The sequence below is a fragment of the Geodermatophilus sp. SYSU D00703 genome (assembly GCF_054050155.1).
Map to the genome: position 1 here is coordinate 1 of NZ_JBJGYU010000004.1, position 225,496 is coordinate 225,496.

Below are 225,496 nucleotides of genomic sequence, written 5' to 3' on the forward strand. Positions count from 1 at the left end.
CCCCCCCCCCCCCCCCCCCCCCCCCCCCCCCCCCCCCCCCCCCCCCCCCCCCCCCCCCCCCCCCCCCCCCCCCCCCCCCCCCCCCCCCCCCCCCCCGACTCTCCCGGGGACGGAGGTGCTCCTCCGGCGCGCTCGTGCTCTGCGTGCCCCGCGTACGCAGAGCACGAGCACGATCGACCTCAGCGCCGGCCGGCGTAGAGCCGCACCGGCGCGGCCCAGCTGCGCGGCACCTCGGTGACGTCGGACAGTCCCTCGCCGCGGAGCAGGTCCAGCAGCTCGGCCGGCTGCCACGGGTGCCCGCCGCTGCGCACCGTGCGCAGGTCGGTGAGCAGCTGCCCGAGCCGGTCCGGCCCGCCGGCGAACGTCCCGGCGAGCAGCCAGCCGCCGGGACGCAGCGCCCGGGCACCGCAGCGCAGCACCGCGGGGACGCCGTCCCGCCGCAGGAACGGCATCGGCAGCCAGACCACGTCGTAGGCCTCGGCCTCGTCGAGGGCCGCGGCGTCCTGCAGGCGCAGCTCGATGCGGTCGGTGAGCCCGGCGTCGGCCCGGTTGACCTTGGCGAGGTCGAGCGCCGGCTCGAAGACGTCGATGCCGGTGACCCGGACGTGCGGGTAGGCCTGCGCCAGCGCGATCGCCAGCCACCCGGTGCCGGTGCCGACGTCGAGCAGCGCGGCGCCGGGGCGGGCGAGCGACTCGGCCAGCCCCGGCAGCACCGGCTCGGCGGCCCGGACGGCGCCGGCGATGCCCATCGACAGCCGGCCGATGCTCTGCAGCAGCCGCTCGTCGACCCGGTCCCAGCCGCCGGCCCGCCCGGGGTCGTCCACCAGGTCGACCGCCTGCCGCAGCCACGTGCGGGCCAGCCCCACCACCGGACCCGCGGCCGCGGATCCCAGGGAGCTCCCGCCGATGAGCTCGGTCACGACGTCGGCGAGCACTGCCCGCACCGCCGGGTCGGCCGGCAGGTCCTCGGTCTCGATGCGGACGTGGGCGGCGAGCGCGGCCAGCGCGTCGGTGGCCACGCCGAGCTCCACCGCCCGGGTCATCAGTGCGTCGGCAGCCATGGCCGGCCCTCCGCGCCGGCCCCCGGGTGCGGGGGCGTGCCAGGTCAGCGTCCCGCCGTCCCGGGGCACGGGCAACGCCCTAGGACCCTGGTCGCGCCCCGCGCCGTCCCCGCAGGCTGGGGGACGTCTCGTCCGCCGAGGAGGCCGCCATGAGCCGCAGGGACATCGAGGCCCTGAACGACACGTTCGTCCAGGGCGTCGAGAAGCGCGACGCCGCGATGATGGGGTCGGTCTACGCGCCGGACGCCCGGTTGCTGCCGCCCGGGTCGCCGGCGGTGGACGGCGCGGCGGCGATCGCCGACTTCTGGAAGCAGGCGCTCGACCAGGGGGTCGACGGCGGGTCACTGACCACGTTGCTCGTCGAGGAGCGTGACGACCTCGCCGTCGAGGAGGGGCAGTTCCAGATCAAGGTGGGCGGCGCGGTCGTCGAGTCCGGCAAGTACGTCGTCGTCCACCGGCGGCAACCCGACGGCTCCTGGCGGTGGTGGCGGGACATCTTCAACTCCGACCGGCCACCGCCGAGCAGCTGAGCGCGGCCCTCAGGCCAGGTACCGCTGGAACCAGCCCAGCTGGGCCGGCGCCGACTGCTGGAAGGCCTCGCCGACGTAGGCGTCGAAGTGCCCGACCGGCAGCACCAGCAGCTCCTTGGGGTGCCGGGCCCGTTCGTAGAACTCGAGCGTCAGGTCGGCGACGGTCAGGTGGTCCTGCGCGGCGACGACGACCATCAGCGGGGTCGGCGCGATCTGGCCGATGTATGCGCCCGGCTCGTACTCGGTGAACATCTCCACCGAGCGCAGGGTGACCTCGTTGCGCCAGGTCGTGGCGCGGTCGAGGACGGGGCCGAGGAAGAAGTCGTGGCTGTCCTCGGTGGGCAGCGCGCAGGGCTCGTCGGGCTCCTTCTCCCAGGTCACCTGGATCATCCCCGGGTCCTCGCCGGCGTAGCGGGCGGCGCGGTCGGCGTCGAACATCTGCCGCAGCCCGGCGAAGGCGTCGGCGCGGATCAGCCGACGGGCGTTGGCCAGCCCGCTCACCAGCGGGACCTGCGAGACGACGCACCGCACCCGGCGGTCGAGGGCGCCGACCACGAGCACGTGCCCGCCGCTGTAGCTGGAGCCCCAGACGCCGATGCGCTCGGCGTCGCACCACGGCTGGCTCTGCGCCCAGGTGATCGCCGTCCGGTAGTCGCGGATCTGCTGCCACGGGTCCAGCTCGCCCCGGGGCGTGCCGTCGCTGGCGCCGACGTTGCGGTTGTCGTAGACGAGCACGCCCAGGCCGCCGGCGGCGAAGTGCTCGGCGAAGTCGTCCAGGTGCATCTCCTTGGTGGCGGAGAAGCCGTGGGCCATGACGACCAGCGGTGCGGGGCCGGCTCCGCCGTCGGGGGAGTAGTGCCACCCGCGGAGGGTCACGCCGTCCTCGGTCTTGAACTCGATGTCCTCGCGCATGGCGTCAGCGTCGGGGTCGGGGCGTCCGGCGTCGCGACGATCCGTGCAGGACCGCAGGCGATGCCTGCACCTCTTGTCGCACCGGCCTGCGCCGGGTTGGCTGCGCGGCGGGAGGACCCCATGACCCTGACCGCGGAACGGTGGCGCCCCGACGAGCTGAGCGGGGACGACGGCTTCCGTGCGGCGGTGTGCGACACCCACCTGCCGTGGGCCCTGACTCCCGGGGACCCCTTGCCCGGACCGGTCGACCTCGCGCGGTACCGGTTCGGCGACCTCACCCTCGTCGACTGCCGGTGCGGGCCGTGCGCGGGGTCCCGCGGCCGGGCGGAGCTCGCGGCGACGGACGACGACGTGGTCGGGGTGCTGTTCGTCCGGGAGGGGAGCGAGGAACTCGAGGTGGGCGGCGCGCGGGTCGTCGTCCGGCCCGGCTCGGCGCTGCTGTGGCGGGCCGACGAGCCGGTGCGCTTCCGGGTGCCGGGTCGGCTGCACAAGTGGACGCTGCTCGTGCCGTCGTCCCGGCTGCCCGGCGTGCGCTGCGGCCTGCTCGACCCGGCGGCCGCCGGCCTGCTGGCCGCGCTGCTCGGGACGACGCTGGCGCACGCCGGCGCACTCGACGGGCGGCTCGGGCAGCCGGTCGCCGACGCCGCCGTCGACCTGCTCGCCGGGGCGCTGACCCCGCCGCCGGCGGACGACGCCTGGGCGCGGGTGACCGCGTTCGTGGCGGCGCACCTGCGCGACCCCGGCCTGACCCCCGCGGCGGTGGCCGCCGGCGCCTACCTCTCGGTGCGCTCGCTGTACGCGCTGTGCGCCGCGCACGGGACGACCCCCGCCGGGTACGTGCGCCGCTGCCGGCTGGAGGGTGCGGCCCGCGAGCTGGTCCGGCGGGGGACCGCGGTGACCGTGGCGCAGGTGGCCTCGGCGTGGGGGTTCGGCGACCAGGCGACGTTCGGCCGCGGCTTCCGCGCCGCGTTCGGCCGGACGCCGGACCAGGTCCGCCGCGGTCAGGCGCCCTCGTCCTGAGGGCCACCGATCACGGCAGTTCGCGGGCCAACTGCTCGATGGGCTCGGACCAGGCCGACGGCGCCGTCCACACGAAGCTGTGGGCGCCGGGCACGGTGCGGAACCGTCCGTCGGGGGCCAGCTCGCTGAGCTCCTCCGCCCAGGCGTGCGTGCAGATCCGGTCCTGGTCCCCGTGGAGGACCAGCACGGGCACCGGCACCTGCGGCACGACGTCCTCGAGCGCGTCGGCCAGGTGGACCTGCAGCGCGTGCCGCACCCGGCGCAGGCCCGCCCGCTGTCGTTCGGGCGTGTGCTGCTCGTCGAGGCTCTTCGGCTCCAGCGCGTGGTTGCGGCGCCAGGCCAGCAGGATCCGCCGGGTGCTGCGGAAGGCCGGGTCCATCGTGGGGCTGGCGAGCACGAGGGCCCGGACCGACGGAGGATGCCGGGCCGCGACCCGGGCGGCCACCTGGGTGCCGCTGGAGTGTCCGACCAGGACGACCCGGTCGAGGCCGCTCGCGTCCAGCCACTGCGCGACGGCGTCGGCGAACTGCGGGACGTCCATGGGGTGCGGTGGCTCGCCGCTGCCGGAGAATCCGGGAAGCTCGACCAGGTGCACGCGGGTCCAGCGGCCGAGCTCGCACACGGCCGGCTGCAGGTAGTTGGCCACGGCCAGGCCGGGGACGACGACCACCTCGGGCACGCCCTGCCGCGGCGTGCCCGCCACCCGGCTGCGGAGCACCCCCCACGTGGTGGGCCGGTGCTCCAGCACGACCTCGGGCGGCACGGGGGCCGGCATGGCCTGACGCTAGCAACGCCTGCCGGGTGCGAGGGTGCGTCGTTGCTGGTTGACTCCGGCTGACGGCGAGCCGAGCCGTCCGGGACCGTCTTCCAGGGGAACGCCGTGGCGAGGACCGTCGCAGGCACGTCCAAGCAGTCGCTGGCGAGGGCGCTCGGTGCCGCAGGAGCGGCCTTCGGGCTGATCAGCGTCGTCGCGCCGCGCGCGGTGGCCCGCTCGTACGGCGTCCCCATCACCCCCGCTGGCCTGCAGCTGCAGCGGCTGTTCGGCAGCCGGGCGCTGGCGGTGACCGCCCTGGCGCTGACCGCGCGCACCGACGAGGAGGTCGACCGCGGGCTGGCCGTGGTGGCCGCCATGAACGCGGTCGACACGCTGACCGCGCTCGCGGCGGCTCGCCAGTCCGGACGGCGGACCTCGGTCACGGCGATCGCCAGCTCCCTGGCCTACGGTGCGGCCGCGCTGGCCATCCGGTCGTTGAAGGACTGACCACGGCCAAGCAGGGCCGCGGCTCGGGGCGGAACCGGGCTTCCGCCGGACGGCGCTGCCTGGGCCTGGTGACCCGCGGACGCTCCGTCTATGACAGTGAGTGCCCTGCGCACGCAGAGCGCGAGCGTCTGCAGGGACGCCCTCTCCCTGGGAGCTCGTGCTCTGCCCACCGTGGTGGGCAGAGCACGAGCGTCGTCGGGTGGTGGTCCGGCCGGGTGCCGCGGAGTCGTCAGACCGTCTCGGGCACCCGCAGGTGGGCGACGGCGAGGTCCATCTCGGCGACGTCCACGAGCTTGGCGCCCATGGCGCGGGCGAACTGCTCGCGCAGCGACCGCGCGTGCCGGCGCACCAGGCCGAGGGCCTCGCGGGTCTCGAAGCTGGTGACGCTGACTGTCCGCCCCTGCTTGCGGTCGACGAGCATGCTCAGGCTGCAGAAGCCGGGCAGCTCCTGGAGCTTGGGCATCAGGTTGCTGCGGTAGGCCTCGACCAGGTCGTCGATGTGGTTGTTCGGGATGCGGGCCCAGGTGACCTGCGCACCGGCGCCGTCCCCGGCCGGGCGCTCCCGGTGCAGGATGGCGATGTCCCACTGCGCGACGTCGGCGTGCGTGCCGCCGACGGTCTGCAGGAGCCGCTCCTGGATCGAGCGGTCTTCCTCCGCGGTGGCGCGCATGGCGCGCTCGTCGGCCCACGCCGTCGCCATGATGCAGCGGCCGCCGTCGTGGTCGGCGAGCACGGACATCCCGACGCAGCCCTCCGCCTGGGAGACCTTCGGGAGGACCTCCTCACGCAGGTACCTGACGCCGTCCCCGATGCTGTCTGGATTGCCTCGGATGCTGGTGGATCGCGCGAACAAGCGGCCACTCCTCCCGGTCGGGCGCTGTGATGGCGCTCACCTTCCCGCCCGCCGGTCGCAGGGGCAACCGGTCAGGCGGTGCCCTCCGCGGCGATCAGGTCGGCGACCTCCTGCGGACGCGTCGAGCAGTCGTCGTCCGAGGCCGGCTGGTCGGCGGCGAGACCGGTCAGGCCGAGGTCCTCGACCGGTTTGAAGCCGAGGCGCTCGAGGTGCCGCGGCACGCGGTTCTGCGCGTTGACGACGTGCGAGCGGGACAGCCAGCCCAGGCCGTCCGCGACGTCGAAGTCCATGCCGCCGCCGGGCGCGCGGCGGACGTGGCCGGGGGAGGGGAGCAGGCCGACGATCTGCACGGCCTGCGCCACGGGGAGCTCCTGCGGCGGCGTGTCGAAGTAGTACCAGCTGGCCGCGCAGACGCCGTAGAGCGCCGGCCCGAACTGGGCGTAGTTGACGTAGAGCTCGAGGATGCGGCGGGTGTCGATCAGGTAGGCGACCTCCATGGACAGGCCCGCCTCGACGCCCTTGCGCCAGGCGCTCATCTCCTGGTTGAGGAACAGGTTCTTCGCCAGCTGCTGGGGGATGGTCGAGCCGGTCGGGTCCTCCTCGCCGGCGAGGTGCGCCGACGCCCGGTCCATGAGCTCGCCCCACTCGAACGCGCCGGACCGGTAGGGCAGGTCGGCGTCCTCGTGCGCGACGACGGCGGCGAGGAAGTTGCGCGAGACGTGCTCGACCGGCACCGACTGCTGGACCACGTCGCCCGGGTTGGCGGCCATGAAGGCGGTCGTCGGCGGGTCCACCCAGCGCAGCGACAGGATCGCCACCGCCTGGACGACGGCGACGACGGCGAGCACGCGGGTGAGGCGCTTGGCCAGCCTGCGGCGGCGGCCCCGGGGTGCCGGCTCCGGGTGCTCGGGTCGGCTGCGGGGCGCCGGCACGTCGCGGCGCCACGCCCGGCGGCGCGGTCCCTCGGTCTCGGGCGCGGGGGCGTACGGGCCGGTCGCGGCGCCGTCCGCCGGGTAGCGGGGGTCGGGGACCCACGGGTCGTCCAGCGACCAGTCGGGCTGCGTGCGCCCGATGCGGCGGAAGCGGGCGGTGGGCCGGCGGTCCGGCGGGACGTGGGCCATGGGGCGGGCGATCTCCCTGGTCGACGAACCGTCATGGTACGACTACCGAGGGTCGTGACCGCTGAGTTCCGGGTCGCGTGCCGGTCTGGTCTGCATGCGAATGACGCAGCTGGACCTCGGGCCGCAGGCGGAGGTCGTGAAGCGGGTGGTGGCCGGCGTCCGCGACGACCAGCTCGACGCGCCCACGCCGTCCGACATCCCCGTCGCCGGCCTGCTCGACCACCTCGTGGGGCTGACCCACGCGTTCCGGATGGCCGCGGAGAAGACGCCGGTGCCGGGCGCCCCAGAGCCGTCCGCCGAGGACCTGGCGCCGGACTGGCGCTGCCGGATCCCGGCGCAGCTCGACGCCCTGGTGGCCGCGTGGCGCCGTCCGCAGGCGTGGGAGGGGACCGCCGAGGCCGGTGGGGTGACCATGCCCGCCTTCGTCGCCGCGGCCGTGGCGCTGGACGAGGTGCTGGTGCACGGCTGGGACCTCGCCGTCGCCACCGGCCAGGACTACGTGGCCGACGAGTCGTCGGTGGAGGCCTGTACGGGCTTCGCCGAGCAGGCCGCCGCCGGTCCGCCCCAGCCGGGTCTGTTCGGTCCGCCGGTGCCCGTGCCGGACGACGCCCCGCCGCTGCACCGGCTGCTCGGCCTCACCGGCCGCGACCCGAACTGGCGCCTACCCGGGCGGTGAGGTCGGTACCCGGGTCTCAGCGGACGCCGCAGATGCGGAGGGCTCCGTCCTCCTCGACGACCAGCATCTCGACCGGTGGCGACCCGTCGTCCGGCGAGATCACGAGCTCGACGGCGTGGGCCGCCGCGCGGTCGTCGTACCGGACGTCGCCCACGGTGATGTGCATGCCGGCGCGCAAGGCGGCCGTCTCCTCCGCAGCCGCGGCGCGTTCGCGGAAGTAGTTCGCGCGCGGCCCCAGGGTCAGCTGGTCCCGGTGGCAGAGCAGGTCCCACGACGTCGACCAGTCCTCGGCGTTGCCTGCGTCGATGAACGCCTGGACGGCCTCCCGCGGCGTGGCCGGACCCGACGTGGCAGCCCGGACGCCGACGAACGCGACCACCGACGCGAGCACGGCGAGGAGCACGCCGCCGATCAGCAGGGCCCGCCGGAGCCGCCGGCGGACGGGCGGGGTCGGGGGTGGCGACTGCGGTGCGGCGCCCCATCCGGCGGCAGAGGGCTCACCCGGCGCGTACGGCATCCAGCCAGTCGGCTGCGGGGACGTGGTGGAGCGCCCGTCGGTGATCCAGTCCGGCGCACTCACCGGGACGCCTTCCGCGGCAGGCCGTCGACCGTCCACTGGCGCAGCACGAAGAGGAGTCGGACCTCCTGGAGGGGCTCGACCCGCCCGCCGGCGGCCAGGTGCAGGCTCCACGAGCCGTCGAGGTCCGCGTCGAGGCGCTGCGAGAGCGCGTCGGCCCACGCGTGGTCGTCGGCGCTCTCGACCGCCTCGCCGGGCCGGCAGAGCGCCAGCGCGACGTGACCGTCGTCCTCGAGCGGTGCGGAGGCGAGGTCGAGGAGACCGCGGACGAACTGGTCGTCGGGACGCGCCGCGACGTCCTCGATGGGGAGCAGGACGGGGGACTGCCGGCCGTCCGGGGCCAGCCACGTGACCCAGAGGGTGCGGCGGTCGAAGAACAGCGGTGAGAGCAGCGCGACCCAGCGTCGGGTCAGCGCGAGGGACGAGCGGATCGGGACCTCGGCGAGCGGTGGCAACGTCATGCGGTGCACCGTGACAGGAGCCGCCGTCGGCGATCGGGGTTTTCCACAGGGGCGCTCGGTGTGCGAGGTCCTCACGACGACCTCCTCATGGCCACAGCTCCGGTACCGGCGAGCCCCCCCGAGATGCGGGAACGCGCGGGACGTCGTCCTCCACGGGTGCGCCCGAGCCGGTGGGACGCTGCCCGCAGCGGGGGTGGCACCACCAGGAGGCACCCGATGGGCCAGGTGTACCTGCACCGGTTCGCCTACCGCGACGGCGTCAGCAAGGCCGAGCTCGACGCGGCGTGGGCCGAGGCGTTCCGGTCGTTCGCGAAGTCCGGCAACTGGGGCGGGGTCGAGAGCGGCGTGAGGCACCACAAGACGTGGGGCACCAGCTGGGGTGGCTACATCCTGGTCGAGGTGGACGACCCCGAGGCGTTCACGCGGTACCAGACCCACCACCTGCAGGAGTACGGGCACGTCGTCCACATCACGTACGAGCCGCTCTACGACATGGACGAGGCGTTCGCGAGCACCGTCGCCGCACTGCGCTGACCCGGCTCAGAACCGGAGGCCGGCGGCCAGGCTGGACTCGGGGACGTGGACGACGGCGTCGAACGCGTCGACGACCGGCGTGGTGAGGTAGGCGGAGTCCAGGTAGCCGCGCGCTGCCTGCGCCTGGGTCGTGCCCGCAATGCCGGTGGCGATCTCGACGGCGGGATCGAGCATTTGGCGGGCGTCGGGGTCCACCGTGTCGAGGTAGCCGGCGAGCGGGTGCAACGACGGCAGCAGCGAGCCGGCGGCGGAGGGGACGTCGATCCCGGTGAAGCGCACCGCGGGAGCGTGCGTGCGCAGCCAGCGGAACATCGCGCGCACCCCGGCCGGCCGGGCCGTGCCCGACGGGATGCACTCCTCGGCGAGCCGGGGCAGCTCGTCGTCCGGCCGCTGGCCCTGCAGCCACTCGTCGAGCGCGAAACCCTCGCTGAACCCGGACTCGTAGGCGAGGACGGTGAAGCCGTACCGCTCGACGAGGAACCGGAGCACGCGGTGCCGCAGCCGGGCGAACTCGCTGGTGAAGTGCGCGTTCTCGCTGAGGGCGACCACCCGGGCCGAGCCGATCACGTCGCGCAGCGGCTCGAGGTCGTCGAGCGGCGCGTCGGGGTCGAGGCCCGTCAGCCCGGAGACGCGGAACGTCATGCAGCCGACGCTAGGAGCCCTCGACCCAGGCGCAGGCGGTTTCGGCGCCGCGGCGGAGGGGTCAGCGGATGGCGAAGTAGACCCGGTCCTCGTCGTCGAAGGAGAAGAGCGGCTCGATGAACAACAGTGCCCCGTCGATGGCCGCCGGCGGCACGTCCATGCAGACCTGGAAGGACGCGGACCCGCCCGGGTTGAGGGTCGGTGCGTCGCCGGCGCCGTTCGGCAGTACCGCTCCGCAATCGAAGTTGTCGTACTGCCGTGCGTCGGTTCCGTTGAAGACGTACGAGAGGTCCCACAGGACGTGCCCCTCGTCGTCTCCGACGTACTGCGCGTCCACCTCGATGATGACGTAGCGCCCGGTCGGCGGGTCGTTGAACTGGTTCGCGTCGTCCACGACGGCGTCCCCGTCGAGGTTCACGGAGGTCACCGCGACGAGGTAGTCGTCGACCTCCGCACGCTGCCCCAGCGGTACGGGCGCCGCACCCGAACCCGGCTGGGCAGCGGCGGGCGGGGGTGCAGGCGCGGACGTCGAGGACCGAGGCGCCTCGGACGTCGTCTGCGGGGCCGGGACGGTGACGGTCGGCGGTGACGGGTCTGCTGCGACCACGCCGGGGCCGCTCGACCGGATCAGCACGATGACGGCGGCGAGCACGGCGACCAGGGCGGTCACTCCACCGATCACGAGCGCCACGGACACCCGTGACCCCGGCTGCGAAGCCGCCGGGTACTGCTGGCCGGGGTGCGGCTCGCCCGGCGCGTTGCCGAACCAGGGCTGCGGCGGGGTGTTGCCCGCCCAGGGCTGCGGTGCGCCGCGCCAGGGGTCCGACTCGTACCCGTGCTGATCCGACACGCTCACACCCCCGCTTGGTTCTGCTCGGTCGTGGACGCTAACGGCCGATCACCCGCCGTCAGCGCCGAGCGAGGAGGCGTCTGCTCCGTTGGAGGGAAGGGGCGCGCGTCAGCGCCCGGGTCTCAGCCGACCACGAAGGCGGTCGCCTGCGGACCGTCGGCGTCGATGCACACGCCGGTCACCGTGACCGCCCGGCCGTCGGCGGCGGGTGCGACCGCGCCGAGGACGGCGGTGCCGTCGCACAGCTTCACCTCGCCGACCCGCTCGCCGGAGTCGAGGTCCACCGTGACCAGCTCGGCCGGGTACTGCAGGTCGGCCAGCGGCACCGAGGCGGTGCGGCCGTCCTGGGCGACGGCGAGGTCGAGGGCGGAGTCGCCGGCGCCGTCCAGGCCGGTGGAGGTGCGCAGCCCGCCGTCCACCACGGTGACCAGCCGGCCGACGGCGCGGGCCGCGCCCAGGTGGACGGTGGCGACGGCCGTGCCGTCCGCGGTGACCTGCAGAGCGGCGGGGGAGCTGGGGCGCTCGGGCACGAGCTCGACCGGCTCGCCGTCGGGCCGCAGGTCGGGGCCGTAGAAGGCGAGCGCCGCGCCGGTGCCGCCGGCCGGGCGGTCGACGACGAGCAGGGCAGCGAGGCCGTCGGGTGTGAGCGCGAGGCGGGTGGCGGGTGCCTTGGTCGAGCGGGTCACAGCGCCGGTCGCGACGTCGACGGCGGTGAGGCGCCCGTCGCCGGCGAGGTAGAGGGTGCCGTCGTCGAGGACGGCGGCGTCGGGCGGTCCGCCGTCGAGGGGCCTGACGCTGGGCTCCTCGGTGGGCGGGACGGTCACCAGGTCCTCCCCGGCGATCACCGCCGTGCCGTCGGGGGCGACGGCGAGCCGTGACTGCGGCGGGACGGCGAGGATCGGTGCGGCCGTCGCGCGTGCTGGACCGTCCTGGCCCGGCGTGATCCGCACCAGCCAGCTCGAGTCCTCGTCGCCGACGAGCGCGACCGGTGCGCCGTCCGGACCGGGCGCGAGGTCGTACAGGCGGACGTCGGCGCCGACGGCCGCCTCCAGGTCGAGCGTCGCCAGGACGGTGGGCGCCGGGTCCGGGGGAGCGGGTCCGCTGCCGGTGCACGCGGGGAGGGACAGGGCGAGCGCCAGCGCCGCGGCGGTACGGCGGCGGGCGGGCATGTCGGCTCCGGGCGACGGGGAGCCCGAGCGTGCGCCGCAGGTGTGACCAGCGCAACCGCCAGTCGTGACGCTGGTGGGGCGGGTGTGACGACGCCTTCCGTCCGGGGGACCGGACTGCCGATGAGCCACCTGAGGCGACGGCAGATCCTCGACCCCCCGTCGCCGCGGAGGTGACACCGGATGGCTCGACTCGAGCGGTTCGGGAACGGCCTGGCGGTGCTGGGCGGCGCGCGCCCTGACGTGCTGGAGGCGGCGCCCGGTGCCCGGCCGCGGTTCCTCGCGCTGGGCGGCGTCCTGCTGAGCACGGGTGGCCTCGCCGTCCTGTCGGCGGCGTTCGCCGTCCACATGGCGCTGGGCGTGTGGTGGCCGTTCGCGCTGCTCGTGGGCCTGGGCTGGGGCACGGTCATCGTCAACCTCGACCGGATGCTGCTGGTCGGGATGGCGCACGACGCGTCCCTCAAGCGCAACCTGGTGATGGCGGTGCCGCGGGTCGGGCTGGCGCTGGTGCTGGGCGTCGTCGTCGCGACGCCGCTGACGCTGCAGGTCTTCCACAAGGAGATCGACACCGAGATCGTCACGATGCAGGCCGAGGCGGCCGACGCCTACCGGACCTCGCTCGAGACGGACGCGCGGTTCGCCGGCCTGCCGGAGCTGCGGGAGAAGATCGCCACCCAGGAGCAGATCGTCGCGACCGGGGGCGAGAGCGACCCCGCGCTCGCGGCGGTGCACGACGACGTCACGGCCAAGCAGGCCGCCTACGACCAGGCGCTGGCCACGTCGCAGGAGCTCGAGGCCAAGGCGCAGTGCGAGCTCGACGGCACCTGCGGCACCGGCGACGCCGGCACCGGGACGGCGTACGTGCAGGCCCGTGCCGCCGCGGACGCGCAGGCCGCGGTGGTGGCCTCGGCGAAGTCGGAGCTGGACGCGGCGGTGGCGGCGGCGTCGTCCGCGGAGGCGCGGTCGGCCTCGCAGGCTGCGACGTCGCTGGAGAGCGACCGGGCCGAGTACGAGCGGCTGACGGCGGAGCAGACGCGGCTGCAGGCGTCGTTCGACGGGACCAACGAGGGGTCGGGCGGGATCCTCGCGCGGCTGGAGGCTCTGGACCGGCTCAGCGAGTCCAACGGCACCCTCTGGGCGGCCAAGACGATGCTGTCGCTGCTGTTCATGTGCATCGAGCTCCTGCCGGTGCTGATGAAGCTGCTGCTCAACTTCGGCCCTCCCTCGGCCTACGACAGGCTCGCGGCGCTGCGTGACTCCGGAGACCTCGAGGTCGCGGAGCTGGAGGAGGACTCGCGGCTGGTCGTGGCGCGCGAGAAGGAGGAGCTGCTCCTCATGGCCGAGCGCGAGCGGATCGAGCGGCAGAAGGAGACGATCCGGGCGCGTCAGCGGGCGGCCGAGGCGGCGGCGCTGGCCGAGCGCATGGCCGCCGTGGCGCCTGCACCGGCCTCCGCCCCTGCGGTCCCCGAGCCGCGGCAGCTGTCGGACACCGGGCCGATCCGCCTGGCCCGCGCCGCCGCCCGGACCGTCAACTCCGTGCGCCGGCGGCCGTCCGACCGGGTGCCCGCCGGGGTCTGACCTCGCCCTCGTCCGACCGGCCCCTCCGTGGTCTGATGCCCTCCGGGTGTCGGCCGGCGGAGGAGCCGGTCGCGTTCGGAGGGAGTGCTCGTGGCTGCTGGCTCCGGTTCCGGTGAGGTGCTGCTCGACGTGGACGGCGGCGTCGCGGTCGTGACGCTGAACGCGCCGTCCCGACGCAACGCGCTGACGCCGTCGATGGCCTCCGAGCTGATCGGGCTCTTCGACGAGGTGGACGCGCGGCCGGAGGTCGGCGCGTTGGTGGTCCGCGCGGTGGGCAAGTCGTTCTGCGCCGGCGGGGACATCGCGACGCTGACCGCCGCCGGCCGCGATCCGGCCGAGCCCTCTGCCTACGAGGGGATGTCGGCGATCTACGACTCCTTCTACCGGCTGGGCCAGGTGCGCGTGCCGACCGTCGCCGCCGTCCGTGGGTCGGCGGTGGGCGCCGGGATGAACATGCTCCTGGCGACCGACCTGCGGATCGTGGCGTCCGACGCCCGCCTGCTCTGCGGGTTCCTCAAGCGCGGGATGCACCCGGGCGGCGGGCACTTCGTGATCCTGTCCCGGCTGATCGGCCGCGAGGCCGCGGCGGCGATGGCGCTGTTCGGCGAGGAGGTCTCCGGTGCCCGGGCCGCTTCGGTGGGGCTGGCGTGGGAGGCGGTGGACGACGCTGCTGTCGAGGACCGCGCGCTGGAGCTGGCGGCCCGCGTGGCGGCGGACCCGGAGCTGGCGCGGGTGGCGGTGGGCAACTTCCGCCGCGAGGTCGTGGACGGCGCGGTGAGCTGGGAGGTGGCGTCCCAGTTCGAGCGGCCGGCGCAGATGTGGTCGATGCGCCGGTCCGCCTCGGACTGAGGTCTCGCCGTCAGGTGCTCGGGCCGGCGTCCGTGGGGACGGGGAGCGTCAGCGTCTCGGTGGTCGTGCCGGTGAAGCAGGTCCCCAGCTCGTCGACGCAGTACTGGGCGCTGACGTTGATGGTCGTCGGCAGCGGCAGGAACACCCGCAGCGCCCCGAGGGAGGTCGTCGTCCAGGTCGTGGGCGTGCTGGAGCACTGCACGAGGGGGTCGACGAAGAAAAAGTCGCGCGCGATGTCCAGGCCCTGGACCTGCGCGATGTCCCCGAAGACGGCCGCCTCGACCGGGGTGCTGCAGGTGACCGTGCCGGTGACGTCGACGGTTCCGGGTGCGCTGCCGATCTCGGCCGACTCGAGCGTCACCTCGATCGTCTGCAGCTGCTGGACGGGAACGGGCGGCGTGACGGGAACGGGTGGCGCGGCGAGCGCGGGCTGTGCGACGAGCGTCGTCGCAGCGGCGACGACGCCCAGCACCAGGGCACGGCGGCTGGGGTGTGCGGACATGGCTGCCTCCGAGCGGACACGCGGGCGGGGTGGGCAGGTGCGGGCGTCAGGGTCCTCGCGACCGTCTCGCTCCGTCCATCGTGCCGTTGACGGTCCGTGAGGCGTCGGTTGCGCCGTGACCCACGGTCAGGGGCTGCTGCCCGCCGTGGCGGTCCACTCCAGCCACGCGGCACCGGGGTGGGCGCGGCCCAGCACGGTGCCGCGCCGCTCGCCGTCCCGGACGCTCACCCGGCCGATCACGCCGAAGACGCCGCCGTCCCGGTTGTCGCGCAGCCAGTCGGGCGGGACGTCGAGGCCCTGCACGGTCCCGCTTGCGGCCGGTCCGAGCGGGACGAGCGGGTCGACCGAGATCCACTCGAGGTCGCGGTCCCGGCCGATCCGGGTGACGGCCTCCCGGAAGGCGGCGAGGCGCTCCGGCGGCAGGAACACGTGGACGTAGGTGTCGACCAGGCAGAGCAGGGTGTCCGGCGGGACGGCGTCGACCACGGCGGGCAGCACCTCGAGGAGGTCCCCGCGCAGGGTCGGCGGGGGGTGCTTCCGGGCCACCTCGACCGCGGCGGCGAACCGGCTGACGGTCGAGAAGCTCGTCGTCCTCGGCGATCGCGGTGAACGTGGCGGCGGTCAGCCACCAGCTGGGCGGGGCGTCCGGCGGGGACCAGGCCGCCGCGATCGAGCGGGCCTGCTCGGCGACCGTCGCTCGCGGGTTCACGTCGGCAGGCTCGCCCTGGGCGCTCGTTGGCTGAGGTCAGACGGTCTCGGGCACCCGGAGGTGGGCGAAGACCAGCTCCATCTCCGCGACGTCGAGGATGTCGACGCCCATCACCCTGACGCTCTCCTCCCGCAGCATGCGGGCCTGCTCCCGGGACCCCTCGAGGGCGGCGCGGCTCTCGAACACGGCGGTGCCGACGGCGCGGCCGCTGTCGCGGTCGACCAGCATGCTGAGGCTGCAGAAGCCGCGCATCTCCTGGATCCGCGGCATGACCCTGGCGCGGTACATGTCGAGCAGCTCGTCGGCCCGGCTCGGGTCGGTGCGGAGCCAGGTGATCCGGCAGCAGGCGCCGTCAGGCGCCTGGTGCTCGCGGTGCAGGACGGCGATCTCCCACTCGCGGACCTCCGGCTCGCCGACGCCGGCCCCGAAGCGCTCGACCATCGCCTCGCGCATGGGGTGGACGTGCTGGTCGCTGGCCTGCATGGCCTGCCGGTCCTCCCAGGCGGAGGTGGCGATGTACTTGCCGCTGTCGCGGTCGCACATCATGGACAGGCCGATGCAGCCGTCCATGTCACGCATCGCCGGCCAGACCTCGTCGCCCATGTAGGCGACGGCCTCGTCCATAGACGCCGGGTAGACCATCAGGATGGTGGAACGGGCGTACATCTCCCGGCTCCTCTCGTGCCGTCCAGCCGTGCCGTCACGGGCGAGCGTCCTCGCCCTGGGGCGGCGGACGACGGTGCCGGAAGTCCCGTTCTCCGTGCCCGGGCGTGGCCGGGGTTCCCGGCCCGGTCTGGTGAGGGCCGGTGGCCGTCGAGGTCACGTCGGCGTGCTGCCGACGGCGTGGTAGCCGGGCAGCCACCGCCGGGCCTCGGCGTCCACCGCGACGGTGGCGCCGAGGGAGCACAGGACGCCGACCAGCTCGGCGGCCACCCGCTGGAGCAGCAGGTAGTGCGGCGGGATGGTCAGCCGGCGCTGCGTGCGGGCGGCGGCGCTGAGCGGGTCGGAGGCGCGGCGGGTCTGCTCCTGCATCCAGCGGCGGGTGAACCGGTACTCCGGGCTGCGCAGCGGCTGGAAGTAGGGGTCGAGCAGGTCGAGCAGGGCTGTCGGCGTGACCTTGTCCGGCTCGATCAGGTTCGCGGAGGCGGCGATGCGGTGCAGGGTGGCGGCGTCGCCGTCCCGGCCGGCGGCGAGCAGCGGGCCGAGCCGGTCGGGCCAGCCGTGCGGCATGGCCTGGGTGGAGCCGAAGTCGAGGACGGCGAGCCGGCGGTCGGGGAGGAGACGGAAGTTGCCGGGGTGCGGGTCGCCGTGCACCCGGTGGGCGCGTGCCGGGCCGGAGGCGAGCAGGCGGACGAGGAGCCGGCCGGCGTGGTCCCGGTCGTCCTGGGGGCCGTCGGCGATGACGCGGGACAGGGGCGTGCCGCCGACCCACTCGCTGACCAGTACCTGGCGCTGGACCCTGAGCACGTCGGCTACGCAGATGTCCGGGTCGTCGCGGTAGGCGTCGGCGAAGTCTCGCTGTGCCTGGGCTTCCCTCTGGTAGTCGGCCTCCTCGGTGAGCCGCTCGCGCAGCTCGGCGAACAGCTGCCGGACGTCGAGACTGGGCGCGGCCGCCTTCATGACTGGTGACAGGACCTGGAGCGTGCCGAGATCGGCGACGAGCGCCTCGCCGGCGCCGGGGTACTGGACCTTCACGGCGACCGGCCTGCCGTCGCGCCAGGTGGCGCGGTGCACCTGCCCGATGCTGGCCGCCGCGACGGGCTGGTCGTCGAAGTCGCGGAGGACGTGGCGCCAGTCCCGGCCGAGCGATGTGGCGAGTTGCTCGTGGACCCGCGCGGTCGGCATGGCCGGCGCCGCCTCCTGCAGCCGGACCAGCGTCTCCCGGTAGGGGCCGGCCAGCTGCTCGGGCAGCGCGGACTCCATCGCCGACAGCGCCTGGCCGACCTTCATGGCGCCGCCCTTGAGGTGGCCGAGCGTGGCGAACAGCTGCTCGGCGGTGCGCTGCTGCACCTGCGCGGCGACGACCTCCGCGGGACGGCCGCCGATCCGCTTGCCGACCCCGAGGGCGGTGCGCCCGGCGTAGGCGGCCGGCAGCGCGGCGAGTCGCGCCGTTCGGGCGAGGCGACCCCGTGTCGGCCGGCCGTCCTCCTCGGAAGCCACCAACGGACGGTAACGCCGCCGGCGGCCGTGGTTGTCCGGACCTCGCCGTTCCACGTGGCGAGCGGAGGTGGCCGCCCTCCGCTCGCCACTGGACTTCGTCGTCAGCCGGGCCACCGTTCGGCAGCACGATGACTTCTCGCTTGATGGGTCACGTTCGTGCGCTCGGTGCAGGGCTGCGCGGTCAGTCCTCGTCGCCCTCGTCCAGCTCGCGCACGGCAGCACGGAAGGCGTCGGCGGACGCGTCGACCGCGGCCAGCGCGTCGTCCGTGAGCTCCTGCCGGAGGCCGCGCTCGGCGTGCCCGTGGCGGATCAGGTCGCGGAGCAGCTCCGGTGCGCGGTCGAGGTGCGGCGTGCCGGGGGCGAGGAACGTGCGCTCGGGATCCAGCAGCCGGCGGACGTTGTCCCGGCTCCAGACGAGTGGATCGCCGATGCCGTTGCCGCTGCCCGCCGCCAGCACCTCGTCCACCAGCCACCGCAGGTCCTCGTTCGCCCACGGGCCACCGAACGGACCGGCGAGGAAGCCGTCGGCGAGCTCGTCGAGCTCGTCCGACGACAGCTCCTGCAGCACGGAGCCCTGGCCGCCCTCGGGGAGCAGCGACAGCATCCACTCGACCAGCGCGCGGGACTCGGCCAACGTCTCGGACCCGACCCGCCCGGGGCCGAGGTCGAGCTCGGCGAGGGCCTCGGCGATGCGGGCGCGCGCGTCCGCGGGAGGGATGTCGCGCACGCGGAGGTCCGGGTCGGCGTCGTCGGCCAGCAGCTCGACCACCGAGGTGAGCGCGGACTCCGCGACGTACCCGTCGGTGGCGACGGCGCCGAGCTCGTTGTCGATGTGGACGACGGCGGTGAGGGGGTGGCCGCCGGGCACGGTGACGCCCACGAGCAGCTCGTCGGCGTCCCGGAACACCGTGCTGACCTCGACCGCCCGGTCGACCGGCTCGGTGCGGTCGAGCTCCACGAGCCAGCGGGGGAGCACGTGCCCGCGCTCGGCGATCTCGCGGCGCACCCGCCGGCGCAGCTCGGCGTCGACGGTGAGGGTGGCGATCGCCAGGAGGGCGGCCGACGTCTCGACCCGGTCGACGGCGGAGAAGCTGCGGACCAGGTCTTCGAGCACGGCGCCGGGGTCGTCGTCGGAGGCGGCCACGGAGAGCAGCAGGCCGACGACGCCGAGCAGGGGCCCGGGAGTGGGGGAGTCGATGCCCTCGCGCAGGGCGTCCATCAGCTCGGTCTCGGGCGACGTCCGTCGCTGCTGCGGACGGCGGGACCTCGCTCGCTTGCTCTTCGGCATCGACGATGACGCTACTGCGGTCCGTCGGCGCGAACGGCGTCCGGACGAGCGGCTGTGGACGAGCGGTCCCCGTGTCCCCTGGCCGCCGTAGCCTCGGGCGCGTGCTGGATGAGCTGCGGTCGGCGCTCACCGACGCAGTCGTCCGCCGCTCGGTCGGCGACCAGGCCTGGCTGCGCGGGGCCGCGTACGCACGCGAGGGCCGGGTCTCGGAGGTCTCCTCGTTCCGCGCGACCGGCCGGGTCGAGGGCGTGGTGGCCGGCAGCCAGGGGCGGGTCTACCGGACGGTGGCCGAGTACGACGGCGCCGAGCGCCGGTGGTGGGGGAGTGCAGCTGCCCGGTCGGCCTCGACTGCAAGCACGTCGCCGCGCTGCTCGTCGCGGCCCGGCGGACCCTGGCGCCGGCCGGCGCGTCCCGCACGCCGGACTGGGAGATCGCGCTTGCCGACCTGCAATCCGCTCCGCCGGCCGGTTCGGGCGCGGGCACCCCGATCGCCCTGCAGTTCGACGTCGAGAGGGCGGCGAACCGCCGCACCGGCGCGGCCGACGTGTCGGTACGGCTGCGCCCGGTCGTGCCCGGCCGGAACGGCCGCTGGATCCGCACGGGCGTGTCGTGGCGGACCCTGGCCTACGACTGGGCGGGGCAGCGCAACCCGGCGCACGTCGACGCGCTGCAGGGGCTGCACCGGGCGCACCGGGCGGCCGACGAGGGGGCCGGCTCCGGCTGGTCCTACGGCTCCGCCGACGTGCCGGTGCGGCTCGAGGAGTTCGGCCCGGAGCTCTGGCCCGCGCTCCAGCGGGTCGTCGACGAGGGCGTGACCCTCCTGACCACGCGCGGCGGCGCCGTCTCGGTCGTCCCCGAGCCGGGCGCGCTCGCCGTGGACGTGCGTCGAGAGGGCGAGGCCGGCCTGCGGGTGGAGCCGGTCGTCGACCTGGGCGACGACGTCAGCATCCCGGCTGCGGCGGGGCTGCTGCTCGGCAGCCCGCCGCACGGCATCGCGCTCCTCCCAGGCGTCGACGGGCTGCCGGAGGAGGTCGTCCCGCCCGACGGCCTGGCCCTCGTCCCGGTGCAGCGGGTGCCGCGGCAGGTGGAGAGGCTGGTCGCCGGCGGTCCCGTGCGGGTGCCGGCGGCCGACCGCGCCCGGTTCCTCACCGACTTCTACCCGGCGCTGCGCCGTGCCCTGCCGGTGCGCTCGTCCGACGGGTCGGTGGAGCTGCCCGAGGTGCTGCCGCCGCAGCTGTGCCTGTCCGTCGAGCACGCGCCGGGCCACCGGGCCCGGCTCACCTGGTCGGTGCTCTACCGGACGGGGGACGACGTCCGGCGGGTGGCCCTGGCTCCGGGCAGCCCGGACGCCGGCCGCGACGGCGCCGCGGAGGACCGGCTGCTGCGTGCGCTGCCCGTGCCGCCGGACCGGCTGCTGCGGATCTGGCACGTCGGCGCGCACCCGCGGCCGGTGCCGGTCGCCGAGCTGCCGGGCGTGGACGCCGCCGTCCTGACGACCGAGTTCCTGCCCCGGCTGGCCGACGCCGGCGTGCTCGTCGAGGTGACCGGGGAGGCGCCGGACTACCGGCGGACCGAGGCTGATCCGGTCGTGAGCGTGTCCGCCACGGGCGGTGAGGACGGTGACTGGTTCGACCTCGGCGTGACGGTCACCGTGGACGGCGAGGACATCCCGTTCGCCCCGCTGTTCGCGGCACTGGCGGCGGGGGAGGAGTTCCTGCTGCTGCCCAGCGGCACCCTGTTCGACGTCCGCCGCCCGGAGCTGGACCGGCTGCGGAAGCTGATCGACGAGGCGAAGGCGCTGCAGGAGGCCGACGGCTCGGGGCTGCGGATCAGCCGCTACCAGGCCGGGCTGTGGGACGAGCTGGTCGAGCTCGGGGTCGTGGCCGAGCAGAGCGAGCGGTGGGCGCGTGACGTCCGGACGCTGCTGGACGTCGACGACGCGGCGCTCCCCGCGGCGCCGGCCGGGCTGGCCGCGCAGCTGCGGCCGTACCAGCTGCAGGGCTACCAGTGGCTGTCGGTGCTGTGGGACGCCGGGCTCGGCGGGGTGCTCGCCGACGACATGGGCCTGGGCAAGACGCTGCAGACCCTGGCGCTGGTCTGCCGGGCGCAGGAGGCCGGGGAGCTGACCGCGCCGGTGCTGGTCGTGGCGCCCACCAGCGTGGTGTCGAACTGGGCGCGGGAGGCGGCCCGGTTCGCGCCCGGCCTCGTCGTCCGCACCGTCGAGGCCACCGGCCGCAAGCGGGGCACGTCCGTGGCCGAGGCGGTCGAGGGCGCCGACCTGGTCGTCACCTCGTACACGCTGCTGCGGCTGGGCGAGGAGGAGTACCGCGCGCTGCCGTGGAGCGGGCTGGTGCTCGACGAGGCGCAGTTCGTGAGGAACCACCAGGCCAAGACGTACGCCGCCGCGCGACGGCTGCCCGCGCGGTTCAAGCTGGCGATCACCGGGACGCCGGTGGAGAACAACCTGATGGACCTGTGGTCCATGCTCTCGATCGTCGCGCCCGGGCTGTTCCCCAGCCCGAAACGGTTCACCGAGCACTACCGGACGCCGATCGAGCGGGGCGGGGACGCCGAGGTGCTGGCCCCGCTGCGGCGGCGCATCCGGCCGCTGATGCGCCGCCGCACCAAGGAGCAGGTGGCCGCCGAGCTGCCGCCCAAGCAGGAGCAGGTGCTCGAGGTGGCGCTCACCCCGAAGCACCGCAAGGTCTACGACACCCACCTGCAGCGAGAGCGTCGCAAGGTGCTCGGCCTGGTCGACGACCTGCAGTCCAACCGGTTCACCATCTTCCGGTCGCTGACGTTGCTGCGGCAGCTCGCGCTCGATCCGGCGCTGGTGGACGACACCTACGCCGGCATCGGGTCGAGCAAGGCCGACGCGTTCCTCGAGCACCTGCAGGAGGTGGTCGCCGAGGGGCACCGCGCGCTGGTCTTCAGCTCGTTCACCGGCTTCCTGGGCACGGTCCGCGGGCGGCTGGACGCGTCAGGGTTGCCGTACGCGTACCTCGACGGCAGCACCCGCGACCGGCAGCGGGTGATCGACTCGTTCCGTTCCGGTGAGGCTCCGGTGTTCCTGATCAGCCTCAAGGCCGGCGGGTTCGGGCTGAACCTGACCGAGGCCGACTACGTGTTCGTGCTCGACCCGTGGTGGAACCCGGCGGCGGAGGCCCAGGCGGTCGACCGCACCCACCGGATCGGCCAGGACAAGACCGTGATGGTCTACCGGCTGGTCGCCGCAGACACCATCGAGCAGAAGGTCCTCGCGCTGCAGGAGCGCAGGCGCGACCTGTTCGCCCGGGTGCTGGATGACGACGGCGGTGCGCTTTGCGGCGCGCTGACGGCCGAGGACATCCGCGGCCTGTTCGCTTGAATGCCGGCCCGCCTTCTGCAGGGGCCCGCAGCGATCTGGGGGCCCTTCAGACGTGGATGACGCGGAGCCCGGCGAGGTGGGCGAGGACGTCGAAGTCGGCGTCCTGGCTCACGACCGGGACGTCGTGGGCGAGCGCGGTGGCGGCGATCCAGGTGTCGTTGACGTTCATCCGCCTGCCCGATTCGGCGATGCGCAGTCGGAGCTCGGCCCACGCATCGGCAACCGGCGCGTCGATCGGTAGCGGGTTCAGGTCGGCGACGGTCTGCAGGGTGGTGAGCCGGCGGGATCGCACCGACAGGTCCGAAGCGGCGAGGACGCCGGCGCGCAGCTCCGCGTAGGTGATCACCGAGACGGCGACCTCGTCCGGCAACCGCGCGACGTCGAGTCCCCGACCTTCGCGGGCGATGAACACGCTGGTGTCCAGTAGGCCGCGAGTCACTCGATCGGCCCGAGTTCGTCCATTCTGCCGGAGAGGGCCCGGAGCTCGTCGCCGAGAGCAGGATCGGCCTGAATGCTCGCGAGCCGTTCGACCAGGAATGACCTGCTGGTCCAGTGCGACCGGCGGCTGCGGAGCGGCCCGAGCTCCGCGACCGGCTCACCATTGACCGTGATCTGCACGAACTCACCCGCGGCGGCGCGACGCAGCACGCCGGCGGTGTCGTTCCGCAACTCACGCGAGGCGACCTTCACGGCTACAAGCGTAGCACTTCCGTAGCACACCACGGCCGCGATGGAAGGTCTCGGCGACCACGCCATCAGCGGCGAACCGTGAGCCGACGCCGGCCGCCGCAGCGAGCAACGGGGCGGTCGGTGGCTGGGGCTCAGACGGTTTCGGGCACCCGGAGGTGTGCGAAGACGAGGTCCATCTCCGCGACGTCGAGGATGTCGACGCCCATCACCCTGACGCTCTCCTCCCGCAGCATGCGGGCCTGCTCCCGGGACCCCTCGAGGGCGGCGCGGCTGGCGAACACGGCGGTGCCGACGGCGCGGCCGCTGTCGCGATCGACGAGCATGCTGAGGCTGCAGAAGCCGCGCATCTCCTGGATGCGCGGCATGACCCTGGCGCGGTACATGTCGAGCAGCTCGTCGGCCCGGCTCGGGTCGGTGCGGAGCCAGGTGATCCGGCAGCAGGCGCCGTCGGGGGCCTGGTGCTCGCGGTGCAGGACGGCGATCTCCCACTCGCGGACCTCCGGCTCGCCGACGCCGGCCCCGAAGCGCTCGACCATCGCCTCGCGCATGGGGTGGACGTGCTGGTCGCTGGCCTGCATGGCCTGCCGGTCCTCCCAGGCGGAGGTGGCGATGTACTTGCCGCTCTCGCGGTCGCACATCATGGACAGGCCGATGCAGCCGTCCATGTCACGCATCGCCGGCCAGACCTCGTCGCCCATGTAGGCGATCGCCTCGTCCATAGACGCGGGGAAGACCATCAGGATGGTGGAACGGGCGTACATCTCCCGGCTCCTCTCATGCCGTGCGGCCGTGCTGTCACGGGCGAGCGTCCTCGCCGCGGGTCGGGGGACGACGGTGCCGGAAGTCCCGTTCTTGAACAGCTCCGGGGGCATCCCAGAGCCTCCACTGGACCGGGGCGGGTCAGCATTGCCACGGAGGCGCACGGTCTGGCCTGCTGCACTGCTGTGCAACGGCATCTGAGCCCCTGACCCGGGTCTACAACCGGGTTGCCGCGGCTGCGTGGAGCCGCGGGCTGCTCAGGAGGCGACGTAGCCGGCGAGCGATCGACCCGAGTCGCGTCAGCGTGAGGTCCGCACCGTCCTCCCGGGAAGCGGCGTCACGGCCTTGACCGTCCCCTGGGCTCAAGGACTGACGCCTGGGAGCCGATGAAGAGGCTGACGCCCCGGCGCCTTGCAGAGGGGCGCACGGCGACCGTTCTGCACAGAACGTGCACTTAGCAGACGAGGAATCGCGTTGGTCACGCTTGTCTTTCTCCACGGCGTCGGCGGGGCTGAGCGCCGCGAGCACTGGCTCGACCCGCTGAACGTTCGCCTACTCGAGCTCGGATACTCACAGCTACGGGCATCCTCTGGGGACACGATCGTCTCGCCGTCGTACGTGGTGGCTAAGGCCGAGGGTGCGACCGAGCCGCCCATCACCTATCAGCCTTCGAGCTGAACTACCGGACGACGGCGCAGACGCTGCGCTACGCCGTCGGTGTCCTCCAGGGCGACGACTTCGTCGACCTCGAGGACGCGCCGGAGAACTCCGGCCACTACCGGTCGGCGCGGAGTGGGCCGAGCCCCCGTCTCGTCGAGTGCACCACGCTCACCGAGGAGCTGGACGCGGCCGCCAAGACGGTGAACGAGTGGCTGGGGAGCGGAGTCGTCCCCGAGGCGATCGGCATCCTCGTCCGTGACGCGCAGCAAGCCGGCCAGGTCAGCCGGGGGCTCGCCGATCGTGGTGTCGAGGTGCGCCTGGTCGACCAGGGCGCGCTGAAGCAAGGGCAGCCGCTGGTCATGACGATGCACCGCGCCAAGGGCATGGAGTTCGCGCGGGTGCTGCTGTTCGGGATCAACGAGCGCCTGATGCCGGCTGAGTACCTGCTGCGCGACCTCCCAGAGGCCGACCGCGCGGACGCGCTCACGCGGGAGCGGTCACTCTTGTATGTCGCGGCGACCCGTGCTCGGGACGAGCTGGTGATCAGTACGAGCGGTCATCGAAGCGAGTTCCTCCCCGCTGTTCAGATGTAGATCACCAGCACACGCAGGAGATGGCGCTCCTGCGTGTGCTCAGGCTCGCCCGAACGGATCGACTCCCTGCTCGGCTGCGGCATACAGACGCGAGCATCCGCTTTACTGTCGCTCCCAAGATCAAGGAGGACAGATGCCGGTCGGCCAGACCTGTGGCGCCTGTGGCGTCGGTGGACACAATCGACGGACGTGCGCATCCGATATCGGCCAGTTGATGAAGGCAGTCGACGCCAGCTTCGACGAACTGGACGGCCTGCTCATCAAGGACCCGCGGCGGGTGGCACATCGCCTACGCGAGCACATGACCCGACTCGTCGACGACCGTGACGAGGCGCTGGTGCGTGCGGAGTGGGCCGAGACCAAGCTCGCCCAGACGGAGGAAAGCCTCTTCGAGGCTCAGGCGCGGATCCGCGAGCTCGAGGCCAGTGACGCGGCCAAGGACGAGACGATCCAGCGCCTCACGGAGTTCCTGCACCGGCTGCGGGGGCGGAACGAGGCCATCGTCGACAAGGTGCGCCACCTGCGCGCGGTCTGAGACCTTCGTCCCGGGCCCGTCGTCAGGGACGGGCCCGGGACGAATTTAACTCTGTGGAGAGCGACGCGAACCCACACGACGAGCTCCCGCGCGGAGAGCACCCCGAAGGGATCGCTTGGCCGACCCCTTGGCGCCGACCGCCTCCGCGACGCTCGGCGCCAGGGCCCATCCTCGGGCCGCGATCCGCCGACCGGCCGTCTCGGTGGCGTCCGACCGCCGGCCGGTGGAAGGCCCGAGCGGCAGCTTGTCCCAGTCGTGATCGGGCGGGAAGTGGGCCCGCAACCAGGCGTCGTAGGCGGCTGCGTCGTCGCGGACGAAGCCAGTCTCAGCCTCCGGTGGAATACCGGCCGTCGTCAGGTTGAGCACCCGTGCCAGGTCGTTGACCTGACTGGCCTTGGGGCCCTCATCTCCGCCGACCTCCTGGAGCTGGTCGACCATCCCCAGCGCCAGCGGCCGGCAACGGACCAGAGGGCGGTGGAGGTAGCTGTTCGGCATGTCCTGGCGGATGAACAGGAACTCGACCGGGCTGTAGTCCTCGCCGTCGCGGAAGAGCTCCGCCCCCCACCACAGGCGGGCCAAGGCCTGCTTGTTGATGGCGCCGAACCAGCGTTCGCGTGCCACCCCTTCGGCGCCCGTCCACCGGTAGGTCACATAGCCCCGGTATCGGAGGGCGAGCCAGTGCCACAGGCCACGGTCTCCGGCCTCGGACCTGGTGAGGCGGAGAGCTGCGTGCAGTCGCGGGGCCAACCAGCGGTCGGACTCCTCGGCCGACGCCCAGCGACGCTGGTCGACGAGCTCGTGGAAGCGCCGCATGAGCCCATCGAGGACATCGAGAGGCACGGCCTGCCCGTGTCGCTCGACGACTTCTTCAAGGGCGTCGAAACTCGCGCCGCCCTCCGCCAGGCGCTCTCGCTCGAAGGCGTCGAGCTCTCGAGTGAACCGGTGCAGTGTCTCGGCCATCAGCGGACCTCCTCGGCGAAGTCGACGATGTTCTTGTTGAGTGACACGAGCTCACCGATGGCGAGCTCGACTTCGGACCACACGGCCCGGAGATCGGCGAGCGAGCCCTGGGCCTGGTGCACGCGGGTGTAGAGGTCCTGTACGTCGGACACAGAGCGCATGACGTCCGCGACTGCCCCGCAGGCCTGCCGGAGCACCGGGTCTTCCGGTGGAACGGCCTCCTCGTTGCCGGCCGAGTTGGTGACGAGCTCGTCGAACGCCGCTTGCACGAGGGTGCGGGTCACCGATGCGGCGATGATCGTCGAGAAGGTGTCGCGAAGACGACGACGTTCTTCCTTCGCGTACTCGTTGAGGAGCAACTTCTGGAAGTGCTTCTGGCCGCTGTTCAGGTACAGGACCGGGGTCGAGCCCTCGAGCGCGACGGCATAGGGCGCAGACGAGTACGTGCGGCACAGGAGTGGCGCATCCACTGCACCGAAGTCGACCCACCTCGTGGTGACGGGCGTCCGCGTCGCCGCTGCAGGCGGAGTCCCCTTCTCGAGGACCACGGACCACGGCGAGGACGAGCCGCGGAGGAGAGGACGGTCATCCGCGTCCGGCGCGGTCACGCACGCCTGCAGCGTCATGACGCCGCCCAGCTCCGCGCGCCGAGCCCGGAGCAGTCCCTGCCATTGATCGGTGGCCTGCGGGCGGAGCACGGCAGGGATGCGGCTGTTCGTCGTACCGCTCGACAACATCACGTACGCGTGGCAGGTGACGTGTGCGAGGTCAGAGGGCCGTGGCTCCGCGGGAGCAAGCTCTACGTCGATCTCCAGCAGCTCCCAGTCGGCCTCCACCCCGTCGAGGTGGACCCGCTGCAGAGCGTCGTCGACGACATCGGCCGACACCCCGTCGAACCTGACGCCGGCGACGGTGAGGTCCATCGGCCGTCTGAACTGGGGCCAGGGGTAGCGGGCGGTCATGCTCCCTCTTCCGTCTGCAGGGGGCCGGTGGGGCCGGTCAGGACATCCACGACGGACATGTCCGCCGGGATGGGGAGATCGGCGATCGATGTCCCCTTGAAGCGAGCCTTGACCTTGCGGGCACGGGGTCGAGCGGGGATGAGTACGCGTCCGCCGGCGGTACTGCACCCCTCGACAGCGACGAGGTCCCCGGACCACTTCACCGACTGCCGCCCACCGTCCAGCCCGACCAGTACCAGCGAGGGCTCGAGCGACCAGCCGTCGTCGCGGTTCTTGGCCTCGACTTCGACCTCGACGTGCCAGCTCCCGTCCCGCACCTTCCAGTCGACGATCTCGATGACCGGCTTCCGCGGGGCGCCGCCCGCACTGACGCTGCCGGGCGTGTCGCTCTTCAGGAAGCGGAGGTGTCGCAGGACGCTCTGGGGCCCCTTGTCGTCCGGAGTCGGGATCACGTCGAAGAGCTCGTCCAACGCGTCGTGTACGCGCTTCTCGATCGCGAGCAGGTTCGGCACCCAGGGAGCGATGTAGTTGGCTGTCAGGTTGACCTGTGAGGCCTGGTAGCGCCCACGACCCGGAACCCACCGGTCGTGCGCGGGAGGTTCGGCGAAGCGCAGAAAGTCATCGGCGTGCCTGTCCTCGACGGTTGGTGCATCGGGTGCCACCGCGACGCCTGCCACGACAAAGGCGTGGTAGCGGCGGCCTTCGTAGCGCTTGTCGATCGTCTGCACGACCATCTCCGGCTTGCGGAACAGACAAACTCGGTCCTCGAGGCCGTCCCGGTTATCGTCGGAAAGGGTCACCACCAGTCGGGCCTGATGCGTGAACTGATCGTGCTGGTCGCCGGTGCGGCGTCGTGAGACGTCGATCGGTAGGGGGCGCACCACGACGTCGTAGGGCTTCTCGAGGGACTGGTCGACGTCACCCGCGTCGTAGCGCTTGAGGGCCCGGACCAGCTCGGTGTACGTCTCGGACGGGTCGACGGGCGTGTCGTTGACCAGCGTGCCGTTGTCCACGTGCCGGATGCGGACACGCATGCCGCCGCGGGTCAGCAGCGGCCAGAAACTTTCCTCGATGCCTTCGCGGAGCCCACGGGCGAGTCGCTGCACCACCTTGTCCGGCGTCTCGTCCTCGGTCACCGGGTTGTCTGGGTCGTGGAAGGCCAGGACCAGCGCCGAGGTGCCCGGGCGATCGTCCTCCCGGAGAAGGTGCAGGCGACGAACGAGGTCCTCGCGGTCCCAGGTGCTCCGCGCTGCGCCGTCCTCGTCGGGGACCCCGAAGTAGCCCCGGCCCTGGTACGCCTTGCCGTCGACGCGGTGCACGGTGCCCTGGTTGACCCCGAAGACGCGATTGAGCCGCTTTCCTTCTACAGCATCCTCAGCCGACAGCACGCTGTTGAAGAGAACGGTCTGCAGGCCGCTGAACCGCCAGTAGACGGCCTTTCCGAGACCGAAGGACCCGCCGGAGGCCTCGTCCTTGCCGCTGAACAGGTCAAGCCGGCAGAGCTTGATGAAGTTGCCGTAGGCGCTCTCGGGCGTCTCTGCGTCGGGGAACTCAGGTCCGGTCAGACCCCGGCAGCCGTAGTCGTCGATGCGCAGGAGGACAAGTCGGTCCGATTGCTCGAGGGCTTCGAGACCGGCGCGGATCTGGCCCGCCGCGACCGCTCCGTTCGCGCCTGCCGTCATGGCCTCGAGGTGGGGGCGCAAGACCGATTCCCACCCGAGGGCTGCTTCGAAGTCACGGCGGGCATCCCCGGTCAAGGTGATGAACGTGTAGACGAGGTCCGCACTCTTCCCGGCCCGCGCGTCCGCGGAGTTCTGGCAGCTCTCACGAGCCAGGGAGGTGAGGCCGGCGTTGACCGTCCACTGGTTGGCATTGCCGTAGTTGCCGTAGGTCTTGCTCTGCTCCTCCCAGGTCCACTGGCAGGCGCTCATGCATGGCTCCTCTCGCGCGCTCTCGAGGAGCACGTCGGATCTACTGGGGTCTCTTTCGGAGAGCCGCAGGCCGGTCTGTAGTCGGAGTAGTGACCAGCGGTAGAAGTGCCGTTCACCCCCGGGGGGCCACGGGCTGTCGGGCGGCTCAGTCGCGCAGCAGCTTGACCACCTCGGGTGGAACGGAGAAGCCGGTGCTCGGTTGGTAGCCCTTGACGTTGGGGTCGTACTGGGTGACGAGGAGCTCGTCGGCGTCCTCCGGCAGCTCACCGCATTCGCGCATCGCCTGCGCGATGCGGTTCGTCGGCCGAGTGAACCCGCGAAGCTTCCGCTCGGGCGCGTAGCGGCCCAGCGAGTAGACCTCCGCTCTCGAGACCGTCCCGCCGTTCTCCGCGGCCCGCCGGATGGCCTTGGCCTGAACCGCTGCGCCAGTGGACGACAGGGCGTCCAGCGCCTGCTCAAGCAGTTCGCGCGTCCAACCCGACGGCTCGACGTCCTCGGGAACCGGCCGCGTGGCTTCGTCCTGCAACTCCGCGACCAGGGCCAGGAGTCGCTGTCGCAGGTGCTCGGGCCAACCCGTGACATCGACGGCGATCTGAAGGACAGGACGAGGCAGATCCCGCACAGTGTCGGGCGAGCTGGTCAAGAAACTCTCCATGGACTCGGAGCGACTTAAGACTGTTCCGTCAAGCTCTACAGGCGTATCAGCGGTACGTGCGTACTTGTAGCGCTGCGGTGATCCGAGGGCAAGAGCTCCGCCTCAGGGATGGACCTCGATGACACGAAGGAGTGAGGTTCAGCTGTGGTGGGTGCGCCTGTCCTCGAGCGCTCAGCGCTGCCCGGGAGGACGATGCGACGATGCGCTCTCTCGTCACCGTGACGGGGTGAGACGTCGAGCGGAGGGTCATGAGGCAACCGCAGGACGATGACGGACAGCTGCTCGTCGCCACGTTCGAAGTGGAAGCCCGGGATCGCTGCCTCGACCTGATCCTGCACAGCGCGGGCGGGGCGGGGCGCGCCGGCGGTGTCGCACGGAACCGGGACTATCCGCGTGCGCTTGAGGTCTTGCTGGGACGACTCCGCACGCTCGACGCCGTCCTGACGGACGCCGTCGTCGACTCGACAGTGGTGGCCTCACTTCCTCCCGAGGAGCGCCGCCTGCCGCTGCAGGGAAGGGCCTATCCCGTAACCCTGCGCTCGGAGCCGGACATGGACGCGCTGCGTCGGACGATCACGCGGGCTCAGGGACCCATCGGCCGCTCGCCGGCGGCCAAGCCCACGTCCAAGGGAAACGAGCGCAAACGGATCCGGTTGGGCCTCCGGATCCCGGGCTTCGTCGCCGCTCAGCGCGATGCGCACCGACTCGAGCTGGCGCTGGCGACCCTGAGCGCCGCCGATCAGGACGGTGCGAGGCGCCACCGTGGGCAGGGAGCCATGCCCGACGCTGCTGTCCGGATCGCCGTTGAGCAGTTGGCCATGCGGCGGGCTACGCAGCACTACAAGTCCCAAGGTTGGGAAGTGGAGGACGTCTCCGCGAACAGGAGCTACGACCTTCACTGCCGGCGTGACGGCGATGTTCGACACGTGGAGGTCAAGGGGACCACAACGGCCGGCGACCATGTCCTGCTGACCCCGAACGAAGTCGCCCTCGCGGTGGCCAGTCCTTCGAATGCAGCTCTGTATGTGGTCAGTGGCATCCAGCTGATATCAAAGCCTGGCCAGCCTGTCTCGGCTTCAGGCGCGTTCCCATGCTGCTCGACCCGTGGTCGCTGGACCCCGACCGGCTGTCTCCGACCGGTTACAGCTATTCCTTGGACGGATGACTGCCGCGGGCCCCCTGGCCATAGGCGCAGAACCGGCTCGCCGACTTGAATCCGTGAGCGTTGATCGGCGCGCTAACTGTTCGGTCGGGCCATCAGCGTGTGCTCGTATGTCGGACACTGGGGGCTGGCAGAGTGACGAGGTGCAGCCCCGTCGCAACGCCCAAGACCCAGACCTCGATCGCGTCCTGACATGGTTCCTGTGTCAGGAGGACGTGATCGGAACTTTTGGTCGCTGCATCCGGACAAGCCTGGACGAGGTGATCGACACCGCTCGAACAGGCCGTTGGGACCTCGATGCGTGCGGAGACCAAGAGAAGGCGTACGTCGGCGTCAAAGTGGAGCATGTCATTCGAGCCGCATTCGACCTGTCCTGCGGGCAGGAGGGAATGGACTACCGGGTCGATGGCGTCGACGTGGACTGCAAGTGGTCCAAGAACTTCGGTGGCTGGCAGATCCCTCGAGAGGCGGTCGGGCACATTTGCCTGGTGGTTTGGGCCGACGATTCCGCCTGTAGCTTCGCTGTGGGCGTGCTGCGCATCGATGAGGCGCTGCTCGTAGGGGGGAATCAGGACGGAAAGCGAACGGTGCGCATCTCGTCGAGTCGTTCCGCGGTTCGTTGGCTCGCTCCCAAAGGGAGTCCACTGCCGCCCAACTTTTTGTTGCAACTCCACTCCGAAGACCGTGAGGCCATCCTGAAGCACAGAGGTGGTGATGAGCGTGCGCGGGAGCTGTTCCGTCGATGCGACGGAGTGATCATCGACCGGCACACCGTCGAGTCGATCGGGCAGCAGGTCGACGAGGGGCGCCGGTTCCGTGGGGCGACCCGCCAGATTCTCCTAGAAGAAGGTTTCGAGGTGCTGAACGGACATCGGCTGAGTAACCGTTCCCGTGCATTGGAACTCGGCGGCCCTGTTCCTGCGAACGGCAGCCAGTGGGTGTGCCTTAGAACTGACGGATCGTCGAGATCGCGAGCAGAGGAACGTCTGCGGCGCAACGTCCTGTTCACGCCGAGTGAAGTGAGTACACGGCCGACGTGACACTCGGGTCTTGAGGTCTGGCTAGCTGTACTGATGGGGAAGGTTGGTCAGGCGGCTGATGGGTGGGTGACCGCCGATCCGGTGTGGGGCCGATGGTGGTTGTAGGTGTGTAGCCAACCAGGAAAGGCACGCTCGGTGTTCGGCTTTGCCGTTGGTCTGCGGCCGGTAGGGCCGGGTCCGCTTCGGGGTGATGCCCAATTGCGCGCAGGCAGCGGCCCAGTCGCGGCCGCGGTAACAGCCGCCGTTGTTCGGTCAGCACCCGGCGGGCGGTCACCCCGCGAGCGGCGAACCAGGCGGCAGCCCGGCGCAGCACCGCGGCGGCTGTGGGGCCGGTCTCATCGTCACGGATCTCGGCGTAGGCCAGGCGGGGGTGGTCGTCGAGGACGACGTGGATGACCCGTGGCCCATCAGCGGGTCGCGGTGGCGGCTGCGGGCCCGGCCGCCATCAGCGGTGCGGTTGGCGCTGCCCTACTGCCGGCCGAGGAAGCGCCAGCCACCGCCGGCGGGGATGTTGCCCAGCTTCTTGGCGTCGGCGTGCAGCAGCTCGCCAGGCGCCTCGTGCTCGTAGCGGAGGACCTCCCGCTCGCGGCGCTCGAGCCGCGACAGGCGGCTGATCCGGCAGGGACGCAGCACCGCCCGGCGGTCGAGGGCGCCACTCTGCACTCGGCGGCCAGCCGAACCGGTCCCCAGCGCTTGCGCAACCGCAGGGAGACGATCCGCTTCGTCCTGACCGGATCGGTCCTGGCCGGGCTGGAGTGCGGCCGGCTGGGCCGGTCCACCATGCCCGCCTTGCCCTCAGCCCGGTAGCGCTCGGCCCACCGGTCGACGGTCTTCCAGCTCACGCCGAAGACCTCCGCGGCCCGGCTCTTGGGCCAGTTCTCCTCGACGACCAGGCGGCCCAGGCGCAGACGTTGGCGCGGGGTCAGGACGGCGTTAGCGTGGAGCACGAGGACCTCCGTGGTCGTGGAATGGGTGCCTTCAGCAGCTCCACTCCACGTCCAGAGGTCCTCCCTCCACAAGATCCCTCAGCTAGATCCCGTGGTCACACGCCCTCGACCAACGTCCCCGGTCAGTACAGCTAGCGAAGATACGACTTCACATGAGTTGCCAGTGCGGTGGCCAACCCCACCGGCACGGCATTTCCGATCTGCCTCGCGATCTCGATCTTCGAGCCGCACCACACAAACTTCTCAGGGAAGTCCTGAAGTAGGGCGGCTTCCAGGTGTGTGATCACTCGGTTGACCTGCTTGTCGGGGTTGTCTCGTTCCCACTGCGGGTGCAGGTAGCGCCCCTTCTCGGGCTTGAAGAACTCGGTGCGGATCGTCACTGAAGGTGCATCCCATTCCAAGCGACCCATGACATCGGTGGTGCCGGTTAGCTTCTTGCGCCAGCAAGGCGGCAGAAGTCCCTTAGGGAGGTCGAAGCGGCCACCGCCAGGGGGGATGTGGGCATAGCGCTCGAGTGAGAAGTCCCGGGGGCGGCGCCCGAAATGTAGGTCAGCCGGTTTGAACTCGCCAGGAACCTTCTGGCCGAAGTACTCCGCCGTTTCCCGTGGGAGTTCCGTGGTGGTCGGCTCCTGAAGGTGGCCGATGCGGTCCCGCACAGTTCGCCACGGTTGGACGTGGAGCGATTCTCCCTTCGCGTGAGTTCGCTCAGGCATGGGGATCTGGCCGACGCGTGAGCCGATGATGATCGTCCGCGTCCGTCGTTGAGCGACGCCGTAGTCGGCCGCCAATAGCAGGCCGTGGGTCAACTCGTAGTCGCGGAGGATGCCCCCTTCGGCCTCTTTCAAGAGGAGCTGGAATTCGGCGCTCGATCGGAACCTGTCGACGTTCTCGATCACGAAGGCTTGTGGGTGGGCTCGATCGACGAAGCGCAGGTACTGCTTCCACAGTTGATTGCGCGGGTCGTTGATGTCCTTGCTGCCGAGGTTGGAGAAGCCCTGACAGGGTGGGCCGCCGATGATGACATCGACCTCGGGAATTTCGGAGTCAGGGAAGTCTGCGATGTCTCCCCAGAACATGTGCTGCTCGCCGAAATTCGCTGCGTAGGTAGCTGCGGCGTGGAGGTTGTGCTCCACAGCCTTGACTGGCTGGAAGCCCTCGTCGACGAAGCCTGTTGTCATGCCTCCGCAGCCGGCGAAGAGGTCGATCATGGTGGGGGCGTCTGACACGAGGGGGATGCTAGGTGGCTGCTCCGACAGGACCGGGTGGCACGCCGCGTCGCGGACCTGCTCACCGCCGCCTGGATCTGCGCGGAAGGGTAGGAGCGACGTGCATCACGCCATGGCTCTGTCGAAGGGTGGAGTAGGTGACTCAGCCGTCGAGCCCTGAACCCAGCTCGCCCGGGGTGACGGCCCGGATGAGCAAGCAGGCCCGCGCCGACACGGCTCCCGAGTTGGCGCTCCGGCGCCTACTGCACAGCAAGGGGAAGCGCTACCGCGTCGGCTGGCCGGTACCGGGCATGCCGAGGCGGAAGCTCGACATCGCCTTCACGAAGGCGCAGGTGGCGGTCAACATCCACGGCTGCTTTTGGCACGGCTGCCCGCTCCACGCCACCTGGCCGGCCGCCAACGCCACCTGGTGGCGACAGAAGATCGAGAAGAACAGGCTCCGCGACGAGGAGACCCGCGCCCACCTCGAGCACCTCGGTTGGACGGTCGTGGAGGTCTGGGAGCACGAGTCGCCCGAGGAGGCCCTGGAGCGGGTGCTCGGAGTGCTGGAGAGTCGGCGTGACCAGTTGCACAAGAGTCGACTGCGATGACTGTCGGTGAGGACGACTAGCGTGAGGCGGTGCGGGGGGATGGCTTCACGTTGCTCGACCTGTTCGCCGGCGGCGGGGGGCTGACCCGCGGGTTCCTCGATCAGGGCAGTTTTACGAGCGTCGGTGCCGTGGAGATCGACCGAACCGCGGCCGCCACCTATGCAGTGAACTTCGACCCGACGGGGGAGCACACCTACGCCGGCGACATCGCCGGCTACACCGACGTCCCGCGGGTCGACGTCGTCGTCGGTGGGCCGCCGTGTCAGGGCTTCTCCGCCCTCGGCAAGCGTGACCCCGCGGACGTGCGTAACCAGCTGTGGCGCGAGTTCGTGCGGGTCGTACACGAGTCCGACGCGCGGATGTTCGTCTTCGAGAACGTCGACCGGTTCGCCAAGACCTCGGAGTTCCAGCTGCTTCGGCAGGCGGCGAGCGAGGACGGTGAGCTAGCCGACTTCGACACCCGGGTCTTTCGGCTCAACGCCGCTGACTTCGGCACGCCGCAAAAGCGCATCCGCACCTTTGTCGTCGGGTCGCGGATCGGTCCGGTGGACGAGCCTCAGCCGACGCACGCGAAGAGGCCGATCGAGGGCCTGAAGCGGTGGACGAATCTGAGGGAGGCCTTCCTCGAGGGGCCGGTCGTCCTGGAGCCTCGCGTCCGTGAGACATGGCTCCCGGAGAGCGCCGTCGAGTTCCAAGGGCACGAGGTCCCGGGCACCTTCAAGCTGCGGGACCTGCACGTAACCCGGAACCACGATCTCCTCTCGGAGATCCGCTACGCGCACATTGGGCCGGGACAGGGGCGGTTCGATCTGCCAGAGGAGCTGCAGTACCCCTGCTGGCGCCGGCACACCAGAGGAGCGGGCGACGTCCTCGGCCGGCTGCGCTGGGACGAACCCGCGGTGACGATCCGCACCGAGTTCTTCCGGCCCGAGAAGGGACGCTTCCTGCACCCGCAGTGGGAGAACGGTGGCGAACAGGTCAACCGAGCGCTCACCCACGCGGAGGCGGCGGTCGTCCAGGGTTTCGACGACCGCCACCTCTGGTGCGGTAGCAAGGCTGAGATCGCCAGGCAGATCGGCAACGCGGTTCCGCCCCCGGTGGCTAGGGCCATCGGTCAGGTGGTGGCTCGCCGGCTCTCCGCCTGAGTAACTGGAGTCTCAAGGAGCCGACCACAGGCGTGCAGCTCCCACCTGACGGCCGCCGGCGTTGTCGCCGGCGCCGGTCAGGCGGAATTCAGGGTGCCGCGGTCCCGTCGGGCAGAGGCAGCCCGATGGACGTCGCCACCTGGCGCAGCAACTGCTCCACCCGAGTCACCAGCTCCTGCTCCGTCGCGTCCTCCTCCGGACCGGTGGGGCGCTCCTCGCCCAGCACGACGTCGCGGTCCGGTCGCTCGGAGATCCAGTCCTCGATGGCGACGACGTCCGGGCCCGCGACCGGCGCTACCGCGTCCAGCTGGATGGTCGTCAGGACGTGGTCGAGAGCGGTGGAGAGTCGGTTGATCTGCTTGGAGTTGAGACTCGGGAGGATCGCGAGCGCCGCCTGGGCCGCCGCCCGGTGGTGGATCGCGTTGAGAGACAGCCACGTGTTCGGGACGTCCTGCATGACGAAGGCGCGCTCCACCGGTGCGTAGTCCGAGCCGTCACGGAACAGCTCGGCTCCCCACCAGAGACGAGCGAGGCCGTGATCGCGGTCGTTACCGATGAAACGCTTGACCGGTGGCCCAGCCGACTCCTCTCCGTCGCCGTTGCGTCGACCTCGCCAACGCCATCGGATGTAGTCGGGATAGAGGTCGACGGCCATCCAGGCCCAGAGACCCCTGTCAGCCGCCTCTTCTCGGGTGAGCCGGAGCGCCGCGTGCAGACGCGGCGCCAGCCACCGATCGGACAGGCGCGGGTCCTCGGCGAACTGATGCTGTGCCGTGGCGAGCAGCTCCCCGATCAGCTCAAGGGGGAGATCCCGGCCGAGGTCCAGGGGGCGGCGGTAGTCCTCAGTGTGCGCGGGCGTGTCGCCGGCCCGAAAGGCGTCCGTTATCTGGCCCCGCACGGACGCCAGGAGCGTCTTGGCATTGCTCATCGTCACTCCTCTTCCAGGTGCTTGATCACGCCACGCACGTGATGGGTTGCCTTGCTCAGTCGGGACGCCGCACCGAGAAGTCGCGACTGGACGTCCTGAGCGTCGTCCGTGCTGGTCAGGGCGCGGACAGCAACCGAGAGCGCTGCGTCCGCTTCACGATCGGGGTACATCAACGGCAGGACACTCCGCAGGACGTCCCGTTGCCAGTCGCTGTCCGGCCACTGTGGCTCACCGCCCTCCTCAGGCGGTCCGGCCGCGGCGAGTGCGACGTTCGCCATCGAGACGATGGACGGAACGGCGACGAGGTCCAGAGCCATCTCGCGGACCGCGCGCTCGGCGTAGGTGCGCCCTGTGCGCTCGTCGAGCAGTCGCCGCAGGCCGGGGACCCGGTCGTTGAGATACAGGACGGGGCCCTCGGGCAGCGACATGTCGACGAAGGACACCTCGTCGTGCAAGGACGGGTCGATGGGGTTCTGCCCTTCACCGGTCTGACTGAAGTCGCGCCACATCACCGGCACCTGTCCGCCGCTGATCTCGGGGATGCGCGGCGGGTGGAGATCGACCGAGACGTCACGTGACCGGCCCAGCCAACGATGAGGGACGTCGGCGACGGTGCCGGTGACCGTGGCGTAGATCGCGGCGCGCTCGCGGATCATCATGCGCGGGATGTCGAGCGCTCCCGTCCACTGGCCGGTTCGAGTGCCACCGGACGGTTCGAGGGTGACCGTGGAGCGGAGGTTGGTGGGCCCGCAGTGCAACGTCAGCACGACCTCGTAGTGATGGACACCGATGGCCTCGAGCTCCTCCACCGGGACCTGTACCCGCGCGTGTACCCGGGCCTCCTTCCAGCCGGCCTTCACCTCGGAGAGATCCAGGTGGCCCTCGCGTGCCAGCAACGGGGTCGGCTGGCCGTCGACTGTCGGGTTGCTCAGTCGAAGGGTCGGCTCCGTCTCCAGGACGGGGTACGGGAAGAGCGTCGTCGGCGTCATCACGCCTCCTCGCGGATCGGCTGGAACAGGAGGGAAGCGGTCGCTTGTTGTGCCGGCGCCGGATGGCTGCCGGGGTCGGTCACCCCGCGGAACCTCGCGGTCCGCGTCTGCGGCGCGATGAGGACGGACCCGTCCTCACGGACGGTGATGCCGGGACCGATCCCCTCGAGTTCGCGCCACCGGACGCGTGCGCGGCCACCGCTCTCTCCCAGGAAGACCAGGAGGGGTCGGCCGAGCACACCCTTGCGGAGGTCACCGCGCAGGCGCACGGCAGCCTCGACGTGCCACGCACCCTCCTCGTCGACGCTCTTGCTGCGGACGACGACGCGCGGGGCGCGCTCCGGTGCGCTGGGCTCCCCGAAACGGAATCGCGACGAGAGATCGCGCGGGCCGTCCGGAGCCTGCTCCGCCTCGACCTGGAGGACCCGGCGCACCTCACGTCGGATGGCGAGTTCGAAGTCGCTCAGGGCCTTCTTCGCCCCAGGCACGTACTGCCGTCGTAGGCGAGGGGTGTACTGCCAGTCGTCGTGACTCGGTGGCTCGGCGGCGCGCAGGAAGACCTCCGCGGGTGCGTCCTCCTGCTCATTTCCGGCCGCCAGGCCGGCGAGCACGACGACTTGGAAGGGGCGGGCGCCCAGCGAACCGCGGGACAGGTCGAGGGTCTTGACGACCATGTTCGCTCCACGCATCAGGACGCCGCGGCGGAACTCCTTGCTGCTCGTGTCGTCGGCCTCCTCCGCGGCAGTGGCCCGTCGCACCAGCACGACCGCCTGGTGGGTGAGCGCTCCGTGCCGGTCATCGCCCAGCCGCCGTGCCGGTACCTCGAGGGGGACCCGGGTCGCGACCACGTCTCCGTCGTCGATCAGCACCTCTTCCGTCTCGCCCGTGCGGTACGCCCGCAGCGCCGCCACGAAAGGCCCGACGACCCGTGACGTGCCCGGGTCGACCAGGCGGTCGAGCTCGGGGACGTTCTCGACGTCCGGGTCCTCGACCTCGACGTACTGGACGCGTACTTCGAGCTGCCCCGCCTCGATCGCGGGCCAGAAGTGACGCTCGGCGGCATCCGCCATCTGTGCGACGATCTCGCGCGGCGGGCGCGGACGGTCAGCGTCGAGGTCGCGCATCCCGACGACGGCGATGGTCGTACCGGTGTCGCCGGCCTGACGGACCATGTGCAGGTCACGCAGCAAGGCGTCTCGATCCCCGTCGGCCCAGTAGGACACGGGCATGTCGGGCTCGTTCGCGTCCTCGCGACCGAGCCACATCGGCCCGGAGTACCGCCGGCCGTCCAACCGGTGGTAGACGAGTTCGGTCCGCGCGAAGAAGCGGCCGTGCGTGTTCCCCGTCGCGGGCTCCTCCTCCGACAGCTCGCTGGAGAAGAGGACGCAGCCGAAGGCCGACGCGGCGTACTGCATCGCCTTGCCGAGACCGTAGGAGCCGCCGGCCTTTTCGCTGTTCTTCTCCGAGAACAGGTTGTCGCGGGTGAGGGCCGCGAAGTTGCCCGCTTCGGTCTCGGGACCGACCAGCCCGCGGGTGTTGCTGTCGCTGATCTGGAGCACGAGCAGTTCACCGGAAGCCGCGATGCTCAGGGCCTCCGCGAGACCCCCGGCGACCTGCTGGTCCTGTGACTGCTCGACGCAGGCCTGGAGATGCCGGCGGAGCTGGTCCCATTGCATCGCGTCCAGGTAGCGCCGTTTGGCCTCGTCGCGCAGGCTCAGCAGCCGGAACCGCACACGGACCGGACCGTGCGGACTCCCGAGCCACTCGTCGACCGCGTTCTGGACCGCCTCGCGCACGAGGTTGTCGATGCTGGGGCGGATCGTGAACTGGTTCGCGTTCCCGCCGTCGCGGCCGCCGTCCACGGGAGCGCTGCGTGGAATCCAGGTGACGTTCTGGCGTGCGAGGGTCCGGGCGCGCCGGCGGAGCTCTCGGGGCTCTCGGCTCTCGTCCCCATCCCCGAGCCACTTCTCGTCGACAGCCAGGAGCCGGGCGACTCGGGCCAGTTGATCCCCGTCGGGCGTGCGCTGGCCGTTGACCCACTGCGACACCGTCGACGGTGGTGAGCCGAGCTCCTCGGCCAGTCGCTTCTGGTTCCACTCGCGCATCTGGAGTGCAGTGCGCAAGCGATCACTGAATCTCAAGATTCCTCCTCGTGAAGTCGCGGCGTTCTGAGACACGACTGTAGCTGATATTCACGGCTCTGTGAACTTGACTCTTGTTGACCGCTCTCTCGCGTGTCACGCTTCACGCTGTAACACCCGTTGTAGACCGCGTCACACTGCAGGAGGACTTGGACATGAGCACGGAGCCAAGCGCCGGCGTCGAGGGGTACTTGCTTGCCGGGCTCACTACTGACCAGGCGGAGGCCGTCCGCTCGATCGCACGGTGCCTCTTGGTGGGGGCAGGCGCCGGGTCAGGCAAGACGGAGGTGACTGCTCGACGCATCGCCTGGGAAGTGGGGGTCAACGGGGTCGCTAAGGACCGCATCGTCGCCTTCACGTTCACCGAGCGAGCAGCCGAGGAGATGCAGTTCCGCATCCGGCGTCACTTGTCCGCGCTCACCGGTGAGGGGGAGGTCAGCACTCTCGGCGGCATGTACGTAGGGACCATCCACGGCTTCTGCCTGCAGCAGCTGCGCACGCTGGCTCCGGACGTCTTCCACAACTACGACGTACTCGACGACGGCGCTCGTGCGGGGCTCGTCGAACGCCACTGGTATCAGACGCTCGGCGGACCGGCCCTGGAGGCGGCGTTCCGCGAGGCGAACCTCGCGCAGGGGCACTTCGACGCCCAGCGGTTGTTCCTGCTCGCCTACGACCTGCTCAACGAGTACCACCAGCTGGCCGTCACCCTTCCCGCCGGCACGCCGCCTGGTCCCGGACAGTCCGAGCGCGACTGGTGCACACGGGCCGTCCTCCTGACCGCTGTCGGTGAGGGTGCGCCGGCGCGGGCGTTCGCGAGCACCGCGGCGCGGTACTACGCACTGCTGCGCTGCCGTCGGTTCCTCGACTTCTCGACGGCGCAGGCCGAACTGCTGCGTCTGCTCGAGACCGATGCCGGCGCCCGGACCACGCTGCGGGAGGGACTCGCGCACCTCGTCGTCGACGAGGTGCAGGACCTCAACCCGGTGCAGTCGGCCCTCATCGACACGCTCGTCGGCTCGGACCGCCGCTTGACGGCCGTGGGTGATCACCGGCAGGCCATCTACGGCTGGCGCGGGGGCCGGGTCGAGCTCATGGGGGAGTTGCACGCCCGGCTCGTGGGCGCCGCCGACGGCCAGGTCGTCGAGCTGAGGGAGAACTTCCGGTCCACGCCGCGCGTGATCGCACTGGCGAACCGGTGGGCTCGCAGCATCACGCCGCCGGGTGGCATGGCGACCCCGGACATGGTCCACGGTCGTCGTGCACGCTCGGACTACTCCGCCGGCCACGTCGCTTCGATGGGCTTCCGGGAGCGCCAGGACGAGGCCGAGTGGATCGCTGCGACCATTGCCCAGCTCGTGCAGGGTGATCAGGGCACGAGGCACGACAGCGGGGACGGTGATCGCGGCTTGCGGTTCGGCGACGTCGCGGTCCTCCTGCGGTCGGCGACCGACGCCCGGACCTACGGCGATGCGCTGCGTGCTCGCGGCATCCCCGTGGTCTTCCGGGGCTCGGACCTCTTCGCGCAGCCGGAGGTACTGCTCCTGCTCGCCGCACTGGCTCGCGTCGCCGGGGTCGAACGGTTCATGGGACGCGCCATCACCAACTTCATCGACTCAGCGCTCGGCTGTCCACCGGAGCCGGAGCCGGTGCTGCGGGGGGCCGCTGCAGAGCTGCGCCGTCGGGGGCTTCCGGTCGCCGACGACCTGGAGGAGCGGCTGCTCAACCTGGCCGGCGCGATCAACGAGCGGATCTACGCCGATGTCGTCCCCACTGCCGGTGACCTGCGGACCTTCCAGGCGCGATCGGCACGGCCGCTGCTGAGGCCTGGTGCGAAGCCCCGACGGGTGTTCCCGCAGGCCATCCTGCACGCGCTCCTCGAGGAGGCCGGCATCGCGGCCTGGGACGCTCTAGGGGCCCAGGGAGAGACGTACATGTTCCACGTCGGCTCGCTGTCGAACATGATCACGGCGATCGAGACGCCCGGGTGGACGACGCCATACGACCTGACCGCGCAGGTGAAGGCGCTGTGCGCGTGGGGCCCGACCGGCGCCCGGCTCCCCGAGGCCGACCTCCTGACCGCACCCGACGCCGTGAGCATCGGAACGGTCCACTCGGCGAAGGGGCTCGAGTGGCCCGCCGTCTTCGTCGCCGACGTGTGCGCACGGCGGTTCCCGAGTCAGCTCGCCCGGCGGCGCACCCAGCTGCCCTTCGAGGGCGCCCTCGCACGCGTCATCGATCCCGCCGACCTCGCCGACAACGCGAACCTCGATGCGGAGCGGCGGCTCATGTACGTGGCACTCACCCGCGCCGAGCGCTACCTGTTCGTCAGCAGCTCGGGTCGGCAGCGGTCGGCATTCCGGCGGGAGCTCGAGCCGATGGTCGCGGACGTGGGCGGCGTGGTCGCCGACGGGGACCCCGCCGCCGCTCCCGGCCCGATCCAGCTCTGTGCCGGTCATCGGGACACGGAGGCACAGCGACTCGTGTCCTCGTTCTCGGACCTGCGGTACTTCCTCGAGTGCCCGCACGACTTCTACCTGCGCAAGGTCCTCGGGTTCGCGCCGACCATCGACGGGGCGTTCGGCTACGGGCGGGGTGTTCACAACCTCATGCGGGCGGTGCACTCCGACCCGGCCCGCTGGGCCGCCCTCGCTGCCGATCGCGAGGGGCTGCGCGCGGAGTTGCGCGATCTGGTCGACCGCGGCCTCTTCTACCTGCGCTACACGACCGGTGAGCCACAGGAGCGGATGGAGCGCAAGGGAATCGAGGTGGTCGCCGACTACATCACCGCGTACGCCGGTGAGCTCGAGCGCCTGACGTACGAGCCGGAGAAGGAGTTCGAGACCCTGCTGCCGGAGGAGCAGGTGCTCATCTCCGGCGCGATCGACGTCATCCGTCGCGACGACCCCCCACGCGTCACGTTGATCGACTTCAAGAGCGGGGAAGCGGCCTCCGACGTCGCCATGAAGCTCGACTCCGACGAGATGCGCCTGCAGGTCAGCCTGTACGGCATCGCCGCGCGGCGGGAGTTGGAGTACGAGCCCGAGCGGGGGCTGGTGCGCTATCTCGCGGAGTCGGACCCGCAGGCGCGGGAGCTCGTCGTACCGCTGACGGAGGCGGCTCTCGCAGAGGCCGCAGAGACCGTCGTCGCGACAGCCCGTCGCATCAAGGCACGGGACTTCCACACCGGACCTGTCGCCAGGGAGTCGGACGGCGACCGCGGCCCGCGCTGTGGACGCTGTGACTTCGCGTCCTTCTGCGGGCTCAGGCACTAGGCATCGCGACCGAGGACGTCGTGTCACGCGGCGCGGCGGCACGATGACGCAAGAGATCTCCGGATGGAATGGCGACGTTCGGCGTCGCCATTCCATCCGGAGGTCTCCGAAGCTCACCCTGCCGTCCGCGCGACCGTCTCCGCCCGCGAGCTGCGCGTCGCCCCGTGGCCTGGTCGGCGATCGGCTGGCTGAGGTGCCAAGCGGCCGGGATCGCTCAGCAGACGGTCCACAAGCAGGAATGCCGCGGGCGAGCCGGGGCTCGGCCGATCGGTGCTCGCGGCCGCGACCGTCTTCTCCGGCGGATGACTCCGTCGGCGAAGACGGTCGCGGCGACGACGCCGCAGGCCAGCTACAGACCCACGGCAGAGCGCAGATCGCTGAAGAAGCCCCCTTCAGGATTCTCGGGCGTGCCGAACAACAGCCCGCGGTCGAGCAGGACGTTCTGCTCCTCGCAGGACGTCTCGGGTACGAGGACGCAGGCGTGACACGCCGCGAGGTTCAACCCGTCCGTGCCGGTGCCCGTCGACTCGATGCAGACGGGATCGGAGGAGCACCACCGCAGGCGGTGCAGTCCCTCGAGCACCACGCTGCCGAGCTTGTCCGACTCGGCCTGGGCCGCCAGTCCGCCGAGACTTCCCGCGGAGTCCGACGTGGCGGTGTAGAGGAGCACCCCGGCCATGCCCTCGTCGACGAACAGGCGCTCCCGGATCGAGGCGGCGGGATAACCGGCGTCCAGGGCCAGCTGGTCGATGAGCACGTGCGCGAACGTGTGGACCATGACCTGGGCGATGTCGATCTGACGCGCCGCGGGCAGACGCGCTGCTCGAGCCGCTCGGTCCGCAGCGGCCTGCAGCAGCTTTCGCCGGCGCTGGGCGAACGGCCTCGAGGCCCAGCCCCTGACGTCGTCCGGTCGGAGCTGGAGGAACACGCCCTCGCCGATGACCTGGATGGCGGGCAGCCAGTTGAGCTTCTCCGGGCTCAGCGAACACAACCGCGGGTCGGAAGGATCGGATGCCGCGGACAGGCGGGAGAAGCCGTAGAGCGCGCGCACCTCCCGCAGACGGGTCACCTTGCGGACCGCGAGCACGTGCTCGGCGAGCTCGTCGGGAACAGGACGAACGAGGCACACGAAGTCCGAGCCGTCGTGGTCCTCGACCCGTCCGTCGAGGAGCGCGCGGTACTCGTCGCGACGGAGCGAGGTCTCCGTCACCGCCTCCTCGGTGTCCTCCTCGTGGCGACGGCGGGCCTCGCGGACGATCTCCTCCGCGGTGAACCGTCCGTTGCTCTTTGTGACGAGACCGTCGATCAACCACGCGGTCGTCAGCGCTTGCGGGTTCTTGAGCATCCCCCACTCGCGGTCCACGAAGCGGGCCAGCGCCTCCGAGAAGGGTGGGATCGAGATGGCGGACCGCACGGCGGGGAACCAGACGTTCGAGGCACCACGCTGCAAGGTGCGAGGTACCTCGGTGCAGTCCTCTGCTGCCCCCGCGCCCATCCACGGACGCTCACCGCGGCAACGGATGACACCGGCCAGTGCCCCCTGGTCGAAGGACCCGTCCAGCCCTATCGGTGGGACCCCGCAGCTGCACTCGACGACCAGGTCGGCGAGCGATGACGTGCGGCCCTTGCTCCGCAGGGTCAGCCGGTGCTGCCCGTCCGCGCGCTGCCCCGAGCCGGAGTGGACCCACGCGAAGTACGGGAACTCGCCGATGTGCCCCTTGGGACACGCGACGATCAGCCGGGACGGGGAGAGGGGCGCGGACGGCTTGCACAGGTTGCAGACCGCCTGGTTCCAGGGGGACTGGAAGTCGGTCAGGTTGCCGATCCGTCGGCAGTCGGGGCAGATCTGTGTCCTCGGGAACCGGATGACGGGTACGTCCCGATGCCCCCCGGCCGGCGGCATCTTCAAGGCGCTGACACCGAGGGAACGGGCCAAGCGGGGTTCGCTCGCCGGTTCCGCCTTCTCCGGGTCCCAGTCCTGCAGCCCCGCGATCATGTAGCTGGTGTTCTCCGACGGGAAGAGACCGCCGACGCCGAAGGTCGAGATCAACTGGCTCCGACGTGTCTTCGGCTTCGAGCTCATCGCTGCCTCCCGTGTGCGACCTGGAAGAGGGTGCTCTCGGCGTCGACGTCGCGGAGACTCTGCAACGTCGGCCAGGGCACCTGCCCCTGCTCGAAGTCCGGGATGTCCGGATTGACCAGCATGTCGGCCGGGTCGACGAGCAGGGCTGCTTCCCAGTTGTTCTTGTTCATGTAGGTCAGGCCCGGCTTCGCCCTGGCCGCGTCCAACCAGGCCTGTACGAGGCCGGCGAGCTGGTGCTCGGTCTCGGGTCCGTCGTCCGAACAGGCGTGCGCTCGGTCGGCGATGATCGCTGCGGCCCTCTCGAGCTTCGCCTCCTGGCCGTCGACGAGGCCGGCCCCGTTGTTGGGCGCCAGGTCGTTGAACAGCAACCGGACGACCGCGGTGAGGACCCCGTGCAGTCCGCGGTCCCGTGCGCGGGCCGCGAACGGCGTGGCACTGGTCGCCTCGACGGACCGGTAGATCGACTGGTGGAAGGGCGTGAAGTCCTCGAAGTGGGACCGGTCCCTCGACCTCGCCGCGTTGAACATGGTGACGACCAGGCCGGGGTGCTTGCGTCCCACCCGGCTCGTCGCCTGGATGTACTCGGCGCTGGACTGGGGCTGGCCCATCACGGCCATCAGTCCGAGTCGGTCCACGTCGAGCCCCACCGAGATCATGTTGGTGGCCAGAACGACGTCATCGGCCCCGGCGTCGGGACGGGGGACCTCCAGGTGCTTCAACCGCTCCGGGATCTCGCGGGGGCCCACCCTGCTGGTCAGTTCGGACAGTTGGCGCACTCGACGCGGCTCGGTCCCGAACTGGCCGGCCAAGAACCCGAGGCGAGTCCGGACGTCGTCCTGCACCTGGAGGTGTGCGGAACCGAGGACACGGAGGCTCCCGAAGTAGCCGAGCAGCGTCCAGTACGGATCCCGAGTGGCCTCGTCCGCCGGCAGGTCCTGCGCGCTCTGCAGCAGTGAGGCGTAGACGCGGATCATCAGGGACTGGTGACTCGTGCCCGGCGCCATGACCCCGACGTACTTCCGCGAGCCGAGCTCCTCCGAGATGGCCGGCTCGGCGAAGAAGGAGTGATCCGGGTCCAGCCCCGGCGGAGGGAACTGGGCCGCGGTCCGGTTGAAGACCGCGGTCACCTGTTCCCCGGCCCGACGGATCGTCGCGGTGGAGGCGATCACCTTCGGACGACCACGGAACGGGAGGGAGGGGTCGAGGAAGTCCGCCGCGCAGGCGGCCTCGACGGCCGTCTCGTACAGCCCGACCATCGACCCGAGCGGTCCGGAGATGAGGTGCAGTTCGTCCTGGATGATCAGCGTCGGCCGGTACCCGCCATCGCGGCCGAACAGGGCTCCCACCTTCCCGGACCACGCCATCCGGGCGAACTTGTCGACCGTGCCGATCAGCAGCTCGGGGCGTTCGCGGTAGACGTCCTCGTCCACCACGTGCACGGGCAGTCCGTTCGCGAAGTCGCACCCCTGCATCCCGCACGCGATGCGCAGGTGCCGGTCGGGCCTGTCCACCACCGCGTACTCGTCCGGCCCGAGGGTGCTGCCACACCACGGGCACTGGAGCAGCTGCATCGGGTTGCCCTTCTCGACGTCGTGCCCACGCCGGAGCTTGCCCAGGCTCCGACGCGCCTCGTCGAGGTCGTTGGGGGTGGCGTCGCTGCCGACCCAGAGCCCGATGGAGTAGGGCCGGCTCCCCAGTTCCGGCGTTCTCCGACGCAGGGACTCGAGCGAGCAGAGCAGCATGGTGGCGCGCTCGAACTGCTGGATGGTCAGGAGGCGGAGCGTGTAGCGCATGATCACCGCGACGCCGCTCGCCGCGTCGTCGGCCAGCCGCCGACGGACGACGGTGTACGCGATGAGTCCGAGGTACGCCTCGGTCTTGCCGCCTCCGGTGGGGAACCAGAGCAGGTCCAGGATCCCGCGGTCCTCGTGTTCGGGGTCGTCGAGGCCGGGCAGATTCAAGAGGATGAAGGCCAACTGGAAGGGGCGCCAGACCTGGTCGACACCCTCCTCGGGCTCGCCCTTCGCCCCGTTCCGGATCCAGTCCTGACGGGCGCGCTGCGCCTGCATCGACTCGTTCATCAAGCGGAAGGAGCGCATCGCGGCGGGCTTGTCGGCCAGATGGTCGATGCCGCCCTCGATGCGGTCCGCTGCGATCCGTGCCTGCTCGACGTGCCGCTCCGCCACAGGCCGGAGGGTCTCGTCGACACCGGACTCCGCAGAGCGGATCTCCTGCTCCTTTTCCACGATCCAGGCCCGGTAGTCCGACACGATCGAGCGGAGGCTCGCCAGGACCGAGGCGTCGTCGGCGCTCTTCAGGAAGGACATGCGCAGGTCCGCCGCGGGGACCTCGCGCGGCTTGGCGCGGAGGAGTTCGTGTTGCGGGAGGAAGGTGGTGCGGACCGCGCTCGTCCGCGAGTCGCCTCCTGGGTCGTCCCACGCGGCGGCGCAACCGTGACCGGATGCGAACGTGTACGCCCTCCGGTAGAGGAGGGCTCCGGTGTCGAGGTCCTCATCGAGGCCCACGGACGGGGCCGAGCGGCGGTCGACGATGGCCGGCGTCGCGGTCGTCGCCTGCACCGACACCTGGAACCAGCTGAACGAGTCCTTCGGGCCCGATGCCGCCTCCCGCACGTTGACGAGAGCGGCCGTCACGGTCACCAGCCCGTCCACCGGAGGGCGAACGAGGGTGTACAGCTCGAGCCCCTCCGTCAGCGGATGGCGGATGGGCTTGGCCTCCCCGAGGGACAGGGCGACGGTGGGCAGGTCGGGCACGGACCGGATCCAGCGGTCCTGCTGCTTGCGGCGAGCGCGCGAGCGTTGGCCCTCCATGGGCTCGGTGTTCTGCGCCTCCTGGGGGAGGTATCGAGCCGCCCCCGCCGTGAGCGTGACCTGATCCGTCTTGCGGGCGTCGACGGTGAAGGTGATGCCGGCCGACGACGGATAGCGCATGCGCGCCTGGGAAACCGGGGTGTCCGCCGACTGACCGGCGTCCTCGCTGCCGCCGTCGACGGTGTCGTCCGGTACCTCCTCCTGCGCGCCGCTGTCCTGCGGCCACAGGACCCCGGCGATGTACCGGTCGAGCGGAGACTCGGTGAGCACCTCGTCCTCACCGCCGCCCGGGCCGATGAGGTCGTCGTGGAGCCGGCTCACCATCTCGTCGCGGAAAAGGTACTTGTCCGCCAGGGAACTCATGCGGCGATCACTCCTGTTCCTCGTCTCGCCATGCGGGTCGGGCGAGTCCTGTCAGACGAGGGACCAACCACAGCCCGCTGCCCGGGAGGTCGGCGGCGCGCGAGAGATCCGGCTCGCCCGCCACCGTCTCCACCGACGTCACCGCCATGTCGCGGATGTGGCGCGGCCAGTCCTGCCCGTGCCGCCGACGGCCGAAGACCCTGACCAGGTCGGTCCCGAACTGCTCGGATGTCCGTCCGATGACCGTGCCGTCGGCCTTCACCCGCAGTTCGTAGCGCGGACACTCCACCGGCGTCCCCTCCTCGAGGACTCCGTCCACCTCCGCCCTCGGCAGGTGCGGGTCGGCCAGGCGGGCCTGAGCCTTGACGCCGCTCCCCGACTCGTGCGTGGCGGGCCGGATCACGTCGATGTCTCTGGAGGTGACCTCCATGGCCCAAGGCCACCGGCCGTTCCTCCTGAGCGTGTACGCCGCCCACCGCCCGGACCAGTGGTGGGAGATCCGCCGCGCCGACGAGGGAGCCTGGCAGCGGAGCAGCTCGTCCCGGGCACGGGACAAGGCCACGAACTGGGTTCGAAGCTCCGCCCACGTGTCCTCGTCGTCGTGCCTGTACGACGGATCGACGACGAAGACCCGGTCGAACTCGAGCCCCTTGGCACGGTGGATCGTCGACACCACGACAGCCGCTTCGTCACGTGTGACGAGCTCCTGCGGCAGTGCCTGGTTCCGCAGGGCTCGCCGTAGTCCGCTGAGTCGGAGCTGAGTGCGGTTGTGCCCGTCGCGTTCTGCCGTCTTGAGTGCCACCCAGGCGTCGTCGTGGTCCATCTCGACCGCAGCGCATGCCAGTCGTTCGAACACCTCGTCACGGTCCAGGACCGAGTCGTCGACGTCGCCCAAGGCCCGGGCGATCCAGGCGGCGGCGCCGACCTCCTCCAGGGGGCGGCGCAGCACGTGCCGTACCGAGTGCTCGCGGAGCGCTCGAGCCACGGCGAGCGCGTCGCCGTTGGCCCGGCAGAGCACCGCAGTGGTCGCGGGAGGCCGGTCGACCAGGTTGGTCACGTTCTCCACGGGGCCCACGTCGATCAGGTCGTCGACGAAGTCCATCAAGAGGTCCTCGGGAGCCGGGTCCTCAGCAGGGACGGCACGCAGGAGGTTCCCGAGGTCGACGATGGCCCGGGGGTCGCGTCCTCGTGCGCGGTAGTCCACCTCGAGCTCGACCCTGCGGGCGCCGAAGTCCGCCACGAGCCGTGTCATGAGGTCGTGCGACGTCGTCTGTGTCTTCGAGTTGTCGAGCTGCCAGTCGTAGATCGCCTGCAGTGGATCGCCCAGGGCCGTGAAGCCACACTCCGGATCCAGACGCCCCAATACGGCTGCGGCGAACTCCGCTCGGTCGCCGACGAGGTCTTGGACCTCGTCGAGCAGCAGGTGACGCAGCATGTCGGTCTGGGGCAGGGAGATCCGCCGGAGGACGTCCGTGGCCGCGCGGATACGGGCGTCGAAACCCCGGATCTCCGAGGGGTCCTCGCCGGCCTCGACCAGCAGCTGACTCGCGAAGGAGTCGAACGTGCTGATCCCGACCGCTGCGCCGGTCTTCGCCCGGACACGGCGGTCGGCCGCGGCCACGGCCGCCCGGGAGAAGGTGAGGACGAGGACCTCGTCGACGGGCTGCAGGCCGTGATCGGCCACCAGCGCGTCGATGCGGGCCGCCACGACCTCGGTCTTGCCGCGTCCTGCGCCTGCGATCACGAGCAGTCGTTCGTCGGGGTCGGCTTCGACGACCGCGAGCTGGCTGTCGTCGAGGTCGACGGTCACGACGTCTGCCGCCACATCTTGTCGAAGTGGTGGAAGGCGAGCTGTTCGCCGAAGGCGTCGATGTTGTCCTGGACGTTCACGATCAGGACCTCTTCGGAACCACCGTTGCGTGGCCCGCGCAGACCCCGACCGATCATCTGCTGGTACCGGTTCGGGCTGAAGGTGGGGCGAGCAACGTAGACGGCCCCCACCCGAGGGGCGTCGAACCCCTGCGACAGCACGTTGTAGTTCGTCAGCACCCTGATCTCGCCGGACTGGAACTGGCGTACACGCGAACGTCGCTCCGCCACCGGGGTGAACGCGGAGACCGACGCCGCCGGCACTCCTTCGTTGTCCAGGACCGCGGCCAGCATCTCGGCGTGCTGCACGGACGCGGCGAACACGAGCGCGGTGACGTCAGGATCAAGACCGAGCAGGGAGTCCAGGATCCGGGAGTTGCGCTGTTCGTCCATCGCGACCTGACGCATGTCGATCCGGGACTCGAGCAGGGCGAAGCCGTCGTTGTCCATGTGATCGCCGGGGACCCTGAGCGGAGTCAGCTCGATGCCGTCCAGGACCTCGTGGCGGACCCGGGCCAGGATGCCCAACTCCTGCAGGTAGGTGTGCGGGTGCGCTTCACCGAACAGTCCGTCCGTCAGCAGGTTCTTGTCGTAGCGGTTGACGAGCTGCTGCGTCTGCTCCTCGTTCTTGTTCCGGTACGGAGTCGCGGAGAGCCCGAGCACCGGCCGCTCCCGCTGGCGGGTGCCCCGCCCGAGCCAGTTGAAGAGGGCGGTGTACGTCTTGGAGATCGACGTGTGCGCCTCGTCGACGACCACGATCGAGGCGTCCTTGAGCCAGTCGTGACGTCCCTGCGTCGACACCGACAGGAGCTTGTCGTCGGTGGCGACCACGACCTGGGCGCCCTTGTCGGCACGGGACGCGTCGTTGGACCCCCAGAGACGGTTGATCGTCAGCTCGGTCTCGTGCGCGCCGACTGCCCGCCAGACGTAGGACCACGTCTCGACGGCCTGCTCGCACAGCTCGTAGCTCTGCGCGATCCACACCACCAGCGCCGTCGGGGCTTCCTCCCGCAGGTGGTCGATCACCGCCTCGACGGCCACCCGCGTCTTCCCGGATCCGGTGGGTAGGGCGACGAGTCCGCGAGACGGGCCCTCGCCACGCAGGAGTCGACGGACGCGCCGGATGCTCTCCGCCTGGTAGTCGTGCAGCTTCGGCAACCGCACGGGCCCGTGGATCGTCTCGGACGCAGGTCGCCGGTCCTCCTGCGTCCCGGCGAACTCGGCCGGCAGTCCCAGCTCCTTCGTGAACGTGGAGGCCACCGCGCCCCCGTTGAGGCGACTCGGGACGGTCAGTCCGCGGGCCTCGATCGCGGGTCCCAACTTGCGCAGGATCTGCGTGCCGGCCGACGTCGTGGCCATCTTCGCGATCTCCGTCGCGTTCAGACGGCGACCTCGCCGCGCCTGCGCGACGTCGATCGCCTGCGCCGGGACCAGCTTCCTGAGTTCCTCCTCGCCGGCGAGGGCGAGCAGCTTCTCCTCGACGGACCTTGCGGAGCGGACGCTGCGGGCGACCGTACTGGTCTCCTTCCGCCGCCCGATCTCCAGGGTCTGCTGGAGTCCGCGCTCGTCCAGTCCCAGGCGGTACTCGGCGTTGACAGCGGAGAGCAGCTCGTCGGGCGTGAGGTCGTCCCTGAAGTAGAAGGTCTCGCCGTCGACGACGTGGCGCCGGTCGGTAACCGATCGGGGGCCTCCGTCCTCGGCGACGACCTCGATGGCGAGCTCCCGACAGGGGAGCAACTGGTACGACGGCGGCACCGTCGGTGCGGTGACCCGCAACCCGGGGAACCGGTCGACCACGGGGACGGGATCGCCCGAAGGGGCGGGGAGCACCGTCCTGCGGAGCATGGCTCGCGCGTCACCGAGTTCCCAGAAGGTGCGCAGCGCCTCGACGTCTCGGTCCGTGTCGACGAGCACGACGTCGGTGGAGTCCTTCAGCAGCGAGTACGCGACGGGATCGTCGGTGACCACCACGTCGGCCGACGGCGCGTTGCCGATCCCGGCGGCGTGCTCGACCCGCAGGGACGGCGGTCGTGGACAACCAGCACGTGCGGCGGCGGCGAGGAGGCGATGCGCCTTCGGGAGTCCGAGAGCGTCCTGGGCCACTGCGAGGAAGCGCGCCCACCAGTCACCGTCGAGGGAACGCCGGAGATCGAGTGCCGCCAGGCCCGTGGCGTTCATCCCCACGGGAACCGGCAGGAGGTCCGACGAGACGTCGTCCACCGGAGCGACCGCGTCCGTCACCGGACACGGACCGAGCGGGGTGTCGACCATGCCGTGCCGACGTATCCACCAAATGCCGGGGTTGGTGACGGCGAGGGGCTCGATGCCGCCCCGGCTCTCGGAGTAGGCGGTCCAGCTCTGCGTCGCGAGGGCCACCACCTCGCGCGTCATGGCGATGCGAGCAGGTGCGGAGAGACGGGGGAGCAGGTCCAGGTGCACCGCCGTCGGGCCGGGGCGCACCTGGACCGACGCCGGCGACGCACGGAAGCCCCGGGCTTCGGCTGCTGCCACGAACGTCGACCTGGCGTCCTCGAGCCAGGCGCGGAACCAAGGCTCGTCCACCGGACGCGAGGCCAGCCGGGGCGCCGAGACGGCTCCCAGCTTCGCGAGCACCTGGTGATCGGCGGCGTGGAACCGCACGTCCACCGCGTGGTCGGCGTCGCGTGATCCATCCGCCGGGACGACGGTGCCGGGCAGGAGGCACTCACCGATCGCGGCCGGCTTCGCGGCCATCGTCCTGACCGGCGTGCGTCCGGGCCCGAACCCCGACTCGAGGACCCGCGCCGCCTCGTCGACGGGGAGTTGCCGGACGAGGGTCCACAAGCGGGCGACATCGAGGCCTTTGACCTGCCCGTCGGCCATGCGCGCGATGTGCGACGTCAGCCGGCCGACGGCGTCCAGCGGACGGATCCCCAGTCGGCTCAGGGCTGCCGCGGTCTCGGGGTCCCGAGCGAGCTCCGGGTGGACGAACCCGGCCTCCGACGGTGTCTCGTCGAGGTCCGGCATGAACAACTTGCCGGTGACGGGCGGCGCGAGCTGGCCGTCGGCACACAGCACCGCCTTCGCGCGGCGTACCGCGGTCAGCTGGTCGGCGTCGCCCATGTTGATCAGGTCGGCGAGCTGCACGGCGACCATCGATCCCCGCTCCCCGGACCGTGCGAGGGCCTCCAGCCACTGCTCGGTCGTCGACTCTGCGACCCGAGCCATCTCGTACAGCCGCGTCGCCTTCGCCCGCCGCTCTGTTCCCTTGTCGACGGACGGGTGGATCCAGTCGACCGGGCCGTTCTCGACGCTCGCCCACATGGAGGACCAGCGGCTGCGATCGGCGAGGAAACGAGGGCTGAGGTTCACGTCGGAGACGCGACGGGGCACACCGGTCATGTCGGGGATGCAGGGGGCGGTGGCGACCGCGCGCATGACCGGCTCGTTCAGGGCGTCGTCGGCCCAGGACCGGGCCTCGCGGCCACGTGCGGGCAGGATCTCGAGGATGCTGCAGGGATCGCCGCCTTCGACGAGGTCACCGAAGTTCTCGGCGACCATCCAAGGCAGGACCTGCTCGAGGATCTCCCGGTTGTAGCGCCCGTCGAGGATGTCGTGGCGGTCCTCGGTCGTCTTGAACGGCGCGTTGACCACGCCCGACAGTGTCGTGCGGGAGTTCGTCGGGAAGAACGCCCAGAACTGTCCGGCCTGGGCACGCCCCTTGTCGGGCACCGCCCAGACCACGTCTATCCTGTCGCGACCGGCGATCTCACCGGCATCCGTACGCGCCGCCGGCGAGGGACGGTGTTCCCGCCGGAAGACACGCCACCCCTCGGATCCGCTCGAGCCCTCGAGCTGTACGCGTGATCCTTCACGGCGGGCCGTCCACCCCCGCCGCTGTCCCGTGACCCTGTCGTCGAGGTCGAGCTGCACCACGTGTTGGGTGAAGAGCAGGAACTCGGCGGGGAACTTGCGCAGCTCGTCGGACAGCCAGTCGACGTCGGGCTTCAGTGGCAGACGCACCACCGTGGTGGCCCACTCCATGAGCTCGCGGAGCACTGGATCCCCGGCGGCGGCTGCCCCGGTGTCGACCGGCTCCGCCAAGCGGAGCACCGGAGTCCGCCTGGCCGACGGGACGACCTCCAGGATGCGACGGCGCGCCTGCGCCCGGTCGAAGCGCAGTGAGCCGGACCCACTGAAGATCTCCGGGGTGTCGCTGAGCCCGAGGACGGACTTGAACCCGAGTCCGAAACGACCGATCTGATCGCTGCGCTTCGTCGACAGGTGGGAAGCCATGAGTGCCGCGACCCCCGAGGCGGCGAGCGGCCGGCCTTGGTTGGCGCAGTACAGCGCCGAGCCGGTCAGGACGACCGAGATCCGACCTGGGTTCACGATCATCGCGTCGGCGCCGTTCTGGAGCAGCTCGTGCAGCTGCTTGCGGCCGTATCCGCCCTCGACGTTCGAGATCTCGATGCCGGCGTCCTGCTCGACGAGATTCGGCTTGGCGCGGTAGGCGGCCAGGCACTGCCGCGCTTCGTTCACGACCGCGGTGCCGACTTCGGCGTCGGCCCCGGCCCAGCCATCCATGTACACGTCGCCCCCGTCATCACTCAACGCACAGTGCAGCCGGCGCACCGTAGACGGTTGCTCCGACAAACCCGACGTGGCCGTGGGTCGGGTCACGCGGACTTCTGAGACCAGACGGTAAGGACCCGTAACGGAGGGTGTCGTCCCCGTCACCGGTGAGTCGCACCAAGTGGTGACGATTGAGCGGCGTGGGGCGGATGCTGCCTGTCGTTCACGCAGAACGGCCTGACGCCCGATGACGCACGCCGCGGAGCAAGGAGTCTCGAACGGGCCGCTCACGGTGGTGCTTGAGCGCTGATGGATGGGGTCGCGCGTTCAGCGGCCGCCGACCCCCGGGTTGGGGACCACGGGAAGCGCGTTCGCCGTGGCGACAGCGTCCTTGCGGACCTTCGTGAGTCGCGCGTGGAAGGCGTTGCAACTGTTGCCGTCCAGGTTCAGCGGGAGGTCAAGGAGCTGGATGAGCTGCGCCTCCAGCTCCCATGGTCGCTGATGTGGCACGAAGCTGACGTGTGCGTGCTCTGCCATCCACTGCGAGAGTCGCTGCTCGCCGTTCACGAAGGTCCTGCGGGAGCCCGACCCGACGCGTCGGAGCTGGATCCCGAGCTCTTCGGCGAGCAGACAGCCGAGGGTCTTGCGCAGCGTGGACCCCTCGGCGTTGCCGGCGTAGTGCGTCACGATTCGCTGGCGGAGCTGCCCCTTGCTCGCCGGGCGCCCGTTGCGCGGTGGCTCCTTCGGGCTGATTCCGGTGTACAGCAGGGTGAGCCCGTTGACCCGGTGGCAACCGGCGATGTCGATCGGCGCCGGCAGTCGGTCGAACCACCAGCCGTAGACGCCGGGAACGGCCGGAAGGGGCGACGGACGGCTCAACACCTCGTCCCGGCGCCACAGGCGCTCGGCGACAGGACGCGCGGGACATCGCTGGACACGTGGCTCTCCATGAGTCAGCCGGCGAAGGATCGGCCCCGGAACACCTGCTCGGTGTGCCAGCGAACGTGTGCGGCGGCGGGGAGCGGAGTTCCCGGCCGTGGCTTGAGGCGTTGACCGTGCAGGTCGTAGACGGTGCGTCCCTGTGTCGTCCGCGCGGAGAAACGTCGGGATACGACGACGGCGAAGTCGTCGTCCAGGCCGAGCATCCCGCGGTCGAAGAGCTTGTGGTGAAGGGAGCAGAGAGCGAGCCCGTTGTCCAGGTCGTCCGGGCCGCCCACCTTGAACCAGCGGACGTGTGCCGCCTCGATCCCGACGACACCTCCGCCAGCGGCACCGTCGAAGCCGCAGAAGGCGCACTGCCGGTCCCACGCCTCGATGACGGCGGTCGGCCACGTGCTGCTCCGCCGTCGCTCGGCAGTGCTCGCATCGCGGGCGGATCCGCTGCCCTCCAGCAGGTCCGGCTCCAATCCGACCGCGACCAGGACGTCGGGTGCCACCGTCCCCGGGAAGTGGCTCTCGACCAGTCCGCGTGCAACGGCGGCGAGGAGTTCCGGACGGTCCCGCAGGGCCGTCTCCAGAGACGTTTCCAGCCGGCCAGTCACGCCCTCCTGTAGCGGGCCGACGTTGTCCATTGGGACGTCGCGATCCAGTTGCCAGACGCCGTCGGCGCGTAACCGTGTGAAGGGATATGCGGCGCTCTGGGCCCGGCTGGTCTTGGACGTCGGGCCGAATTCCTCGATGAGGTCGGCGAGCTTCTCCTCGGCCTCCGACCAGGGCAGGCGGCTGGTTCCTGTGGCCGCCAATCGGCCCAGCGCCATCAGGACCAGCAGGGGCTTGTGCGGAGATCGTCGGCCGTCCTGCTGGTGCTGCCGAAGCGATGACAGCCGCACGAGGACCTGCTGAGCCGTGGGAACGCTGGAAGACACGGGTGCTCACTGTTCCTCAGGGCCCACGTGGCGTGCGGCAGGACACGGCGCGGGAGGCCCCGGAACGGCGTCGTCCGTGACAGCCTCCTGAGGCTCCGCACGCTGCACCACGGGGGAACGTTGCCGCACTCATCCTTGCCAGCCGTCGTCCGCTCGATGGAGGGCTGAGCCGTGTATCGCCTCGACGGTCGGCTCGTCCTCAGCCCCAGCGACCTGACCCGGCACCAGGAGTGCCACCACCTCACCGCGCTCAACCTCGCGGTGGCCGGCGGCAGCCTGCAGCCGCTGGCCGAGGGGGTGAGCGACCAGACGGTGCTCGTCGCCGACCTCGGCATCGCCCACGAGCTCCGCTACCTGGAGTCGCTGGAGGAGCAGGGCCTCGAGGTCGTCCGCCTCCACCAGAGCCGCAGCGAGGCAGCGACGCGAGAGGCGATGCGCGCTGGCGTCGACGTCATCCACCAGGCGACCCTGTTCGACGGCACCTGGGGCGGCCAGGCCGACTTCCTCCTGAAGACGACCGCGCCGTCCGACCTCGGCGACTGGTCCTACGAGGTCGCCGACGCCAAGCTCGCTCGCCGCATCAAGGTGCCGGCGCTGCTGCAGATGGCCACCTACGCCGACCGGCTCGCCACCCTCCAGGGCCGCACTCCCGAGCGCATCTGCGTGGTCACCGGCGACGGCGAATCTCGTCCCTGGCGGCTGGTCGACGTCGCCGCCTACGCCCGCCGCGCCCGCACCCGGCTGGAGGGCTTCGTCGCCAACCCGGGAAACACCGGCCCGGTCCCCGTCGCCTACTGCGGCCAGTGCACCTGGAAGCCGCGCTGCGAGGACGAGCTGCGCACCGGCGACGACCTCAGCCTCGTCGCCGGCATGCGCCGCGACCAGCGCGCCGCCCTGATCGCCGTCGGCGTCACCACGCTCGAGCAACTCGCGACCGCCACAGACGACGTCCTCAAGGCCACCGGCATCACCCGGGGCACCCGCGAGCGACTGCGCGACCAGGCCCGCGAGCAGCTCCGCGGCCGGCAGGCCCAGGCCCCGACTCGCACCCTGCTCACACCGCAGCCGACCCAGGGGCTGCTGCGACTTCCCGCGCCCAGCCCCGGCGATCTCTACCTCGACTTCGAGGGCGATCCGCTCTCCGGCGACGGCCAGGGCCTGGAGTACCTCGCCGGCCTCGGCGACCGCACCGGCGCCTTCACCGCACTGTGGGCGCACGACGCCGAGCAGGAGCGGCGCATGGTGGAGGAGCTGATCGACCGGGTCATCGAGAGCTGGAAACAAGACCCCGCCATGCACGTCTACCACTACGCCGCCTACGAGGTCAGCGCGCTCAAGCGGCTCACTGGCCGGTACGGCGTCCGGGAGGCGGAGCTCGACCAGCTGCTGCGCGCCGAGCGGTTCGTCGACCTCCATCCCGTCGTCCGCCAGTCGATGCGGATCAGCAAGGAGTCCTACTCGATCAAGAAGGTCGAGGCGTTCTACGGGCGCGAGCACACCGGCGACGTCGCCGACGCGATGTCCAGCGTCGTCGAGTACGAGAAGTGGCTGATCGACCGCGACCCGGCCCGGCTGCAGGCCATCCACGACTACAACCGGGACGACGTCGACTCCACCCGCGAGCTGCACGACTGGCTGGAGACGCAGCGCGCCGAGCTGGAGGCCGAGCACGGCGAGCTGCCGCGGCCGATGCTGTCCGAGATCGACGCGCCCAAGCCGCAGTCGGACGCCGAGGTCGCGGAGCTGGCCCTGGTCGAGCGACTGCAGGCCCGCGGCCACGACTTGCTCGGCGACCTGGTGCAGTGGCACCGCCGCGAGGCCCGGCCCGGCTGGTGGGAGTTCTTCAGCCGCGGCGACCTGGAGGACGAGCAGCTCGTCGAGGACCGCACCGCACTCGGCGGCCTCTCCGTCGCCGTCGAGATCGGCACCGAGAAGCGCAGCAAGCTCTACGAGCTCACCTTCCCGCCGCAGGACGCCAAGCTCGCCGTCGGCAAGCCGGCCTTCGACGTCGACACCCGCGCGCGCATCGGCGAGGTCCGCGAGCTCGACGCCGTCGGTGGCCGGATCGTCGTCAAGAGCACCAAGCAGCCGGGCGCGGTCCGCGGGCTCGGTCCGGAGGGACCGCTCGACGACAGGCAGATGCGCGCGGCGATCGTCGCCACGGCGGACGACGTTCTCGCCGGGCGGCCGTGTCTCGGCCAGGCGCTGCTCGACCGCGTCGTCCCGGCCGACTGCCGGCGGCTGCCCGGGGAGGAGGCCGGGGACGCCGTCGTCCGGCTCGGGCTGGAGCTGGACGGGCAGGTGCTCGCCGTGCAGGGGCCGCCCGGGAGCGGCAAGACGCGGGCGGCGTCGCGGCTTATCCGCGCGCTGCTGGACGCCGACAAGAAGGTCGGCGTCACGGCGCAGTCCCACGCGGTGATCGGCAACGTGCTCTCCGCCGTGGGCCGGCCGGCGCTGCAGAAGTGCGAGGAGCACCAGGCCTGCGGGGCGGACGGCGTCGAGTGGTCGAAGGACGCCGCTGAGGTGGCTTCACGACTGCTCGACGGGTCGGCGACGCTGGTCGGCGGGACCTCGTGGTTCTGGGCCCGGCCGGAGCTGGCCGAGGCGGTCGACGTGCTGGTGATCGACGAGGCCGGGCAGTTCTCGCTGGCCAACGCGGTCGCCGTGGCGCGCGCCGGTAAGTCGCTGGTGCTGCTCGGCGACCCGCAGCAGCTGGCACAGCCGACGCAGGCGGTGCACCCGGGGGAGTCGGGGCTCTCGGCGCTCGAGCACCTGCTCGAGGGGCACCAGACCGTGCCCGAGGACCGCGGCGTCTTCCTCGACCGGACCTACCGCATGCACCCGGCGCTGACCGCGTTCGTCTCCGACCTCGCCTATGAGGGGCGGCTGGAGTCGGCCGCCGGCCGCGAGCGGATCGCGGTGGACGGCTGGACCAGCGGCCTGGCCGTCCGGTTGGTGGAGCACACCCGCGCGGCCACGGCGGCTTCGGACGACGAGGCCCGTGCGGTGGCCGAGTTGTGGCGCTCGCTGCAGGGGGTCGGCTGGGTCGACGCGGCGGGTGAGCGGTCGGTCATAGGTGCCGACGACGTGCTGGTGGTGGCGCCGTACAACAACCAGGTCGCCCGCATCCGGGGCCTGCTGCCCGACGGCGCGCGGGTCGGCACCGTGGACAAGTTCCAGGGCCAGGAGGCGCCGGTCGTCGTCTACTCGATGACGTCGACGTCGGCCGCGGACGCCCCCCGCGGCGTCTCGTTCCTCTACGACCTGCACCGGCTCAACGTGGCGGTCTCGCGCGCCAAGGCGCTGGCCGTCGTCGTGATGAGCGAGGAGCTGCTGGACGCCGCCGTCCGGACGCCGGAGCAGCTGCGGCAGGTCAATGCGCTGTGCCGGCTCGTCGAGATGGCGACCGTCGTCCGCTGATCATCCGGGCTACCGACAGAAACGGCTGGGCAGGGCGTTAGGCGGTCGGCTCAGGTTCGTTCCCAGCCGCCTCGGTGATCATTCCCCGTCAGGGACTTCATTGATCAGGGGCGGCGGGGGAGTGGTAGGGCTACAGCGGTTGCGTCCGCTTCCACTCCTGGTACTTCTCTGGCAGGCACCTGGCACACGGTTGGTAACCGGCAGCGATGGCGGTGGCCTCATCGGCGAAGAAGACCCGGTGCTCGACGTAGTGGCCTTTGGCGATCCACCTGAGAGCAGAGGGGCAGTCGAGACGTCCGTAGATCTTCTTCGGCCGATAGCCGCCGAGCGTTCCGGGGACCGGGCTCATGTACGGACGACGATCGGCACCCATCAGCTTGTACACGTCGGCATTCTCCGGCCACGGTGGGTAGACCTTCGGCAACCGTCTGCAGACGGGGTGTCAAAGAGGCGTGAGCGCTGCCCAGTGGCGACTCGATGGTGCGGAGATCGCGACCAGGCAAGTCCGAGTCCCGACGACGGATCCCGCCACGCAACGGCGCACTCTGGAACACCGCGCGCATGTCACTCCAGCGCGGGGTTCGCTTTCGACACTCATGAGGTGTGCGGCCCGGGCTGTCGCCCCATCGGCGATGGTCCAGCGCTGGCCCACAGCGCGAGTCGCTCGGCGTGATCGTCACCGTCGGCCGCTACGTTCACTACGCAACGGAAGGAGCGCGGCTGTGGAAGCGCCGTACACCAGTACCGGGCCCGGCCAGTCCGTGCGCCTCGTCTACCAGGTCATGGGTTCAAACGGGCCTATCCCGAATCCTCAGAAGATCCGCTACATCCCGGCCGGATCCGCTGATGTCACGGGCCTGGGGCTGCCCACTCCGACGTGCCTCCGGCCGTCGGTCTCGGATGCCTCCGCCGTGATGGGTGCGGTCCAACTCGCCAACCTCGGCGTCTCCGTGGTCGATCTCGCGATCTCCGCCGCGGTCCTGGTCGAGGTCAAGAAGCAGACGCGTATCCTGCGGGAGATGCAGGTCGGACTGCAGGAGGTCCGGGCGGGGATCAGCGGTCTCCTCACACGCGCCGAGCGCATCGACGTCACCGTCGCAGAACTCAATCTCCGGGAGACCCTCAACCACGCACTGAAGTCCGCGTGCAAGGGCGACGAGGTCGATCTGGTCCTGCTCGCGCAGTTGGTGGCCAAGGCTCTCGACCGGTTCTTCGCGTCGATGAAGGCTCCCAATGAGCCCGGCATGAACCGGAGTTTCACGCTCGCCTCGGACGTGCGCGAGATGGCAGAGGCCGCCCTGCACATTCTCTGGGGCGCCCGCCTGACCGCCGTTCAGGCGCACAACCTCGCCTGCTCGGGTGACCCGCTCAAGGTGGTCGGCGACGACGGCCTCCGCCGCCACCTGGAACAAGCGGCGGACGCAACCACGCTCGTGGCGGCCATGGGCACCGTCATGGATGGTGCGAACGCCATGGCGGACAAGGTGGCCGACGGCCTTCGCGACACCCGACTGTTCTGGGGTGACAGCGACATCAAGCGCAAGTGGATGCACCGTCAACTGGCCGGGCTCCAGAAGAAGAACCTGGACCGCCTGGCGGCCGTTTCGCCAGCCCGCCGCCTGCTCGCTGAACTGCAGGACCATGAAGCGTGGAAGAGCGCATGCAAAGAAGGCGGTGAGTCCGTCAACACCTTCCTGCGGGACTACCTGCTGGCCTGGAGTGCGCACACAGACGCAGGTCTGCTGTGGAGGCTCCGGTATGAAACAAATCTGCAGGCGGACGCGACCTACTGGGAGGGCATTGACGGCTGGATGCAGCCGATGGTGACCGACGGGGCCGAGTCGGTTCTGGGCGTCACTCGGCCGCACGCAGCAGTCGTCGCCTGACGCGGGCGGCGTTGCGCGCGCACTAGGCGGGGCCGTGACCAGCCCTGCGGGCGATCCGGAGCCGTATCCAGCGCTGCCGGCTCTGCGCCGTCGACCGGTACGTTCGCCCAGCGGGTCGGCGCCCCCCACCGAGGCGCAGATCCTCGCGCACGGCTTGGACTTTCATCGGCGGCCGTAGATCCGCCCACGACAGCGGTTGATCCGGCCCCCAACGGCAGCGAAGCCGCCCTCAGGACTCCGGACTGTCAAGTCCAGTCCCGAGGGCGGCTTCATCGACATCTTCGTCGCTGCGTGGCGAGTCCTCGTCAGTAGCGGAAACTGGAGAACCTCGTGATTGTGACCTGCCCTGCCTGCTTCTCCGCGGACGACGTCACTTATCAGCGATTGCCGGACCGTCAGGTGGCCTACTTCTGCAGGGGCCGTCACGTCGACGGCAAGAACTACGAGTGGGTGCGTTCGGCGGACGCCGCGAGCGACTCCTGGTCGGCAGCTGACGGCGTGACCGACGAGTTGCTCGAGCCCATGCTCAGCTGTGTCGGCCCGGACGACTCCATGCTCGAGTACGGCATCGTCGAGTACCGGTTCCGGGAGCGGTACCCCGATCTGTTCCGCGCGCACGTGGCCGAGCGCGGGCACGTCCTCGCCGGGAAGACGCAGACGACGGCCTCTGCCGTGCGTTTCGGAATGGCGCTGGGCAGGCTCGCCCGTGCCGGCGACCTGGCGTACGAGTACGGTCCGGCGACCGGTGCGTGGAGCTACAACAGCCGGATCTCGTACTGGTGCCGGCCGCCTGCCGATGGTCGACCTCGCGTCACCTGGACGGAGTTCTGTTCCTCGCTCGGCCGACCGGTCGAGTGGACCGACGCCGACCGTCGGGCCGTGGCGGGTCGATGACGGCGGCCCTGCGAGCGCGCGGCCTCGGGAGGCATGGGTGAACGTCGAACTGCCGCAGCACATCAACCGGCTGCAGATGCCGTTCTCCTGGCACGTGGCCGCCGAGCTGTGTTGGCGGGTCCCAGGCCACACGATCTACGAGACCGCTCCGGCCGATGGGTTCTACGACTGCTTGTCCATCCGCGGCCCTCGCCTGCGCGTCGACATCAACCGCGGGGGCTCGATACACGCTCATGTCCCCGGGGCGCACGACGAGGATCCACCGGTCCCAGGAGAGCAGGTGCGTGAGCTGTCGTTCGCGCCGGGCGGCGTCGAGCGTGCCGTCGCGGCGGTACTCGGGCGCTGCGGGCTGAGCGTCGACCAGAGGCGGCCGCCCACCACGGCGGAGACCCTCACCTATCGCGTGATCGCCGGGGCCCTGTCACTGCGCTTCTTCGACGCGCACTGGGACTGCAGGGCGGTGATCGCCGCCGACGAGTACACGGAGACGCCGGCCAGTGCTCCGGCTGCCGACCTGGCGGACATCCCGGCCAACCAGATCTGGGCTCTCACCCGGGACGGGGAGGTTGTAGCGCACCTCGCGCGTGGTTGGGCCGTCACGCAGGTCGGCGAGCGCCTGGACCTGTTGGCGGCCTACGACCGTGGGACGTCTGTCGAAGCACTCGCCGCCCAGATCACCGCCCGACCGACGGCACGCCGGTCCGAGAGGTCTGTCCTCCCCTGCTCGTCACTGCCGCAACGGGCGGCCGAGTGGCCCGCCGACCTCTGATGGATCACCAGCCGGGATAGCGGACCCACCACTCGGCATCCGGGGAGTCGTCGAGGTAGATGGTCCCGGCCTCCGGCGGCGGTCGTTCCTCGCTCGGCGCGTCCACGAACTCGCGGACGAGGTCCTGCGCCAGCACGTCGGCCACCCAGGCGAGTTCCAGTCGGCTGACCAGTTCGGCGGGCAATGCGTCCGGACCGTGGCAGGCACCGAGCAGCGCTCCGACCGTTGCCGCCGTGCCCGCTGTCCCGTGGCGGGCCGCGAAGAGGAGAGCGTCGAGCACCTGATCGCGCCGCGGGAACGCGGTGATCAGGTAGAGCGCGTCACGCAGAGCAGCCGGTGCGGTCCTGCTCGCGTCGATACGCGTCGGGGCGGCTCCTCGTCGAGCCGCATGAGCGCCCTCGGCGACGGCGGCTTCGTAGCCGACGGCGTGAGGATGCTGCGGCGTGACAGCCGACAACGCCCTCAGGCCGTCTTCCGTGCACCCTCGGACATCACCGGTTCTGAGCGCGGACGCGAGGAAGAGCGTGCCGTCGGCGGCCGGCAGCCATCCGTCCCGCGCCCCGTGTGTCAGCGCAGCGACGTCCTTCGCCAGTTCGTGGAGACGGGACGGCTCCCCGCCGGAGAGGGCAACGGGGAGCGTCCGGACGAGACCGTGGAACCCGGCACTGGCGGTCGTCCCTGCCTTCTTCCCGCCCTGCCGTAGTGCGGCCACAGTGGCCGGCGCCGAGCCGCGCCGTTCACGGAGGACGGGGATCGTGGACAGGAACCCGTCGGGCCACACCGTGTGTCCGTGGTTCCAGGCCTCGTACGCCGCTTCTGCATCGATTCCTTGCCCCCAGGCCCACCGCACGAGCGCGTGCCAGACGACCGCCGGGGGATGGCAGATCCCCTTGGAGCGGTATCGCACCGAGGCCCGGATGAGCCCTTCCGCCGTCGTGCAGGCGAGTTGCCCGGCCACCGTGCTGCGCATCGGGGACGGGCCTGTCGGGACACGTCCTCCGACGGCGGCCAGTCCATCGCCCAGCACGAGTCCCAGCATGAGTCCCCAGGCGCGCCGGGGCGTCAGAGCCCAGGAGTCGGCATCGTTCACCGACGCACTCGCACACGGTGATCCTGGTCGGCGGGGTCCATGCTGTTCAACTCCTGCGGTTCGGTCTCGCGCCGGAAACCCGGGTCGATGAACGAGTCCTGAGTAGTCTCCCAACGTCGGCGACACTTCTGGCCGGTACTCACCCCTGCGGGTCAGGCGTTCACAGCTGCGGGCCGCCCAGAATGCCCGCGTGGCAGCTCACGTCTTTGTCGTCCCGGGCACTCTGCAGTCGCTGGCCTACGACGACGTCCTCCTCTCGACCGACTTCGGCGGCGGCGTCGGCAGCCACTTCTGGCCGGTGTTCGGATGGTCGGAGGAAGCGGGCGCCGAGAAGCAGCAATCGCTTCCGTGGTTGTCGGAGGAACGGCGAGTAGCGCTCGTCGAGCCGCTGCCTGACGACCCCGACGGGCCTCGCCGATGGCTTGTCGCGGTCGGCGGGACCTCGGCGACGCCGGTCCCATGGCTCCTCGACGGCGTTCGGCAAGCGCTGACCGCCGTGGCCGAGGCAGACCCCACGGGACTGACGGAAAAGCGTCCTCGCCGCGTCGCGATGCCCGTCATGGGTGTCGGAAGCGGAGGCTTTGACGGACGGCGGGGAGAGGTCATCCACGGCCTGCTCGACGTCGCTCAGTGGGCAGCTGATGACCTCGGTCTCGACGTCGTCATCGTCGCTGCCAAGCCGTCTGACTACTCGGCCCTGCAAGCCCTGCGTGCAGCCAGGCACTCACGGCCGCTGGTGGATCGCTTCGAGGTGCACGCTCAACGACTGGCCGCCCTCGCCCGCAGTGGTCAGCTGGCGCTGTTCATGGGAGCCGGCACAGGGATCGCCGCTGGATTGCCCAGTTGGGACGACCTCCTGGAGGCGGTGGCCGAGCGCGTCGGCCTGAAGGGCGGTGGTGCTCTCTCCGAGGAGCTTGGGCCGCTGGACGCCGCCGAGTTGGTGCGCAGGTACGCAGAGCGGAATGAGCGCGAGGAGAACCCCGAGAGCCCGCGGCCGAACCCGCTCGGGAGGTACGTGGCCGAGGCGATAGGACAGCCCTCGCGCTACGCCTTGAGTCACGCCCTGCTGGCGGCACTGGACGTGGACCAGGCCATCACAACCAATTTCGACAGGCTCTACGAGACAGCGGTCGGCGCGATCCGCCGCACCGCTCCCTTCATCGTCCTCCCGGAGACCGCCACCGCCGATCTCGCCGTCCCGGACGGCCGGCGGCCGTGGCTGCTGAAGCTGCACGGGGACATCGATCGGCCGGAGGACATCGTCCTCGACCGCCGGTCGTTCGTCCGCTACGACGCCAGGCGACGTCCCCTGGGCGGTGTCCTGCAGACGACGTTGCTCACGAAGCACCTGTTGGTGGTGGGCGCGTCGATGACCGACGACAACGTCATAAGGCTCATCCACGAGGTCGCCGAGCTCAACGAGCGGCCCGGTGAGGAACGCGCCTTCGGGACCGTCCTGAGCCTGCGTCCGGACCCGATGCGGGCCCAACTGTGGGAGCCGGAACTCCGCTACGTCGACCTCGGCAACGAAGGCGGCGACCTCGCGGCGGCCGGCCGTGAGCTCGAGATCTTCCTCGACAGGGTCGCGATGCTCGCGGCTCCGCGAACGGCCCACCTTCTCGACCCGCGATACCGAGAGCTCTTGGAAACCGAGGAGGAACGCAGGGTCGCCGCCTCCCTCTCCGTCCTCGCCGACGACGTCGCCAACCTGCCCAAGGAGGTCATGGAACGGGCGGGTTGGGACGACGTCGTCAGAGCGCTGGACGAGCTCGGGGCCTACGGGGGCTGAGATGCGTCACCCCGACAGATGCAGGGCCGCGTTAGATGCTTCAGTCGTCGCGGCCAGGCATCGTCGTCGGGACGGCGGATCGCTCGGTGTTGCCCGCGGCGAGCAGCTCATCGACGGCGCGGTGCAGGGCGTCGGCGATGGAGCTCCCCGGCAGCCGCTCCGCGACCGCCCGTTCGACGCTCGTGTAGTACCAGAGCAGCTCGTCGCGGCAGGCGTTGAACGTCGACCAGAAGTCCTGCCCGTACCGGCGGACGTCGGCGGCGATGCAGAGCCCGTTGTGCGTCTTGTCGGCCGCGGTCACGAGCAGGGCGTCCAGCGGCTTGTCGGCGAGGCCCGCGACGTACGGACGCTTCCGCTCGGCCCACGTCCCGCTGCGGTTGCCGTCGGCGTCCAGGCCGTCCGAGCACGCGCGCACGATGTCGGCGACGGCGTCCCCGAACGTCGTCCGGATCTGGGCCAGCACGGCGCCGCCGGTACCGGCCGGCGCGTCCTCGACGGCGTCGTGGAGCAGGGCAGCGATCGCCTGGTCCTCGTTGCCGCCGTGCTCCATGACCAGCGCGCTGACGCTCATCAGGTGCGTCATGTACGGCACTCGCGAGCCCTTGCGCAGCTGCTCCCGGTGGTGCCGCGCCGCGAACACCAGCGCCTCGTCGAAGCGCTCGGTCAGCGGGCCGGCCCCCATCGAGCGGCGGTCCCCCAGGGTCGTGGTCACGCGTTCTCCTCTCCTCTCAGGACGGCGGCGACGATCGAGTCGACGTCCGCCGGCACGGTTGTCGTCCGGGACGCTGCCCGGATCGCTGCGTACTGCGTGTACGGGTCGTCGCCCTTGGCCGCCCAGCCCAGCTCCGGCGCCCAGTAGCGGACGACCTCGACCTCGTCCGAGCCCGCCGAGCGGGTCACGGTCGCGGAGTCCTCGCCGCCCAGCCGCAGCTCGAGCACCTCGTCGCCGGCCGTACGGGTCAGGGAGCTGACCGAGACGCCGGGTACCGCACCGAGGACCCCCAGCAGGACGGCGTCCCACCCCACTCGGTCACCGCTCGCGCCGATCCAGCGCAGCCGCACGTGCGTCGTCCCGCCGCGCTGCTCCTGCGACAGCACCCGGTACCGGCCGCCGGTGACGAGCTCCTGCTCGAACGCCTTGACGCCCGACGCGACCCACGCGGGCACGGCCGGGAACGGCCCGACCAGCTCGAACAGGAACCGGGTGCCGAAGCTGTCGGCCACCTCGCGGCTCAGCGACACGCCCCACAACGGCATCTCGATCCGGCCCGTGCGCAGCTGCCGCTCGATCTGCGGGTCCTCGTCCGGCTTGGACGTGATGCCCCGCCCGGCGAACCCGAGGAGCGGCAGCCCGACTTGCGCGTTCCAACCGTCGGCGTCCATGTGCGGTGCCGCGTTGACTGCCCTCAACAGGTGGACGCCGGCCTCGAGGAGCTCGCGGGACGCCCTGGCCTGCTGCTCGTACCCGGTGATGAACCCGGCGCGGAAGTAGTGGCGGACGCCGGTCAGCACGCGCGCCGCACCGCGGATCGGCGAGGACCCCACGTTCTGCCCGCCCTGCCAGAGGGTGCATGCCGCAGCCAGGTCCTCGGCCGAGACGGGAGATTGCCGGTCCGGACGGGCCCACTCCGCCGCCCGTGTCTGGTCCTTGCGCAGAACGGCCACCGCCCGCTCGACCTCGCGGACGACGAGGTCCACCGCCTCGTCGGCGGTCGCCGCCGTCCCCGCCGTCGTCCGCTTCAGGTCGAGCGCGAAGCCGTCGTCCGGAGTAGGCAGCTCGACCGTGCCGTCGGGGCGCAGGTCGACCCACTGCGTGTAGTAGGTCAGCGGGTGCCGGCTGCTGATCGTGACGCTTAGCCCGCCGTCCCGGCCTTCCTCGACGCGGACGGCGACGTCCTCCTCGTCCCACCTGGCGACCCGCGCCACGACGTGGCCGCGCACACCAGCGAGGTCCAGGAGGCTCACCAGCAGGCCCCGCAGGCACCGCTCGGCAACAGCTCCATCTGGCACGCTGGACAGATCTTCGACGCCTGCTCGCCCTTCTTGGGAGACCCCGTGCCCACGCTGGACTTCGGGCCGGTCGCCCGCCAGCCCATGGCTTCCTTCGCGATGCCCAGGACGACGGCGTAGCGGTCGCCCAGGGAGTCGGCGGCGACGTGGAGGTACGTGGTCGCCGGCGTCTTGTTGTCGAGCGTGGCACCGGGGACCTCGCCGACGACCTGGAGCGCTCGCTCGGGCGACAGCGCGATCGAGATCCACGTCTTGTGTGCGTAGACCGCGACCGCGTTCTCCGTCGAGGGGCGCAGGCTGACGTACTGCGCCTGCCGGTCGGATTCGACGCTCGTCCAGCCGGCGAGGTCGGTGGCGAGCGCCCGAACCGGAGGCGCGGGATCCAGGTCGTCGAGGTGGTCGTGCAGCGTGCTCATGGCGGCTCCCCGTGGTCTCCGGTCAGCGGTTCTGCTCGAGGCGGTGCAGGGCGGCGGTGAAGCTGTCGTTCCACAGGCCGAGGTGCTCCCACCGCTGGCGGACGTAGTCGGTCGCTTCGGCGACCGACATCCCCCTCTGGCGTACCAGCCAGCCGCGCAGCACCAGGCCGGTGCGGGAAGCGCCGCCGTGGCAGTGCACGAGCAGCCGGTGCCCCTCGGCGCGCAGCGCGGCCATGTCGTCGAGGACGTCGGCCAGGACGGCGTCCAGGTCGTGGTTGTGGTCGTTGTCGGCGATGTAGGCCATCCGGTGCGTCCGGTGGGGGAACGGCTCGCCGAGCCGGCACAGCGAGATGACGGCGAAGTCCTCCTCGCTGTACCGGGCGCCGTCGAGGTTGCCGGCCCAGATGCCGGGGCCCTCCTCGTCGGCCGGGATGACCTCGCGCGGGCCGATCCGCGGGATGACGCCGGGGTCGTACGGGTCGCCGTCCTTCCCGTCGAGCACCGCCGCGAGCTCCTGCAGGGCAGCCAGTCGCCACACCTTCTCGCCGTGCCCCGGCACGCGGCCGTGCACCACCGAGGCCCACCGCGCCGGGATCCCGCCCATGCCGTACACCGCCCCGGCCAGCCCGCCAGCGACCGCGGCCACCGTGTCGGTGTCTCCGCCCAGGTCGATGACCAGCCGCATGACCTCGGCGAAGTCCCGGCCGTGCCGCAGCCCCCACACCGCCTGCCCGAGCGTGGGCCACACCGCCCCGTTGGACTCGGTGGCGTCCTCGGGCGTCCAGTCCGGCGCGAGCACGATGGCCCACCGGCCGCGGTGCTCGTCGGGCACGGCCTCCAGCGCCGACGGGATCGCGACCAGCGGGTCCCCGCCGTCGAGCGCCACCCGGATGAGCTCGTGGAAGACGGCGCAGCCCTCGCCGGCGGATGGGTCGCCGTGGGTCAGCGCGGAGATCCGGCGGGCGGCGTCCATCATCGTCTCGCGCCCCTCGCGGGCGAACCGGATCGCCGCGGGCGTCGTCCGCATCAGCGATCCATTGCCGGCGGCCCGTCCCGAGCGGCGGAAGTGCTCGGCCGCGGCGACGTCCCACGGCCGCCCGGAGCCGAGCACCTCCCGCGTCTGGATACCGACGTCCTTCGGGCCGGCCGCCGCCCAGGCGCGGAAGCGGTCGAACAGGTCGGCCTCGTCCAGGTCGCCGCGCTCGACGAGGGACGTCGCGACGAGCAGCGCCATCTGCGTGTCGTCGGTGAACTCGCCCGGTTCCCACGGACCGCCACCGCACATCTCGGTCTGCGAGCCGCGGGCCGGCTCGGGGAAGCGGGCGGTGAACCGGCCGGGCGGGCCGAACTCGAACGGGGCGCCGAGCGCGTCCCCGACGGCCGAGCCCACCAGCGCGCCGGCGACGCGGGAGGAGCGGTGGAGCGTCATGGATCAGGCCTCCTGGAGGGGGTGGGTCAGGTCGACGGCGGTCAGGTGGACGGTGCGGCCGTGCCAGGTGACGGCGTCCAGCCACACCCGGCCGCCACCGCGGGAGCGGCGGCCGAGGCCGGCCGGTCCGTCGAGGGTGAGCCGGGTCTTCTCGACCCGCTCGGCGAAGCCGCGGACCAGGGCGGCGGGCGTGCGGAGGTCCGGGCGGCCGAGGGTGTCCAGCGTGGCGGCCTGCAGCAGGCCCGACCAGTGCGCCTTCAGCGTGCGCGCGGAGTCGAACAGCTCCAGCCACGCGGGGCGGCCGGCGACGCCGACGAGCAGCCCGCGCTGGCCGGCGAGCGGGCGCAGTTCACGGGTGAGGTCCCGGGCCCGGGGTGCCGCCCGGTCGAGGCGCTCGGCCAGCGAGTCGGTGGCCGACGGGCCGGCAACGGCCTCGTAGCGGCTCACCCGCCGCCACACCTCGGCCTGCGAGTCGAGCCGGGGGAGGACGGCGAACGGCACGCGGCGGGCCTGCCGCCGGTGGATGGCGTCCCCGTGCCAGCGGCCCTGCTCGACGCAGACGACCGGCAGCACCGTGGGCCGGTTCGGCGGGAGCAGGGTCGTCGCGGTGAGCGCCCGGTGCTGCCAGCCCCCCTCGAGCAGCTCCCCGGCCAGCAGGAGCACCGGCCGGTCGGCCCGGTTGGTCAGGACCAGCTGGTCGACGGCGGGGGAGCCGGCTCGCTCCTCGACGTCGACGGGCGCCTGCCCCCCGGTCAGGTGGTCGGACGCCACCGAGGGTGCGTCGGTCCAGACGGGGAAGACCGTGAGCGGTCCGCGGTGCGTGCCCTGTCCGACGTGGAGTCGAACGCCGATCCCGTCCATCCCGACCACCCTCTCCAGCATTTACGCGATGGCGCGCAAACACAGGTTAAGCGAGGTGCGCGTAAAGTCAAGGGCGTGTACCGCGACTCCTTCGGCAAGACCCTCGAGGACTACCCGCGGCCCTCGGTGGCCGTCGACACCGCCGTCCTGACCGTCGGGCCGAACGGCACGCTGGACGTGCTGCTCGTCCGGCGCGATGGCGCCCATCAGCGCGACGCCTGGGCGCTGCCCGGGACGTTCCTGCACCCGAGGGAGCGGCTGGCCGACGCCGTCCTGCGGTCGCTTGAGCAGAAGGCCGGTCTGCGGGGGACGACGCCGCGGCAGCTGCACGTCTTCGACGATCCGAGGCGCGACGAGCGCGGGTGGGTCCTCTCCGTAGCGCACGTCGTCGTCCTCCCGTGGCACACCATCGAGCCGGTCTTGGCCGCCCGCCCGGACGACGACCGGCTCTGCCCCGTCGCCGAGGCGACGGGGCTGCCGTTCGACCACGACGCCATCGTGCGGCGGGCGGTGCGCAACCTCCGTGCCCGTTACCGCCGACGCCCCGATCCGGAAGCCCTGCTGCCGGCGCCGTTCACGATGCGGCAGCTGCGCGAGGTGCACGCGGCGGTGGCCGGCGTAGCCCTCGACGAGCTCAAGCCGGACGCCTTCCGCCGGCACATGGAGCCGCAACTGCAGGACACGGGGCGGACGACGGAACGGGCCGTCGGTCGACCCGCGGCCCTCTATCGGCGCTCAGGCGGCTGACCCCTCGCTCGCGTGCCTCGGGCACCCGCCGTCGGACGGGGCGGTGGGAACGGAGCCCCGCTCGGTGCCGCCCGCGGTGATCAGCTCGTCCACCGCGCGGTGCAGCGCCGCGACGATCGCGTGGTCCCCGAGGCGCTCGGCGACCGCCTGCTCCACGGCGGTGTAGTACCAGAGCAGGTCGTGCTCGCAGGCGCTGAACGTGCCCCAGAAGCCGGGGCCGTAGGTGCGCAGGTCCCGGGCGATCGACAGCGCGTTGTGGATCTTGTCCGCCGCGGTGACGAGCAGGGCCTCGTCCGACTTCTTGCCCGGCGTCCTCAGACCGGTGACGTAGTCGAGCTTGCGCTCGCGCCACGGGCGCTTGCCGTGCCCGTCGTTGAGCGAGTCGCTGCACGCCTCGACCATCGACCGCACGGACTCGCCGAACTGGTCCCCGATCGCCCGGAGCACCTCGGGGCCCTGCCCCTTGGCGGCGTCCTCCACGGCGTCGTGCAGCAACGCCGTGATCGCCTGGTCCTCGCCGCCCCCGTGTTCGAGCACGAGTGCGGAAACACTCATCAGGTGCGAGAAGTACGGGACACGGGACCCCTTGCGGAAGTGGAACCGGTGGCGCTCGAAGGCGAACTGCAGCGCGTCGTCGAACCGCGTGGTCAGCGCGCCGGCGCCGAACGTCCGACGGGCTTCAAGGGTGGGGATGGTCGTCATCGGGCTCCTCTGCTCGGGATCTGCACCTACTTCCTACCCGCAGGGTCCGACAATTTGCGCTGATCCGAGAAAAACCGCGGCTACCGGTGGGGCGAATCCCCGCCACGGCCACCCGGCCCGCCACGCAGGGCGTTCGCATCAGGCCGCCGCCGTGCTCCTGCACGGGCGGGGGGTGTGACAAACCCCGGTTCTGTGGGTGGCGCCTGCCACCATCCGCGCCCGGCCGTCACGGGACGGCCTCGAGACGGGAGTGGCATGGCTGAACCAGTCGGCGTCCAGGTGGGTCGGGTCTGTCCCGGGTGCGGGCGGGAGGACTCGGTCCCGCTGCGGTGGGGCCTGCCTGCGGTCGAGGACATGCGGCTCGCCGAGCGCGGTCTGGTCGCGCTGGGCGGCTGCATGCTGCCGGAGGACGAGCCCGCCCTCAGCTGCCGAGCCTGTGGTCTCGAGTGGGGGCGTAAGGGCGACCCAACCACCGACGAGCAGGCGTTGGCCGACCTGCTGGGCGTCCAGTACGCCGACGTCGTCCGCGCGCTCGGTACGGGATGGCGACGGGAGAGCGCCGCTGAGGACCCGGTGCAGTGGTTCGTCAGCGGCGAGCCGGCGCAGGTCGCGGTCGGCGTCGAGGGCCCCTCGTTGGTGCTGGCCCGTCCGCTGACCAGCTGGGGCGAGCGAACCGAACTGCAGCCGGCCGACCGGCGCGAGTTCAGCCGCGACGACCTGCTCTGGACCCCGGAGGTCGTCGCCGAGGCGGCCGAGGCCATCGCCGCGCGCCGACGCCGCTCGTTCCGCTGGTGCCGCTCCTGCCGCCGTCCCCACGCACCTGAGTGGTTCGTCGGCGCAGCAGGGACCTGCCGACAGTGCGTCTCGCTCCTTGACGGTGTCGACGCGGAACACCGCTGGACCTCGAAGCCGTAGTCGCAGCCGCGAGGCCTGCCTGGTCAGCGCCGGGACCGGGTGTCCTGTTCAGCCGGGCAGCCGTCGCCGGCGCCGTCGGGACGCACGGACGCTGACGATCGCGACGTTCACGCCGGCCGCCACTCCGTACAGCCAGGGCAGGTGGAGGTCGAAGTGGTTGCTGAGCTTGACGGCGATCAGTGCCACAGCGAAGACGCCCAGGAGGACCCAGCCCAGGTCGCCTCGGCCGGGGGCGCGGGTCGGTTCTCTCCGGTGGTCACAGGTCGGCCTCCTCCAGGCGGGGTCTGCTGGAGCACTCCGGCCACCACGGTCGGAGGCGCTCCTGCCTGACCGAGCTTGGCGTCGAGCACGAGCACGAACGAGGGAGGCAGCCCGAGTGCCACCGAGGCGGACCCCCGTCACGGACTGGTGTGGGCCCTTCCCGCTCCGGCGATGCCGGAGAACGAGCTCGGACGGGCGCGAGCAGTACCCGCCCGCACGCACGAGGGAGCTCTGGGACCAGTGAGGCGGTTGCGGGTGGCATCCGTCCTAAACGCACGTGTTCCGTCCCGCTCCGTGTCATCGTCCGTCGGACGCCGCACCGGATGGACCGCAGTGCAGCGCGGTCGAGAGCACAGAGGAGTCGTCGTGACCGTTGACGCGGAGATGCGGCCGTGACGGCGCGGGTCTTCCCCGACGAGCCGCAGTTCGTCACGGCGTCCGAGGAGCTGCTCGTCCGGATGCTCCAGGAGCAGCTGCCCGACGACGCCGTCCTCTTCTGCAACCTGCGCTTCAGCGACCGCGGGGAGGACCGCGAGGCCGACCTCATCGTGGCCTGGCCCGGTCTGGGCGTCGCCGTCGTCGAGGTCAAGGGCGGCAGCGTGTCCCTGCAGCGCGGGGTGTGGCGGCAGGTCGGGGACGGCGTCGACCGCGAGATCCACCCGGTCGACCAGGCCGTCGCCTGCAAGTACCTGCTGCGCGACTACCTCGCCGAGCACCCGCGCTGGTCCGCGGGCCGTCCGCGCCTGGCGCACCTCGTCGCACTGCCGGCCACCACGCTGCCGGACGCCTTCGTCGCCCCGGGGCTCGCCCGGTGGATGGCCCTCGACAAGACGGACGTGCCGCACGCGGCCGCGCGCATCCGTGCGGCGCTGCAGAAGGTGCGGGACGAGCCGGACCCGCCCACCGCCGAGGACGTCGAGGACCTCGTCGACTGCCTCGCCGGGACGGCGATCCCGCAGCAGCACCTCGTGGCCTGGCTCGCCGAGCGGGAGGCCGCCTGCGACCTGCTCACCAAGGACCAGGCCAGGGTCCTCGACCTCCTGTCCGGTCGGCACCGCGTGGAGATCACCGGCGGCGCCGGCTCCGGCAAGACCTGGCTGGCCGTGGAGAAGGCGCGTCGCCTCGCCGCGGACGGGCACCGCGTGGCGCTCATGTGCTACTCGCGCGGCCTGGCCGAGTTCCTGCGGCGGTGGGTCGAGAAGCTCCCGAAGCGGCAGCGGCCGGACTACGTCGGCACCTTCCACTACCTCGGCATCGGCTGGGGCGTCCCCGAGGGGTCGGACGACGACAGCCGGTACTGGGAGGAGTTCCTGCCGGCGCGGATGGTGTCGCTGGCCCGGTCCCTGCCGGAGTCCGAGCGCTTCGACGCGATCGTCGTCGACGAGGGTCAGGACTTCGCCGCGAGCTGGTGGGACGCCGTCCTCGCGGCACTGCGCGACCCTCAGAAGGGGGCGCTCCACGTCTTCTCCGACGAGGGGCAGCGCATCTTCGCACGGCAAGGGCGGCCGACCGTCCAACTGGAGTCGTTCCCGCTCACCGAGAACCTGCGCAACACCAAGCAGATCGCCGGGACCTTCTCCAGCCTGGCGCCCCGCATGAGGGTGCGCGGGCTGTCCGGCGTGCCGGTGCGGTTCGTCGAGTGCACCTCGGAGCAGGCCGTCGACGTGGCGGACGACGTCGCCGCGGCCCTGCTCGAGGACGAGGACTGGCCGCCGGAGTCGGTGGCGCTGCTGACCACGCACGCTCGTCACCAGGTGCAGAAGGAGCGGCAGGCCGCCGGGCAGGACGCCTACTGGGCCACCTTCTGGGACGACGAGGACCCGTTCTACGGGCACGTGCTCGGCTTCAAGGGCCTCGAGCGGCCGGCCGTCGTGCTCGCGGTCAACGGGTTCCGCGACGAGGCCAGGGCTCGGGAGATGTTGTACGTCGGCCTCTCCCGCGCCCGCGACCTGCTGGTCGTCTGCGGGGACCTGGAGCTGATCCGCCGCGTCGGCGGCGAGGCCGTCGCCCGGCGGCTCACCGTGGGGAGCACGGCATGACCACGGTCGAGACCATCTGGGACCTCGTGCGCCGCGGCGCCGACACGCTGCCCGAGCCGTTCAGCAGCAAGCGTCTGATCGACTGGGTGATCCGGCAGCGTCCGGACGTCCAGGAGTCGTCAGTGCGCACGCACATCCAGTACGCGACCGCCAACGCCGGGAACGCGCGCAACCCCTTCGGCCACCGGCGGCCGCTGCTCGACCGCGTCGGCCACGGCGAGTATCGCCGGCACCGTCCGTCGGCTGGAACTCCGGCGCCGCCCACGCCGCAGCCGACGGCTCAGCCGCCGGTCGTAGGACGTGCCGACGTCGTCCTGGTCGGCTGCTCGGACTCGAAGGCGCCGTCCGCCCGACCGGCGGAACGGCTCTTCACCGGCGCTGCGTTCGTGAAGGGGCGCGCACACGCGCTGGCCACCGGCCGCCCCTGGTACGTGCTGAGCGCGAGGTGGGGGCTCCTGGCACCCGACGACGTCGTCGCGCCCTACGACGTCTATCTGGCAGACCGGCCGACGCAGTACCGGACGGCGTGGGGCGCCTGGGTGGTGGCCCAGCTGGCCGAGCGGCACGGACTCCGCGGCGCAGCGGTGGAGGTGCACGCGGGTGAGGCGTACTGTCTGCCGCTCGCGGGTCCGCTGGCCGCGGCCGGCGCGACGCTGCACCAGCCACTGGCCGGCCTGCGGCAGGGAGAGCGGCTGGCCTGGTACGGGAGGGCGCGCAACGACCTCGAGCTGATCAGCCGCTCTCAGGAGATCCCCGACATCAGCTCCCTGCTCGACCCAGCGCGGACCATCGCGCCCGCCGACTTCCTCGCAGCGGGACGCCGGGCCGCTGACCGTCCCGGGCTCTACAGCTGGTGGGTCGACACGGCGGGAGCCCACGAGCTCTCCGGCCTGGGCCACCGGGTCGCTCCCGGACTGGTCTACGCCGGTCGAGCCGGCGGTGTGCGCACGAACGGGTCGGCCTCCACGAACACCCTGTGGGGCCGCGTCGCTGGCATGCACCTCCAGGGCAACCGCAGCTTCTCGACCTTCCGGCTGACCCTCACCGCCGCCCTCCGACACGAGCACGCGCGGGTCGTGGACGAGTCCTCGCTGACTCGCTGGATGCACGACCACCTGCGCGTCGCGGTGCTGCCACTGGCCGCCGCAGACGTCCTCCCATCGGAGGAGCGCCTGCTCGGGCTCACTGATCCACCGCTCAACCTCCAGGGCGTACCGGTCACCCCGCTGCGCCGGACCTTGAGCCGGCTGCGCTCGTCGGTCGTCGCCGAGGGCTGAGCCGCTGATGACCCCCGAGGCGCTCACGAGTCCTCCAGGCACGTCCTCCCTCAGAGATCGCGCGGGATCCGGTGCCGCGCAGCAACTCGGATCCCGAACACGAGAGGCCGCAGTGTCCGCACACACGCCTGTCGTCCCGCTGCTGGAGTCTGTCCCCGGCGTCTCGCACGTCGACGCCACCACCGACCGCGCCAACTCGATCGTCAACACGGTCGTCCGATGCGTCTACGAAGGCCGACGGGCCGTCACTGTCGGCACGGACACGAGGACGCAGATCGGTGCCCTGCTCGACCTCGTCGACCTGCACCTGGCCGGTGTGGGCGCCGGCACGCCGGTTGCATCCGACGAGGTCGTCCTGCTGATGGTGCAGGACCGGTGGGACACGGAGGCGGAGGGTGCGCTCCGGACGCTGGCGGCGCAGCTGCGCGGCCCGTTCCGGGTCCTGCTGCGACGGCTCAACAGCAAGGGTGAGGTGTTGTCGATCAGCGCGGGTGGGCTCGACGATCTCGGGGACCACGAGAAGTACCGGTACACCGAGTGGCGGCGTTACCTCATGGACGTCGGCGACCGTCCGTCACCTCTGGTCGATCGACTCCTCGACGGCGTGCACCGTGAGGACTTCCGGGCCTACCCGATGCTGACCTCCAAGGGCTGGTGGTCCCTGCGGCTCGAGGGCCTCGAGGTCGCCCAGGTGGGACCACGCCACGGCCGGCTCGACGTCGGCAAGGACTACCAGGGGCGGCGCGGGCCCGAGCGCACGACATGGCTGGGCACGGTCCCCGAGGGACGCCTCGAGGTCACCGAGGACGACGTGTCGATCGCTCGCGCCACCGAGGCGATCAACCACTTCGCGGACACGTGGGAGAAGGTCCTCTCGGCGCGGCCCAGGCACAACGAGCACGCTCTCGAGTCCCGCATCCTGCGCGGCGCCGTACCGATCACGACCGCCGACGGTGCCCTCGAGATCCTGCGGATGCCGGGCACCGACCGAGTGAGTTGGGGCAGCCAGTTCCCGACCCGTTGGGGAAGGACCGCGTCCAACGCCGGCCGCTATCTCGACGCGCTCCTCCGTGACGGGCCGACGCCGTGGGCACTCGAGATCAAGGTCGAGGGACCGTCGGGTGTCGGCTCGTACTACCGGCACGCAGTGCACCAGGCCGTCCTCTACCGACACTTCATCCGGGAGGCTGTGCATCTGGCGCCCTGGTTCGAGCGATTCGGCCTCGACCACACCGCGTGCCGCGCCGCCGTCGTCGTGCCGGAGTTCGCGGCGCGCGACTCGCCCTGGCCCGGCCGCCTGGCGCGGGTGTGCGACACGTTCGACGTCGAGCTGATCACTGTGCCCCAGCACGTCGCCCGGGCCGGGCGGTTCTCGGCATGACGGTCTTCGGCGTGCGCCGTCGGACAGGGAGAGCAGCGGACCGGCGTGATGCCGGGACGTTGAGTGGCGGTGATCGGATCTCGGTCTGGTCCCGCGAGGCCCGGGAGAAGCTCATCGAGACAGCGCGCAGCTATCACGCGGTCGTCACCTACAGCGAGCTGGCTCGGCACGTGCAGGAGGCATCGGGTGTGCACACCCGGCAGCTCATGCGGTACTGGATCGGCGACGTCCTGTTCCGGGTGGCGGAGGACTGCGGTCAGCGGGACGAACCGATGCTCTCGGCGCTCTGCGTGACCCAGGACGGCGCCGTCGGCGGTGGCTACGTCGGGGCGGTGCGGGCCGTGTGCGGGATCGAACCCGAGCAGCCCGACGACCACGCTGCGGAGCAGCGGCTCGAGTGCTACCGCTACTTCGGCGCTGAGCTGCCGCCGGACGGCGGGCGTCCGGCGGTGACGGCGCAGGTCCAAGCACGCCGGGACAAGCAGCGGCACACCCGCCAGCCCGCGCGGCGGGGCGGGATGTGCCCGAGCTGCTTCACCGAGATGCCGGTCTCCGGCGACTGCGCCTTCTGCACATAGTCGGCTCAGGCCGGGCGCCATGGTGGTTCCTCCTCGCCCGGCAGCAGCTCTTGCCAGGGCCGACCCGATTGAGTGGACGCCGTCCGCAGCCGTACGCCGGATGCGAACGGCCGGCCGGTGGCTTCCGAGCAAGACGCTGTGGCGACTCGCCGACATGGCCACCGGCGCCGTCCGAGTCGACGCCCGGCTGCCCCGCGGAGTCATGGTGCCGAGCGCGAGGGGCTGTGCCGATACAGGAGAGGTAACGCCTCGCCGAGCCAGGAGCGCCGACGTGCCCAGGTCCACCGCGCCCCGGTCCCGCTCCAGGCCGAGCAAGGGCGCCCGCACCAAGAAGGGCTCCCGGTCCCGCAGAGGGAGGACGGCGAAGGGCCGCCGCCGGTCGAGGTCCGGGCGTGGTCTTCGAGCGACGCTGCTCGTGGTGCTGGTGATCGCCGGTGTGGTCGCGTGGCCGGCGGTGGAGAAGCACCTGTCCGCGCTGCCGTTCGTCGGGTCCGTCGTCGCCGCGCTCACGCCCGCCTGGCCGCTGACCGGGGTCCCGGCCGACGCGATCGCCGACCGCCCGGCGCTCGCGGTGAAGATCGAGAACTCCGTCGACGCCCGCCCGCAGACCGGGCTGAACGCCGCGGACCTGGTGTGGGAGCAGGTCGTCGAGGGCGGGATCACCCGGTTCGTCGCCGTCTACCACTCCGACCTCCCGCCCGAGATCGGCCCGGTGCGGTCGATCCGGCCGATGGACCCCGCGATCGCCGCGCCGCTGGGCGGGCTGCTCGCGTTCTCCGGTGGCGTGCAGGCCTACGTCACCGCCGCGCAGGACGCCGGGTTGCAGGTGCTCAGCCAGGACTCCCGGGCCGACGGCTTCCACCGGACGACGATCCGCGTGGCGCCGCACAACGTCTACGCGGTGCCACAGATCCTCGTCGACCAGGCCGACGCCGCCCACCGGGCCTCACCCGGCGCCCAGTTCGACCACTCCGCGGCCGGTGAACACCCCACCGCCGTCGCCGCGGGTCAGCCGGCGACCACCCTGGAGCTCACGTTGTCCGGGGTCAGCCACCCTCGGTGGGCCTGGAACGCTGCGGACGGCCGCTGGCTGCGCAACGAGGGGAGCGCCCCGGCGGTCGAGGCGGACGGCCGGCGGATCGGCGCGACCAACGTCGTCGTCCTGCGCGTCGACGTCGTCGCGACCGAGGCCCGGGATCCGGCAGGGAACCCCGTCCCGGAGACCATCCTGACCGGCACCGGCCGTGCGCTCGTCGCCTCCGGCGGGCACGCGGTCGAGGCCACCTGGTCCAAGCCGGGGACCGGCGACCGGATGAGCTTGACCGGAGCGGAAGGCGCCCCGGTGACGCTGGCGCCCGGGACCACCTGGGTCGAGCTGGTCCCCAACGGCACCGGCGGAGTCGCCACCGGTTGACCACGGAGGGACAGCGACGTGGGACGGGCATCCGGCCGGTTCGGCGTTCAAGGCTTTCGACGGGCTCGACAGCGACCATCAGGTGTACATGTGTGTACATGTCGGAGCCGGGCGAGCGCAGTGTCTCCGAGGCGCGCAAGGACCTGGCCGCCGTCGTCGACCAGGCGCGCGCGACCCAGCGGCCGGTCTACCTGAGCCGCCGCGGCCGGCGGGTGGCAGCCGTCATCGCCGTGGAGGATCTCGAACGCCTGCAGGCCCTCGCTGAAGACATGTCGGACCTCCTCGATGCCAAAGCCGCCTGTGCCGAGCTCCGGGAAACGGCGGCCGAGCCGGTGCCCTGGGAGCAGGTGAAGGCCGACCTGGGCATGGCATGACGTACCGGGTCCAGCTCGCGCCCGCCGCCGTCCGTCAGTCGCGCACGTTGGATCCGCCGGGGCGCCGGCGGGTCCAAGCGGCCATCGACCTCCTGACCGAGGAACCCCGTCTCTCAGGGGTGTGCAGTAGGTCGGTGGCGCCGGGGAGTGGCGGGTGCGAACCGGCGACTTCCGCATCGTCTACGACATCCGTGATCCGTAGCTGCTGGTCCTCGTCATCAAGGTCGGTCACCGCAGGGACGTCTACGAGCGGCGATGACCGCGACGCTCACCCGCGCGAGATGTGAGCGCACCAGCGGGCAGGTCAGCACCCGGACGGTTCCGTCAGTCGAGGTCGTCGAGCGGCGTCCGGACGGCGTGCTCGGCGAGTGCGTCCAGGTCGTCGTCCTCGGCGGTAGCCGGCCGGGCTCCGTCCGTGAGGCGGTCAGCTCACTGTCCTCCCCGATCCGCGCCGTCACGGTGACGTCGACCCGGTCCCCGGCCCCGGTGCGGCGCAACCGGTGCTCCTTGCCGAGCTTGCCCGTCCAGGCCTCGTCGAGCAGGGCGCCGGCCGCACCGAGCACCTCGACCCGGCACGTGACGCCCTCGGTGATGCCCATGCCCCGCCCGGGACCGTGCAGCACGCGCAGGGTGCCGCCGACGCCGCTGTCGATGAACCGACCGTCATCCCCCGTGGTGTGGTCGTACGGGTACTTGCCGGGCTTCCGTCGTCCCACGTCCGGGAAGTGTGCCGAGGGACCGATCGCCAGGGAGGCCCTCAGCGCAGGCGGTCCCGCACGGCGATGACGTCCGCCCGGGTGGCCGCGGTCAGGTAGTCCGGCGAGCGGAGGTAGGGGGACGCGTAGGCGTACCCGTCGGGATCGACGCCGAGGGCCTCGAGGAACGGCTCGGCGCGCTGCGCGGGCGTGGTGCGCCCGACGCCGAGCCGGTCGGTCAGGGTCCTACACGAACTCCGACCGCCGGAGCCAGAGGAAGGCGGCCCAGCCGGGCAGGATCGGGAGCCAGAACGTCGCGATCCGGTAGAGGAAGACGGCCGGGACGGCGATCGTGTGGTCCATCCCGGCGGCCACCAGACCCGCGATCAGCGCGACCTCCAGGGCACCGAGCCCACCGGGCGTCGGAGCCGCGGCCGCGACGGCGGCGCCGGCGAGGTAGACGGCGCCCACCGTGGCGAGGCCCAGGCCCCCGCCGAAGGCCCGCGTGGACAGGTAGAGGCAGACCAGGTAGCCGAGGGTGATCACGGCGGAGCCGCCCAGCAGCAGCGCGACCCTCCCCGGCCTGCGGAGGGCGTGACCGACACCGTCCACCGATCGGCGCAGCAGCGGGACCAGCCTGGTGGCCAGCGCCCGGCGGACGGCGGGCACGGCGATCATGGCCGCGGCCAGCGCGAGCACGACCAGCGAGCCCCACAGGAAGACCTGCGGGTCCGGCAGCCGGAGAGCGCCGAACGCCGACCGGCCGGCCCAGACGGCGAACACCACCATCAGGAACACGTGGACGACCGACCCGGCCACGTAGTCCAGGCCGACCGCCGAGGTGGCCACCGCCGGGTCGACGCCGCTCCGCTGCAGGTAGCGCACCTGCAGGGCCATGCCGCCGAGGCCGGCCGGCGCCAGCTTGGACGCGAACGAGGAGGCGAGCTGGGCGACGAACGTGGGCAGCGCACGCAGCCGCCGGGGGACGGCGCCGACGAGGCTGATGGCGGCGCCCACGTAGGTCAGCGCGGACATCGCCAGGATGGCCGGCAACCACACCCAGTCGGCCTCGCGGACGCGGGCGACCATGCCGGGCACGTCGCCGAACTGCGGCGCGAGCAGGTAGGTGGCGACCACCAGCAGGACGACGGTGAGGACCGTCTTCGGGTGGACGCGCTCCAGGTCGGCGAGCCGGGGCTCGGGGACCCCGCACCGCTCGGACACCGTCGCCCGGAGCTGACCGACGAGCTGCTTGCGGGAGTGCAGCGCGTCCCGCGTGGCGCCGCTGAACGAGTTGGGCTGCAGCCGGGGCAGCGCCGCGGCCACGGCCTCGGGTCCGAGTTCGGCGATCGCGGCGTCCACGGCTGGGTCCACCCCGACGTCCAGGGCCAGCGCGACGAGGAGCTGGGCGACGTCCGCGTCGAGGAGCGCGGGGGCGGCGGCGACCTCGCTGAAGCCCCAGTCGATGAGCCACGGGACACCCGAGCCGTCGAGGAGGACGTTGGCGCGGCGCAGGTCGCGGTGGGCGACGTGGCGCCGCCGCAGCACCGCCACCTGCGCCCAGATGCCGTGCAACACCGGCGTCGTCACGGCGTCGTCCGGCAGCCGGTCGAGGGTCGTGCCGTCGATGAGGTCGTAGGACAGCAGGAAGGAGTCGCGCCCCACCGGCGCGATCGTCCGCAGCCGCGGCGTCCGCGCGCCGGCGTCCCGCGCCAGCAGCGACACCAGCGCCTCGTGCTCGACGGTGCGGCGCAGCGAGGAGAACGGGCGCTCGTCGCCGACGTTCTTCAGCCGGAGCAGCCGCCAGGCCCGGAACAGCAGGTCGGCAGCCCGGTTGTCGGTGCCCATCACCTTGGCGAAGACCTGGCTGCCGTCCTCCAGTGTGGCGACGTAGGGAACCGAGCCGCGGGCGTCGACGGAGGCCGGCTGCAGGTGCGCCACAGGCAGGCCCCCGCCGGTCAGCGCGGCGGCGACCGCGCCCGCGGTCGGCCGGCTGCTGGGGCGGCCGAGCAGCAGGAGCGTCCCCGAACCCGCCAGGCCGCCGAGCAGGAGCGCGAGCGCCGGCGTGGCGGGGAAGGCGACCGGCGTGAGCAGCCGCAGGAGCGCGACTCCCGCCAGCAGCACCGCCCCGGCCCGCCGCCATCGCCGCGACACGAACGGCGCGAGCACCACGAAGGCGGCCGCGACCACGGCCAGGCCGTCCACGGTGAGTGCGCTGCCGAGTGCGGTGGCCGCGCGCACGAGGACGTCCGTGTCACCGCGGTCGACGAGCCACTCGACGCCGCGCAGCAGCACCACCGCCAGCACGCCGCTGACGAGCAGGTGGCCGAACAGCCGGTGGCGGCGGGTCACCAGCGGGGCGACCCACGCCGCGGTGATGCCCGCCAGGACCAGCAGGGTCGCCGTCCCCATCAGGACCCGTCCGACGGTGGGCGTCAGGAACGACATCCGCCGGGCGAGGTCGTCGTCCAGCGCGGCGACCGCGTTCCGGGACCACCGCGCCAGGGCGACGAGCACCAGCGTGACGAGGGCGAACACGACGGTGCGGAGGACGTCGCTCGGGGACCGCTCGTAGCCGGTGACCTCCTCCTCGGTGTGGTCGCCTGCCGGCGCCCCGGTGGTCGTCGGCTGCGTCGGCGGGGCGACCGCTGAACCGGGACGCGCCGTCCCTCCGGTCCGCGTCATTGCCGACCACCTCCTCGGCCCTGTCACCGAGCCCCGGCGCGAGAGGTGGCCGGCCCGGTCGACGGATGCGGCGGGCACCGAGGGTAGGGGTGCACGTGCCCCGGCGGGCCACCCTCGACGCCGACCCCTGATGCCGGCGGCCGCCCTGGCGGCACCCGGCGCAGCGGTCAGGAGGTCAACCCCTGCCGGTCGTCGGCTCAGGGTGGGGCGGGGCCGGGCTCGGGGGGGCCAGTGGTGCGACCCACTGTGCCGCGGAGGCCTTCTCGGCTTCCGGTCCGATCGGTCGGCCCTGCGGCCGGTGGATCCGGCGGCCGACGGCCAGGAGGGCGGTGAGCAGCGCGAGGGCGGTCACCATCTGCCACGGCCAGTCGCCCCCCTCGACGGCCTCGATGTTCTGGGCGGCGTTCCAGGAGGCGTGCTGGATGCCGGCCGCGAGGATGCTGCCGCCGGTGTCCAGCAGGTGCATGCCGACCAGGTACCGGGCGACGAGCGCGGTCAGGAACAGGAACCCGATGCCGGCGAGGAGCCGTGCCCCGCTCGGGTCACCCGCGAACTGGAGCGGCAGGTGGATGGCTGCGAAGAACACTGCGGTGATCAGGGAGGCGACCAGCAGACCGTGCCGGGCCATCCACCGGGACTGGGCGAAGCCGGCCCAGGCGGTCTCCTCCCACAGGTTGAGGCTCAGCGCGCCGAAGACCAGTGTGTTGAACAGGTACCAGCCGATCTCGGCGGCCCAGCCGCGCTCGGGACTGGTCAGCGTCCCCGAGACGGCGGCCACCGCGACGGTCAGCACCGGCACCCCGAAGAGGACGATCGCCCAGCGCCAGGCGCTGAACCGCCACTGCACCACGCGGAACAGCAGCTTCCGGAGGCCGGCCGGACCGTCGGCCAGCCAGGTGACCAGGAGCGCAGGCCCGAGCAGGGCGACGAAGACGAGCAGCAGCAGGAACGGCGCCTGCGGGATGCCGGCCAGGAGCGGGACGACCAGTCCCGGCACACCGATGGCGAACGCGAGCAGCAAGAAGACGGTGAGCGGGTGACGTCGGGCGAGGTTCCCCCGGCGCTCGGCACCCTCGGGGAACGGAGCGGCACGGGTCATGACTGCTCCTTGGTGCCGGGCCCCGGAGGAACTGGACATCCGCCTCGTCGGTGAGCGTGGACCGTGGGCCTGGGGCGGACAAGGGGTTCAGGAACTGCGTCGACCAGGTGACCGCATCGGGGTCGCGTCGAGGAGACCGGAGCGCGAGGCGACGAACTCGGCAGGGAGTGGTCCCGCGCGGGTCAGAACGTCAGCCCATGGCGCTCGACGAGGCGCTGGGTCGCGTCGGGGTCGGCGTCGCACTGGTAGGGGGCGGCCATCTCGGCGAGCTGCGCCGGCGTCGGGGGCTCGGTCAGGCCGCCGAGCCAGCGGAAGAACTGCTCGAGCCCCGCGGGGGAGATGAGCTCGAGCACCGCCGCCGGCTCATCGCCCGCGTTCCAGAAGGTGTGCCACTGGTTCCGTGGCTTCACGACCAGATCACCGGGGCCGGCGACCACCTCGTCGTCGCCGAGGACCGCGCCGATACGACCGGAGAGCACGAAGGTGTACTCGTCCTCCCGGTGGTGACGGTGCAGCGGGGCGGCCAGCGCCCTGGGCGCGAACAGGTGCTGGACGAGGGCGAACCGGCCACCGGCGTCCTCGCCGTCGATCATGAACCGGTCCCGGACCCCGGCGGGGTCCCCCACCACCACGCCGTCCGCGGCCCGGAGGACGCGCGCTGTCGAGGGGGCAGCTGACTGGTCGTCCATCGCGGTCTCCTCGATGGAGGGCGGGCGAGCACGGTACTGCCGCGAGGTCGTCGCGATGGAGTCCCGGAGTCCCGCGAAGTGACCCTCTGGCGACTACGGTGTAGTCATGGCGACGCCTCGATCCGTCCGGCTGTCGGACGACGTCCTGCGCCGGCTCTCCGACCTGGCAGGGCGGCGTGGGGCCTCGATCTCGTCGACCATCGAGCGCCTGCTGGACGAGGCGCTGCGCCGGGAGGCCCATCCGGGCATCACCTTCCGCGACGGCCCGAGTGGACGACGGGCCGGCCTCGCGAACGGTCCGGACGTCGACGAGGTGATCCGGACGCTCCGTGCGGTCCAGGAGGAACGTCATCAGGACCCTGTCCCCGTGGTTCGCGAGGCCATCGGGCTGACGGAGGCCCAGGTGCGGACTGCCGTCGCCTACTACGCCGACCACGGTGCCGAGGTCGACGCGAGGATCACCGCCGACGAACGGGCCGCCGAGGAGCTGGAGGCGGCCTGGCGTCGCCAGCAGGAGATCCTGGCCGGACCCGAGCGGTGAGGTCGCTGCTCGACGAGATGTACCCGCGGCGGTTCGCCGAGATGCTGCGCAGCGACGGCCACGACGTCGTCGCCGTCGTCGAGGAGCCGGACCTGGTCGGCCGGGAGGACGCCGAGGTGGTGCGCCGGGCCCGCGAGGACGGTCGCGTCGTCGTCACGGAGAACGTCGTCGACTACGCACCTCTGGCTCCGGGCGACCATGCCGGGCTGCTGCTGGTCAACGCCCGCCGCTGGCCCCGCACCCCGAGCGGCCTGCCCCGGCTCGCGGCAGCCCTTCGCGCCTGGCTGACGAGTCACGCTGACGTTGAGGGGCTACAGCGGGGCGAGACGGGTCTCGTCGAGTGGCTGTAGGTCGCGGCAACCGGTAGCGCATGCGGAGCACGCCCTCAGGCGCTGATCTCCTCATGGGTGTTCACCCCGGGGATGCGCCGCACCGACCCCCAGCCGAACCGCGCCCACACGACCAGCAGCCCGGCGCCGACGAGTGACCCGAGCGTGTCGCGGAGCAGGTCGCCGTTGGTGTCGTCGTTGTCCTCGGACAGGTCCGTCCCGAACCACACGTCGGACCGCCACTCGAACAGCTCCCACAGCGCCCCGACGGAGATGCCCAGGGCGAGGGTGACGACGCCGATGCCGATGTAGTGCTGCAGGTGCGTCTCGTCGCGCGGGTCCGGCACGACCTCCACCCGGGCCAGGGCGATGTAGATGACCGGGGCCGTCAGCATCGGCAGGGTGAAGTGCACCAGGTCGTCGAAGCGGACGAACTGGTCGTACAGGCCGAGCGTCTCGCCGAACCCCTGCAGCGCCATGGCGAGGGTCAGCGACAGGTCGTAGAGCCGCGGCAGGTCGACCAGCCGCGCGACCAGCGTGATGCCGCCCAGCGCGGCGAGCAGGGCCGCCGATCCCCAGTCGCCGATGGCCGCGTAGACGACGGCCCCGCCCAGGATGACCAGCCGGAGGACGTCGATCCCGTCCCGGATCAGCGGCGTCCAGTCGCCCAGGAGCAGTGTCCGCGAGTCCACGCCTGCTCCGTACCCGCCGCCCGGCGGACGGCGACATCGGACGGGCGCGTCGTCAGGACACGGCCAGGATCCGCAGGTCGCGCGCGGCCCTCCGGACGTTGACGCGGGCGGCCAGCCCGACCGGCTGCAGGCGGGCGTTCGCCCAGGTCACCATCGCCGGGCGGGGGACGGCGGGCACCGGGGGACGGCGCACCGAGACCGGGTCCCCACCGAGCGAACGCACCAGCACCGCGGCGACCACGGCCGCCACCGACACCGTCGTCAGCGCCACGGCCAGCCCGGTCGCCTCGGCCAGGAACCCGAGCAGCGGCGGACCGCCGAGCAGGCCGCCGTAGCCGACGGTCGAGGTCAGCGCCACTCCACCGCCCCCGCCGAGGGCGCCGGCCCGGCCGATGGCCAGCGGGAAGACGTTGGCCAGGCCCAGCCCGACGAGCACGAAGCCGGCCAGCGCGACGGTGACCGAGCCCGACCAGGCGGCGAGCAGCATGCCGAGCGCCGCCAGCAGCGACCCGCCGACGAGCAGCCGCTCCTCCCCGAACCGCACCACGAGCGCACTGCCGACCAGGCGGCCGCACGCCATGGCCAGCGAGAACCCGGCGTAGCCGGCGGCGGCCAGGACCGGCGTCGCACCGAGGTCCTCACGCAGGTAGAGCGCGCCCCAGTCGGTCAGCGCACCCTCGCCGTACGCGGTGCAGCCGGCGACCGCGCCCAGCACCACGAGGACGGCCGTCGGCACGCCGCGACGGTCGGCCCGCTCGTCCGGCGGAACGGGGGCAGCGGCCCGCGGCGCGGCCTCGTCGGCGCGGGCCAGCGTCGGCCCGATCCAGGCGAGCAGCGCCAACCCGGCCACGGTGACGCCGACCAGGTGCGGGACGACGCCGAGGGAGGCGGCCACCAGCCCCCCGACCAGGGCGCCGAACAGGCCACCGAAGCTGAACCCGGCGTGCAGCGAGGACAGCAGCGGCCGGGGCCACCGGGCCTCCACCTGCACCCCCAGGCTGTTGGCCGCCACGTTCACCGCGCCGGTCGCGGCGCCGAAGACCAGCAGGGCTGCGCACAGCTGTGGCACCGACGTCGCCATGGCCGGCAGCGCGACCGCCAGGCTGACCAGCACGGCGGCGGCGAGGGCGACCCGGCCGGCGCCGAGGCGGGCGCTCAGCGCACCGGTCACCTGCATGCAGGCCAGCGCGCCGAGGGACATGCACAGGACGGCGATCCCCAACGCGCTGTGCGAGGCGCCGGTCCGCGCGCTCACGTCGGGGATGCGGGCGGCCCAGGTGCCGAAGACGAAGCCGTCCATCGCGAACAGGACGGCGACGGCGACGCGCAGCTGCTGCAAGGCGGCCGGGACGGCGGGTGCGGACGTGCGGACACGGTCGAGGGCAGGGCTCACGCCGGGTTCCTTCCGGGTGGGGCGCGCTACTTCCAGAGGGCCCCTCGCTGGGGCGGGCGCGCCGGCCGTCTCGGGACGGCTCGACAGGGACGAGGGCGGGGCACGACCTCGGGCTCCGTCTCCACCGTGCCAGCCCGCGGCACGTCCCCGCACGAACGACGCGCCACTCGGGCCATGACGTGCGCGACACCCGGGTACCCGCACGGCGCTCCGAACCGAAGTGCCGCAGAGGCTGCCGACCTGTTGGTGTGCCGGTGTCGATCACCGTCCACGACGTCCTTGACGCGACGAGCTGACCGGGCGACCGAGTCCCGGCGACTTCTGGGACCGGGTGCAGCACCGAGTGCGGGGGGCCGGCACCCGGCTCTCGGCGGCTGACATCGTGGCGCTGTCCGACGACGACCGCGCGTGACCGTCCCCGGCGAGAACCGCGTCCTCCGGAGCACGAGGTCTTAAGTACCTGGTGCGCTGATCGCGCCCGTTCCTACGGTCACCGGGCATGGCGCCCACGAGCGCACCCCTGCTGATCGCGGTCGACGACGACCCCGACCTCCTGCGTGACGTCGAGCGGGAGCTGCGCAACCGGTACGCGTCCGACTACCGCGTCTGCTGCCTGAGCTCGCCCGACGAGGCGCGCCGCACGCTGGACGAGCTCGCCGCGGCCGGTGAGGAGGTCGCCCTGGTGCTCACCGGCGAGGAGTTCGCGGGCGCACCCGGCGCGGAGCTGCTGGCAGGCGTGCAGAACCTCTTCCCGCACGCCCAGCGCGCCCTGCTCCTGCCGTGGGCCCGCGTCGGGGACCCGGCCGCCGGCGACGCCGTCTTCGAGGCCATCGCCCGCGGCCGCATCGACCAGTGGGTGATGCGGCCGGCGCCGCCCCCCGACGAGCAGTTCCACCAGGCGATCTCCAGCTTCCTGCTCGCGTGGGCCGAGGCGCGGCGCCGCGCGCCGCACACGATCGACGTGATCGGCGAGACGTGGTCCGGCCGGGCGTACGAGCTGCGCCAGACGCTCGGCCGCTGCGCGCTGCCGCACCGGTTCTGCCTGGCCGGCTCGGAGGAGGGTCGCGCCATCCTGGCCGACGCGGGGCTGGACAAGCGGCTGCCGCTGCTCGTCATGCCCGACGGGCGGGTGATGGAGGACCCCACCGACATGGACATCGCCCGGTCGGCGGGGGAGACGATCGACCCGGCCGGGGACCACTACGACCTGGTGATCGTCGGGTGCGGACCGGCCGGCCTGTCCGCGGGCGTCTACGGCGCCTCCGAGGGGCTGCGCACCGTCGTCATCGACTCGGGCAGCATCGGCGGGCAGGCCACGGCGAGCTCGTCGATCCGCAACTACCTCGGCTTCCCGCGGGGCCTCAGCGGCGCGGACCTCGCCCGCCGCGCCTACCAGCAGGGGTGGGTCTTCGGCGCCCGCTTCGCCTTCATGCAGCAGGTCACCCACCTCGCGCGGGAGGACGACGGCGTCGTCCTGACCCTCAACACCGGCGGGGTCGTGGTGGCCCGCGCGGCCGTCCTCGCGATGGGGGCCAGCTACCGCCGCCTCGGCGTCGAGCCGCTCGAGGACCTGCGCGGCGCGGGCGTCTACTACGGCGCCGCGGCCTCCGAGGCGCCGCTGGTGGCGGGGGAGGACGTCTACATCGTCGGGGGCGCGAACTCCGCCGGGCAGGCCGCCCTCCACCTCGCCCACTACGCCAAGCGCGTCACGCTCGTGGTGCGGGCGAAGGCACTCGGCGACGGCATGTCCCACTACCTGGTGCGCCAGGTCGAGGGGACGCCGAACATCGAGGTCCGGACGGCGACCGAGGTCGTCGACGGCGGTGGCGACGGCCGGCTGGAGCACCTGGTGCTGCGCGACCGCACGACCGGCGACCAGGAGACGGTTGACGCCTACGCGCTGTTCCTGATGATCGGCGCCCGCCCGCACACCGAGTGGCTGCCGCCGAAGGTCGAGCGCGACACCGACGGCTTCGTGCTGACCGGCCCCGACCTGAGCGCCGGTGCGCTGGAGGCGTTCGGGCGCCCGCCGCTCCCGCTGGAGACCAGCGTGCCCGGCGTCCTCGCGGCCGGGGACGTCCGCCACGGGTCGGTCAAGCGCGTGGCCTCCGCCGTCGGCGAGGGCGGCGTCGCGATCCAGCAGGTCCACCGCCTGCTCGCCGTGTGACCCGCGCTCCGCGGTATCACGGCGATACCATGGAGGCCATGGCGCTGACGCTGCGAACCGACGAGGAGCTCGAGAAGGCACTCACGGCGCTCGCCGCCGCCGAGGGGACGTCGCGCCAGGAGGTCATCCGGCGCGCGGTCCTCGAGCGGTACGAGCGCAGCGGTCACGCGGCGCGGGTCCAGGACAGCTCGGCCCGGCTGATCGACAGGTGGGGCGACGTGCTCCGCCGGCTGGGCACGGTGTGAGCGAGGTCGAGTACCTCGACCTCGACGACCTCCTCGGCCTCGTCCGGGCACTGGCAACCGGACCGGTGCGGGACGTGGGACTGCTGGACGCCGCTGCCGCCCGACCGCGATCGCACGTCTTCGGGCAGGAGGCCTATCCCACGCTGCCGCTCAAGGCCGCCGCGCTGTTGCACTCGCTGGCGCGCAACCACCCTCTGGTCGACGGGAACGAGCGCCTGGGGTGGCTCGCCACCGTCGTCTTCCTGGACCTGAACGCCTCCGAACCGGACCTCGGTGACGACGCCGCCTTTGAGCTCGTCATGGACGTGGCCGCCGGAACAGCCGACGTCGAGGAGATCGCCGAGCGGCTGCGGGTCGTCCCGCGCTGACGCGGTTCAGGACGGCGGCTGGGCGCCCACCACCGCGGCGACCACCGCGGCCGCCGCGTGCCCGGCGCGGACGGCGTCCAGGACCGGCGCCCCGGCGCGCCAGCCGGCCAGCACACCGGCGGCGAAGGCGTCCCCGCAGCCGGTCGTGTCCCGCAGTTCCGGGACGGGCGGTACCGGCACCTCCGCCGCACCGCGAGGCGTCAGCACCCGCGTCGGCCGTGCACCGGCGTGCACGAGCACCAGTTCCGGCGCCCACTCGGGCCGGCCGCCGTCCAACCCCAGTGCCTCCGCCTCGGCCGCGGTGCAGAAGAGGAGGTCCGGCCGAAGCCCGGCGAGCAGCTCTCCGTAGCGAGCCGTCCCGAACCGCCGGATCCGCGCTGCGGCCGCGGCGTCCACGCTGACCGGCACCCCGGCCTCCCGCGCGAGCGACGCCGCGGCCCGCAGTGCGTCCGGGAAGCGCAGCAGGTCGTAGCCGTCGAGGTGGACGACGGCGGCGTCGGCCACCCACGCCTTCTGCACGTCGGCCGGCTCGAGTCCGCCGTCCCCGCGGTCGGCGAGCAGCGTCCGCTCGCCGCCCGGGTGGACCAGCACCGTCGTCAGCGGCGTCCGGCCGCGGCGCACCAGCGCCGTGCCGACCCCGCGGCGGGCCAGCGCGGCCAGCAACCCGTCGGCTCCCGGGTCGCTGCCGGCCCAGCCCGCCAGCCGTGCCGGCACCCCGAGCCGCGCCAGGCTCGCCGTGACGTTGGCCGGCGCACCACCCGCGGTCGTCGTCCGCACGACCCGCTGCTGGCCGCCGATGACCAGCGGCTCGGACAGCTCCAGCACCTGGTCGACGACCAGCTTGCCGAGCGCGACCACCGGGCCCCGCACCGCGCGACGGGGCCAGGGAGGATCGTTCACGGAGGACAGCCTGCCCGGCCGCTCAGGCGGCCGCGGCGATGTTGGAGTTGAAGCGGAAGACGTTCGACGGGTCGTGTTCGCGCTTCAGCGCGGCCAGCCGGGCGTACGTGGGCTCCCCGTAGGCGACCCGGACGTGCTTCGCCGGTTCGTCCGACAGAAGTTGGACGTAGACGCCCTGGGCGAACGGGCGCAGCGCTGCCCAGGCCGTCCGCGCCCAGGCCCGGTGGCGGTCGGGCTGCGGGTCGTCGGGCAGCCACGAGGCGACGACGTTGACGTCGTGCGCCGCGGTCCGGCCGGTGAAGGCGGTCGCGTCGTCGTCCACCCGGGCCACGGCTCCGCCCAGGGTGAAGACGGGGATGGCCGAGAGCGGTGAGGTGATCGCGGCGCCCTGCTCGACGAGCACGTCGATGGCCTCGTCGGTGAGCGGCGGCAGTTTCCAGGACTTCCAGTGGTAGTGGCGGCCGTGCGGGTAGGCCGGGTCGAACACCGCCTGGTGTGTCTCGTAGGCCTTGGGTGCGACGCCGTCGAGGACCGGCGCCCGGAAGGTGCGGAGCGGCCGCAGCACCTCCTCGCCCTCGTCGACGGGCCCGGCGTAGCAGACGACGAGCGCCACGCTGGGGCGTCCGTGCAGCTCCTCGGGGAACACCGGCAGCGGTGGAGCCAGCCGCAGGTTGGCCATGATCCCCACCTCGTCGGGGGCGTCGGCGACGAAGTCGCGGAACCGGCGCAGCACCGCGCCCGCCTCGTCCATGGGCCACGCCAGCACACCGGCCAGCACGGTGGGCCCGAGCGGGTGGAGCCGGTACTCGAAGGACGTGACGACGCCGAAGTTGCCCCCGCCGCCCCGCAGGCCCCAGAACAGGTCGGGGTTCTCCTCCGCGTTGGCCACGAGGAACCGGCCGTCGGCGGTGACCCGGTCGCAGGACAGCAGGCTGTCGACGGTGAGCCCGAAGCGGCGCATGAGGTGGCCGATCCCGCCGCCCAGCGTCAACCCGCCGATCTCGGTGTGGGTCACGATGCCGCCGGTCACCGCCAGCCCGAAGGCCTGGCTCTCCCGGTCGACGTGCCGCCACAGGCATCCGCCCTGAGCCCGGGCGGTGCTGGTCAGGGGGTCGACGCGCACGCCGGTCATGGCAGACAGGTCGACGACCAGGCCGCCGTCGCACATCGCGTGCCCGGCCACCGCGTGCCCCCCGCCGCGGATCGCGATCGGCAGGTCGCGCTCCCGGGCGCAGCGCACCGCCGCCAGCACGTCGGCGGTCCCGGTACAGCCGGCGATGACGGCCGGCTTCCGCTGGACGTCCCCGTTCCAGAGCTGCCGGGCGGTCTCGAAGCCCTCGTCGCCCGGTTCGAGCACCGCTCCCGAGAACCCTGCGATCTCCATGACGCTCTCCCTCATCGGACCTCTCGAGATGGATCGAGCGTGTGGCGAGGAGCCGCGCCGGAGAAGTGCAGAGTGTGAACCGGTGCGCCGTCCTCAGCCGGCCGCCGGCGCCGCGACGAGATCCGTGGCGTGCAGCGGTCGAGGGCCCAGTGCGGAGGCCCGGTGCCAGGTGGGGAAGGCCCGGGCGAGGTCGGGGGAGCCCGTCACCTCGACGGCTCCGCGCCGCAGCACCTCGCCCCAGCCGAGCTGGCCCGGGTGCCAGCGGGGGAACGCCACCGCATCGTGGATCGCCACCACCAGGTGCTCCTCACCCCCGGGGTACCGATCGCAGATCTCGGCGTCGCCCCGTTCGATCAGCAGCCAGGCGCGGCTGCCCGGCCCGGCCCGGGTGGGGAGGTCGAAGCGGACCAGCACCCGGTGGCGCGGCAACCGCTCCGGGTCCAGGTGGAAGGTCGCCCACGCCCACAGGACGACGCCGGGATGGGCGTGTTCAGGGGTCAGGTCGGCCCACCGCGAGCCCCAGTCCTGGAGGGCGCGCAAGACCTGCGTCAGCTCGCGTCCCGCCTCGGTGGGCTCGTAGATCGAGCCGGGCCCGTCGGGTTTGGGCCGGATGTCGATCACCCCGGCCCGCTGCAGCTCCCGCAACCGTTTCGACAGCAGTCCCCGGGAGAGGCCGGGTGCGCCGTCGGCGATCTCGTTGAAGGTCCGGCAGCCGAGGATGACGACGTTGCGCAGGATGACGATCGACCAGCGCTCGGCGAGCAGTTCGGCGGCCCGGGCGATCGGACAGAACTGGCCGTGGCTCCGCATGCGTCAGGGTCCCACCGGCGAGACGGGGAGAACCGGTACCCCGAGGTCCCGTTCCCAGCCGCTCGCACGACGGCACCGACGGCGGCCGCAGGGTGGGACGCTCGGTGTCGAGATCTCCGCTCCCGGCCGAGGTGGTCGCCGATGTCCGTGTCGTGGGTCGAGCCGGGACGGCTGACGGCCGTGGGGAGGCCGGCGGCCGTCGGCCTGGCCGCGTGCCTGGTGGCCGGGTGCGCCGCCGCGGGCGGCACCGGGGCGGCACCGGGTCCCCCGGCGACCGACTGGCGCAACGCCACCTACAGCGTGACGTGCGACGGGATCGTCCCGGACGGCTTCCCGGCGACGCTGGTCGACGGGGTCGCGCGCGTGCCCGCTGACGCGAGCCGGCCCCCGTTCTACGACCACTACGACGTCCGGTTCACGGCCGAGGCCACGGGCGACGTCGACGGGGACGGCGCGCCGGACACCGTCGTCCTGCTCCGGTGCTCGCCGCAGCCGTCCAACGGGATCGTCGAGGAGGTGCAGGTCTTCGCCGCCTCCGGCGAGCGGCTCGGCTCCCTGCCCAGTCCACGCACCCTGCGCGAGGCGACGATCCTCGCCCCTGTGTACGAGCCGGCCGAGCTGTCGGTCCAGGACGGCGACGTCGTCGCCGGGATGACCGCGTACGCGCCGGAGGACTCGCATGCCTCCGGTCCGTCCGTCCCGCTCACGGTGGAGTGGCACTGGAACGGCAGGGACTTCGTCCGGGTCCCCTAGCCGAACGCCCCGCGTGCGCCGTGCGTCGTGCGGCGCGCGCGGCTCGAGGGACGCCTCCGTCAGAGCCAGGCCTCCATCTCGTCGAGCTGCTCGTGGGTGAGCCCGGCGAACAGGTCCGGCGCGACGACCAGCACGTGCGGGTGCGCGGCGAGCCACTCCCCGGTGTCAGCCGCCTGCTCGGCCAGGTCGTCGTCGATCCAGACGATCCGCCGGTCCGGCTCGGCTTGCGCCACCACGCGGGCCAGGTCGAGCTTCCACCAGCCCGACGCCCCGCCCAGCCGCCCGAGGAACCCCGTCGGGGCGGCGTCCTCCCGCTCGTGGGTCTTCAGCCCGCGCGGCAGTCCCATCGGCTCGGCGAGCAGCTCGTCGGCGTTGCCGGCCCAGGTGGTGAGCCACTGGATCTCCACCCGCCCCGACTCGTGCAGCGCGCGCAGCCGGGCGGTGATCGTCGGGTCCCACGACAGCACGAACCCGTTGAAGGTGCCCCGCCGCCAGCCCTCGGGGAGGTCCACGCAGGCCGCGTTGAGCACGCCGTCGACGTCCAGCAACAGGATCGGGACGTCGTTGCCCTCGACCACGGGGACCTCCTCCCACCGGTGCGGTGCGGAGTCACTACCCGCCGAGCCGGTCGCACCTTCGGGTGACCAGACCTCCCGTTCGCCGGTGACGGAGCGTGACAATCCACCGGAACAGTCGATGGCGTTCCCCGAGGACGCGTCGGCACACGGGGGACACGCGCGGGTCGAGCCGCGCACGGGGGAGACATGTTCCGGAAACCGCTGCGGCGTGATCCGCTGGTCGTCGGCTGGGCACTGCTCGTGTTCGTCGCCGGCTTCGTGGCACTGAGCAACAACACCGAGTGGAGCGGCCACCTCGAGGCGGACCGCGTCGCCGGTTTCCTCGAGGACCTCGCCGAGGCCTTCCTGTGGTCCTTCTTCCTCCTGCTCCTCCTCGCGTGGCTGCGCGCCCGTGGCTGGCGGTGGCTGGACGGCGGCACCCGACCGGCGCGAGCCGCGCAGCCGTCCTCGCCGCTGCCCTGGACCGACCGCTGGATCCGCGACTGGCGCGAGGCAGAGGCCCAGCAGCGGGTCACGGCCGACGACGACGTGCCCGCGGCCGTCACCTGCCGGCACGGCGCCCCCCTGGACGCCGAGTCGCCGGTCGAGCAGGCGCCGGTGCTGCGCGCGCTGTCGGTGAGCCACACGATCGTCCGGCCCGGCTCGGACGTGAGCGTCACCTGGTGCTTCGAGCACGCCCGCGACGTCGCCGTCGACGGCCGGGGTGGCCACCCGGCCTGCGGCCAGGCCCTCGCCCGCGTCGACGCCACCCGGCGCATCGAGGTCGTCGCCCGCAACCGGCACGGCTCCACGCCGGTGGCCACGGCCGCCGTCATCGCCATGACCGTGCCCCAGCTCGACCTGCCCACCGTGGCAGCACCACCGCCGGTGGCCCTCCGGGCCGACGTCGCCGCCACGATCGGCGCGCCCAGCCCGATCACCCAGCGGCTCGACGCGTTCTGGACCACGCAGGACAGCCTGCGGCCGCGGCTCGATGCCTCCCCGCGGTTCGTGGGGGTGCCGGCGTCGGTGGTCGACGGCCTGCGGCGAGCGGGTCGCAACGGAATGGGGGAGGCGAAGTGAGCGCGGAACGGTCGTCGGGCCGCCGGCGGGTGAGCCGGCGGACCATCGCCGACGGACTGATCACGGTCTCCGGCGCCAACCGCGACGTCCTGCGGGAGGCGCCCAAGGAGCGCACCAAGCAGGTCGCGATGGGTGCGGTGCTGCTGTCGACGGCCGCCATCGCCGCGGTCGCGGCGAGCTACGCCCTGCACCTGGCCCTGCACTTCTGGTGGCCGTTCGCGGTCCTCGGCGGCGTCGCGTGGGGCCTGGTCATCCTCAACCTGGACCGCTGGCTGGTCGTCTCGACCCCCCGGCTCAGGACCAAGCTCGGCACCCTCGCCATGGCGCTCCCGCGGGTCCTCCTCGCCGTCCTCGTCGGCGCGGTCATCTCGACCCCGCTCACGCTCGCCGTGTTCAGCGCGGAGATCAGCACCGAGGTCCAGGTCATGGCGGCCGAGGAGGAGCAGGCCTTCAACGACCAGCTCCAGCAGGACAGCCGCTACAGCCGGCTGCCGGCGATGCGGGAGCAGGTCGCCGACCTGGAGCGGGAGCTGAGGGAGGGCCCGACCGAGGCCGACGTCATCGCCCACCCGGCCGTCGTGGACCTGCAGCAGCGGCTGGACGACGTGGCCGGCACGTACACCGCGGCCGCCGCGGCCGTCCAGTGCGAGATCGACGGCACCTGCGGCACCGGCGACCCCGGCATCGCGGCGGCGGCCGAGCAGAAGATCGCCGACCGGGACCGGCTCCGGGACGAACGGGACGACCTGGCCGCGCAGCTCGAGGTGTTGAAGGACCAGGTCCGCGAGCAGCTCCAGGTCGAGGACGCACGTGAGGACGCCGACGCCCGAGCCGCACTCCCGGTCCTCCGGGACCAGATCGCCGGCATCGAGGCGCAGCGGGACGCGGAGATCGCCGCGCACCGGGCCGCCGTGGGCGACAGCGACGGGATCCTCGCCCGGCTCACCGCGCTCGGTCGGATCAGCGACGCGGACCCGGTGCTGCACACGGCACACCTGCTGCTGTTCCTGTTCATGACCGCGCTCGAGTGCCTGCCGATCATCTTCAAGACGATGCTGGCGCTGGCGCCGCCGTCGCTCTACGAGCGGCTGGTCTCGCTGGGGGAGGAGAAGGTCGAGCAGCGTGCCCGGCTGCGCCTGCAGACCGAGTACGAGGAGGCCGAGACGCTCGCCCGCTCGGCACTGGCCGCCGCGGAGGCCCGGGCGGCCCGGACGCTGGAGGCGGAGTCCCGGGCCACGGCCATGGTGCTCGACGCGCAGCTGGACGTCACCCACGATGGTGTGCGCCGCTGGCGGGACGAGCAGCTCGGGCGCACGACGTCGACGGGAGGGATGCCGACCCCCGACGACCTCGACGCGCTGTACTCGGCCGACCCGTTCGGCTCCGAGGACCCGCGGGACGGCCGCCTGGCCGGCTCCTCGACCGGCCCCGTGTGAGCCCAGCGGCGGGGACGGTCGGGCCAGCGGGCTCAGGGGCGCAGCGCCGGGGTCACGTCCGTGTGGGCGAAGTCCTCGCCCTTGTACAGGAGGGGCTCATCGGTGGCGCGGGCGAGGGCGTACGAGAAGACGTCGCCGAGGTTGAGCCCGGCGGCATGCCCGCTGCCCTTGCCGAAGTCGCGGTACGCCTGACGGGCGATGTCCGCGTGCTCCTTCGTGACGGCTTCGACGGAGACGTCTGCGACCGCGAGCAGGTCGTCGAGCCGGCGGCTGAGCACGGGGTCGCGGTTCGCGTCGACGACGACGGCGGTCTCCAGGTAGGTCGCGGCAGACATCCGTGATCCGACCGTGCCGGCCAGTGCCTCGACGTACCGGTCGGCATCGGGCTCGCCGCGGAGGATGGCGACGAGAGCCGACGTGTCGACGATCAACGAGGCAGTCCCGCCTCGTCGTACAGCAGCTCGCTGTGGTCGGTGCTGCGATACGGCTCGGCCCAGCGGCCGGTGGCGTCCTCGGCGATGGCCGCGATCCGCGCCGCCCGCGCTGCCGACGCGGCACGATCGCGACTCCGCACTCGGTCGAGCCGCTCCTGCAGGGCCACGGACACCGCACGGGTGACGCTCTCTCCCGTGGCCGCGGCGAGCTGTCGGGCGAGTTCCTCCGCCTCGGCGTTCTTGATGTTCAGGGCCATGGTGGAACGGTAGCGCCAGCGTTCCACCATTCTCCACCTCGCGTGGAGCGGGCGTGCAGTGACCGTCCGTCATCGGGCTCCGGCGTCACCCATGCGGGCGGGCGACTTCGGCGTCCGGGGCGTTCCTCCGCGCCGCTGCCGGGTCATCCCGGTGTCCACACTGGACAGCCGGCCGGCTGTCCGGCCACGCACGGAGGGAGAGCCAGTGTCCGACCACCTCGAGCCGGACCCGGGCGCGAGCCGGGTCGAGGCACCGTCACCGTGCCGCCGGATCGCCCCCGGCCACGCCGCGCACCCGGCGCACGTCCGGCTGTGCCAGGACGACGCCGCCGAGCACTGGCAGTCGGTCGTCGTCATGGGCGCCGTCGGTGACGTCGTCACCGTGGCCGCCGGCGACGAGTTGCGGCGCTACCGCAACCACGACGCGGGCGCCCTGACGGCCCTGGCACGGGAGCACGGCCCCGGCGGCTTCCTGAACACCCGCCTCGGGCTGCTGTTCCCGCACTCCTGGCCGAGCGACCCCCGTGCGGTCTTCTCACTCCAGCCGGTCGAGCGGGCCCCCGTGCCCTGCCGGCAGTGAGCGCCCCGGCCGTTCGATGGCGAACGGCCGGGGCGCCGCGACTCACGCGACCCGGCGCGCCCCGACGTAGCTCGGCATCGAGTCGAGGTTCGCGACCTTGACCGGCTGGCCGGCGGTCGAGGCGTGCACCATCTGGCCGTTGCCGATGTACATCCCGACGTGCGAGACGGGGCTGTAGAAGAACACCAGGTCACCGGGCTTGAGGTCGGCCTTCGCCACCGGGGTGCCGAAGGTCGACTGCGCCTTCGAGGTGCGCGGCAGCGAGATGCCGGCCTCCCGGTAGGCGAAGGTCGTCAGCCCCGAGCAGTCGAAGGCGTTGGGACCGGTGGCGCCCCAGCCGTAGGGGTCGCCCTGCTGGGCCAGGGCGGTGTCGACCGCCTTCTGCGCGGCCCCGTTCGGAGCGGCGGCCGGAGCGGCGGCGACCGCGCCGGAGCCGGCGTCACCGGCGTCAGCGGAGGCAGTGGCGGGGGCGAGGGTCACGGCGGCGCCGGCAACAGCGGCGACGGCGATCCCGCGGAACGAGCGACGAGCGAAGGATGTGCGGGCAGTCGTCATCGACGACGGTTCTCCTGTTCTCCACGGCCGCCTACCGGGTTAGCTGACGGGTTCGGACGGGGGAGTCGCCCGGCGCGCGAACGCGCTTCACCCCAGGGATTCGGTGGGTCCCCGGTCCGGGCGCGGCGAGTACCGCGTCCGGTTCGGCGTAGTCCGGCCGGTGTCACCACGATTCGGCGACGAGGGGCCCGGCTGGACCGCGCCCGACCGTAGAGAAGGACGACGGGCGGCGCAGACGGCCTGTGGACGCGGGACGGCGGCCTGTCCGGATGGCGACACGCCGCGCCGACCTCGGGGGACTACGCAGCGCGCGGGAATGTCACGGCTGCGTCTCCGCAGGTCAGCGCGTTGGGACCAAAGTCTTCACATCGCGGTGTGTTCTCACACGGCGTGACGTCCGCAGTGCGGACAGCTCTCGGAACCCGGTGGTTGGCGCGCCCGTTGGCCGGGCACGACTGCAGTCAACCGAGAACGAGGAGGGACACCCCCATGGCCGGCATGATCCGGAAGCTGGTGGCGTCGGGGATCGCGGCGAAGGTCATCCAGGAGGCCCGCAAGCCGCAGAACCAGGCCAAGATCAAGGAGTTCATCGCCAAGATGGGCGAGCAGAACAAGAAGCGCGGTGGCGGCAAGGGCTACGGCCGCGGTCCCGTCCACTGACGCCCGGGCCCGCTGACCCCCGCCCGGTCCCGGGCGGGGGTCGCGTGCACCGGGTCGCCGTCCTCGACGACTACCAGTCGGCCGCCGCGGAGTTCGCCGACTGGTCCGGCGTCCCCGAGCCGCTGGACGTCGTGACGTTCCACGACCACCTCGGCGATCAGGACGCCGTCGCGGAGCGGCTCGCACCCTTCGACGTGGTGGTCGCCATGCGCGAGCGGACGCCGTTCCCACGCAGCCTGCTCGACCGCCTGCCGAACCTGCGGCTGCTGGTCACCACCGGCCTCCGCAACGCCGCCATCGACCTCGCCGCCGCCCGCGACCGCGGCGTCACCGTCTGCGGCACCGCCGCGCACGCGCCCGGCACCGCCGAGCTGACCTGGGCGCTCGTCCTCGCCGTCGCCCGGCACGTCCCGGCCGAGGACGCCGCCCTGCGCGCCGGCCGCTGGCAGACCAGTGTCGGCACCGACCTCGCCGGCTCCCGGCTCGGCGTCGTCGGCCTGGGCCGACTCGGCACCCGCGTCGCCCGCATCGGGCAGGCCTTCGAGATGGACGTCGTCGCGTGGAGCCCGCACCTCACCGATGAGCGCGCCGCGGCCGCCGACGTCCGCCGCGTGGAGAAGGACGAACTGTTCGCCACGGCGGACGTCGTCACCGTCCACTTGGTCCTGGCCGACAGCACCCGCGGCACCGTCGGGCGGCACGAACTCGGGCTGGTGCAGCCCACCGCGATCCTGGTCAACACCTCCCGCGGGCCGGTCGTCGACGAGGCCGCGCTGGTCGCGGCGCTGACCGAGGGACGGATCGCCGGAGCCGGCCTCGACGTCTTCGACCGCGAGCCGCTGCCGGCCGACTCGCCGCTGCGCCGCGCCCCGCGGACCGTCCTCACGCCGCACCTGGGCTACGTCACCCGCCGCACCTACGAGGTGTTCTACGGCGAGGCCGTCGAGGACGTCGCCGCCTTCCTGGCCGGCTCGCCGGTCCGGGTGCTCACCCCCGCGTGACCGCGGCGGGCCCCGGGTACCGAGCAGACATGTCCGAGGGCAACATGACCGGCCGACCCGCCGGCGGCGTCAACGAGCGTCCCGACCAGATCCCGGGGGAGAAGCCCGAGGAGGACCTGGTCGGTCCGCCGTCGCAGGCGGAGGAACCGCGCGCGGCGCAGGGCGGCACCATCGGGACCGAGGACCCCAGCGTCCCGCACCGCTCCAGCCAGCCGCCGCCCGGCGACACCGGGAGCTGACCTACGGCCGGCCGGCGTGGGGGACGTCGACCTCGGTCGCCAGCAGCACCGCCTCGCGCACCGGCGCGCGGTTGTGCTCGTAGAAGTCCGGCGCGCAGCACATCAGCAGCGTGCGGCCGTCGTCCCCGCCGAGCATGCAGGCGTAGACGCCGAGCCCGGACGGCGCGGCGACCTCGTCGACGACCTCGCCGCCCTCGGCCACCCGCACCACCCGGCCGCCGACCGCGTCGGCGGCCCAGATCCGGCCCTCGGCGTCCAGCGCGCAGCCGTCCGGGGCCACGACCAGCTGGCCGAGCACCTCGTCGACCGTCGTCCCGGTCACCTCCGGGCCGAGGGCCGCCCACACCCGCCGGTTGGTCAGCGCCCCGTCGGCGCCCAGGTCGAACGCGGTGTACCGGTTGCCCAGCGTCTCGCCGACGACCAGCGTGCCGCCGTCCGGGGTGATGACCGAGCCGTTCGGGAACTGCAGCCCCTCAGCGGCGACGGACACCGTGCCGTCCGGGTCGACCCGCTTGAGCGACGCGGTCGCCGCGCTGCCGCCGCCCATCAGGTCGAAGCCGAAGTCGCCGACGAACACGTGCCCGTGCGCGTCGACCACCAGGTCGTTGAGGTGCCCGCCGCAGTGCTCGGCGAGGTCGGCGTGCGTGGTCAGCGTCCCGTCGGCGTACCGGAGCACCCGGCGGTCCTTCATCGACACGACCACCAGCGAGCCGTCGGGCAGCCAGCCCAGCCCGGAGGGCTGCTGCGCCACCTCGACGACGACGGTCTCCGCGCCGTCCGGGCTCACCCGGCTGACCGTGTGCCGGTAGAAGTCCGACACCCACCACGTGCCCTCGTGCCAGCGCGGGCCCTCGAAGAACCCGCCGCCCTCCAGCACCGTCCTGGGCTGCCGCTCCGCCATGGTCGGGCACCCTAGGGGCACCCGACCCCCATCGAGGAGCGCAGCGTGCCCGAACCCGTGATCGCCGTCGTCGGAGCCACCGGACAGCAGGGTGGCGCCACCGCGCGTGCCCTGCTGGACGCCGGCGCCCGGGTCCGGGCCCTGGTGCGCGACCCGGCCAGGGCCCGGGACCTCGCCGACCGCGGCGCCGAGCTCGTCCGCGCCGACATGCAGGACCCCGACGGCCTGCGGACGGCGTTCCGCGGCGCACAGCGGGTGTTCGCGATGACCACGCCGTTCGGCCCGCGAGGTGTCGACGGCGAGGTCGCGGACGGCACCGCCCAGGCCGACGCGGCCGCCGACGCCGGCGTCGAGCACCTGGTGTTCACCTCCGTCGGCGGCGCCGAGCGGGACACCGGCATCCCGCACTTCGAGAGCAAGCGCCGCGTGGAGGAGCACGTCGAGTCCCTCGGCCTGCCCGCGACGTTCGTCCGGCCGGTCTTCTTCATGGAGAACCTGCGGTGGATGGCCTCGGCCGACGACGGCGAGGTCGTCGTCCGGATGGCGCTGCCGGCCGGGGTGCCGCTGCAGATGATCGCCGTCGCCGACATCGGCGCGGTCACCGCCGCCGTCCTGCTGGACCCGTCCCGGGTGCCCGACGGCAGCATCGAGATCGGCGGGGACGAGCGGACCGGCGAGCAGATCGCTGCGGCCTTCGGCGAACGGGCCGGGCTGCCGGGCCGGTACGAGCCGGTGCCGCTGGACGCGCTGGGCGACGATGAGGACTCCCGCGCGATGTTCGGCTGGTTCGCGCGGCCGCCCGCCTACCGGGCCGACGTCGGCGCCACCCGGGCCCTGGCCCCCGACCTGCAGGACCTGCCCACCTGGCTGGCCCGCACCGGCTGGACACCCTGACCGCCCTGTCCCCGGTCGATCGCGGAGGGTCACGCCCGCCGCGTGTCGCGATGGGATGCCGGCGACACGGCCGACGGTGACCCGGGCGGCGGGTGCGGCTGCCCGAGGCTCGGTCGCCATGAGGATCGGCGTCCCCGGGCTGGTGCTGCCGATGGTCACGGCGGCGACGCGGCTGGACTACCTGAGCCGGCGGGACAACGCGTCGGCGGGTCCGCGGCCCCGCGCCGCGGCGCCCACGCACACCTGGACCCGACACCTGCGCGGCGAGGTGGAGCCCCTCGACCTCGAGGAGTCCCTGGAGCTGCTCGACCTGGGCGTCGTCGTCGCCCGCCGGGCCTACGACGCGCAGCACCTCGGCGTCCGGGCGGCGCTGCGGGCCGGGGCGTCGTGGGCGCGGATCGGGGAGTCGCTCGGCACCACGCCGCTCAACGCGTGGAACCGGCACCAACGGTGGATCGAGGAACAGGTCGAGCTCTTCGAGGCCAGCCGCGGCCGGGACGGTCTGGACGACGCCGGCGCGGTGGAGGCGCTGGCGCTGGCCGGTGAGCGCCCGATCGGCCTCGGCCACGCCCGGCGCGCCGGGAACGTGGACGAGGGCTGACGACCGGACGGGACGACATCGCGGGGTGCTCGTGCTCTGCCCACCACCGAGGGCAGAGCACGAGCACGCGACGGAGCCATCCGGCCCGGGCGTGCATCCCGGACAGGCTCGTGCTCTGCGTGCACCCGGTACGCAGAGCAGGAGCGTCCGCAGGGGGGTACCGACCGGCCGGGGCCTCAGTCGCCCTTGACGTTGACCACCTGGCGCAGCGTGTGCCGGATCTCCACCAGGTCGGCCGCGTCGGCCATGACGACGTCCACCGGCTTGTACGCATCGGGGTGCTCGTCGAGGAACGCGTCCGAGCGGCCCCAGGCGATGCCCTTCATCCGGCGGTCCAGGTCCGCGCGGGTGAACAGCCTGCGCGCCTGGCCGCGCGAGTGGTTGCGGCCCGCCCCGTGCGGCGCCGAGTGCAGCGCCTCGACGTTGCCCAGGCCGACGACGATGTAGGACGCCGCGCCCATCGACCCCGGGATCAGCCCCCACTGGCCCTCCCGTGCGGAGATCGCGCCCTTGCGGGACACCCACACCCGCTGGCCGTAGTGCTCCTCGCGCTCGGTGTAGTTGTGGTGCGCGTTCACCACCTGCAGCCGCTCGACCTCCGTCGTGAGGCCACGCCGACTCAAGAACCGGGAGACCTGCTCGGCGACGCGGTCCATCATCTCCTCGCGGTTGAGGTAGGCGAACCGCTGCGCCCAGAGCAGCGCCTCCAGGTACGCGTCGAACTCCGGCTCGCCCTCCTCGAGGTAGGCCAGGTCGCGGTCGGGGAGGTCGACGTCCCGCGCGGCGGTGAGGTCCTTGGCCACCCGGATGTGCTTGGACGCCAGCCGGTTGCCCACCCCGCGCGAGCCGGAGTGCAGGAACAGCCACACCCGGTCGACCTCGTCCAGCGACACCTCGATGAAGTGGTTGCCCGACCCGAGCGACCCCAGTTGCAGGGGCCAGTTGTGCGCGACGCCGTCGGCCTGGGCGGCGCCTGGGAGCGCCCGCAGCTCCTCCACCCGCGGAGCCGCCGTCTCGCGCAGCCTCTTGTTGTACCGGCCGGCCGAGAGCGGGACGGCCCGCGAGATCTGCTCGTGCAGCGTCGAGAGGTTCCGGCCGCGCAGGTCGTCGCCGGTGAACTGGGTGCGGACGGCCATCATCCCGCAGCCGATGTCCACCCCGACCGCCGCCGGGATGATCGCGCCGTCGGTCGGGATCACCGACCCGACGGTGGCGCCCAGGCCCAGGTGCGCGTCGGGCATCAGCGCCATGTGCGGGTGGATGAACGGCATCGACGCGGTCCGCTCGGCCTGCATCCGGGTGGTCGGCTCGAGGATCGACGCCCAGTTGAGCAGGCGGTCGTTGATCTTCTCCACGCCCGACCGGTACCCGCGCGTGGACCTCAGTCCTTCTTCTTGCCCTTGTCCTTCTTCGGCTTGTCGGCGCCGTTGCCGTTGCCGTTGCCGTTGCCGCCCTCGTCCTCGTCGGGCTCGTCCTCCTCGGCCGGAGCGGGAGCCGGGGCCGGCGGGGCGACGGCGTGCGTGACGGTCACCGTGTCGCCCGGCTGCAGGGTGCTGAGCGGGTCGACGGCGATGACCTGGCCGTCGGGGACGTCCGCGGTCTGCAGCGGCCGCAGCTGCACGGTGAGCCCGAGCTCGGTCAGCTCGGCCCGGACGTCGGACACCGGCCGGCCGACGTGGTCGGCGGAGGCGACCTCGACCCCTGCCGGCGGAGACGGCGACGGGGTCGGCTCCGTCGCGGGGGAGGACGTCCCGCGCGTGGCGAGCAGCACCGCCCCGACCACGACCGCCAGCGTGAGCAGCGCGGCCAGCGGCACGAGCAGCCGTCGCGCCGGCCCGGGCCCGGCCCCGGACGGCAGCAGGCGGGTGGTCGGCGAGGGCCCGGCGACGGGGAGGACGCGGGTCCGGTCGCGCGCGGGAGGGTCGGGGTCCCGGCCGGCCAGCACCTCGTCCACGGCATGGAGGAACTCGGCGCCGTCGGGGAGGCGGACCGCGGGGTCCTTGGCCAGGGCCCGCTCGACCAGGCGGCGCAGGGCGGGCGGGACGTCGGGCGGCAGCGGCTCGGGCGCCGAGGAGATCTGCAGTGCGATGACCTGCGCCGGCGTCTCCCCGTCGAAGGCCCGCCGGCCGGTCAGGCACTCGTACGCCACCAGGCCGAGCGCGTAGACGTCGCTGGCGGGGCTCGCCTTCTCGCCCCGGGCCTGCTCGGGGGAGAGGTACTGCACCGTGCCCATCACCTCGCCGGTCTGCGTGACCGGCACGCTCGACGCCGACCACGCGATCCCGAAGTCGGTGATCTTGACGGTGCCCTCCGCGGTCACCAGGAGGTTGGCCGGCTTGACGTCCCGGTGGACCACCCCGGCGGCGTGGGCCGCGGCCAGTCCCGCCGCGGCCTGCCGGAGCACGCCGAGCGTCCGGTCCGCCCCGAGCAGGCCCTCCCGCTTCAGCAGCGCGGACAGCGGCTCGCCGTCGACGAGCTCCATGACGAGGAACGCCAGCCGCCCCCCGCCGGGCCCCTGCGACTCGCCGACGTCGTGCAGCGTCGCGATGGACGGCGCGGTCAGGCCGGCGGTCAGCCGGGCCTCCGCGCGGAAGCGGGCCAGGAAGGTGGGGTCGTCGGTGTACTCGCTGCGCAGCAGCTTCACGGCCACCGGTCGCTCCAGGACGACGTCCCGGGCGCGCCACACCTGGCCCATGCCGCCGGTCGCCAGGAGGGTCTCCAGGGCGTACCGGTTGCCGAGGACGCAACCTGACAGATCCAGGGTCGACTCCTTGCTCGTGGGACTCCCCGCCGCTCCACCCGTTATCGGCGGCCCGCGCCGCGAACCGGCACCCGGGGCGGCGTCAGACCGGGTCGACCAGGCGCAGCGGCGGGGAAGCGGACAGCCGCTTCTCCAGGGTCACCCGGTGCCGGCCGTCGGCGTCGTGCCGGAAGTCCAGCCGGTCGACCAGGGCCTGCATGAGCAGCAGGCCGCGGCCGCCGTCCAGGGGCGAGTCCCCCCGGTCCTCCGGCAGCGCGTCGGGGTCGAAGCCCGGCCCGTCGTCGAACACGCTGATCCGGCAGGTCGTGTCGTCGATGGCGACCTGCACCTCGTAGTCGGCGTGCTCCCCGGCGTGCCGGATGACGTTGGCGCACGCCTCGGTCAGCGCCAGCATGATCCCGTCGACCACCGGCCGCTCCACCCGCAGGTGCTCGAGTGCCTGCCGGCACAGCCCGCGGATGAACGGGACGCTGGTGCTGTCCACCGGGAGGCGGACGGTGAACGCGATGTCCACGCCTCGGGTCCCCCTTCCGTCACGGTGGCCACTACCCTGCGGGAGGCCAGTGGACCACGACGAGGGGACCATCCGTTGCTGTTCGAGATCGAGCGGACGACGGTGCTCGGGCGACCCGCGCTGAGAGTCCGCGGCGAGCTCGACATCGCGACCTCGCCGCAACTGTCCGAGGCCGTCGACGCGGTGCTGGCCATCGAGCCCCGCTCCATGGTGGTCGACCTGACCGACACCAGCTTCCTGGACTCCTCCGGCGCCCGGCAGCTGGCGTGGAGCGCCCGGCGGGCCACCCGCAGCGGCGTGCGGCTGCAGGTCGTCTGCCCCCGCGTCAACCGGCCGGTCCGGCTGGTCATCGACCTGCTGGAACTCGAGGCGCTGGTGCCGATCGTCGAGGCGCCCAGCCTCACCGAGGGGGAGGCCAGCCCGTAGCGTCCCGGCGGTGAGCACGCCGTCCCCTCGGGTCAGCGACGAGGCGCTCGCCCGCTGCGCCGACGAGCCGATCGCGATCCCCGGCGCCGTCCAGCCGCACGGCGTCCTGCTGGCCGTCACCGAACCCGACCTCGCGGTCGTCGTCGCCTCAGCCAACGCCGCCGCGGTGCTGGGCGGCGAGCCGGCGTCCCTGGTCGACGTGCTCGCACCCGCCGACCTGGCCCGCCTGCGCGCCGGTCTCGCCGGGAACCTCGCCGAGCTGAACCCGCTGCGGGTGACCGTCGCCGGCGCCGAGGTCGACCTCGTCGCCTCCCGCGCGGACGGGCTGCTGCTCACCGAGTGGGAGCCGCTGACCGGCGCGGAACAGGCCGGCGCGGACTGGCACCGGCGGCTGCCCTCGGTGCTGCAGCGGCTCGCGGCCGCGGCCACCCCGGACGAGCTCACCGCGACCCTCGCCCGCGACGTCCGGCAGCTCACCGGGTTCGACCGCGTGATGGTCTACCGCTTCGACGCCGAGTGGAACGGCGAGGTGGTCGCCGAGGACCGCCGGGCCGACCTCGAGCCGTTCCTCGACCTGCGCTACCCCGCCAGCGACATCCCCGCACAGGCCCGCGCGCTCTACACGACCAACTGGCTGCGGCTGATCCCCGACGCCACCTACCGCCCGGTGCCGCTGCGGCCGGGGACCAACCCGCTCACCGGCCGGCCGCTGGACCTCTCCGGGGCGGTGCTGCGCAGCGTCTCCCCGGTGCACCTGGAGTACCTGGCCAACATGGGTGTGGTCTCCTCGATGTCGGTGTCGCTGATCGACCGCGGCCGGCTGTGGGGCCTGCTCTCCTGCCACCACTACGCCGGCCCGCGCCGGCCCTCCTACGCCGACCGGGTGGCCGCCGAGTTCCTCGGCCGCACCGCGTCCCTGCTGCTGCACACCACCGTCGGCACCGCCGAGCAGGGGGACGTCGTCGGCGTCGCGCAGCGGCAGGCGCGCCTGGTGGCCGCGCTCGGCCGCACCCCGCGCACGCCGGTGCCGGCGCTCACCGAGGGCGATCCGACGCTGCTGGACCTGCTGCCCGCCGGCGGCGCGGCGGTGCGCCTCGGCGGCCGGTTGCACCTGCTCGGCAGCACCCCGCCGGCCGACCGGGTGCCAGGGCTCGTCGCGGGCCTGCTGGCCACCGGCCGTCCGGCGACCGACGTCCTGGGCCGGGTGGTCCCCGGCGCGGCCGACGTCGTGGACACCGCCAGCGGACTGCTCGCCGTGGAGGTCGGCAGCGGCCGCGGGGACTTCCTCGCCTGGTTCCGGCCCGAGACGCTGCGCGAGGTCACCTGGGGCGGCAACCCGCACACCCCGAAGACCGTCGAGACCGACGCGGGCCCGCGGCTGTCCCCGCGCCGCTCGTTCGCCGCGTGGCGCGAGACCGTGCGCGGCACGGCCGCACCCTGGCGGGAGCACGAGGTCGCCGCGGCGCAGGCGCTGGCCGCCCACCTGGCCGAGTCCGCGCTGCAGCAGGCCGGTGAGGACAACCGGCTCGCCGCCGTGCTGCAGCGCACCCTGCTGCTCGAGGAGCTGCCCAAGGTGCCCGGCGTGGCGCTGGCCGCCCGTTACCGGCCCAGCGCCGCCGACGTCGTGGGCGGTGACTGGTACGACCTGGTCCCGCTGCCCAGCGGCCGGGTGTCGGTCGTGCTCGGCGACGTCGCCGGGCACGGGCTGGCCGCCGCGGCGATCACCGCCCAGCTGCGGCACGCCCTCCGCGCGCACCTGCTCCGCGACCTCGGCCCGGCCGCGGCCCTGCGGGGGCTCAACGAGCTGATCGACGCGCTGCTGCCCGGGGAGCTGGCCACCGCCGTCGTCGCGGAGCTGGACCCGGCCACCGGCGCGGTCGCGCTCGCCAACGCCGGTCACCTGCCGGTGCTGCACGCCACCGCCGGCGGGGCCGCGCTGATGACCGGGGGACACGGGCCCGCGCTCGGGCTGCTCGACGACGCCGACTACCCCGAGACCCGGCTGCAGCTGGCCGGGAACGACCGCCTGCTGCTGTTCAGCGACGGCCTGGTCGAACGCCGCGACGTCCCGCTCGAGGAGCGGCTGGACGCGCTGCGCGCCGCCGTCGCCGCGGGCCGCGACCCGGAGACGCTGCTGGACGACGTCCTCGCCACGCTCGACCCGCCGGACACCGACGACGTCACCCTGGTCGGCCTGGGCCGCACCTGAGGGCGCGCCCGGCCGAGGCGCGGGCCTACTCGGCCCGGTCCTCCGCGTGCCGGCGGGGACCGACCGGCGGCTGTCGGCGGGCCATGCCGTCCAGCCGCTGGGTCAGGTCGGCCGGGGCGTCCTCCTCGGTCGCCGCGTGCCGTCCGAGGGTGGGCATCGTGAACTCTGCGGTCTCGTCCAGCAGGTGTCGGGCCACGTTGATGTCCTTCCGCGCGTGATCGCCTCCGAGCCTATGAGGCGGGCCCGGTGCGCCCGGGGTCGATGGAGCGGGTGTGACGCCTGGGGCAGCCGGAGCCTGGACGGACTGTAATCGGAAGGCTGCGCAGCGCGCTGGCCGAGCCGCCCGGCTGGTCCCGCGCGAGCTCGTGCTCTGCATGCACGGGGCACGCAGAGCACGAGCACCCGGGGAGCGAGGGTCGGAGGCGGCGGTGCGGCTCAGTCCGGACGGCGGCGGCGCCGGCGGGGCAGCTCCTCCCCGGCGCCGCGGCTGCGGGCGAAGGACTCGGCGAGGTCGGCGGGCCAGCCGTCGTCGACCAGCAGGAGCGCGAGCCGGCGGGCGAGGATGCCGTCGACGTCCGGAGCCGGCAGCTCCGAGCCGAACACGACCTCGCGCAGCGCCCAGCCGTTCCCCGCGCCGGTGCCGGTGGCGACCGCGACGGCGAGCTTCTCGACCGCGGGGACGTCCATCCGGAGCGCGGCCCAGCGCAGCACCGGTGGCAGCCCCGACCGCGGCACGACGCCCTCCAGCCGGGCCAGCCAGCCGACATCGGCGACGAGCAGGTGCCCCAGCAGCGTCCGGTGCCACTCCTCCCACGGGACGCCGGTCCGTGCCCACTGCGCGACCAACGCGTCGCCGACCACCCGCCGGCGGGTCGCCAGCAGCGCCAGCTCCCAGGTGTCGTCGGTGAGCTCGAGCAGCGGCAGCCGGACGCCGAGGCTGAGCGCCTGCTCGACCAGGAGGCCGGCCGCGCGGTCGAGCGAGGCGATCCGCCGTCCGCGGGCGACCTCGTCGGCCAGCGCGGTGCACAGGTCGCCCTGGGTGAGCCCGGCGATCTCGACCGCCCGCTCGGCGGGCCCCTCGGCGCCGTCGAACACCTCGTCGAGCAGCGCGGTCAGCACCCCGCCGCGCACCCGCTCTGCGGCGGCCGCGGAACGCCCGATCGACGCGCGCAGCGCCGCCTCCACCGTCCGGTCGTCCGCGGCGACCTGCAGCGCGGCGGCGGCGTTGCGGCCCCGGGCCAGCCAGCTCGGACCGGCCCCGGACCCGAGCACGCAAGCCACCTGCGCCGCGGTCAGCTCATCGGCGTCCTGCTCGGCCCACGCGTCGGCGAACAGCCAGGCGTCCAGCCGGCGCAGGTCACCGATCGAGTCCGGCGGCAGCTCGCCCTTGCTCGCGGCCTCGAGCAGCGTCCGGGCCCGCTCGGTGTCGGCCGCGCGCGCGGCCGACCGCGGTGCGGCGTCCACAAGCTCCACGCTCACCGGCGCGGTGTCGCCGTCCTCCGCCCGCGGACCGGCCACCAGGGAGACCGGCGCCGCCAGCGCCCGCGGCAGCACGTCGAAGACCACGTCGGCGACCTCCCGGCCCGACGGCGTCCGGCGCGGGAGCGGGCACGTCCCCCGCCCGTCGGCGAGCGCGGCCAGCAGCCGGGCCAGGGCGGGGGTGAGGGCGTCCACGTCCTCGGGGGTCAGCACCGGGACGGTGCGGTCGGCGGGCGGCACCCGCAGCGGGGGCAGGTCGGCCGTCGGCGTCGCGTCCTCGGGCAGCGCGTCGAGGAACCGCCCGGTCCGGCGCAGCGCCAGCAGCTCGCGGACCCCCAGCCGGTCGCCGTCGCCCCACAGCAGGTGGACGAGGTAGTTGCCGGGGCGGCCGAAGGCGTCGGCGCTCGCCGCCACCGTGCGGTGGAGCAGCCGGCCGCCGGCGCGGTGGACCAGCCCGAAGGTCTCGCCGGCGTCCGGGCGGAAGCCGACCAGCGCGCCCAGCGCCTTGCGGGTGCGGCCCACCTCGGCCGGCCAGTCCGCCGAGTGCGCGAAGACGCCGAAGCCCGGCCCCTCCAGGGTCCGCGGGGCCGAGGTGTAGACCGCCTGCGCGCAGGTCCGGCCGCTCATCCGAACCACTCGCGCATCGGCGCCGAGCCGGCCTCCTCCGGGTCCAGACCCTCCGCGGAGAGGAAGCCGTGGCGGGCCAGGAGCACCAGCAGCGGCTCCAGGCAGCCGACCGGGGTGATCTCCGGGTAGCCGCCGTCCTTCGCGTCGGCGCCGGTGGCCGACACCGCGTGCACGGTCGGCCGGGGCAGCCGGTTGAGCACCGCGGTGAGCAGGTTGGAGCCGCCGCTGACCTCGAGGAAGTCGACCAGCCGGGAGCTGGTGTCGCGCACGCCCCCGAACCAGTGCGCCAGCGGCATCGCGGCCAGGTCGGTGTCGCGCAGGCTGTCGGTCGGGAAGTCTGGGACGCCGCGCAGCTTGTCGGCCTTGGTGAGCACCACGGCCGCCGAGACGCCGGCCAGCGGGCTGTCGGGGTGCAGGTTGCGGGCGCTGCGCAGCAGGTTGGCCAGGTTGACCACCATCTGGGTGTGCCGGGCCAGGCCCATCGACTCCTCGCCGGGGTCGGCGAGGTGCCGCAGCCGCGGGAAGACGCCGGGGGAGAGGAGCACCAGCACCGAGGTCGCCGCGTAGAGGAACTTGCCGTACTGGCCCATGTCCTCGGCCCGGTAGAGCTGCTCGCCCGAGGCGTCGAAGAAGACGAGGTTGACCGCCCGCTCGCCGCCGCCCCGGCCGGTGCCGCGCAGCACCAGCATGAACGGCTCCGGCGAGCTGCCCTCGCCGAGCAGCGGCAGGGTCAGCGGCAGCTGCCGGCGCTGCACCATCAGCCGGTAGCGGTAGTCGTCGAAGCGGAGGGCGCTCTCCTCGTCCATCTCCACCGAGACGCCGAGCGGGGCCAGCGCCCCCTCGTGCAGCAGGTCGATGAGCACCGTGAGGTAGGTGCTCTTCGACGCGCCGGTCAGTCCGACCAGGCCGACGACGATCGTCGGCCGGTCCAGGTAGTCCGGCGGCAGGCGGTGCCCCCGCGGGCAGGTGGGGCTCACGTTGGCCGCGGCGGCGCCGGCGGCGTCCCGGGGCGTGGGCGGCGGCGCCTGCTCCCCGAGCAGCGGGTCGAGGAGCCGCTGCCAGCGGGTGCGGCGCTCGACCGGCGGGCGGTGCGCGACGCCGGCGGCGTCCCGCCACACGAGGGTGGACAGGGGTTCGAGGCAGCGGGGGCAGACGCGGCGCTTCATCAGCGGACGAAGATCGCGAAGAAGACGATCGTGACCGCGCAGAACACCGCCAGCAGCAGCCGCTGCCGCTCACGGTAGCGGTGCCGCCGCTCGTCGAGGCGCTGCTGGGCGAGGGCCCGCTCGTACATCCCGGACACGGTCGGAGGACCTCCTAGAAGACCAGGTGGTAGAGGACGGCGAGCACCAGCCCCGCGACGATCCCGAGCACCGCGACCACCACGGCGGCCGCCGCGAACCCGGTCCAGGTGTCGGCCACGGCACGCTCCAGCCGGGCCAGCTCGTACCGGGCCGCCTCGACGACCGCGCCCACCGACTGCAGGTCGCGGATCGTCGTCCGGGGGTCGGGGATCTGCGAGGTCTCGCCCAGCCACCGGGTGTGCTGCTCGACCTGCTTGGCCAGCCGCGCCACCGACGGCCGCTTCTCCGGCGCGAACTTCAGCGCAGCGGAGACGCTGTCGAGCAGGTTGGGCGGCACGGCGGTCAGGTTGAGCCGGCCCGCGCGCAGAGCCAGGAAGTAGTCGGAGTCGGGCAGGGTGTCGTCGGGGTCCACCGGGTGGACGGCGCCGGCCGCGTAGGCGATCACCATGCCCCAGCTGTAGACGTCGCTGGCCTCCGTGAGGACCGCGCCCTGCAGCTGCTCAGGGCTGGCGAACAGCTTGGTGCCCAGCGCGGCGATGCCGGTCGTCGAGGTGCCCGACGGCGGCTCCGGGCCGATGTAGCGGCTGATGCCGAAGTCGACCAGCCAGACGTCGGCCCCCGAGATGATGATGTTGCCCGGCTTGACGTCCCGGTGGACGACGCCGGCGGCGTGCACGTCCCGCAGCGCGCGGAGCAGGCCGATCGCGATCCGGCGCAGCTCCTCGGCGTTGAGCCCGGCCGCCCGGCGGGCCAGGAACTCGTCCAGCGGCGTCCCGGTCACGTACTCCTGCACGTAGTACGGCGCGTCGGCGGTGAGGTCCTGGTCGACGATCCGCGCCACCCGCGAGCTCTTCACCCGCGCGGCGTTCTCCACCTCGCGGGCCAGCCGCTTGCGGGCGAGCTCGGGCGCGCCCTCGGGCAGCCGCTTGATGACGACCAGCGGGCTGGACGGCCCGGTCGACCCGACGAAGACGTCCGCCCCCTGGCCACCGCGGGGCAGCCGGCACAGCAGCTCGTAGGGCCCGATGCGGTGCGGGTCGCCGGGCTCGAGCAGGTCGACCTGACGGGTCCCGGCGAGGTCGGCGACGGCTCCGGTGGGGTCGAGTGCCTCGTCCACGTGCGGGGCCTCCCTGTCGTCGGCAGGTGGGACCCGACCGTAGATCGCGAACCTGTGAACATCCATGGAGTCCGGCCCCCGCGCGCACGGGACCGGCGGGCGCGGGTACAACCGGAGTCGTTGCGTTCGCGAACGATCTTGGGGTGTGTGCATGAGCGGTGTCGGCACCGGCGTCCGGCCGGACGCTGCCCCGAGCTCGCACCGGGCGCCGCGGCGGGGCCCCTCGCCGTCGGTCGTCCTCGGGTCGGCCGCGGCCGGTCTGGCGGTCCTGCTCGTGCTGCTGGTCGTCGTCGTCGCGCGGAACGGCGGCGGGCCCGGGACGCAGCCGGCCCCGACGACGGAGGCGAGTCCGACGCCCGAGAACACCGCCGACCTCACCGACCCGGCCAAGCGGGACGTCGCCATGCAGCTGGTCTCCAGCGCGGAGAACTCGACGCTGGACTGGCGCGGTCAGTACGGCTACATCGAGTGGGACGTCGAGGGCGTCGCCGAGGAGAACCGCGGCTACACCGCCGGCCTGGTCGGCTTCTGCAGCGGCTGCGGCGACATGACCCGGCTCGTCGAGTACTACACGTCGATCGCGCCGGGCAACCGGCTCGAGCAGTACCTGCCCGCCCTGCGCGAGCAGGAGGAACTGGGCATGGGCGACGTGACCCAGGAGGGCCTCGGGCAGGACTTCGTCGCCGACTGGGAGGCCGCCGCGCGCGACCCGCGGTTCCAGGCCGCGCAGGACCACGTCGTCGCCCAGGTCTACTTCGACCCCGCCGTGCAGCAGGGGATCGCCGACGGCGTGCACGCGCTCGGCCAGTTCGCCTACTTCGACGCGCTGGTGGTGCACGGGCCGGGCGACGACGCGCTCAGCTTCGGCGGCATCCGGGCGGCCGCGCTGGCCGTCGCCAGCCCGCCGTCCCACGGCGGCGACGAGACCGAGTGGCTCGAGGCGTTCCTGGACGCGCGGGTCGAGGCGATGCAGGCCGAGCGCGCCCACCGCGACACCAGCCGGGTGGACGACGCGCAGCGGGTCTTCCTCGAGGAGGGCAACCTGCACCTCGACCCGCCGCTGCGCTGGTCGACCTACGGCGACGACTACCGGATCCCCTGAGCCCGGGCAGAACCGCGGGGAACCGGAACAAGCCGTCCGGAACCAGGACGTGGCTCCCGGGCGCCGACGGGTAACGACACCCCATCCGTCGACGGGTAGCCACACCCCGTCCCGAGGGCGCCCTGGCTCGCATCGCGCGGTCAGGCCCCCTCGACCACGACCCTGGGCTCGGAAGGCAGTCGATGGAAGCGAGTGAGCGGGTCACCTGGGAGGACTGCCCGGTCTGTCAGCGGGTGGCGGCGGTCGGCTGGGTGAACGGCCGGCCGGTCGAGTTCGACTGTCCCGGCGGCTGCCGCCTCAGCGCGGAGCAGGTCGGGGTCTTCGCCGCCCGGCGCGGTCGGTCCCCGGCGGCCTGGTTGACACGTCGGTAGGCCCCGCTCCGCGCCGGCCGGCGACCCCCTCGCCCGACGGGCTCAGGCGGCGGTGAGCAGCCCCGACTCCTGGCGGGTCAGCCGCCCGGCGTCGAGCACGCGGGCCAGCGCCGCCGCCAGCAGCGGGGTGAGGGACGGCGTCCGGCGGCGGTAGCCGAACACCTCCGCCGCCCGCAGGAACAGCTCGTCCTCGGTCATCCCGGCGCTGGCGCGGCACAGCGCGACCATCGCGTTGCCCACCTCCTCCGGGGCGACGTGCTCCAGCGGCCGGTCGGCGCTGGCGGCCTGCCGGCGGAAACCCGACCAGGTCGCGCGGTCGGTCGCCTCGGGCCAGACGAACTCGCCGTCGAGGACGCCGGCCGGCAGCAGCGCCAGCAGCGCGTCGCGACGGGCCTCGCTCACCCGGGACAGCCCGAACGCGCTCGCGGTCAGGCGGGCCAGCCGGTCGCGGTGCACCGGCCCCTCGACCCGGGTGCCGGCGGCCAGCACCCGCTTCACCGTGCGGGCCACGCGGGCGTCGGACAGCTGGTCGAGCACCTTGCGCTCCCCGGCGGTCTTGGGCACCCAGGGCACGAACGGCCCCTCGCCGTCCAGCGTCGTCTCGGCCGGGACCTTCTTCAGCGTCCGCCGGGCGGGCCGGGCCGGCGCCGCCTCGGGGGCCGGCGCGGCGGCGGGCGCCGGCTCGGCGACGGCCTCGGCGACCGGGGCCTCGAGCACCGCGGGCGGGGCCGACCGCAGCGGAGCGACCGCCTTGACCTCCGGCGCCGCCGGTCCGGCGCCCGGCTCCTCCGGGGCCATCGTGGCCACAAAGGCCGACGCCCCCGCGGCCGAAGGGGCCACGAGGGCCGGCTCGTCGGTGGCCGAAGTGGCCACAAAGGCCGGAGCGGGGGCCTCGGGCACCGGGACGGCGGCGACGGCGGCGGCCAGGCGGTCGAGCACCGCCTCGCGGTCGCGCAGCCAGGTCGGCAGCCACACCCGCTCGACGGCGGGCCAGCGCAGCATCCCGGCCAGCACCTCCACCGGCAGGCCGTCCCGGTCGCCGACCGTGCGCCGGCGGGCCCAGGCCGGCCCGTCGAGCAGCACGGCCATCACCGGGGTGTCGGGGGCGTCGGCGCGGGCGACCGAGAGGTCGACGCGGAACTCCGACAGGCCGACGTCGGTGCGGACCACGAGCCCCCGGTCGCGCAGCGCGGCGGCGATCTCCTCGCGGTGCCGGTCGGGGACGGCCACCGGGCGGGCGTCCCTCGGCAGCGCGTCGGTGCCGAGCGCGGCCAGGTCGAGGTAGGCGCGCAGGTGCTTCACGCCGACCGACGAGGTCTGCTCGGCGCGCAGCTGCGACGGGTCGAACGAGGTGAAGACGACGACCTGCCGGCGGGCGCGGGTGACCGCGACGTTGAGCCGCCGCTCGCCCCCGACCCGGTTGAGCGGGCCGAAGTTCAGCGGCAGGAAGCCGCGGTCGTTGACGCTGAACCCGGTGGAGAAGAGCACCACGTCGCGCTCGTCACCCTGCACGTTCTCCAGGTTCTTGACGAACAGCCCCTCGCCGTCGGTGCGGTCCAGCGCCTCGACCAGCCGCTCGTCACCGGCGTCGCGCAGCAGGCCCTCGATGTAGGCCCGCTGCTGCGCGTTGAACGTCACGACGCCGATCGACGGCAGCAGGTCCGGCGAGGCGTCGAACCGGCGGCGGATCTCCGCGACGACCGCCTTGGCCTCCATCGGGTTGGTGCGCAGCAGCCGTCCGGCACCCGAGCGGTGGAAGGTGCCGTTGACCCGCACCAGCGAGATGCCCCGCCCGTCGGGGTCCGCCGACGGCCGGCCGTGGGTCGGCGCGGGGAACGACGAGAGCCGGTTCTCGTAGTAGTTCGCGTTGCTGAACGCGATGAGCGACTCGTCCTGGCTGCGGTAGTGCCAGGACAGCCACTGCCGCGGCACCCGCGCCTGGACGCACTCGGAGAGGATCGACTCCTCGTCCTCGACCGCGGTGCCCAGCAGCTCGATCGCGTCGTCCTCGGCCGAACCCGAGGAGGGCTCCATGAACGACGTCGGCGGCATCTGCTTGCTGTCACCGACGACGACCGCGGCCTTCGCCCGGCCCAGCGCGCCGACGGCGTCGGCCACCCGGATCTGCGAGGCCTCGTCGAAGACCACCAGGTCGAACAGGCCGGCCTCGGCGGGGAAGAACCGCGCCACCGAGTCGGGGCTGACCAGCACGCAGGGCATGACCGCGGTGACCAGCTCGCCGTACTGCGCCAGCAGCCCGCGCACGCCCAGCCGGCTGCGGGACTTCGCCAGCTCGCGCTGCAGCGCGCCGACCTGCCCGTTGCCGCTGGCCGCGTCGAACGGCCGGGCGTCGAGCACCTTGCCGGGCAGCGCGGTGCGCAGGTGCGCGCGCACCGCCCGCGAGGCGGCGGTGAACCGGGCGATCGCCTTCTCGTGGACGTCGGCGTCGAAGCCGTCCAGGCCGGAGGCGCCGCGGCGCTCGATCACGGAGGCCTGCGCCAGCCCGTGCTCGAACGCGCGGACGGCGTCGTCGGCGAGCAGCTCCCCGCTGACCAGCAGCGCCCGCGCCTCGGGCAGGCCGGCGGCGCGCAGCGGCTCGAGGGTGTCGATGAAGTCCGCCCAGCGGCGCAGCGACATCAGCCCGGTGTGCTCCACCCCGCGCTCGGGGCGGGTCATCTGCCAGCGCAGCACCAGCCCGTCGTCGCCCGCCCAGTCGGCCAGCCGCCGCTCGTCGCTGCGGACCACCCGGAGCAGCGCCCGGGTGGCGTCGCGCAGCCGGGCGATCGCGGCGGCCGCGGCGGCGTCCGGGCCGGGGCCCTGGACGACGTAGCGGCGCAGCGCGACGGCGAACTCGCTGGCGCTGTCGGTGGCGGCGCCGGCCTTCTCCAGCCACTCCACCTGCCCGACCAGCAGCTCCGGGTCCGCCAGCGGGTTCCAGCCGGGCGGCACCGCCAGGCCGGGGATCACCGAGGCGCGGGCGGCGATGCCGGCGGCGGCGGTCTGCACCCGCCACAGCGCGGCGGTGAGCTCCGGGACGTCCTTGGGCTTGACCTTCACGCCGGGCCGCAGCGCGGGGGCCAGCTGGTCGCGGACGGCGCGCAGCCCCCTGCGGCGGGCCAGCCAGCGGCCGGCCTGCGCGGTCTGGGCGGCGACGTACAGGTCGGCCAGCGGCAGCTCCAGCGCCGCCGGGGTGGCCAGCTCCATGCCCGGGTGGACGGCGGTGGTGAACGCGGCGACCTCGCTGAGCACCGACGTGGTCGCCACGGTCCACCGCTCGGTCGGCACCTCGTCGAGGACGTCGAGGGTCGTCGCCGGCCCGGACAGCACGTGGGCGAGGGCGTGCAGGTCCGCCGGGGTCCGCACCTCGCGCAGCGCCCGCGCCAGGTGGGGCTCGGCCGGCAGCTCGCGGACGGCGGCGTCGACGGCGGCCGCGGCCTGCTGCGCGGCGAGCAGGTCGACCTCCGCCGTGTCGACGAACGCCCACGCGTGCCGCGGCGACGGGCGCACCAGGTCGGCGATGTCGGGCAGCAGCGCCAGCGCCCGGCGCACCGCGGTCATCGTCTCGGCCGACGCGGCGGCCACGAACGGGGCAGGCAGCGGCAGCGACGGGACCCCGTCGCGCACCGACAGCACCGCCGTCCGCGCCGAGTAGAACGACAGCCCGGCGGCGTTCTCGGCGTGCAGCCGGTCGGCGTAGCGGGCCAGGGTGCGCCGGGCCGAGCGGAGGTCCTCGCCGTCGGCGGCCAGGCCCTGCTCGTCCACGGCGACCGCGTGGTCGAGCGCGGCCTGGATCTGCGCCCGCACCACCGAGGCCTTGCTGCCCTTGTCGTGCAGGTCCAGCGCGAACGGGCCCATGCCCACGGCGTCCAGCCGGCGGGCGACGACGTCCAGCGCCGCCCGCTTCTCGGCGACGAACAGCACCCGCTTGCCGTCGGCGACCGCCCGGGTGAGCAGGTTGGTGATCGTCTGCGACTTGCCGGTGCCGGGCGGGCCCTCGAGCACGAACGTGCGGCCGGCGGCGGCCTCGGCGACCGCGCGCAGCTGCGAGGCGTCGGCCGGGACGGGGCACTGCGCGGCGAGCTCGTCGAGGTCGACCCGCGCCGCGGTGTCCGGCACCGGGTCGGTGAACGGCTCGGTCGGCTGGTGCACGAGGTGGTGCACCAGCGGGTTGGCGGCGAAGTCGGCCCAGTGCTCGTCGAGGTCCTTCCACAGCCGGTACTTGGCGAACTGGAGGACCGCGAGGTCGGCGGTCGGCTCGACGCGGTGGGGCAGGGCGGCGTCGGCCAGGGCCTGGCGCATCGCCTGCAGTGCGCGGTCGAGGTCGATGCCGGCGCCGTCCTCGGCCGGCTCGGTCAGCCCCGGGACGGTCAGCCCGTGCACCTGCCGCAGCTTCTCCAGCAGGCAGTAGTTGGGCGTGCTGGTGCCGGTGTCGTCGAGGGTGAGCTTGTAGACGCCGTTGCGGCTGGTCGGCGTGAGCGTGACCGGGACCAGCACCAGCGGCGAGCGCAGCGGCCGCCCGTCGAGCTCCCAGGCCAGGCTGCCCAGCGCGAGGTACAGGTTGTTGGCGCCGGTCTCCTCGCGCACCGTCTTGGCCTTGTAGGCGAGGTTGCGCAGCCGGGGCAGGTAGCCGCCCTCGGTGACGTCGGCGTGCACGGCCTTGCGCTCGACGAGCAGCTCGGCGAGGTGGTCGGCGGGCAGCTCGGCGGCCGAGCGGATGCCGCGCTCGCGGTGGACGGCGGCGATCCGGTCGTTGGGCAGCAGCTGGACGGCGGTGCCGCCGTGCAGCAGGTTCTCCAGGGTCGCCAGTCCCGTGGCCGGGACGGCGAGCGGCAGGCCGGCGCGCTCGGTGTAGTTGATCAGCCGGTTGCGCAGCGAGAGGTCCAGCAGGCTGTTCTTCCACTGCTGCACCCGCGCTGGCGTCTCGCTGCGGCCCGGTGCGGCCGGGGCCGGCACCCGCTCGACCGGCCGGGCCGCGACACTGTGCACGGCCAGCCGGTACTCGAAGACCTGCACCGCGCCGTCCAGCCCGCGGGTGCGGGCCGGCAGCGGCACGATCCCGTCGCGCCGGGCGCGGTGGACGTCGGTGACACCGAGGACCCGGTCGAGGTCGCCGGCCAGCCACGCGTCGTAGGCGCTCCGGTGCAGGTCGGCATCGGTGGAGCCGCGGCTGGTGAGCAGCGTGGTCTCGACCAGCCGGATCAGGCCGAGGTCGACGAGGTTGACCAGCGGCGCGACGTCGGTGGTCGCGGCGCTCTCCGCGCTGCGCTCCTCCCGCCAGTAGCCGAGGAAGGCGTGCCCGTCGGCCAGCCACAGCAGCGGCCGGATGCCGGCCTGCTCCAGCGCGGCGGCGAGGGTGACCACGGTGTCCAGGCAGGTGCCGACCCGCCCGTCGAGGACGTCGCCCGGGGTGCGCACCTTCTGGCCGACGTCGGCCCAGCTGGCCGGCGGCTCGCTGTAGCGGATCTCGCGGCGGCGCATCGCCTCGGTGAGCGCGGCGACGATCTCGTCGACCCGCTCGGGACCGGACTGGTAGCCCTGCACCGAGCCGCTGCCGGTGCGCTCCTCGAGCAGCGCGCCGGCCTCGGCGATCAGCGTCGTGATCGTCGGGTGGTTGGGCAGGACGTGCGCGGCGAGCATCTCCAGCGCCAGCGGGACCGGCGCGGCCAGCCACTGGTTGGCGGCCAGCACCTGCACCGGGACGGCGGTGCCGCCGACGTCCTCGCCGTCGACGAGCAGGTCGATCTCGATGGAGCCGGGGCGCTGCTCCTCGATCTGCAGCATCGCGGCGGGGTCCATGACCAGGCCGACGTCGCTCAGCACCGTCGTCTGGCCGGCGTCGAGGTCGACGAGCACCTCCACGGCGCTGCCGATCGGGCCCTCCGCGTCGCGGACGCCCAGGCGCACCGTGGCCGCGCGCACGGGACCGCCGTGGTTGGTGAACGCCAGCCGCGAGACGACCGGCACCCGGTTGTGCGCCAGCGCGTAGCTCAGCACCGGGGTGGAGGTCGCCGAGATCGCCACGGCCGGCCGGGTGGTCGGTTCGGTGGGCCGGAGGTCCGTGGTGCTCATGGACTCCATGTCTACCGGCCAGGACGGACCGGTCCGGTCAGGCGGTCGAGGCGTCTGGGGCGGGTGTGACGGGTGCGGCCGGTCTGACCACGGATCACGTCCGGGACACCTCCGGAGGGTCACGACCGCCCCTCCGGACGCCGATCCGCGTGGGGCCTGCCGTCCCGTCCGCGGACCGGCGTTTCGGAACGGCGCCCGGCGGATCCGCTCGTACGGTCGGCCGGACGCAGCCGTACCAGGGAGGCCTCCCATCGACGACGACGACACCATCAGGTTCCGGCCGGCGCACCGTGCACCCTCGCTCCCGTCCCCGTCCCGGCGTCGGTGGGCCGTCGTGGCGGTGGCCCTCGTGGCGATCGGCCTCACCGCGGTCGCCGGCCTGGTCGTGGGCAGGTCGGGCCCCGGTCCGGCGCAGGAGGCGACCGCGGCGCCGCCGTCCATCGCGCGCCTGGACACCGAGCCGGTCGCCCGTGGGGGGCTGCTCGCGGGGGACGACGACGCGACGCCGTCCGCGTCGGCGCCCGCGGAGACCGAGCCGCCCGCGCAGGAGGTCGCGGCGGACGCGGACGAGGCCGACCCCACGCGCCCGGCCACCGCCTCCACCACCGCAGTGCCCGCGGAGCCCACGAGCGAGCCCTCAGCGGCCGGGGACGGCAAGCCGGACCGGTGCACCGAGGGACGCGGCTCGGCCAAGGGCAACGAGGCGGCCGGCTCCCGGCGTGGTGGCGGTGCCTGCCGCTGACCCCCGCGCCCGCTGCCGGCTCGTGAGAGGTTGGCCGGCATGAGCGCACCGCAGCGGCGGAAGTCGGGTCTGCTGGTCGAGGACCGCGGGCACGTGCGCCTGCTGACCCTGGACCGGCCCGAGCGCCGCAACGCGCTGTCCACCGCGCTGCAGGCCGACCTCGTCGAGCAGTTGCTGCGCTGCGGCGAGGACGGCGACGTCCGGGCGATCGTGCTCACCGGCAACGGCCCGGCCTTCTGCGCCGGCTTCGACCTCAAGGAGATCCGCGAGGGCGACCGGCGCGGGGAGCGCTTCCGGCCGCCGATGAACCGGCCGACACGGTCGCTGTTCGAGGTGGTCACCGAGACGTCGGTGCCGATCGTCGCGGCGATCACCGGCCCCGCGGTCGCGGGCGGTTTCGAGCTCGCCCTGGCCTGCGACCTGCGGGTGGCGGCGCCCGGCGTCCCGATGGGCCTGCCCGAGGCGAGGATCGGGATGGGCGCCAACTTCGGCTCGGTCGTCCTGCCCAAGCGGATCCCGATGGGGATCGCGCTGGAGATGCTCTACACCGGCGAGTACGTGACCAGCGAGGTCGCCGAGCGCTGGGGCCTGGTCAACCGGCTCGTGCCGGTGGACGACGTCCTGCCGACGGCGCTGCGGCTCGCGGAGGCGATCGCGGCCAACGCGCCGATCTCGATCCGCCGGATGAAGGAGACCGCGGTCAAGGGCCTGGAGCTGCCGCTGTGGCAGGCGCTGCGGTTGGACGTCGGCCCCAACCCGTACCTGTCCGAGGACCGCGCGGAGGGGATCGCCGCCCACCTCGAGAAGCGCCCGCCGAGGTGGACCGGGCGATAGCCCCCGGCGTCGGCCGACCTGTTCCCCGGGGCGCCAGCGGGGGAGGGTGGTCCGCGGGAGCTCGTGCTCTGCCCACGGTGGTGGGCAGAGCACGAGCACGCGGGGAGCGAGGTGCCGCGGCGGGCAGCGGGGCGGATCGGCCCCGCGCTCAGGCGAAGCGCTGCTCCAGCTGCTGCACCTCGGGCAGGCCGATCAGGTCGGTGAACTCCCCGAACGCCGGCAGGCCGTCGAGCGAGGGGACGCCGTCCCGGCGGAGCGACTCCAGCAGCGTGCGGATCCCCGCCGTCGCCGCCAGCAGCGTGCCGATCGGGTAGATGACCAGGGAGAAGCCGAGCTCGGTCATCCGCGCCAGCGACAGCGGGGGAGTGCGGCCGCCCTCGGCCCAGTTGAACACCAGCGGCGCGACGTCCCGCAGCTCGGCCGCCACCCGCCCGATGTCGGCCTCGGACGTCGGCGCCTCGACGAACAGCAGGTCCGCGCCGGCCTCGGCGTAGGCCCGGGCGCGGGCGAGGGCGTCGTCCACCCCGGTGACGGCCACCGCGTCGGTGCGGGCGATGACCACCAGGTCCGGGTCCTGCCGCGCGGCCACGGCGGCCCGGACCTTGCCGGCCATCTCGTCGGTGCCGATCAGCGCCTTGCCGCTCATGTGCCCGCACTTCTTGGGCATCACCTGGTCCTCGAGCTGGATCCCGGCCACGCCGGCCTGCTCGTAGAGCTGCACCGTGCGGACGACGTTGAGCGCGTTGCCGTAGCCGGTGTCGGCGTCGGCGATCACCGGCACCTCGACGGCGGCGGCGATGCGGCGGGCGTTGTCGGCCATCTCCGCGCCGGTCAACAGCCCCACGTCGGGGCGGCCGATGAGCGAGGCCGTCGTCCCGAAGCCGGTCATGTAGACCGCGTCGAACCCCGCCTGCTCCACCAGCCGCGCCGAGAGCGCGTCGTAGGCGCCCGGCGCGACCAGCGGCTCCGGTGCCGCGAGCAGCTCGCGCAGCCGGGACCGGGGTGCCCGGCCGTTCCCCAACAGGTCCGCCACGGCGGCCTCCTCCGATACGGAACGCGACCAGTTGTATGCACGTCCACGAACGTCCCGGCCCGGCATTGCCCCCTGCCCGGAACCCCCTCTAGGTTTGCACACAATCTCCGAGGAGGTGTGACGGCTGACACGTTCCCTGACCTCGGCCGAACGGGCGCTGAGCTCCCTGCGCGACATGATCATGGGCGGTGTCCTGCGCCCCGGCGCGCGCCTGGGCGAGGTGGAGCTCGCCGACCGCCTGGGCGTGAGCCGCACCCCGGTGCGCGAGGCGCTCTCCCGGCTGGCCGCCGAGGGCCTGGTCGAGCTGGTCCCCAACCGCGGCGCCCGGGTGGCCACCTGGACCGTCGACGAGCTCGAGGGCGTGTTCGACCTCCGCTCGACCCTCGAGCCGCAGCTGACCGCCTACGCCGTCCCCCACGCCACGCCCGCCGACGTCGACGAGCTCGACGCGCTGGCCACCCGCATGCACGAGGTCGGCAGCCCCGGGCCGTCCCAGGACCTCGACGCGCTCGTCCCGCTCAACCGCGCCTTCCACGACCGGCTGGTCGCGCTCGCCGGGCACCCCACGCTGGCTGCCGCCCTCGCCGCGGCGATCCACCCGCCGATCGTGCGGCGCAACTTCCTCACCTACGACGAGGCGTCGCTGCGCCGCAGCCTGGCCCACCACAGCGAGATCGTCGCCGCCCTCCGCGCGGGCGACCCGGAGTGGGCCCGCGCCGTCATGACCTCGCACATCGCCAACGCCCGGGCGGTCATGGTCCGGGCGGCCCGACTGCAGGCGACCCGAACAGAGGAGACCGCATGAGCTACCGGCTCGGAGTGGACGTCGGCGGCACGTTCACCGACGTCCTGCTCGTCGACGAGGACAGCGGCGCGACCTGGCGGGCCAAGACCGCCTCGACCCCGGCCGACCAGGCCGTGGGGGTGCTGCACGGCATCGAGAAGGTGTGCGCCGACGCCGGCATCGCGATGAGCGAGGTCGCGCAGGTGCTGCACGGCACCACGGTGGCGACCAACGCCATCCTCGAGGGCAAGGGCGCCACCGTCGGGCTGGTCACGACGAAGGGCTTCCGGCAGGTGCTGCAGATCGCCCGTTCCTTCGTCCCCGGCGGCCTGGCCGGCTGGATCATCTGGCCCAAGCCCGAGCCGCTGGCCGACCTGGAGAACACCGTCGAGGTCGACGAGCGGATCGCCAGCGACGGGTCGGTGGTCCGGCCGCTGGACGAGGACGACGTCCGCGCGCGGCTCGGCGCGCTCGCCGGGCAGGGGATCCAGGCGCTCGCGGTCAGCCTGGTCAACTCCTTCGCCGACCCGTCGCACGAGCGGCGGATCGCCGAGCTCGCCGCGGAGGTGCTGCCCGGCGTCCCGGTGTCGCTGTCCTCCGACGTCCTCCCCGAGCTGCGCGAGTACGAGCGGACGCTGACCACCGTCGCGAACGGCTACGTCCAGCCGCAGGTCGCCCGGTACGTGCAGCACCTGTCCGAGGGACTGGCCTCGGGCGGGGTGGCCGGCGAGCTGTCCATCCTGCGCAGCGACGGCGGGCTGCAGTCGGCGCGGGCCGCGGTCGAGGCGCCGGTGACCATGCTGCTGTCCGGGCCGGCCGGCGGCGTCACCGGCGCGGTCTTCGTGGCCGAGCAGTGCGGCTTCCGCGACCTGATCACCTTCGACATGGGCGGCACCTCCACCGACGTCGCCCTGGTCCGCGACCTCACCCCGATGATCGGCCGGGAGACCAAGGTCGGCGACCTGTCGGTGCGGGCGTCCAGCGTCGACGTCCGGACCGTCGGGGCGGGCGGCGGCTCGATCGCGCACGTCCCGGAGCTGACCCGGGCGCTGCGGGTCGGCCCGCAGTCGGCCGGCGCGGACCCCGGCCCGGCCGCGTACGGCAAGGGCGGGGTCGAGCCGACGGTCACCGACGCGAACGTCGTCCTCGGCTACCTGCCCTCGTCCCTGGCCGGCGGGGAGATCACCCTGGACGCCGAGGCCTCGCGGGCCGCGGTGAGCAAGGTGGCCGAGGCGATCGGGCTGGACTCCCCGGAGGCCGCGGCCGCCGGGATCATCGACATCGTCAACGAGAACATGCTCGGCGGCCTGCGGCTGGTCTCGGTGCAGCAGGGCTTCGACCCCCGCGACTTCGCCCTCGTCGCCTTCGGCGGGGCCGGCCCGCTGCACGCCAACGCCCTCGGGAAGCTGACCGGCGCGTGGCCGGTGATCATCCCGCCGGGGCCCGGCCTGCTCTGCGCCCTCGGCGACGCGACCACCAGCCGGCGCGACGAGTCGGCGCGCACCGTGCTGCGCCGCTTCGGCCAGCTGACCGGCGCCGAGCTGGTCGGGATCCTGCGCGAGCTCGCCGACGAGGCCGGGGAGCGGCTGGCCGCCCAGGGCCTGCCCCGCGCCGACCAGACGGTGGGCTTCCAGGTCGACGTCCGCTACCACGGCCAGGGGTTCGAGATCCCGGTGGAGGTCGACCCCGCATGGCTCGACGGTGGCCAGGCCCTGGTCGAGCTCGGCCGGGCCTTCGACGCCGAGCACGACCGGCTGTTCTCCTTCCTGCTCTCCGTCGACCACGAGCTGGTCAACGCCCGCGCCACCGTCACCGGCCCGCGGCCCGACGTCGCCCCGGTGCACCTCGAGCAGGGGGACGGCGACCCGTCCGCGGCGCGCGTCGACGAGCACCCCGTGCACGTCGGGGGCGAGCGGGTGACCGCCGGCGTCTACGACCGCGAGCGGCTGCGGGCCGGTGACGTCGTCCCCGGCCCGGCGATCGTCACCGAGATGGACTCCACCACCCTCGTCCTGCCCGGGCACGCGGCCACCGTGCACCCCTCGGGCTCGCTGCTCATCAACCCCGTGCAGGAGGGCTGAGCGCCATGGCACGCATCGTCGAGACCGCGACCGGGACGCCTCGGCCGGTGGACGTCGACCCGGTGACCCTCGACCTGATCGAGAACGGGCTGCGCAACGCCCGCTACGAGATGGACGAGGTGCTGTTCCGCACCGCGCTGTCGCCGGGCATCCGCGAGCAGCACGACGAGTTCCCGCTCATCGGCGACCCCAGCGGGAAGATGGTCGTCGGCCAGTTCGGCCTGTCCATCCCCGACTTCCTCGAGGGCTTCGACGACACCGTCGAGGAGGGCGACGTCCTGCTGACCAGCGACCCGTACGCCTGCGGGGCGGCGATCAGCCACGCCAACGACTGGCTGCTGGTCATGCCGGTGTTCCACGAGGGCCGGGTCGTGGGCTGGGCGTCGATGTTCGGGCACATGTCCGACGTGGGCGGCAAGACGCCGTCGTCCATGCCCACCGACGCGCGCACGATCTACGAGGAGGGCGTGGTCATCCCGCCGTTCAAGCTGTACCGGAGGGGGCAGCTGAACGAGGACGCGCTACGGATCATCCTCAACCAGGTCCGCATGCCCGACTGGAACCGGGCCGACCTCAACGGCCTGGTCGCCGCCTGCCGCACCGCCGCCCGGCGGGTGGTGGAGATGTGCGAGCGGTTCGGGACGGCGACCTACCTCTCGGCGCTCGACGCGCTGCTGCAGCGCAACTACGACGCGATGAAGGTGCTGCTGCAGACGGTGTTCGAGGAGGGGCGGACGCTCTCCTTCACCGACTACATCTGCGACGACGGCGTCGGCAACGGCCCCTACGAGCTCAAGCTGTCGCTGACCCGCACCGGCGAGAAGGTGCACCTGGACTTCACCGGGTCCTCGCCGCAGGCGGCCGGCCCGATCAACTACTACATCAACGAGAACCTGACCCGGATGTTCTTCGGGATCTACATGATCACCGTGGCCGACCCGCAGATCCTCTGGAACGACGGCTTCTACCCGCTGGTCGACGTCACGATCCCGGACGGCTCCTACTGGAAGCCCAAGCACCCGGCCGCGCTCAACGGCCGCAACCACGGCATCGGGCGGGTGTTCGACCTGTTCGGCGGGCTGCTCGGGCAGACCAACCCGGCGCTGCTCAACGCCGCCGGCTTCTCCTCCTCGCCGCACTTCATGTACTCCGGGCACTACTCCGGCGGGGAGCGGAAGGGCGAGTGGTTCCAGCTGTACTCGATCGGCTTCGGCGGCATCCCCGGCCGCCCGCTCGGGGACGGCCCCGACGGGCACTCGCTGTGGCCGAGCTTCGTGAACATCCCCTGCGAGTACCTCGAGTCCTACTACCCGCTGCGCATCGAGAAGTGGGAGACCGTCGCCGACACCGGCGGCCCCGGCCTGCACCGCGGGGGCAACGGGGTCGACGTCGCCTACGTCTTCGAGGAGCCGGGCGAGATCGCCATCCACGACGACCGCTGGCTGACCTACCCGTGGGGTGTGAACGGCGGCTCCCCCGGCGCCCGCGGCCGCAAGTGGATCGACCGCGCCGACGGCACCCGGGAGATGCTGCCGAGCAAGTGCCACGGGGTGCCGGTGTCGCCGGGCGACGTCCTGCACTTCGTCACCTGGGGCGGGGGCGGCTGGGGCGACCCGCTGGAGCGGGACCCGGAGCTGGTGGCCACGGAGGTCCGCCGCGGGCTGGTGACCCAGGCCGGCGCCCGGCGCTACGGGGTGGTGGTCTGCGACGGCGGCGAGGTGGACGCCGAGGCGACCGAGACGCTGCGCGACCAGGTGCGCGCCGACCGCCCGGCCGACCTGCCGGTCTTCGACATGGGCCCGCCGGTCGAGGAGCTGCTCGCCCGGTGCGAGGAGGAGACCGGGCTGCCCGTGCCGAGGCGTCCGGTGTGGGCCGCGGGATGAGTGTCCCCGAGCCGGCGCCGGGGCCGCACGGGTCGGCGTTCTCCGGCCGCGTCGGATGGGGCAGCGCGCCCGCGGTCGTGGTCGTCGACCTGGTGCGCGCCTACACCGACCGGGACGGGCCGTTCGGGCTGCCCGAGCCCGAGCCCGCGGTGGCGGCCACGCAGCAACTGGTGGACGCCGCCCGGGCGCACGGGCACCCGGTCGTGTGGACCGTCGTCCGCTACGCCCCGGGCCTGGGCGACGCCGGGTGGTTCGTGCACAAGGTGCCGGCGCTGGCCTGCTTCGCCGAGGGCGCCCCGGGCGGCTGGGGCGACCTCGCGATCGAGCCCGGGGCGGGGGAGCCGGTCGTGGTCAAGCAGTACGCGTCGGCGTTCTCCGGCACCACGCTGGCGGCGACGCTGCGCACCGCGGGGGTGGACACGGTGGTGGTCGCCGGCGTCTCGACGTCGGGCTGCGTGCGGGCCACGGCCATGGACGCGCTCAACAGCGGCTTCCGCCCCCAGGTGGTGCGCCAGGCCTGCGCCGACCGGACACCGGCACTGCACGACAACAACCTCGCCGACCTCGACGCGAAGTACGCCGACGTGGTCGACCTGCCCGAGGCCCTCGCCCACCTCTGAGCGGGTGCCGCCGCCTCCTCCGGCCTTTGTGGCCACAATGGCCGCTCGGGAGGTGGCGGTGGCGAGGACCAGCGCGGGCGTGCTGCTCTACCGGCGGGGAGCGGACGGCGCCGTCGAGGTGCTGATCGGGCACATGGGCGGCCCGTTCTGGGCCCGGAAGGACGACGGCGCCTGGTCGATCCCCAAGGGCGAGTACGGCGACGGCGAGGACCCGTTCGCCGTGGCCCGCCGCGAGTTCGAGGAGGAGCTCGGCTCGCCGGTGCCCGCCGAGGACTTCCTGCCGCTCGGGGAGCTGCGCGCCGGCGGCAAGGTGCTCACCGTCTGGGCCGCCGAGGGCGACCTGGACGCCGCCACCTGCCGCAGCAACACCTTCCCGCTGGAGTGGCCGCCGCGGTCGGGGCGGGTGCAGGAGTTCCCCGAGGTCGACCGCGCCGCGTGGTTCGCCCTCGACGCCGCGCGCGCCAAGCTGGTGAAGGGTCAGGTGCCCTTCCTCGACCGGCTGACCGAGCGCCTCGGCTAGGTCGCGATCGGCGGCAGGTGCAGGTCGACGCCGAGCAGGACCAGCGGCCACAGCACGACCGCCACCACCAGCGACAGGATCTCCGAGATCCCGGCGACGCTGTTGTAGCCCTGGGTGAGGGCCACGACGAGGCCGATCGCCAGGTAGACGAGGCTGAACAGGGAGATGCGCACGGTCTCCACCTCCGGGTCGGGGGAGGGGAGTCTTCCCCGCGCGGCTGTGTCCCGGCTGTGGACCGGCTGGGAGTCCTCAGGCGCCGACCAGCGAGCGCCACCCGCGGGCGGCGAACCGGCCGGTGCCCGCGCGCGCGGCCAGCGCGGTGGCCGCCGCCGCCGACCGGGCCCGCACGGCCGCCTCGTCCACCGTCGTGAGCGCCCCGCCGGACACCACCAGCCGGCCGTCGACGTAGACCCGCTCGACCTCGTCGCCCCGCTGGCTGTAGACCAGCGCGGAGACCGCCGCGTGCACCGGCGAGGCGCAGAGGTTGGTCAGGTCCAGGACGACGGCGTCGGCCCGCTTGCCGACCTCCAGGGAGCCGATGGTGTCGGCCATCCCCAGGGCACGGGCGCCGTCGATGGTGACCATCTCCAGCGCCTTCTCGGCGGTCATGACCTCCGGGTTGCGGTGCACCCCCTTGTGCAGCAGCGCGGCGAACTTCATCGCCTGCAGCATCGAGTGGTTCGACGACGAGGCCGGGCCGTCCGACGCCAGGCCGACGGTGATGCCGCGCCGGTGCATCGCCGGCACCGGGGCGAACCCCGAGCCCAGGTAGAGGTTCGAGCACGGGTTGTGCGACACCTTCGTGTCGGTCCCCCGGAGCAGGTCGAGGTCGGCACCGTCGACCTGCACGCAGTGCGCCGCCAGCAGGTCCGGTCCGAGCAGCCCGGTGTGCGCGGCGAACGGCACGTCGCGCAGGCCGAACCGGCGGACGGACTCCTCGACGTCGAACGGCGACTCGGCCAGGTGCATGGTGACCAGCGCCCCCGTGGCGTCGGCCAGCGCGCGGGTCTCCCGCAGCGTCGGCTCGTCCACCGTCCAGCTCATGCACGGGGCCAGCCCGACGGTCACCCGGGACCCGGGCCGGTTGCGGGCGCCGATCAGCCGCTCGGCGTCGGCCAGCGCGGCGTCCAGCGGCTGCACGAGCTGCGGCGGCGCGCCGACGTCGGTCCCGGCGGTCATGTACCCGCGGGCCATCACGCCGCGGATGCCGACGTCGTCCATCGCCGAGGCGACCGCGTCCCCGAGCCCGGGGAGCGGGTGCACGTACATGAAGTCGAGCAGGGTGGTCGTGCCGGTGGTCAGCGCCTCCGCGCAGCCGTGCAGCGCCGCCGCGTAGCAGTCCTCCGGGGTCAGCTCGACGGCCGAGGGGCCGGTCATCGTCAGGAACCAGTCGGAGAGCACGCGGTCGTCGCCCAGCCCCTTGAGCAGGGTCTGGAACAGGTGGGTGTGGGTGTTGACGAAGCCGGGCAGCACCACCCGCCCCGCGCAGTCGACCACCTCCGCGCCGGGGGAGGCCGCGAGCACCTCGGACGACGGGCCGACGGCGCGGATCCGGCCGTCGGCGAAGGCGACCGCGCCGTCGGGGAGGACCCGGCGCTCGGCGTCCATCGTCACGACCGTCGCCCCCGCGAGGACGGTTCCCGGCGTCACGCCTGCTCTCCCGCCGACCGCAGCAGCTCCCAGACCGCGGCCGGCTTGAGCGGGGTGCGGGTGACCCGGACGCCGAGGTGCTCGATGGCGTCGGCCACGGCGTTGGCCACCGCGGAGTGCCCGCCGATCGCGCCGCCCTCGCCCATGCCCTTGACGCCCAGCGGGTTGAGCGGGGACGGCGACTCCAGGTGGCCGATCTCGACGTCGGGCACGTCCAGCGACCCGGGCAGCAGGTAGTCCATGAACGACGTCGACTGCGGCTGACCGTCGGGGCCGTAGACCAGCTCCTCCATCAACGCCCCGCCCAGGCCCTGGGCCACCCCGCCGACGATCTGGCCCTCGGCGTTGCACGGGTTGACGATCCGGCCGGCGTCGTTGACCACCACGTAGCGGTCGACGGTGGTGTAGCCGGTGGCGGGGTCGACCTCCACCTCGGCGACGTGGATGCCGTACGAGTAGGGCGCGGCCATGTTCTCGAAGTACTGGACCGCCTCCAGGTCCGGCTCCATGCCCGCCGGCCGGCTGCCCCCGGGGCTCGCCGCGGCCGCGACCTGCGCCCAGGACACCGACGCGGTCGGCACGCCGCGGACGGCGAACGCGCCGTCCTCCAGCACCAGGTCGGCCGGGTCGGCCTCGAGCAGGTGCGCGGCGAGCTCCTCGGCCTTCTCCCGGACCTTGCGCGCGGCCAGCACCACGGACGTGCCGGCCATGACCGCGTTGCGGCTGGCGTAGGAACCCATGCCGAAGGGCAGCCGGCCGGTGTCGCCGAACACGCCCTTGATCGAGTCGTGCCGCACCTGCAGCTCCTCGGCGGCGATCTGGGCCAGCATCGTGGCGGTGCCCTGACCCATCGGCGCGGCGCCGGAGACGATCGTGACCTCGCCGGTGGGGTCGACCCGCACGCTGCCGCCCTCGAACGGGCCGGTCCCGGTGACCTGGTGGTAGACGCAGATGCCCAGCCCGATGAGCCGCCCCTGCGCGCGCGCCGCGTGCTGGCGGGCCGCGAACCCGGCGTAGTCGACCATCTCCAGGGCCTGCTCCAGCCCGGCCGGGAAGTCCCCGCTGTCCAGGACGACCGCCGCCTCCAGGGAGACCAGCCCGCTGTCGTACGGCAGTTCCTCGGGGGTGAGCAGGTTCTTGCGCCGGAGCTCGGCGCGGTCGATGCGCAGCTCGCGGGCGACGATGTCCAGCAGCCGCTCCCGCGCGAACGTCGACTCGGGCGCGCCGGCCCCGCGGTACGGGGAGGCCGGGGCCTTGTTCGTGGAGGCGCACACCGCCTCCACCCGGTAGGCGGGCACCCGGTAGACCCCGCCCAGGCTGGTCGCGGCCAGCGAGGCGTTGATGACGCCGAGCGGTCGCTGGTAGGCGCCGCAGTCGGTGATGTGCCGCGCGCGCAGCCCGAGGATCGTGCCGTCGGAGCGCAGCGCCATCTCCACCTCGTGCACCTGCTCGCGGGAGTGCGCGATGGACAGGAAGTGCTCGTTGCGGTCCTCGATCCACTTGACCGGCCGGCCGGTGCGGACGGCGGCGAAGGGCACGAGGAAGTCCTCGGCGTTGAAGTCGGCCTTGACGCCGAAACCCCCGCCGATGTCGGGGACGGCGACCCGGACGGTGCGCGCCGGCACGCCGAGCATCCCGGCGAGGATGGTGCGCACCGTGTGCGGCCACTGGGTTGAGTCCCAGACGGTGAGCTCACCGGTGACGGCGTCCCGCGAGGCGACGACGCCGCGGGTCTCCAGCGGGACGCCGGTGTAGCGCTGCACGTCCAGCCGCTCGCTGACCACCCGGTCGGCGGCGGCGAAGGCGGCCTCGACGTCGCCGTACTCGTAGACCGAGCGGGCGGCCACGTTGTCCGGCGCGTTGGCGTGCAGCACCGGCGCCCCCGGCGAGATGGCCGCCACGGCGTCGACGACCGCCTCCAGCGGCTCGTACTCGACCTCGATGAGCTCCAGCGCGTCCTCGGCGACGTGCCGGTCCTCGGCGACCACGACCGCGACCGGCTCGCCGACGAAGCGGACGGTGTCGGTGGCGAGCGGGTGCTGCGGCGCCGGGTGGAAGGTCTCCAGCGCGAACAGCGCCGGGATGGCCGGGGGCTCGGCGCCCAGGTCGGCGGCGGAGAAGGCGTCCACGACCCCGGCCAGCCGGCGCGCGGCGCTCACGTCCACCGACAGCAACCGGGCGTGGGCGTGCGGGCTGCGCAGGACCGCCATGTGCTGCACGCCCGGCACCCGGAGGTCGTCGACGAAGGCCGCCTCCCCGCGCAGCAGCCGGGGGTCCTCGAGGCGCTTGACGTTCGCGCCGATCGTCTGCACGCCCACGTCATCGCTCCCAGGTCTCGTCGGCGGCGCGGACCGAGCGGACGATCCCCTGGTAGCCGGTGCACCGGCAGAGGTTGCCCGACAGCGCCTCGCGGATCGCGGCCTCGTCGACCCCGCGGGCCTCCCGCAGGAGGTCGTAGGTGGTCAGCAGGATGCCGGGGGTGCAGAAGCCGCACTGCAGGCCGTGGTGGTCCCAGAACGCCTGCTGGATCGGGTGCAGCTCGTCGCCCTCGGCCAGGCCCTCGACGGTGGTGACCGCCGCGCCGTCGGCCTGGACGGCGAACACCAGGCAGGCGCGGATCGGTTCGCCGTCCATCAGGACGGTGCAGGCGCCGCAGACGCCGTGCTCGCACCCGACGTGAGTGCCGGTCAGGCCGAGGTCCTCCCGGAGGAAGTCGGCCAGCGAGCGCCGCACCGGCACGGTCCGCTCGTGGAGGGTCCCGTTCACCGTGACCCGGATCGACCCCTCCGTGACGGGCGTGCCGGTGCCCGCTGTCGCGCGGTCCTCGACCTGCATCGTCTGCTCTCCTCCTCGGTCGGTCGGTGCCGGGGCGCCGGTCGGGTCGGCTGCTGCGGTGGCCGGCACGGTCACGCCGCCGCGGCGGTGGACGGGCCGGTCGCCTCGGCGAGGGCGCGCTCCAGCAGGTGGGCGGCCAGTGCCCGGCGGTACGCGGCCGGGCCGTGCACGTCCGGCGGCGGGTCGAGCGTGGCCGCGTAGTCGGCGGCCAGTGCGGCGAGCGTGTCCGGCGCCGGTTCCTGGCCGACCAGCGCCGCGACGAGCGGGTGCGCGTCCACCGTGCCCCCGGCCACGCCGGCGAGCGCCACCCCGGCCCGGCTGACCCGGCCGCCGTCCACGGTGACCACGGCGGCGACCGCGACCTGGGCGAAGTCGCCGCGACGCCGGCTGACCTCCAGGAAGGAGGTGCCCGTGCCGGCCGGCCAGGCGGGCACGCGGACCGCCACGAGCAGTTCCTCGGGCGTCAGGCAGGTGGTGAAGAAGCCCTCGAAGAACTCGTCCGGGCCGACCTCGCGGGTGCCCGCGGCGCTGCGCAGGCAGAGGGTGGCCCCCAGCGCGGTGACGGCAGCAGGGAGCTCCGCCGCGGGGTCGGCGTGCGCGAGGCTGCCGCCCAGCGTGCCCCGCGCCCGGATGGACTTGTGCCCGACGTGGGCCACCGCCCGGGGCAGCAGCGACCACGCCGACGACGGCGGCAGCCGGTCGGGCAGCCGGGTCTCGAGGGCGCGCTGCCGCACGGTGGCGCCGAGGGTGAGCGCGTCCTCGGCCACGGTCACCTCGTCGAGCCCGGCGACGGTGTTGACGTCGACGAGCACCGCCGGCCGGGCGAGCCGGAAGTTGAGCATCGGCACCAGGCTCTGGCCGCCGGCCAGGACCTTGGCGTCGTCGCCGTGCTCGCGCAGCGCGTCGAGGGTCTCCTCGATCGTGGTCGGGGCGAGGTAGGCGAACGGGGCGGGCTTCACGGATGTCTCCCTCCGGCGGCGCCGCGGGACGCCGCGCCGCGTGGACGATCGTGGCGGCACGGGACGGGCCGCTCCACGGACGTCGTGTTGCGACTTGTGCGCCCGGCACTGGACGTTCTGTCCGGTCGTTGGTGCACTGCTCGCGTGGCCACGACGCTCGGCGAGGTGCTCCGGCTCGACGCCGTGCAGCGGGCCGCGCCGGAGGTCGTCGTCGGCGCGGACCTGCTCGACCGGCCGGTGCGCTGGGTGCACACCAGCGAGCTGGCCGAGGCGGCCTACCTGCTCAAGGGCGGGGAGCTGCTGCTCACCACCGGCCTGGGCATCGGCGGCCGGGGTGCGGTGGGGGAGTCGGCGTACGTCGCCGCGCTGGCCGAGAGCGGCGCCGCCGCGCTGGCCCTCGAGCTGGGCTGGACGTACCCGGAGGCGCCGGCCGCGCTCGTGGCCGCGTGCCGGGAGCACGCGCTGCCGCTGGTGGTGCTGCGGGAGGTCGTCCCGTTCGTCGAGATGACCGAGCAGATCCTGACGATGCTGCTGGAGCGGGCCGCGGCGGGTTCCCGCCGGGAGCGCGACGTCCGCCAGGTGCTCACCGACGCCCTGCTCGGCGGGGCCGGCCCGCAGGAGCTGGCGGCGGTCATGGCCGAGCAGGCGCACGCTCCCGTCGTGGTCACGACCGCCGACGGGTCGCTGGTCGCGTGCGCGGGCCTGCCGCCCGCCACCCGCCGCCGCGGCCGCCCGGTCGCCCGCCGGGACGTCGTCCTGCTGGACCGGCACTGGGGGCAGGTCGCCGTCCTGCCACCGGGGCGGGCCGAGGACCCGGCCGTGTCCGCGGTGGTGTCCTACGGGGCGGAGGCGCTCGGGCTGGCGCTGCTGCGGTCGGCGGCCGGCGGCGACCTGGCCGACCGGCGCCGCCAGCTGCTGACCGACCTGGCCGAGCGCCGTTGGCGGACGCCGGGCGAGCTGGTCACCCGGGCGCGGGTGCTCGGGCTGCCGTTCACCGCCGACGGCCGGTACACCGCCCTGCTGGTGACCGACCTCGGCCGGGCCGACCTCGACGCGGTCCTGCGGGCGTGCGCGGGCGCGCTCGCGCCGGGGGCCGCCCTGGTCGCTGACCTCGGGGAGGACGTCGTCGCCGTCGTCCGCACGTCGGCGGCGCTGACCGCGGCGCGGAGCGTGCTCGCCGCGGTCGACGGGCTCGGCGTGACCGGGGCGCGGGTGGTCGCCGGCACGGTCGTCGAGCGGCTGGAGGACGTCGACCGCTCGCTGACCCGGGCGCGCAGCGCGCTGCGGCTGGCCGGCGCCGGGGAGCGGGTGCTGGCGGCCGGCCAGATGACCACGCCGCTGCTGCTCGACGGGGTCCGCCGCGACCCGCTGGCCGAGCAGCTCGTCGCCGAGGAGATCGGCCGGCTGGTCGCCCACGACGCCGCCCACGGCAGCGCGCTGGTGCACACGCTGCGGACCTACCTGGCGCACTGCTCGTCGAAGGTGCGGACGGCCGAGGCCCTGCGGCTGCGCCGGCAGACGCTCTACCTGCGGCTGCAGCGGATCGAGGAGCTCATCGGGGACGTCCACGCGCCGCAGCGGCACGCGGCGCTGGTGCTGGCACTGGCGCTGACCGACCTGCCGGACGCGGGTGCGCGCCGCGGCCGCGGCGGAGCGTGACCTGCCCTCCTGCATGACGGTCCGGTGACGTGTCGTCACACCGCTCCCGCGCGGGGGTGCCGCGGCCGCCCGGCCTGGCAGGGTCCTCGTCCGGCGGCGTTCCCCCGACCGTCGCCCGGACCCCCGAGACCGAGGAGGACCCCATGACCTGTGCTTCCTGTGGGGCTGTCGACCAGCGCGGCCGGTTCTGCGTCGGCTGCGGCACGGCCGTGCCGCCGTCCCCCCGCCCGGCGCCCCGCCCGCGCTCGCCGCTGGCCGACGCGCTGACCCAGCCGGTGCTGCGCCTCGAGCGCCCCTCCAAGCCCGCCGTCCCGGCCCGGTGACGCACTCCTCGGGGGCGGCTGCCGCCGTCCCCGAGGAACGTGACGGGGCTCACAGCAAGCGATCCGCTTGCAGGAGTTGGCGGGCGGAGAGGACGGGGCACCCCCTCCGACGTCAGGTCATCCCCGATGTCTGGAGACCCCGCCATGACCGACACCCGACTCCCGGCCGACACCCGACTTCCAGCCGACACGGTTCGGATCATCAACCAGCTCCGCGCCCTCGTGCTGCTGACCCGGACCGAGGAGCAGGTCGCGCGCACCCGTGTGACCCAGGCCCGCACGGACGCCGTCCGTCGGGAGCTCGAGCAGAACGCCGACCACGCCGCCGAGCGGACGCAGGCCATCACCGAGCAGCTGCGCGCCCTCGGTGGCGTCCCCGACGTCGTCACCCCCGCCGTCGGTCGCCTCGGTGCCCTCGTCAAGGCCGCCCTCGAGCAGGGCGAGCCGATCGAGGAGGCACTGCTGCAGGACCTCCAGCTCGAGCACCAGCTGCTCGACCGCGCCACCTACCTCAAGGTGCTGGCCGAGAAGGCGCAGCTGACGGAGGTGCAGCAGCTGGCCGAGCGGCTGGTCACCGCGCACGAGGCCACCGTCGAGTGGCTGACCGTCGTGCTCGCCGAGGAGGCCATGGGCGGCCCGGCCGCGCTGCAGCCGACCCCGTTCCAGCGCGTCGCCGGCGGCGCGGTCCGCGTGGCCAACGCCCCGGTCCGCTTCGTCGCCAACCGGGTGAACGAGACCGTCGACACCGCGCGCCAGCGCCGCAACGACGCCGGCGAGAAGTTCGGCCAGGTCGCCGGCAAGGCCAGCTCCCTCACCGACGCCGTCCGCGAGACCCTCACCGTCGGCCGCAGCGCCGCGCTGCGCCGGGCGGAGCGGGTCGCCCGCCGGGAGGGGGACACCGAGATCGCGGACGCCGCCAAGGCCGCCCGGGAGGAGCTCGGCGACGTCTCGGCCGGCGAGCTGCCGATCGAGGGCTACGACTCGCTGTCCCCCGAGGAGGCGATCGAGGCCGTCGAGGAGCTGACGACGGCGCACGACGTGAACGTGGTGATCCGCTACGAGGAGACCCACCAGAAGCGGACCAGCGTCATCAACGCGACGCAGACCCGGCTGGCCGCCCTGGCCAAGGAGGCCGTGGGCGTCGACAGCGAGAGCTGAGCGACCCGAGCCGAGGGCCCGCACCCCACCCGGGGTGCGGGCCCTCGCGCCGTTCACGGGGTCGAGATCTGCGCGACACCGGGTTTGACCCGGAAGCCGCCCCGGGGATGGGATCCCTCATGCGCATCACACCGGGTGACCTCGAGCAGGAGTTCTCCCTCACCACAGCGGTGACCCGCCTGGACTTCCTGAGCCGGCGGGACAGCGGGGAGACCACGCTCAACACCGCCGCCGAGGTCGACACCCACGACTGGAGCACGTTCAAGGACACCACCACCACGCTGGACGTGCCCGAGTCCCTGGAGCTGCTGGCTCTCGGCGAGGTCGTCGCGCGCAAGGCGCACGACAGCCAGCTGATCGGCTTCCGGGCCGCCCTGCGCGGCGGCGCGACGTGGGAGCAGGTCGCCGCCGCGCTCGACGTGACCCCCGCCGAGGCCTGGTCGCTCTTCCAGGAGCTCATCGAGCGGCAGGAGCGGACCCGGACCCTCGCCCCGGACGCCGCGGCGGCCGCCCGGCAGCTGGCCGGCACCCAACCGGGCTGAGGGCGGTCGGCGGCCCTGGTGCCCCGGCCGCCGATGCGGTGGACTGGGGACGTCGGGGCCGCGCGGGGGACCGACGGGGCTCCGGCGTGCAGGGACGTCGCACCAACGCCGAGGAGGAGCGTCATGACCAGCACCCAGGAGACCGGGGGCACCACCGGCACCAAGGACAAGGACTACGACCTCGTCTGGTTCACCGAGCAGTGCCTGAGCAACGCCCTCCGCCTGGAGACCTACATCCAGGACGCCGAGCGGGACGGCGACCAGGAGGTCGCCGAGCTGTTCCGCAAGGCACAGGCCGACAGCCGCAAGGGCGCCGAGCAGGGCAAGGCGCTGCTCAAGCAGCGGTTGGGCAGCTGAGCCGCCGAGGGGCCGCTGACCCGCCGGTCAGCGGCCCCTCTCGCCCCGGGAGCTCGGGGCCGGTCAGGCCACCTCGACGCCGCGCCAGAACGCCACCCGCCCGGTGATCTCCCGCGCCGCGTCCTTCGGCTCGGCGTAGAACCAGACCGCGTCGCGGTTGGTCTGCCCGTCCACGTGCAGCGAGTAGTACGACGCCGTCCCCTTCCACGGGCAGAACGTCGTGGTCTCGCTGACCCGCAGGACGTCGTCCCGGACGGCGTCCCGGGGGAAGTACGCGTTGCCCTCCACGGTGACGATGTCGTCGGACTCGGCGATGACGGTCCCGTTCCAGCGTGCGGTGGCCATGGACCCGGCAACAGCGGGGCGCCGGAAGCGCATTCCCCGTGGTCGCGGGGTCGGGGCGGACGGCGGACCCGTCGTCCACCCCGGCCCCCGGGCGGCCTGGGCTCAGCCGCCCTGGGGGTGCTAAGGCCGGATGTTCTGGTTGAGGGCGAACAGGTTGCCGGGGTCGTAGCGCCGCTTGACCTCGCGCAGCCGCTCGTAGTTGGCCCCGTAGTTGTCCGCCACCTTCGACTGGTCGTCGGCGGAGGCGAAGTTCGTGTAGCCCCCGGCCTCGGAGAACGGCGCGATCGCCGAGTAGTAGTCGCGGACCCAGCGGGTGTTCGCCTCGTTGTCGGCCGGGTCGGGCCACGCGCCCACGATCACCGCCGCGAAGGTCGCGTCCCGGTGCCCGAAGGCGGTCGCGTCAGGGCCGACGTCGTGGACGGCGCCGTCGATCGGGTACAGGTGCATGGTCGAGTGCACCGTCGGGGCCTGGGCGCCGTGCTCCACGTGCGCGGCGATCGCCTCGTCGGTGAGCTCCTTGACGTAGGCCGCCTTCCAGTAGTGCTGCAGGCCCGGGGGCTCCAGCGCGTCGAAGGCGCTGTTGAGCGCGGGGTAGGGCATAGGGCCGACGTGCTCGGCGACCGGCCGGGCGACCTGCCGGAACCGGTCGACCACGCGCTCGCCCTCGGCCTGCGAGCCGGACCAGCAGGACACCACCGCGAGGAACGTGTCGCCGACCCGGTCCTCCGGCACGAACGGCAGCGGCGGGGCGATCTGGAACGCCGGGAAGCCGCCGTACTCGCGGGGGGCGTCCTGGACGAACTCGCGGAAGAACGCGAACAGCGCCGGAGCGTCGGCGAGCTCGAAGAACATCGGCCCGCCGTAGATCGTCTCCACCGGGTGCAGCCGGTAGGTGAACCGGGTGACGGCGCCGAAGTTGCCCCCGCCGCCGCGCAGCGCCCAGAACAGGTCGGCGTTCTCGTCCCCGTCCGCGGTGAGCACCGTGCCGTCGGCCGTGACCACCTCGGCGGAGAGCAGGTTGTCGCAGGAGAGGCCGTAGCCGCGACACAGGTAGCCGATCCCGCCGCCGAGGGTCAGCCCGCCGATCCCGGTGGTGGAGATGATGCCGCCGGTGGTGGCCAGCCCGGAGGCGGCGGTCGCGTCGTTGAACCGGCCCCACGTGGTGCCGCCGCCGGCCGTCGCCGTCCGCGCCTCGGGGTCGACGTCGACCGCCTGCATCAGCGACAGGTCGGCCACCACGGCGCCGTCGGCGGTGCCGAACCCCGGCACGCTGTGCCCGCCACCCCGGACGGCGAGCGGCCGGCCGCTCTCTGCCGCGTACCGCACCGTCGCGGCGACGTCGTCGGTGCCCGTGCAGCGCACGACCAGGTCCGGGCGGGCGTCGATCATGGCGTTGTAGACGTGCCGCGCCTCCTCGTAGTCGGCGTCCCCCGGCCGGATGACCTGGCCTCGCACGCGGTCGGCCAGCGTCCCGGGTACCTGCGTCGTCATGGCCCCTCCTCGGTGCCGCGCTTCGGATGGCCCTCGACGCTAGGGAGCGGACCGGGGTCGGCACATGACCAGAAGTGCGCGAATCGGCGCCGGGGCGGGCATGGCCACTTCTGGCCATCGACAGCCCCGGAGGGGGCGGCTAGCGTCCGGGAGCGTGTCCGGGTGGACGCCGCCACCCCTGCCGGCGCGCTGGACGAGGGCCGCGCGCCCGCTGTTCGTCGGCCGACGCGGCGAGCTGTCCTGCCTCGAGGAGCTCTGGACGGCGGTGCTCGGCGGCGCCCGTCAGGTGGCCTTCCTCGGCGGTGAGCCCGGCGCCGGCAAGTCGCGGTTGCTCGCCGAGTTCTGCACGCTGCTGCACGACCGGGGCGCCACGGTGCTGCTCGGCACCTGCGCCGCCGAGCTGGGGCCGCCCTACCAGCCGTTCGTCGAGCCGCTGGACGCGCTGCTCGCCGCGACCGGACCGGGCGGGCCGCGCGACGCGCTGGCCCGGCTCGTGGGGCGGGCCGACGACAGCGCCGAGCCGGACACCCGCCGCGAGCTGTACGACGCCGCCGTCGGCGCGGTCGGGGCGCTGACCCGCACCGGGCCGGTCGTCCTGGCGCTGGAGGACCTCCACTGGAGCGGTGCGGCCGGCCTGCAGCTGCTCGGCCACCTCGTCGAGCGCACGGCGGAGTCGCCGCTGCTGGTCCTCGCCACGCACCGGACGACGGCGCCGGAGCGGTCGGCCGCGCTCACCGCCGCCATCGCCGGCCTGTACCGGCTGGACGGCGTCCGGCGGCTGGACCTGGCCGGGCTGTCCACCGAGGACATCGCCGAGTACCTGGCGCACGAGGCGCGGGTGCCCGAGCACCGGGCCCGGGTCGCCGCGGCGCTCCTGCGCGACCGCACCGGCGGCAACCCGTTCCTGCTCCGGGAGCTGCTGCGGGAGGCGGCCGGGACGGTGCCGGGCCCGGGCGCGGCGGCGCCGCTGTCGGTGCAGGACATGCTGTCCGGCCGGCTGGAGCGGCTCAGCGCGCCCGAGCGGCAGACCCTCGAACTGGCCGCGGTGATGGGGGAGGAGTGCGACCTCGCCACGCTGCTGGCCGTCACCGCGTGGGGAGAGGACACCACGCTCGCGGCGCTGGACACCGCCGTCGCCTACGGCCTGCTCGAGCCGGCCGGCCCGGCATTCCGGTTCCCGCACAGCCTGGCCCGGCAGGCCGTTCTCGACCTCATGCCGGCCACCCGCCGCGCCCGCGAGCACCTGCGCGTCGCCGCCGCGCTGGAGGCCACGGGTGCCGTCTCCGACCGGCGCACCCAGCGGCTGGCCCACCACTACGCCCAGGGGGCGGCGCTCGGTGCCGCCGACCGGGCGGTCCACTACCTGACCGAGGCCGCGCAGGCGGCCTCCCGCAGCCTGGCCCACGAGGACGCCGCGCGGTGGTACGAGCAGGCCGCGGCGCTGGCCGAGGACCCGGCGCAGCGGTACCGGCTGCTCCTGTCGGCGGCCGGCGCGCACCTGCTCGGCGGCGACTTCGCCCGGGCCCGGGGGCTCTTCGAGCAGGTCGCGGGCGCGGCGGGTCCGCGCGAGCGGCTGGAGGCGGCGATCGGCTTCGAGGGGGCGTCGTGGCGGCCCGGGCTGCTCGGTCACCGGGCGGTGGAGCTGCTCACCGAGGCGCTGCGCGGCGTGGTGCACGACGCCACCGACCCCCTGTACGTGCGCGGGCTGGCCCGCCTGGGGCGGGCGCTGGCCTTCACCGGGGCCGACGCGCAGTCCGGCGAGCTGGGCCGGCGCGCGCTGGAGCTCGCCCGCGCCCTGGGGGACGACGCCCTGCTCGCCGACGCGCTGGAGGCCAGCCTCTGGAACGGGCTGCGTCCCTCCGACGTCCCCGGCAAGCTCGCCCGGGCCACCGAGCTCACCCGCCTCGCCGCCCGCACCGGGGACCCCGCCCCGCTGGGGCCGGCGGGCTACTGGCGGGCCGCGCTCGCCTACCAGCAGGGCGACCCCGAGGCCCTCGCCTCGGCGTACTGGGACGTGTCCCGCATGGCGCGGGCCATGGGGGAGCCGTACTACGAGTACATCGCCGGCTGCATCCGCTACGGCCGCCAGTTCTGCGCCGGGGACTTCGCCGGCGCGGACCGCACGTGCACGGAGCTGCTGGAGCGGGGCGCGTCCTTCGGCACCGACGACACCGAGGGCTCCTCGGCCGTGCAGACCTTCATGGTCCGGCGGGAGACCGGGGCGCTGGAGGCGGTCCGCGCGCTGGTCACCGGGGAGGAGCCGCCGGACGGGCACTGGGCGCCGGGGCTGCTGGCCCTCTACACCGAGCTGGGCCTGGACCGGGCCGCGCACCGGGTGCTGCACTGGCTGCTCGACGGCGGGCTGGAGCGGTACGAGGACGCCCAGTGGCCCTGCGTCCTGGCCTTCACCGTCGAGGCGGCGCTGCACCTCGGCGAGACCGACGTCCTGCGGGAGCTGCGGCCGCGGGTGGCCGAGTACGCCGGGACCAACCTGCGGGCCGGCCAGTTCGTCGCCGTGTTCGGCAGCGCCGACCGCTACCTCGGGGCGGTCGACTCGGCACTGGGGCGCGACTCGGCCGTGCCGCTGCTCGAGGCGGCCCTGGACATGGACACCCGGATGGGTGCCACGGTGCACCGGGCGCAGAGCCTCGCGGCCCTCGCCGACCACCTCCGGCGGACCGGCGGCTCCGCACGGCGGGCCACCGCGCTGGCCGACGAGGCGGGGCAGCTGGCCCGCGACCTGGGCCTGCGGCGGGTGCTGCGGGCGCTGCGCCCGACCGCCGTGCCGTCCCCCGCGGCGAAGCCGTCCCGCCCGGCGGGGCTGACCGCGCGGGAGGCCGAGGTGCTGCGCCTGCTGGGGGAGGGGCTGCTCAACCGGGAGATCTCCGAGCGGCTGGTGATCAGCGAGAACACCGTCGCCAACCACGTGCGCAGCATCCTGGCCAAGACCGGCGCCGGGAACCGCACGCAGGCGGCGATGTACGCCGCCGCGCACGGCCTGCTGGACGGGTCAGACCGGCAGCAGCGACCCGTCGGGCTGCACGGTCGCCGAGACCTCGACGACCACGTCGGCCGGTAGCCCGGCGCGCACCGCGGCCCGGCGGATCGCGTCGGCCGAGGGCGCCTCGTACAGGCAGTAGGTCTTGCGCTTGTCGACCGAGAGGAAGGAGTACAGCCAGCGCACCCCCTCGTCGTCGTTGATCTTGTTGACACCCTCGGCGATGTCAGGGGTCACCTCGAGCACGTCGGAGTAGCGGCGCTCGATCATGAAGACGGGCATCGCGGGTCCTCCCCGGAGGGGTCGGTCGGCAGGGTGACCGTACCGCCGGTGGTCGCCGGCCTGACAGGTCCGAGGTCACTGGACGGGCTGCCACTCCGCCTGCTCGCGCAGCGGCGGCTTGAGCACCTTGCCGCCCGGGTTGCGGGGCAGCGGGTCGGCGCGCAGCACCAGGTACTGGGGCACCTTGAAGTCGGCCAGCCGCTCGCCGGCGAAGGACAGCAGGTCGGCGACGGCGACCTCCCGGCCCGGCCGGGGGACGACGACCGCACCGACCTTCTCGCCCATCATCGGGTCCGGCACACCGAGCACGGCGACCTCGCCGACGTCGGGGTGCGCGGCCAGGGCGTTCTCCACCTCCACGCAGTACACGTTCTCGCCGCCGCGGTTGATCACGTCCTTCTTCCGGTCGACGACGTAGGTCAGGCCGCGCTCGTCGATGCGGGCGAGGTCGCCGGTGCGCAGCCAGCCGTCCCGGAACGTCTCGGCGGTCTGCTCGGGCTTGCGCCAGTAGCCGGCGACGACGTTGGGGCCGCGGACGAGCAGCTCGCCGACGCCGGTCCGCGGGTCGACGTCGGCCAGGTCGAGCTCCACGACCGGCGCCGGGAACCCGACCGAGTCGGCGTGCTCGGCGGCGTACTCGTGCGGGAGGAACGTCGCCACCGACGACGTCTCGGTCAGCCCGAAGCCGTTGCCGACCCGCGCGGTGGGGAAGGCCCGTTGAAGGCGGTGCACCAGGTCGGGCGCGATCGGGGCCCCGCCGTAGGTCACCGCCCGCACCGCGGAGGTGTCGACGTCGGCGAAGGACGGCTGCTGCAGCGCAAGCCAGTAGATCGCCGGGACCGTGATCAGCAGCGTGATGCGCTCGTCCTCGATCGCCCGGAGGAAGGCGCCCACCTCGAACGCCGGCATCACCACCGTCGTCCCGGCGACGGCGGTGGCGGGCAGCAGCTGCGAGTTGCAGCCGGTGACGTGGAACAGCGGCACCGAGACCAGCGTCGTGAACGGCTCGGCCCGGTCCAGCGACATGACCCGCAGGCAGGTCTCGACGTTGGACAGGAAGTTCTCGTGGCTGGTCATCGCCCCCTTCGGGAAGCCGGTGGTGCCGCTGGTGTAGAAGATCGCGGCCAGGTCCCCGTGCCCCGGCTCCGGCACCTCCGGCGGGTCCCCGTCGGGCAGCGCGGACCCGGGCTCGACGACGACCGTGGCACCGGAGTCCTCGACGACGTAGCGGACCTCCGGCTCGGCGAAGCGGGTGTTCACCGGGACGGTGACCGCGCCGGCCAGCAGCGTCCCCCAGAAGAGCAGCACCCAGTCGACGCCGTTGGGCAGCCGGTTGGCCACCCGGTCGCCGGGCCGCACGCCGGCCGCCCGCAGCCCGCCGGCGACCCGCAGCGCCCGCTCCTCCAGCTGCCGGTAGGTCAGCCGCGGCCCGCCGAGCTCGGCGACCGCGACGCCGTCCGGCCGCCGGTCGACCGCGGCGCGCAACAGGGCAGGCAGGGAGGGGAGCAGGCCGGTGTAGTGGCGGACCCCGTCGGGCCCGGTCTCGATCTCGCCGGTGTCGAAGGGCTGGGTCACCGCGGCCTCCGCTGACGACGGTCGTCCGAAGGGCGGCAGTGTCCCGGTCAGGGAGGGGTGGTGTCCATGCGCCGCGGAGCGGTCAGCGGGAGAGCAGCGCGAAGGTCGCGACCGCGTGGGCGATCGCCGCGCCGTCCTGCTCGACGTCGGCCTCGCAGACGGTCAGGTGCTCTCCGCGGGTCCGCACCGCGGCGCTCACCGACAACGGCCCGGGCTTGCCCGGGCGCAGGTAGGTGACGGTCAGCTGGCTGGTGGCCGGCACCTCGCCCTCCCCGGTGGTGGTGCGGACCGCCTGTCCCATCGCGGTGTCGACCAGCGTCGCGACCACCCCGCCGTGGAGGGTGCCGGCCGGGTTGAGGTGCTCCTCACCGACCTCGAACGCGATCCGCGCGCCGCCGTCCTCAGTCCCGGTGACCTCGGCCCCGAGCCGCTCGGCGAAGCCCCCCGGTCCTCCTGCTGCCATGGCCGGCCGGTACCCGCCGGGCCGCCGGCCACGCACGGTCAGGACGGCGTGCGCAGCCGCTCCTCGATGAGCGCGGCGCCGCGCTGCACGGCCGGCGCCAGCGCGCGGATGGCCTCGACGTCGCCGATCCGGCTGATCGGGGCGGCCACACCCAGGCCGGCCAGGGGCTGGCCGACGGTGTCCTTGAGCGCGACCGCCACCGCGCAGACCCCGTCGGCGCTCTCCTCCCAGTTGACCGCGTAGCCCGACGCCCGGATGCCCGCCAGCTCCTCGCGCAGCAGCGCGAGGTCGCCGAGGGCGGCCGCTGTCGCCGCCGGCGGCAGGGCGCCGCCGGGGTAGCGGCGGTCCAGCTCGGCGTCCGACAGCCCGGCGAGGATCGCCTTGCCCACCGCCGAGGCGTGCGCCTGCCGGACGACGCCGGTGCGGTTGCCGACGCGCACCGACCGCGGGCTCTCGGCGCAGTCGAGGAAGCGCACCGTCGTCCCCTCCAGCAGCGCAAGGCTCACCGTCTCCCGGGTCTCCTCCCGCAGCTGCTCGAGCACCGGGCGGGCCACCCGGCGGATGTCGATGCGGCTGACCGCGGCCAGCCCGATCTCGTACAGCGCCGGCCCGGGCCGGTAGGCGCCGTTGGGCCGGTCCTGCGTGACGAACCCGCGCCGGCGCAGCGCGGTGAGCAGCCGGTGCGCCGTCGACCGGGCGACGCCGAGCAGCTCGGCGGCCTCGGCCACGCGCAGCGCCTGGCGGTCGCCGACCAGCTGCAGCAGCCACAGGGCGTTGTCGACCGAGGTGGTGGTCGGCCCGTCCGGGGGGACGGACCCCGCAGGATCCGGACGACGCGTCGGATTCGACATGGAGGAACTGTATGCCGCCTGCTATGTGGACAGAGGAACCCCCGCCTAGCCTGAGCTGCCCGGCCGCCCGCGGACCCGCCGAACTGGAGGCCTCCCGATGACCGCGACCCCCGAGACCAGCACCGACCTGGAGCTGGCGGCGCTCTACCGCGACCTGGCCGCGGTCGACCTCCGGCCGCTGTGGACCATCACCGAGCAGCTGCTCACCCCCACGCCCCAGCCGCGGGCGATCCCGTGGCTGTGGTCGGCGGGGACGATGAAGCCCCTGGCCCGCCGGGCGATCCAGCTGGTGCCCGTCGAGCGGGGCGGGGAGCGGCGGGTGCTCAGCCTGCAGAACCCCGGCCTCGGCGGCCGGCCGTACGCGGCCGGCACGCTGTGGGGCGCGCTGCAGTGCCTCGGCCCGCGGGAGACCGCGCCGGCGCACCGGCACACGCCCGGCGCGATCCGGTGGGTGCTCGAGGGCGAGGGCGTGTGGACGACGGTCGACGGCGACGCCTGCGACATGCACCCCGGCGACCTGGTGCTCACCCCGTCGTGGAACTGGCACGACCACGTCAACGGCGGCGACTCGGAGATGTTCTGGTTCGACGGCCTGGACCTGCCGATGGTCGAGGCCCTGGACGCGGTCTTCTTCGAGCCGTACCCGGGGGCGGGGGAGAGCCAGCCGCAGCCGGCCGAGCACAACCTCTCCGAGCGGGCGCACCCGCCGGGCACCCGCTACGTGCAGGGCGCCGTCGACGGGCCGCTGACCCCCGCGCCCTCGCCGCTGCTGGTGTACCGCTGGGCCGACACCGCCGCCGAGCTCGACCGGCTGGCCGCGGCGTCCGACGAGCCGGTGATCGGGCTCGAGTACGTCAACCCGACCACCGGGGCCAGCGTGCTGCCGACGCTGGGCTGCTCGGTGCTCCGCGTCCGCGCCGGCGGGCACGGCGCCGCGGTGCGCCGGTCCGGCAACGCGCTGTTCGTGGCGTTCCAGGGCGCCGGGTCGACCGTCATCGACGGGCAGCGCTTCGACTGGAGCCCCGGGGACGTGTTCGTCGCACCGTCCTGGTCGGCGGTCGAGCACGCCGCCGACGCCGACAGCGTGCTGTTCCAGCTCACCGATGCCCCCGTGCTGCGCGCGCTGGGCATCTACCGCGAGCAGGTCCTGGCCGGGCCGCAGACGGTGACCGGCACCTTCAGCCCCCGCTGAGATCCACCCCCCGCTGAGCCCTGGAGACCCGTGAAGCTCGCCCTGTTCGACGACACCCGGCTGGGCGTCGTCTCCGCCGACGACGCGACCGTCGTCGACGTCACCGATGCCCTGCCCTGGCCGCACGACCCCGACCCGGTCACCGCCGGGTGGTGGCGGGCGCTGTGCCGCGACTTCGCGATGGTCGCCCCGCGGCTGCGCGAGGCCGCCGGGACCCGCACGCCGCGGCCGGTCGCCGAGGTCGCGCTGCGGGCGCCGGTGCTGGGCCCGTCCAAGGTCATCGCCGCGGCCAGCAACTACGGCGAGCACGTGGCCGAGATGCACGGCGTCCAGGAGCGGACGCTGGGCCGGGTGGAGTCCTGGATGATGGAGTTCGACGTCTTCCTCAAGGCGCCGTCCTCGATCGTCGGCCCGGGCGCGGAGGTCGTGCTGCCACCGGACGTCGTCGCCGCCGGGCACGAGGTGCACCACGAGTCGGAGCTGGTCGTGGTGATCGGCACCGGGGGCAAGGACATCCCGGTCGAGTCGGCGATGGACGCCGTCCTCGGGTTCACCGCGGGGCTGGACATCACCGTCCGCAGCGCCGCGGACCGGTCCCGCCGCAAGAGCTACGACACGTTCAGCCCGCTGGGGCCCTGGCTGGTGACCGCGGACGAGATCGGCGACGGCTCCGACCTCGACGTCCTGTTGACCAGCGGCGGGGAGGTGCGGCAGTCGGTGAACACCCGGGACCTGCTCACCCCCGTGCCGCAGATCGTCGCCTACGCCTCGACGGTCATGACCCTGCTGCCCGGCGACGTGCTGTTCACCGGCGCCCCGCCCGGTGTGGGCCCCATCGCGGCCGGTGAGAAGCTGGAGATGACCATCAGCCGGATCGGGTCGATGGCGGTGACCGTCCGCTGAGCCGGGCGGGGTCGTCGGCGCCCGGGTCGAGGAGGACCGCATGACCAAGCCGGAGACGCTCGACTGGTGGGCCGACGGGGAGCGGCTGCTCGGCACCGCCCTCGGCCGGCTCACCGACGAGGAGTTCGACGCGCCCTCGCTGCTCCCCGGTTGGAGCCGCCACTACCTCCTGGCGCACGTGGCCCGCAACGCCGACGCCCTGTGCAACCTGCTCGCCTGGGCGCGGACCGGCGTCGAGACGCCGATGTACGCCTCGGCCGAGGCGCGCGAGGCGGGCATCGCCGAGGCGGCGAAGCTGTCGCCGGCCGAGCTGCGCGGCGAGGTGCTCGCCGCCACCGGCCGGCTCGCCGAGGCGGTGCACGGCCTCCCCGACGAGGCCTGGTCCGCGCGGGTGCGGACGGCGCAGGGCCGCGACGTGCCGGCGGCGGAGGTGCCCTGGATGCGCTGCCGCGAGGTCTACGTCCACGCCGTCGACCTCGACGCAGGGGTGACCTTCACCGACGTCCCTGAGGAGGTCCAGGCGGCGATGGTGGACGACGTGTTCCGCATGTGGGACCGCCGCGATCAGGTGCCCGACGTCGTGGTGTTCGCCGGGGACCGCGAGTGGGGGACCGGCTCGGTGGCCGTCTCCGGCCCGATGCCGGCGGTGACCGCGTGGCTCACCGGGCGCTCCCGGGGCGAGGGGCTCGAGGCGGACGGCGGCATCCCCGAGGTGCCCGCGTGGCTGTGACCGTGCCCGCCGCGGCGCGGTAGCCGGTGGAGCTGCGCCACCTGCGCTACTTCGTCTCCGTCGCGGAGGAGCTCCACTTCCGCCGGGCGGCGCAGAAGCTGCACATCGTCCAGCCGGCGCTGAGCAAGCAGATCAGCGCGCTCGAGCACGAGCTCGGCGTCCGGCTGCTCGACCGGGACCGCCGCGGCGTCACGCTCACCGAGGCCGGCCGGGTCTTCCTCGCCGAGGCGGTCGAGGTGCTCGCCCGCGCGGACGGCGCGGTCGACCGGGCCCGCGCCGTCGTCCGGGGCGAGGTCGGCCGGCTGGCCATCGGGTTCATCCAGCCCGCCCTGGCCGACCTGCTGCCGCGGTCGCTGCGGGTGTTCCGCCGCCACCACCCGGACGTGACGCTCGTGCTCAGCGAGGCCACCAGCCGGACGGCGCTCGAGCGCGTCACCGACGGCAGCATGCACCTCGCGTTCACCCGGCTGCCCGTCCCGCCCCGGCCCGAGCTGCGGACCGAGCCGGTCAGCGAGGAGCCGGTGCTGCTCGTCGTCCCGCGCGGGCACCGGCTGGCCGAGCGGTCGTCGGTCCGGCTGGAGGAGGTCGCCGGCGAGGAGCTCATCCTCATCGACCGCACCGTCGAGCCGGGCCTGCACGACTACTACGTGACCGCCTGCAACCGCGCCGGTTTCAGCCCGCGGGTCGCGCACGAGGTGAGCAGCACCTCGATCGCGCTCGGACTGGTGGCCGGCGGCCTCGGGGTCGCGTTCGCGCCGGCGTCGGCCCGGCTGGCCGCGCAGGCGACCGTCGCGCACGTGCCGTTGGAGGACGGCGACCTCGCGCTCACGATGGGCGCCCTCTGGCGCGCCGGACCGCGGCCGGCAGTGCTCGACAACTTCCTGGCGCTGCGTCCCTGGGGGAGCGCGGACGGCTGACACCCGCGGGGGATCACCGGTGCGCGACACCGCTGCCCGGGCCGCTCGCGCCCGCGGAGGAGGCGCAGGTGGCGAGGCTCATTCCGGCCGGGAATCAGAACGGTCCGATTCCCTATCAGCGAAAGCCGCTGTAGCCCGGGTCCCCGCTCCTTACAGTCGCTCCCGGAACGCCGAGGACGACGGAGGAGCGGGGCATGACGACGGTGGAGCAGCCGGTGGCTCTCGGGGCGACCGCGCCCGAGCCGGAGGAGGTCATCCGCGCGGCCCAGGGGCTGTTCGACCTCGTCGACGGCCACGGCGAGGAGAACGACCGCGAGGGCCGGATCGCCGAGCCGGTCGTCGAGGAGCTGTACCGCATCGGGGCGATCGGCGTCTTCACCCCCCGCGAGCTCGGCGGCGCGGAGATGACCCCGCGGCAGTCGATGGACCTCTTCCGCGCGCTCTCCTACGCCGACCCCTCGACCGGCTGGGTCACCATGGCCATGGGCCTGGCGACCGGCCTGGCCGGCGCGTTCTTCGAGAAGGACGCCGCGCGGGCGCTGTTCGCCACCCCGCGGCTGGGCATCGCCGGCCAGGGCACCAAGCCCGGTCGCGCGGTCCCCGTCCCGGGTGGCCACCGGATCGGCGGCGAGTGGTCGTTCGCCTCCGGCATCAAGCACTGCACCCACCTGCACACCGCCGCGATGGACACCGAGACCGGGCAGACGCGGTTCTTCATCGTGCCGGTCGAGCAGGTCACCTTCATCGAGAACTGGGACGTGCTGGGCCTGCGGGGCACCGGCAGCATCGACTACACGCTCGAGGACTGCTTCGTCCCGATCGAGTACAGCTACCCGTCGCTGTCCACCGAGCCGGTCACCGGCGGCGACCTCTACCGGATCGGCATCGGCAACTTCGCCAGCATCAACCACGGCGGCTGGGTGCTCGGGGTCGGCCGCCGGGTCCTCGACGAGCTGGCCGCCGTCGTCCGGGCCAAGGTCGGCCGGCCGGGCGCGCAGACCGACACCGACGCCTTCGCCCAGCGCTTCGCGGAGGCCGAGGTGCAGCTGCGGGCCGCCAAGGCCCTGCTCTACGAGGTGTGGGAGGAGATCGAGGCGACGCTGGCGGCGGGGGAGGAGATCCCGCTGCGGCTGCACACCCTCAACCGGGTCGCGCTGCACAACGCCACGTTCTCCGTCGCCGGGATCGCCCAGTTCGCCTACGTGTCCGCCGGCACCGACGCGCTGCGCCGGGGCACGATGCAGCGGCTGTTCCGCGACGTGCACGGCGGCACCCAGCACGTGTCGTCGTCCCCGCTGATCATGCAGTCCGCGGGGCGGGAACTGGCCGGGCTCGCTGAGGGCAAGCGCTGGGTCCACTTCTCGCTGAAGTGACCGCTGTTCGGTCTAGCGGAACTTCGTCCACGGTGATTGTCGACCGCGGAACGGTGACGTACGTTACAGCGCGCCGTCCGGTCGGACGGCGCCCCCGAACGACCTCCAAGGAGATCGGATGAAGTCCTCGAGAGCCGCGTGGGCGCTGCTCACGGCCGCCGTGCTGGTGGCCGGCACCGCGTGCGGGTCGGACGACGAGACGGCCGACGCCGCCGGCGCCCCGAGCACCAGCGGTGGCCTGACGACGCTCACCATGGCCGAGACGCCGGGCGGCCCGTACTCCTTCGTGGCCTACGGCGTCCAGCGCGGGCACTTCGAGGACGAGGGGATCGACCTGCAGGCGCGGGTCAACCCGGGGGGTGGCACCGCCACCGTCCCGGCGCTCGTGCAGGGCGACATGGACGTCCTCGGCCTGGACCTGGTCTCGGCCATCACCAGCATCGACGCGGGCCTGCCGATCAAGATGGTGGCGGCCGGCAGCGCCACCTCCGAGGAGGCCGACGGCGACTTCGCCGCGGTCCTGGTGAAGCCCGACAGCCCGATCCAGGGCCCGGAGGACCTCGACGGCGTCCGCATGGGCGTCAACGCGCTGCGCAACGTCAACGACCTGGCGATCGGCCGGATCCGCGACGAGCAGGGCTTCGCCGAGGACGCGATCAACCCGGTCGAGCTGCCGTTCCCGGACATCCTGGCCGCCATCGGCCGCGGCGACGTCGACGCCGGCATCGTGATCGAGCCGTTCGCGACCATCGGGCAGAACCAGGGTCTGCGCGTCGTCCACCGCCCGTGGGTGGGGATCGCGCCGGGCCTGCAGATCGGCACCATGGTCATGACCGACGAGACCATCGCGCGGGTCGGTGACGACGTCGTGGCGGCCTTCGGGCGGGCCGTGCAGGCGACCGCCGACGACATCCGCGAGGACCCGGAGTCCTTCCGCCAGGCCATGCCCGAGCTGATCGACATCGACCCGGCCCTCGCCGAGAACATCAACCTCATCCAGTGGCGCGGCAAGAACGACCCGGAGTCGATCCGGACGTTCGGCGAGCTGATGGTCAAGTACGGCCTCGTCGACGAGGAGATCGACTACGACGCGGCGATCATCGACGACTGACCGGAGGCCCCCGGTGCGGCAGCCTCGCCGCACCGGGGGCCTCCTCGCACTCCCGACTCGCACTCCCGAGGAGCCCCGTGGACCTGCCCACCGGTGGCCCGCAGCTGGTGGACGTCCCCGCCGAGGACGGCGTGCTGCTCCAGGGCCTGCTCTACCCGCCGCCGCGCGAGCCCGTCGCGGCGCTGCTGCACGTGCACGGCAAGGGCGGCAACTGCTACTCGGGGCCGCCGCGGAGCCTCCCGCCGCTGGTGGCCCCCGACCGGTTCGTGCACCTGGCCCTCAACCTGCGCTGCCACGACCTGGGCTACAGCCGGCTCGGCGACGCCCCCGGCATCGCGACCGGCGCCGAGGCGGCCTACGGCGGCATGTGGGAGCGGCTCGACGACGGGCCGGTCGACCTGCGCGCCGGCGCGGCCTGGCTGCGCGAGCGGACCGGCCTGCCGGTGTTCGTCGTCGGCCACTCCGCCGGCGGCTACTTCCTCGGGGACTGGGCGCCTCCTGCCGACGAGGTGGCCGGGCGGGTGTTCCTCTCGCCGCTGACCTCGGTGCGCTTCCCGCTGTCGGCGTGGTTCGACGACGACGCGGCGCTGGACCGGGCGCGGGCGCAGGCGCAGGACCTGGTCGACCGCGGGGACGGCCACCTGCTCATCCCCGTGCCCGCGTGGTACTTCGCCATCTCCGCCGCCTCCTTCCTCGAGCGGCTCGCCGAGCGGCCGGGCCGCTGGCTGGACGGCTGCAACGCCTCGCCGTCCCCGCTGCTGCTGGCCTGGGGCGGCGCCGAGACCCGGGCGCCGGCCTGGCGGGACCTCTTCGACCGCGTGCAGGTGGCCGACCGGCGCTGCGTCGAGCTGCCCGGCGCGGGGCACGAGTACGGCGGCGCCGAGGCGGCCCTCGCCGAGGAGCTCACCCGGTTCGTCGACGCCCACCGCTGAGCGCGCGGCGGAGGGCTGTGCCGGGCGGCCCCGGCCGCTACCCTGCGCCGCCGCGGACGTGGCACCCGCAGGGGCGTGGAGAAGATCCGGCGGTCGTGTCGATCCGGGCGTCCGCCGTTCGACGTGTCAGTGAGGGCGGGGTGGACGCCGGTCAGCAGGGTCGGCGCCCCGCGCGCGAGGAGGAGACCCCGATGCGCTTCATGGTGATCGTCAAGGCGTCCGAGGCCAGCGAGAACGGCGTTCTGCCCACCGAGCAGGAGCTCGCCGAGATGGGCGCGTACAACGAGCAGCTGGTCAAGGCCGGCGTGATGCTCGCCGGCGAGGGTCTGCACCCGAGTTCGAAGGGCGTGCGCCTCCGGTACGACGAGGACGGGAAGGCCACCGTGATCGACGGGCCGTTCGCCGAGACCAAGGAGCTGATCGCCGGCTACTGGGTGCTCCAGGTCAGCTCGCGCGAGGAGGTCGTCGAGTGGCTCAAGCGGGCGCCGTTCCGCGAGGGCGAGGTGGAGATCCGGCAGGTGTTCGAGGCCGAGGACTTCGGCGACGCGTACACGCCCGAGGTGCGCGAGCAGGAGGACCGGCTGCGGGCGACCATCGAGGCCCAGCAGCGGCAGGCCTGACCCGAGGGCGGCGATGAGCAGCGCGGAGACGACGCACCGGGTCGTCGAGGCGGTCTGGCGGATCGAGTCCGCCAAGCTCGTCGCCGCCCTCACCCGCGTCACGGGGGACGTCGGCCTGGCCGAGGAGCTGGCCCAGGACGCCCTCGTCGCGGCCCTCGAGCGGTGGCCCGAGACGGGGGTGCCCGACAAGCCGGCGGCCTGGCTCATGGCCACGGCCAAGCACCGGGCGGTCGACGTCTTCCGGCGCGGGGAGCGGCTGCAGCGCAAGACTGCCGAGCTCGGCCGCGAGCTGACCGAGGCCGAGGAGCCGGACTGGGCGGCCGCGCTCGACGAGGTGGTCGAGGACGACCTGCTGCGGCTGGTCTTCATCGCCTGCCACCCGGTGCTCTCCCGCGAGGCGCGCGTCGCGCTCACCCTGCGGCTGCTCGGCGGCCTGACCACCGACGAGATCGCGCGGGCCTTCCTCGTCCCCGAGTCCACCGTGGCCCAGCGGATCGTCCGCGCGAAGCGCACCCTCGCCGCCGCCGGCGTGCCGTTCGAGGTGCCGACCGGCGCCGACTTCACCGCCCGGCTCACCTCGGTGCTCGAGGTGGTCTACCTGGTGTTCAACGAGGGCTACGCGGCGACGGCGGGGGAGTCGTGGACCCGCCCGGAGCTGTGCCAGGAGGCCCTGCGGCTGGGCCGCGTCCTCGCCGGGCTGACCCCCGGTGAGGCCGAGGTGCACGGGCTGGTCGCGCTGATGGAGATCCAGGCGTCCCGCATGCGGGCGCGCACCGGCGCCGACGGCAGGCCGGTGCTCCTCCTCGACCAGGACCGCGCCCGCTGGGACCACGTCCTCATCGGCCGCGGCCTGGCCGCGCTGCGCCGGGCGGAGGACGCCGGCACGGGGCTCGGGCCCTACGGGCTGCAGGCGGCGATCGCGGCCTGTCACGCCCGCGCCCGGACGGCGGAGGAGACCGACTGGGTGCGCATCGCCGCGCTGTACGAGGCGCTCGCCGAGCTGGCGCCCTCGCCGGTCGTCGACCTCAACCGTGCCGTCGCCGTCTCCCGGGCCTACGGTCCGGCCGCCGGCCTGGAGCTGGTCGACGCGCTGACCGGCGTCCCCGCGCTCCGCGGGTACCACCTGCTGCCGGCGGCCCGCGGGGACCTGCTGCTGCAGCTCGGCCGCGCGGCCGAGGCCCGGCGGGAGTTCGAGCGGGCTGCCGCGCTGACCCGCAACGAGCGGGAGCGCGACGTGCTGCTGGGCCGCGCGGCCGCGTGCGGGCTGCCGGGCTGAGCGCCGTCAGCTGCGCTGCAGCCGTCCCGCGTGCTCCTGCTCATCCGGGTGCACCGGCGAGGCCGCCGCGTCGAGCAGCCGCCACGAGGTGCGGGCGCCGTCGGGACCCACGCACTCCCCGCGGGCCAGCGCCTCCTCGACCAGGGCGCGCACCCGGGCCTCGTCCGCGGGGTCGGTGGCGAAGAGCACCCGCACCCGCAACCGGTCGCCGTCCCGGGTCGCCGTGGTGTGGTGCGGGGCGAGCGGGCAGGGCGGCTCGTGGGTCCAGCTGCCGCAGAGCGCGACGGTGACCGCACCGCTGGGAGCCCGTTCGTCGCCGTCGGCCGGCAGCGCTAGGACGGCATCGTGGGCGAAGGCGCGTCGCTCGGCGGGCACGGGTCGAGCGTGCGCGGGGGACGGCGGGCGTGTCCAGCGCGGGTCGACCCACCCGTGGCATACAGAACGACACCGTCTCGTAGACTGGCCGGGCGGGGACCCGGGCTGACGGGGGGCCCGGGTCCCCGCCGGTCAGCCGGGGAGCCCGCCGAGGCGGGCCAGCAGCGCCTCAGCGAACGCGACCGCGGACGGGTCGCTGGGGGCCGCGGCGCGCAGCCACGCGGCCAGGGGCCCGGCCAGTGCCGGCGACAGCGCGGCGATCCAGGCGCCGGTGCCTGCACGGGCCTCGGCCACGTGCTCGGTCCCGCCGTCGGGGAGGTGCGCGACGACCTCGGGCCGCGTCGCCAGCAGGCCCCCGACCCGCCAGTCGCCCGGCGTGGTGCGGGCGGCCAGCGCCTCGAGGCGATCGGCCACGTCCAGGAGCAGTGCGGCCCCGTCCAGGGCGCCGACCCGAGCCTGCGAGGGGCGTGCGGCCTCGTCCGGAGGCTCGCCGCCAGGATGCGAGCGGCGAGGAGGACGAGGTCCTCCCAGGGGTCCCTCCTCAGGCGGGTTCACGGCGCATCGGGATGTGCGGGATGCCGTCCTCGACGTAACCCGGGCCGCTCCTGCGGAAGCCGAACCGGCCGTACCAGTCCTCCAGGTGGGCCTGCGCGCCCATCGTGATCGGCAGCCCCTCGCACAGCGCCATCCCGGCCTCGATGAGCTCGGCGGCCAGCCCCTGCCCGCGGTGCGCCGGCGCGGTGGCCACCCGGCCGATCGCCCGGGTCGCGCCGTCGTCGAGCACCCGGATCGTGGCCGCCACCTCGCCGTCCACCTCGTGCCACAGGTGCACGGTGGTCGGCTCGACGTCCCGCCCGTCCAGTTCCGGGTACGGGCACTGCTGCTCGACGACGAAGACGTCGACCCGCAGCCGGCACAGCGCGTAGACCTCGAACGGGGTGAGCTCGGCGAAGCGGGCGGTGCGCAGGCGCGGTCGGACGGCAGGCGATCCGGCGGTCATGCCCCAGTTGTAGCCCACGGCACCGGACCCGCTCGGGGGCTCCCCGTGGTACACCTAGCGGTCAGGTTTGCCTTGCCTACCTCTCGGAGGACCGTACGTGACCAGGCCTGGGCGGGCGACCGCCACGCTGCTCTCCGCACTCACCACCGCGGCGGTGCTCGCCGGGTGTGGCTCCGAGAGCGGCTCCGGCGGGGACGTGCTCACCGTCTACAGCGCCCAGCACGAGAGCCTGGTCCGCACGATGCTCGAGGACTTCACGGCGGAGACCGGCGTCGAGCTGGAGTTCCGCGACGCGAACGACGCCGAGCTGGCCAACCAGATCGTGCAGGAGGGCGACGCGTCGCCGGCCGACGTCTTCCTGACCGAGAACAGCCCGTCGATCGACATCCTCGACCGGGAGGGGCTCCTGGCACCCCTGGACCAGTCGACGCTCGACCAGGTGGGCGAGCAGTTCCGGCCGTCGTCGGGCAACTGGACCGGGTTCGCCGCCCGGTCGACCGTGCTGGTCTACAACCCCGCGCAGCTGCCCGAGGCCGAGCTGCCGGCGTCGATCCTCGACCTGGCGAACCCGGAGTGGCAGGGGCGGATCGGCATCGCGGCCGGTGGCCCGGACTTCCAGGCGATCGTGAGCGCCGTCCTCGCCCTGCGCGGGGAGGAGGCCACCCGCGCCTGGCTGGAGGGGCTGGAGCGCAACGCCGCCGTCTACCAGAGCAACACCGCCGTCATGGTGGCCGCCGACGAGGGCGAGATCGACGCCGGCGTCATGTACCACTACTACTGGTACCGCGACCAGGCCGAGAACGCGCTCAAGGGCGACGACGCCGCGCTGCACTACTTCCGCAACCAGGACCCGGGCGCCTTCCTCAGCGTCTCCGGCGCCGGCGTCCTCGCCTCCTCCGACCAGCAGGAGGAGGCCCAGCAGCTGGTCGCCTACCTCACCAGCCCGGCGGCCCAGCAGCGGCTGGCCGAGAGCTCGGCACTGGAGTACGCCGTCGCCGATGGCGTCGCCTCCGCCGAGGCGCTGCCCCCGCTGGCCGACCTGCAGGTGCCCGACGTCGACCCCGGCTCCCTCGACCAGCAACGGGTCACCGAGCTCATGCAGGAGGTGGGACTGCTCTGAGCGCCCCCGCGGCACCGGCTCCCGGCGCCGGGACGACGGCCGTCCCCGGCCGCGCCCGCGCGCGCTCGGGCGTGCGCCGCAGCCCGGTCCTCCTGCTGCTGGCCACGGCGGTCGCGGCCCTGGCGCTCCTGCCGCTCGGCTACATCGTCGTCTCCACCCTCGACGTCGGCTGGAGCGGCGTCCGCGAGCTGGTGTTCCGGCCGCGCGTGGCCGAGCTGCTCTGGAACACCGCGCGCCTGGTCGGGGGCACGGTCGCGCTGTGCGCCGTCCTCGGGGTGGGCGCGGCCTGGCTGGTGGAGCGCGCGGCGCTGCCGGGACGGCGGGTGTGGCACGTGCTGCTGGTCGCGCCGCTGGCGGTGCCGGCGTTCGTCAACAGCTACGCCTGGATCTCGCTGCTGCCGGGGCTGGACACCTACGGCGGCGCGCTGCTGGTCGTGACCCTGTCCTACTCCCCGTTCGTCTACCTGCCCGTGGTGGCCGCCTTCCGCGGCCTGGACCCGGCGCTGGAGGAGACGGCGCGGGGGTTGGGGCTCTCGGGCTGGGCGGTGTTCCGGCGGGTGCAGCTGCCCCAGCTGCGGGTCGCGCTGCTCGGCGGCAGCCTGCTCGTCGCGCTGCACGTGCTCGCCGAGTTCGGCGCGCTGCAGATGCTGCGGTACCCGACCTTCACCACGGCGATCTACGACCAGTACCGGGCGACCTTCAACGGGCCGGGCGCCACGATGCTCGCCGGCGTCCTGGTGCTGCTCTGCCTGGTCCTGCTGCTCGCGGAGCTGCGGCTGCGCGGCCGGCGCGGCTACGCGCGCACCGGGGCGGGCGTGGCCCGGCCCGGCCGCCCGGTGCGGCTGGGCGCGCTGGCCGCCCCCTCGCTGCTGGGCCTGGCCGCCCTGGTCGGGCTGTCGCTCGCGGTGCCGCTGGGCAGCCTGGCCACCTGGCTGGTCCGCGGCGCGTCGACCGGCCTGGACCCGGCCGTCCTCGTCACCACCACCGGGACGACGCTGGCGCTGGCCGGCGCGGCCGCCGTCGTCACCACCGCGATGGCCCTGCCGACCGGCTGGCTCGCCGTCCGCGCCCGCAGCCGGGTGGCCACGGTGCTGGAGCGCAGCACCTACCTGGGCAGCTCGGTGCCGGCGATCGTCATCGCACTCGCGCTGGTCACCATCGCCATCCACGCCACCCCGTGGATCTACCAGACCGTCCCGGTGCTCCTGGCCGCCTACGCGATCCTCTTCCTGCCGCGCGCGATCGTGACCGTGCGCGCCGCGGTGGAGCAGTCGCCGCCGATCTACGACGACGTCGCCGCCTCGCTGGGGTCCACGGCGGCCGACCGGCTGCGGCGGGTGACCCTGCCGCTGCTCGCCCCCGGCATCGGCGCCGGTGCCGCGCTGGTGTTCCTCGCCGTCGTCACCGAGCTGACCGCGACGCTGCTGCTCGCGCCCACCGGGACCACCACGCTGGCCACGGCGTTCTGGTCGGCGAGCAGCGCCCTGGAGTACGGCGCGGCCGCCCCCTACGCCGTGGTCATGGTGCTGCTGTCGGCACCGGCCACCGTGCTGCTCTCCCGCGACGCCCGACGAGGCCTGACGACGTGATGCCCGCCGACCTGACCCCCCACGAGGACCCGACCGCATGAGCTCGCTGACCGTCACCGCCGTGACGAAGTCCTACGGCGCCACCCCCGTGCTCACCGGGGTGGACCTGCACGTGCCCGAGGGCGGGTTCACCGCGCTGCTCGGGCCCTCGGGGTGCGGGAAGACGACGCTGCTGCGGCTGGTCGCCGGGTTCGACGACCCCGACGCCGGCACGATCGAGATCGGCGGCCGGCAGGTGGCCGGTCCCGGCCGCAGCGTGGCCGCCCGCCGCCGGCGGATCGGGTTCGTGCCGCAGGAGGGCGGGCTGTTCCCGCACCTGACCGTCGCCGGCAACGTCGCCTTCGGCCTGCCCCGCCGGCAGCGCCGGGACGCCGGGCGGGTGCGCGGCCTGCTGCGCCTGGTCGGGCTCGACGCCGGTCTCGCCGAGCGCTCGCCGCACCAGCTCTCCGGCGGCCAGCAGCAGCGCGTGGCGCTCGCCCGGGCGCTGGCGCCGGAACCGAGCCTCGTGCTGCTCGACGAGCCGTTCTCCTCCCTCGACGCGTCGCTGCGGGAGGAGACACGGCAGGCGGTGGCCGACGCGCTCGCCGCCGCCGGCGCGACCGCGGTGCTGGTCACCCACGACCAGGCCGAGGCGCTGTCGATGGCCGACGAGGTGGCGGTGCTGCGCGGCGGCCAGCTCGTGCAGCTTGCCGAGCCGCGGACCCTCTACCGCAGCCCGCGCGATCTCGACGTCGCCACGTTCGTGGGCGAGTCGGTCGTCCTGGACGCCGAGGTCCGCGCCGGCCGGGCGAACTCGGCGCTGGGCGACCTCGTGCTCGGCGACGCCTGCCCCGACGGCCCGGCCCGGGTGCTGCTGCGCCCGGAGCAGCTCCGGCTCGGCCCGGCGGGGGAGGGGCCGACGGCGCGGGTGCTCGGTGTCGACTTCTTCGGCCACGACGCGCGGGTCCGGCTGGAGCTCTCCTCGGGGCTGCGGTTGAGCGCCCGGCTGGAGGGGTGGGACCTGCCCTCGGCGGGGGACGACGTGTCGATCCGGGTGGTCGGTGCGGCCGTGCCGTTCCCGGCGGGTCCCGCTGCCGTGGTCTGACCTGTGTGGCTGGGCGCCACCCGGGGCGCCACCCGGGGCGCCACCCGGCGTTAGGTGTGCCTAAGCTCACCCGCGTGGACCTCTTCCTCTTCACCGTCGACGCCCACTGGGGAGCCGACGTGGTGGCCGCGGGCGCGGCGGGGATCGTCGTCGACTGGGAGCGCCGCGGGAAGCACCGCCGGCAGCTGGGGGAGGGCACCCAGATCAACAGCGACACCCCCGAGGACCTCAGCCGCATGCGGGCGGCCACCGCCGGCCGGCTGCTGTGCCGGCTCAACGGCTTCGGCCCGTGGACGGCCGAGGAGGTGGACGACGCCGTCGCACGTGGCGCCGACGAGCTGCTGCTGCCGATGGTGCGGACGCCGGAGGAGGTCGACCGAACCCTCGACCTGGTCGCCGGGCGCTGCGGCCTGGGCATCCTGGTCGAGACGCAGGACGCCGTCGCGTGTTCCGCGGATCTGGCCCGGCGGCCCCTGTCGCGGGTCTACGTCGGGCTCAACGACCTGCGCATCGACCGCCGGTCGGACTCGCTGTTCGCGCCCCTCACCGACGGCACCGTCGACGCCGTCCGGGCCGCGGTGCTCCAGCCCTTCGGAGTCGGCGGGCTGACCCTGCCCGGAGGCGGGTTCCCCGTCCCGGGGGACCTGCTGGCCGCCGAGCTCCTCCGGCTGGGCACCGACTTCACGTTCCTGCGCCGGTCGTTCACCGCGGACATGGCCGGCCGCGACCCGGCGGTGGAGCTGCCCCGGCTGCTTGCCGCCCTCGACACGCTGGGCCGGGCGACCGTCGAGGAGGTCGCGGAGCGGCGGGCGGCCTTCGTGGCGGCGGTGGACGGTCCGGTCCCGGCGGTCGTCGGGCCGGCCGTGTTGCCGGCGGTCGTGGGGCCGGTCGCCGTCCCGGCGACGGACGGCGGGGTGCCGGTGGCCCAGCCGGCATGAGGGCCGTGGTGACCGGTGCCGGCGGCTTCGTCGGACGGCACCTGGTGGCCCGCCTGCGCTCCGACGGCTGGTCGGTCGTGGGGCTCACCCGGGCCGACGTCGACCTGGCCGACCCGGACGCCGCCGCGACCGCCGTCCGTGCGGCCGACCCCGACGTCGTCTTCTCGCTCGCCGCGGGGCGCGCCAAGGCCACCCCTGTGGAGCGGGCCGCCACGGTGGCGGTCAACACCAGTCCGTGGCTGGTGGACGCGCTGCCGGACAGGTGCCGCGCCGTGGTCCGGCTGGGGTCGTCGACGGAGTACGCGGCCGGTCCGGAGCCGTTGGCCGAGGAGGCCCCGCTCCACCCGCGCGGCTTCTTCGGGGCGACCAAGGCGGCCGGATCGCTGCTGCTGCAGGCCGCGGCCGCCGAACGCGGCGTCCGGGCCGCCGTGCTGCGCGCCTTCCAGGTCTACGGGCCCGGCGACCACCCCACCCGGCTGGTGCCGGTCGTGCTCGACGCCGCCCGGACGGGCGCGGTGGTCCCCCTGCCGGCCCGGGTCAGCCGCCGGGACTGGGTGTGGGTCGGGGACGTCGTCGACGCGTGCGTCCGGGCCGCGGCCGCCGACGACCTGCCCCCGAGCCAGGTGTTCAACCTCGGTACCGGCGTGCAGACCACCACCGAGGAACTCGTCGAGGTGGCCGCGCAGGTCACCGGGCGGCCGATCGCCACGGCACCCGGCGCCCACCCGGGCCGGGAGTGGGACACCGACTGCTGGGTCAGCGACCCGTCCCTGGCCGCGGCGCTGCTGGGCTGGCGGCCGACGGTCGACCTGGCCGAGGGCCTGGCCCGCACCTGGACCGCGGGGGCATGAGCCCGCCCGGGTCGCGTGTCGCGGTCGTCGTCCCCGTGTACCGGAACGAGTCGACCCTGGAGCCGCTGGCCGAACGGCTGGCCACCGCGCTCGCGGGTCGGGACTGGCGCCTGCGGTTGGTCATCGACGCCTCGCCCGACGACAGCGCGCGGGTCGCGTTCGCGCTGAGCGCCGCCGATCCGCGGGTCGCCGTCACCGGCCTCACCGTCAACGCGGGCCAGCACGCGGCGCTGGCCCGCGGGCTGGCGGCCGAGCCCGGCGCCGACGTCTGGGTGTGCATGGACGCCGATCTGCAGGATCCGCCCGAGGCGGTTCCCCTGCTGCTGGACCGCCTCGCCGCCGGTGACGTCGAGGCGGTCTTCGCCGGCCGTCGCGGGGACTACGAGTCACGGCTGCGCCGGCTCACCGGGACGGCGCACCGTCGGCTGGCGGCGCGGCTCACCGGACTGCCGCCGGACGCCGGCGCCTTCCTCGCGATGGGCCCTCGCGTGCGGGAGGCCGTCCTCGCCGCGGAGGCGCCGAGCATCGTGCTGGCGGTCGGCCTGGCGCGGCGGCCGGTGGCCAGCGTGCCGGTGCCCCGAGACCGCCGTCCCCAGGGTCGGTCGGCGTGGACTGCCCGCGCCCGACTGGGGCAGTCGGCCCGGTCGTTGTTCTGGGCCGCCCGCCACCGCCGAGGCTGAGGCGGAAGGGCCCGTGGCGCGAGGCCGGAGCCCGTGGTCCAGAGCCCGTGGCCCGGAGCCCGTGGCCCGGGACCTGTGGACGGCTGACCCGCATCCCCAGGGTGCATCTGGGCTGGTGAGCGGGTTACCGAGCGACTAGTATCGAACCTGTGTTCGAAGATGGCTCCGCACGAGACGGTGGTGTCTCGGCGTTCGAACGCGGCCTGACCGCAGTACTCGACAGGCCCGTGACGGTCATCGTCGACGCCGTCCACACCGGTCTGCGGTCGGGCCGGACGTGGCCCGTCGGCGAGCCGGGGAGGCACGTCCGCGCCGCCGCTGTTCCCACGGCGGGCTTCGCGGAGCTGCGCCGCCTGCTGGACGCCGGAGCCGCACCGCTCGAGCGGGCTGCCGAGGCGTCGCGGGCCATCGCCCGGTGGTCCGCGGTCATGGCGACCTCGCTCACCGAGTTCGCGCGGTACCGCCCGGCGGGGCAGTTCGACCGGCAGCACGGGGAACGGGGCGCGATGTCGGCGGCGACCCGTGCGGCCCGGCCCGCGGCGCTGACCGACGTGAGCGAGTGGGCGGTCGACGAGGTGGCGCCCACGCGGCGGCATCAGCGGTCCGGCGGCCACGGCCCAACTCAGCGACTCGATCGTGCTCACCGAGCGGCCCTCGACCTGCTCGCCCGGGGTCGGCTGAGCCCCGCGCACGCGCGTCAGATGGTGACCATCGTGGGTCCGGTTGCCGACGACGCCGTTCGTGCCGACATCGAGGGACACGTGCTCCGCCTGCTGGGCGACAAGACCCCGCCCCCGTTGGGCGACTGCGCCCGACGCATCGTGCTCCGCAAGGACGCCGAGGCCGCCGGCCGGAAGCTGGTCGCCGCGATCCGGGAGCGCGGCGTGCGCCTGCACGACCGGCGGAACGGCACCGGCACGCTCATCGTCGACCTGCCGCTCCCGACCGCCGCGGCGGTCTACCGGCATCTGGAGGCCTACGCCGATCAGACGCGCGTCGAAGGCGACGAGCGCACCAAGCAGCAGCGCATGGCGGACTGCCTGACCGACCTCGTGCTGCGAGCCGGGCAGCACGGCATGCCGCCGGTCACGATCGCGCTCACCCTCGTCGCCACGTTGGAGACGATGCTCGGCGGCAACGAACCCGGTCAGGTCGACGGGCACCTGGTGCCGGCCGAGATGGTGCGCGAGCTCGGCTACGCGTTCGGCCTGATGCCGCGCCCCGCGGCCCGGCTGGACGATCTCGCCGCGTTGGGCGCCGAACCCCCGCCGCGCGAAGATCCTCCGCCGCGGCTCGATACCGCGGTGCCGACCCCAGCCGAGTCAGCGCACGCGGAGGCTGGGGAGCCACCGGGGGCGGTGGGGACACCGCCCACCCCGGTCAGGGACCGTCCGCTCGCCGAGTGGCTCAGCTGGGTCGCTGCCCGGCACGACGCCGCCGTGCGTGTCGGCCTGGGCAGCGCCCGGCAGGCGATCCTCGACGGCGGCTGGACCGACGGCGAGCTGCGCTCCGTCCTCGACCTCGGTGAACTGATCGGCGTGCGCGACGTCCGCGGCACCGGCCTGGCGCACCGGCCGGACATCGCCGTCGTCGACCAGCTGCGCGGCAGCCTCGTGGCCCTGACCGACGCCACCGGCATCCGCCGCGGCGAGGCCCTCGGCCCGCCGGCAGCCACCGACGAGCACGACCCCGGCGCCGAGCTGGACCGCTTCGTGCGACTGCGCGATCGGCGCTGCCGGTTCCCCGGATGCCGCGCCCGCGCCCGCGCCTGCGACCTCGACCACCGGCGGGAATGGCCCGACGGGCCGACTGCCCACCACGACCTCTGCTGCCTCTGCGAGCACCACCACCGGCTCAAGCACCAGGCACCCGGCTGGCGGTTCGACGAGGCCGACGACGGTGCCCTGGCCGTCACCATGCCCAACGGCGCCCTGCTGGTGAGCTCCCCTCCGAGGTTCGGGACCGACCTCGACGTCCCGCCCTTCTAGTGCTCCCACACCTGGACGACGAGGTCGGTCTTGCCGGCCGGGAAGTCGTACTCCGCCGTCATCCGCATCCCCGCGTCCTCGAGGATGCCGTCGTCGTCGGTGGGCACCGGCTGCCCGTCGATGATCCGGCGGACGAGCCAGACGCGGTCCGCGTCCGCAGGGGCGTCGTCCGGGGGGAGGACGACATCGGGCCGCAGCTGCGGTGCCGCCACCCGGACGTAGTGGTCCAGGCCGGTCGCCGAGCGCTGGTCCGCCGCCACGATGGGCTCCCCGGCCCGGTGGCGCTCGGCGAGCAGGGCCACCACGTCGTCGGCGCGTTCTCGCGGCCCGCGGTCGGCCAGCGGGGAGCAGGCCAGCAGAGAGCAGGCCACGAGCAGCCCGGCCACCGGCGCGCGGGCCGCCCGGGGCAGGGTCAGTGCTCCCGCCGCCGCCAGGACCCCCAGACCCAGGAGGCCGGCGAGAAGGTACCGGGGCAGGTAGACCGGTCGCACCAGCTCGGCGGCGAGGAGGAGAAGCAGCGGCACCAGCACCCAGCAGATCCCCACGACCCGCACCCCGACGGCCCGCACCGCGCCGAGCACGGCCAGCCCGACGGTGAGGTAGAGCAGCGGTCCGCGACCGCCGGCCCACGCCTCGACGGCCTGGCCGGCGAGCGTCCCGCCGGTGTCGCGCAGGTGCTCGGCGTTGCGGGCGCCGGTCCCGTTGAGCAGGTTCACCACGATGAGGCCGACCGTCGGGAGGACGGCGGCCGCCCCGATGAACAGCACCGGCACGGCGCGGCGTCCGCGCAGCAGCAGCGCGGCGACGACGAAGGCGGCCAGGACGGTGACCGCGTACCAGTGCATCAGGCCCATGGCCGCGCCGGACAGGCCGAACAGCCACCGTCCCCACGGCGCCTCCTGCAGCCACCGGACGAGCCCCAGCACGGCCCCGCCCGTGGCGAGCACGACCAACCCGTAGCTGCGCGCCTCGACGGCCTGCTCGAGCAGCAGGGGAGCGGACGCGAGCACCGCGCCGGCCAGCACACCGGTCGCCCGCGTCGTCAACCGGCTCACCGCACGGGTCACCAGCGCTGTCCCGCCGGCGGTCGCCAGCAGCGACAGCACCCGGAGCGATGTGTCGCCGCCCAGCCCGGGCAGCGACGTCCACGCGGAGACGACGACGTAGTAGGGCGCGTTGTACGACGGCGGGACGTCGACCAGGTAGCTCGTCGTTCCGCGGCCGGTGACGACCGCCGCGAGGATCTCCCCGATGGACAGCCGGCCGACCTCCGCGGTGAACAGCTCGTCGAACCACAGCCCGTGACCGGGAGCCAGGAGCACCGCGCCGAGCAGCACGACGAGCAGCGGCGGCAGGAGCTCGACCCGTGACCAGCGCACCCGGGCCGGAGCCGCCGACGGTGGGGTCAGCACCCGGGCCGCCGTCGCACTCACACGGGCAGGTTAGGCGACCCTTGCCGAGCGCGGTCGTCGCCGCGGCGGGGAGCGCACCGGCGCCGGCCGGCGACCCAGGTGCACCGAGCCGTGGCCCGGGTCCCGCGCCGCCGCCGTCGGACGAGGTCGTCGCCCGGCGCTTCCGCCGACAACCGCGCCGCGACACCGCACACGAGATGGCCGTGCGCCGACGGCTGCACGCGCGGGGCGTCCGCTACCGGGTCGACGTCCGGCCGTGCCCGCAGACCCGGGCGCGAGGCGACCTGGTCTGGAAGGGCCGGCGCCTCGTCGTCTTCCTCGACGGCTGCTTCTGGCACGCCTGCCCAGCCTGCGGCCACACGCCCCGGGCCAACCGGGGGTGGTGGGTCCGCAAGCTCGCCGGCAACGTGGCGCGCGACCGCCGGGTGGACGCGATCCTGCGCGCGGCGGGCTGGCGGGTCCTGCGCTTCTGGGAGCACGAGGACCCGGACGCGGTGGCGGACGCGATCTGCCGCGCGCTGGGACGCGGGGAGGCGGCCGTCAGTCCTCCGGTCGGTCCTGCCGCTTGTGCGCGCGCTGCCAGTACGGGACGGCGATCCACCACCACACCAGCAGGAGGGCGACCACGCCGGCGGTGACCCACGCCTGGAGCGGGGCGAAGACCACGTCGGTCACCAGGAGCACCGCCGAGGAGATGGCCAGGGCCAGCACGACCAGCCCGGCGAACGCCGATCGGTGGCTGCGCCGCAGCAGGTTCTCCTTGTCCCGCTGGCGGAACAGGACCCGGTGCTGCGCGGCCGGGGCGATGAGCAGCCCCGTCGCGACGGCGGCCGCCAACAGGGTCACGAAGTAGACGTCCCGCTGGAACTCGGTGAGTTCCGCGCCTCCCGGCTGGAACGGCACCACCAGCAGGAAGGCGAACAGGAACTGCACGCCGGGCAGTGCCACCCGCAGCTCGTTGAGCAGCTCGATCAGCTCGCGGTCGATCCGCTGCTTGCGGCTCTCGCCCGGCTCACCGTCGTCCTCCCGGCCCGTGCGATGCGCCGGACCGTACGACGTGTCGACCATGCCTCTCACCGCCTCCTGGTCGTTCACCCGCCGTTCACGTGGGGTGGGGTACTTCCACCAACGCGGCCGGGGTATGCGCAGGACGACCGCGAGGTGCGACGAGGGGTGGACGGGCATGTCGACGTGGGCGCCGATGGAGGCAGGGCGCGGAGGCGGTGAGGGGAACGACGGGATCCCCGCCGCCGACCCGGGCGCGGGCGCGCCCGGACCCGCGGAGGGCTACGGAGTCGGCGGGGAGGAGCCCGACCGGCCGGAGGAGCGCCGGCCGTCGGCGGACGACGGCGGGCAGCACGCCGACCCGCCCTTCCGGACCCCGGACCCGGGCGACCTCACCCGCGGCGACCGCTGACCCGCGGTCCGGTCAGCCGCCGAGCGCGACGGTGGCCCGGTCCACGAGGTCGTGGTGGCGCACGGCCCAGAAGGCGACACCGGCCGCGGCCAGGCCGCCCAGGGTCACCGCCGCTGAGCTGACCGGGTGCTTCCGGGCGTCCTGCCAGGCGTCGCGCCGTGCGCCGGAAGGACGCCCCGGCCGCACCGGACGGGGCCTGCCCAGCCCGTCGGGGCAGTCCGGGCAGCGGGTGGCCCCGCCGGTGGACCGTCCGGCGGTGTCGCCCTGGAAGGCGACGGTGCGCGTCGTGGAACTCCAGGCCGTCAGCGCTGGGTGGTGCCGCGGGCGACCTCGCTCGGCCGCTGCTGCTCCCCGGCGTAGGAGCTGACCGCGATCAGCGCTCCGGTCAGGGCCGGGACCACCCACTGCAACTGGTCCAGCCGTTCCTGGGCGGCGGCGACCTCGGCCCTGGTGCGCTTGGCCGGCTTGGTGCCCGACCGCGCCGGGACGGCGCCCGCGCCGGACACCACCCGGCCGAGGGTGCGGCTGTAGGCGGTGACGCCCAGCGCGGCGGCGGTCAGGGCGGTCTTGAGCAGGCTCGTGCCGGCCACGCCCTGCTGGCGCGCGACGCGGCCGCGGTTGCCGCGCAACTGCCCCACGCTGCCGACGAGGTGCGCGCCGATCGCCGCGGCGTTGACCGGCGTCCAGCGGTCCCACCCGGCGTTCGCCACCCGGCCGGTGCCGCGGCCACCCGCCTCGCCGGCGGCGGGGTTCAGGGCGACCGCGTTGGCCAGGGTGCCGCCGAACCAGGCCGCCAGGCCGAGGTCGTGCAGGCTGCGGGACAGGGTGTTGCGAGCCATGGCTGCGCTCCGGGGCAGGGGACGGGGACACGCACGGCGTACCCCCGGTCACCGGCCGCCACACCGGTTGTGCGCAATACGGTGGCCGGTCAGCTCCCGTACCGCAGCGCCGCGCGCTGCCGCGCCTTGGCCGCCTCGACCTCCCGGTCCTTCGGGGGAGCGGTGGTCACCAGGGCCGACAGCAGCCGCGCGGACGCCTCGGCCACCTCGGCGACCGCGCGGTCGAAGACCTCCGCGTTGGCCCGCGAGGGCCGCGTCGAGCCGCTGATCTTGCGCACGTACTGCAGCGCGGCCGCCTGGATCTCGTCGTCGGTCACCGCCGGCTCGAAGTTGGCCAGCGGTCGGATGTTCCGGCACATGGGCGAGAGCGTAGGAGCGGCCGCCGACGGCCGGCAGTCCCCGCGGAGGGGATCAGGCGGAGAACCCGGCCCGGTCGATGCGCCGGTGGTACCGGGTGCCGAGCCGGCCGCCCACCACGGCGCCGAGCAGGGTGACGACCACCATCGCGAGCAGGGTGACGATCCCGGCGGTGGTGGCCGTGCCCTCGTCGATCGGGATGCGCGGCAGGTCCAGCGCCTCCAGCACGTTGTACTCGCGGCCCAGCAGGTACCCGGCCACCGACAGCACGAGCACGACGAGCAGCCCGACCAGCCAGACGGCGACGCCCTGGCGCACGCCGTCGAAGCGGGACATCCGGCCGGCCACGTACCCGCCGGCGAGGTAGGCCAGGAAGAGGACCGCCAGCAGCGCGACCGCACCTTCTAGACCGATGCTCTCCGCCTGCTGCGCGGCGTCGCCGGGGGAGGCGATGCCCTGGGTGAGGCCGAGCGCGACGCCGCCGGCCGAGAGCAGGGCGATGAGCAGCACGGCCAGCCCGTTGGCCGACAGCCACCCGAAGAGCGCCGCGCCCCACTTCACGCCGCCGAAGGCCGACCGCTGCGCGACGACCGCGTCCCGCGCGGTCCCGCGGGTGGCCGAGGCGCCCTCGCGGGCGGCGTCGGAGTCGTGGACCGTGGGGTCGTTGCTCGCCATGCCAGCCTCCTCCGCCAACCGGGAGCGCTCCTCCCGGGTGAGCCGCGCCGGCCTGCGGCGCGGTGCACCGGGACGATTCCCCAGGTCGGAGCCGACAAACGAAGAGCGCCGATGACGGTTCTGCTGGTGGACGCGGCCAACGTGGTCGGGTCCCGACCCGACGGCTGGTGGCGCGACCGCGCGGCCGCGACGTCCCGGCTGCTGCGGCGGCTCGCTCCGCTGACCGGGCGCCTGCTGCCCGGCCCCGGCGGAGGGCGGGTGGTGGTCGACGAGCTCGTCGCCGTCGTCGAGGGCGCGGCCCGGCAGGCCCGCGCCCCGGACGGCGTCACGGTGGTGTCCGCACCGGGCAGCGGCGACGACGCCCTCGTCGCCCGCGCCGCCCGCCTGGCCGGTGAGGGGCGCGACGTCCTGGTGGTGACCGCCGACCGCGGGCTGCGCGAGCGGCTGCCGGACGGCGTGGCGGTCACCGGCCCCGGCTGGCTGTCGTCCGCGCTGGACGACCCGCCTGCACGACGCAGTCCGCCCGCATGACGTGCTCGCGGCAGGGGTAGGGACGGCGGACGTCGAGCCGGGGCGTGCCAGCGCTGTGCGTGCCCTCTCTCCCCGAGGAGCCGCATGCCGCCGTCCGCCGCGCCGTCCCGCCCGCCCACCGTCCTGGTCACCGGCGCCTCCAGCGGGATCGGCCGGGCCACCGTCCACGCGATGGCCGGGCGGGGAGCCGCCCTCGTACTCGTCGCCCGCGGCCGCGAGTCGCTGGAGGAGGCGGCCGCCGAGGCCCGGGAGCGCGGCGCCGGTGAGGTGCTCGTGTGCCCGATGGACGTCACCGACGCCGCGGGCCTCCAGCAGGTGGTCGAGGCGGCGGTGGCGCGCTTCGGCCGCCTCGACGCCGTCGTCCACGCGGCGCAGACCATGGCCTACGGCCGGATCGAGGACGTGCCGCGCGAGGTGTTCGAGGCCGTGGTCGACACCGGCGTGCACGGCACCGCGAACGTCGCCCGGGCGGTGCTGCCGGTGTTCCGCCGGCAGGGCAGCGGCCACCTGGTCGTCGTCAGCTCGCTGCTGGCCTCGGTGACCGCGCCGCTCATGGGGGCCTACGCGGCGGCGAAGTGGGGGCAGCTGGGGCTGGTCCGGACGCTCCAGCAGGAGCTCCGGGACGCCCCGGGTGTGCACCTCTCGGCCGTCGCCCCAGGAGGGGTCAGCACGCCGATCTACAGCCAGGGCGCGACGTGGGCGGGCAGCACCGGCCGTCCGCCCGTGCCGGTCTACTCGGCCGACCGCGTGGCCCGGGCCGTCGTGGCGCGGCTGGACCGGCCGCGGCGGCTGGTGCAGTCCGGCTTCCTCAACCCGGTGGTGATCGCCGGGTTCCGCCTGCTGCCCGCGCTCTACGACACGCTGGTCGGCCCGCTGCTCCAGAGGCTCGCCCTCGCCGGGGACGAGGCGCCGCCCACCGAGGGGAACGTGTTCGCGTCCCGGCCGAGCGGGAACGCGAAGGACGGCCGCTGGCGTGGCGTCTGACTCACCAGCGGGCCGGCCGCTCCGGCAGATCGGCCTCGAACGCGGCGACGAGTCCGGCGGCGACGTCCCGGAGCTTGACGTTGCGCCGCTGCGAGGAGTGCTTGAGCAGCGCGAAGGCCTGCTCGGCGGTGCACCGCTCCTGGGCCATCATCAGCCCGACGGCCTGGCCGATGACCGTGCGGGTGTCCAGGCCGCCGCGCAGCTGCTCGGCCCTGTCGTCGCTGGCGGCGATGCGCAGCGCCACCGCCAGCGCACCGGCGGCCTGGCCCGCCCACCGGGCGGCCACGGCCTCGTCCGCGGGGCCGAAGGCGCAGGGCTCGGTGGAGTACAGGTTGAGCGCCCCGCGGCTGCGGCCGTCGACGGCGAGCGGCAGCGACAGCGACGACCGGACGCCGACCTGCGCGGCCAGCGCCGGATAGCCGTCCCAGCGCTGCTCGCCGAGCATGTCCTCGACGCGGACGACGGTGCCCCGGCGCATCGCCTCCAGGCAGGGGCCGTCGTCCAGCTGGTACTGCCGCTCGTCGGCCTGCGCGGCGAGGGGTCCGGTGCAGCTGACCGTCACCGCACCGCCCGAGCGGTCCAGCGTCAGCCCGCACGCCCGCGCGTTCCTGGTCTGGCGCACCGCCAGGTCGACGAGCTCGCCGAGGAAGTCGTTCAGGTCGCCGCCGGAGGCCAGCAGGGCGAGCAGGTCGGCGTCCCCCGGCCCGTACCCCTCGCTCAACGGAGCTCTCCTCGCGCCGTCCGGTCGTGCACGACCGGGGAGTATGCGTCACGCCGGGCCCGCGGTGCGAGACGACTCCCGGGTCGGGCGCGTGAACAGGCCGTTCCGATCCCTCGACGCGGTTGACCGGCCCGGACGGGAGGACCACCCTGACCCCACCCGCCCGCCGGGGGCCCGACCGGGAGGCACGGCATGACCGCGGAACCCAGCGCCCGATCCGTCCCGCCGCCCCGCCCCGGACACCACGCCGGGGTCGAGGCCGAGCGCGTCGACGAGGGCTACCTGCACAAGCGCCAGCTGCGCACCGGGACGGCGGGCTGGCTGCTGCTCGCCGGCCTGGGCGTCTCGGCGGTCATCTCCGGCGACTACGCCGGCTGGAACTTCGGCCTGGCCGAGGGCGGCTTCGGCGGGCTGCTCGTCGCGACGGTCCTCATGGCGGTCATGTACACCGCGATGGTGTTCGGGCTGGCCGAGCTCGGCTCGGCTCTGCCGACCGCCGGCGGCGGCTACACCTTCGCCCGCCGCGCCCTCGGACCGTGGGGCGGGTACGCCACCGGGGTCGCGGTGCTCATCGAGTACGCCATCGCCCCCGCCGCGATCGCCACCTTCATCGGCGCCTACGTGGAGTCGCTCGGGCTGTTCGGGATCACCGACGGCTGGTGGGTCTACCTGGTGGTGTACGCGCTGTTCATCGGCATCCACCTGATGGGCGTCGGCGAGGCGCTCAAGGCGATGTTCGCCGTCACCGTGGTCGCCCTGCTCGGGCTGCTGGTGTTCCTCGTCGGGGCTGTGCCGCAGTTCGACGCGGGCAACCTGCTCGACATCGCCCCCACCGACGCGGCCGGCGCGTCGTCCTTCCTGCCCTACGGGCTGATCGGCATCTGGGCGGCGTTCCCGTTCGCGATCTGGTTCTTCCTCGCCGTGGAGAGCGTGCCGCTGGCCGCCGAGGAGGCCCGCGACCCGGCCCGCTCGATGCCGCGGGGGATCGTCGCCGCGATGGGCGTGCTCGTCCTGCTCGCCGTCCTCATGCTGGTGTTCACCCCGGGGGCCGGCGGGTCGTCGACGATCGCCGCGTCGGGCAACCCGCCGGTGGACGCGCTGGCGGCCTCGGCCGCGCCCGACGCGCTCACCACGGTGGTCAACTACGCGGGCCTGTTCGGCCTGGTGGCGAGCTTCTTCTCGATCATCTACGCGTACTCGCGGCAGACCTTCGCGCTCTCCCGCGCCGGCTACCTGCCGCGGGTGCTGTCGGTGACCAACTCCCGCAAGGCGCCGATGCTCGCCCTGCTCGTGCCGGGCGCGATCGGGTTCGTCCTCTCGCTGACCGGCCAGGGCGCCATGCTGCTGAACATGGCCGTCTTCGGGGCGACGGTCTCCTACGTGCTGATGATGGTCAGCCACATCGTGCTGCGCCGGCGCGAGCCCGACCTGGAGCGCCCGTACCGGACCCCGGGCGGGGTGGTCACCACCGGGATCGCGCTCGTGCTGGCCGCCGCGGCGGTGGTCGCGACCTTCCTCGTCGACGTCACCGCGGCGTTCTGGACGCTGGGCGCCTATGCGGCGTTCCTCGCCTACTTCGCGTTCTACAGCCGCCACCACCTGGTGGCCTCCGCGCCGGAGGAGGAGTTCGAGCTGCTGGCCGAGGCGGAGGAGGAGCTGGGATGACCGTGCGCCGCGCGACGCTGGGCGGGCACACCTTCGAGTTCCCGACGCTGGTCGAGCTGCTGGCCAAGGCGACGCCGGCCCGCTCCGGCGACGTCCTGGCCGGGTGCGCCGCCGAGTCGGCCGCCGAGCGGGTGGCCGCCCAGGCGGTGCTGGCCGACCTGCCGCTGGCGACCTTCCTCGAGGAGCAGGTCGTCGGCTACGAGGAGGACGACGTCACCCGGCTGGTGCTGGACACCCACGACCCGGCCGCCTTCGCGCCGGTGGCCTCGCTGACGGTGGGGGAGTTCCGCGACCGACTGCTGGCCTGGGCCGCGGCCGGCGACGAGGCGGCGATCTCGTCCCTGGCCCGCGGCCTGACCCCCGAGATGGTCGCGGCGACGTCGAAGCTGATGCGCAATGCCGACCTGGTCGCCGTCGGCCGGCGGACCCGGGTGGTGACCGGCCTGCGCAGCACGCTCGGCCTGCCCGGCCGGCTGGCCTCCCGGCTGCAGCCCAACCACCCCACCGACGACCCGCTGGGGGTGACCGCGTCGATCGTCGACGGCCTGCTGCAGGGCTGCGGGGACGCCGTCATCGGGATCAACCCGGCCACCGACTCCCCGGCGCGCACCGTCGCACTCCTGGAGCTGGTCGACGCGGTCATCAGCCGGTACGAGATCCCCACCCAGTCGTGCGTCCTGGCGCACGTGACGACGACGCTGCGGGCGCTGGAGGCGGGCGCGCCGGTGGACCTGGTGTTCCAGTCGGTCGCCGGCACGCAGGCCGCCAACCGCGGGTTCGGCGTCACCCTCGACCTGCTGGCCGAGGCGCGGGCGGGGGCGCTGGCGCTGGGCCGGGGCACGGTGGGCGACAACGTCACCTACTTCGAGACCGGTCAGGGGTCGGCGCTGTCGGCCGACGCCCACCACGGCATCGGCGGCCGGCCGGTGGACCAGCAGACCCTGGAGGCGCGCGCCTACGCCGTCGCCCGGCACTTCGCCCCGCTGCTGGTCAACACCGTCGTGGGGTTCATCGGGCCGGAGTACCTCTACGACGGCAAGCAGGTGCTGCGGGCCGGGCTGGAGGACCACTTCTGCGGCAAGCTGCTCGGCCTGCCGATGGGCGTGGACGTCTGCTACACCAACCACGCCGAGGTCGACGAGGACGACATGGACTCGCTGATGCTGCTGCTCGGCGCGGCCGGCTGCACGTTCCTCATCGCCGTCCCGGGGATGGACGACGTGATGCTGCACTACCAGTCGCTGGCGTTCTCCGACGTGCTCACCACCCGGTCGGTGCTGGGCCTGCGACCGGCGCCGGAGTTCGAGGCGTGGCTCGCGCGGATGGACCTGCTCGACGACGCCGGGCGGGTCCGGGAACCGGCACCGGACGCGCCCGCGGCCCGGGCCCTGCTCGCGGCGGCGTCGGCATGAGCTCGGCGCTGGACCAGCCGCTGCCGGCCGACCCCGATCCGTGGGCGGTGCTGCGGTCGGCGACCCGGGCCCGGGTCGCCCTCGGCCGGGCCGGCGACGCGCTGCCCACGGCCCGCGAGCTGGAGTTCCGCGCCGCGCACGCCACCGCGCGGGACGCGGTGCACCAGCCGCTGGACCCGGCCGCCGTCCGCACCGCGCTGGACACGGCGCTCCGCGCGGCCCGGCTGCCGGACGTCGAGGTGGTCGAGGTGCACTCGGCCGCCGGCGACCGCGCCACCTACCTGCAGCGGCCCGACCTCGGCCGGCAGCTCGCGCCCGGGACCGAGCTGTCCCGCGCCGACGCCGACCTGGCCGTCGTGATCGCCGACGGGCTGTCCCCGCGGGCGGTCCACGAGCACGCCGCGGGCCTGACGGCGGCGCTGCTGGAGCGGCTGTCCGGCTGGGCGGTGGCTCCGGTGGTGCTCGCGCACCAGGCCCGGGTGGCCCTCGGTGACGCCGTCGGGGCGGCACTGCACGCGCGCGCCGTCGTGGTCCTCGTGGGGGAGCGGCCGGGCCTGTCCGCCGCGGACTCCCTCGGCGTCTACCTCACCTGGGACCCGAGGCCGGGGCGGGCGGACTCCGAGCGCAACTGCGTGTCCAACGTCCGGCCGCCGCACGGGCTGTCCTACGCGCAGGCGGCCGACACGGTGGTGGCGCTGCTGACCGCGGCCCGGGAGCTCGGCGCGTCCGGCGTCGCGCTCAAGGACGAGGGGCCCGCGCTGGCCGCGGGGGCCGGCTGAACGGGCAGACCGCGTCGGCGTCGCCGGACGGATGACCCAGACACGACGCCCGGCGACACCGGCGGGCGTCGTGCAGTGTCGACCTCTCCGAGCCGTTGCGGAACGACTCCGGACGGCACCCGGTGTGGCGGTCGCCGTCCGTGAGCCGTCAGCGCTTCTCCGCGCCCCGTGGCGAGGCCTCGGGGATGTCCGGGGCCAGCTCGTCGTCCCGCGGCGGGGCCTTCCACTCGACCAGCAGCAGGGAGGCGTCGTCACTGGTGCGGCCGTCCCGAGCCGCCATGAGCGCGTGCGACAGCCGCCGCACGGTCTCGGCCGCAGCGAGGTCCGCCGCGGTGGTCTGCTCGATCAGCTGCCGCAGGCGGGCCTCGCCGAACTGCTCGCCGCCGTCCAGCCGCTCCTCCACGACGCCGTCGGTGAAGAACAGGACGCGGTCGCCGGGTTCCAGCCGGGCCGAGGCCACCGACGGCGCCGCGCCGCCGAAACCGATGGGTCGGGTCCGGGCGCCGGTCAGCTCGCCGATGACCCGGCTCTCGCGCACCCAGAGCGCCGGTGGGTGCCCGGCGTTGACCCAGCGGAGCTCGCCGGTCTCGGTGTCCAGCCGGCCGAGCTGACCGGTGGCGAACCGGCCGGGGAACGACCGGACGACGATGCGGTCCATCTCGGCGTAGAGCTCGGCGAGCGGGACGTCCCGGCGACGGCCGTGCCGGTAGGCGGCGAGGACGACCGTCGCCATGGTCGCCGCGTCCAGCCCGTGGCCCATGGCGTCGAAGACCCCGAGGTGCAGGACGTGCTCGTCGAAGGCGTAGTCGAAGCAGTCGCCGCCCACCGCGTAGGCCGGTTCGAGGACTCCTGCCAGGTCGATGTCGGGCGTCGTCATCGACAGCGGCGGCAGGCTCTGCCACTGCAGCTGGGCCGCCAGGGTCATCGGCCGTGCGGTGCGCACGCGGGCGAACGTGTCGGTGTAGCTGTCCTTGGTGACGATCAGGTCGGCGACGAGCCCGGCCGCGCGGTGCGCGAGCTGCCGGTCGTGCTCGGCCACGGCCCGCAGGGTGAACGACAGCACGCCCACCCGGTCCGAGCCGTCGAGCATCGGCAGGTGCAGGCGCACGCTGCCGTCGGGCTGCGGCCGCTCGGTCCGGACGGCGGTCGCGAACGTCTGGCCCTCGGGGCTGTCGCTGATGGGGACCGGCTTGCCGATCAGCCCCCGGCCGAGTACCGGCTGCAGTTGGAGCTGGTCGAAGTCCTGCAGGTGGATGCTGACGTCGGTGGCCCCGGCCATCCCCAGCTCCTGGGCCACCAGCGGGCCGACCAGGCGCGGCGGGATGAGGTGGGCGCGGTCGAGCAGCGCGCCGAGCAGGCGTTCGCCGACGCTCTCGTCGGTGGTCAGGGCGCCGCTCGTGTCGTGGAAGCCCACGAGCGGCCCGATGTGGTCGTCCGGCACCCCGTGTCCATGGGCGGCGGGCGGGGACCTCAAACGCGGGGTCGGCGGCGCAGCCCGCGGGGCCGGCGGCGCAGCGCGCGGGCCAGGGCGTGCCGTCGTCCGCCGGCGAGCTCCTCGGCCGGCACCGGCTCGGGGACGTCGGCCAGCAGCGCGTGCCGCTCGCGAAGCCGGGTCCGGATCTCCTCGGGGGTGTGTGCGCGGCGCCGGCGCTCGCTGCGGGCGAGCACCGCCCCGGTGGCCGCGACGCCGGCGAGGCCGGCCAGTCCGAGCAGCTTCCAGGGACGCATGATCCGTAACGTAGCGCCGTGCCCGCGCTGAGCCTGGACGAGGCCGTCGAGCTGACCCGGACCGGCGACGTGTGGGTGTTCCGGGGCGCCTCCGTGGCCGACCGGGCGATCCGCGCGCTGACCAACGCGCCGGTCAACCACGTCGGCATGGCCGTCGTGCTCGAGGAGCTCCCGCCACTGCTGTGGCACGCCGAGCTGGGCCGCTCGCTGCCCGACGTCTGGACCGGGCAGCACCAGCGCGGCGTGCAACTGCACGACCTGGCCGACGCCGTCCGCACCTGGCGGCACCGCTACGGCCAGCGCGCCTGGCTGCGGCAGCTGGTCGGCCCGGCCGACGACGGCGGCGTGACCGGCGAGATGGAGGACGCCGTCCTGCGCACGATCGCCCGGCTCGACGGCAGGCCGTTCCCCACTCCGCGCGGGCTGGCGGCGGGCTGGCTGGGCGGACGGCTGCGGCGGCGGACGTCGGCCGAGACCGTGTACTGCGCCGAGCTGGTGGCCACGACCTACACCGCGATGGGACTCCTGGACCCCCGCCGCCCGCGCAACGCCTACGACCCGGGCAGCTTCTGGTCCGGCGACGGCCTGGCGCTACTGCAAGGGGCGCGATTGGGGTCGGAGATCCCTGTCGATGTGGCCGTGACAGGTGGGACCGTCGTCTCCGGCGGGTAAGGGACGACAACAGGTGTCCACCCGGCGTTGAACCAGGGCGCGGGGAGGGCAGCACAGGAGGCCGCCATGAGCCGCGTCCACTGGGTCCGGCCGGACATCGCCGGAGACATCGTCGCCATCGCCGTCGCCCCCGGCGCCGCCCCGCCGCGGGTGATCCGCATCCGCCCGGAGCTGTACGGGCGCCTGCTCGCGCAGATGGCTCCGGAGGACCGCGCCACCGCGGTCGCCACCGGCCTGCTGGGCCCGCCGCCCGGCGTCCCGGTCGCCGTCGACGCGGCACTGCCCCTCTTCCCGGGGTTCGAGGTCGTGCGGGCCCGGCCGGAGCACGCCGCCGCCTAGTCCGGCTGGTGCCGGCGCACCCGGTAGGTGGTCTGCACCATGCCGCCGGGGAAGACCTCGGTGCGCTCGTGCTCGAGCGGGACGTCGGCCGGCAGCGCGCCGAAGGGGGTGAGCCCGTCGCCGATGAGCACGGGCACCCGGGAGAGCGTGATGTCACTGACCAGCCCGGCGGTGAGGAAGGTGTGCACCATCCGGCCGCCGTCCACGTAGACCCGGCGGTACCCGGCCGCGGCGAGCGCGGCCACCGCGTCGTCGAAGGACCGGTGCACGGTGACGCGCCCGTCCGCGCCGGGCTCCAGGGTCGTGCTGACCACGTGCACCGGCTTGCCCTGGTACGGCCACTCGTCGATCGGGGCGATCACCTCGTAGGTGCTGCGGCCCATGACCAGCGCGTCGATGCCGGCGACGAACGCGGAGAACCCGAAGTCGCCGCCCGCGCCGTCGTCCGGCGCGCCGCCGGCCTCCGCGTCGCCGGTGAGCCACGCGAGGTCGCCGTCGCGGCGGGCGATGAACCCGTCGACGCTCATGCCGAGGAAGACCGAACCGGTGAAGGGCGCGTCCATGCCGCGCAGCCTGCCGCAGGAGGCCGACAGGTGGTCTCGCTCAGGCCGCGAGCGCCGGCTCCGGCGCCCCGAGCCGGACGACGGTGTCGCCGGGCTGCTCGACGGCGTCGTCGTGGGTCACGCAGACGACCACGCGGCCGGCGAGCGCGCGCCGCAGGTCCCGGACCAGCGCGGCGGCGGTCGGCGGGTCCAGGTGCGCGGTCGGCTCGTCGAGCAGGACGACGTCGCGGTCGGCGAGCAGCGCCCGCGCGGCGGCCAGCCGGCGGCGCTCGCCGCCCGAGAGCGCCGTCCCGCCCGCGCCGACGGGGGTGTCCAGGCCGTCGGGGAGGCCGGCCAGCAGCCCGGCCAGCCCGGTCGCGGTCAGCGCCGCGCGCATGCGGGCCTCGCCGTCGGCACCGGACAGGGCGCCCCGCGGCGCGGCCACCGCCAGGTTGGCCCGGATGCTGGAGGCGAACACGTGCGACTCCTGCGGCAGCCAGGCCGTCCGCGACCGCACGTCGTCTCCGGCGAGCCGGTCGGCCGGCACGTCCTGCACCGCGTAGCCGCCCCCGCGCGGGCGCAGCGCGGCCATCAGCACGGCGAGGAGGGTCGACTTGCCCGCGCCCGAGGGTCCGCGCACCACCAGCCACCCGCCGTCCGCGCGGGCCTCGGCGGTCAGGCCACCCAGCACGTCGGGTCCGCCCGGCCAGCCCGCCACCAGGTCGGTGGTGGCCACCCGGCGGACCGGCGCCGGCGCCGGCAGGGGAGCGGCCGGGTCCGCCGGCACCGGCGCGGTGAGCACGGCGTCGAGGCGGCCGCGGGCGTCGGCGAGGGCGCCGCGCCGCCGCAGCGCGCCGACCAGGCCGCTCAGCGGCTCGGCCAGCGCCAGCGGGGCGAGGGCGAGCGCCGCGACGGCCGGGCCGGTCACGCCGGCGGCGGCGCCGACGGCCGCGGCGGTGACCGCGGCCAGCCCGGTGCCCAGCACCACCAGGCCCTCGCCCAGCGCGCCGGCGCGGGCACCGGCGCCGGCGGCCGTGGACCGGCGCCCGGCGAGGGCGGCGAGGTCGGCGGCGGTCCGGTCGGCCAGGCCGTGCGCGCGCAGGTCCGGCGCCCCCTCGAGCACGGTGGTGGTGTCCCGCAGGGCGGCGACGCGCAGCGCCCCCTCCGTCCGGGCCGTGCCCGCGTCCACCCGCCGGTGCGCGGCCGCGACGAGGGCGGCGGTGGCCAGCAGCACCAGCCCGGCCGCGCCCGCCGCGGCGGGGGAGACGAGAGCGAGCGCGCCGACGGTCCCGGCGGGGACGACCGCGGCGACCAGCGCCGGGGGGACGACGCGCACCGACAGGTCCTGCACCAGCGTGACGTCGCCGACCACCCGGGCGAGCGCCGAGCCGGGCGTCCGGTCGGCGGCGACGCCCTGCGCCGCCAGCGCCCGCCACACCCGCACCCGCAGGTCGGCGGCCATCCGCAGCGCCGCGTCGTGCGCGGTCATCCGCTCCACCCAGCGCAGTCCCGCCCGGCCGAGGCCGAAGGCGCGCACCCCGACGATGGCGACCAGCAGGGTCAGCACCGGCGGCATCTCCGCCGCCCGCACGATCAGCCAGCCGGACACCGCGGTGAGCGCGACGCCCGCGCCCGCGGACGCCGTCCCCGCGGCCACGGCGCGGGCCAGCGCCCGCCGCGGCCAGCGCAGGCCACCGGCCCCGTCCATCGCGGCGGGCTCGGCGGGGACCTCCGTGGTTGCGGCCGCAGGTCCGGCCGCCTCGGTCCGCGGTCCGGCGACGCCGGGCGTCCCCTCGGCGGCCGCGGTCGGCGAGGCGGAGAGGGTCACGTCCCGGTCGGCGAGGGCGGCCAGTGCGGCGTCGTGCGTGACCAGCAGGACCGTGACCGTGCCGCGCAGGCCGGCCAGCACCGCGGCCACCCGCGCGGCCGCCGCGTCGTCCAGGTGGGCGGTGGGCTCGTCGAGCAGCAGCAGCCGCGCGCCCCGGCGGATCCGCACCAGCGCGCGGGCCAGCGCGACCCGCTGCAGCTCGCCGGGGGACAGGGTGGTGCACCGCCGTCCGGCCAGGGCCGTCGCGCCCACCCGCTCCAGCGCCTCGATGACGAACGCCTCCCCGGCGATCTCGTCCACGCCGGGCTGCGAGCCCGCGTGCCGGCGCAGCTCGTCGGCGACGGTCTCCCCGGTGGTCCGCGGGTGCTGCGGCACGTACGCGACCCCGCCGGCGGGGACGCCGGTCACGGTGCCCTCGACCGCCGCCGACGGGTCGGTCAGCCCGGCCAGGACGGCGAGCAGCGTCGACTTGCCCGACCCGCTGGCACCCCGGAGGGCCACCAGCTCGCCGGGGCGCGCGGCGAGGTCCACCCGTGGGAGGGCGGGCACGGCCCGGCCGGGGAAGCGCACGGTCAGGCCCCTGACCGCGACGTCGGCGCCCCGCGGGTCGTCGTCCGGCGTCGGGGGGAGCGGAGCGGCGGCCGGCGCGGCCAGCACGGCCCGCGCCTCGGCGGCGGCCAGGGCGGCGTCCTCGTTGGCGTGGTGCGCCGATCCCAGCGCGCGCAGCGGGGCGAAGGCCTCGGGCGCCAGGAGCAGCGCGGTCAGGCCGGCGGCCAGGGCCACGTCCCCGTGCACGAGCCGCAGGCCGACGGTCACCGCGACCAGCGCGACCGACAGCGTGGCCAGCAGCTCGAGCACCAGCGCGGAGAGGAAGGCCAGCCGCAGCGTGGCGAGGGTGCGGCGGCGCGAGGCCTCGCCGAGCTCGGCGAGCGCGGCGGCCTGCTCGGCGGCGCGGCCGAGGCCGACCAGCACGGGGAGCCCGCGCACCAGTTCGGCGACGTGCGCGGCGATGCGGTCCAGCGCGCGGGCGGCGGCGGTGGTGCCGTCCCGGGTGGTCAGGCCGACCAGCGCCATGAACAGCGGCACCAGCGGCAGGGTGACCGCGACGAGCGCCGCCGAGAGCAGGTCGGTCCACGCGAGGACGAGCAGCAGCACCGGCGGCACGACCAGGGTCCGGGCGAGGGCCGGCAGGTACGTGGTGAGCCCGGGGCCGAGGTCGGCCAGCCGTGTGGTGGCCAGCACCGCCGCGGGGCCGGGCCCGCCCGCCGCGGTGACCGCGGCCGGGGAGCCGGCCAGCCGCGTGACCAGGCGGGCGCGCAGCCCGTCCTCGGCGCGGCGGGCGTCGCGGTCGGCCAGCAGGTCGCCCAGCGACCCGGCGGCCGCCCGCAACGCGGCACCCGCGGCGGCCGCGGCCAGGGGACCGGTCAGCGGTCCCTCGGCCAGGCCGGCGGCGCGGGCCACCGCGTGCGCCAGCCCGGCGGCGAGGAGCACCAGGCCGGCCACCTGGACCAGCGCCGCGGCCACCTGCCGCACCAGCGCCCCGGTCAGCCCCGGGACCCCGGCCAGCGCCGCCAGCGGCCCCCGGCCTCGAGGGGCAGAAATGGCCATTCTCGCCCTCATGCGTGCGCGGGGACGTCGGCGTGCACCGGCTCGGCGGTCAGCCGCTTGCGGAAGACCCAGTAGGTCCACGCCTGGTAGCCGAGCACCACCGGCAGGCCGATCCCGGCCGCCCACGTCATCACGGTGAGCGTGTAGTCGCTGACCGAGGCGTCGGCGACGGTCACGTCGAAGGCCGCGTCGATCGTCGAGGGGACGACGACCGGGTAGGCCGCCCCGAACAACGTCGCGGCCGCGGCGACCAGCACCGCGCCCCACGCGGCGAAGGCCTGGCCCTCGCGGCCCACCCGGATCCGCGCCCACGCCACGACCACCGCCAGCGCGGCGACCAGCCACAGCACCGCGGTGACCGGGGTGCCGTACCGCAGGTGCACCACGCCGGCCCAGGCCAGCAGGGGCAGCGCGGCCACCGGCGTCCACCGCGCGGCGAAGCGGCGGGCGGCGGCGCGCACCGGGCCGTCGGTCTTCAGCGCCAGGAACACCGCGCCGTGCACCAGGGAGAACGCGAGGACGGCGACCGCGCCGAGCAGCGCCGACCAGCCCAGCCCCGACAACGCGCCGCCCACCCGGTTGCCGTCGCCGTCGATCGGCAGGCCCAGCGTGGTCGCCCCGAGGGCGGCACCGATGCCCAGGGCGGCGATCAGCGAGCCGGCCGTGATGACGTGGGTCCAGGTCGCGTCCCACGCCGCCGTGTGGTGCGAGTGCCGCCACTCGAAGGCGACCGCCCGGATGATCAGGCCGAACAGCACCAGCACGAACGGCAGGTACAGCGCCGGCAGCCAGGTGGCGTACCAGCCCGGGAAGGCGGCGAACACCGCGCCCGCGGCGGTGATCAGCCATACCTCGTTGCCGTCCCAGAGCGGGCCGATGGTGCGCAGCATGAGGTGCCGGTCGGCGGGGCGGCGGCCGAGCACCGGCAGCAGCGCGGCGACGCCGAAGTCGAAGCCCTCGAGCAGCAGGAAGCCGGTCCAGAGCACCGCGACGGCGGCGAACCAGAGGGTCTGCAGGTCCATGGGAGGTGCTCCTCAGTACGCGAAGGAGAGGACGTCGTCGTCGGTGTCGCGGCGGGTGCCGTCGCGGCCGCCCGGCAGGTCGTCGTCCGGCGTCCCGTCGGGGGTGTGCCCGGGGGTGGGGGCGGCGTCCCCGGTGGTGACCCCGCGGCGGACGAAGCGGCCGATCAGCCACAGCTCGACGACGGCCAGCGCGCCGTAGACGAGGGTGAGCACGGTCAGCGACGTCCAGACCTCGGCGGCGGAGACGCCGGGGGAGACGGCCTGGGCGGTGAAGAACCACACCTGCTCGTCGACGGGCACGTCGGGGTTGGGGTAGACGACGAACGGCTGGCGGCCCATCTCGGTGAAGATCCAGCCCGTCGCGTTCGCCACGAACGGCGCGCCCACCGCGAGCAGCGAGCCGTACACGCCGATCCGTGACGTCGGCACCCGGCCCCGCCGCGTCGCCCACAGCGCGTAGGCGGCGACGCCGGCCGACACCGCGCCCATGCCGACCATGAGCCGGAAGCTCCAGTAGGTGACCGCCAGCAGCGGGGTGTAGTCGACCTCCTCGCCGGCCAGGGCGCCGAACCGCGCGGGGTCGTCGGGGTAGGTCTCGCCGTAGACCGCGGCGTAGCGCTCCTGCAGCTCGTTGACGCCCGGGACGGCGGTCGAGAAGTCGCTGTGCGCGAGGAAGGACAGCAGCCCCGGCACGGTGATCGAGTGGACGTCGTCGCACTCGTTGGAGCCGAGCTTGCCCCAGGCCAGGATCGAGAAGGACGCCGGCGCCTCGGTCTCGCACAGCGCCTCGGCCGAGCTCATCTTCAGCGGCTGCTGCTGGTACATGAGCTTGCCCTGCCAGTCGCCGGTGAGGGCGACCAGGACGAACGCGACCAGCGACACCCAGCCGCCCAGCCGCACCGAGCGGCGCCAGACCTGGTGGTCGACGTCCGTGGTCGGCTGGTCCGCCAGCTTCCGCCGGCGCAGGTGCCACAGGCCGATGCCGACCAGCAGGGCGCCGGCGACCATGAGCGCGGCGACGATCGCGTGGCTGAAGGCGGCCAGCGCGGTGTTGTTGGTCAGGACGGCGAGGAAGTCGACCTGCCGCGGGCGGCCGTCCTCGGCGACCACGACGCCGACCGGGTGCTGCATCCAGGAGTTGGCCGCGATGATGAAGTACGCGCTGACGACGGAGCCGACGACCGCCGCCCACAGCGCGGCGAGGTGCAGCTTCTTCGGGATGCGGCCCCAGCCGAAGATCCACAGGCCGAGGAACGTCGACTCGAGAAAGAAGGCCAGCAGCGCCTCGAGCGCGAGCAGCGAGCCGAAGACGTCGCCGACGAAGCGGCTGTACTCGCTCCAGGCCAGGCCGAACTGGAACTCCTGCACCAGCCCGGTGGCCACGCCGAGCACGAAGTTGATCAGGTAGATGCGGCCCCAGAAGCGGGTCATCCGCAGCCACTCCGGCTTGCCGGTCCGCACCCAGAGGGTGTGCACGACCGCGACCAGGATCCCCAGGCCGATGGTCAGCGGGACCATCAGGAAGTGGTAGACGGTCGTGATCCCGAACTGCCAGCGCGCCACGTCCAGGACGTCCACGGCCGCTCCTCATCCAGACGACGTACGATCGGACGAGTTCTTTCTACGCCGAGTAGAAGACTTTTTTCTACGATACGTAGAAGAATCTCGGTGTGATCCGCAGGACAGGAGGACCGGTGGCGTCGTTGGGTGAGCTGGAGCGCACCGTCATGGACCGGCTGTGGTCGGCCGACGGTCCGGTCTCGGCGACCGAGCTGCGCGACGGCCTGGCCGACCGGGGGCTGGCGCTGACCACCGTCCACACGGTGCTCACCCGGCTGGAGCAGAAGGGGTTCGTCCAGCACGACGACGCCCGGCCGCGCCGCTTCCGGCCCCGGGCGACCCGCGAGGAGCACGCCGCCGAGCTGATGCACGAGGTGCTCGGCTCGGCCGGGGACCGGCAGGCGGTGCTGGCCCGGTTCGTCGGCGGAGTCGACCCCGACGAGGCCCGGCTGCTGCGCGAGCTGCTGGCCGCCGCGGGGCCGGACGCCGACCGCTGACGCCCTGACCCGCTGACCCGTGCTCCCCGCGACCGCGGCCGCCCTCGCGGTGCTGGCTGCACTGCTGGCCTGGCCGGTCCCCGCGCTGCTCGCCCGTGCCCGCTGGCCGCGGCGCGACCCCCTCGTGGCGCTGGTCTGCTGGCAGGCGATCGGGCTGGCCGGTGGCCTGTCGATCATCGGCGCGCTGCTCGTGCACGGGCTGGCGCCGTGGGGACACTCGCTGCCGGAGGCGGCCTGGTCGGTGCTCACCGGCTCCCCCGCGGAGGAGCCGGTCCGCGGCGACCACTGGGTGACCCTGACGCTGGCCGGCGTGCTCGCCTCCGAGCTGGTCGGGGTGCTGCTGCTCTCCTGGGTGCGGACCGTCCGCGCCCGCCGCCGGCACCGCGAGCTGCTGGAGCTGGTCGTGCAGCCGCACGCGCTCCGGGACGCCCGGCTGCTCGAGCACCCCGCGCCGGTGGCCTTCTGCATCCCGGGCGCCAGGCCGCTGCTGGTGCTCTCCTCCGGGATGGTGGCCGAGCTCGACGACGACCAGGTCGCCGCCGTCGTCGCCCACGAGCGGGCGCACCTGCGCGAGCACCACCACCTCTACCTGCTGCCGTTCGTCGCCTGGGAGGCGGCGCTGCCGGCGCTGCCCGCGGCCGCGCGCGCCGCCGCCGCGGTGCGGACCCTGGTGGAGATGCGGGCCGACGACGTCGCGCTCGGCTCGCTGACCGGCGCCGCACCCCGGCGCACGCTGGCCCGGGCGATCGTCGCGGCGGCCGGCGGGGCGGGCGGCGCGGCCGTGCCGAGCGGGGCGCTGGCCGTGGCCGGGGGTGGGGTGCGCGAGCGCGTGGTGCGGCTGCTCGAGCCGCCGTCCCCGCTGCCGCTGTGGGCGCGGGGATCGGCGCTGCTGGCCGCCGGCCTGCTGCTCCTGCTCCCGACCGCACTGCTGCTGGTCCCCGCGGTCGTCTAGGGCCGACTCACGAGCCGCCTCCTCCCGAGCCGGCGCTCAGCGCCGAGCCGCGGTGCGGCATCGGTCGTCACGCACGGCGGAGGTCACTCGGCGAGTGCCTCGTGTCGGGAGCTCGTGCTCTGCCCCCGGTGGTGGGCAGAGCACGAGCTCCCGGAGGGTGCCGGTCCCTGGCACAGCGGCGGTCCAGGGGACCGCCGGGTCACCGCCCGAACCGGCGCAGCCGCAGGCTGTTGGTCACCACGAACACCGAGCTGAACGCCATCGCGGCCCCGGCGATCATCGGGTTGAGCAGCCCCGCCGCGGCGAGCGGCAGCGCCGCCACGTTGTAGGCGAACGCCCAGAACAGGTTGCCCTTGATGGTGGCCAGGGTGCGGCGGGCGAGCCGGATGGCGTCCGCGGCCGCGCGCAGGTCGCCGCGCACCAGGGTGAGGTCCGAGGCCTGGATCGCCACGTCGGTCCCGGTGCCCATGGCCAGCCCGAGGTCGGCCTGCGCGAGGGCGGCGGCGTCGTTCACCCCGTCGCCGACCATGGCCACGACCCGCCCCTTGGCCTGCAGCCGGCGGACGACGGCCACCTTGTCCTGCGGCAGCACCTCGGCGACGACCTCGTCGATGCCGACCTCCGCCGCGACGGTCCGGGCCACCGCGGCGTTGTCGCCGGTGAGCAGGATCGGGCGCAGGCCGAGGTCCCGCAGCTGCCGCACGGCCTCGGCGGAGGTCTCCTTGACCGCGTCGGCGACGACGAGCAGCCCGCGGGCGGCGCCGTCCGCGGCGACGAGGACCGCCGTCGCGCCGTCCGCCTCGGCCGCGGCGCGGGCCGCCTCGAGCCCGGCGGGCACCGGCACGGACCGGTCGGCGAGCAGGCGCGGTCGTCCGACGAGCACGGCGGCACCGTCGACGACGCCGCGCACGCCCAGCCCCTCGACGTTGGCGAACCCCTCGACCGGCCGCAGCGCGCCCGTGCGCTCGGCGGCCGCCGCGGCGACGGCCCGGGCGATCGGGTGCTCCGACGCGGCCTCGAGCGCACCGGCGAGGGCCAGCACCCGGTCGGCGTCCTCCCCGTCGGCGGGGACGACCTCGCGCAGGGTCATCCGGCCGGTCGTGACGGTGCCGGTCTTGTCCAGGACGACGGTGTCGACGGCGCGGGTGGACTCCAGCACCTCCGGCCCCTTGATGAGGATGCCGAGCTGCGCGCCGCGGCCGGTGCCCACCATGAGCGCGGTCGGCGTGGCCAGCCCCAGGGCGCACGGGCAGGCGATGATCAGCACCGCGACCGCCGCGGTGAACGCGGCCGCGAGGCCGGCGCCGGCGCCGATCCAGAACCCGAGGGTCGCCACCGCGAGGGCCAGCACGATCGGGACGAACACGCCCGACACCCGGTCGGCCAGGCGCTGCACCTCGGCCTTGCCGTTCTGCGCCTCCTCGACCAACCGGGCCATCTGCGCCAGCTGGGTCTCCGCGCCTATCCGGGTGGCCCGCACGACCAGCCGTCCTCCGGCGTTGACGGTGGCGCCGACGACGGGGTCGCCGGGGCCCACCTCGACCGGGACGGACTCGCCGGTCAGCATCGAGGCGTCGACCGCGGAGGCGCCCTCGGTCACCTCGCCGTCGGCGGCGATCTTCTCCCCGGGCCGGACGACGAACTCGTCGCCGACCGCGAGCTGGTCGACCGGCACCCGGCGCTCGACGCCGCCGCGCAGCACCGAGACCTCCTTGGCGCCGAGCTCGAGCAGGGCGCGCAGCGCCGCCCCGGCCCGCCGCTTGGACCGCGCCTCGGCGTAGCGCCCGGCCAGCAGGAAGGTGGTCACCCCGGCGGCGGCCTCGAGGTAGATGTTGGCGCCGCCGTCGCCGCGGGAGATGGTCAGCTCGAACGGGTGGGTCATGCCCGGCTCGCCCGCGCTGCCCAGGAACAGCGCGTACAGCGACCACAGGAACGCCGCGCCCGTGCCGAGCGAGACGAGGGTGTCCATCGTCGCGGCGCCGTGGCGCAGGTTGGTCCAGGCGGCGTGGTGGAACGGCAGCCCGCCCCAGACGACCACCGGGGCGGCCAGGGTGAGCGAGAGCCACTGCCAGTACTCGAACTGCAGCGCCGGGACCATCGCCATGGCGATCACCGGCACGCTGAGCAGCGTGGACACCAGCAGCCTGCGGCGCAGTAGGAGGACCCCGTCCTCCTCACCCCTGGCAGGCTCGGGGCGAGCCTCGGGACGGGGCCTGGGGAGGGTCGCGGTGTAACCGGTCTTCTCGACGGTCGCGACGAGGTCCTCGGGCGTGACGTCGCCGCCGTAGCTGACCCGGGCCCTCTCGGTGGCGTAGTTGACCGTCGCGGTCACGCCGTCGAGCTTGTTGAGCTTCTTCTCGATGCGGGCGGCGCACGAGGCGCAGGTCATGCCGCCGATCGCGAGCTCGATCTCGCCGGCCGGGGCGTGCGTGGTGCTCATCAGGGGTCTCCTCAGTCGCCGTGCCCGTGCGGGGCGGGTTCGGCGGTGGCCTCGCCGTCGGGTCCGACCCGGACGGTGAAGGCGGCGGTGTGCACGGCGTCGCCGTGCCAGAAGTCGAGGAACAGCCGGTAGGTCCCGGCGGACGGCGCCGTCGTCGCGAAGCCGACGTGCGGCCCGGGTGCCTGGGTGGTGCCGTTCTCCGGCTCGACCGGGTGCACGTGCAGGTAGCCCAGGTCGCCGTCGCGCAGGGCGACCAGGTGGCCGTAGGTGCCCAGGTAGCGCTGCAGGTCGGTGACCGGCCGGCCGTCGCGGCTGACGCTGAAGGTCAGCTCGGACTCGGCGCCCGCGGCGAGGTCGCCGGTCAGGACGACGGTGTACCCGTCGACGTCGGCGACCGCGGACGGCTCGGGCAGTGCGACCGGGGTGTAGTCGCCGGCCACCTCGACGTCGGCGCCGAGGGTGAGGTCCTCGCCCAGCGCGGTCGGCGTGGTGTCGGCGATCACCCGCCAGCTGCCGGGGGTCAGGGTCAGCGGCGCCCGCCACGTGCCCTCGCCGTCGACCACGGCGTGCACGTGCTGGTAGCCGCTGAGGTCGCGGCGGACGGCGACCAGGTGCATCTCGCTCACGGTGTCGGCGGGCACCGGGGCGCCGTCGGCCCCGAGGACGCGGAAGGCGAGAGTCGCCGTCCCCGCGGGTGGCTGCGGGTCCAGCACGTCGAGGACGTACCCGGACTCGGCGACGGCCAGCCCGGCGACGGCCTCGGCCGCCGCGGGGGCTGCCGGGGACGCCGTCGTCCCGGGGTGCGGCTCGGGGGCGCCGATCGGGCCCACCGCCGCGCCGATGCCGACGGCCGCGGCGAAGACGGCGCCCAGGCCGGCGGCGACGACGGCCAGCCTCACCGGTGTGTTCACGACGGTCCTCTCGCGTTGTTCTGCCGGTCAGCTCCCGGCGATCACCGGGGGCGGCTTCCGCGCCCCGGTCCGCTCCTCGCTCGTTCCTCGCTGCGATGCCCCTCGCAGGAACGGTTGTCAGTCGACGATCTCGTAGCCGGCCTCCTCGACGGCGGCGCGGACCGCGCCCTCGTCGACCGGCTCGGTGCTGGTGACGGTCAGGCCGCCGGTGGCGAGGTCCACGTCGACCTCGGTCACGCCGGGGACGGCCGAGACCTCCTCGGTGACGGCGGTGACGCAGTGGCCGCAGGTCATGCCGACGACGGTGTAGGTGGCGGTGCTCAACGCGGATCCTCTCGGGGGACGGGGTTCAGGAGCGGACGAGGCGGGCGATCGCCTCGGAGGCCTCGCGGACCTTCTCGTCGGCCTCGCGCCCGCCGGCCTGGGCGGCCTGGACGACGCAGTGCGCCATGTGCTCCTCGAGCAGGCCGAGGGCGACCGACTGCAGCGCCTTCGTCATGGCCGAGACCTGGGTGAGGATGTCGATGCAGTACTTCTCGTCCTCGACCATGCGCTGCAGCCCGCGGGCCTGGCCCTCGATGCGGCGCAGCCGCTTGAGGTAGTCGTCCTTGCGGTGGATGTAGCCGTGCGGCGCGCTCTCCACGCTGTTCCTCCAGGCGGCTCGGGAGCTCTCGCCGAGGAACTATACCCCCCTAGGGTTCACTGCGCGGGTGTGCTCGCTCACGCCTCCGGCTCGGCGGGGTCGTCCTCGCGGCCGCGCAGCCGGTCGACGGTCCGCTGCAGCCGCTCGCTGTCGGCGCGGGCGTCGGCCAGTTCGTCCTGCAGGCCGAGGATGACCTCGGCGGAGGCGAGGGTGTGCCCCTCGTCGAGGAGGCCGCGCAGCCGCGCGGCCAGGCTGAGCTGGTGTCGGGAGTAGCGCCGGTGGCCGCCGGGGGAGCGGTGCGGCTGCAGCACCCCCGAGGCGTCGAGGCTCCGCAGGAACGCCGCCTGCACGCCGAGCAGGGCTGCGGCCTGGCTCATGGTCAGGGCGGGGAAGTCCGGGTCGTCGAGGCGCCGCAGCGCGTCGTCCCCCGGCGTTCCGCCGCCGCGCCCGGGATCGGCCATGGCGGGTCCTCCTGGTCCTGGATGCGCACAGGGGCCGGGTCCGCTGCGGACCCGGCCCCTGCCGGCGGGAGCCGGCGATCAGCTCTCGACGGCCTTCTTCTCGGACGCCTCGTGCTCGATGGTGCGCCCCTCGACCGCGGTCGGCGTGTCGGCACGGGTCACCGTGATCTTGCGGGCCCGCGCCTTCTCGGCGACCGGGATGCTGAGGCTGAGGACGCCGTCGTGGTAGCTCGCCTCGAGCCGGTCGGTGTCCAGGCTCCGGCCGAGCACCAGCTGGCGGGTGTAGCTGCCGTAGGGCCGCTCGGCCACCGCCCACTCGGCGTTCTCCAGCTGCGGCACCGACCGCTCGGCGGTCACCGTGAGGGTGTTGCCCTCGACCGACAGGTCGATCGAGCCGGGGTCGACGCCGGGCAGGTCGAAGTGGGCGACGAAGTTGTCGCCGACCCGGTAGGCGTCCATCGGCATGCCCGACAGCGGGCGGGCGGTCGACCCCGTCCGGCCGGTCAGCTGGTCCAGCGCGCGGAAGGCGGCGTTGGTGGCGGCGAACGGGTCGTAGGCGGTCAGCATCGCCATGGCTGTGCAACCTCCTGTGTGGGTCTCGTGTGTGTTCGCTGCCCGAGGTGAACCTCTAGTGGCAACTGGAGATTACCTCCGGCAAGCACTCTTGTAAACGTGTCTCGCCGAGTTTTGTTCCCGTCCTGGCAGCCGGTTCGCCCGGCGTGCGTGAACGACGTCCCCGCGGGGCAGACCACCCGGTGTGGACGACGCGAACGCCCCCCGAGCGCAGGGGGGACCGGGACCGGCGGAGGGCGGCGCGGGCGCGGAGGTGAGCACCGCACTGGACGGCGAGGTCGCGACCGTCACCGTCACCGGGGAGCTGACCGAGCAGGCCCGGCGACCACTGGTGCGGACCATGACCGACCTGCTGCTCGCCGAGGCGTCCCTGCGCCGGGTGCGCCTGGACACCCGCGGGGTGACCTTCCTCAACTCCGCCGGCATGGCGGTGCTCGTGCAGCTGCAGCGGCTCGGCCAGCCGCGCGGGGTCGAGGTGGTGCTGGTGGCGCCGCCGACCGCGGTCGCCCGCCCGCTGCAGCTGTCCGGGCTGTGGCTGCGCTTCCCGGTCGAGGAGCACGCCGGAGAGGACGACCGCGTCGGCCGGGAGGGCGGCGGCGCCTGAGGCCGGTGCCGCGGTCGTCGGCCCGGGAGGCAACTCCTAGCCTGGCCGGGTGCCGCCGAGTCACGCCCACAGCCACGGTCCCGACCCGGACGCGCCGCCGCCCAGCCCGGAGGTCCTCACCCGCCGGCGCCGGGCGGTCTGGCTGATGCTGCTGCTCCTCGTGCCGGTCGGGCTGGCCACGGTGATCGGCCTGGTCGCGCTCTGGCCCTCCGACGAGCCGACCCGCGCACAGCAGGCCGCCGAGCTCTACCTGCCCCCCGGCACCACCTATCCCGAGGCCCGGGTCTCCTCCGTCCAGCCGGTCGACTGCTCGCTGCCGGGCGGGGAGGGCCAGCCGGCCCAGCAGCTCACCTGCGCCACCCTCGTCGTCGAGGTGCTCGAGGGCGACGGGGCGGGGGAGTTCGTACAGGTCGACGTCCCGGCGGAGGTGTACGCGGCCGGGATCGAGGAGGGCGACGGGCTGGTCCTCACGCGGGACGCCACGGCGGAGGGCGGGGCGCAGTACGCGTTCTTCGACTACGACCGCGACGTCCCGATCGTCGTCCTGACCCTGGCCTTCGCCGTCGTGGTCGTCGCCGTGGCCCGGCTGCGCGGGCTGGCCGCCCTGGTGGGGCTGGCGTTCGCCTTCTTCGTCCTGCTGGAGTTCGTGCTGCCCGGGCTGCTCTCCGACCAGTCGCCGACGCTGACCAGCCTGGTCGGCTCGGCGGCGATCATGTTCGTCGTCCTGTACCTCGCGCACGGCTTCTCCGCCCGGACGACGACCGCGCTGGTGGGCACCCTCTTCGGCCTCGCCCTGGTGGCCGTGCTCGGGGCGCTCGCGGTGGAGACGGCCCGGCTGACCGGGCTGACCAGCGAGGAGACCACCACCCTGCTCGGCTTCGACCCGACCCTGGACTTCTCCGGGCTGGTGCTCGCCGGCGTGGTGGTGGCCGGCCTCGGCGTGCTCAACGACGTCACCATCACCCAGGCCTCGGCGATCTGGCAGCTGCACGAGGTCGACCAGGAGATGAGCTGGCGGGACCTCTACCGCCGCGGGATGGCGGTCGGCCGCGACCACATCGCCTCGACCGTCTACACGATCGTGTTCGCCTACGCCGGTGCCTCGCTGCCGCTGCTCATGCTCTTCGAGTTGTACGCGCAGCCGTGGGACGTGGTCCTCACCAGCTCCGCGCTGGCCGAGGAGGTGATCCGCACGCTGGTCGGGTCGATCGCCCTGGTCCTCGCCGTCCCGGTGACCACGGCGGCCGGCGCGTTCTTCGCCAAGGCGGCCGGCACCGAGGCGGGCGCGGCGACCGAGCGGCGGGTGACCGCCCTGCGCGCCCGGTTCGCCCGGTGAGCGCGGATCGGCCGCCTCCCGAGGCTCGCGCCGAGCCCGGGAGGCGTTCGATGGCCCCGCTGCAGGGTCCCGCCGCGAGCCCGCGAGTGGCCGGGGGCAGCGGGGTCCTCCCGGGGGTCCTCCCGCTGCTCACCGCCGCCCGCGCCGCGCCCGGCTTCATGCCCGACGATGAGGGGACGGCGCTGTACGAGGCGGCCCGCGCGGTCGCCGTCCCGGGCCCGCTGCTGGAGGTCGGCAGCTGGATGGGGAAGTCGGCGCTGTACCTGGCCGCCGCCGCCCGGGAGACCGGCCGGCAGGTGGTCACCGTCGACCACCACCGCGGGTCGGAGGAGCACCAGCCGGGCTGGGAGTACCACGACCCGTCGCTGGTCGACCCCGCCGTCGGGCTGGTCGACACCCTGCCGCGGTTCCGCCGGACCATCGCCGACGCCGGGGCCGAGGACGTCGTGGTCGCCGTCGTCGCCCGCTCGGAGGTCCTCGCCGCGCTGTGGGCGACCCCGCTGGCCCTGCTGTTCCTCGACGGCAGCCACACCGAGGAGTCCGCCCGCCGCGACCAGGACGCCTGGGTGGGCAAGCTCGCCGTGGGCGGCACGCTGGCCATCCACGACGTCTTCCCCGACCCGGCCGACGGCGGGCAGGCCCCCTACGGCGTCTACCGCCGGGTGCTGGCCTCCGGCGAGTTCACCGAGCTGCCCGGGACCGGCTCGCTGCGGCTGCTGCGCCGGAAAGGACCCCGTCCTCCCCACCCCTCGCAGGCTCGGGGCGGTGCCCTGGACGGAGCCGGGGGCGGCGATCCGCTGGCCGCCGAGCGGGCCGCCGTGCTGGCCCAGATCGCGGCGCTCACCGGGGAGTTCGACGCGGTGGTCGCGGCGTCGAGGGCCTCCAACGCCGACGACGAGCACGACCCGGAGGGCGCGACGATCGCGTTCGAGCGGCAGCAGGTGGTCGCGCTGCTGGCCGCGGCCCGGCAGCGGCTGGCCGACGTCGACGCCGCCCTGGCCCGCCGGGACGCCGGGACCTACGGCGTCTGCGAACGCTGCGGGCGGCCGATCGCGGCCGAGCGGCTGGCCGCCCGCCCCGCCGCGCGCACCTGCATCGACTGCGCCCGCTGAACCCTCCCGCGGCGGCATCCCCGGTGGGATCGTGGCGGCGCCACGGGGCCGCCGGAGGAGGGGCGATGACCGACCAGGTCCTGGACCGGACCACGGAGGAGACGCTCGCGGTGGTGCAGCGCCTCCTCGACGCCTTCGGGCGCGCGGACGTCGACGCGATCATGGCGGAGATGTCCGACGACGTCCTCTTCGAGTCGACCGCGCCGCCGGACGGGCGCCGCGTCCGCGGGCAGGCCGACGTCCGCCGGGTGTGGGAGCAGCTGTTCGCCACCCCCGGCGCCCGCTTCACGACCGAGGCCGTCCTGCCGCACGGGGAGCGCGCGGTGGCGCTGTGGCGCTACGAGTGGGGGACCGACGAGGCCGGCGCCGGGCACGTGCGCGGCGTGGACGTGATGACCGTCCGGGGCGGCAAGGTCGTGGAGAAGCTCTCGTACGTCAAGGGCTGAGCGCGGCCCTCTCGCCGCTCTCGGCAGCCCACGCGTCAGCTCACGTAGCGGCGCGCGGTGGAGGTCCGCTGCGCGTGCTCCAGCGCGGCGAAGCGCGCCTCGGCGTGCGGCGGCAGGACCCGGCGCTCGCGCAGCACCCACGGCAGGCCGCGCAGCGCGTCGAGGACCCCGAGCACGCTCAGCCGGTCCCGCGGGACGGTGTGCAGCAGGTGGCCGGTGCGGCGCAGCGCCGGCCGCAGCGGGCGGCGCAGCCACGTCGTCCAGAGGGTGTTCCGGATGCCGTCGCGGCGGCGCTTGTGCGGGTCCCGGGCCGTGCTGGCCTGGTGGTGCACGGTCAGCTGCGGCAGGTAGCACAGCTCCCAGCCGGCCGCGGCCAGGTCGCCGGCCATGAGCTCCTCCTCGCCGCCCAGCCACAGCCGCTCGGAGAACCCGCCGACCTCGGCGAACGCCGCCCGCCGCAGCACCGAGGCCCCGGCGAGGAAGGAGCCCAGCGCCGGGCCGGGCAGCCAGCCGGGGCCGCGCACGGGGGAGTCGCGCAGCTCGGCCACGATCGGGTCCTCCCGCGCGCCCGGCTCGACGAGGATCCGCGCGGTCACCACGGCCAGCCGCGGGTGCGCGTCCAGGACGTCGGCGGCGGTGCGCAGCGCGCCCGGCTCCCACCACGTGTCGTCGTCGCAGAACGCCACGTAGGGGGTGGCCACCCGTGCCACGCCGACGTTGCGGCCGATCGCCCCCAGGTTCTCCGGGCTGGCGACCAGGTCCACCTCGGGGAAGCGCTCGGCGACCGCCGCGGCCGTCCCGTCGGTGGAACCGTTGTCGACGACGACGACGCGGGGCCGCTCCGGCAGGTCGGTCAGCCGCTCCAGGGCCAGCAGCAGCTCCTCGCGCCGCTGGTGGGTGATGACGACGACGGCGACCCGCGGGTCCGGCCGGCCGTCCTGCAGGGTCCCGCCGCGAGCTCGCATGTGGTGGGGGGCGGGAGGGTCCTCTCTCACCGAGCCCCCGCCAGCACGCGCAGGTCGGCACGGACGGCGGCCGGGACCGGACGGCGGTGGCGCAGCGCGGCCGGGACGTCGGGCAGCGCCCGCACCAGTCCTCGCCGCTCCGGTCCCCCGGCGCGCACCGCCCGCCCCACGACCCGGGCGAGCTCGCGCGCCGGCTGCCGCATCACCGCGGTGAGCACCCGGCTCCGCCAGATCGCCGTCCGCCGCTGCTCGGGGCCGTGCCGCCGGGGCGAGGGGTGGTGGTGCACGACCACCGAGTCGACGTAGGCCATGCCCCAGCCGGCCGCCGCGAGGTCGAGGGCGAGGCGCTCCTCCTCACCGGGGAAGCGGACCACCGGGTCGAAGCCGCCGACGGCGAGGAACGCCTCCCGGCGCACCAGGACGGCGCACGCGACGAAGCCCAGCAGCGCCGGGCCGGGGAGGTCCTCGGGCGTGCTCAGGGGGCTGTCGGCCATCTCGGCGCAGACCGGGTCGAGCCGCTCCTCCGGGCCGACGAGGATGCGCGCGTTGAGCACCGCCAGGCGCGGGTGGGCGCGCATGACCGCCGCGGCCCGGGCCAGGTCGCCCGGCGCCCACCAGGAGTCGTCGTCGGCGAAGGCCACGAACGGGGTGGGCGCGTGCCGCGCCCCGACGGTCCGCGCGAAGGAGCCGAGGTTGCGCTCCAGCGGCAGCACCGTGACCTCCGGCAGGGCCGCGCGCACGGCCTCGACCGTGCCGTCGGTGGAGGCGTTGTCCACCAGGACGACCGGGGCCTCGTGGCGGGGGAGGGTCGCCAGGAGGTCCTCGCGCCGGTCGCGGCTCATGACGACGACGGTCACGTCGGGATCGGGAGAGGTCACGGTCCCCCTCTGCCCGCGCCGTCCGGCAGCCAACCGGCGGTCTGTCGTGATCCGTCCGTCCCCGCCGCCGGCAGCGCGGCCGGGTCGGTGAACAGGCCGGACGCCGGGCCGGCTCCCGAGAGCGCGTCCGCGGCGAGCACCACCGCGGCCGCCGTCCAGGTGGTCCGCTCCACCGGCCAGCGGGCGTCGTCGGGGTAGACGAGGCCGGTCCAGTAGGAGCCGTCGTCGTGCCGCAGGTGCTGCATGGCGGCGACCTGCTCGAGGGCGGCGTCCGGCTGCCCTGCAGCGGCGAGGGCCAGCGCCAGCTCGCAGGTCTCCGCGCCGGTCACCCACGGGTGGTCGGCGACGCACCGGACCCCGAGCCCGGGGACGACGAACCGGTCCCAGCCGGAGGCCAGCCGCTCGGTCGCCGCGGCCCCGGTGACCGCGCCGCCGAGGACGGGGTAGTACCAGTCCATGGAGTAGCGCGAGCGGTCGGCGAAGGCCTCGGGCCGGGTGCGCAGCGCCGTGCCGAGGTCGTCGGCGGCCAGCTCCCAGTCCGGCTGGGGCTCCCCGGCCAGGCCGGCCAGCGCGACCCCGCAGCGCAGGGCCTGGAACAGGCTGGCGCTGCCGGTGAGCAGCGCGGTGTCGTCGGGTGTGCCGTCGGGGCGCAGCGCCCAGCTCACCGCGCCCCCGGGCAGCTGCATGCGGGTGACCAGGTCCAGGCCCCGCCGCGCGACCGGCCACAGGCCGGCGACGAGCGCCTCGTCCCGGGTGCACAGCCAGCTGTGCCAGAGCCCGACGGCCAGGTAGCCGGCGTGGTTGCTCTCGACGCCCGGCGCGGCCTCTCCGCCGGAGCGGTACTCCGCTGCCCAGGCCCCGTCCGGCCGCTGCCGCGCGGCCAGCCAGCGGTAGGCCGCACGAGCGCGGTCGTGGGCGCCGCCGACGTCGAGCGCCATCGCCGCCTCGACGCAGTCCCAGGGGTCGAGCCGGCCGCCGCGGAACCAGGGCAGCGCGCCGTCGTCGTCCTGCTCGGCGGCGATCGCGGCGACCGTCGCCCGCACCTGCTCCCCGCTGAGCACCCCCGGCAGCTCGGGCAGCAGCTCAGACAGCGGTCCGCTCCAGCTCCGGCTCGACCTCCGGCAGCGCGACCCCCGGTTCGTCCGCATGGGCGACCGGCTTGTCGGCGTAGAGCACCAGGCTCTTGCCCAGCACGGGGTCGAGCAGCCGCTCGGCGGTGCGGGTCAGCCAGGGGCGGTGCACGAGGTCCCACACGAGCAGGCGGTGGTACGCCCGGACGGCGGCGGTGTCCCGCTCCACGCCGACAGCGCACCTGAGCCACCAGAAGGGCGCGTGCAGGGCGTGCGCGTGGTGCTGCCCGCCCGGGGCCAGGCCCGCCGCGGCGAGCCGGGTGCGCAGGACGTCCCCGCGGTAGATGCGCACGTGCCCGCCCTCGTTGGCGTGGTAGGCGTCCGACAGTGCCCAGCAGATCCGCTCGGGGCCGTAGCGCGGCACGGTGACCGCCACCCGCCCGCCGGGCCGGAGGACGCGGGCGATCTCGGCCACCGCGGAGACGTCGTCGGCGACGTGCTCGAGCACCTCGGCGGCGATGACCCGGTCGACGCTCGCGTCGGGGACCGGCAGCGCGCGCAGGTCGCCGCGCACCACCTCGTAGCGGGCGCCCGCCGGGGCCTCGCCGGCCCCGGCGATCGCGCCCAGCCAGCGCTTCGTCGTCTCCACCTCGGGCACGCCCCAGTCGACCGCCACCACCCGCGCGCCCCGCCGGTAGGCCTCGAACGCGTGCCGGCCCTCGCCGCAGCCCAGGTCGAGGACGGTCATCCCCGGCCGGACGTCGAGCCGGTCGTAGTCGACGGTCAGCACCACGTCCCCCGTTCGACTCCGGGCTCGATCCGCTCCTCGGTCGCGGTCCCCCGCAAGCGGGAGGTGCCCCCAGCCTGGGGCGATGCTCCCTCGTCCGTCGTCTTCACGAGCGTCCCTTCCGCTCCAGCACCTCGGCGTACCAGTCCGCCGTCCGCTCGGCCGTGGACCGCCAGGTGTAGGAGGCCAGCACCCGGCGCCGGCCGGCCCGGCCCAGCTGCTCGCCGAGGGACGGCGAGTCGAGGACCAGTTGCAGCGCGGCGGTGAGCTCCTCGACGTCCCCCGCGGACACCCGCAGCCCGGCCTCGCTGCCCACCACCTCCGGCAGCGCACCGGCGTCGGTGGTCACCAGCGGGGTGCCGCAGGCCATGGCCTCGATCGCCGGCAGCGAGAAGCCCTCGTACAGCGACGGGATGGCGACCACGGCGGCGCTCTGCAGCAGCGCGACGAGGTCGGGTTCGGGCAGCGGGCCGGTGAAGCGGACGGCGTCCCGGAGCGCGAGCCGGTCCAGCGTCGCCGCGGCCGGGCCGCCGGGTCGCGCCGAGCCGACGACGGTCAGTCGCACCGGGCGCTCGGTGCGCAGCTTGGCCACCGCCTCCAGCAGGTGGACCAGGCCCTTCAGCGGGACGTCGGCGCTGGTGGTGACGACGACGGAGTCGCGGTCGCGCGCGCGGCCGGGCGGGGGAGGGGTGAAGACGGCGGGGTCGATGCCCACCGGGATGACCTCCACGCCGGCCGCGGGGACGCCGAGGTGGGTCTCGATGTCGCGGCGGGAGCTCTCCGACACCGTGGTGATCGCGTCGAGCCGCGGTGCCACGCGGGCCTGCATGCCGGTGAAGGCGTACCAGCGGCGCAGCGTGAGCCGGCGGCGCAGGCTCGGCGTGGCGGCGAGCTCGAGGTCGCGGTCGATGGCGACCGGGTGGTGGACGGTGGCGACCGTCGGCACCCCGGCACGCACCAGCCGCAGCAGGCCGAGGCCGAGGCTCTGGTTGTCGTGGACCAGGTCGAAGCCCGGTCGGCCCGGCGCGACCAGCCGGTCGTGGTCCGCGGCGCGGGGCAGCAGCAGCCGGGCCGCCCGGAGGCTGAAGGTCAGCGGCTCGGGGAACGCCGCCGTGCACATCAGGGCCCACTCGGTGACGTCGACCCAGTCGCGGAACTCGCCGGGCCGCGGGGTGCGGAACGGGTCGGGCTCGCGGTAGAGGTCGAGGCTCGGCACCGGGACCAGCGGCACGCCGTCGTCGAGCTCGGGGTAGGGCTGGCCGCTGAAGACCGTGACGTCGTGGCCGAGCTCGGTGAGCTCGCGAGAGAGCGCCCGGACGTAGACGCCCTGGCCGCCGCTGTGCGGCTTGCTCCGGTAGGACAGCAGTGCGACGCGCAACGACCGTCCCATGGACGGCGACTCTAACCGGGACCCGTGACCGGTCCGTTCCGCAAGCCCGGGCTGTGGGGCGCGGGACCGGGCTGACAGGGTGGCCGTCATGCTGCGCCACGTCGTGCTCTTCACCTGGTCCGACGACGCCGACGAGGAGCGCCGGGCGACCACGCTCGCTGCGCTCCGAGGGCTGCCCGAGGAGGTCGGCGGGATGACGTCCTTCGCCGTCGGCCCGGACGCCGGCCTGCGGGAGGGCAACGCGCACACCGCGCTGGTGGCCGACTTCCCCGACGCCGACGCGTGGCGGCGGTACGCGGAGCACCCGGTGCACCTGGAGGTGATCGCCGAGCACGTCGCCCCGTACCTGGCCTCGCGGACCGCCGCCCAGTACGAGGTCTGAACCGCGCGCGGTTACGTTGGCGGGATGACCGCTCGCTCGCGCTGGGCCCGGCCGACCTCCGTCCTCGCCGCCGGCGTGGTGGCCGGGGCCGTGCTGGCGGGCTGCGCGGCCGCGGGCGGCGCTCCGGAGGGGTCGGGGGCCGGGTCGTCGGCGGCCGGGCCGTCCCCCGCCGCCGGCACCGACCTCACCGCGGGACTGCTGCCGGCCGAGGCGTTCGGCGCCGACGCCCGGGTCACGCCGGTCACCGAGCGGCAACTGGCGCAGGGGGCGACGGCGGCGACCGGGTCCCTGGCGGGCGCCCAGGTGACCCCCGAGCCCTGCGCCGCGGCGGTGCGGGGCACGCAACCGCAGGTCGACCAGTTCGACGACCTCGCCGCGCAGGTCGCCGTCCGCGGCTCGACGACGACCGTCGAGCTGCTCTCCCTCGGCGGGCCGGTGGACGACGTCGTGACGCAGTTCTCCGAGCAGGTCGCCGCCTGCCCGGAGGCGCAGGTCACCTCGCCGGAGGTCAGGACGGCGACGATCAGCTTCACCGAGGTCGAGGTCCCCGACCTCGGCGAGGGATCGGCGGCGGTCTCGTTCACCACGGCCGCGACCACGCCGGACGGCGTGCGGGTCACGGTGCCGGCGGTCATCGGCCTGGTCCGCGACGGCGACCGGCTGGTCACCCTGGTCACGACCGATCCGCAGGGCGGCCCGCTCGACGAGGCGGGGTTCACCGCGCTGCTGGAGCAGGCGCACGAGGTGCAGGCCGCGCAGCTCGACTGAACGCACCCGGCGGCACGACCTCCCGACGGTCGGTCTCCCGGCGTCCACAGCCGCCCGGGCCGTCCACAGATCGGCCGGACCGGGCCCGGCGGTCCCGTCGGGCGGCGAGGGTCGGCGCATGGACGACCGCCTGCGCACCGAGGTGCGCATCTCAGACCCCGGCGACATCGCCGCCGCACTGCCCGCGCTCGTCGGGTTCCAGCCCCACGAGTCGGTCCTGCTCCTGGCCCTGGGCGGCCCGAGTGGGGGCCGGGTGGGACTGACCGTGCGGGCCGACCTCCCGGGGCGCGGGTCGTCGGCCGCCGTCGCGCGGGCCCTGGCGTGCAGCGTGGCCACCGACGACCCGGCCGGCGTGGTCGTCGCGGTCGTCTCCGAGGCGCCCGACGACACCGACCCGCTCCCCGGGCAGCCGGAGGACGAGGTCGTGGCCGGCCTGCCGCACCGGGACGTCGTGCACGACCTGGTCGTGGCCCTCGCCGGCCTGGACATCCCCGTCCGTGACGCGCTCCTGGTCCGGCGGGGCCGGTGGTGGTCCTACGACTGCCCCCAGGCGTGCTGCGCCCCCGACGGCGGGACGCCGCTGCCGGCGGGGGTGACCGAGCTCGAGGTGGCCTCCGTGGCGAGCGGCGTCGTCGTCGAACGGGACCGGGCCGCGCTGGAGGCCCGGATCGCCCCGCTCGACGGGCGGGCCCTCGCGGCCATGGAGGCGCTCACCTGGCGCGTCGGCGACCGGCGCGCCCGCGCGGCGCTCGAGAACCCCGACGCCGAGGCCCGCCGCTCCTGGGACACCGTGGTCCGGGGGCTCGGCCGCTGCCGGCCCGGTGCCGCCGAGCGCCTCGGCGACCGCGACGTCGCCGGGGTGCTGTGGGCGCTGGCCGACATCCGGGTCCGGGACCGGGCCCTCACCTTCGCGCTGGGGGACGACGCCGCGGCGGCCGAGGCGTTGTGGACCGAGTGCACGCGGCGGGCACCCGCGCCGCTCGACGCCCCGCCGGCGACGCTGCTCGCGGTCAGCGCGTGGCTGCGTGGCGACGGCGCACTGGCCAACGTCGCGCTGGACCGCGCGCTCACCAGCCGCCCCACCTACACGTTCGCCCGGTTGCTGTCCCAGGGCCTGACCGCCTGCCTGCCCCCGGCCGAGCTCCGCGCGATGATCACCGCGACGGCGGCCGAGCCGGACGAGGCCTGGGCGGCGTCGTGACCGCGGGCGTGCCGCGCGACGGCGGGGTCAGAGCAGCTCGGGCCGCCGCCACTCCTCGCCCAGCACGTGCTCACCGAGGAACCCGAGCACGGCCTGGTACCAGACCTGGGCGTTCCCCGGCGTCAGCACCCAGTGGTTCTCGTCGGGGAAGTACAGGAACTTCGACGGGACGCCGCGCTTCTGCAGGTCGTACCAGAGCCGCAGGGCCTCGCCGATCGGCACGCGGTAGTCGCGGTCGCCGTGGATGACCAGCATCGGGGTGCGGATCGCGTCGGCGAAGCGGTGCGGCGAGTTCTGCTCGTACCGCTTGGGCCGCTGCAGCGGGTCGCCCCACTCCTTCTCCCAGTAGTACGCCGCGTCGGTCGTGCCGGTGAACGCGTCGATGTCCCACAGGCTGGCATGGGTGACGATCGCCCCGAAGCGGTCGGTCTGCGTGGCGATCCAGTTGGCCATGTAGCCCCCGAAGGAGCCGCCCATCGCCGCGGTGCGCGTGGCGTCGACGTCGGATCGCTGCACCGCGGCGTCCACGGCGGCCATGAGGTCGGTGTACGGGGCCTCGCCCCATGCGCCCCAGCCGCGCCGGACGAAGTCCTGCCCGAAGCCCTGCGACAGCGCCGGGTTGGGCAGCAGGACGGCGTAGCCCCGGGCCGCCATGATCCAGGGACACCACCGCCAGGACCACGAGTTCCAGCTCATCAGCGGCCCGCCGTGGATCCACAGCAGCAGGGGAGCGGGTTCCGCGGCCGAGGCGCCCTCGGGCAGCACCAGCCAGGACTGCACGCGGGTGCCGTCGGCCGCGGTGGCCTCGACCTCGTGCAGCGTGCCGGGCAGGGAGTCGAGGGCGCCGGGGGCGGGCAGCGGCTCCGGGTGCTGGCCGGGCGCCTGCGGGTCCAGCCGCACCGGCGCGGGCGGCGCGTCGAACGCCGAGCGCAGCGCGTAGAGGGCGCTGCCGTCGCGGGCGACCTGCAGGTCGCTGTACGCCCCCTCGGCGGTCAGCCGGACCGGCGTCCCGCCCTCGACAGGGACGCGGAACAGGGCGTGCCGGCCGTCGTCGTCGGCGAGGAAGTAGACCGCCCGGCCGTCCGCGCTGAACTGCGGGGCGCTGGGCCAGCGGTCGAAGCCGGCGGTGAGCTCCCGGGCCGCGCCGGTCGCGACGTCGACGTGCAGGAGCGTGTAGTCCGGCGGCTCCTCGTAGGTCGACATCGCCTCGCGGACGCACACCAGCGCCGAGCCGTCGGGGGAGAAAGCCGGCGAGTGCACCTCGGCCAGCGGGTCGTCGACCAGGACCCGCGAGGTCCCCGTCGCCGTCTCCAGCACCACCAGGCGGTCGCGTTCCCCCGCGGGCCCGTCGGGGACCGTCTCGACCCGGGCGAGCAGCCGGCCGTCGGGGGAGAGGGTGACCGCGTCCCCGGCCCCCTTCGGCGGCACGGCGTCCGGCGTGAGGTCGCGCAGCTCGACCCGGTCGGCGGCCGTGCCGGCGGGGGCCTCGGCCGGCAGCCGGCCGGCCCAGAACACGTGCGGCGCGGCGGGCCCGAGGTCGCTGTCCCAGTACCGCACCGGGTAGGCCTCGTGCAGGATCGCGGTGACCCCGGCCTCCTTGCGCTGCTTGCGGCGCTCGGCGTCGGCCTCGGCGTCCCCGGCGCCGGGCATCGTCGAGGCCACGACGACGACGTCGCCGGTGTCCGCGGCGACGGTCACGGTCCCGATACCGCCCGGGTGGGTGAGCACCGGCCGCGCCTCGCCGCCTTCGGCCGGCAGGCTCCACAGGGCCGGCTTGGGGTCCTCGCCGTTCGGCCTGGCCTCCGGGTCGGGGCGGGCCGAGGTGAACAGCAGCGAGCCGTCGGGCGCCCACACCGGCGCGGACTCGCCGGGCGCGCTCCGGGTCAGCCGGCGGGCCGGGCGGCGGCCGTCGGGGTCGACCTCCCACAGGGCGGTCTGCCACTTGGTGCGCTCGGGGTCGAGCGTCTGGACCGCGACCGAAAGCCGCCGCCCGTCGTGCGACAGCGCCAGTCCCGTCACCCGGGGGATCGCGACGAACGCGGCGAGGTCGTCGAACGGGGACGCCGGCGCGGAGGAGCCGGCCTCCTCCGCGGGGTGGGACTCGGCGGACGCGGCGGGAGGCTGGCTCACGCGGGGCCTTCTCTCTTCTCCGGCGGGGAGGGGGCAGGGCCCACCGTAGTGAGCCGCGCCGTCCCGCCGCCCGCGCACGGGGCGTCGGCCGGCTCCCTCGCGGAGCCGGTCCAGGCCGGTTCAGGCCAGCGGCACGAAGCGGCGCAGCTTGCCGGTGCGGGCGTCGCGCGGGAGGTCTTCGACGGTGCGCACGGTGACCTCCGCCGCCGGGAGCCCGGCCCGCGCGAGGGCGCCGGTCAGGCCGATCTCCAGGGCCGTCCGCAGCCCGGTCCGGTCCGCCCCGGGGCACGGCAGGGCCTCGACGGCGATGCCGTGCGGGGTCTGGCGGACCCGGTAGTCGACGACCTCGGGCCGGTGGGCGAGCACGGAGCGCACCACGACCGGGTGCAGGAGGACGTCGCCGAAGAGCAGCACGTCGTCACAGCGGCCCTCGACGCGCGCGCGGAGGTGTCCGGGAGCCGGCAGGGGCGGCTGCTCGGTGAAGCAGTCGGCGAGCCGGTAGCGGACGAGCGGCTGCAGGCGGTTCTCCAGCGTGGTCACCAGCAGGGCCGCCGAGGGCGTCCCGGGCGGCACCGGCCGGTCGGCGTCGTCCACGAGTTCGACGATGCAGCCGTCCTCGGCGAACACGAGGACGTCGTCGTCCGGGGCGCTGGTGCCCACGAGGCCCTCGGTGGAGCCGAAGGTGTCCGCGACGGGGACGCCGAAGCCCGCCCGGATCGTCGCCCGCAGGTCCGGGGTGAGGGTCTCGCTGGTGCAGGTGACCACGGACGGCGCGATCCGCAGCCGGCCGCTCCGCTGCTCGTGCGCGAGCCGGGCGAGCATCGTGGGGTAGCCGTACAGCGCGTCGGGTTGCAGCGCGCCCAGCCGGTCGACGATGACGTCGAGGGGCTGGGTCACCGGGACCGACAGCAGGTGGAACGGCAGCTCGCCGCCCGCGGTCAGCCAGCAGGCCGCCCCGGTGGCGTGCACCGGCGAGCCGGCCCCGACCATCGCGATGCGCAGGCCGCCCGGGGGAGCGCCGCGCGCCCGCAGCTGGGCGACCAGCCCGCGGGACAGCGCCCCGAAGAACTGCCGGGACGCCGGGAGGTCCAGGACGAAGACACCGCGCGGTCCCGAGCTGCCGCCGGAGGTCATCGCGAGCACGGAGCCGGGCAGGGCCGCGACCGCGGCCTCGGCGCGGGCGAGGGCGGCCTCGACGCGGTCGCGGGTCACCGAACGGTCGGTGACCACGTCGTCGAAGTGCGCCACCAGGTCGGTCTTCGACATCACCGGCAGCGCCGAGAGGTCGCTGGGGTCGACCCGGTCGACGTCCACGCCGGCGAGCCGGTCGGCGTGGAAGGGCGAGCGCCGGACGGCGTGGCGCAGCAGGGCGCGCAGGCGGACGCGCTGGTGCGCACGGATCCGGTCGCGGCCCCAGGCCGTCCGGGGGATGAGGTCGTCGTAGCCGGAGAGGAGCTCCCGCTGGAGGTCCTCGCGCAGCCGGGTCTCGGGGGAGACGAGGGTCGACTGCATGGCGGTTCCTTCCCGATGGAGGGATCCCCGGCCTCAGCGGGGTCGCACGAGCCGGGTGAGCAGGTCGAGGCCCAGGTCGTCCGGCAGCGCGGCCGGGTCCGCGGCCCGCTCCAGGACGGCGCCGGTGTCCAGGGCGAAGTAGAGCTGGGCGAAGGTCAGCGGGGGATAGACGGGGGCGAGCCCGTCGCGGGCCAGCGCGCCGTCGACCGCCTCCGCGAGGAACGCCACGGCCCGGGCGTGGAGTGCGGCGTAGCGCGCGTTGACCTCCGGGTCTCGGGCGGCCGCGGTGCGGAACTCGATCAGCAGCCGGGCCCAGTCCGCCCCCTCCCTGGAGCGCCGCGCGTTGGCCAGCAGCAGCGCGCGCAGGGCGTCGATGCCCGAGTGCTCGGCGGCCAGCCGGGCGTTCTGCTCGGCGCGTTCGGTGATGCGCCGCTCCAGCAGCGCGAGGAAGAGGTCGGCCTTGCCCGCGAACTGCGAGTAGACGACGCCCTTGGAGAACCCGGCCTCCTCGGCGATCGCGTCGAGGGTGGCGCCGCTGTAGCCGCGGGCGAGGAACACGCGGCGGGCGGCGTCCAGCACCAGCCCGCGGTTGCGCTCCACCTGTTCCACCCGGCTCAGTCGCGTCGCCACGCAGCGAGTAGATACCGTCGGTATCTGGATTCCCAGGGTATTTCGTCCTCGGCTTCCCGGTGCTGGGCACGGGCCGGCCCGGACGCGACGAGGCCGCGGACCCGATGGGTCCGCGGCCTCCTCGGCCTCCCTCCAGGGTCCCCGCGCGGGGAGGAGGGTGGTCCTCGCTCAGAGCCGGGGCACCGCCTCGACCGGGGTCAGCTCCTCGTCCAGCGCGCTCACGAACACGTGCTGGGCCACCCCGGCCGGCAGCGCGTACCCGTCGAGCTTGATCGAGCCGGACGCCAGCTGCGCCGTCACCGTGGCCCCCGGCCGGACGCCCTGGTCGGCCAGCGTGCGCAGGAGGTCGGAGTGCTCCTGCAGCTGCTCGCTGATCCGCTTGATCTCCACGCGGCGCCCCTCGGGCGTGGCGGTGGTCGACAGCAGCGTCAGCGAGTCCAGCACCGCCGAGGTCTCGCCGCCGAGCGCGTCGAGGCCGGGGATGGGGTTGCCGAACGGCGACACGCTGGGGTTGCCGAGCAGGGTGAGCAGCTTGCGCTCGACCGCCTCGCTCATGACGTGCTCCCAGCGGCACGCCTCCTCGTGGACGTCGGCGTAGTCCAGCCCGATGACGTCGACGAGCAGGCACTCGGCGAGGCGGTGCTTGCGCATGACCGCGGTGGCCAGTTGCCGGCCCTGCTCGGACAGCTGCAGGTGCCGGTCGCCCTCGACGGTCAGCAGCCCGTCGCGTTCCATCCGGGCGACCGTCTGGCTGACCGTCGGGCCGCTCTGGTGCAGCCGCTCGGCGATGCGCGCGCGGAGGGGGACGATCCCCTCCTCCTCCAGCTCGAAGATCGTCCGGAGGTACATCTCGGTGGTGTCGATGAGGTCGTTCACAGGTCTCCTCCGTGTCTTCGCCGATGGTACGGGGCCAGACCGCGTGCGCCGGGTCACGCGGCGCGGCTCGACGGGCACGCCCACCGGCGTCCGGCGGTAGCGTCGCGCTGCAGGCGCCGGGGTCGTCTGCCGTCCGTCAGTCCGCCCCGCACGCAGCGAGGAGACCTGGTGAGTGACTCGGTCGCGGTCGTCTGGGACGACGCGCTGCTCGGCTACACGATGGGCGGGGACCACCCCCTCCACCCGGTCCGGCTGGACCTCACCATGCGGCTGGCCGACAGCCTCGGCGTACTCGCCACCGACCGGCTGGAGGTGCTGCGCCCGACGGCGGCCGGCGCCGACCTGCTCACGCTGGTGCACGACCCCGCTTATCTCGAGGCGGTCAAGCGGGCCCCGGACGACCCCGACGTCGGGTTCGGCCTCGGGACCCCGGACAACCCAGTCTTCGAGGGGATGTACGACGCCGCGGCGCTCATCACCGGCGGCAGCGTGCTCGCCGCGGAGCAGGTGCACCGCGGCCGGGCGCAGCACGCGGTCAACATCTCCGGGGGCCTCCACCACGCGATGCGCGACCGCGCCTCCGGCTTCTGCGTGTTCAACGACGCGGCGGTGGCCATCGCCTGGCTGCTGGCCCAGGGGCACCAGCGGATCGCCTACGTCGACATCGACGTCCACCACGGCGACGGCGTCCAGGCCGCCTTCTACGACGACCCGCGGGTGCTCACCGTCAGCGTCCACCAGACGCCCCTGACCCTGTTCCCCGGCACCGGGTACCCCGAGGAGACCGGCGACCCGGGGACGGCCCTCGGCAGCGCGGTCAACCTCGCCCTGCCCAACGGCACCGACGACCCCGGCTGGCTGCGCGCCTTCCACGCGGTCGTGCCCAGCGTGGTGAGGGCGTTCCAGCCGGAGATCCTGGTGACCCAGTGTGGCTGCGACGCCCATCACGAGGACCCGCTGGCCGACCTCGCGCTCACGATCGACGGCCAGCGGGCCAGCTACCGCGCGCTGCACGACCTGGCCCACGAGGTCTGCGACGGCCGCTGGCTGGCGCTCGGCGGCGGCGGGTACGGCCTGGTGCGGTGCGTGCCGCGCGCCTGGACGCACCTGATCGCCGAGGCGAGCGGGCACCGGCTGGACCCGGCGACCGAGATCCCGGAGTCCTGGCGCGAGCACGTCGTCCGACGCGGGCTGCGGGCCCGGCCGCCGACGCACATGACCGAGGGCGGGTACACCGGCTTCTCGCACTGGGACCCGTTCACCGAGTCCCGGGTCGACCGGGCCATCACCCGCACCCGTCGCGCCTCGTTCCCCTACTTCGGCCTGGACCCGGACGACCCCCGTGACTGATCAAGGACCCCCCTGTCCCCCCCCACTCGCGGACTCGCGGCGGGACCCTGCAGGGGGGCCGTCCCGCCCCGACGAGCCCGCCGCACCGCAGCCGCCGGCGCACTGGGAGGCCGACGTCATCGCCGCCGACGGCGGCACCGTGCACCTGCGGCCGATCGGACCTGGCGACGCCGACGGTCTGGTCGGCCTCATGGAGCGCAGCTCGGACCAGACCCGCTACTACCGGTTCTTCGGCCCGATGAAGCGGCTGTCGGACAAGGACCTGCACCGGTTCACCCACGTCGACCACGACTCCCGGGTCGCCTTCGTGCTCGTCCTCGGCGACCAGCTCATCGGCGTCGGCCGCTACGACCGCTACCCGGGCACGGACGACGCCGAGGTGGCCTTCCTCATCGAGGACGCCCACCAGGGCCGCGGGCTGGGCTCGGTGCTGCTGGAGCACCTCGCCGCGGCGGCCCGCGAACGCGGGATCGAGCGCTTCGTCGCCGAGGTGCTGGCCCAGAACAACCGGATGGTGCGGGTCTTCCTGGACGCCGGCTACACGCCGGAGCGCACCTACGAGGAGGGGGTCGTCCACCTCACCTTCCCGATCGCGCCGACCGAGACGGCCCTGCAGGTGCTCTACGAGCGGGAGCAGCGCAGCGAGTCGCGGTCGATCGCCCGCCTGCTGACCCCGTCGTCGGTCGCGGTCGTCGGCGCGAGCAACGACGAGGGGAAGATCGGGCACGCCGTCCTGCGGCACCTGCTCGACTACGGCTTCCGCGGGCCCATCTACCCGGTCAACCCGGGCACCCGGCACGTGCGCGGCGTCCCCGCCCACGCCGACATCGAGTCGATCCCCGACGTCGTCGACCTCGCCGTGCTCGCGGTGCCGGCCGACGAGGTGGCCGGCGTCGTGGAGGCGTGCCGGCGCAAGAACGTGCGCGGGCTGGTGGTGATCTCCGGCGGGTTCGGGGAGTCCGGCGCGGAGGGGCGGCTCGCCGAGCGGCGGCTGGTCGCCTCCGCGCGCGCGTCGGGCATGCGCGTGGTGGGTCCCAACTGCCTGGGCATCGTCAACACCGACCCGGCGGTCCGGCTCAACGCCAGCCTCGCGCCGCGGGTCCCCGGGCGTGGGCGGGTCGGGTTCTTCGCCCAGTCCGGCGCGCTGGGGTCGGCACTGCTCGAGCAGGCCCGCAGCCGCAACATCGGGCTGTCCAGCTTCGTGTCGGCCGGCAACCGCGCCGACGTGAGTGGCAACGACCTGCTGCAGTACTGGGCCACCGACCCCGGCACCGAGGTGGTGCTCCTGCACCTGGAGAGCTTCGGCAACCCCCGCAAGTTCGCCCGCCTGGCCCGCCGGGTCGGCCGCGACAAGCCGGTGGTGGCGGTGAAGAGCGGCCGTCACGTGCGGATGACCGAGGGCCTGGCCGGCACGTCGGTCGCGGTGCCCGAGGAGTCGGTGGCCGCGCTGTTCGCCTCCGCCGGGGTGATCCGGGTGCAGACGCTGGCCCAGCTGTTCGACGTCGGCACCCTGCTGGCCCACCAGCCGCTGCCAGCCGGCGACCGCGTCGCGGTCGTCGGGAACTCCACCGCGATGGGCGTGCTGGTCGCCGACGCCGTCCTGGAGGAGGGGCTGCGGCTGGCCCGCGAGGCGCCCACCGACATCGGCGCCGGCGGCTCCGCGGAGGAGTTCCGGGCGGCGCTGCAGGAGACCGTGGACGACCCGGGCGTGGACGCCGTCGTCGCGGTGTTCCTGCCGCCGGTCAGCCGCGGCTCCGCCGAGTTCGGCCGCGCGCTGCGGGAGGTCGCCGAGGGCGCCGACAAGCCGATCGTGGCGACCTTCCTGTCGACCGAGGGCATCCCGCCGGAGCTCGCCGTCCCGGGCGAGGACGGGACGCCGGCCCGCTGCTCGGTGCCGTCGTACTCCACCCCGGAGCGGGCAGTGATCTCGCTGGCCAAGGTCACCGAGTACGCCCGCTGGCGGAGCCGGCCGGTGGGGGAGGTCCCGGAGCTGGCCGGCGTCGACGAGGCGGCCGCCCGCGACCTCGTGTCCGGGGTGCTCGCCGACGCCGCCGAGGGCCGCGCGCTGACCGACGAGGAGACCATCGCGCTGCTGGCCGCCTACGGCGTACCGCTGCTGGCCACGCACACCGTCACCGACGCCGGGGCGGCCGTGGCCGCGGCCGAGGAGATCGGCTACCCGGTCGTGCTCAAGTCCACGGCCCCGTGGCTGCGGCACCGCTCCGACCTGGGTGGCGTCCGGCTGGACCTCGGCGCCGCCGACGCGGTGCGCGCCGCCTACGCCGCCATCCCCTCCGGCGACCCGGTGATCGTGCAGGAGATGGCCGCCCCCGGGGTGGCCACGGTCGTGGAGGTCGTCGACGACCCGTCGTTCGGCGCGCTGGTCGGCTTCGGGGTGGGCGGGGTCGCCACCGACCTGCTCGGCGACCGCGCCTACCGCACCCTGCCGCTGACCGACCTCGACGCCGCCGAGCTGGTCCGCGCGCCGCGGGCCTGGCCGCTGCTCAACGGCTACCGCGGCTCGGAGCCGGTCGACGTCGCCGCCCTGGAGGACCTCCTGCTCCGCGTGGCCCGGCTGGCCGACGACCTCCCCGAGGTGCTGGGCCTGCGCCTGGAGCCGGTGATCGTCGGGCCCGCCAACCCCTGGCACGGCGGCCGGTCGCTGGTCGTCGCCGGCGCCACCGTGCGGGTCGGCCCGCCGACCGCCCGCGTGGAGCCCGGCCCCCGGCGGATGCGGGTCCCGGGCGTGTGAGAAAGGACCCCCTGCCCCCCGCCACTCGCGGGCTCGCAGCGGGACCCTGCAGGGGGCCGATCCGAGGTCAGCGGGCGTTGCTCAGGTGCGTGGCGTACGGCCGGCGACCAGGTGCCCGCGGAGCGGGGCGGCCACCGTGCCGTCCCGGGCCGTGAAGGGGCGCAGCACCTCGCGGGCGTCCGCGCGGATGCGGTCGTACACCTGCGGCGCGATCCGCCCGGCGAGCGGTGAGCCCTCGATCTCGGTGGTCGCCAGGGCCTCGGGGGAGTCGAAGGCCGCCGTGCCCAGGTGCGTGCGGGTCCCGACCACGGTCAGCCCGGCGTCCGTGAGGGTGGCGCGGAGCGCGTCGAGGTCGCCGCAGGACCAGTAGGTGCCCAGGAGGGGACGGGCGTCGTCCCCGGCGTGCGCCACGACCATGTCCACGAACGGGGCGTAGGCGGGCTGGTCGGGCAGCGCGGCCGGGACGCAGACCGCGACGACGCCGCCAGGCCGCGCCACGCGGGCCATCTCCCGCAACGCCGCCGCGCGGTCGGGGAAGAACATCAGGGCCATCTGGCACAGGACCGCGTCGAACTCACTGTCGGCGAAGGGCATGGCGGCGACGTCCCCCTGGCGCCACTGCAGGTCCGGGCGGACCCGCCGGGCCACGGCGAGCATCGCCTCGTTGAGGTCCAGGCCCGCGACCAGTCCGTTCCCGCCGAGCCGGTCGGCCGCGGTCCGCGCCACGATCCCGGTCCCGCAGGCCACGTCGAGGACGGCCTGCCCGGGGCGGACGTCCGCGACGTCGAGCAGCAACGGCGCCCACTCGGCGAAGATCGCGGGCACGAACCGGGCCTCGTACACCTCGGCGGCCTCGGTGGACACCTGGAAGCGCTCGGCCGGGGCGGTGCGCTGGGTACCGGTCATCGTCTCCTCCCTCCGGATCACTGTGCGGTCGAGCGTGCCGCTCGGCCGGCCCGTGGTCATGGGTGCGCACACCCAGGAGGACACCCACATCCCCGGGCGCGACGGGCCCTCGGCGAAGGGGTGGAGGTGGGATCCTCGGGCCCATGGCAGCAGGGGGACCTGCTCTGCTCTCCGACGGCGAGGCGGCGCTCGCGCGCGGCGACTGGTCGACCGCCCGGTCGGCGTTCTCCGGTGCCGTGGCCGGCGACGACACGCCCGCCGCCTGCCACGGGCTGGCCCGGTCCCTGGAGTGGGCGGGCGACTTCACCGGGGCCATCCACTGGTACGAGCGGGCCTACGCCGGCTTCCGGGCGCGCGGTGAGACGCGCCGGCCTGCGCTCATCGCGGGCCGTGAGCTGAGCTTCCTGCACGCCGCCGTCCACGGGAACGGAGCGGCCGCCGGAGGGTGGCTGGCCCGGGCGAGGAGCCTGGCCGACGAGGCCGGTGACTGTCCCGAGGCGGGATGGGTGGAGCTGGCCGAGGCGCTGGCCATCGACGACCCGGAGCGGATCGATGCGCACGCCCGTGCCGCGGCCCGCATCGCCCGGCGGTTCGGGGACGACGACCTGTGGTTCTGCGCCCTCGGGTACCGCGGGCTGGGGCTGGTCCTCCGCGGCCGGGTCGCCGACGGCATGCGCTGTCTGGACGAGGCCGCGGTCGCGGCGAGCAACGGCGAGGTCCGCGACCACCTGGTGATCGGCGAGATCTACTGCAAGATGCTGCTCTGCTGCGAGATGGCCCTCGACGTCCGGCGGGCCGAGCAGTGGCTGGCGGTCGCCGACCGGGCCGGGCGCGCCTCGAACGACCTGTGGGTGCCCGGCATCTGCCTCATGCACCACGGCGGGGTCCTCGTCGCGGCCGGCCGCTGGGCCGAGGCGGAGCAGGCGCTCACGACGGCACTGCACATCCACGAGGACGGGATGCGGGCCCTGCGCTCGGGGGCGGCCGTCCGGCTGGCCGACCTGCGGGTCCGGCAGGGCCGGCTCGGGGAGGCGGCCCAGCTCCTGGCCGGCAACGAGTTCGACGGCCAGGCGGTGCTGCCCCTCGCCCGGCTGCACCTGGGCCGGGGCGAACGGGAGATGGCGGCGGCCGTCCTGCGGCGCTCGCTCGACGGCGCCACGGTCCTGCAGGCACCGGCCCTGGCGCTGCTCGCCGAGGTCCTGGCCGCCGGCGGACGGGCGGCCGAGGCGGAGGCGGTGGGGATCGGCTGCGGACCTTCGCCGCCGAGAGCCGGCTGGTGCACCTCGGCGCGTACGCCGAGCAGGTCGCCGCCGTCCTGGTGCGTCCGGACGGGCGGGCCGAGGTCCTGCCCCACCTCGAGGCCGCGCTGGTGGGCTTCGCCCGGGCCGGGTTGCCCTGGGAGGCCGCTCGGGTCCGGCTGGCGATCGCACGGGAGGTCGTCGGCACGGCCCGGGACGTGACCCTCATCGAGGGGCGGGAGGCCCTGACCGCCCTGCGCGCGCTCGGTGCCGAGCGGGACGCGGACGAGGCCGCGGAGCTGCTGCGGAGCCTGGGTGCGCACCCGGGGACGTCGGCGCACGCCTCCGGCCGGCTGACCGCGCGGGAACGGGAGGTGCTGCGTCTGCTCACCGAGGGGATGGCGAACCAGGAGATCGCCACCCGGCTGTTCCTCAGCAAGCGGACCGTGGAGCACCACGTCGGGAGCATCCTCGCCAAGCTGGGCGTGGCCACGCGGGCGGAGGCACTGGCCCACGTCGCCCGCTTCGGGATGCCGTGAGACGCCGAGAGCCGGTCACCTCACGGTGACCGGCTCTCGGCGTGGTGACTGTCTGGAACGGCCCCGCGTCAGGGGCCCGTCCCGAGCGTGCGAGGGATGGGGGACGCGGGGCCCTTCCTCAGGCGAGGTAGTCGCGCAGGGCGTCGGCGCGCTGCGGGTCGCGCAGCTTGGCCATCGTCTCGCGCTCGATCTGGCGCACCCGCTCGCGGGAGAGTCCGAACTGCTTGCCGATCTGCTCCAGCGTCCGCGGCTGACCGCCGTCCAGGCCGAAGCGCAGGACGACGACGTCGCGCTCCCGCTCCTCCAGCGTCGACAGCACGTTGCGGACGTCGCCCTTCATCATCTGGAAGGCGACCGCGTCCTCGGCGACGGCGGCGTCGGCGTCCTCGATGAAGTCACCGAGGCGGGACTCCTCGTCGGTGCCGACGGTCTGGTCGAGGCTGACCAGGTCGCGGGAGTACTCGAGCAGCTCGGTGATCCGCTCCGGGGTCATGTCCAGCTCGAGACCGAGCTCCTCGGCGGTGGGCTCGCGCTCCAGCTCCTGGTGGATCCGGCGGCGGGTGCGCACGACCTTGTTGACCTGCTCGGCCAGGTGCACGGGCAGCCGGATGGTGCGACCCGAGTCGGCCATCGCGCGGGTGATCGCCTGGCGGATCCACCACGTCGCGTACGTCGAGAACTTGAAGCCCTTGGTGTAGTCGAACTTCTCCACCGCGCGGATCAGGCCGACGTTGCCCTCCTGGATGAGGTCCAGGAACGTCATGCCGTGGCCGGTGTAGCGCTTGGCGACGGAGACGACCAGCCGCAGGTTGGCCTCCAGCAGGTGGCGCTTGGCCGCCTTGCCGTCGATCGCGAGGGCCTTGTAGTCCCGCTGGAGGGCGGGGGTCAGCTGGCGCTCGGCCAGGAGACGCTCGGCGTAGAGCCCGGCCTCGATCCGCTTCGCCAGCTCGACCTCCTGCTCGGCGGTGAGCAGCGCGGTCTTGCCGATGGTGTTCAGGTACACCCGGACCAGGTCTGTGGAGACCAGTCCCGTGGTGTCGGGCTCGCGGCGCGCCGTGCGGGAGCGCACCTCGAGGGTGTCGGTGGGGGAAGACTGCAGCAGCGTCACGGTCTGTCTTCGTCCTTGCCTTCGGTTCGGATGCGTCGCCGGTCGGCGGTGGCCGCGGTGCATCCGGGCGTCGTGGTGGGGCTCCGGTCGGCCGGCTCGGTCGGCCGAGGAGCCTCGCTCGTGTGTCCGTGTGGTACGCCCTGTCCAACGGCCCCGACCCACTCGGGTGTTCCACGGATGCCTGCTTCACAGCAAACGCACAGGGCGTGTGTTGCGTCACCCCGCATTACCCAGGGGAGTCGCCGCTCAGACCTCCAGCAGCAAGGTCATCGGGCCCTCGTTGACCGAGGAGACGAGCATCCGGGCGCCGAACAGGCCGGTCGCCACCTCGGCGCCGCGCCGGCGCAGCTCGGCGACGACCTCGTCCACCAGCGGCTCGGCGACCTCGCCGGGGGCGGCGGCGTCCCAGGAGGGACGGCGGCCCTTGCGGGTGTCGGCGTAGAGCGTGAACTGGCTGACCACCAGGACCGGCAGGCCCAGGTCGCCCGCGGACCGGGCGCCGTCCGCGGTGGGGAAGACGCGCAGCTCGAGCACCTTGCGGGCCAGCGCGCGGGCCCGGTCCGCGTCGTCGTCGCGGCCGACCCCGACCAGGGCCAGCAGCCCGCGCCTGATCTCGCCGACCACCTCGCCGTCGACGGTCACCGCCGCTGAACCGACCCTGCTCACCACCGCGCGCACCGGGCCATCCTCGGCCACCCCCCGGACGGCGGGCCGTCGGAGGGTGCCGGGGACGGCTCCTGTCAGCGGCCGTTCGACCGGTCGGCGCGGGTGCCGGTGTCGCTGTCGGTGCGGTCCTCGGCGACCGGGTCAGACGCGGTCTCGGTGTCCGCGTCGTCCGCGGTCTCGCTGTCCGCCGGGGTCCCGGCGTCGACGTCTGTGGCGGTGCGCTGCGGAGTCTCCGGGCGCCGCGGCGTCTCGTCGCGCCGGGGTGTCTCGGTGGCCCGGCGCTCAGCGGCGTCCGCGCGCTGCCCGGTGCCCTGCGGGGCCTCGGCCGCCTCGTCGGCGCCCGCGTCCGCGGCGGCCGCGTCGTCCGCGGGGGCCTCGGCAGCGTCGTCCGCCGCGACCTGGATGCGGACCGAGTCGACGGCCGGCATCTGGTTGGCGAAGACCATCATCGGGATCCGGTGGGACCCGTCGCCGGCCCACGCGGTGCACTGCGCCTGGCCGGCAGCGGCCAGACCCGGGATCTCGACGGTGACGGTGTCCGGGGTGGCGCCACCGCCGCCGTCCTCGGTCGCGACGAAGACGTCCTGACGCACCGGCTCGGGCGCCACGTCGGCGTCGCCGAGCACGCGGCAGGCCGTGTGGAAGTGGCCGCGGACGATGCCGTTCTCGTCCAGCGTGGAGGACTCGAGGTAGTAGCCACCCTGCGCGGCGGGCAGGAAGCGGTCCCGCACGAGGTTGCGGGTCGACACCTGGAGGGTGAACGGCTGGCCGACCGTCACCTCGTCCGGGGCGTCGGTGATCAGCAGCTGCGGGTTGTCCTCGGCGGCGCCCACCTCGCCGAACAGGGTCGACACGCACGCGGGCCCGGCCTGGTTGCCGTCGTGCGCCGGCAGGTCGGAGTCGTCGCAGCCGACCGCCAGCGGCACGAGCGGCTCCGCCGCCGCGTCCGACGCCGCCGTCGTCCCGTGGTCGTGCCCTGCGTCCGCGGCGGCGGTCTCCTCGCCGGCGGCCGCGGAGGCCTCCGCGCCCGCTCCGGTGGAGGTCGCGGACGCCGTCGCGAGGCCGCCCGTCCCGGCCACCGCGGCAGCGCCGAGCACTGCGCCCACGGCCATCGCCGCGGCGATCGGGAACGCTCGGTTGGTGGTGGACCTGCTCATGCTCTGCTCCTTGCGTGGTGTCCACGGGCGCGTGCCCGCGATGTGGTGGCTCGGGTGTCCCTCGGTCCGGCCAGCGCCTTGACGGTGCGGGCCAGCGTCCGCCCGAAGAGGACGATCAGGACGGCGAAGAGGGCGCTGACCAGGGCGAACAGCACGAAGTTGAGCGTGTTCGACCCCCAGTCGGGGTTGCTGGCCTCGGAGGTGCCGGGGAGCTGGTCGTAGTCCACGAGCCCGGTCGACTCGAGGTACTCGATGTGCCGCTGGACGAAGGCCATCGCCTCGGTCGTGAACTCGCGGATCTCCGCGTTGCGCGTCGACACCCGGACCTGGGTCAGGAACGGCAGGACGTTGCCGTGCGCCTGCCGGAGCAGGAAGACGGCGCGCTCGTCGAGCGCCGCGCCCTGCTGCGCGTCGATCTCCCGCATCCAGCCCTGCTGCTCGGGGGTCGGGTCGGTCGGCAGCGTGACGCCCAGTCGGGCCGCGGCCGCGGTCACGATCCCGTCGAGCTCCATGTGCTCGGCGGAGATCTTGCCGCCGACCTCACGGACCTTCGGGTCGACGGCCCGCTCGGTCAGCCACGTCCCGACCGGCATCTCCCACAGCCCGGCCTGCTTGACCTTGTGCAGGACCTCGCGGTCGGTGACCGCGAGGGGGCCGCTGTCCGTGACCGGCGGCTCGGCGGTCTCGGACTCGGGAGCTGCGGGCTCGGCGGCGGCGGGATCGGCCTGTTCCCCCAGTTGCAGGGCTGAGCCGATGCCCGTGCCCGCCTCGTCGCCCTCGTGGGCGAACGGCGCGGAGGCGGACGCCTCGTGCAGGGAGACGCTCTCCGCGGCCGTCTGCCGCGTCGGCGTGAGGAGCGAGATGGTGGCGGCCACGAGGGCGACGACCGCGAGGACCGGCAGACCTGCCCGACGGGTTCCCAGCCGGGACCAGCGGAGCAGGAGCGGGGCGCGTCGATGCCCGGAGGGGCGGTGGTGCATGGGGAAGAGAAGCCCTCGATCGGGTGAACGGGAGTGACTGAAAGAGGTTAGACATGCGCAGAGCGTGATCGGAAGCCCTGTGACGGACCGGTTCTCACGGGGCTCTGGACCCGCCACTCGGGGCGTCCCGACGACGTCCGGCCACCCCGACCCCGACGCCCTCGGGGAAGGGCAGGTGAGCCGTCCGCCACGCCGACGGCCCGCGCACGCCCCCGGCGCGTCGTCCCCGTGCCGCCCAGAGGCCCCGCGCCGTCGTCAACGTGAGAGATCCCACGCGCGGCGAGGCGGCACGACGTGCGGCGGGCCGCGGACGCCGACGGTTCGCTGCGACTCCCATCCGGTGCGGCGCCTGGCCGGACGGACCGCTCAGCAGGAGCGGCTCGGCGCCTGCCCTGCGGCCGAGCGGTCGCCTCGCCGAGCCGTCAGGACCACCCAGCGCGCCCGTTCGGCCTCCAGGCGGGCACGCGTCGCCCGGCTGCGCAGCCTGGTGGCGGTGCGCGTCTGGCCCACCGTGTCCCTCGCCGACGCCAGGGCGTCCAGGGTCGTCGCCATGTGGCGCGCCGACGTGGTCAGCTGCCCGGCCAGGACGAGGGCGCGGTCCAGCGCCTCGTCGAGCCGCTCCACCTGGAGCGGCTCGAGGTAGGGGACACGGGCCCAGACGACCTTGCGGCCGGCCTCGACCGCCCAGCCGCGTGCACCGCAGATCCTCGCGACGAGGGACAGGCCCATGCCGCCGTGCCCGGGGTCGCGATCGACAGCAGGGATCGGAGCCCGGCCGGGCGCGGCGTCGCTCACCGCCACCAGCCAGCCGAGTCGGGCCGCGCTGACCGTGACCTGCACCGGCGGCCGGCCGTGCCGCAGCCCGTTCGAGACCAGCTCCTCGATCACCAGCAGGAGCCGCTCGCCGTCGTCGGCGCCGGCCGGCAGCGAACCGTCGGCCAGGGCCGTGCGGAGCCGCCGGCGCAGACCGGCGAGCTCGGCGACGCAGCTCGGCCGTTCCTGCCACGACGCCGCCCGGCCGGGAGCCGGTGCCGGCGGGGATCGGTGCGCCCACACGCTCACGGCCACGGGCCACCTCCCCCGGCCACGAACCGGCGCGCCTCGCTCTACCCACCGCCGGGGAGTCCATGCGGCGCGGGCCGCGCACTGCACGGCCGGCGGGGAGCCGGTCAGGCGGCGTCGTGCAGGACGAGGCCGAGGGTGTGCCGACGGCCGGTGTGGACGGTGCTGACCCCGTGGCGGACCGGTGCGGCCGGCCCACTCGCGGGCGACCGGCAGCAGGCGCCGGTAGAACGCCGAGCGCAGGTCGGCCCCCGCGGCGGGCAGCGGGAGGGCGAAGTAGCGGTACTGGCCGGCGCCGAAGCGCAGCCGGGCCATGTCGACGGTGCTGCGGAAGCGGGCGTCGTCGTCGTAGAGCCCGGAGACCTCCCGGCACTCCTGCGGGGTCAGCAGCGGACCGGACAGCGCCGAGCCGGTCTCGTGGAGCCGGGCGGTGAGCGCCGGCCAGTCGAGGTGGTCGACGCGCGTGCACAGCGGCAGGTCCGCGCGGTCCTGGCCGGTCCGCCCGCTCGGGGAGGCGGTGGTCATCCGGGCTCCTGGGAGGTCTCGAGGGCGAGGAGGGCGGCCTTCGCGGCGTCCCCGCCGACGTAGCGGCCGGGGGAGCCGTCGCTGCGGACCACGCGGTGGCAGGGCAGCACGATGGGCAGCGGGTTGGTGGCGCACGCGGTGCCGACCGCGCGCACCGCGGCCGGGGAGCCGGCCGCGGCGGCCAGGCCGGCGTAGCTCGTGGTGCTGCCGTAGCCGACGCCGCGCAGGTGTTCCAGCACGGTGCGGCGGAAGCCCCGGGCCAGCTGCAGGTCGAGGGGCGTGTCGAAGGCGCGGCGACGGCCGGCGAAGTACTCGTCGAGCTGCCGGGCCGTGTCGTCGAGCCGGAGGCCGACGCGGAGCACGCGGGGGCTGATCCGGGCGGCGAGGGCGGCCAGCACGGCGTCGTGGTCCTGGACGGCGTAGGCGACGGTGACCAGCCCGGCCGGGGTGGCGGCGAGCAGGAGGCTGCCGAGCGGGGAGTCCACCGTGCGGTAGGTGACGTCGAGCAGCCCGTGCTCGGCGGCGGCCGCGGCGAGCCGGGCGCGCAGCGGTGCGGTGTCCTCGAGGTGCAGGTCGGGGAACAGGTCGGTCACGTCAGGACTCCTCGGTGGTCGGCGCGCAGCGCGGTGATGCCGCCGGCGGCGCTGCGCCGGGCGGCGGCCTCGCTGCTGCCGATCAGCTCGCCGACCGCGGCGTAGGGCAGGCCGGCGAGGTGGTGGTAGGCGATCGCGGCGCGCTGCTCGAACGGCAGGGCGGCGACGGCGGCCCACAGGTCGGCCGCCTGCCGGCGGCGCTCGTCGCCAGGGATCCCGTCGCCACTGGGGACGTCGGGCAGCTCGGCGCGGGGCTCGGGGATGCGCCGGGCCCTGCGGTGCTGGTCGATCGCCTTGCGGTGGGCGATCGTGACGAGCCAGGCCCGCGGGTCACTGCCCGGGGGAAGCCGCGGATGGGCCTGCAGCGCGGCCAGGAAGGTCTCCTGCCAGGCGTCGTCGGCCTCGACGGGCCCGCAGACGGCGCGGCAGACCCGCAGCACGACGGCGCCGTGGTCGGTGATCAGCTGGTCGAACGGCGGGAGGGGAGCTCCCACGACGGAGCGGCCGGTCGCCGGCCGCGGGCTCGGTGCGGGGGGCGCGCGGGTCACGTCTCGATCCCAGGGGACGTGGGCGCCGGTGGCTGGCGGTTCCCGGACGTCACGGTCCCCGACCCGACGTCCGGCGGGGTCACGACGGCGGCCCGGCGCCGTCGGCCACGGAGTGCTCGTGGTCCAGCAGCGCCCGCTCGCGCCGCAGGCCGCCGGCGTAGCCGACCAGCCGCCCGTCGGCGCCGACGACCCGGTGACAGGGCACCACGATGCACAGCGGGTTGCGGGCGTTGGTCGCGCCGACCTCCTGCGCTGTAGCGGGGTCTCCCAGCCGACGGGCGAGCTCGCCGTGGCTGCGGGTCTCGCCGGACGGGATCGTGGTCAGCAGCGCCCAGACGGCCCGGTCGAACGGCGCCCCGTCGGCTCGCGTCGCCGGGTCGAACCGGGTGCGGACACCGGTGAAGTACTCGCCGAGCTGGGCTGCCGCCTCGTCGAGGGCGGTGTCGTCGCGCGGGCCGAGGGCCTCCGGGCCGGGCCGACGCCGGTGGGAGGGGGAGTGGACCCCGGCCAGCGCGTCGCCGTCGGCCACGAGGGTGGGCTCGTCCAGCGGCGAGGCGATCACCCGGTGCCGGCGAGCGTCGATCGCCGAGCGGCCCGGGCCGGTCGTCGTCCGTGTGCTCATGTGGTGTGAACGCGCGGCGGGCGTCCGGCGTGAGGTCCACACGCCGAGCTGTGGTGCTGGCCGGCCGGACTCAGTTCGGGCAGGCGGAACCGGCAGGCGCGGCGTCCTCGCTGCCGCCGAGTTGCAGCGCGGCGCGCTGGACGGTGGGGGACGCGCCCCGCAGTGTCAGCTGCCGGTGGTTCCGGGTGGCGCGGCGGTAGGCGGCGGTGACGGCTCGCAGGCCGTGGTGGTCGCCGATGGTTGCGCCGGTGAGGTCGATCGTCCAGTGGGCGCAGGGGGACAGCAGCAGAGTCGAGACGGCGTCCTGGAGCAGGTGCACGGTCGCACGGTCGAGCCGCCCGACCAACTGCACGTGGCCGGTGATGAGGTCCAGACGGGCGACGAGTTCGGGGACGTCGTCGTGGGGGGAGTCGATCGGAGCGGACAGGGCCACTGCTGGCACCTCGGTGGACGAGGATCAGTCGCCGGCGGCTGGGGAGGACCGACCGACACCCGCGGCGTTGCGGGAGGGCCGTTGTCGTTCGACCCAGGGAGACGCTAGACGTCGCCGGCGGATCAGCGAACGCGCGGGGGCACTCCCGCGCGGTCATCTCGGCGGTGTCGTCTGGGAGCCGTCACAGCGTGGTGGTGCCGCGGTGCAGGTGGTGGTCGCGCCGCCGACCCAGCAGCTGGACGCAGGAGCGACCCCGCCCACATCCAGCGCATCCGGCGTCCCATCGGGAGCTCCCGTGTCACCTGCGCCAGAACAGGTGGTGGGTCACGCCGCTCGGGCTGGGCACGACGTCGAGGTGGAAGCGGTCGAGCAGCTCGTCGGGTGAGGTCCAGAGCCGTACGCCGGAGCCGAGCTCCACCGGTGAGACCGCCACGTGCATGGTGTCGACGAGGTCGGCGTCGAGGAACTGCCGGATGACGGTGGCCCCGCCACCGAGTCGGACGTCCCGGCCCTGGGCCGCCTCCCGCGCCTGGTCGAGGACCGTGGCCGGGTCGGCGTCGACGAAGTGGAACGTGGTGTCGGAGAGCGTGAACGACGGGCGCGGATGGTGGGTCATCACGAACACAGGGGTGTGGAACGGCGGCTCGGC

General features: G+C 74.1%; 212 protein-coding genes, 2 pseudogenes and 1 riboswitch (1 of these 215 cut by a window edge). Of the genes and pseudogenes, 96 read left to right on the forward strand and 118 right to left on the reverse strand.

Features of this window, described 5'->3' with window-relative positions:
• Positions 1 to 179: 179 nt before the first annotated feature.
• A complete protein-coding gene (locus ACI782_RS06640) occupies positions 180 to 1,061 on the reverse strand; it encodes an SAM-dependent methyltransferase (RefSeq protein WP_456907355.1) in 882 nt (293 codons plus the stop codon).
• A 149-nt stretch (positions 1,062 to 1,210) separates the two neighbouring features.
• Here ACI782_RS06640 and ACI782_RS06645 point away from each other — a divergent pair, with 149 nt between their 5' ends.
• Positions 1,211 to 1,591, forward strand: a complete 381-nt coding sequence (locus tag ACI782_RS06645; protein ID WP_456907357.1) for a YybH family protein — start codon at positions 1,211 to 1,213, stop codon at positions 1,589 to 1,591.
• 9 nt (positions 1,592 to 1,600) lie between these two features.
• On the opposite strand, the gene ACI782_RS06650 is transcribed toward ACI782_RS06645, so the two are convergent.
• On the reverse strand, positions 1,601 to 2,503 hold the full coding sequence (locus tag ACI782_RS06650) for an alpha/beta hydrolase (RefSeq protein WP_456907359.1): 903 nt from the start codon (positions 2,501 to 2,503) through the stop codon (positions 1,601 to 1,603).
• Between the two features lie 120 nt (positions 2,504 to 2,623).
• Here ACI782_RS06650 and ACI782_RS06655 point away from each other — a divergent pair, with 120 nt between their 5' ends.
• On the forward strand, positions 2,624 to 3,523 hold the full coding sequence (locus ACI782_RS06655) for a helix-turn-helix domain-containing protein (RefSeq protein WP_456907361.1): 900 nt from the start codon (positions 2,624 to 2,626) through the stop codon (positions 3,521 to 3,523).
• 10 nt (positions 3,524 to 3,533) lie between these two features.
• On the opposite strand, the gene ACI782_RS06660 is transcribed toward ACI782_RS06655, so the two are convergent.
• Positions 3,534 to 4,298 (reverse strand): alpha/beta fold hydrolase, encoded by a 765-nt coding sequence (locus ACI782_RS06660; protein WP_456907363.1) that lies wholly within the window; start codon positions 4,296 to 4,298, stop codon positions 3,534 to 3,536.
• A gap of 105 nt (positions 4,299 to 4,403) precedes the next feature.
• Between ACI782_RS06660 and ACI782_RS06665 the strand changes: the two genes are divergently transcribed.
• Entirely contained in the window at positions 4,404 to 4,784 is a 381-nt protein-coding gene (locus tag ACI782_RS06665; protein WP_456907365.1) for a hypothetical protein, read from the forward strand.
• 229 nt (positions 4,785 to 5,013) lie between these two features.
• On the opposite strand, the gene ACI782_RS06670 is transcribed toward ACI782_RS06665, so the two are convergent.
• Together ACI782_RS06670 and ACI782_RS06675 are read right to left on the reverse strand one after the other, a co-directional pair.
• Positions 5,014 to 5,637, reverse strand: a complete 624-nt coding sequence (locus ACI782_RS06670) for a hypothetical protein (protein WP_456907367.1) — start codon at positions 5,635 to 5,637, stop codon at positions 5,014 to 5,016.
• Positions 5,638 to 5,708: 71 nt separating this feature from the next.
• Positions 5,709 to 6,758: a transglycosylase domain-containing protein gene (locus ACI782_RS06675; RefSeq protein WP_456907369.1), complete on the reverse strand. Its 1,050-nt coding sequence runs from the start codon at positions 6,756 to 6,758 to the stop codon at positions 5,709 to 5,711.
• Positions 6,759 to 6,858: 100 nt separating this feature from the next.
• Here ACI782_RS06675 and ACI782_RS06680 point away from each other — a divergent pair, with 100 nt between their 5' ends.
• Complete coding sequence (locus tag ACI782_RS06680) at positions 6,859 to 7,434, forward strand: TIGR03086 family metal-binding protein (protein WP_456907371.1); 576 nt, start codon at positions 6,859 to 6,861, stop codon at positions 7,432 to 7,434.
• Between the two features lie 16 nt (positions 7,435 to 7,450).
• Here ACI782_RS06680 and ACI782_RS06685 read toward each other — a convergent pair whose 3' ends face one another.
• On the reverse strand, positions 7,451 to 8,014 hold the full coding sequence (locus ACI782_RS06685) for an Rv0361 family membrane protein (protein WP_456907373.1): 564 nt from the start codon (positions 8,012 to 8,014) through the stop codon (positions 7,451 to 7,453).
• Positions 8,011 to 8,472: a hypothetical protein gene (locus ACI782_RS06690; RefSeq protein ID WP_456907375.1), complete on the reverse strand. Its 462-nt coding sequence runs from the start codon at positions 8,470 to 8,472 to the stop codon at positions 8,011 to 8,013. Before ACI782_RS06690 ends, ACI782_RS06685 begins: the two co-directional genes overlap by 4 nt.
• Positions 8,473 to 8,688: 216 nt before the next feature.
• Here ACI782_RS06690 and ACI782_RS06695 point away from each other — a divergent pair, with 216 nt between their 5' ends.
• A complete protein-coding gene (locus tag ACI782_RS06695) occupies positions 8,689 to 9,006 on the forward strand; it encodes a DUF3303 domain-containing protein (protein ID WP_456907377.1) in 318 nt (105 codons plus the stop codon).
• A 6-nt stretch (positions 9,007 to 9,012) separates the two neighbouring features.
• Here ACI782_RS06695 and ACI782_RS06700 read toward each other — a convergent pair whose 3' ends face one another.
• From ACI782_RS06700 to ACI782_RS06710, 3 genes are all read right to left on the reverse strand, one after another.
• The gene (locus ACI782_RS06700) at positions 9,013 to 9,648 is read right to left on the reverse strand and encodes an erythromycin esterase family protein (protein ID WP_456907379.1); all 636 of its coding nucleotides are present in this window, start codon (positions 9,646 to 9,648) and stop codon (positions 9,013 to 9,015) included.
• 61 nt (positions 9,649 to 9,709) lie between these two features.
• Positions 9,710 to 10,498, reverse strand: coding sequence for a hypothetical protein (locus tag ACI782_RS06705; protein ID WP_456907381.1), 789 nt, complete (start codon positions 10,496 to 10,498; stop codon positions 9,710 to 9,712).
• A gap of 122 nt (positions 10,499 to 10,620) precedes the next feature.
• Positions 10,621 to 11,667, reverse strand: a complete 1,047-nt coding sequence (locus tag ACI782_RS06710) for a hypothetical protein (protein ID WP_456907383.1) — start codon at positions 11,665 to 11,667, stop codon at positions 10,621 to 10,623.
• A gap of 180 nt (positions 11,668 to 11,847) precedes the next feature.
• On the opposite strand from ACI782_RS06710, the gene ACI782_RS06715 reads away from it, so the two are divergent.
• Positions 11,848 to 13,242 (forward strand): DUF4407 domain-containing protein, encoded by a 1,395-nt coding sequence (locus ACI782_RS06715; protein WP_456907385.1) that lies wholly within the window; start codon positions 11,848 to 11,850, stop codon positions 13,240 to 13,242.
• A gap of 90 nt (positions 13,243 to 13,332) precedes the next feature.
• Complete coding sequence (locus ACI782_RS06720; protein ID WP_456907387.1) at positions 13,333 to 14,091, forward strand: enoyl-CoA hydratase/isomerase family protein; 759 nt, start codon at positions 13,333 to 13,335, stop codon at positions 14,089 to 14,091.
• Positions 14,092 to 14,101: 10 nt separating this feature from the next.
• Here the strand turns inward: ACI782_RS06720 and ACI782_RS06725 are convergent, their stop codons facing one another.
• The 5 genes and pseudogenes from ACI782_RS06725 to ACI782_RS06745 all read right to left on the reverse strand — a co-directional run bounded on the left by ACI782_RS06725 (position 14,102) and on the right by ACI782_RS06745 (position 18,750).
• The gene (locus ACI782_RS06725; RefSeq protein ID WP_456907389.1) at positions 14,102 to 14,593 is read right to left on the reverse strand and encodes a hypothetical protein; all 492 of its coding nucleotides are present in this window, start codon (positions 14,591 to 14,593) and stop codon (positions 14,102 to 14,104) included.
• Positions 14,594 to 14,719: 126 nt separating this feature from the next.
• A pseudogene (locus ACI782_RS06730) lies at positions 14,720 to 15,151 on the reverse strand (DUF2332 family protein); the annotation flags it as partial.
• A 187-nt stretch (positions 15,152 to 15,338) separates the two neighbouring features.
• Positions 15,339 to 15,968, reverse strand: a complete 630-nt coding sequence (locus ACI782_RS06735) for an antibiotic biosynthesis monooxygenase (protein WP_456907391.1) — start codon at positions 15,966 to 15,968, stop codon at positions 15,339 to 15,341.
• Between the two features lie 153 nt (positions 15,969 to 16,121).
• Positions 16,122 to 17,462, reverse strand: coding sequence for an ABC1 kinase family protein (locus ACI782_RS06740; RefSeq protein ID WP_456907393.1), 1,341 nt, complete (start codon positions 17,460 to 17,462; stop codon positions 16,122 to 16,124).
• A 181-nt stretch (positions 17,463 to 17,643) separates the two neighbouring features.
• Entirely contained in the window at positions 17,644 to 18,750 is a 1,107-nt protein-coding gene (locus ACI782_RS06745) for a hypothetical protein (protein WP_456907395.1), read from the reverse strand.
• A gap of 316 nt (positions 18,751 to 19,066) precedes the next feature.
• Here ACI782_RS06745 and ACI782_RS06750 point away from each other — a divergent pair, with 316 nt between their 5' ends.
• Positions 19,067 to 22,117, forward strand: coding sequence for an SNF2-related protein (locus tag ACI782_RS06750; protein WP_456907397.1), 3,051 nt, complete (start codon positions 19,067 to 19,069; stop codon positions 22,115 to 22,117).
• Positions 22,118 to 22,163: 46 nt separating this feature from the next.
• Here ACI782_RS06750 and ACI782_RS06755 read toward each other — a convergent pair whose 3' ends face one another.
• The 3 genes from ACI782_RS06755 to ACI782_RS06765 form a co-directional block, all read right to left on the reverse strand.
• Positions 22,164 to 22,556 carry a PIN domain-containing protein gene (locus ACI782_RS06755; protein WP_456907399.1) on the reverse strand — a complete coding sequence of 131 codons (393 nt, stop codon included), beginning with the start codon at positions 22,554 to 22,556 and terminating at the stop codon, positions 22,164 to 22,166.
• Entirely contained in the window at positions 22,553 to 22,807 is a 255-nt protein-coding gene (locus ACI782_RS06760) for a type II toxin-antitoxin system Phd/YefM family antitoxin (RefSeq protein ID WP_456907401.1), read from the reverse strand. The genes ACI782_RS06755 and ACI782_RS06760 overlap by 4 nt, the downstream gene beginning before the upstream one ends.
• A gap of 131 nt (positions 22,808 to 22,938) precedes the next feature.
• On the reverse strand, positions 22,939 to 23,568 hold the full coding sequence (locus tag ACI782_RS06765; protein ID WP_456907403.1) for an antibiotic biosynthesis monooxygenase: 630 nt from the start codon (positions 23,566 to 23,568) through the stop codon (positions 22,939 to 22,941).
• Positions 23,569 to 24,240: 672 nt separating this feature from the next.
• On the opposite strand from ACI782_RS06765, the gene ACI782_RS06770 reads away from it, so the two are divergent.
• Together ACI782_RS06770 and ACI782_RS06775 are read left to right on the forward strand one after the other, a co-directional pair.
• The gene (locus ACI782_RS06770) at positions 24,241 to 24,819 is read left to right on the forward strand and encodes a 3'-5' exonuclease (protein WP_456907780.1); all 579 of its coding nucleotides are present in this window, start codon (positions 24,241 to 24,243) and stop codon (positions 24,817 to 24,819) included.
• 133 nt (positions 24,820 to 24,952) lie between these two features.
• Complete coding sequence (locus tag ACI782_RS06775; RefSeq protein WP_456907405.1) at positions 24,953 to 25,354, forward strand: hypothetical protein; 402 nt, start codon at positions 24,953 to 24,955, stop codon at positions 25,352 to 25,354.
• A gap of 45 nt (positions 25,355 to 25,399) precedes the next feature.
• Here the strand turns inward: ACI782_RS06775 and ACI782_RS06780 are convergent, their stop codons facing one another.
• The 4 genes from ACI782_RS06780 to ACI782_RS06795 form a co-directional block, all read right to left on the reverse strand.
• Positions 25,400 to 26,314, reverse strand: coding sequence for a DUF6339 family protein (locus ACI782_RS06780; RefSeq protein ID WP_456907407.1), 915 nt, complete (start codon positions 26,312 to 26,314; stop codon positions 25,400 to 25,402).
• The gene (locus ACI782_RS06785; protein ID WP_456907409.1) at positions 26,314 to 27,276 is read right to left on the reverse strand and encodes a hypothetical protein; all 963 of its coding nucleotides are present in this window, start codon (positions 27,274 to 27,276) and stop codon (positions 26,314 to 26,316) included. Before ACI782_RS06785 ends, ACI782_RS06780 begins: the two co-directional genes overlap by 1 nt.
• A complete protein-coding gene (locus ACI782_RS06790; protein WP_456907411.1) occupies positions 27,273 to 29,207 on the reverse strand; it encodes a hypothetical protein in 1,935 nt (644 codons plus the stop codon). Before ACI782_RS06790 ends, ACI782_RS06785 begins: the two co-directional genes overlap by 4 nt.
• Positions 29,208 to 29,352: 145 nt before the next feature.
• Positions 29,353 to 29,850 carry a hypothetical protein gene (locus tag ACI782_RS06795; RefSeq protein WP_456907412.1) on the reverse strand — a complete coding sequence of 166 codons (498 nt, stop codon included), beginning with the start codon at positions 29,848 to 29,850 and terminating at the stop codon, positions 29,353 to 29,355.
• A 260-nt stretch (positions 29,851 to 30,110) separates the two neighbouring features.
• Between ACI782_RS06795 and ACI782_RS06800 the strand changes: the two genes are divergently transcribed.
• Positions 30,111 to 31,076 (forward strand): DUF3883 domain-containing protein, encoded by a 966-nt coding sequence (locus tag ACI782_RS06800; RefSeq protein ID WP_456907414.1) that lies wholly within the window; start codon positions 30,111 to 30,113, stop codon positions 31,074 to 31,076.
• A 91-nt stretch (positions 31,077 to 31,167) separates the two neighbouring features.
• Positions 31,168 to 32,064: a NaeI family type II restriction endonuclease gene (locus ACI782_RS06805; RefSeq protein ID WP_456907416.1), complete on the forward strand. Its 897-nt coding sequence runs from the start codon at positions 31,168 to 31,170 to the stop codon at positions 32,062 to 32,064.
• Positions 32,065 to 32,085: 21 nt separating this feature from the next.
• On the opposite strand, the pseudogene ACI782_RS06810 reads toward ACI782_RS06805, so the two are convergent.
• Positions 32,086 to 33,011: pseudogene (locus ACI782_RS06810) on the reverse strand (IS481 family transposase).
• Between the two features lie 131 nt (positions 33,012 to 33,142).
• Positions 33,143 to 34,219 carry a DNA cytosine methyltransferase gene (locus ACI782_RS06815; RefSeq protein ID WP_456907418.1) on the reverse strand — a complete coding sequence of 359 codons (1,077 nt, stop codon included), beginning with the start codon at positions 34,217 to 34,219 and terminating at the stop codon, positions 33,143 to 33,145.
• 206 nt (positions 34,220 to 34,425) lie between these two features.
• Between ACI782_RS06815 and ACI782_RS06820 the strand changes: the two genes are divergently transcribed.
• Both ACI782_RS06820 and ACI782_RS06825 read left to right on the forward strand, forming a co-directional pair.
• On the forward strand, positions 34,426 to 34,827 hold the full coding sequence (locus ACI782_RS06820) for a very short patch repair endonuclease (protein ID WP_456907420.1): 402 nt from the start codon (positions 34,426 to 34,428) through the stop codon (positions 34,825 to 34,827).
• Positions 34,828 to 34,877: 50 nt separating this feature from the next.
• A complete protein-coding gene (locus ACI782_RS06825; protein ID WP_456907422.1) occupies positions 34,878 to 35,972 on the forward strand; it encodes a DNA cytosine methyltransferase in 1,095 nt (364 codons plus the stop codon).
• An 88-nt stretch (positions 35,973 to 36,060) separates the two neighbouring features.
• Here ACI782_RS06825 and ACI782_RS06830 read toward each other — a convergent pair whose 3' ends face one another.
• Genes ACI782_RS06830 through ACI782_RS06840 form a run of 3 tightly spaced genes read right to left on the reverse strand, consistent with a single transcriptional unit; the run spans position 36,061 to position 40,012 of the window.
• The gene (locus tag ACI782_RS06830; RefSeq protein ID WP_456907424.1) at positions 36,061 to 36,900 is read right to left on the reverse strand and encodes a DUF6339 family protein; all 840 of its coding nucleotides are present in this window, start codon (positions 36,898 to 36,900) and stop codon (positions 36,061 to 36,063) included.
• Positions 36,901 to 36,902: 2 nt separating this feature from the next.
• Complete coding sequence (locus ACI782_RS06835) at positions 36,903 to 37,889, reverse strand: hypothetical protein (protein ID WP_456907426.1); 987 nt, start codon at positions 37,887 to 37,889, stop codon at positions 36,903 to 36,905.
• Positions 37,889 to 40,012 carry a helix-turn-helix domain-containing protein gene (locus tag ACI782_RS06840; protein ID WP_456907428.1) on the reverse strand — a complete coding sequence of 708 codons (2,124 nt, stop codon included), beginning with the start codon at positions 40,010 to 40,012 and terminating at the stop codon, positions 37,889 to 37,891. Before ACI782_RS06840 ends, ACI782_RS06835 begins: the two co-directional genes overlap by 1 nt.
• A gap of 173 nt (positions 40,013 to 40,185) precedes the next feature.
• Between ACI782_RS06840 and ACI782_RS06845 the strand changes: the two genes are divergently transcribed.
• Complete coding sequence (locus ACI782_RS06845) at positions 40,186 to 43,305, forward strand: ATP-dependent helicase (protein ID WP_456907431.1); 3,120 nt, start codon at positions 40,186 to 40,188, stop codon at positions 43,303 to 43,305.
• Positions 43,306 to 43,654: 349 nt separating this feature from the next.
• Here ACI782_RS06845 and drmB read toward each other — a convergent pair whose 3' ends face one another.
• The 6 genes from drmB to ACI782_RS06875 form a co-directional block, all read right to left on the reverse strand.
• Positions 43,655 to 45,388 (reverse strand): DrmB family protein, encoded by a 1,734-nt coding sequence (gene drmB / locus ACI782_RS06850; protein WP_456907433.1) that lies wholly within the window; start codon positions 45,386 to 45,388, stop codon positions 43,655 to 43,657.
• Positions 45,385 to 48,582 (reverse strand): helicase-related protein, encoded by a 3,198-nt coding sequence (locus ACI782_RS06855; RefSeq protein WP_456907435.1) that lies wholly within the window; start codon positions 48,580 to 48,582, stop codon positions 45,385 to 45,387. The genes drmB and ACI782_RS06855 overlap by 4 nt, the downstream gene beginning before the upstream one ends.
• 7 nt (positions 48,583 to 48,589) lie before the next feature.
• The gene (locus tag ACI782_RS06860; protein ID WP_456907437.1) at positions 48,590 to 50,392 is read right to left on the reverse strand and encodes a UvrD-helicase domain-containing protein; all 1,803 of its coding nucleotides are present in this window, start codon (positions 50,390 to 50,392) and stop codon (positions 48,590 to 48,592) included.
• Positions 50,389 to 55,296 (reverse strand): DEAD/DEAH box helicase, encoded by a 4,908-nt coding sequence (locus tag ACI782_RS06865; RefSeq protein ID WP_456907439.1) that lies wholly within the window; start codon positions 55,294 to 55,296, stop codon positions 50,389 to 50,391. Before ACI782_RS06865 ends, ACI782_RS06860 begins: the two co-directional genes overlap by 4 nt.
• A gap of 36 nt (positions 55,297 to 55,332) precedes the next feature.
• Positions 55,333 to 55,884 (reverse strand): GIY-YIG nuclease family protein, encoded by a 552-nt coding sequence (locus tag ACI782_RS06870; protein ID WP_456907441.1) that lies wholly within the window; start codon positions 55,882 to 55,884, stop codon positions 55,333 to 55,335.
• Between the two features lie 74 nt (positions 55,885 to 55,958).
• Entirely contained in the window at positions 55,959 to 56,870 is a 912-nt protein-coding gene (locus ACI782_RS06875; protein WP_456907443.1) for a phosphorothioated DNA-binding restriction endonuclease, read from the reverse strand.
• 171 nt (positions 56,871 to 57,041) lie between these two features.
• Here ACI782_RS06875 and ACI782_RS06880 point away from each other — a divergent pair, with 171 nt between their 5' ends.
• Positions 57,042 to 60,290, forward strand: a complete 3,249-nt coding sequence (locus tag ACI782_RS06880; RefSeq protein ID WP_456907445.1) for a TM0106 family RecB-like putative nuclease — start codon at positions 57,042 to 57,044, stop codon at positions 60,288 to 60,290.
• A 130-nt stretch (positions 60,291 to 60,420) separates the two neighbouring features.
• On the opposite strand, the gene ACI782_RS06885 is transcribed toward ACI782_RS06880, so the two are convergent.
• Positions 60,421 to 60,675, reverse strand: a complete 255-nt coding sequence (locus ACI782_RS06885) for an Ada metal-binding domain-containing protein (protein WP_456907447.1) — start codon at positions 60,673 to 60,675, stop codon at positions 60,421 to 60,423.
• A gap of 337 nt (positions 60,676 to 61,012) precedes the next feature.
• On the opposite strand from ACI782_RS06885, the gene ACI782_RS06890 reads away from it, so the two are divergent.
• From ACI782_RS06890 to ACI782_RS06900, 3 genes are all read left to right on the forward strand, one after another.
• Complete coding sequence (locus ACI782_RS06890; protein WP_456907449.1) at positions 61,013 to 62,176, forward strand: hypothetical protein; 1,164 nt, start codon at positions 61,013 to 61,015, stop codon at positions 62,174 to 62,176.
• Between the two features lie 336 nt (positions 62,177 to 62,512).
• Positions 62,513 to 63,070 (forward strand): hypothetical protein, encoded by a 558-nt coding sequence (locus ACI782_RS06895; RefSeq protein WP_456907451.1) that lies wholly within the window; start codon positions 62,513 to 62,515, stop codon positions 63,068 to 63,070.
• Positions 63,071 to 63,107: 37 nt separating this feature from the next.
• On the forward strand, positions 63,108 to 63,839 hold the full coding sequence (locus ACI782_RS06900) for a TY-Chap2 family putative peptide chaperone (protein WP_456907453.1): 732 nt from the start codon (positions 63,108 to 63,110) through the stop codon (positions 63,837 to 63,839).
• A gap of 4 nt (positions 63,840 to 63,843) precedes the next feature.
• Here ACI782_RS06900 and ACI782_RS06905 read toward each other — a convergent pair whose 3' ends face one another.
• Positions 63,844 to 64,878: an ADP-ribosylglycohydrolase family protein gene (locus tag ACI782_RS06905; RefSeq protein ID WP_456907455.1), complete on the reverse strand. Its 1,035-nt coding sequence runs from the start codon at positions 64,876 to 64,878 to the stop codon at positions 63,844 to 63,846.
• Positions 64,879 to 65,119: 241 nt separating this feature from the next.
• Here ACI782_RS06905 and ACI782_RS06910 point away from each other — a divergent pair, with 241 nt between their 5' ends.
• Positions 65,120 to 66,718: an SIR2 family NAD-dependent protein deacylase gene (locus ACI782_RS06910; RefSeq protein WP_456907457.1), complete on the forward strand. Its 1,599-nt coding sequence runs from the start codon at positions 65,120 to 65,122 to the stop codon at positions 66,716 to 66,718.
• A gap of 40 nt (positions 66,719 to 66,758) precedes the next feature.
• On the opposite strand, the gene ACI782_RS06915 is transcribed toward ACI782_RS06910, so the two are convergent.
• From ACI782_RS06915 to ACI782_RS06935, 5 genes are read right to left on the reverse strand one after another with little or no spacing between them, the layout of a single operon-like run.
• Positions 66,759 to 67,430, reverse strand: a complete 672-nt coding sequence (locus tag ACI782_RS06915) for an HD domain-containing protein (protein WP_456907459.1) — start codon at positions 67,428 to 67,430, stop codon at positions 66,759 to 66,761.
• On the reverse strand, positions 67,427 to 68,683 hold the full coding sequence (locus tag ACI782_RS06920; RefSeq protein WP_456907461.1) for a hypothetical protein: 1,257 nt from the start codon (positions 68,681 to 68,683) through the stop codon (positions 67,427 to 67,429). The genes ACI782_RS06915 and ACI782_RS06920 overlap by 4 nt, the downstream gene beginning before the upstream one ends.
• A complete protein-coding gene (locus tag ACI782_RS06925; protein WP_456907463.1) occupies positions 68,680 to 69,144 on the reverse strand; it encodes a hypothetical protein in 465 nt (154 codons plus the stop codon). Before ACI782_RS06925 ends, ACI782_RS06920 begins: the two co-directional genes overlap by 4 nt.
• Positions 69,145 to 69,166: 22 nt before the next feature.
• Positions 69,167 to 70,573 carry an ADP-ribosylglycohydrolase family protein gene (locus tag ACI782_RS06930; RefSeq protein ID WP_456907465.1) on the reverse strand — a complete coding sequence of 469 codons (1,407 nt, stop codon included), beginning with the start codon at positions 70,571 to 70,573 and terminating at the stop codon, positions 69,167 to 69,169.
• Positions 70,574 to 70,576: 3 nt separating this feature from the next.
• Positions 70,577 to 71,455: an ARPP-1 family domain-containing protein gene (locus tag ACI782_RS06935; protein ID WP_456907467.1), complete on the reverse strand. Its 879-nt coding sequence runs from the start codon at positions 71,453 to 71,455 to the stop codon at positions 70,577 to 70,579.
• Positions 71,456 to 71,509: 54 nt separating this feature from the next.
• On the opposite strand from ACI782_RS06935, the gene ACI782_RS06940 reads away from it, so the two are divergent.
• On the forward strand, positions 71,510 to 72,181 hold the full coding sequence (locus tag ACI782_RS06940; RefSeq protein WP_456907469.1) for an NrtR DNA-binding winged helix domain-containing protein: 672 nt from the start codon (positions 71,510 to 71,512) through the stop codon (positions 72,179 to 72,181).
• On the opposite strand, the gene ACI782_RS06945 is transcribed toward ACI782_RS06940, so the two are convergent.
• Positions 72,170 to 72,883 carry an HD domain-containing protein gene (locus ACI782_RS06945; protein ID WP_456907471.1) on the reverse strand — a complete coding sequence of 238 codons (714 nt, stop codon included), beginning with the start codon at positions 72,881 to 72,883 and terminating at the stop codon, positions 72,170 to 72,172. The two genes, ACI782_RS06940 and ACI782_RS06945, sit on opposite strands and share 12 nt — an antisense overlap.
• A 255-nt stretch (positions 72,884 to 73,138) precedes the next feature.
• On the opposite strand from ACI782_RS06945, the gene ACI782_RS06950 reads away from it, so the two are divergent.
• The gene (locus tag ACI782_RS06950; RefSeq protein ID WP_456907473.1) at positions 73,139 to 73,798 is read left to right on the forward strand and encodes a hypothetical protein; all 660 of its coding nucleotides are present in this window, start codon (positions 73,139 to 73,141) and stop codon (positions 73,796 to 73,798) included.
• A 48-nt stretch (positions 73,799 to 73,846) separates the two neighbouring features.
• Here the strand turns inward: ACI782_RS06950 and ACI782_RS06955 are convergent, their stop codons facing one another.
• Positions 73,847 to 73,984 (reverse strand): hypothetical protein, encoded by a 138-nt coding sequence (locus ACI782_RS06955; protein ID WP_456907475.1) that lies wholly within the window; start codon positions 73,982 to 73,984, stop codon positions 73,847 to 73,849.
• A 467-nt stretch (positions 73,985 to 74,451) separates the two neighbouring features.
• Here ACI782_RS06955 and ACI782_RS06960 point away from each other — a divergent pair, with 467 nt between their 5' ends.
• The 6 genes from ACI782_RS06960 to ACI782_RS06985 all read left to right on the forward strand — a co-directional run bounded on the left by ACI782_RS06960 (position 74,452) and on the right by ACI782_RS06985 (position 81,122).
• The gene (locus ACI782_RS06960; RefSeq protein ID WP_456907477.1) at positions 74,452 to 76,098 is read left to right on the forward strand and encodes an NERD domain-containing protein; all 1,647 of its coding nucleotides are present in this window, start codon (positions 74,452 to 74,454) and stop codon (positions 76,096 to 76,098) included.
• Complete coding sequence (locus ACI782_RS06965; RefSeq protein ID WP_456907479.1) at positions 76,095 to 77,375, forward strand: DUF6884 domain-containing protein; 1,281 nt, start codon at positions 76,095 to 76,097, stop codon at positions 77,373 to 77,375. The genes ACI782_RS06960 and ACI782_RS06965 overlap by 4 nt, the downstream gene beginning before the upstream one ends.
• Positions 77,376 to 77,487: 112 nt before the next feature.
• Complete coding sequence (locus ACI782_RS06970; protein ID WP_456907481.1) at positions 77,488 to 78,756, forward strand: hypothetical protein; 1,269 nt, start codon at positions 77,488 to 77,490, stop codon at positions 78,754 to 78,756.
• 59 nt (positions 78,757 to 78,815) lie between these two features.
• The gene (locus tag ACI782_RS06975; RefSeq protein ID WP_456907483.1) at positions 78,816 to 79,334 is read left to right on the forward strand and encodes a hypothetical protein; all 519 of its coding nucleotides are present in this window, start codon (positions 78,816 to 78,818) and stop codon (positions 79,332 to 79,334) included.
• A 418-nt stretch (positions 79,335 to 79,752) separates the two neighbouring features.
• A complete protein-coding gene (locus tag ACI782_RS06980; protein ID WP_456907485.1) occupies positions 79,753 to 80,748 on the forward strand; it encodes a DUF3048 domain-containing protein in 996 nt (331 codons plus the stop codon).
• Positions 80,749 to 80,846: 98 nt separating this feature from the next.
• Positions 80,847 to 81,122, forward strand: coding sequence for a type II toxin-antitoxin system Phd/YefM family antitoxin (locus tag ACI782_RS06985; protein ID WP_456907782.1), 276 nt, complete (start codon positions 80,847 to 80,849; stop codon positions 81,120 to 81,122).
• Positions 81,123 to 81,340: 218 nt separating this feature from the next.
• Here ACI782_RS06985 and ACI782_RS06990 read toward each other — a convergent pair whose 3' ends face one another.
• The 4 genes from ACI782_RS06990 to ACI782_RS07005 form a co-directional block, all read right to left on the reverse strand.
• Positions 81,341 to 81,838, reverse strand: a complete 498-nt coding sequence (locus ACI782_RS06990; protein WP_456907487.1) for a hypothetical protein — start codon at positions 81,836 to 81,838, stop codon at positions 81,341 to 81,343.
• Between the two features lie 225 nt (positions 81,839 to 82,063).
• Positions 82,064 to 84,502: a flippase-like domain-containing protein gene (locus ACI782_RS06995; protein WP_456907489.1), complete on the reverse strand. Its 2,439-nt coding sequence runs from the start codon at positions 84,500 to 84,502 to the stop codon at positions 82,064 to 82,066.
• Between the two features lie 175 nt (positions 84,503 to 84,677).
• The gene (locus ACI782_RS07000) at positions 84,678 to 85,601 is read right to left on the reverse strand and encodes a CPBP family intramembrane glutamic endopeptidase (protein ID WP_456907491.1); all 924 of its coding nucleotides are present in this window, start codon (positions 85,599 to 85,601) and stop codon (positions 84,678 to 84,680) included.
• 182 nt (positions 85,602 to 85,783) lie between these two features.
• On the reverse strand, positions 85,784 to 86,290 hold the full coding sequence (locus ACI782_RS07005) for a cupin domain-containing protein (protein ID WP_456907493.1): 507 nt from the start codon (positions 86,288 to 86,290) through the stop codon (positions 85,784 to 85,786).
• 106 nt (positions 86,291 to 86,396) lie between these two features.
• Between ACI782_RS07005 and ACI782_RS07010 the strand changes: the two genes are divergently transcribed.
• Both ACI782_RS07010 and ACI782_RS07015 read left to right on the forward strand, forming a co-directional pair.
• Positions 86,397 to 86,831: a ribbon-helix-helix protein, CopG family gene (locus ACI782_RS07010; protein ID WP_456907495.1), complete on the forward strand. Its 435-nt coding sequence runs from the start codon at positions 86,397 to 86,399 to the stop codon at positions 86,829 to 86,831.
• The gene (locus tag ACI782_RS07015) at positions 86,828 to 87,181 is read left to right on the forward strand and encodes a DUF5615 family PIN-like protein (RefSeq protein WP_456907497.1); all 354 of its coding nucleotides are present in this window, start codon (positions 86,828 to 86,830) and stop codon (positions 87,179 to 87,181) included. Before ACI782_RS07010 ends, ACI782_RS07015 begins: the two co-directional genes overlap by 4 nt.
• 35 nt (positions 87,182 to 87,216) lie before the next feature.
• On the opposite strand, the gene ACI782_RS07020 is transcribed toward ACI782_RS07015, so the two are convergent.
• Together ACI782_RS07020 and ACI782_RS07025 are read right to left on the reverse strand one after the other, a co-directional pair.
• Positions 87,217 to 87,852, reverse strand: a complete 636-nt coding sequence (locus ACI782_RS07020) for a hypothetical protein (RefSeq protein ID WP_456907499.1) — start codon at positions 87,850 to 87,852, stop codon at positions 87,217 to 87,219.
• Between the two features lie 52 nt (positions 87,853 to 87,904).
• Positions 87,905 to 89,245, reverse strand: coding sequence for an MFS transporter (locus ACI782_RS07025; protein WP_456907501.1), 1,341 nt, complete (start codon positions 89,243 to 89,245; stop codon positions 87,905 to 87,907).
• Between the two features lie 499 nt (positions 89,246 to 89,744).
• Here ACI782_RS07025 and ACI782_RS07030 point away from each other — a divergent pair, with 499 nt between their 5' ends.
• The 3 genes from ACI782_RS07030 to ACI782_RS07040 are packed head-to-tail and all read left to right on the forward strand — an operon-like array spanning position 89,745 to position 92,025.
• Positions 89,745 to 91,412 (forward strand): FAD-dependent oxidoreductase, encoded by a 1,668-nt coding sequence (locus ACI782_RS07030; RefSeq protein ID WP_456907503.1) that lies wholly within the window; start codon positions 89,745 to 89,747, stop codon positions 91,410 to 91,412.
• 38 nt (positions 91,413 to 91,450) lie between these two features.
• Positions 91,451 to 91,657, forward strand: a complete 207-nt coding sequence (locus ACI782_RS07035; protein ID WP_456907505.1) for a ribbon-helix-helix domain-containing protein — start codon at positions 91,451 to 91,453, stop codon at positions 91,655 to 91,657.
• Entirely contained in the window at positions 91,654 to 92,025 is a 372-nt protein-coding gene (locus ACI782_RS07040) for a type II toxin-antitoxin system death-on-curing family toxin (protein ID WP_456907507.1), read from the forward strand. The genes ACI782_RS07035 and ACI782_RS07040 overlap by 4 nt, the downstream gene beginning before the upstream one ends.
• A 6-nt stretch (positions 92,026 to 92,031) precedes the next feature.
• Here ACI782_RS07040 and ACI782_RS07045 read toward each other — a convergent pair whose 3' ends face one another.
• From ACI782_RS07045 to ACI782_RS07055, 3 genes are all read right to left on the reverse strand, one after another.
• Positions 92,032 to 92,925 carry a carbohydrate kinase family protein gene (locus ACI782_RS07045; RefSeq protein WP_456907509.1) on the reverse strand — a complete coding sequence of 298 codons (894 nt, stop codon included), beginning with the start codon at positions 92,923 to 92,925 and terminating at the stop codon, positions 92,032 to 92,034.
• A 22-nt stretch (positions 92,926 to 92,947) separates the two neighbouring features.
• The gene (locus ACI782_RS07050) at positions 92,948 to 94,309 is read right to left on the reverse strand and encodes an FAD-binding oxidoreductase (protein WP_456907511.1); all 1,362 of its coding nucleotides are present in this window, start codon (positions 94,307 to 94,309) and stop codon (positions 92,948 to 92,950) included.
• Between the two features lie 93 nt (positions 94,310 to 94,402).
• The gene (locus ACI782_RS07055) at positions 94,403 to 95,119 is read right to left on the reverse strand and encodes a winged helix-turn-helix transcriptional regulator (protein WP_456907513.1); all 717 of its coding nucleotides are present in this window, start codon (positions 95,117 to 95,119) and stop codon (positions 94,403 to 94,405) included.
• 141 nt (positions 95,120 to 95,260) lie between these two features.
• Here ACI782_RS07055 and ACI782_RS07060 point away from each other — a divergent pair, with 141 nt between their 5' ends.
• A complete protein-coding gene (locus ACI782_RS07060) occupies positions 95,261 to 95,872 on the forward strand; it encodes a hypothetical protein (RefSeq protein ID WP_456907515.1) in 612 nt (203 codons plus the stop codon).
• 59 nt (positions 95,873 to 95,931) lie between these two features.
• On the opposite strand, the gene ACI782_RS07065 is transcribed toward ACI782_RS07060, so the two are convergent.
• Positions 95,932 to 96,450: an HAD domain-containing protein gene (locus ACI782_RS07065; RefSeq protein WP_456907517.1), complete on the reverse strand. Its 519-nt coding sequence runs from the start codon at positions 96,448 to 96,450 to the stop codon at positions 95,932 to 95,934.
• A 186-nt stretch (positions 96,451 to 96,636) separates the two neighbouring features.
• On the opposite strand from ACI782_RS07065, the gene ACI782_RS07070 reads away from it, so the two are divergent.
• Both ACI782_RS07070 and ACI782_RS07075 read left to right on the forward strand, forming a co-directional pair.
• On the forward strand, positions 96,637 to 97,512 hold the full coding sequence (locus tag ACI782_RS07070; RefSeq protein WP_456907519.1) for a hypothetical protein: 876 nt from the start codon (positions 96,637 to 96,639) through the stop codon (positions 97,510 to 97,512).
• The gene (locus ACI782_RS07075) at positions 97,509 to 98,948 is read left to right on the forward strand and encodes a DUF4407 domain-containing protein (RefSeq protein ID WP_456907521.1); all 1,440 of its coding nucleotides are present in this window, start codon (positions 97,509 to 97,511) and stop codon (positions 98,946 to 98,948) included. The genes ACI782_RS07070 and ACI782_RS07075 overlap by 4 nt, the downstream gene beginning before the upstream one ends.
• A gap of 32 nt (positions 98,949 to 98,980) precedes the next feature.
• Here the strand turns inward: ACI782_RS07075 and ACI782_RS07080 are convergent, their stop codons facing one another.
• Both ACI782_RS07080 and ACI782_RS07085 read right to left on the reverse strand, forming a co-directional pair.
• Complete coding sequence (locus ACI782_RS07080; protein WP_456907523.1) at positions 98,981 to 99,379, reverse strand: type II toxin-antitoxin system VapC family toxin; 399 nt, start codon at positions 99,377 to 99,379, stop codon at positions 98,981 to 98,983.
• On the reverse strand, positions 99,376 to 99,639 hold the full coding sequence (locus tag ACI782_RS07085) for a type II toxin-antitoxin system VapB family antitoxin (RefSeq protein ID WP_456907524.1): 264 nt from the start codon (positions 99,637 to 99,639) through the stop codon (positions 99,376 to 99,378). Before ACI782_RS07085 ends, ACI782_RS07080 begins: the two co-directional genes overlap by 4 nt.
• A gap of 205 nt (positions 99,640 to 99,844) precedes the next feature.
• Between ACI782_RS07085 and ACI782_RS07090 the strand changes: the two genes are divergently transcribed.
• On the forward strand, positions 99,845 to 100,219 hold the full coding sequence (locus ACI782_RS07090; protein ID WP_456907526.1) for a hypothetical protein: 375 nt from the start codon (positions 99,845 to 99,847) through the stop codon (positions 100,217 to 100,219).
• A 42-nt stretch (positions 100,220 to 100,261) separates the two neighbouring features.
• Here the strand turns inward: ACI782_RS07090 and ACI782_RS07095 are convergent, their stop codons facing one another.
• Entirely contained in the window at positions 100,262 to 100,774 is a 513-nt protein-coding gene (locus ACI782_RS07095) for a C40 family peptidase (protein WP_456907528.1), read from the reverse strand.
• A 12-nt stretch (positions 100,775 to 100,786) separates the two neighbouring features.
• Positions 100,787 to 100,912: riboswitch (cyclic di-AMP (ydaO/yuaA leader) on the reverse strand.
• A gap of 351 nt (positions 100,913 to 101,263) precedes the next feature.
• On the opposite strand from ACI782_RS07095, the gene ACI782_RS07100 reads away from it, so the two are divergent.
• Genes ACI782_RS07100 through ACI782_RS07110 form a run of 3 tightly spaced genes read left to right on the forward strand, consistent with a single transcriptional unit; the run spans position 101,264 to position 102,674 of the window.
• Positions 101,264 to 101,434: a hypothetical protein gene (locus ACI782_RS07100; protein ID WP_456907530.1), complete on the forward strand. Its 171-nt coding sequence runs from the start codon at positions 101,264 to 101,266 to the stop codon at positions 101,432 to 101,434.
• 44 nt (positions 101,435 to 101,478) lie between these two features.
• Positions 101,479 to 102,435 (forward strand): D-2-hydroxyacid dehydrogenase family protein, encoded by a 957-nt coding sequence (locus ACI782_RS07105; protein ID WP_456907531.1) that lies wholly within the window; start codon positions 101,479 to 101,481, stop codon positions 102,433 to 102,435.
• Positions 102,436 to 102,464: 29 nt separating this feature from the next.
• Complete coding sequence (locus ACI782_RS07110) at positions 102,465 to 102,674, forward strand: hypothetical protein (RefSeq protein ID WP_456907533.1); 210 nt, start codon at positions 102,465 to 102,467, stop codon at positions 102,672 to 102,674.
• A 1-nt stretch (position 102,675) separates the two neighbouring features.
• Here ACI782_RS07110 and ACI782_RS07115 read toward each other — a convergent pair whose 3' ends face one another.
• The gene (locus ACI782_RS07115; protein ID WP_456907534.1) at positions 102,676 to 103,575 is read right to left on the reverse strand and encodes an SMP-30/gluconolactonase/LRE family protein; all 900 of its coding nucleotides are present in this window, start codon (positions 103,573 to 103,575) and stop codon (positions 102,676 to 102,678) included.
• Positions 103,576 to 103,620: 45 nt separating this feature from the next.
• Here ACI782_RS07115 and ACI782_RS07120 point away from each other — a divergent pair, with 45 nt between their 5' ends.
• Positions 103,621 to 104,469, forward strand: coding sequence for an NmrA/HSCARG family protein (locus ACI782_RS07120; protein WP_456907536.1), 849 nt, complete (start codon positions 103,621 to 103,623; stop codon positions 104,467 to 104,469).
• A gap of 118 nt (positions 104,470 to 104,587) precedes the next feature.
• Positions 104,588 to 105,070 (forward strand): hypothetical protein, encoded by a 483-nt coding sequence (locus tag ACI782_RS07125; RefSeq protein WP_456907538.1) that lies wholly within the window; start codon positions 104,588 to 104,590, stop codon positions 105,068 to 105,070.
• A 176-nt stretch (positions 105,071 to 105,246) separates the two neighbouring features.
• Here ACI782_RS07125 and ACI782_RS07130 read toward each other — a convergent pair whose 3' ends face one another.
• From ACI782_RS07130 to ACI782_RS07140, 3 genes are read right to left on the reverse strand one after another with little or no spacing between them, the layout of a single operon-like run.
• Complete coding sequence (locus ACI782_RS07130) at positions 105,247 to 106,425, reverse strand: RtcB family protein (protein ID WP_456907540.1); 1,179 nt, start codon at positions 106,423 to 106,425, stop codon at positions 105,247 to 105,249.
• A gap of 26 nt (positions 106,426 to 106,451) precedes the next feature.
• On the reverse strand, positions 106,452 to 107,876 hold the full coding sequence (locus ACI782_RS07135; RefSeq protein ID WP_456907784.1) for a protein kinase domain-containing protein: 1,425 nt from the start codon (positions 107,874 to 107,876) through the stop codon (positions 106,452 to 106,454).
• Positions 107,877 to 107,913: 37 nt separating this feature from the next.
• Positions 107,914 to 108,345: an ATP-binding protein gene (locus ACI782_RS07140; RefSeq protein ID WP_456907542.1), complete on the reverse strand. Its 432-nt coding sequence runs from the start codon at positions 108,343 to 108,345 to the stop codon at positions 107,914 to 107,916.
• Between the two features lie 75 nt (positions 108,346 to 108,420).
• Here ACI782_RS07140 and ACI782_RS07145 point away from each other — a divergent pair, with 75 nt between their 5' ends.
• Together ACI782_RS07145 and ACI782_RS07150 are read left to right on the forward strand one after the other, a co-directional pair.
• On the forward strand, positions 108,421 to 108,771 hold the full coding sequence (locus tag ACI782_RS07145; RefSeq protein WP_456907544.1) for an STAS domain-containing protein: 351 nt from the start codon (positions 108,421 to 108,423) through the stop codon (positions 108,769 to 108,771).
• Positions 108,772 to 108,781: 10 nt separating this feature from the next.
• Positions 108,782 to 110,980 carry a SpoIIE family protein phosphatase gene (locus tag ACI782_RS07150; protein ID WP_456907546.1) on the forward strand — a complete coding sequence of 733 codons (2,199 nt, stop codon included), beginning with the start codon at positions 108,782 to 108,784 and terminating at the stop codon, positions 110,978 to 110,980.
• A gap of 25 nt (positions 110,981 to 111,005) precedes the next feature.
• Here ACI782_RS07150 and ACI782_RS07155 read toward each other — a convergent pair whose 3' ends face one another.
• The 5 genes from ACI782_RS07155 to ACI782_RS07175 form a co-directional block, all read right to left on the reverse strand.
• Positions 111,006 to 111,176, reverse strand: a complete 171-nt coding sequence (locus tag ACI782_RS07155; protein WP_456907548.1) for a hypothetical protein — start codon at positions 111,174 to 111,176, stop codon at positions 111,006 to 111,008.
• A 239-nt stretch (positions 111,177 to 111,415) separates the two neighbouring features.
• The gene (locus tag ACI782_RS07160; RefSeq protein ID WP_456907550.1) at positions 111,416 to 113,086 is read right to left on the reverse strand and encodes a GAP1-N2 domain-containing protein; all 1,671 of its coding nucleotides are present in this window, start codon (positions 113,084 to 113,086) and stop codon (positions 111,416 to 111,418) included.
• Positions 113,083 to 114,252: a TRAFAC clade GTPase domain-containing protein gene (locus ACI782_RS07165; RefSeq protein ID WP_456907552.1), complete on the reverse strand. Its 1,170-nt coding sequence runs from the start codon at positions 114,250 to 114,252 to the stop codon at positions 113,083 to 113,085. The genes ACI782_RS07160 and ACI782_RS07165 overlap by 4 nt, the downstream gene beginning before the upstream one ends.
• Complete coding sequence (locus ACI782_RS07170) at positions 114,252 to 114,380, reverse strand: hypothetical protein (RefSeq protein WP_456907554.1); 129 nt, start codon at positions 114,378 to 114,380, stop codon at positions 114,252 to 114,254. The genes ACI782_RS07165 and ACI782_RS07170 overlap by 1 nt, the downstream gene beginning before the upstream one ends.
• 23 nt (positions 114,381 to 114,403) lie before the next feature.
• On the reverse strand, positions 114,404 to 115,507 hold the full coding sequence (locus tag ACI782_RS07175; RefSeq protein ID WP_456907556.1) for a serine/threonine-protein kinase: 1,104 nt from the start codon (positions 115,505 to 115,507) through the stop codon (positions 114,404 to 114,406).
• A 151-nt stretch (positions 115,508 to 115,658) separates the two neighbouring features.
• Between ACI782_RS07175 and ACI782_RS07180 the strand changes: the two genes are divergently transcribed.
• Positions 115,659 to 116,609 (forward strand): chitosanase, encoded by a 951-nt coding sequence (locus ACI782_RS07180; protein WP_456907558.1) that lies wholly within the window; start codon positions 115,659 to 115,661, stop codon positions 116,607 to 116,609.
• A gap of 413 nt (positions 116,610 to 117,022) precedes the next feature.
• Here ACI782_RS07180 and ACI782_RS07185 read toward each other — a convergent pair whose 3' ends face one another.
• On the reverse strand, positions 117,023 to 123,049 hold the full coding sequence (locus ACI782_RS07185; RefSeq protein WP_456907560.1) for a DUF4011 domain-containing protein: 6,027 nt from the start codon (positions 123,047 to 123,049) through the stop codon (positions 117,023 to 117,025).
• 334 nt (positions 123,050 to 123,383) lie between these two features.
• On the opposite strand from ACI782_RS07185, the gene ACI782_RS07190 reads away from it, so the two are divergent.
• The gene (locus ACI782_RS07190) at positions 123,384 to 123,791 is read left to right on the forward strand and encodes a hypothetical protein (RefSeq protein WP_456907562.1); all 408 of its coding nucleotides are present in this window, start codon (positions 123,384 to 123,386) and stop codon (positions 123,789 to 123,791) included.
• A gap of 39 nt (positions 123,792 to 123,830) precedes the next feature.
• Entirely contained in the window at positions 123,831 to 124,625 is a 795-nt protein-coding gene (locus tag ACI782_RS07195; protein ID WP_456907563.1) for an enoyl-CoA hydratase/isomerase family protein, read from the forward strand.
• A 148-nt stretch (positions 124,626 to 124,773) separates the two neighbouring features.
• Here ACI782_RS07195 and ACI782_RS07200 read toward each other — a convergent pair whose 3' ends face one another.
• Positions 124,774 to 125,658, reverse strand: coding sequence for an isocitrate lyase/PEP mutase family protein (locus ACI782_RS07200; protein ID WP_456907565.1), 885 nt, complete (start codon positions 125,656 to 125,658; stop codon positions 124,774 to 124,776).
• Between the two features lie 157 nt (positions 125,659 to 125,815).
• On the opposite strand from ACI782_RS07200, the gene ACI782_RS07205 reads away from it, so the two are divergent.
• Genes ACI782_RS07205 through ACI782_RS07225 form a run of 5 tightly spaced genes read left to right on the forward strand, consistent with a single transcriptional unit; the run spans position 125,816 to position 131,546 of the window.
• The gene (locus ACI782_RS07205; protein ID WP_456907785.1) at positions 125,816 to 126,463 is read left to right on the forward strand and encodes a GntR family transcriptional regulator; all 648 of its coding nucleotides are present in this window, start codon (positions 125,816 to 125,818) and stop codon (positions 126,461 to 126,463) included.
• On the forward strand, positions 126,460 to 128,523 hold the full coding sequence (locus ACI782_RS07210; protein ID WP_456907567.1) for a hydantoinase/oxoprolinase family protein: 2,064 nt from the start codon (positions 126,460 to 126,462) through the stop codon (positions 128,521 to 128,523). The genes ACI782_RS07205 and ACI782_RS07210 overlap by 4 nt, the downstream gene beginning before the upstream one ends.
• A 5-nt stretch (positions 128,524 to 128,528) precedes the next feature.
• A complete protein-coding gene (locus tag ACI782_RS07215; protein ID WP_456907569.1) occupies positions 128,529 to 130,406 on the forward strand; it encodes a hydantoinase B/oxoprolinase family protein in 1,878 nt (625 codons plus the stop codon).
• The gene (locus ACI782_RS07220) at positions 130,403 to 131,026 is read left to right on the forward strand and encodes an isochorismatase family protein (protein WP_456907571.1); all 624 of its coding nucleotides are present in this window, start codon (positions 130,403 to 130,405) and stop codon (positions 131,024 to 131,026) included. The genes ACI782_RS07215 and ACI782_RS07220 overlap by 4 nt, the downstream gene beginning before the upstream one ends.
• Positions 131,027 to 131,084: 58 nt before the next feature.
• Entirely contained in the window at positions 131,085 to 131,546 is a 462-nt protein-coding gene (locus ACI782_RS07225; protein ID WP_456907573.1) for an NUDIX domain-containing protein, read from the forward strand.
• On the opposite strand, the gene ACI782_RS07230 is transcribed toward ACI782_RS07225, so the two are convergent.
• The 5 genes from ACI782_RS07230 to ACI782_RS07250 all read right to left on the reverse strand — a co-directional run bounded on the left by ACI782_RS07230 (position 131,543) and on the right by ACI782_RS07250 (position 136,990).
• On the reverse strand, positions 131,543 to 131,719 hold the full coding sequence (locus tag ACI782_RS07230; RefSeq protein WP_456907575.1) for a hypothetical protein: 177 nt from the start codon (positions 131,717 to 131,719) through the stop codon (positions 131,543 to 131,545). The genes ACI782_RS07225 and ACI782_RS07230 overlap by 4 nt on opposite strands.
• A 76-nt stretch (positions 131,720 to 131,795) precedes the next feature.
• On the reverse strand, positions 131,796 to 133,196 hold the full coding sequence (locus ACI782_RS07235) for an amidohydrolase family protein (protein ID WP_456907577.1): 1,401 nt from the start codon (positions 133,194 to 133,196) through the stop codon (positions 131,796 to 131,798).
• Positions 133,193 to 135,514 (reverse strand): xanthine dehydrogenase family protein molybdopterin-binding subunit, encoded by a 2,322-nt coding sequence (locus ACI782_RS07240; protein ID WP_456907579.1) that lies wholly within the window; start codon positions 135,512 to 135,514, stop codon positions 133,193 to 133,195. The genes ACI782_RS07235 and ACI782_RS07240 overlap by 4 nt, the downstream gene beginning before the upstream one ends.
• A 1-nt stretch (position 135,515) precedes the next feature.
• Positions 135,516 to 136,031, reverse strand: a complete 516-nt coding sequence (locus ACI782_RS07245; RefSeq protein ID WP_456907581.1) for a (2Fe-2S)-binding protein — start codon at positions 136,029 to 136,031, stop codon at positions 135,516 to 135,518.
• Positions 136,032 to 136,102: 71 nt separating this feature from the next.
• A complete protein-coding gene (locus ACI782_RS07250; protein WP_456907583.1) occupies positions 136,103 to 136,990 on the reverse strand; it encodes an FAD binding domain-containing protein in 888 nt (295 codons plus the stop codon).
• Positions 136,991 to 137,134: 144 nt separating this feature from the next.
• On the opposite strand from ACI782_RS07250, the gene ACI782_RS07255 reads away from it, so the two are divergent.
• From ACI782_RS07255 to ACI782_RS07275, 5 genes are all read left to right on the forward strand, one after another.
• Positions 137,135 to 138,649, forward strand: a complete 1,515-nt coding sequence (locus tag ACI782_RS07255) for a PucR family transcriptional regulator (RefSeq protein ID WP_456907585.1) — start codon at positions 137,135 to 137,137, stop codon at positions 138,647 to 138,649.
• Between the two features lie 143 nt (positions 138,650 to 138,792).
• A complete protein-coding gene (locus tag ACI782_RS07260) occupies positions 138,793 to 138,972 on the forward strand; it encodes a hypothetical protein (RefSeq protein ID WP_456907586.1) in 180 nt (59 codons plus the stop codon).
• 144 nt (positions 138,973 to 139,116) lie between these two features.
• Positions 139,117 to 140,130 carry a ferritin-like domain-containing protein gene (locus ACI782_RS07265; RefSeq protein ID WP_456907588.1) on the forward strand — a complete coding sequence of 338 codons (1,014 nt, stop codon included), beginning with the start codon at positions 139,117 to 139,119 and terminating at the stop codon, positions 140,128 to 140,130.
• Between the two features lie 119 nt (positions 140,131 to 140,249).
• A complete protein-coding gene (locus ACI782_RS07270; protein WP_456907590.1) occupies positions 140,250 to 140,672 on the forward strand; it encodes a hypothetical protein in 423 nt (140 codons plus the stop codon).
• Between the two features lie 123 nt (positions 140,673 to 140,795).
• Positions 140,796 to 141,029: a hypothetical protein gene (locus ACI782_RS07275; protein ID WP_456907592.1), complete on the forward strand. Its 234-nt coding sequence runs from the start codon at positions 140,796 to 140,798 to the stop codon at positions 141,027 to 141,029.
• A 63-nt stretch (positions 141,030 to 141,092) separates the two neighbouring features.
• On the opposite strand, the gene ACI782_RS07280 is transcribed toward ACI782_RS07275, so the two are convergent.
• Together ACI782_RS07280 and ACI782_RS07285 are read right to left on the reverse strand one after the other, a co-directional pair.
• A complete protein-coding gene (locus ACI782_RS07280; protein WP_456907594.1) occupies positions 141,093 to 141,374 on the reverse strand; it encodes a DUF427 domain-containing protein in 282 nt (93 codons plus the stop codon).
• A gap of 120 nt (positions 141,375 to 141,494) precedes the next feature.
• Positions 141,495 to 142,865, reverse strand: a complete 1,371-nt coding sequence (locus ACI782_RS07285; protein ID WP_456907596.1) for an FAD-binding oxidoreductase — start codon at positions 142,863 to 142,865, stop codon at positions 141,495 to 141,497.
• Positions 142,866 to 143,019: 154 nt separating this feature from the next.
• On the opposite strand from ACI782_RS07285, the gene ACI782_RS07290 reads away from it, so the two are divergent.
• Positions 143,020 to 145,944: a helix-turn-helix transcriptional regulator gene (locus ACI782_RS07290; protein WP_456907598.1), complete on the forward strand. Its 2,925-nt coding sequence runs from the start codon at positions 143,020 to 143,022 to the stop codon at positions 145,942 to 145,944.
• Here the strand turns inward: ACI782_RS07290 and ACI782_RS07295 are convergent.
• From ACI782_RS07295 to ACI782_RS07310, 4 genes are all read right to left on the reverse strand, one after another.
• Positions 145,876 to 146,145 (reverse strand): DUF4242 domain-containing protein, encoded by a 270-nt coding sequence (locus ACI782_RS07295; protein ID WP_456907600.1) that lies wholly within the window; start codon positions 146,143 to 146,145, stop codon positions 145,876 to 145,878. The two genes, ACI782_RS07290 and ACI782_RS07295, sit on opposite strands and share 69 nt — an antisense overlap.
• Before the next feature lie 75 nt (positions 146,146 to 146,220).
• Positions 146,221 to 147,720 carry a class I adenylate-forming enzyme family protein gene (locus tag ACI782_RS07300; RefSeq protein WP_456907602.1) on the reverse strand — a complete coding sequence of 500 codons (1,500 nt, stop codon included), beginning with the start codon at positions 147,718 to 147,720 and terminating at the stop codon, positions 146,221 to 146,223.
• 82 nt (positions 147,721 to 147,802) lie between these two features.
• Positions 147,803 to 148,183: a PaaI family thioesterase gene (locus ACI782_RS07305; protein WP_456907604.1), complete on the reverse strand. Its 381-nt coding sequence runs from the start codon at positions 148,181 to 148,183 to the stop codon at positions 147,803 to 147,805.
• 38 nt (positions 148,184 to 148,221) lie between these two features.
• Positions 148,222 to 149,034, reverse strand: coding sequence for an IclR family transcriptional regulator (locus tag ACI782_RS07310; protein WP_456907606.1), 813 nt, complete (start codon positions 149,032 to 149,034; stop codon positions 148,222 to 148,224).
• A 97-nt stretch (positions 149,035 to 149,131) separates the two neighbouring features.
• On the opposite strand from ACI782_RS07310, the gene ACI782_RS07315 reads away from it, so the two are divergent.
• From ACI782_RS07315 to ACI782_RS07355, 9 genes are all read left to right on the forward strand, one after another.
• Positions 149,132 to 150,226 carry a cupin domain-containing protein gene (locus tag ACI782_RS07315; protein WP_456907608.1) on the forward strand — a complete coding sequence of 365 codons (1,095 nt, stop codon included), beginning with the start codon at positions 149,132 to 149,134 and terminating at the stop codon, positions 150,224 to 150,226.
• A 30-nt stretch (positions 150,227 to 150,256) separates the two neighbouring features.
• Positions 150,257 to 151,129, forward strand: coding sequence for a fumarylacetoacetate hydrolase family protein (locus tag ACI782_RS07320; protein ID WP_456907610.1), 873 nt, complete (start codon positions 150,257 to 150,259; stop codon positions 151,127 to 151,129).
• Between the two features lie 40 nt (positions 151,130 to 151,169).
• Positions 151,170 to 151,859, forward strand: a complete 690-nt coding sequence (locus tag ACI782_RS07325) for a maleylpyruvate isomerase family mycothiol-dependent enzyme (protein WP_456907612.1) — start codon at positions 151,170 to 151,172, stop codon at positions 151,857 to 151,859.
• Positions 151,860 to 151,885: 26 nt separating this feature from the next.
• Positions 151,886 to 152,776, forward strand: a complete 891-nt coding sequence (locus ACI782_RS07330; protein WP_456907614.1) for a LysR family transcriptional regulator — start codon at positions 151,886 to 151,888, stop codon at positions 152,774 to 152,776.
• A 194-nt stretch (positions 152,777 to 152,970) separates the two neighbouring features.
• Positions 152,971 to 154,149, forward strand: a complete 1,179-nt coding sequence (locus tag ACI782_RS07335; RefSeq protein WP_456907616.1) for an acyl-CoA dehydrogenase family protein — start codon at positions 152,971 to 152,973, stop codon at positions 154,147 to 154,149.
• Between the two features lie 118 nt (positions 154,150 to 154,267).
• Positions 154,268 to 155,260 (forward strand): ABC transporter substrate-binding protein, encoded by a 993-nt coding sequence (locus tag ACI782_RS07340; protein ID WP_456907618.1) that lies wholly within the window; start codon positions 154,268 to 154,270, stop codon positions 155,258 to 155,260.
• Between the two features lie 77 nt (positions 155,261 to 155,337).
• Positions 155,338 to 156,192 carry an alpha/beta hydrolase gene (locus ACI782_RS07345; RefSeq protein ID WP_456907620.1) on the forward strand — a complete coding sequence of 285 codons (855 nt, stop codon included), beginning with the start codon at positions 155,338 to 155,340 and terminating at the stop codon, positions 156,190 to 156,192.
• 191 nt (positions 156,193 to 156,383) lie between these two features.
• Positions 156,384 to 156,812: a YciI family protein gene (locus tag ACI782_RS07350; RefSeq protein ID WP_456907622.1), complete on the forward strand. Its 429-nt coding sequence runs from the start codon at positions 156,384 to 156,386 to the stop codon at positions 156,810 to 156,812.
• A gap of 13 nt (positions 156,813 to 156,825) precedes the next feature.
• On the forward strand, positions 156,826 to 158,088 hold the full coding sequence (locus ACI782_RS07355; RefSeq protein ID WP_456907624.1) for an RNA polymerase sigma factor: 1,263 nt from the start codon (positions 156,826 to 156,828) through the stop codon (positions 158,086 to 158,088).
• A 6-nt stretch (positions 158,089 to 158,094) separates the two neighbouring features.
• Here the strand turns inward: ACI782_RS07355 and ACI782_RS07360 are convergent, their stop codons facing one another.
• From ACI782_RS07360 to ACI782_RS07370, 3 genes are all read right to left on the reverse strand, one after another.
• Positions 158,095 to 158,463, reverse strand: a complete 369-nt coding sequence (locus ACI782_RS07360) for a hypothetical protein (RefSeq protein ID WP_456907626.1) — start codon at positions 158,461 to 158,463, stop codon at positions 158,095 to 158,097.
• Positions 158,464 to 158,595: 132 nt separating this feature from the next.
• Positions 158,596 to 158,877, reverse strand: coding sequence for a hypothetical protein (locus tag ACI782_RS07365; RefSeq protein WP_456907628.1), 282 nt, complete (start codon positions 158,875 to 158,877; stop codon positions 158,596 to 158,598).
• A 127-nt stretch (positions 158,878 to 159,004) separates the two neighbouring features.
• A complete protein-coding gene (locus tag ACI782_RS07370; protein WP_456907630.1) occupies positions 159,005 to 159,463 on the reverse strand; it encodes a GNAT family N-acetyltransferase in 459 nt (152 codons plus the stop codon).
• Between the two features lie 97 nt (positions 159,464 to 159,560).
• Here ACI782_RS07370 and ACI782_RS07375 point away from each other — a divergent pair, with 97 nt between their 5' ends.
• The 7 genes from ACI782_RS07375 (at position 159,561) to ACI782_RS07405 (ending at position 167,713) form a co-directional block, all read left to right on the forward strand.
• Positions 159,561 to 160,583 (forward strand): iron ABC transporter substrate-binding protein, encoded by a 1,023-nt coding sequence (locus tag ACI782_RS07375; protein ID WP_456907632.1) that lies wholly within the window; start codon positions 159,561 to 159,563, stop codon positions 160,581 to 160,583.
• A 71-nt stretch (positions 160,584 to 160,654) separates the two neighbouring features.
• Positions 160,655 to 162,172, forward strand: a complete 1,518-nt coding sequence (locus ACI782_RS07380) for an ABC transporter permease (RefSeq protein WP_456907634.1) — start codon at positions 160,655 to 160,657, stop codon at positions 162,170 to 162,172.
• Between the two features lie 37 nt (positions 162,173 to 162,209).
• Entirely contained in the window at positions 162,210 to 163,256 is a 1,047-nt protein-coding gene (locus ACI782_RS07385; protein WP_456907636.1) for an ABC transporter ATP-binding protein, read from the forward strand.
• 74 nt (positions 163,257 to 163,330) lie between these two features.
• On the forward strand, positions 163,331 to 164,194 hold the full coding sequence (locus ACI782_RS07390; protein WP_456907638.1) for an aldolase/citrate lyase family protein: 864 nt from the start codon (positions 163,331 to 163,333) through the stop codon (positions 164,192 to 164,194).
• Positions 164,191 to 165,045 carry an NAD-dependent epimerase/dehydratase family protein gene (locus tag ACI782_RS07395; protein ID WP_456907640.1) on the forward strand — a complete coding sequence of 285 codons (855 nt, stop codon included), beginning with the start codon at positions 164,191 to 164,193 and terminating at the stop codon, positions 165,043 to 165,045. Before ACI782_RS07390 ends, ACI782_RS07395 begins: the two co-directional genes overlap by 4 nt.
• Positions 165,042 to 165,725, forward strand: a complete 684-nt coding sequence (locus ACI782_RS07400; protein WP_456907642.1) for a glycosyltransferase — start codon at positions 165,042 to 165,044, stop codon at positions 165,723 to 165,725. The genes ACI782_RS07395 and ACI782_RS07400 overlap by 4 nt, the downstream gene beginning before the upstream one ends.
• Positions 165,726 to 165,952: 227 nt before the next feature.
• Positions 165,953 to 167,713 carry a hypothetical protein gene (locus tag ACI782_RS07405; RefSeq protein WP_456907644.1) on the forward strand — a complete coding sequence of 587 codons (1,761 nt, stop codon included), beginning with the start codon at positions 165,953 to 165,955 and terminating at the stop codon, positions 167,711 to 167,713.
• On the opposite strand, the gene ACI782_RS07410 is transcribed toward ACI782_RS07405, so the two are convergent.
• Positions 167,710 to 169,146 carry a hypothetical protein gene (locus ACI782_RS07410; protein ID WP_456907646.1) on the reverse strand — a complete coding sequence of 479 codons (1,437 nt, stop codon included), beginning with the start codon at positions 169,144 to 169,146 and terminating at the stop codon, positions 167,710 to 167,712. The genes ACI782_RS07405 and ACI782_RS07410 overlap by 4 nt on opposite strands.
• Here ACI782_RS07410 and ACI782_RS07415 point away from each other — a divergent pair.
• Positions 169,113 to 169,763: a very short patch repair endonuclease gene (locus ACI782_RS07415; protein WP_456907648.1), complete on the forward strand. Its 651-nt coding sequence runs from the start codon at positions 169,113 to 169,115 to the stop codon at positions 169,761 to 169,763. The two genes, ACI782_RS07410 and ACI782_RS07415, sit on opposite strands and share 34 nt — an antisense overlap.
• Here ACI782_RS07415 and ACI782_RS07420 read toward each other — a convergent pair.
• Positions 169,666 to 170,193 carry a DUF6328 family protein gene (locus ACI782_RS07420; RefSeq protein WP_456907650.1) on the reverse strand — a complete coding sequence of 176 codons (528 nt, stop codon included), beginning with the start codon at positions 170,191 to 170,193 and terminating at the stop codon, positions 169,666 to 169,668. The two genes, ACI782_RS07415 and ACI782_RS07420, sit on opposite strands and share 98 nt — an antisense overlap.
• 115 nt (positions 170,194 to 170,308) lie before the next feature.
• Here ACI782_RS07420 and ACI782_RS07425 point away from each other — a divergent pair, with 115 nt between their 5' ends.
• The gene (locus tag ACI782_RS07425; RefSeq protein ID WP_456907652.1) at positions 170,309 to 170,542 is read left to right on the forward strand and encodes a hypothetical protein; all 234 of its coding nucleotides are present in this window, start codon (positions 170,309 to 170,311) and stop codon (positions 170,540 to 170,542) included.
• A gap of 302 nt (positions 170,543 to 170,844) precedes the next feature.
• Here the strand turns inward: ACI782_RS07425 and ACI782_RS07430 are convergent, their stop codons facing one another.
• The 3 genes from ACI782_RS07430 to ACI782_RS07440 all read right to left on the reverse strand — a co-directional run bounded on the left by ACI782_RS07430 (position 170,845) and on the right by ACI782_RS07440 (position 172,413).
• The gene (locus tag ACI782_RS07430) at positions 170,845 to 171,381 is read right to left on the reverse strand and encodes a hypothetical protein (RefSeq protein WP_456907654.1); all 537 of its coding nucleotides are present in this window, start codon (positions 171,379 to 171,381) and stop codon (positions 170,845 to 170,847) included.
• Between the two features lie 89 nt (positions 171,382 to 171,470).
• Positions 171,471 to 171,740 carry a DUF2277 domain-containing protein gene (locus ACI782_RS07435; RefSeq protein ID WP_456907656.1) on the reverse strand — a complete coding sequence of 90 codons (270 nt, stop codon included), beginning with the start codon at positions 171,738 to 171,740 and terminating at the stop codon, positions 171,471 to 171,473.
• 52 nt (positions 171,741 to 171,792) lie between these two features.
• Entirely contained in the window at positions 171,793 to 172,413 is a 621-nt protein-coding gene (locus tag ACI782_RS07440) for a hypothetical protein (protein ID WP_456907658.1), read from the reverse strand.
• 111 nt (positions 172,414 to 172,524) lie between these two features.
• On the opposite strand from ACI782_RS07440, the gene ACI782_RS07445 reads away from it, so the two are divergent.
• Both ACI782_RS07445 and ACI782_RS07450 read left to right on the forward strand, forming a co-directional pair.
• A complete protein-coding gene (locus tag ACI782_RS07445; RefSeq protein WP_456907660.1) occupies positions 172,525 to 172,944 on the forward strand; it encodes a hypothetical protein in 420 nt (139 codons plus the stop codon).
• 84 nt (positions 172,945 to 173,028) lie between these two features.
• Positions 173,029 to 173,928 carry an SDR family NAD(P)-dependent oxidoreductase gene (locus ACI782_RS07450; protein WP_456907662.1) on the forward strand — a complete coding sequence of 300 codons (900 nt, stop codon included), beginning with the start codon at positions 173,029 to 173,031 and terminating at the stop codon, positions 173,926 to 173,928.
• Between the two features lies 1 nt (position 173,929).
• Here ACI782_RS07450 and ACI782_RS07455 read toward each other — a convergent pair whose 3' ends face one another.
• The gene (locus tag ACI782_RS07455) at positions 173,930 to 174,649 is read right to left on the reverse strand and encodes a GAF and ANTAR domain-containing protein (RefSeq protein ID WP_456907664.1); all 720 of its coding nucleotides are present in this window, start codon (positions 174,647 to 174,649) and stop codon (positions 173,930 to 173,932) included.
• Between the two features lie 192 nt (positions 174,650 to 174,841).
• On the opposite strand from ACI782_RS07455, the gene eat reads away from it, so the two are divergent.
• From eat to eutC, 3 genes are read left to right on the forward strand one after another with little or no spacing between them, the layout of a single operon-like run.
• On the forward strand, positions 174,842 to 176,314 hold the full coding sequence (gene eat, locus ACI782_RS07460) for an ethanolamine permease (protein ID WP_456907666.1): 1,473 nt from the start codon (positions 174,842 to 174,844) through the stop codon (positions 176,312 to 176,314).
• On the forward strand, positions 176,311 to 177,726 hold the full coding sequence (locus tag ACI782_RS07465; protein WP_456907668.1) for an ethanolamine ammonia-lyase subunit EutB: 1,416 nt from the start codon (positions 176,311 to 176,313) through the stop codon (positions 177,724 to 177,726). The genes eat and ACI782_RS07465 overlap by 4 nt, the downstream gene beginning before the upstream one ends.
• The gene (gene eutC / locus ACI782_RS07470; RefSeq protein ID WP_456907670.1) at positions 177,723 to 178,505 is read left to right on the forward strand and encodes an ethanolamine ammonia-lyase subunit EutC; all 783 of its coding nucleotides are present in this window, start codon (positions 177,723 to 177,725) and stop codon (positions 178,503 to 178,505) included. Before ACI782_RS07465 ends, eutC begins: the two co-directional genes overlap by 4 nt.
• 148 nt (positions 178,506 to 178,653) lie before the next feature.
• Here the strand turns inward: eutC and ACI782_RS07475 are convergent, their stop codons facing one another.
• Together ACI782_RS07475 and ACI782_RS07480 are read right to left on the reverse strand one after the other, a co-directional pair.
• A complete protein-coding gene (locus ACI782_RS07475) occupies positions 178,654 to 179,946 on the reverse strand; it encodes a PP2C family protein-serine/threonine phosphatase (protein WP_456907672.1) in 1,293 nt (430 codons plus the stop codon).
• A 29-nt stretch (positions 179,947 to 179,975) separates the two neighbouring features.
• Positions 179,976 to 180,233 (reverse strand): hypothetical protein, encoded by a 258-nt coding sequence (locus tag ACI782_RS07480; RefSeq protein WP_456907674.1) that lies wholly within the window; start codon positions 180,231 to 180,233, stop codon positions 179,976 to 179,978.
• 18 nt (positions 180,234 to 180,251) lie between these two features.
• Between ACI782_RS07480 and ACI782_RS07485 the strand changes: the two genes are divergently transcribed.
• Both ACI782_RS07485 and ACI782_RS07490 read left to right on the forward strand, forming a co-directional pair.
• Positions 180,252 to 180,905 carry a hypothetical protein gene (locus ACI782_RS07485; RefSeq protein WP_456907676.1) on the forward strand — a complete coding sequence of 218 codons (654 nt, stop codon included), beginning with the start codon at positions 180,252 to 180,254 and terminating at the stop codon, positions 180,903 to 180,905.
• Positions 180,906 to 180,971: 66 nt separating this feature from the next.
• On the forward strand, positions 180,972 to 181,244 hold the full coding sequence (locus ACI782_RS07490) for a hypothetical protein (protein ID WP_456907678.1): 273 nt from the start codon (positions 180,972 to 180,974) through the stop codon (positions 181,242 to 181,244).
• On the opposite strand, the gene ACI782_RS07495 is transcribed toward ACI782_RS07490, so the two are convergent.
• The 4 genes from ACI782_RS07495 to ACI782_RS07510 are packed head-to-tail and all read right to left on the reverse strand — an operon-like array spanning position 181,241 to position 187,822.
• Positions 181,241 to 181,807, reverse strand: coding sequence for a dihydrofolate reductase family protein (locus tag ACI782_RS07495; protein WP_456907680.1), 567 nt, complete (start codon positions 181,805 to 181,807; stop codon positions 181,241 to 181,243). The two genes, ACI782_RS07490 and ACI782_RS07495, sit on opposite strands and share 4 nt — an antisense overlap.
• Before the next feature lie 40 nt (positions 181,808 to 181,847).
• Entirely contained in the window at positions 181,848 to 185,222 is a 3,375-nt protein-coding gene (gene cydC, locus ACI782_RS07500) for a thiol reductant ABC exporter subunit CydC (RefSeq protein WP_456907682.1), read from the reverse strand.
• An 8-nt stretch (positions 185,223 to 185,230) separates the two neighbouring features.
• A complete protein-coding gene (cydB, locus tag ACI782_RS07505; protein WP_456907684.1) occupies positions 185,231 to 186,244 on the reverse strand; it encodes a cytochrome d ubiquinol oxidase subunit II in 1,014 nt (337 codons plus the stop codon).
• A gap of 12 nt (positions 186,245 to 186,256) precedes the next feature.
• On the reverse strand, positions 186,257 to 187,822 hold the full coding sequence (locus ACI782_RS07510; protein ID WP_456907686.1) for a cytochrome ubiquinol oxidase subunit I: 1,566 nt from the start codon (positions 187,820 to 187,822) through the stop codon (positions 186,257 to 186,259).
• Between the two features lie 116 nt (positions 187,823 to 187,938).
• Between ACI782_RS07510 and ACI782_RS07515 the strand changes: the two genes are divergently transcribed.
• Together ACI782_RS07515 and ACI782_RS07520 are read left to right on the forward strand one after the other, a co-directional pair.
• Positions 187,939 to 188,301 (forward strand): BlaI/MecI/CopY family transcriptional regulator, encoded by a 363-nt coding sequence (locus ACI782_RS07515; RefSeq protein ID WP_456907688.1) that lies wholly within the window; start codon positions 187,939 to 187,941, stop codon positions 188,299 to 188,301.
• A 19-nt stretch (positions 188,302 to 188,320) separates the two neighbouring features.
• On the forward strand, positions 188,321 to 189,253 hold the full coding sequence (locus ACI782_RS07520; protein ID WP_456907690.1) for a M56 family metallopeptidase: 933 nt from the start codon (positions 188,321 to 188,323) through the stop codon (positions 189,251 to 189,253).
• 199 nt (positions 189,254 to 189,452) lie between these two features.
• Here ACI782_RS07520 and ACI782_RS07525 read toward each other — a convergent pair whose 3' ends face one another.
• From ACI782_RS07525 to ACI782_RS07550, 6 genes are all read right to left on the reverse strand, one after another.
• A complete protein-coding gene (locus ACI782_RS07525) occupies positions 189,453 to 191,693 on the reverse strand; it encodes a heavy metal translocating P-type ATPase (RefSeq protein WP_456907692.1) in 2,241 nt (746 codons plus the stop codon).
• 11 nt (positions 191,694 to 191,704) lie between these two features.
• Complete coding sequence (locus ACI782_RS07530) at positions 191,705 to 192,604, reverse strand: hypothetical protein (RefSeq protein ID WP_456907694.1); 900 nt, start codon at positions 192,602 to 192,604, stop codon at positions 191,705 to 191,707.
• 117 nt (positions 192,605 to 192,721) lie between these two features.
• Positions 192,722 to 192,928, reverse strand: a complete 207-nt coding sequence (locus tag ACI782_RS07535) for a heavy-metal-associated domain-containing protein (RefSeq protein ID WP_456907696.1) — start codon at positions 192,926 to 192,928, stop codon at positions 192,722 to 192,724.
• 25 nt (positions 192,929 to 192,953) lie between these two features.
• Positions 192,954 to 193,247, reverse strand: coding sequence for a metal-sensitive transcriptional regulator (locus tag ACI782_RS07540; protein WP_456907698.1), 294 nt, complete (start codon positions 193,245 to 193,247; stop codon positions 192,954 to 192,956).
• A gap of 77 nt (positions 193,248 to 193,324) precedes the next feature.
• Positions 193,325 to 193,708: a helix-turn-helix domain-containing protein gene (locus ACI782_RS07545; protein ID WP_456907700.1), complete on the reverse strand. Its 384-nt coding sequence runs from the start codon at positions 193,706 to 193,708 to the stop codon at positions 193,325 to 193,327.
• Positions 193,709 to 193,786: 78 nt separating this feature from the next.
• Entirely contained in the window at positions 193,787 to 194,281 is a 495-nt protein-coding gene (locus ACI782_RS07550; protein WP_456907702.1) for an Hsp20/alpha crystallin family protein, read from the reverse strand.
• Positions 194,282 to 194,534: 253 nt separating this feature from the next.
• Here ACI782_RS07550 and ACI782_RS07555 point away from each other — a divergent pair, with 253 nt between their 5' ends.
• The 4 genes from ACI782_RS07555 (at position 194,535) to ACI782_RS07570 (ending at position 197,779) form a co-directional block, all read left to right on the forward strand.
• Complete coding sequence (locus ACI782_RS07555) at positions 194,535 to 194,885, forward strand: STAS domain-containing protein (RefSeq protein ID WP_456907704.1); 351 nt, start codon at positions 194,535 to 194,537, stop codon at positions 194,883 to 194,885.
• Positions 194,886 to 194,934: 49 nt separating this feature from the next.
• A complete protein-coding gene (locus tag ACI782_RS07560; RefSeq protein WP_456907706.1) occupies positions 194,935 to 196,221 on the forward strand; it encodes a YibE/F family protein in 1,287 nt (428 codons plus the stop codon).
• Between the two features lie 50 nt (positions 196,222 to 196,271).
• On the forward strand, positions 196,272 to 197,333 hold the full coding sequence (locus tag ACI782_RS07565; RefSeq protein WP_456907708.1) for a class I SAM-dependent methyltransferase: 1,062 nt from the start codon (positions 196,272 to 196,274) through the stop codon (positions 197,331 to 197,333).
• A gap of 65 nt (positions 197,334 to 197,398) precedes the next feature.
• Entirely contained in the window at positions 197,399 to 197,779 is a 381-nt protein-coding gene (locus ACI782_RS07570; RefSeq protein WP_456907709.1) for a nuclear transport factor 2 family protein, read from the forward strand.
• A gap of 35 nt (positions 197,780 to 197,814) precedes the next feature.
• Here the strand turns inward: ACI782_RS07570 and ACI782_RS07575 are convergent, their stop codons facing one another.
• The 5 genes from ACI782_RS07575 to ACI782_RS07595 form a co-directional block, all read right to left on the reverse strand.
• Positions 197,815 to 198,744 (reverse strand): glycosyltransferase family 2 protein, encoded by a 930-nt coding sequence (locus tag ACI782_RS07575; RefSeq protein WP_456907711.1) that lies wholly within the window; start codon positions 198,742 to 198,744, stop codon positions 197,815 to 197,817.
• A gap of 26 nt (positions 198,745 to 198,770) precedes the next feature.
• Complete coding sequence (locus ACI782_RS07580) at positions 198,771 to 199,622, reverse strand: glycosyltransferase family 2 protein (RefSeq protein WP_456907713.1); 852 nt, start codon at positions 199,620 to 199,622, stop codon at positions 198,771 to 198,773.
• Entirely contained in the window at positions 199,619 to 200,683 is a 1,065-nt protein-coding gene (locus ACI782_RS07585) for a prenyltransferase (protein ID WP_456907714.1), read from the reverse strand. The genes ACI782_RS07580 and ACI782_RS07585 overlap by 4 nt, the downstream gene beginning before the upstream one ends.
• A gap of 22 nt (positions 200,684 to 200,705) precedes the next feature.
• A complete protein-coding gene (locus tag ACI782_RS07590) occupies positions 200,706 to 201,485 on the reverse strand; it encodes a class I SAM-dependent methyltransferase (protein WP_456907716.1) in 780 nt (259 codons plus the stop codon).
• Positions 201,486 to 201,585: 100 nt separating this feature from the next.
• Positions 201,586 to 202,869: a glycosyltransferase family 4 protein gene (locus ACI782_RS07595; protein WP_456907718.1), complete on the reverse strand. Its 1,284-nt coding sequence runs from the start codon at positions 202,867 to 202,869 to the stop codon at positions 201,586 to 201,588.
• 88 nt (positions 202,870 to 202,957) lie between these two features.
• Here ACI782_RS07595 and ACI782_RS07600 point away from each other — a divergent pair, with 88 nt between their 5' ends.
• The 3 genes from ACI782_RS07600 to ACI782_RS07610 all read left to right on the forward strand — a co-directional run bounded on the left by ACI782_RS07600 (position 202,958) and on the right by ACI782_RS07610 (position 205,220).
• Entirely contained in the window at positions 202,958 to 203,251 is a 294-nt protein-coding gene (locus ACI782_RS07600; protein WP_456907720.1) for a Dabb family protein, read from the forward strand.
• Positions 203,252 to 203,275: 24 nt separating this feature from the next.
• A complete protein-coding gene (locus tag ACI782_RS07605; RefSeq protein ID WP_456907722.1) occupies positions 203,276 to 204,019 on the forward strand; it encodes a hypothetical protein in 744 nt (247 codons plus the stop codon).
• A 118-nt stretch (positions 204,020 to 204,137) separates the two neighbouring features.
• Entirely contained in the window at positions 204,138 to 205,220 is a 1,083-nt protein-coding gene (locus tag ACI782_RS07610) for a DUF4192 domain-containing protein (RefSeq protein WP_456907724.1), read from the forward strand.
• Between the two features lie 27 nt (positions 205,221 to 205,247).
• Here ACI782_RS07610 and ACI782_RS07615 read toward each other — a convergent pair whose 3' ends face one another.
• The 4 genes from ACI782_RS07615 to ACI782_RS07630 form a co-directional block, all read right to left on the reverse strand.
• Positions 205,248 to 207,350 (reverse strand): S9 family peptidase, encoded by a 2,103-nt coding sequence (locus ACI782_RS07615; protein WP_456907726.1) that lies wholly within the window; start codon positions 207,348 to 207,350, stop codon positions 205,248 to 205,250.
• A 120-nt stretch (positions 207,351 to 207,470) separates the two neighbouring features.
• Positions 207,471 to 208,862: a phenylacetate--CoA ligase family protein gene (locus tag ACI782_RS07620; RefSeq protein WP_456907728.1), complete on the reverse strand. Its 1,392-nt coding sequence runs from the start codon at positions 208,860 to 208,862 to the stop codon at positions 207,471 to 207,473.
• A gap of 33 nt (positions 208,863 to 208,895) precedes the next feature.
• Positions 208,896 to 209,492, reverse strand: coding sequence for a TetR/AcrR family transcriptional regulator (locus ACI782_RS07625; protein WP_456907730.1), 597 nt, complete (start codon positions 209,490 to 209,492; stop codon positions 208,896 to 208,898).
• Between the two features lie 168 nt (positions 209,493 to 209,660).
• On the reverse strand, positions 209,661 to 210,368 hold the full coding sequence (locus tag ACI782_RS07630; protein ID WP_456907732.1) for a metal-dependent transcriptional regulator: 708 nt from the start codon (positions 210,366 to 210,368) through the stop codon (positions 209,661 to 209,663).
• A gap of 168 nt (positions 210,369 to 210,536) precedes the next feature.
• Here ACI782_RS07630 and ACI782_RS07635 point away from each other — a divergent pair, with 168 nt between their 5' ends.
• Together ACI782_RS07635 and ACI782_RS07640 are read left to right on the forward strand one after the other, a co-directional pair.
• Positions 210,537 to 211,718 carry an acetoin utilization protein AcuC gene (locus ACI782_RS07635; RefSeq protein WP_456907734.1) on the forward strand — a complete coding sequence of 394 codons (1,182 nt, stop codon included), beginning with the start codon at positions 210,537 to 210,539 and terminating at the stop codon, positions 211,716 to 211,718.
• 139 nt (positions 211,719 to 211,857) lie between these two features.
• A complete protein-coding gene (locus tag ACI782_RS07640; RefSeq protein ID WP_456907736.1) occupies positions 211,858 to 214,470 on the forward strand; it encodes a bifunctional acetate--CoA ligase family protein/GNAT family N-acetyltransferase in 2,613 nt (870 codons plus the stop codon).
• An 81-nt stretch (positions 214,471 to 214,551) separates the two neighbouring features.
• Here ACI782_RS07640 and ACI782_RS07645 read toward each other — a convergent pair whose 3' ends face one another.
• A complete protein-coding gene (locus ACI782_RS07645) occupies positions 214,552 to 215,376 on the reverse strand; it encodes a methyltransferase domain-containing protein (protein WP_456907738.1) in 825 nt (274 codons plus the stop codon).
• A 143-nt stretch (positions 215,377 to 215,519) separates the two neighbouring features.
• Between ACI782_RS07645 and ACI782_RS07650 the strand changes: the two genes are divergently transcribed.
• Together ACI782_RS07650 and ACI782_RS07655 are read left to right on the forward strand one after the other, a co-directional pair.
• A complete protein-coding gene (locus ACI782_RS07650; RefSeq protein WP_456907740.1) occupies positions 215,520 to 216,836 on the forward strand; it encodes a tetratricopeptide repeat protein in 1,317 nt (438 codons plus the stop codon).
• The gene (locus ACI782_RS07655) at positions 216,833 to 217,153 is read left to right on the forward strand and encodes a response regulator transcription factor (RefSeq protein ID WP_456907742.1); all 321 of its coding nucleotides are present in this window, start codon (positions 216,833 to 216,835) and stop codon (positions 217,151 to 217,153) included. The genes ACI782_RS07650 and ACI782_RS07655 overlap by 4 nt, the downstream gene beginning before the upstream one ends.
• 118 nt (positions 217,154 to 217,271) lie before the next feature.
• Here ACI782_RS07655 and sigB read toward each other — a convergent pair whose 3' ends face one another.
• The 10 genes from sigB to ACI782_RS07705 form a co-directional block, all read right to left on the reverse strand.
• Complete coding sequence (gene sigB / locus ACI782_RS07660) at positions 217,272 to 218,261, reverse strand: RNA polymerase sigma factor SigB (protein WP_456907744.1); 990 nt, start codon at positions 218,259 to 218,261, stop codon at positions 217,272 to 217,274.
• 246 nt (positions 218,262 to 218,507) lie between these two features.
• A complete protein-coding gene (dtd, locus tag ACI782_RS07665; RefSeq protein WP_456907746.1) occupies positions 218,508 to 218,939 on the reverse strand; it encodes a D-aminoacyl-tRNA deacylase in 432 nt (143 codons plus the stop codon).
• Between the two features lie 62 nt (positions 218,940 to 219,001).
• Positions 219,002 to 220,084 carry a hypothetical protein gene (locus tag ACI782_RS07670; protein ID WP_456907748.1) on the reverse strand — a complete coding sequence of 361 codons (1,083 nt, stop codon included), beginning with the start codon at positions 220,082 to 220,084 and terminating at the stop codon, positions 219,002 to 219,004.
• Positions 220,081 to 220,959, reverse strand: coding sequence for a DUF4142 domain-containing protein (locus tag ACI782_RS07675; protein WP_456907749.1), 879 nt, complete (start codon positions 220,957 to 220,959; stop codon positions 220,081 to 220,083). The genes ACI782_RS07670 and ACI782_RS07675 overlap by 4 nt, the downstream gene beginning before the upstream one ends.
• A 471-nt stretch (positions 220,960 to 221,430) precedes the next feature.
• The gene (locus tag ACI782_RS07680; RefSeq protein WP_456907751.1) at positions 221,431 to 222,651 is read right to left on the reverse strand and encodes a 2OG-Fe(II) oxygenase; all 1,221 of its coding nucleotides are present in this window, start codon (positions 222,649 to 222,651) and stop codon (positions 221,431 to 221,433) included.
• Positions 222,648 to 223,244, reverse strand: coding sequence for a methylated-DNA--[protein]-cysteine S-methyltransferase (locus ACI782_RS07685; protein ID WP_456907753.1), 597 nt, complete (start codon positions 223,242 to 223,244; stop codon positions 222,648 to 222,650). The genes ACI782_RS07680 and ACI782_RS07685 overlap by 4 nt, the downstream gene beginning before the upstream one ends.
• The gene (locus tag ACI782_RS07690) at positions 223,241 to 223,792 is read right to left on the reverse strand and encodes an RNA polymerase sigma factor (RefSeq protein WP_456907755.1); all 552 of its coding nucleotides are present in this window, start codon (positions 223,790 to 223,792) and stop codon (positions 223,241 to 223,243) included. Before ACI782_RS07690 ends, ACI782_RS07685 begins: the two co-directional genes overlap by 4 nt.
• 79 nt (positions 223,793 to 223,871) lie before the next feature.
• Complete coding sequence (locus ACI782_RS07695) at positions 223,872 to 224,414, reverse strand: methylated-DNA--[protein]-cysteine S-methyltransferase (RefSeq protein WP_456907757.1); 543 nt, start codon at positions 224,412 to 224,414, stop codon at positions 223,872 to 223,874.
• Positions 224,415 to 224,484: 70 nt separating this feature from the next.
• Positions 224,485 to 224,847 carry an STAS domain-containing protein gene (locus ACI782_RS07700; protein WP_456907759.1) on the reverse strand — a complete coding sequence of 121 codons (363 nt, stop codon included), beginning with the start codon at positions 224,845 to 224,847 and terminating at the stop codon, positions 224,485 to 224,487.
• A 298-nt stretch (positions 224,848 to 225,145) separates the two neighbouring features.
• A protein-coding gene (locus ACI782_RS07705) for a dihydrofolate reductase family protein (protein WP_456907761.1) crosses the window boundary here: on the reverse strand, positions 225,146 to 225,496 show its 3' portion. The gene runs 294 nt beyond the window's last position; 351 of the gene's 645 nt are visible here — the last part of the coding sequence; its start codon lies beyond the right edge, outside the window; its stop codon occupies positions 225,146 to 225,148.

Bases quoted from the DNA above. Each gene is read 5' to 3' on its own strand.
- ACI782_RS06640 (WP_456907355.1), bottom strand. From the start codon at position 1,061: ATGGCTGCCGACGCACTGATGACCCGGGCGGTGGAGCTCGGCGTGGCC.
- ACI782_RS06645 (WP_456907357.1), top strand. From the start codon at position 1,211: ATGAGCCGCAGGGACATCGAGGCCCTGAACGACACGTTCGTCCAGGGC.
- ACI782_RS06650 (WP_456907359.1), bottom strand. From the start codon at position 2,503: ATGCGCGAGGACATCGAGTTCAAGACCGAGGACGGCGTGACCCTCCGC.
- ACI782_RS06655 (WP_456907361.1), top strand. From the start codon at position 2,624: ATGACCCTGACCGCGGAACGGTGGCGCCCCGACGAGCTGAGCGGGGAC.
- ACI782_RS06660 (WP_456907363.1), bottom strand. From the start codon at position 4,298: ATGCCGGCCCCCGTGCCGCCCGAGGTCGTGCTGGAGCACCGGCCCACC.
- ACI782_RS06675 (WP_456907369.1), bottom strand. From the start codon at position 6,758: ATGGCCCACGTCCCGCCGGACCGCCGGCCCACCGCCCGCTTCCGCCGC.
- ACI782_RS06680 (WP_456907371.1), top strand. From the start codon at position 6,859: ATGACGCAGCTGGACCTCGGGCCGCAGGCGGAGGTCGTGAAGCGGGTG.
- ACI782_RS06690 (WP_456907375.1), bottom strand. From the start codon at position 8,472: ATGACGTTGCCACCGCTCGCCGAGGTCCCGATCCGCTCGTCCCTCGCG.
- ACI782_RS06695 (WP_456907377.1), top strand. From the start codon at position 8,689: ATGGGCCAGGTGTACCTGCACCGGTTCGCCTACCGCGACGGCGTCAGC.
- ACI782_RS06700 (WP_456907379.1), bottom strand. From the start codon at position 9,648: ATGACGTTCCGCGTCTCCGGGCTGACGGGCCTCGACCCCGACGCGCCG.
- ACI782_RS06710 (WP_456907383.1), bottom strand. From the start codon at position 11,667: ATGCCCGCCCGCCGCCGTACCGCCGCGGCGCTGGCGCTCGCCCTGTCC.
- ACI782_RS06715 (WP_456907385.1), top strand. From the start codon at position 11,848: ATGGCTCGACTCGAGCGGTTCGGGAACGGCCTGGCGGTGCTGGGCGGC.
- ACI782_RS06725 (WP_456907389.1), bottom strand. From the start codon at position 14,593: ATGTCCGCACACCCCAGCCGCCGTGCCCTGGTGCTGGGCGTCGTCGCC.
- ACI782_RS06735 (WP_456907391.1), bottom strand. From the start codon at position 15,968: ATGTACGCCCGTTCCACCATCCTGATGGTCTACCCGGCGTCTATGGAC.
- ACI782_RS06745 (WP_456907395.1), bottom strand. From the start codon at position 18,750: ATGCCGAAGAGCAAGCGAGCGAGGTCCCGCCGTCCGCAGCAGCGACGG.
- ACI782_RS06765 (WP_456907403.1), bottom strand. From the start codon at position 23,568: ATGTACGCCCGTTCCACCATCCTGATGGTCTTCCCCGCGTCTATGGAC.
- ACI782_RS06775 (WP_456907405.1), top strand. From the start codon at position 24,953: ATGCCGGTCGGCCAGACCTGTGGCGCCTGTGGCGTCGGTGGACACAAT.
- ACI782_RS06780 (WP_456907407.1), bottom strand. From the start codon at position 26,314: ATGGCCGAGACACTGCACCGGTTCACTCGAGAGCTCGACGCCTTCGAG.
- ACI782_RS06785 (WP_456907409.1), bottom strand. From the start codon at position 27,276: ATGACCGCCCGCTACCCCTGGCCCCAGTTCAGACGGCCGATGGACCTC.
- ACI782_RS06790 (WP_456907411.1), bottom strand. From the start codon at position 29,207: ATGAGCGCCTGCCAGTGGACCTGGGAGGAGCAGAGCAAGACCTACGGC.
- ACI782_RS06800 (WP_456907414.1), top strand. From the start codon at position 30,111: ATGAGGCAACCGCAGGACGATGACGGACAGCTGCTCGTCGCCACGTTC.
- ACI782_RS06815 (WP_456907418.1), bottom strand. From the start codon at position 34,219: ATGATCGACCTCTTCGCCGGCTGCGGAGGCATGACAACAGGCTTCGTC.
- ACI782_RS06820 (WP_456907420.1), top strand. From the start codon at position 34,426: ATGAGCAAGCAGGCCCGCGCCGACACGGCTCCCGAGTTGGCGCTCCGG.
- ACI782_RS06830 (WP_456907424.1), bottom strand. From the start codon at position 36,900: ATGAGCAATGCCAAGACGCTCCTGGCGTCCGTGCGGGGCCAGATAACG.
- ACI782_RS06835 (WP_456907426.1), bottom strand. From the start codon at position 37,889: ATGACGCCGACGACGCTCTTCCCGTACCCCGTCCTGGAGACGGAGCCG.
- ACI782_RS06845 (WP_456907431.1), top strand. From the start codon at position 40,186: ATGAGCACGGAGCCAAGCGCCGGCGTCGAGGGGTACTTGCTTGCCGGG.
- drmB (WP_456907433.1), bottom strand. From the start codon at position 45,388: ATGAGCTCGAAGCCGAAGACACGTCGGAGCCAGTTGATCTCGACCTTC.
- ACI782_RS06855 (WP_456907435.1), bottom strand. From the start codon at position 48,582: ATGAGTTCCCTGGCGGACAAGTACCTTTTCCGCGACGAGATGGTGAGC.
- ACI782_RS06905 (WP_456907455.1), bottom strand. From the start codon at position 64,878: ATGCTGGGACTCGTGCTGGGCGATGGACTGGCCGCCGTCGGAGGACGT.
- ACI782_RS06925 (WP_456907463.1), bottom strand. From the start codon at position 69,144: ATGAGCACGCTGCACGACCACCTCGACGACCTGGATCCCGCGCCTCCG.
- ACI782_RS06930 (WP_456907465.1), bottom strand. From the start codon at position 70,573: ATGACGCTCCACCGCTCCTCCCGCGTCGCCGGCGCGCTGGTGGGCTCG.
- ACI782_RS06935 (WP_456907467.1), bottom strand. From the start codon at position 71,455: ATGCTGGAGAGGGTGGTCGGGATGGACGGGATCGGCGTTCGACTCCAC.
- ACI782_RS06945 (WP_456907471.1), bottom strand. From the start codon at position 72,883: ATGACGACCATCCCCACCCTTGAAGCCCGTCGGACGTTCGGCGCCGGC.
- ACI782_RS06950 (WP_456907473.1), top strand. From the start codon at position 73,139: ATGGCTGAACCAGTCGGCGTCCAGGTGGGTCGGGTCTGTCCCGGGTGC.
- ACI782_RS06965 (WP_456907479.1), top strand. From the start codon at position 76,095: ATGACCACGGTCGAGACCATCTGGGACCTCGTGCGCCGCGGCGCCGAC.
- ACI782_RS06985 (WP_456907782.1), top strand. From the start codon at position 80,847: ATGTCGGAGCCGGGCGAGCGCAGTGTCTCCGAGGCGCGCAAGGACCTG.
- ACI782_RS06995 (WP_456907489.1), bottom strand. From the start codon at position 84,502: ATGACGCGGACCGGAGGGACGGCGCGTCCCGGTTCAGCGGTCGCCCCG.
- ACI782_RS07000 (WP_456907491.1), bottom strand. From the start codon at position 85,601: ATGACCCGTGCCGCTCCGTTCCCCGAGGGTGCCGAGCGCCGGGGGAAC.
- ACI782_RS07005 (WP_456907493.1), bottom strand. From the start codon at position 86,290: ATGGACGACCAGTCAGCTGCCCCCTCGACAGCGCGCGTCCTCCGGGCC.
- ACI782_RS07010 (WP_456907495.1), top strand. From the start codon at position 86,397: ATGGCGACGCCTCGATCCGTCCGGCTGTCGGACGACGTCCTGCGCCGG.
- ACI782_RS07030 (WP_456907503.1), top strand. From the start codon at position 89,745: ATGGCGCCCACGAGCGCACCCCTGCTGATCGCGGTCGACGACGACCCC.
- ACI782_RS07035 (WP_456907505.1), top strand. From the start codon at position 91,451: ATGGCGCTGACGCTGCGAACCGACGAGGAGCTCGAGAAGGCACTCACG.
- ACI782_RS07050 (WP_456907511.1), bottom strand. From the start codon at position 94,309: ATGGAGATCGCAGGGTTCTCGGGAGCGGTGCTCGAACCGGGCGACGAG.
- ACI782_RS07055 (WP_456907513.1), bottom strand. From the start codon at position 95,119: ATGCGGAGCCACGGCCAGTTCTGTCCGATCGCCCGGGCCGCCGAACTG.
- ACI782_RS07060 (WP_456907515.1), top strand. From the start codon at position 95,261: ATGTCCGTGTCGTGGGTCGAGCCGGGACGGCTGACGGCCGTGGGGAGG.
- ACI782_RS07070 (WP_456907519.1), top strand. From the start codon at position 96,637: ATGTTCCGGAAACCGCTGCGGCGTGATCCGCTGGTCGTCGGCTGGGCA.
- ACI782_RS07085 (WP_456907524.1), bottom strand. From the start codon at position 99,639: ATGGCCCTGAACATCAAGAACGCCGAGGCGGAGGAACTCGCCCGACAG.
- ACI782_RS07095 (WP_456907528.1), bottom strand. From the start codon at position 100,774: ATGACGACTGCCCGCACATCCTTCGCTCGTCGCTCGTTCCGCGGGATC.
- ACI782_RS07100 (WP_456907530.1), top strand. From the start codon at position 101,264: ATGGCCGGCATGATCCGGAAGCTGGTGGCGTCGGGGATCGCGGCGAAG.
- ACI782_RS07110 (WP_456907533.1), top strand. From the start codon at position 102,465: ATGTCCGAGGGCAACATGACCGGCCGACCCGCCGGCGGCGTCAACGAG.
- ACI782_RS07115 (WP_456907534.1), bottom strand. From the start codon at position 103,575: ATGGCGGAGCGGCAGCCCAGGACGGTGCTGGAGGGCGGCGGGTTCTTC.
- ACI782_RS07125 (WP_456907538.1), top strand. From the start codon at position 104,588: ATGAGGATCGGCGTCCCCGGGCTGGTGCTGCCGATGGTCACGGCGGCG.
- ACI782_RS07160 (WP_456907550.1), bottom strand. From the start codon at position 113,086: ATGAGCGGCCGGACCTGCGCGCAGGCGGTCTACACCTCGGCCCCGCGG.
- ACI782_RS07165 (WP_456907552.1), bottom strand. From the start codon at position 114,252: ATGAAGCGCCGCGTCTGCCCCCGCTGCCTCGAACCCCTGTCCACCCTC.
- ACI782_RS07170 (WP_456907554.1), bottom strand. From the start codon at position 114,380: ATGTACGAGCGGGCCCTCGCCCAGCAGCGCCTCGACGAGCGGCGGCAC.
- ACI782_RS07180 (WP_456907558.1), top strand. From the start codon at position 115,659: ATGAGCGGTGTCGGCACCGGCGTCCGGCCGGACGCTGCCCCGAGCTCG.
- ACI782_RS07185 (WP_456907560.1), bottom strand. From the start codon at position 123,049: ATGAGCACCACGGACCTCCGGCCCACCGAACCGACCACCCGGCCGGCC.
- ACI782_RS07195 (WP_456907563.1), top strand. From the start codon at position 123,831: ATGAGCGCACCGCAGCGGCGGAAGTCGGGTCTGCTGGTCGAGGACCGC.
- ACI782_RS07210 (WP_456907567.1), top strand. From the start codon at position 126,460: ATGAGCTACCGGCTCGGAGTGGACGTCGGCGGCACGTTCACCGACGTC.
- ACI782_RS07215 (WP_456907569.1), top strand. From the start codon at position 128,529: ATGGCACGCATCGTCGAGACCGCGACCGGGACGCCTCGGCCGGTGGAC.
- ACI782_RS07220 (WP_456907571.1), top strand. From the start codon at position 130,403: ATGAGTGTCCCCGAGCCGGCGCCGGGGCCGCACGGGTCGGCGTTCTCC.
- ACI782_RS07245 (WP_456907581.1), bottom strand. From the start codon at position 136,031: ATGCAGGTCGAGGACCGCGCGACAGCGGGCACCGGCACGCCCGTCACG.
- ACI782_RS07260 (WP_456907586.1), top strand. From the start codon at position 138,793: ATGACCTGTGCTTCCTGTGGGGCTGTCGACCAGCGCGGCCGGTTCTGC.
- ACI782_RS07265 (WP_456907588.1), top strand. From the start codon at position 139,117: ATGACCGACACCCGACTCCCGGCCGACACCCGACTTCCAGCCGACACG.
- ACI782_RS07270 (WP_456907590.1), top strand. From the start codon at position 140,250: ATGCGCATCACACCGGGTGACCTCGAGCAGGAGTTCTCCCTCACCACA.
- ACI782_RS07275 (WP_456907592.1), top strand. From the start codon at position 140,796: ATGACCAGCACCCAGGAGACCGGGGGCACCACCGGCACCAAGGACAAG.
- ACI782_RS07280 (WP_456907594.1), bottom strand. From the start codon at position 141,374: ATGGCCACCGCACGCTGGAACGGGACCGTCATCGCCGAGTCCGACGAC.
- ACI782_RS07285 (WP_456907596.1), bottom strand. From the start codon at position 142,865: ATGACGACGCAGGTACCCGGGACGCTGGCCGACCGCGTGCGAGGCCAG.
- ACI782_RS07295 (WP_456907600.1), bottom strand. From the start codon at position 146,145: ATGCCCGTCTTCATGATCGAGCGCCGCTACTCCGACGTGCTCGAGGTG.
- ACI782_RS07305 (WP_456907604.1), bottom strand. From the start codon at position 148,183: ATGGCAGCAGGAGGACCGGGGGGCTTCGCCGAGCGGCTCGGGGCCGAG.
- ACI782_RS07310 (WP_456907606.1), bottom strand. From the start codon at position 149,034: ATGTCGAATCCGACGCGTCGTCCGGATCCTGCGGGGTCCGTCCCCCCG.
- ACI782_RS07315 (WP_456907608.1), top strand. From the start codon at position 149,132: ATGACCGCGACCCCCGAGACCAGCACCGACCTGGAGCTGGCGGCGCTC.
- ACI782_RS07325 (WP_456907612.1), top strand. From the start codon at position 151,170: ATGACCAAGCCGGAGACGCTCGACTGGTGGGCCGACGGGGAGCGGCTG.
- ACI782_RS07335 (WP_456907616.1), top strand. From the start codon at position 152,971: ATGACGACGGTGGAGCAGCCGGTGGCTCTCGGGGCGACCGCGCCCGAG.
- ACI782_RS07340 (WP_456907618.1), top strand. From the start codon at position 154,268: ATGAAGTCCTCGAGAGCCGCGTGGGCGCTGCTCACGGCCGCCGTGCTG.
- ACI782_RS07350 (WP_456907622.1), top strand. From the start codon at position 156,384: ATGCGCTTCATGGTGATCGTCAAGGCGTCCGAGGCCAGCGAGAACGGC.
- ACI782_RS07355 (WP_456907624.1), top strand. From the start codon at position 156,826: ATGAGCAGCGCGGAGACGACGCACCGGGTCGTCGAGGCGGTCTGGCGG.
- ACI782_RS07370 (WP_456907630.1), bottom strand. From the start codon at position 159,463: ATGACCGCCGGATCGCCTGCCGTCCGACCGCGCCTGCGCACCGCCCGC.
- ACI782_RS07385 (WP_456907636.1), top strand. From the start codon at position 162,210: ATGAGCTCGCTGACCGTCACCGCCGTGACGAAGTCCTACGGCGCCACC.
- ACI782_RS07395 (WP_456907640.1), top strand. From the start codon at position 164,191: ATGAGGGCCGTGGTGACCGGTGCCGGCGGCTTCGTCGGACGGCACCTG.
- ACI782_RS07400 (WP_456907642.1), top strand. From the start codon at position 165,042: ATGAGCCCGCCCGGGTCGCGTGTCGCGGTCGTCGTCCCCGTGTACCGG.
- ACI782_RS07420 (WP_456907650.1), bottom strand. From the start codon at position 170,193: ATGGTCGACACGTCGTACGGTCCGGCGCATCGCACGGGCCGGGAGGAC.
- ACI782_RS07425 (WP_456907652.1), top strand. From the start codon at position 170,309: ATGTCGACGTGGGCGCCGATGGAGGCAGGGCGCGGAGGCGGTGAGGGG.
- ACI782_RS07430 (WP_456907654.1), bottom strand. From the start codon at position 171,381: ATGGCTCGCAACACCCTGTCCCGCAGCCTGCACGACCTCGGCCTGGCG.
- ACI782_RS07435 (WP_456907656.1), bottom strand. From the start codon at position 171,740: ATGTGCCGGAACATCCGACCGCTGGCCAACTTCGAGCCGGCGGTGACC.
- ACI782_RS07440 (WP_456907658.1), bottom strand. From the start codon at position 172,413: ATGGCGAGCAACGACCCCACGGTCCACGACTCCGACGCCGCCCGCGAG.
- ACI782_RS07445 (WP_456907660.1), top strand. From the start codon at position 172,525: ATGACGGTTCTGCTGGTGGACGCGGCCAACGTGGTCGGGTCCCGACCC.
- ACI782_RS07450 (WP_456907662.1), top strand. From the start codon at position 173,029: ATGCCGCCGTCCGCCGCGCCGTCCCGCCCGCCCACCGTCCTGGTCACC.
- eat (WP_456907666.1), top strand. From the start codon at position 174,842: ATGACCGCGGAACCCAGCGCCCGATCCGTCCCGCCGCCCCGCCCCGGA.
- ACI782_RS07465 (WP_456907668.1), top strand. From the start codon at position 176,311: ATGACCGTGCGCCGCGCGACGCTGGGCGGGCACACCTTCGAGTTCCCG.
- eutC (WP_456907670.1), top strand. From the start codon at position 177,723: ATGAGCTCGGCGCTGGACCAGCCGCTGCCGGCCGACCCCGATCCGTGG.
- ACI782_RS07480 (WP_456907674.1), bottom strand. From the start codon at position 180,233: ATGCGTCCCTGGAAGCTGCTCGGACTGGCCGGCCTCGCCGGCGTCGCG.
- ACI782_RS07490 (WP_456907678.1), top strand. From the start codon at position 180,972: ATGAGCCGCGTCCACTGGGTCCGGCCGGACATCGCCGGAGACATCGTC.
- ACI782_RS07495 (WP_456907680.1), bottom strand. From the start codon at position 181,807: ATGGACGCGCCCTTCACCGGTTCGGTCTTCCTCGGCATGAGCGTCGAC.
- cydC (WP_456907682.1), bottom strand. From the start codon at position 185,222: ATGGCCATTTCTGCCCCTCGAGGCCGGGGGCCGCTGGCGGCGCTGGCC.
- cydB (WP_456907684.1), bottom strand. From the start codon at position 186,244: ATGGACCTGCAGACCCTCTGGTTCGCCGCCGTCGCGGTGCTCTGGACC.
- ACI782_RS07525 (WP_456907692.1), bottom strand. From the start codon at position 191,693: ATGAGCACCACGCACGCCCCGGCCGGCGAGATCGAGCTCGCGATCGGC.
- ACI782_RS07545 (WP_456907700.1), bottom strand. From the start codon at position 193,708: ATGGCCGATCCCGGGCGCGGCGGCGGAACGCCGGGGGACGACGCGCTG.
- ACI782_RS07550 (WP_456907702.1), bottom strand. From the start codon at position 194,281: ATGGCGATGCTGACCGCCTACGACCCGTTCGCCGCCACCAACGCCGCC.
- ACI782_RS07565 (WP_456907708.1), top strand. From the start codon at position 196,272: ATGGCCCCGCTGCAGGGTCCCGCCGCGAGCCCGCGAGTGGCCGGGGGC.
- ACI782_RS07570 (WP_456907709.1), top strand. From the start codon at position 197,399: ATGACCGACCAGGTCCTGGACCGGACCACGGAGGAGACGCTCGCGGTG.
- ACI782_RS07575 (WP_456907711.1), bottom strand. From the start codon at position 198,744: ATGCGAGCTCGCGGCGGGACCCTGCAGGACGGCCGGCCGGACCCGCGG.
- ACI782_RS07595 (WP_456907718.1), bottom strand. From the start codon at position 202,869: ATGGGACGGTCGTTGCGCGTCGCACTGCTGTCCTACCGGAGCAAGCCG.
- ACI782_RS07600 (WP_456907720.1), top strand. From the start codon at position 202,958: ATGCTGCGCCACGTCGTGCTCTTCACCTGGTCCGACGACGCCGACGAG.
- ACI782_RS07605 (WP_456907722.1), top strand. From the start codon at position 203,276: ATGACCGCTCGCTCGCGCTGGGCCCGGCCGACCTCCGTCCTCGCCGCC.
- ACI782_RS07610 (WP_456907724.1), top strand. From the start codon at position 204,138: ATGGACGACCGCCTGCGCACCGAGGTGCGCATCTCAGACCCCGGCGAC.
- ACI782_RS07620 (WP_456907728.1), bottom strand. From the start codon at position 208,862: ATGCAGTCGACCCTCGTCTCCCCCGAGACCCGGCTGCGCGAGGACCTC.
- ACI782_RS07645 (WP_456907738.1), bottom strand. From the start codon at position 215,376: ATGACCGGTACCCAGCGCACCGCCCCGGCCGAGCGCTTCCAGGTGTCC.
- ACI782_RS07650 (WP_456907740.1), top strand. From the start codon at position 215,520: ATGGCAGCAGGGGGACCTGCTCTGCTCTCCGACGGCGAGGCGGCGCTC.
- ACI782_RS07670 (WP_456907748.1), bottom strand. From the start codon at position 220,084: ATGAGCAGGTCCACCACCAACCGAGCGTTCCCGATCGCCGCGGCGATG.
- ACI782_RS07680 (WP_456907751.1), bottom strand. From the start codon at position 222,651: ATGACCACCGCCTCCCCGAGCGGGCGGACCGGCCAGGACCGCGCGGAC.
- ACI782_RS07695 (WP_456907757.1), bottom strand. From the start codon at position 224,414: ATGAGCACACGGACGACGACCGGCCCGGGCCGCTCGGCGATCGACGCT.